The 230,104-nt window shown below is 64.1% G+C and carries 196 protein-coding genes, 10 tRNA genes, 1 other RNA gene and 11 pseudogenes (2 of these 218 only partly in view); 129 read left to right on the top strand and 89 right to left on the bottom strand.

Annotated elements, in window-relative coordinates:
• A protein-coding gene (cysS, locus tag XCC_RS11725; protein ID WP_043877745.1) for a cysteine--tRNA ligase crosses the window boundary here: on the bottom strand, positions 1-1,251 show its 5' portion. Its footprint begins 117 nt before the window's first position; 1,251 of the gene's 1,368 nt are visible here — the first part of the coding sequence; its start codon is at positions 1,249-1,251; its stop codon lies off the left edge, out of view.
• A 155-nt stretch (positions 1,252-1,406) separates the two neighbouring features.
• On the opposite strand from cysS, the gene XCC_RS11720 reads away from it, so the two are divergent.
• From XCC_RS11720 to XCC_RS11655, 14 genes are all read left to right on the top strand, one after another.
• A complete protein-coding gene (locus XCC_RS11720) occupies positions 1,407-1,922 on the top strand; it encodes a hypothetical protein (protein WP_011037394.1) in 516 nt (171 codons plus the stop codon).
• Positions 1,923-2,231: 309 nt separating this feature from the next.
• On the top strand, positions 2,232-3,251 hold the full coding sequence (locus XCC_RS11715) for an N-acetylornithine carbamoyltransferase (protein ID WP_011037393.1): 1,020 nt from the start codon (positions 2,232-2,234) through the stop codon (positions 3,249-3,251).
• Entirely contained in the window at positions 3,248-3,718 is a 471-nt protein-coding gene (locus XCC_RS11710) for an OsmC family protein (protein ID WP_011037392.1), read from the top strand. The genes XCC_RS11715 and XCC_RS11710 overlap by 4 nt, the downstream gene beginning before the upstream one ends.
• A 30-nt stretch (positions 3,719-3,748) precedes the next feature.
• Positions 3,749-4,942: an argininosuccinate synthase gene (locus XCC_RS11705; RefSeq protein WP_011037391.1), complete on the top strand. Its 1,194-nt coding sequence runs from the start codon at positions 3,749-3,751 to the stop codon at positions 4,940-4,942.
• Positions 4,943-5,184: 242 nt separating this feature from the next.
• Positions 5,185-6,285, top strand: coding sequence for an acetylornithine deacetylase (locus XCC_RS11700; RefSeq protein WP_011037390.1), 1,101 nt, complete (start codon positions 5,185-5,187; stop codon positions 6,283-6,285).
• A gap of 48 nt (positions 6,286-6,333) precedes the next feature.
• Entirely contained in the window at positions 6,334-7,677 is a 1,344-nt protein-coding gene (locus tag XCC_RS11695; RefSeq protein WP_011037389.1) for an acetylglutamate kinase, read from the top strand.
• Between the two features lie 5 nt (positions 7,678-7,682).
• Entirely contained in the window at positions 7,683-8,294 is a 612-nt protein-coding gene (locus XCC_RS11690; protein ID WP_011037388.1) for a GNAT family N-acetyltransferase, read from the top strand.
• A complete protein-coding gene (gene argC, locus XCC_RS11685; RefSeq protein WP_011037387.1) occupies positions 8,291-9,241 on the top strand; it encodes an N-acetyl-gamma-glutamyl-phosphate reductase in 951 nt (316 codons plus the stop codon). The genes XCC_RS11690 and argC overlap by 4 nt, the downstream gene beginning before the upstream one ends.
• A gap of 75 nt (positions 9,242-9,316) precedes the next feature.
• Positions 9,317-10,612, top strand: a complete 1,296-nt coding sequence (locus tag XCC_RS11680; protein WP_011037386.1) for an argininosuccinate lyase — start codon at positions 9,317-9,319, stop codon at positions 10,610-10,612.
• Entirely contained in the window at positions 10,609-11,016 is a 408-nt protein-coding gene (locus tag XCC_RS11675) for a cupin domain-containing protein (RefSeq protein ID WP_011037385.1), read from the top strand. The genes XCC_RS11680 and XCC_RS11675 overlap by 4 nt, the downstream gene beginning before the upstream one ends.
• The gene (locus XCC_RS11670; RefSeq protein ID WP_016944477.1) at positions 11,016-11,276 is read left to right on the top strand and encodes a YciI family protein; all 261 of its coding nucleotides are present in this window, start codon (positions 11,016-11,018) and stop codon (positions 11,274-11,276) included. The genes XCC_RS11675 and XCC_RS11670 overlap by 1 nt, the downstream gene beginning before the upstream one ends.
• 58 nt (positions 11,277-11,334) lie before the next feature.
• Positions 11,335-12,489: a glutamate 5-kinase gene (gene proB / locus XCC_RS11665; protein WP_011037383.1), complete on the top strand. Its 1,155-nt coding sequence runs from the start codon at positions 11,335-11,337 to the stop codon at positions 12,487-12,489.
• Positions 12,490-12,627: 138 nt separating this feature from the next.
• On the top strand, positions 12,628-13,872 hold the full coding sequence (locus XCC_RS11660; protein ID WP_011037382.1) for a glutamate-5-semialdehyde dehydrogenase: 1,245 nt from the start codon (positions 12,628-12,630) through the stop codon (positions 13,870-13,872).
• Positions 13,873-14,257: 385 nt separating this feature from the next.
• Positions 14,258-16,171 carry a CocE/NonD family hydrolase gene (locus XCC_RS11655; RefSeq protein WP_011037381.1) on the top strand — a complete coding sequence of 638 codons (1,914 nt, stop codon included), beginning with the start codon at positions 14,258-14,260 and terminating at the stop codon, positions 16,169-16,171.
• Here the strand turns inward: XCC_RS11655 and XCC_RS11650 are convergent.
• From XCC_RS11650 to XCC_RS11630, 5 genes are all read right to left on the bottom strand, one after another.
• Entirely contained in the window at positions 16,152-17,420 is a 1,269-nt protein-coding gene (locus tag XCC_RS11650) for a CynX/NimT family MFS transporter (RefSeq protein WP_011037380.1), read from the bottom strand. The two genes, XCC_RS11655 and XCC_RS11650, sit on opposite strands and share 20 nt — an antisense overlap.
• An 85-nt stretch (positions 17,421-17,505) precedes the next feature.
• Positions 17,506-17,582, bottom strand: a tRNA-Pro gene (locus XCC_RS11645).
• A 62-nt stretch (positions 17,583-17,644) separates the two neighbouring features.
• The gene (gene cydX, locus XCC_RS11640) at positions 17,645-17,746 is read right to left on the bottom strand and encodes a cytochrome bd-I oxidase subunit CydX (protein ID WP_011037379.1); all 102 of its coding nucleotides are present in this window, start codon (positions 17,744-17,746) and stop codon (positions 17,645-17,647) included.
• A gap of 78 nt (positions 17,747-17,824) precedes the next feature.
• Positions 17,825-18,976 (bottom strand): cytochrome d ubiquinol oxidase subunit II, encoded by a 1,152-nt coding sequence (cydB, locus tag XCC_RS11635; RefSeq protein ID WP_011037378.1) that lies wholly within the window; start codon positions 18,974-18,976, stop codon positions 17,825-17,827.
• A 15-nt stretch (positions 18,977-18,991) separates the two neighbouring features.
• The gene (locus XCC_RS11630) at positions 18,992-20,584 is read right to left on the bottom strand and encodes a cytochrome ubiquinol oxidase subunit I (protein WP_011037377.1); all 1,593 of its coding nucleotides are present in this window, start codon (positions 20,582-20,584) and stop codon (positions 18,992-18,994) included.
• Positions 20,585-20,743: 159 nt separating this feature from the next.
• Here XCC_RS11630 and cydD point away from each other — a divergent pair, with 159 nt between their 5' ends.
• Both cydD and cydC read left to right on the top strand, forming a co-directional pair.
• On the top strand, positions 20,744-22,477 hold the full coding sequence (cydD, locus tag XCC_RS11625; protein WP_011037376.1) for a thiol reductant ABC exporter subunit CydD: 1,734 nt from the start codon (positions 20,744-20,746) through the stop codon (positions 22,475-22,477).
• Positions 22,474-24,150, top strand: a complete 1,677-nt coding sequence (gene cydC, locus XCC_RS11620; RefSeq protein ID WP_011037375.1) for a thiol reductant ABC exporter subunit CydC — start codon at positions 22,474-22,476, stop codon at positions 24,148-24,150. The genes cydD and cydC overlap by 4 nt, the downstream gene beginning before the upstream one ends.
• A gap of 46 nt (positions 24,151-24,196) precedes the next feature.
• On the opposite strand, the gene XCC_RS11615 is transcribed toward cydC, so the two are convergent.
• The 12 genes from XCC_RS11615 to ccmA form a co-directional block, all read right to left on the bottom strand.
• Positions 24,197-24,811, bottom strand: a complete 615-nt coding sequence (locus XCC_RS11615) for a DUF1294 domain-containing protein (protein ID WP_011037374.1) — start codon at positions 24,809-24,811, stop codon at positions 24,197-24,199.
• 21 nt (positions 24,812-24,832) lie between these two features.
• Positions 24,833-25,975 carry a homoserine O-acetyltransferase MetX gene (gene metX, locus XCC_RS11610; protein ID WP_011037373.1) on the bottom strand — a complete coding sequence of 381 codons (1,143 nt, stop codon included), beginning with the start codon at positions 25,973-25,975 and terminating at the stop codon, positions 24,833-24,835.
• A gap of 144 nt (positions 25,976-26,119) precedes the next feature.
• Positions 26,120-26,194, bottom strand: a non-coding RNA gene (locus tag XCC_RS11605) — sX9 sRNA.
• Positions 26,195-26,315: 121 nt separating this feature from the next.
• Positions 26,316-27,329: a tetratricopeptide repeat protein gene (locus XCC_RS11600; protein WP_019237605.1), complete on the bottom strand. Its 1,014-nt coding sequence runs from the start codon at positions 27,327-27,329 to the stop codon at positions 26,316-26,318.
• Positions 27,329-27,763: a cytochrome c-type biogenesis protein gene (locus tag XCC_RS11595; RefSeq protein ID WP_016944472.1), complete on the bottom strand. Its 435-nt coding sequence runs from the start codon at positions 27,761-27,763 to the stop codon at positions 27,329-27,331. Before XCC_RS11595 ends, XCC_RS11600 begins: the two co-directional genes overlap by 1 nt.
• Positions 27,760-28,362 (bottom strand): DsbE family thiol:disulfide interchange protein, encoded by a 603-nt coding sequence (locus tag XCC_RS11590; protein WP_011037370.1) that lies wholly within the window; start codon positions 28,360-28,362, stop codon positions 27,760-27,762. The genes XCC_RS11595 and XCC_RS11590 overlap by 4 nt, the downstream gene beginning before the upstream one ends.
• Positions 28,355-30,292, bottom strand: coding sequence for a heme lyase CcmF/NrfE family subunit (locus tag XCC_RS11585; RefSeq protein WP_011037369.1), 1,938 nt, complete (start codon positions 30,290-30,292; stop codon positions 28,355-28,357). The genes XCC_RS11590 and XCC_RS11585 overlap by 8 nt, the downstream gene beginning before the upstream one ends.
• 123 nt (positions 30,293-30,415) lie before the next feature.
• Positions 30,416-30,874 carry a cytochrome c maturation protein CcmE gene (ccmE, locus tag XCC_RS11580; RefSeq protein ID WP_011037368.1) on the bottom strand — a complete coding sequence of 153 codons (459 nt, stop codon included), beginning with the start codon at positions 30,872-30,874 and terminating at the stop codon, positions 30,416-30,418.
• Positions 30,871-31,041 (bottom strand): heme exporter protein CcmD, encoded by a 171-nt coding sequence (locus XCC_RS11575; protein WP_011037367.1) that lies wholly within the window; start codon positions 31,039-31,041, stop codon positions 30,871-30,873. The genes ccmE and XCC_RS11575 overlap by 4 nt, the downstream gene beginning before the upstream one ends.
• Positions 31,038-31,787, bottom strand: a complete 750-nt coding sequence (locus XCC_RS11570) for a heme ABC transporter permease (protein ID WP_011037366.1) — start codon at positions 31,785-31,787, stop codon at positions 31,038-31,040. The genes XCC_RS11575 and XCC_RS11570 overlap by 4 nt, the downstream gene beginning before the upstream one ends.
• A 76-nt stretch (positions 31,788-31,863) precedes the next feature.
• A complete protein-coding gene (gene ccmB, locus XCC_RS11565; RefSeq protein ID WP_011037365.1) occupies positions 31,864-32,559 on the bottom strand; it encodes a heme exporter protein CcmB in 696 nt (231 codons plus the stop codon).
• Positions 32,556-33,200 carry a heme ABC exporter ATP-binding protein CcmA gene (gene ccmA / locus XCC_RS11560; RefSeq protein ID WP_011037364.1) on the bottom strand — a complete coding sequence of 215 codons (645 nt, stop codon included), beginning with the start codon at positions 33,198-33,200 and terminating at the stop codon, positions 32,556-32,558. The genes ccmB and ccmA overlap by 4 nt, the downstream gene beginning before the upstream one ends.
• Before the next feature lie 197 nt (positions 33,201-33,397).
• Here ccmA and XCC_RS11555 point away from each other — a divergent pair, with 197 nt between their 5' ends.
• Together XCC_RS11555 and XCC_RS11550 are read left to right on the top strand one after the other, a co-directional pair.
• On the top strand, positions 33,398-34,546 hold the full coding sequence (locus XCC_RS11555; protein WP_011037363.1) for a pyridoxal phosphate-dependent aminotransferase: 1,149 nt from the start codon (positions 33,398-33,400) through the stop codon (positions 34,544-34,546).
• 147 nt (positions 34,547-34,693) lie between these two features.
• Complete coding sequence (locus XCC_RS11550) at positions 34,694-35,494, top strand: amidohydrolase (RefSeq protein ID WP_011037362.1); 801 nt, start codon at positions 34,694-34,696, stop codon at positions 35,492-35,494.
• A 263-nt stretch (positions 35,495-35,757) separates the two neighbouring features.
• Here XCC_RS11550 and XCC_RS11545 read toward each other — a convergent pair whose 3' ends face one another.
• Entirely contained in the window at positions 35,758-36,561 is an 804-nt protein-coding gene (locus XCC_RS11545; protein WP_011037361.1) for a glutaminyl-peptide cyclotransferase, read from the bottom strand.
• A gap of 448 nt (positions 36,562-37,009) precedes the next feature.
• Between XCC_RS11545 and XCC_RS11540 the strand changes: the two genes are divergently transcribed.
• Complete coding sequence (locus tag XCC_RS11540; RefSeq protein ID WP_011037360.1) at positions 37,010-37,447, top strand: hypothetical protein; 438 nt, start codon at positions 37,010-37,012, stop codon at positions 37,445-37,447.
• Between the two features lie 845 nt (positions 37,448-38,292).
• Here XCC_RS11540 and XCC_RS11535 read toward each other — a convergent pair.
• The 3 genes and pseudogenes from XCC_RS11535 to XCC_RS11525 all read right to left on the bottom strand — a co-directional run bounded on the left by XCC_RS11535 (position 38,293) and on the right by XCC_RS11525 (position 41,968).
• A pseudogene (locus XCC_RS11535) lies at positions 38,293-39,926 on the bottom strand (pseudouridine synthase).
• Positions 39,919-41,049 (bottom strand): SMC-Scp complex subunit ScpB, encoded by a 1,131-nt coding sequence (gene scpB / locus XCC_RS11530; RefSeq protein ID WP_019237609.1) that lies wholly within the window; start codon positions 41,047-41,049, stop codon positions 39,919-39,921. Before scpB ends, XCC_RS11535 begins: the two are co-directional and overlap by 8 nt.
• Positions 41,050-41,062: 13 nt before the next feature.
• The gene (locus XCC_RS11525; protein WP_011037357.1) at positions 41,063-41,968 is read right to left on the bottom strand and encodes a segregation and condensation protein A; all 906 of its coding nucleotides are present in this window, start codon (positions 41,966-41,968) and stop codon (positions 41,063-41,065) included.
• 366 nt (positions 41,969-42,334) lie between these two features.
• Between XCC_RS11525 and XCC_RS11520 the strand changes: the two genes are divergently transcribed.
• The 10 genes from XCC_RS11520 to XCC_RS11475 all read left to right on the top strand — a co-directional run bounded on the left by XCC_RS11520 (position 42,335) and on the right by XCC_RS11475 (position 56,384).
• On the top strand, positions 42,335-42,634 hold the full coding sequence (locus XCC_RS11520) for a YciI family protein (RefSeq protein ID WP_011037356.1): 300 nt from the start codon (positions 42,335-42,337) through the stop codon (positions 42,632-42,634).
• Positions 42,631-42,900, top strand: coding sequence for a BolA family protein (locus XCC_RS11515; protein WP_011037355.1), 270 nt, complete (start codon positions 42,631-42,633; stop codon positions 42,898-42,900). Before XCC_RS11520 ends, XCC_RS11515 begins: the two co-directional genes overlap by 4 nt.
• A gap of 475 nt (positions 42,901-43,375) precedes the next feature.
• Complete coding sequence (locus tag XCC_RS11510) at positions 43,376-44,398, top strand: LacI family DNA-binding transcriptional regulator (protein WP_011037354.1); 1,023 nt, start codon at positions 43,376-43,378, stop codon at positions 44,396-44,398.
• Between the two features lie 106 nt (positions 44,399-44,504).
• Positions 44,505-47,483, top strand: coding sequence for a TonB-dependent receptor (locus XCC_RS11505; protein WP_011037353.1), 2,979 nt, complete (start codon positions 44,505-44,507; stop codon positions 47,481-47,483).
• Positions 47,484-47,586: 103 nt separating this feature from the next.
• Complete coding sequence (locus XCC_RS11500; protein WP_011037352.1) at positions 47,587-49,224, top strand: glucoamylase family protein; 1,638 nt, start codon at positions 47,587-47,589, stop codon at positions 49,222-49,224.
• Positions 49,225-49,227: 3 nt separating this feature from the next.
• On the top strand, positions 49,228-50,574 hold the full coding sequence (locus XCC_RS11495; protein WP_011037351.1) for a sugar ABC transporter substrate-binding protein: 1,347 nt from the start codon (positions 49,228-49,230) through the stop codon (positions 50,572-50,574).
• Positions 50,571-51,455, top strand: coding sequence for a carbohydrate ABC transporter permease (locus XCC_RS11490; RefSeq protein ID WP_011037350.1), 885 nt, complete (start codon positions 50,571-50,573; stop codon positions 51,453-51,455). Before XCC_RS11495 ends, XCC_RS11490 begins: the two co-directional genes overlap by 4 nt.
• On the top strand, positions 51,452-52,288 hold the full coding sequence (locus tag XCC_RS11485; protein ID WP_011037349.1) for a carbohydrate ABC transporter permease: 837 nt from the start codon (positions 51,452-51,454) through the stop codon (positions 52,286-52,288). Before XCC_RS11490 ends, XCC_RS11485 begins: the two co-directional genes overlap by 4 nt.
• A 26-nt stretch (positions 52,289-52,314) precedes the next feature.
• Positions 52,315-55,449 carry a discoidin domain-containing protein gene (locus XCC_RS11480; RefSeq protein WP_019237611.1) on the top strand — a complete coding sequence of 1,045 codons (3,135 nt, stop codon included), beginning with the start codon at positions 52,315-52,317 and terminating at the stop codon, positions 55,447-55,449.
• A gap of 62 nt (positions 55,450-55,511) precedes the next feature.
• Positions 55,512-56,384: an endonuclease/exonuclease/phosphatase family protein gene (locus XCC_RS11475; RefSeq protein WP_043877892.1), complete on the top strand. Its 873-nt coding sequence runs from the start codon at positions 55,512-55,514 to the stop codon at positions 56,382-56,384.
• Positions 56,385-56,531: 147 nt separating this feature from the next.
• On the opposite strand, the gene XCC_RS11470 is transcribed toward XCC_RS11475, so the two are convergent.
• The 6 genes from XCC_RS11470 to ykgO all read right to left on the bottom strand — a co-directional run bounded on the left by XCC_RS11470 (position 56,532) and on the right by ykgO (position 61,147).
• Positions 56,532-57,752: a TraB/GumN family protein gene (locus XCC_RS11470; protein ID WP_019237613.1), complete on the bottom strand. Its 1,221-nt coding sequence runs from the start codon at positions 57,750-57,752 to the stop codon at positions 56,532-56,534.
• Between the two features lie 4 nt (positions 57,753-57,756).
• Positions 57,757-58,284 (bottom strand): GNAT family N-acetyltransferase, encoded by a 528-nt coding sequence (locus tag XCC_RS11465; RefSeq protein WP_011037345.1) that lies wholly within the window; start codon positions 58,282-58,284, stop codon positions 57,757-57,759.
• A 6-nt stretch (positions 58,285-58,290) separates the two neighbouring features.
• A complete protein-coding gene (locus XCC_RS11460) occupies positions 58,291-59,175 on the bottom strand; it encodes a carbon-nitrogen hydrolase (RefSeq protein ID WP_011037344.1) in 885 nt (294 codons plus the stop codon).
• A 78-nt stretch (positions 59,176-59,253) separates the two neighbouring features.
• On the bottom strand, positions 59,254-60,288 hold the full coding sequence (locus tag XCC_RS11455) for an agmatine deiminase family protein (protein ID WP_029628951.1): 1,035 nt from the start codon (positions 60,286-60,288) through the stop codon (positions 59,254-59,256).
• Positions 60,289-60,489: 201 nt separating this feature from the next.
• Complete coding sequence (locus XCC_RS11450) at positions 60,490-60,819, bottom strand: hypothetical protein (protein ID WP_011037342.1); 330 nt, start codon at positions 60,817-60,819, stop codon at positions 60,490-60,492.
• Positions 60,820-61,021: 202 nt separating this feature from the next.
• On the bottom strand, positions 61,022-61,147 hold the full coding sequence (gene ykgO / locus XCC_RS11445; protein ID WP_005913193.1) for a type B 50S ribosomal protein L36: 126 nt from the start codon (positions 61,145-61,147) through the stop codon (positions 61,022-61,024).
• A 172-nt stretch (positions 61,148-61,319) separates the two neighbouring features.
• Between ykgO and cmk the strand changes: the two genes are divergently transcribed.
• The 9 genes from cmk to XCC_RS11400 all read left to right on the top strand — a co-directional run bounded on the left by cmk (position 61,320) and on the right by XCC_RS11400 (position 71,635).
• Positions 61,320-62,000, top strand: coding sequence for a (d)CMP kinase (gene cmk / locus XCC_RS11440; RefSeq protein ID WP_011037341.1), 681 nt, complete (start codon positions 61,320-61,322; stop codon positions 61,998-62,000).
• A 184-nt stretch (positions 62,001-62,184) separates the two neighbouring features.
• A complete protein-coding gene (gene rpsA / locus XCC_RS11435) occupies positions 62,185-63,864 on the top strand; it encodes a 30S ribosomal protein S1 (protein ID WP_011037340.1) in 1,680 nt (559 codons plus the stop codon).
• Between the two features lie 89 nt (positions 63,865-63,953).
• Entirely contained in the window at positions 63,954-64,265 is a 312-nt protein-coding gene (locus XCC_RS11430; protein ID WP_011037339.1) for an integration host factor subunit beta, read from the top strand.
• A gap of 66 nt (positions 64,266-64,331) precedes the next feature.
• On the top strand, positions 64,332-64,637 hold the full coding sequence (locus XCC_RS11425) for a lipopolysaccharide assembly protein LapA domain-containing protein (protein WP_011037338.1): 306 nt from the start codon (positions 64,332-64,334) through the stop codon (positions 64,635-64,637).
• A gap of 6 nt (positions 64,638-64,643) precedes the next feature.
• A complete protein-coding gene (lapB, locus tag XCC_RS11420; RefSeq protein WP_011037337.1) occupies positions 64,644-65,822 on the top strand; it encodes a lipopolysaccharide assembly protein LapB in 1,179 nt (392 codons plus the stop codon).
• Entirely contained in the window at positions 65,780-66,796 is a 1,017-nt protein-coding gene (locus XCC_RS11415; protein ID WP_057672330.1) for an MraY family glycosyltransferase, read from the top strand. Before lapB ends, XCC_RS11415 begins: the two co-directional genes overlap by 43 nt.
• 13 nt (positions 66,797-66,809) lie before the next feature.
• On the top strand, positions 66,810-68,717 hold the full coding sequence (locus XCC_RS11410) for a polysaccharide biosynthesis protein (protein WP_012438206.1): 1,908 nt from the start codon (positions 66,810-66,812) through the stop codon (positions 68,715-68,717).
• Positions 68,717-69,610 (top strand): UTP--glucose-1-phosphate uridylyltransferase GalU, encoded by an 894-nt coding sequence (galU, locus tag XCC_RS11405; protein ID WP_011037334.1) that lies wholly within the window; start codon positions 68,717-68,719, stop codon positions 69,608-69,610. Before XCC_RS11410 ends, galU begins: the two co-directional genes overlap by 1 nt.
• A gap of 174 nt (positions 69,611-69,784) precedes the next feature.
• Positions 69,785-71,635 carry a monovalent cation:proton antiporter-2 (CPA2) family protein gene (locus XCC_RS11400; RefSeq protein WP_011037333.1) on the top strand — a complete coding sequence of 617 codons (1,851 nt, stop codon included), beginning with the start codon at positions 69,785-69,787 and terminating at the stop codon, positions 71,633-71,635.
• Between the two features lie 177 nt (positions 71,636-71,812).
• On the opposite strand, the gene XCC_RS11395 is transcribed toward XCC_RS11400, so the two are convergent.
• Positions 71,813-72,109, bottom strand: a complete 297-nt coding sequence (locus XCC_RS11395) for a DUF1244 domain-containing protein (RefSeq protein WP_011037332.1) — start codon at positions 72,107-72,109, stop codon at positions 71,813-71,815.
• A 49-nt stretch (positions 72,110-72,158) separates the two neighbouring features.
• Here XCC_RS11395 and folD point away from each other — a divergent pair, with 49 nt between their 5' ends.
• The 4 genes from folD (at position 72,159) to guaA (ending at position 76,518) form a co-directional block, all read left to right on the top strand.
• Positions 72,159-73,043 carry a bifunctional methylenetetrahydrofolate dehydrogenase/methenyltetrahydrofolate cyclohydrolase FolD gene (folD, locus tag XCC_RS11390; RefSeq protein WP_011037331.1) on the top strand — a complete coding sequence of 295 codons (885 nt, stop codon included), beginning with the start codon at positions 72,159-72,161 and terminating at the stop codon, positions 73,041-73,043.
• Positions 73,044-73,146: 103 nt separating this feature from the next.
• On the top strand, positions 73,147-74,604 hold the full coding sequence (guaB, locus tag XCC_RS11385; protein ID WP_011037330.1) for an IMP dehydrogenase: 1,458 nt from the start codon (positions 73,147-73,149) through the stop codon (positions 74,602-74,604).
• 5 nt (positions 74,605-74,609) lie between these two features.
• A complete protein-coding gene (locus tag XCC_RS11380; RefSeq protein WP_012438208.1) occupies positions 74,610-74,969 on the top strand; it encodes a hypothetical protein in 360 nt (119 codons plus the stop codon).
• Positions 74,953-76,518, top strand: coding sequence for a glutamine-hydrolyzing GMP synthase (gene guaA, locus XCC_RS11375; RefSeq protein ID WP_011037329.1), 1,566 nt, complete (start codon positions 74,953-74,955; stop codon positions 76,516-76,518). The genes XCC_RS11380 and guaA overlap by 17 nt, the downstream gene beginning before the upstream one ends.
• A 154-nt stretch (positions 76,519-76,672) precedes the next feature.
• On the opposite strand, the gene XCC_RS11370 is transcribed toward guaA, so the two are convergent.
• From XCC_RS11370 to XCC_RS11355, 4 genes are all read right to left on the bottom strand, one after another.
• Positions 76,673-77,302 carry a hypothetical protein gene (locus XCC_RS11370; RefSeq protein ID WP_011037328.1) on the bottom strand — a complete coding sequence of 210 codons (630 nt, stop codon included), beginning with the start codon at positions 77,300-77,302 and terminating at the stop codon, positions 76,673-76,675.
• 44 nt (positions 77,303-77,346) lie between these two features.
• On the bottom strand, positions 77,347-78,474 hold the full coding sequence (locus XCC_RS11365) for a Cache 3/Cache 2 fusion domain-containing protein (protein WP_011037327.1): 1,128 nt from the start codon (positions 78,472-78,474) through the stop codon (positions 77,347-77,349).
• A 371-nt stretch (positions 78,475-78,845) separates the two neighbouring features.
• Positions 78,846-79,487 (bottom strand): response regulator, encoded by a 642-nt coding sequence (locus XCC_RS11360; RefSeq protein ID WP_011037326.1) that lies wholly within the window; start codon positions 79,485-79,487, stop codon positions 78,846-78,848.
• The gene (locus XCC_RS11355; RefSeq protein ID WP_011037325.1) at positions 79,480-82,578 is read right to left on the bottom strand and encodes a sensor histidine kinase; all 3,099 of its coding nucleotides are present in this window, start codon (positions 82,576-82,578) and stop codon (positions 79,480-79,482) included. Before XCC_RS11355 ends, XCC_RS11360 begins: the two co-directional genes overlap by 8 nt.
• A 415-nt stretch (positions 82,579-82,993) precedes the next feature.
• Between XCC_RS11355 and XCC_RS11350 the strand changes: the two genes are divergently transcribed.
• The 5 genes from XCC_RS11350 (at position 82,994) to XCC_RS11330 (ending at position 88,271) form a co-directional block, all read left to right on the top strand.
• The gene (locus XCC_RS11350; protein WP_011037324.1) at positions 82,994-83,461 is read left to right on the top strand and encodes a helix-turn-helix transcriptional regulator; all 468 of its coding nucleotides are present in this window, start codon (positions 82,994-82,996) and stop codon (positions 83,459-83,461) included.
• Complete coding sequence (locus XCC_RS11345) at positions 83,458-84,114, top strand: hydrolase (RefSeq protein ID WP_011037323.1); 657 nt, start codon at positions 83,458-83,460, stop codon at positions 84,112-84,114. Before XCC_RS11350 ends, XCC_RS11345 begins: the two co-directional genes overlap by 4 nt.
• A complete protein-coding gene (locus XCC_RS11340; RefSeq protein WP_011037322.1) occupies positions 84,111-84,548 on the top strand; it encodes a DoxX family protein in 438 nt (145 codons plus the stop codon). Before XCC_RS11345 ends, XCC_RS11340 begins: the two co-directional genes overlap by 4 nt.
• Positions 84,549-84,661: 113 nt before the next feature.
• Complete coding sequence (locus XCC_RS11335) at positions 84,662-86,503, top strand: amidohydrolase (protein ID WP_029628952.1); 1,842 nt, start codon at positions 84,662-84,664, stop codon at positions 86,501-86,503.
• A 136-nt stretch (positions 86,504-86,639) separates the two neighbouring features.
• The gene (locus XCC_RS11330) at positions 86,640-88,271 is read left to right on the top strand and encodes an MFS transporter (protein WP_011037320.1); all 1,632 of its coding nucleotides are present in this window, start codon (positions 86,640-86,642) and stop codon (positions 88,269-88,271) included.
• Between the two features lie 531 nt (positions 88,272-88,802).
• On the opposite strand, the pseudogene XCC_RS22805 reads toward XCC_RS11330, so the two are convergent.
• From XCC_RS22805 to XCC_RS11315, 3 genes and pseudogenes are all read right to left on the bottom strand, one after another.
• Positions 88,803-88,946 (bottom strand): annotated as a pseudogene (locus XCC_RS22805) (AcrB/AcrD/AcrF family protein); the annotation flags it as partial.
• Positions 88,947-89,079: 133 nt separating this feature from the next.
• Positions 89,080-89,904: an alpha/beta fold hydrolase gene (locus XCC_RS11320; protein ID WP_011037318.1), complete on the bottom strand. Its 825-nt coding sequence runs from the start codon at positions 89,902-89,904 to the stop codon at positions 89,080-89,082.
• Positions 89,905-90,390: 486 nt separating this feature from the next.
• Positions 90,391-91,725, bottom strand: a complete 1,335-nt coding sequence (locus XCC_RS11315) for an Nramp family divalent metal transporter (protein ID WP_011037317.1) — start codon at positions 91,723-91,725, stop codon at positions 90,391-90,393.
• Between the two features lie 143 nt (positions 91,726-91,868).
• Between XCC_RS11315 and mntR the strand changes: the two genes are divergently transcribed.
• From mntR to orn, 3 genes are all read left to right on the top strand, one after another.
• Positions 91,869-92,336, top strand: a complete 468-nt coding sequence (gene mntR / locus XCC_RS11310; protein WP_011037316.1) for a manganese-binding transcriptional regulator MntR — start codon at positions 91,869-91,871, stop codon at positions 92,334-92,336.
• Positions 92,337-92,392: 56 nt separating this feature from the next.
• Positions 92,393-92,848: a tRNA adenosine(34) deaminase TadA gene (gene tadA / locus XCC_RS11305; RefSeq protein ID WP_161963314.1), complete on the top strand. Its 456-nt coding sequence runs from the start codon at positions 92,393-92,395 to the stop codon at positions 92,846-92,848.
• A gap of 71 nt (positions 92,849-92,919) precedes the next feature.
• On the top strand, positions 92,920-93,504 hold the full coding sequence (gene orn / locus XCC_RS11300) for an oligoribonuclease (protein ID WP_011037314.1): 585 nt from the start codon (positions 92,920-92,922) through the stop codon (positions 93,502-93,504).
• Positions 93,505-93,664: 160 nt separating this feature from the next.
• On the opposite strand, the gene XCC_RS11295 is transcribed toward orn, so the two are convergent.
• Together XCC_RS11295 and ppsA are read right to left on the bottom strand one after the other, a co-directional pair.
• Positions 93,665-94,624 (bottom strand): mechanosensitive ion channel family protein, encoded by a 960-nt coding sequence (locus tag XCC_RS11295; protein ID WP_011037313.1) that lies wholly within the window; start codon positions 94,622-94,624, stop codon positions 93,665-93,667.
• Positions 94,624-97,002: a phosphoenolpyruvate synthase gene (ppsA, locus tag XCC_RS11290; protein ID WP_011037312.1), complete on the bottom strand. Its 2,379-nt coding sequence runs from the start codon at positions 97,000-97,002 to the stop codon at positions 94,624-94,626. The genes XCC_RS11295 and ppsA overlap by 1 nt, the downstream gene beginning before the upstream one ends.
• Positions 97,003-97,144: 142 nt before the next feature.
• On the opposite strand from ppsA, the gene ppsR reads away from it, so the two are divergent.
• The 3 genes from ppsR (at position 97,145) to XCC_RS11275 (ending at position 99,228) form a co-directional block, all read left to right on the top strand.
• A complete protein-coding gene (gene ppsR, locus XCC_RS11285) occupies positions 97,145-97,966 on the top strand; it encodes a posphoenolpyruvate synthetase regulatory kinase/phosphorylase PpsR (RefSeq protein WP_011037311.1) in 822 nt (273 codons plus the stop codon).
• 205 nt (positions 97,967-98,171) lie between these two features.
• Positions 98,172-98,681, top strand: coding sequence for a DUF1249 domain-containing protein (locus XCC_RS11280; protein WP_011037310.1), 510 nt, complete (start codon positions 98,172-98,174; stop codon positions 98,679-98,681).
• Positions 98,682-98,739: 58 nt separating this feature from the next.
• Positions 98,740-99,228: an NUDIX hydrolase gene (locus tag XCC_RS11275; RefSeq protein ID WP_011037309.1), complete on the top strand. Its 489-nt coding sequence runs from the start codon at positions 98,740-98,742 to the stop codon at positions 99,226-99,228.
• 208 nt (positions 99,229-99,436) lie between these two features.
• Here XCC_RS11275 and XCC_RS11270 read toward each other — a convergent pair whose 3' ends face one another.
• Positions 99,437-100,195, bottom strand: a complete 759-nt coding sequence (locus tag XCC_RS11270; RefSeq protein WP_011037308.1) for a 3-hydroxybutyrate dehydrogenase — start codon at positions 100,193-100,195, stop codon at positions 99,437-99,439.
• 128 nt (positions 100,196-100,323) lie between these two features.
• On the opposite strand from XCC_RS11270, the gene XCC_RS11265 reads away from it, so the two are divergent.
• From XCC_RS11265 to XCC_RS11245, 5 genes are all read left to right on the top strand, one after another.
• Positions 100,324-100,938, top strand: a complete 615-nt coding sequence (locus tag XCC_RS11265) for a CDP-alcohol phosphatidyltransferase family protein (protein ID WP_014507867.1) — start codon at positions 100,324-100,326, stop codon at positions 100,936-100,938.
• Positions 100,939-100,997: 59 nt separating this feature from the next.
• Positions 100,998-102,161 (top strand): class III poly(R)-hydroxyalkanoic acid synthase subunit PhaE, encoded by a 1,164-nt coding sequence (gene phaE / locus XCC_RS11260; RefSeq protein WP_011037306.1) that lies wholly within the window; start codon positions 100,998-101,000, stop codon positions 102,159-102,161.
• Positions 102,158-103,234 (top strand): class III poly(R)-hydroxyalkanoic acid synthase subunit PhaC, encoded by a 1,077-nt coding sequence (locus XCC_RS11255; RefSeq protein WP_011037305.1) that lies wholly within the window; start codon positions 102,158-102,160, stop codon positions 103,232-103,234. Before phaE ends, XCC_RS11255 begins: the two co-directional genes overlap by 4 nt.
• Positions 103,235-103,336: 102 nt before the next feature.
• A complete protein-coding gene (locus XCC_RS11250) occupies positions 103,337-103,537 on the top strand; it encodes a PspC domain-containing protein (protein WP_011037304.1) in 201 nt (66 codons plus the stop codon).
• Positions 103,507-104,022, top strand: coding sequence for a hypothetical protein (locus tag XCC_RS11245; protein ID WP_011037303.1), 516 nt, complete (start codon positions 103,507-103,509; stop codon positions 104,020-104,022). Before XCC_RS11250 ends, XCC_RS11245 begins: the two co-directional genes overlap by 31 nt.
• On the opposite strand, the gene XCC_RS11240 is transcribed toward XCC_RS11245, so the two are convergent.
• Positions 103,980-105,191 carry an NAD(P)/FAD-dependent oxidoreductase gene (locus XCC_RS11240; RefSeq protein WP_011037302.1) on the bottom strand — a complete coding sequence of 404 codons (1,212 nt, stop codon included), beginning with the start codon at positions 105,189-105,191 and terminating at the stop codon, positions 103,980-103,982. The two genes, XCC_RS11245 and XCC_RS11240, sit on opposite strands and share 43 nt — an antisense overlap.
• 192 nt (positions 105,192-105,383) lie before the next feature.
• Here XCC_RS11240 and XCC_RS11235 point away from each other — a divergent pair, with 192 nt between their 5' ends.
• Both XCC_RS11235 and XCC_RS11230 read left to right on the top strand, forming a co-directional pair.
• Positions 105,384-105,611 (top strand): hypothetical protein, encoded by a 228-nt coding sequence (locus tag XCC_RS11235; protein WP_011037301.1) that lies wholly within the window; start codon positions 105,384-105,386, stop codon positions 105,609-105,611.
• Positions 105,612-105,715: 104 nt separating this feature from the next.
• The gene (locus tag XCC_RS11230) at positions 105,716-108,079 is read left to right on the top strand and encodes a Tex family protein (protein WP_011037300.1); all 2,364 of its coding nucleotides are present in this window, start codon (positions 105,716-105,718) and stop codon (positions 108,077-108,079) included.
• Between the two features lie 36 nt (positions 108,080-108,115).
• Here the strand turns inward: XCC_RS11230 and XCC_RS11225 are convergent, their stop codons facing one another.
• Together XCC_RS11225 and XCC_RS11220 are read right to left on the bottom strand one after the other, a co-directional pair.
• Complete coding sequence (locus XCC_RS11225; RefSeq protein WP_407368644.1) at positions 108,116-111,526, bottom strand: PAS domain S-box protein; 3,411 nt, start codon at positions 111,524-111,526, stop codon at positions 108,116-108,118.
• A gap of 95 nt (positions 111,527-111,621) precedes the next feature.
• Entirely contained in the window at positions 111,622-112,002 is a 381-nt protein-coding gene (locus tag XCC_RS11220; protein ID WP_029216977.1) for a response regulator, read from the bottom strand.
• Positions 112,003-112,141: 139 nt separating this feature from the next.
• On the opposite strand from XCC_RS11220, the gene XCC_RS11215 reads away from it, so the two are divergent.
• Positions 112,142-112,228: transfer RNA gene (locus XCC_RS11215), tRNA-Leu, on the top strand.
• Positions 112,229-112,507: 279 nt separating this feature from the next.
• Complete coding sequence (locus tag XCC_RS22105) at positions 112,508-112,684, top strand: hypothetical protein (protein ID WP_011037297.1); 177 nt, start codon at positions 112,508-112,510, stop codon at positions 112,682-112,684.
• Between the two features lie 285 nt (positions 112,685-112,969).
• Here the strand turns inward: XCC_RS22105 and XCC_RS11210 are convergent.
• The 6 genes from XCC_RS11210 to XCC_RS11185 all read right to left on the bottom strand — a co-directional run bounded on the left by XCC_RS11210 (position 112,970) and on the right by XCC_RS11185 (position 115,069).
• A tRNA-Glu gene (locus XCC_RS11210) sits at positions 112,970-113,045 on the bottom strand.
• A 53-nt stretch (positions 113,046-113,098) separates the two neighbouring features.
• Positions 113,099-113,174, bottom strand: a tRNA-Ala gene (locus tag XCC_RS11205).
• A gap of 753 nt (positions 113,175-113,927) precedes the next feature.
• Positions 113,928-114,003 (bottom strand) — tRNA-Glu (locus XCC_RS11200).
• Between the two features lie 47 nt (positions 114,004-114,050).
• Positions 114,051-114,126, bottom strand: a tRNA-Ala gene (locus XCC_RS11195).
• Between the two features lie 86 nt (positions 114,127-114,212).
• Positions 114,213-114,674: a c-type cytochrome gene (locus XCC_RS11190; protein WP_043877747.1), complete on the bottom strand. Its 462-nt coding sequence runs from the start codon at positions 114,672-114,674 to the stop codon at positions 114,213-114,215.
• A gap of 8 nt (positions 114,675-114,682) precedes the next feature.
• Positions 114,683-115,069, bottom strand: coding sequence for a c-type cytochrome (locus XCC_RS11185; protein WP_011037295.1), 387 nt, complete (start codon positions 115,067-115,069; stop codon positions 114,683-114,685).
• 202 nt (positions 115,070-115,271) lie between these two features.
• Between XCC_RS11185 and XCC_RS11180 the strand changes: the two genes are divergently transcribed.
• Genes XCC_RS11180 through XCC_RS11170 form a run of 3 tightly spaced genes read left to right on the top strand, consistent with a single transcriptional unit; the run spans position 115,272 to position 122,985 of the window.
• Positions 115,272-116,405, top strand: a complete 1,134-nt coding sequence (locus tag XCC_RS11180; protein ID WP_040941270.1) for an efflux RND transporter periplasmic adaptor subunit — start codon at positions 115,272-115,274, stop codon at positions 116,403-116,405.
• Entirely contained in the window at positions 116,402-119,902 is a 3,501-nt protein-coding gene (locus tag XCC_RS11175) for an efflux RND transporter permease subunit (RefSeq protein WP_011037293.1), read from the top strand. Before XCC_RS11180 ends, XCC_RS11175 begins: the two co-directional genes overlap by 4 nt.
• Positions 119,899-122,985, top strand: coding sequence for an efflux RND transporter permease subunit (locus tag XCC_RS11170; RefSeq protein ID WP_011037292.1), 3,087 nt, complete (start codon positions 119,899-119,901; stop codon positions 122,983-122,985). Before XCC_RS11175 ends, XCC_RS11170 begins: the two co-directional genes overlap by 4 nt.
• A gap of 1,306 nt (positions 122,986-124,291) precedes the next feature.
• Here XCC_RS11170 and XCC_RS11165 read toward each other — a convergent pair.
• The 5 genes from XCC_RS11165 to zwf all read right to left on the bottom strand — a co-directional run bounded on the left by XCC_RS11165 (position 124,292) and on the right by zwf (position 130,216).
• Positions 124,292-124,951: a bifunctional 4-hydroxy-2-oxoglutarate aldolase/2-dehydro-3-deoxy-phosphogluconate aldolase gene (locus XCC_RS11165; RefSeq protein WP_011037291.1), complete on the bottom strand. Its 660-nt coding sequence runs from the start codon at positions 124,949-124,951 to the stop codon at positions 124,292-124,294.
• Positions 124,952-125,003: 52 nt separating this feature from the next.
• A complete protein-coding gene (gene edd, locus XCC_RS11160; RefSeq protein WP_011037290.1) occupies positions 125,004-126,920 on the bottom strand; it encodes a phosphogluconate dehydratase in 1,917 nt (638 codons plus the stop codon).
• Positions 126,921-127,065: 145 nt separating this feature from the next.
• The gene (gene pgl, locus XCC_RS11155; RefSeq protein ID WP_011037289.1) at positions 127,066-127,785 is read right to left on the bottom strand and encodes a 6-phosphogluconolactonase; all 720 of its coding nucleotides are present in this window, start codon (positions 127,783-127,785) and stop codon (positions 127,066-127,068) included.
• The gene (glk, locus tag XCC_RS11150; RefSeq protein WP_011037288.1) at positions 127,782-128,789 is read right to left on the bottom strand and encodes a glucokinase; all 1,008 of its coding nucleotides are present in this window, start codon (positions 128,787-128,789) and stop codon (positions 127,782-127,784) included. Before glk ends, pgl begins: the two co-directional genes overlap by 4 nt.
• Positions 128,786-130,216, bottom strand: coding sequence for a glucose-6-phosphate dehydrogenase (gene zwf, locus XCC_RS11145; RefSeq protein WP_011037287.1), 1,431 nt, complete (start codon positions 130,214-130,216; stop codon positions 128,786-128,788). Before zwf ends, glk begins: the two co-directional genes overlap by 4 nt.
• A gap of 421 nt (positions 130,217-130,637) precedes the next feature.
• Between zwf and XCC_RS11140 the strand changes: the two genes are divergently transcribed.
• Entirely contained in the window at positions 130,638-131,732 is a 1,095-nt protein-coding gene (locus tag XCC_RS11140) for an ABC transporter ATP-binding protein (RefSeq protein WP_011037286.1), read from the top strand.
• 153 nt (positions 131,733-131,885) lie between these two features.
• Here the strand turns inward: XCC_RS11140 and XCC_RS11135 are convergent, their stop codons facing one another.
• Entirely contained in the window at positions 131,886-132,758 is an 873-nt protein-coding gene (locus tag XCC_RS11135) for a YgfZ/GcvT domain-containing protein (RefSeq protein WP_011037285.1), read from the bottom strand.
• Between XCC_RS11135 and XCC_RS22675 the strand changes: the two genes are divergently transcribed.
• From XCC_RS22675 to lolD, 10 genes are all read left to right on the top strand, one after another.
• A complete protein-coding gene (locus XCC_RS22675; RefSeq protein ID WP_309545227.1) occupies positions 132,660-132,968 on the top strand; it encodes a DUF1674 domain-containing protein in 309 nt (102 codons plus the stop codon). The genes XCC_RS11135 and XCC_RS22675 overlap by 99 nt on opposite strands.
• Before the next feature lie 56 nt (positions 132,969-133,024).
• The gene (gene sdhC / locus XCC_RS11125) at positions 133,025-133,420 is read left to right on the top strand and encodes a succinate dehydrogenase, cytochrome b556 subunit (RefSeq protein WP_011037283.1); all 396 of its coding nucleotides are present in this window, start codon (positions 133,025-133,027) and stop codon (positions 133,418-133,420) included.
• Positions 133,417-133,803 (top strand): succinate dehydrogenase, hydrophobic membrane anchor protein, encoded by a 387-nt coding sequence (gene sdhD, locus XCC_RS11120; RefSeq protein WP_011037282.1) that lies wholly within the window; start codon positions 133,417-133,419, stop codon positions 133,801-133,803. Before sdhC ends, sdhD begins: the two co-directional genes overlap by 4 nt.
• A 30-nt stretch (positions 133,804-133,833) precedes the next feature.
• Positions 133,834-135,624 carry a succinate dehydrogenase flavoprotein subunit gene (gene sdhA / locus XCC_RS11115; RefSeq protein WP_011037281.1) on the top strand — a complete coding sequence of 597 codons (1,791 nt, stop codon included), beginning with the start codon at positions 133,834-133,836 and terminating at the stop codon, positions 135,622-135,624.
• A gap of 6 nt (positions 135,625-135,630) precedes the next feature.
• Complete coding sequence (locus XCC_RS11110; RefSeq protein ID WP_014507843.1) at positions 135,631-135,840, top strand: hypothetical protein; 210 nt, start codon at positions 135,631-135,633, stop codon at positions 135,838-135,840.
• A 16-nt stretch (positions 135,841-135,856) separates the two neighbouring features.
• Positions 135,857-136,639, top strand: a complete 783-nt coding sequence (locus tag XCC_RS11105) for a succinate dehydrogenase iron-sulfur subunit (RefSeq protein WP_011037280.1) — start codon at positions 135,857-135,859, stop codon at positions 136,637-136,639.
• A 109-nt stretch (positions 136,640-136,748) separates the two neighbouring features.
• Positions 136,749-136,997 carry a succinate dehydrogenase assembly factor 2 gene (locus XCC_RS11100; protein ID WP_014507842.1) on the top strand — a complete coding sequence of 83 codons (249 nt, stop codon included), beginning with the start codon at positions 136,749-136,751 and terminating at the stop codon, positions 136,995-136,997.
• Positions 136,948-137,400, top strand: coding sequence for a hypothetical protein (locus XCC_RS11095; protein WP_040941279.1), 453 nt, complete (start codon positions 136,948-136,950; stop codon positions 137,398-137,400). Before XCC_RS11100 ends, XCC_RS11095 begins: the two co-directional genes overlap by 50 nt.
• 23 nt (positions 137,401-137,423) lie before the next feature.
• A complete protein-coding gene (locus XCC_RS11090) occupies positions 137,424-138,665 on the top strand; it encodes a lipoprotein-releasing ABC transporter permease subunit (protein ID WP_014507840.1) in 1,242 nt (413 codons plus the stop codon).
• Positions 138,658-139,398: a lipoprotein-releasing ABC transporter ATP-binding protein LolD gene (lolD, locus tag XCC_RS11085; RefSeq protein WP_043877748.1), complete on the top strand. Its 741-nt coding sequence runs from the start codon at positions 138,658-138,660 to the stop codon at positions 139,396-139,398. Before XCC_RS11090 ends, lolD begins: the two co-directional genes overlap by 8 nt.
• A gap of 627 nt (positions 139,399-140,025) precedes the next feature.
• On the opposite strand, the gene XCC_RS11080 is transcribed toward lolD, so the two are convergent.
• The gene (locus XCC_RS11080; RefSeq protein WP_011037275.1) at positions 140,026-141,090 is read right to left on the bottom strand and encodes an SDR family oxidoreductase; all 1,065 of its coding nucleotides are present in this window, start codon (positions 141,088-141,090) and stop codon (positions 140,026-140,028) included.
• A gap of 411 nt (positions 141,091-141,501) precedes the next feature.
• Here XCC_RS11080 and XCC_RS11075 point away from each other — a divergent pair, with 411 nt between their 5' ends.
• From XCC_RS11075 to XCC_RS11010, 14 genes are all read left to right on the top strand, one after another.
• Positions 141,502-143,892 carry a DNA internalization-related competence protein ComEC/Rec2 gene (locus XCC_RS11075; protein ID WP_011037274.1) on the top strand — a complete coding sequence of 797 codons (2,391 nt, stop codon included), beginning with the start codon at positions 141,502-141,504 and terminating at the stop codon, positions 143,890-143,892.
• 28 nt (positions 143,893-143,920) lie between these two features.
• Positions 143,921-144,589 carry a MotA/TolQ/ExbB proton channel family protein gene (locus XCC_RS11070; protein ID WP_011037273.1) on the top strand — a complete coding sequence of 223 codons (669 nt, stop codon included), beginning with the start codon at positions 143,921-143,923 and terminating at the stop codon, positions 144,587-144,589.
• A gap of 3 nt (positions 144,590-144,592) precedes the next feature.
• Positions 144,593-145,030, top strand: a complete 438-nt coding sequence (locus tag XCC_RS11065) for an ExbD/TolR family protein (protein WP_011037272.1) — start codon at positions 144,593-144,595, stop codon at positions 145,028-145,030.
• On the top strand, positions 145,027-146,796 hold the full coding sequence (gene msbA, locus XCC_RS11060) for a lipid A export permease/ATP-binding protein MsbA (protein ID WP_011037271.1): 1,770 nt from the start codon (positions 145,027-145,029) through the stop codon (positions 146,794-146,796). Before XCC_RS11065 ends, msbA begins: the two co-directional genes overlap by 4 nt.
• Positions 146,793-147,848, top strand: coding sequence for a tetraacyldisaccharide 4'-kinase (gene lpxK / locus XCC_RS11055; RefSeq protein WP_011037270.1), 1,056 nt, complete (start codon positions 146,793-146,795; stop codon positions 147,846-147,848). Before msbA ends, lpxK begins: the two co-directional genes overlap by 4 nt.
• Positions 147,849-147,928: 80 nt before the next feature.
• Positions 147,929-148,738 carry a 3-deoxy-manno-octulosonate cytidylyltransferase gene (kdsB, locus tag XCC_RS11050; RefSeq protein WP_011037269.1) on the top strand — a complete coding sequence of 270 codons (810 nt, stop codon included), beginning with the start codon at positions 147,929-147,931 and terminating at the stop codon, positions 148,736-148,738.
• On the top strand, positions 148,735-149,199 hold the full coding sequence (locus XCC_RS11045; RefSeq protein ID WP_011037268.1) for a low molecular weight protein-tyrosine-phosphatase: 465 nt from the start codon (positions 148,735-148,737) through the stop codon (positions 149,197-149,199). Before kdsB ends, XCC_RS11045 begins: the two co-directional genes overlap by 4 nt.
• Positions 149,200-149,222: 23 nt before the next feature.
• The gene (locus XCC_RS11040) at positions 149,223-150,641 is read left to right on the top strand and encodes a nhl repeat protein (RefSeq protein ID WP_043877749.1); all 1,419 of its coding nucleotides are present in this window, start codon (positions 149,223-149,225) and stop codon (positions 150,639-150,641) included.
• Positions 150,638-152,494 (top strand): excinuclease ABC subunit UvrC, encoded by a 1,857-nt coding sequence (gene uvrC / locus XCC_RS11035; protein WP_011037266.1) that lies wholly within the window; start codon positions 150,638-150,640, stop codon positions 152,492-152,494. The genes XCC_RS11040 and uvrC overlap by 4 nt, the downstream gene beginning before the upstream one ends.
• Positions 152,494-153,126 (top strand): CDP-diacylglycerol--glycerol-3-phosphate 3-phosphatidyltransferase, encoded by a 633-nt coding sequence (gene pgsA / locus XCC_RS11030; protein WP_011037265.1) that lies wholly within the window; start codon positions 152,494-152,496, stop codon positions 153,124-153,126. Before uvrC ends, pgsA begins: the two co-directional genes overlap by 1 nt.
• A 36-nt stretch (positions 153,127-153,162) precedes the next feature.
• A tRNA-Gly gene (locus XCC_RS11025) sits at positions 153,163-153,238 on the top strand.
• 69 nt (positions 153,239-153,307) lie between these two features.
• A tRNA-Cys gene (locus XCC_RS11020) sits at positions 153,308-153,381 on the top strand.
• An 80-nt stretch (positions 153,382-153,461) separates the two neighbouring features.
• A tRNA-Gly gene (locus tag XCC_RS11015) sits at positions 153,462-153,537 on the top strand.
• 225 nt (positions 153,538-153,762) lie between these two features.
• Positions 153,763-155,697 carry a tyrosine-type recombinase/integrase gene (locus XCC_RS11010; RefSeq protein ID WP_019237627.1) on the top strand — a complete coding sequence of 645 codons (1,935 nt, stop codon included), beginning with the start codon at positions 153,763-153,765 and terminating at the stop codon, positions 155,695-155,697.
• Positions 155,698-155,869: 172 nt separating this feature from the next.
• Here the strand turns inward: XCC_RS11010 and XCC_RS11005 are convergent.
• Positions 155,870-156,082, bottom strand: a pseudogene (locus tag XCC_RS11005) (Tn3 family transposase); the annotation flags it as partial.
• Here XCC_RS11005 and XCC_RS11000 point away from each other — a divergent pair.
• Both XCC_RS11000 and xopAH read left to right on the top strand, forming a co-directional pair.
• A pseudogene (locus XCC_RS11000) lies at positions 156,079-156,503 on the top strand (integrase); the annotation flags it as partial. The pseudogenes XCC_RS11005 and XCC_RS11000 overlap by 4 nt on opposite strands.
• 398 nt (positions 156,504-156,901) lie before the next feature.
• Positions 156,902-157,963 carry a XopAH/AvrB family type III secretion system effector gene (gene xopAH / locus XCC_RS10995; protein WP_230428429.1) on the top strand — a complete coding sequence of 354 codons (1,062 nt, stop codon included), beginning with the start codon at positions 156,902-156,904 and terminating at the stop codon, positions 157,961-157,963.
• Positions 157,964-158,483: 520 nt separating this feature from the next.
• Here xopAH and XCC_RS10990 read toward each other — a convergent pair.
• The gene (locus XCC_RS10990) at positions 158,484-159,131 is read right to left on the bottom strand and encodes a LysR substrate-binding domain-containing protein (protein ID WP_011037262.1); all 648 of its coding nucleotides are present in this window, start codon (positions 159,129-159,131) and stop codon (positions 158,484-158,486) included.
• Positions 159,132-159,373: 242 nt separating this feature from the next.
• Positions 159,374-160,336: an IS1595-like element ISXca4 family transposase gene (locus XCC_RS10980; RefSeq protein WP_011037261.1), complete on the bottom strand. Its 963-nt coding sequence runs from the start codon at positions 160,334-160,336 to the stop codon at positions 159,374-159,376.
• Between the two features lie 91 nt (positions 160,337-160,427).
• Here XCC_RS10980 and XCC_RS10975 point away from each other — a divergent pair.
• The 7 genes and pseudogenes from XCC_RS10975 to XCC_RS10945 all read left to right on the top strand — a co-directional run.
• Positions 160,428-160,607, top strand: a pseudogene (locus XCC_RS10975) (helix-turn-helix domain-containing protein); the annotation flags it as partial.
• 85 nt (positions 160,608-160,692) lie between these two features.
• Positions 160,693-160,824: pseudogene (locus tag XCC_RS10970) on the top strand (transposase); the annotation flags it as partial.
• A gap of 119 nt (positions 160,825-160,943) precedes the next feature.
• Complete coding sequence (locus XCC_RS10965) at positions 160,944-162,311, top strand: IS5-like element IS1478 family transposase (protein ID WP_011035783.1); 1,368 nt, start codon at positions 160,944-160,946, stop codon at positions 162,309-162,311.
• Positions 162,312-162,433: 122 nt separating this feature from the next.
• Entirely contained in the window at positions 162,434-163,267 is an 834-nt protein-coding gene (locus tag XCC_RS10960) for a type IIL restriction-modification enzyme MmeI (RefSeq protein ID WP_011037259.1), read from the top strand.
• The gene (locus XCC_RS10955) at positions 163,264-165,369 is read left to right on the top strand and encodes a pseudomurein-binding repeat-containing protein (RefSeq protein ID WP_016944204.1); all 2,106 of its coding nucleotides are present in this window, start codon (positions 163,264-163,266) and stop codon (positions 165,367-165,369) included. Before XCC_RS10960 ends, XCC_RS10955 begins: the two co-directional genes overlap by 4 nt.
• Positions 165,362-166,543 carry a GIY-YIG nuclease family protein gene (locus tag XCC_RS10950; protein WP_011037257.1) on the top strand — a complete coding sequence of 394 codons (1,182 nt, stop codon included), beginning with the start codon at positions 165,362-165,364 and terminating at the stop codon, positions 166,541-166,543. Before XCC_RS10955 ends, XCC_RS10950 begins: the two co-directional genes overlap by 8 nt.
• A gap of 128 nt (positions 166,544-166,671) precedes the next feature.
• On the top strand, positions 166,672-167,595 hold the full coding sequence (locus tag XCC_RS10945) for a hypothetical protein (RefSeq protein ID WP_029216867.1): 924 nt from the start codon (positions 166,672-166,674) through the stop codon (positions 167,593-167,595).
• 238 nt (positions 167,596-167,833) lie between these two features.
• Here XCC_RS10945 and avrBs1 read toward each other — a convergent pair whose 3' ends face one another.
• The 4 genes and pseudogenes from avrBs1 to XCC_RS10930 form a co-directional block, all read right to left on the bottom strand.
• A complete protein-coding gene (gene avrBs1, locus XCC_RS10940; protein WP_225307021.1) occupies positions 167,834-169,162 on the bottom strand; it encodes an AvrBs1/Avra family type III secretion system effector in 1,329 nt (442 codons plus the stop codon).
• A gap of 99 nt (positions 169,163-169,261) precedes the next feature.
• The gene (xopH, locus tag XCC_RS22225) at positions 169,262-170,281 is read right to left on the bottom strand and encodes a type III secretion system effector XopH (RefSeq protein WP_313905541.1); all 1,020 of its coding nucleotides are present in this window, start codon (positions 170,279-170,281) and stop codon (positions 169,262-169,264) included.
• A 326-nt stretch (positions 170,282-170,607) separates the two neighbouring features.
• A pseudogene (locus XCC_RS22670) lies at positions 170,608-170,694 on the bottom strand (resolvase); the annotation flags it as partial.
• 97 nt (positions 170,695-170,791) lie between these two features.
• Positions 170,792-171,637, bottom strand: a pseudogene (locus XCC_RS10930) (transposase); the annotation flags it as partial.
• On the opposite strand from XCC_RS10930, the pseudogene XCC_RS10925 reads away from it, so the two are divergent.
• Positions 171,636-171,984, top strand: a pseudogene (locus XCC_RS10925) (integrase core domain-containing protein); the annotation flags it as partial. The pseudogenes XCC_RS10930 and XCC_RS10925 overlap by 2 nt on opposite strands.
• A gap of 175 nt (positions 171,985-172,159) precedes the next feature.
• Here the strand turns inward: XCC_RS10925 and XCC_RS10920 are convergent.
• Together XCC_RS10920 and XCC_RS10915 are read right to left on the bottom strand one after the other, a co-directional pair.
• Positions 172,160-173,827 carry a DUF6119 family protein gene (locus XCC_RS10920; protein WP_164517437.1) on the bottom strand — a complete coding sequence of 556 codons (1,668 nt, stop codon included), beginning with the start codon at positions 173,825-173,827 and terminating at the stop codon, positions 172,160-172,162.
• A 35-nt stretch (positions 173,828-173,862) separates the two neighbouring features.
• Positions 173,863-180,501, bottom strand: coding sequence for a DUF3320 domain-containing protein (locus XCC_RS10915; RefSeq protein WP_019237643.1), 6,639 nt, complete (start codon positions 180,499-180,501; stop codon positions 173,863-173,865).
• Between the two features lie 215 nt (positions 180,502-180,716).
• On the opposite strand from XCC_RS10915, the gene XCC_RS22665 reads away from it, so the two are divergent.
• Complete coding sequence (locus XCC_RS22665; protein WP_019237642.1) at positions 180,717-180,845, top strand: helix-turn-helix domain-containing protein; 129 nt, start codon at positions 180,717-180,719, stop codon at positions 180,843-180,845.
• A 96-nt stretch (positions 180,846-180,941) separates the two neighbouring features.
• On the opposite strand, the gene XCC_RS10905 is transcribed toward XCC_RS22665, so the two are convergent.
• Complete coding sequence (locus tag XCC_RS10905; protein WP_407365341.1) at positions 180,942-182,561, bottom strand: tannase/feruloyl esterase family alpha/beta hydrolase; 1,620 nt, start codon at positions 182,559-182,561, stop codon at positions 180,942-180,944.
• On the opposite strand from XCC_RS10905, the gene XCC_RS22800 reads away from it, so the two are divergent.
• Complete coding sequence (locus XCC_RS22800) at positions 182,509-182,715, top strand: hypothetical protein (protein WP_407365350.1); 207 nt, start codon at positions 182,509-182,511, stop codon at positions 182,713-182,715. The genes XCC_RS10905 and XCC_RS22800 overlap by 53 nt on opposite strands.
• Before the next feature lie 79 nt (positions 182,716-182,794).
• Here the strand turns inward: XCC_RS22800 and XCC_RS10900 are convergent, their stop codons facing one another.
• Positions 182,795-183,241 carry an avidin/streptavidin family protein gene (locus XCC_RS10900; protein ID WP_011269748.1) on the bottom strand — a complete coding sequence of 149 codons (447 nt, stop codon included), beginning with the start codon at positions 183,239-183,241 and terminating at the stop codon, positions 182,795-182,797.
• Between the two features lie 662 nt (positions 183,242-183,903).
• Here XCC_RS10900 and XCC_RS10890 point away from each other — a divergent pair.
• Complete coding sequence (locus XCC_RS10890; protein WP_011037248.1) at positions 183,904-184,179, top strand: DUF3577 domain-containing protein; 276 nt, start codon at positions 183,904-183,906, stop codon at positions 184,177-184,179.
• Positions 184,180-184,218: 39 nt separating this feature from the next.
• Here XCC_RS10890 and XCC_RS10885 read toward each other — a convergent pair.
• Positions 184,219-184,342 (bottom strand): annotated as a pseudogene (locus XCC_RS10885) (IS5/IS1182 family transposase); the annotation flags it as partial.
• A gap of 576 nt (positions 184,343-184,918) precedes the next feature.
• On the opposite strand from XCC_RS10885, the gene hemN reads away from it, so the two are divergent.
• Positions 184,919-186,331, top strand: a complete 1,413-nt coding sequence (gene hemN / locus XCC_RS10880; protein ID WP_011037247.1) for an oxygen-independent coproporphyrinogen III oxidase — start codon at positions 184,919-184,921, stop codon at positions 186,329-186,331.
• Between the two features lie 15 nt (positions 186,332-186,346).
• Here the strand turns inward: hemN and XCC_RS10875 are convergent.
• Positions 186,347-186,430, bottom strand: a tRNA-Leu gene (locus tag XCC_RS10875).
• A gap of 139 nt (positions 186,431-186,569) precedes the next feature.
• On the opposite strand from XCC_RS10875, the gene XCC_RS10870 reads away from it, so the two are divergent.
• On the top strand, positions 186,570-187,862 hold the full coding sequence (locus tag XCC_RS10870) for a nucleotide sugar dehydrogenase (RefSeq protein WP_011037246.1): 1,293 nt from the start codon (positions 186,570-186,572) through the stop codon (positions 187,860-187,862).
• On the opposite strand, the gene XCC_RS10865 is transcribed toward XCC_RS10870, so the two are convergent.
• Together XCC_RS10865 and XCC_RS10860 are read right to left on the bottom strand one after the other, a co-directional pair.
• On the bottom strand, positions 187,846-189,099 hold the full coding sequence (locus XCC_RS10865; protein WP_011037245.1) for a TIGR03862 family flavoprotein: 1,254 nt from the start codon (positions 189,097-189,099) through the stop codon (positions 187,846-187,848). The two genes, XCC_RS10870 and XCC_RS10865, sit on opposite strands and share 17 nt — an antisense overlap.
• Positions 189,100-189,110: 11 nt before the next feature.
• Positions 189,111-189,542: an FKBP-type peptidyl-prolyl cis-trans isomerase gene (locus tag XCC_RS10860; protein ID WP_014507823.1), complete on the bottom strand. Its 432-nt coding sequence runs from the start codon at positions 189,540-189,542 to the stop codon at positions 189,111-189,113.
• Between the two features lie 60 nt (positions 189,543-189,602).
• Between XCC_RS10860 and XCC_RS10855 the strand changes: the two genes are divergently transcribed.
• The 4 genes from XCC_RS10855 (at position 189,603) to XCC_RS10840 (ending at position 192,112) form a co-directional block, all read left to right on the top strand.
• Entirely contained in the window at positions 189,603-189,968 is a 366-nt protein-coding gene (locus tag XCC_RS10855) for a DUF6164 family protein (RefSeq protein ID WP_011037243.1), read from the top strand.
• 33 nt (positions 189,969-190,001) lie between these two features.
• A complete protein-coding gene (locus tag XCC_RS10850) occupies positions 190,002-190,763 on the top strand; it encodes a sulfurtransferase (protein WP_011037242.1) in 762 nt (253 codons plus the stop codon).
• Positions 190,764-190,978: 215 nt separating this feature from the next.
• A complete protein-coding gene (locus tag XCC_RS10845) occupies positions 190,979-191,626 on the top strand; it encodes a response regulator (protein ID WP_011037241.1) in 648 nt (215 codons plus the stop codon).
• A gap of 276 nt (positions 191,627-191,902) precedes the next feature.
• Entirely contained in the window at positions 191,903-192,112 is a 210-nt protein-coding gene (locus tag XCC_RS10840; RefSeq protein WP_011269749.1) for a hypothetical protein, read from the top strand.
• Positions 192,113-192,193: 81 nt separating this feature from the next.
• Here the strand turns inward: XCC_RS10840 and rne are convergent, their stop codons facing one another.
• Positions 192,194-195,757, bottom strand: a complete 3,564-nt coding sequence (gene rne / locus XCC_RS10835) for a ribonuclease E (RefSeq protein ID WP_011037240.1) — start codon at positions 195,755-195,757, stop codon at positions 192,194-192,196.
• Between the two features lie 403 nt (positions 195,758-196,160).
• Here rne and XCC_RS10830 point away from each other — a divergent pair, with 403 nt between their 5' ends.
• On the top strand, positions 196,161-197,144 hold the full coding sequence (locus tag XCC_RS10830) for an RluA family pseudouridine synthase (RefSeq protein WP_011037239.1): 984 nt from the start codon (positions 196,161-196,163) through the stop codon (positions 197,142-197,144).
• Between the two features lie 386 nt (positions 197,145-197,530).
• Here XCC_RS10830 and zupT read toward each other — a convergent pair whose 3' ends face one another.
• From zupT to XCC_RS10815, 3 genes are all read right to left on the bottom strand, one after another.
• Positions 197,531-198,349, bottom strand: coding sequence for a zinc transporter ZupT (zupT, locus tag XCC_RS10825; RefSeq protein ID WP_011037238.1), 819 nt, complete (start codon positions 198,347-198,349; stop codon positions 197,531-197,533).
• Between the two features lie 127 nt (positions 198,350-198,476).
• Positions 198,477-198,899 (bottom strand): energy transducer TonB, encoded by a 423-nt coding sequence (locus XCC_RS10820; protein ID WP_011037237.1) that lies wholly within the window; start codon positions 198,897-198,899, stop codon positions 198,477-198,479.
• On the bottom strand, positions 198,896-199,252 hold the full coding sequence (locus XCC_RS10815; RefSeq protein WP_011037236.1) for a 4a-hydroxytetrahydrobiopterin dehydratase: 357 nt from the start codon (positions 199,250-199,252) through the stop codon (positions 198,896-198,898). Before XCC_RS10815 ends, XCC_RS10820 begins: the two co-directional genes overlap by 4 nt.
• A gap of 92 nt (positions 199,253-199,344) precedes the next feature.
• Here XCC_RS10815 and XCC_RS10810 point away from each other — a divergent pair, with 92 nt between their 5' ends.
• The 3 genes from XCC_RS10810 to XCC_RS10800 all read left to right on the top strand — a co-directional run bounded on the left by XCC_RS10810 (position 199,345) and on the right by XCC_RS10800 (position 202,530).
• Entirely contained in the window at positions 199,345-199,944 is a 600-nt protein-coding gene (locus XCC_RS10810) for an NfuA family Fe-S biogenesis protein (RefSeq protein WP_011037235.1), read from the top strand.
• 13 nt (positions 199,945-199,957) lie between these two features.
• Positions 199,958-201,751 carry a transmembrane repetitive protein gene (locus tag XCC_RS10805; RefSeq protein WP_164923335.1) on the top strand — a complete coding sequence of 598 codons (1,794 nt, stop codon included), beginning with the start codon at positions 199,958-199,960 and terminating at the stop codon, positions 201,749-201,751.
• 128 nt (positions 201,752-201,879) lie between these two features.
• Positions 201,880-202,530: a TraX family protein gene (locus tag XCC_RS10800; RefSeq protein WP_011037233.1), complete on the top strand. Its 651-nt coding sequence runs from the start codon at positions 201,880-201,882 to the stop codon at positions 202,528-202,530.
• On the opposite strand, the gene XCC_RS10795 is transcribed toward XCC_RS10800, so the two are convergent.
• Entirely contained in the window at positions 202,479-202,799 is a 321-nt protein-coding gene (locus tag XCC_RS10795) for a DUF3693 domain-containing protein (RefSeq protein WP_225443918.1), read from the bottom strand. The genes XCC_RS10800 and XCC_RS10795 overlap by 52 nt on opposite strands.
• 528 nt (positions 202,800-203,327) lie before the next feature.
• On the opposite strand from XCC_RS10795, the gene XCC_RS10790 reads away from it, so the two are divergent.
• The 8 genes from XCC_RS10790 (at position 203,328) to XCC_RS10755 (ending at position 207,816) form a co-directional block, all read left to right on the top strand.
• Positions 203,328-204,269, top strand: a complete 942-nt coding sequence (locus XCC_RS10790) for a rolling circle replication-associated protein (protein WP_043877755.1) — start codon at positions 203,328-203,330, stop codon at positions 204,267-204,269.
• Positions 204,266-204,562 carry a G5P family DNA-binding protein gene (locus XCC_RS10785; RefSeq protein ID WP_011037222.1) on the top strand — a complete coding sequence of 99 codons (297 nt, stop codon included), beginning with the start codon at positions 204,266-204,268 and terminating at the stop codon, positions 204,560-204,562. Before XCC_RS10790 ends, XCC_RS10785 begins: the two co-directional genes overlap by 4 nt.
• A 3-nt stretch (positions 204,563-204,565) precedes the next feature.
• A complete protein-coding gene (locus XCC_RS10780; protein ID WP_019237633.1) occupies positions 204,566-204,817 on the top strand; it encodes a hypothetical protein in 252 nt (83 codons plus the stop codon).
• A 27-nt stretch (positions 204,818-204,844) separates the two neighbouring features.
• Positions 204,845-204,973, top strand: a complete 129-nt coding sequence (locus tag XCC_RS10775; protein WP_005918131.1) for a Phi-Lf prophage-derived major coat protein — start codon at positions 204,845-204,847, stop codon at positions 204,971-204,973.
• Positions 204,974-205,580: 607 nt separating this feature from the next.
• Entirely contained in the window at positions 205,581-205,928 is a 348-nt protein-coding gene (locus XCC_RS22795) for a hypothetical protein (protein WP_164923334.1), read from the top strand.
• Complete coding sequence (locus XCC_RS22790; protein ID WP_194734391.1) at positions 205,880-206,161, top strand: hypothetical protein; 282 nt, start codon at positions 205,880-205,882, stop codon at positions 206,159-206,161. The genes XCC_RS22795 and XCC_RS22790 overlap by 49 nt, the downstream gene beginning before the upstream one ends.
• A 10-nt stretch (positions 206,162-206,171) precedes the next feature.
• Positions 206,172-206,492, top strand: a complete 321-nt coding sequence (locus tag XCC_RS10760) for a minor coat protein (RefSeq protein WP_011037230.1) — start codon at positions 206,172-206,174, stop codon at positions 206,490-206,492.
• Position 206,493: 1 nt separating this feature from the next.
• On the top strand, positions 206,494-207,816 hold the full coding sequence (locus XCC_RS10755; protein ID WP_011037227.1) for a zonular occludens toxin family protein: 1,323 nt from the start codon (positions 206,494-206,496) through the stop codon (positions 207,814-207,816).
• A gap of 19 nt (positions 207,817-207,835) precedes the next feature.
• Here the strand turns inward: XCC_RS10755 and XCC_RS10750 are convergent, their stop codons facing one another.
• Positions 207,836-208,144 (bottom strand): chloride channel protein, encoded by a 309-nt coding sequence (locus tag XCC_RS10750; protein WP_075272161.1) that lies wholly within the window; start codon positions 208,142-208,144, stop codon positions 207,836-207,838.
• 66 nt (positions 208,145-208,210) lie between these two features.
• The gene (locus XCC_RS10745; RefSeq protein WP_011037229.1) at positions 208,211-208,549 is read right to left on the bottom strand and encodes a DUF3653 domain-containing protein; all 339 of its coding nucleotides are present in this window, start codon (positions 208,547-208,549) and stop codon (positions 208,211-208,213) included.
• A 173-nt stretch (positions 208,550-208,722) separates the two neighbouring features.
• On the opposite strand from XCC_RS10745, the gene XCC_RS10740 reads away from it, so the two are divergent.
• Entirely contained in the window at positions 208,723-209,049 is a 327-nt protein-coding gene (locus XCC_RS10740) for a DUF3653 domain-containing protein (protein ID WP_011037228.1), read from the top strand.
• 66 nt (positions 209,050-209,115) lie between these two features.
• Entirely contained in the window at positions 209,116-209,424 is a 309-nt protein-coding gene (locus XCC_RS10735) for a chloride channel protein (RefSeq protein ID WP_075272161.1), read from the top strand.
• 19 nt (positions 209,425-209,443) lie between these two features.
• On the opposite strand, the gene XCC_RS10730 is transcribed toward XCC_RS10735, so the two are convergent.
• The 9 genes from XCC_RS10730 to XCC_RS22095 form a co-directional block, all read right to left on the bottom strand.
• Positions 209,444-210,766, bottom strand: coding sequence for a zonular occludens toxin family protein (locus tag XCC_RS10730; protein ID WP_011037227.1), 1,323 nt, complete (start codon positions 210,764-210,766; stop codon positions 209,444-209,446).
• Position 210,767: 1 nt separating this feature from the next.
• Positions 210,768-211,088, bottom strand: a complete 321-nt coding sequence (locus XCC_RS10725; protein WP_011037230.1) for a minor coat protein — start codon at positions 211,086-211,088, stop codon at positions 210,768-210,770.
• A 10-nt stretch (positions 211,089-211,098) separates the two neighbouring features.
• A complete protein-coding gene (locus XCC_RS22785) occupies positions 211,099-211,380 on the bottom strand; it encodes a hypothetical protein (RefSeq protein WP_194734391.1) in 282 nt (93 codons plus the stop codon).
• On the bottom strand, positions 211,332-211,679 hold the full coding sequence (locus XCC_RS22780) for a hypothetical protein (protein ID WP_164923334.1): 348 nt from the start codon (positions 211,677-211,679) through the stop codon (positions 211,332-211,334). The genes XCC_RS22785 and XCC_RS22780 overlap by 49 nt, the downstream gene beginning before the upstream one ends.
• A 607-nt stretch (positions 211,680-212,286) precedes the next feature.
• A complete protein-coding gene (locus XCC_RS10710) occupies positions 212,287-212,415 on the bottom strand; it encodes a Phi-Lf prophage-derived major coat protein (RefSeq protein WP_005918131.1) in 129 nt (42 codons plus the stop codon).
• 27 nt (positions 212,416-212,442) lie between these two features.
• On the bottom strand, positions 212,443-212,694 hold the full coding sequence (locus tag XCC_RS10705; protein WP_019237633.1) for a hypothetical protein: 252 nt from the start codon (positions 212,692-212,694) through the stop codon (positions 212,443-212,445).
• Between the two features lie 3 nt (positions 212,695-212,697).
• Entirely contained in the window at positions 212,698-212,994 is a 297-nt protein-coding gene (locus XCC_RS10700) for a G5P family DNA-binding protein (RefSeq protein ID WP_011037222.1), read from the bottom strand.
• Positions 212,991-213,932 (bottom strand): rolling circle replication-associated protein, encoded by a 942-nt coding sequence (locus tag XCC_RS10695; RefSeq protein WP_029628957.1) that lies wholly within the window; start codon positions 213,930-213,932, stop codon positions 212,991-212,993. The genes XCC_RS10700 and XCC_RS10695 overlap by 4 nt, the downstream gene beginning before the upstream one ends.
• A gap of 91 nt (positions 213,933-214,023) precedes the next feature.
• Complete coding sequence (locus XCC_RS22095) at positions 214,024-214,191, bottom strand: hypothetical protein (protein WP_165442008.1); 168 nt, start codon at positions 214,189-214,191, stop codon at positions 214,024-214,026.
• A 127-nt stretch (positions 214,192-214,318) separates the two neighbouring features.
• Here XCC_RS22095 and XCC_RS10690 point away from each other — a divergent pair.
• Together XCC_RS10690 and XCC_RS10685 are read left to right on the top strand one after the other, a co-directional pair.
• Positions 214,319-214,739: pseudogene (locus tag XCC_RS10690) on the top strand (DUF3693 domain-containing protein); the annotation flags it as partial.
• 355 nt (positions 214,740-215,094) lie between these two features.
• Positions 215,095-215,535, top strand: a complete 441-nt coding sequence (locus XCC_RS10685) for a hypothetical protein (RefSeq protein ID WP_223645310.1) — start codon at positions 215,095-215,097, stop codon at positions 215,533-215,535.
• Between the two features lie 166 nt (positions 215,536-215,701).
• Here XCC_RS10685 and XCC_RS10680 read toward each other — a convergent pair whose 3' ends face one another.
• The 3 genes from XCC_RS10680 to XCC_RS10670 form a co-directional block, all read right to left on the bottom strand.
• Entirely contained in the window at positions 215,702-215,986 is a 285-nt protein-coding gene (locus XCC_RS10680) for a hypothetical protein (protein WP_011037219.1), read from the bottom strand.
• Complete coding sequence (locus XCC_RS10675; RefSeq protein WP_011037218.1) at positions 215,983-224,640, bottom strand: GH36-type glycosyl hydrolase domain-containing protein; 8,658 nt, start codon at positions 224,638-224,640, stop codon at positions 215,983-215,985. The genes XCC_RS10680 and XCC_RS10675 overlap by 4 nt, the downstream gene beginning before the upstream one ends.
• 330 nt (positions 224,641-224,970) lie before the next feature.
• The gene (locus tag XCC_RS10670; protein WP_011037217.1) at positions 224,971-226,287 is read right to left on the bottom strand and encodes a two-component system sensor histidine kinase NtrB; all 1,317 of its coding nucleotides are present in this window, start codon (positions 226,285-226,287) and stop codon (positions 224,971-224,973) included.
• A gap of 83 nt (positions 226,288-226,370) precedes the next feature.
• On the opposite strand from XCC_RS10670, the gene XCC_RS10665 reads away from it, so the two are divergent.
• The 4 genes from XCC_RS10665 to XCC_RS10650 all read left to right on the top strand — a co-directional run.
• Positions 226,371-226,739, top strand: coding sequence for a response regulator (locus tag XCC_RS10665; RefSeq protein WP_011037216.1), 369 nt, complete (start codon positions 226,371-226,373; stop codon positions 226,737-226,739).
• A gap of 665 nt (positions 226,740-227,404) precedes the next feature.
• Complete coding sequence (locus XCC_RS10660; protein ID WP_011037215.1) at positions 227,405-227,713, top strand: XapX domain-containing protein; 309 nt, start codon at positions 227,405-227,407, stop codon at positions 227,711-227,713.
• Between the two features lie 298 nt (positions 227,714-228,011).
• On the top strand, positions 228,012-228,902 hold the full coding sequence (locus XCC_RS10655) for a VOC family protein (RefSeq protein ID WP_011037214.1): 891 nt from the start codon (positions 228,012-228,014) through the stop codon (positions 228,900-228,902).
• Between the two features lie 6 nt (positions 228,903-228,908).
• A protein-coding gene (locus tag XCC_RS10650; RefSeq protein ID WP_043877759.1) for an alginate export family protein crosses the window boundary here: on the top strand, positions 228,909-230,104 show its 5' portion. Its footprint extends 196 nt past the window's final position; only the first 1,196 of its 1,392 coding nucleotides appear in the window; its start codon is at positions 228,909-228,911; the stop codon falls past the right edge of the window.

Raw genomic sequence — 230,104 nt, 5'->3', positions numbered from 1 at the left:
GCGTTCGTCGACCAGGGCGGCGATACGGGCATCGTCGCCGGCGTCGGCACCACGCGAAAACCACGCGGCCGGTTCCTGCTGCAGCAGCCCCAACGCGAGGCCCGCACCGAGCAGCTCGGCCTTCAACCGGGCCCGGTCGGCGGCGTCATTGGCCTTGCGTGCCTCGCCGGCGATGCGCGCCACTTCGGCCAGCGCCTGCGGGGTGTTGAGGTCGTCGTCCAGCGCGGCCTCGACCGGTGCGGGGATCACCGCGCTTGCAGCCACGTCATGCAGGTCGCGCAGCGTGCCGTACAGCCGGTCCAGGGTGTTCTTGGCCTGTTCGATCAAGCCATCCGACCAGTCCAGCGGTTGCCGGTAGTGCGCGCTCAACAACGCATAACGCAGCGCTTCGGGCGGGTGCTTGGCGATCAGGTCGTGCACGGTCTCGATGTTGCCCAGCGACTTGCTCATCTTGGCGCCGCTGAAGTTGAGCATGCCGTTGTGCAACCAGAACCGTGCGAAGACGGCGCCGCCGTGGGCGCACTCGCTCTGCGCAATTTCGTTTTCGTGATGCGGGAACTGCAGGTCCACGCCGCCGGCGTGGATGTCGATGGTCGGCCCGAGATGCGTGGCGGCCATTGCCGAGCATTCGATATGCCAGCCGGGGCGGCCGCGGCCCCACGGCGAGTCCCAGCCGGGCAGGTCGTCGCTGGAGGGCTTCCACAGCACGAAGTCGCCAGGGTCGCGTTTGTAGGGCGCCACATCGACGCGTGCGCCGGCCAGCATTTCATCGGGATCGCGGCGTGACAGCTTGCCGTAGTCGGCAAAGCTGGCCACCGCGAACAGCACATGGCCTTCGGCGGCATAGGCATGCGCGCTGGCGATCAGCTGTTCGATCATCGCCACGATCTGCGGGATGTGCGCGGTTGCCTCCGGCTCGATATCCGGCGGCACCACACCGAGCGCGGCCATGTCCTGGCGGTAGATCGCCGCGAAGCGGTCAGTGATGGTGGAGATCGGCACGCCCTGGGCCTGGGCGGCGGCGTTGATCTTGTCGTCCACGTCAGTGATGTTGCGTGCGTAGCGCAGCGCGCCATAGCGCCGGCGCAGCAGCGCCGCCAGCACATCGAACACCACCGGGCCACGCGCATTGCCGATATGCGCATAGTTGTAGACCGTGGGCCCGCACACATACAGGGTGGGGCTGGACGGATCGAGCGGTGCGAACGGCTCGACCCGCCGCGTCAGGTTGTTGTGCAGGCGCAGGCTCATCGGCATCTTGGCGAGGGTAACTGCGCGATTCTAGCCGGTCGCGGCGATGCGGCGAACCGGCAGACAAGCGATGGCAACGGATGGGCTGCGTTCAGCCCAAGGTCTCGCAAGCTCCATACACTTACGTATTGCTCTGCTCCGCCTCCTTGGTCCTGATGCGACTTCTCCCGTTCTCCATGCTGTGTGTGCTGGCCTGGCAGGCATTGCCGGTGCAGGCGGCAGAGCCCGACGTGAAAAACCGGGTGGTCGTGATCGAAAACGTCAAGCTGGACTATGCCCAGGTGCTTAACGTGGAGCCGGTCTACCAGACCTTGCGCGCCACCCGCATCGAAGAGCAGTGCGAGGCCGAGCAGGCCGCTGCGGTGGCCATTGCGCCCGTCGAGTCCGGCGAAGGCCGCATCAACCGGATGATGGATTCGGTCAAGGAAATGTTCTCGCGCCAGCCCGAGCCGGCCACCCCGGCGGCGGTGCCGCCGACCAGCACGCGGCGCAACTGCAAGGTGGTGGAAGTGCCGCGCGAGTTCCGCCGGCCGATCGCCTTCGACGTGGACTACGTCTACAAGGGCACCAAATACCGTTCCCGGCTGCCGGAAGACCCGGGCAACCGGCTGCGGATCCGGGTCTCGGTGACCCCGTACATTCCCGACGCCATCGTCGCGCCGCCGCGATGAGGCCCGCGGCGGTTGCGCCGTGCCCGCATGCGTGCGAGGATTCGCGCCCTATGCACGCAAACGCCTTTCAGCACGACAGCAGCGCCGCCCGGATGGCCTCCGGCATGACGTCGCGTGCCCGCCAACCGGAATCCCACATTTTCGCTGGGTAACCGGAGCGTTTTGCTGCCTGTTTCGAAAACCCAGCCCGCGGCTGGGTTTTTTCGTTTCGGGCCCGGGAAAAGTTTCACTCGCAAGAACCGCGCATTCCGCGCAACCCGCCGCTCGCGGCGGACCACGCAGCAGAAGTACGCAGCAAAGGATCGATCGATGTCACTGAAGCACTTCTTGAACACCCAGGACTGGAGCCGCGCCGAACTGGATGCGCTGTTGACCCAGGCCGCGTTGTTCAAACGCAACAAGCTGGGAAGCGAGCTGAAGGGCAAGTCGATCGCGCTGGTGTTCTTCAACCCGTCCATGCGGACCCGCACCAGCTTCGAGCTGGGCGCGTTCCAGCTGGGTGGGCATGCGGTGGTGCTGCAGCCGGGCAAGGATGCGTGGCCGATCGAATTCAACCTGGGCACGGTGATGGACGGCGATACCGAGGAGCACATCGCCGAGGTGGCGCGCGTGCTGGGGCGCTACGTCGACCTGATCGGAGTGCGTGCGTTCCCGAAGTTCGTCGACTGGTCCAAGGACCGCGAAGACCAGGTGCTCAAGAGCTTTGCCAAGTATTCGCCGGTGCCGGTGATCAACATGGAGACCATTACCCACCCGTGCCAGGAGCTGGCGCACGCGCTGGCGCTGCAGGAGCATTTCGGCACCCCGGACCTGCGCGGCAAGAAGTACGTGTTGACCTGGACCTACCACCCCAAGCCGTTGAACACCGCGGTAGCCAATTCGGCACTGACCATCGCCACGCGCATGGGCATGGACGTGACCCTGCTGTGCCCGACCCCGGACTACATCCTGGACGAGCGCTACATGGACTGGGCGGCGCAGAACGTGGCCGAAAGCGGTGGCTCGCTGCAGGTCAGCCACGACATCGACAGTGCCTATGCCGGCGCCGATGTGGTGTACGCCAAGAGCTGGGGCGCGTTGCCGTTCTTCGGCAACTGGGAGCCGGAAAAGCCGATCCGCGACCAGTACCAGCATTTCATCGTCGACGAACGCAAGATGGCGCTGACCAACAACGGCGTGTTTTCGCACTGCCTGCCGCTGCGTCGCAACGTCAAGGCTACTGATGCGGTGATGGATTCGCCCAATTGCATCGCCATCGACGAGGCCGAAAACCGCCTGCATGTGCAGAAGGCGATCATGGCAGCGCTGGTGGGTCAGAGCCGCCCGTGAGCCAGCACACGCATCGTTATGCCGCCCGTGTCACCTGGACCGGTGACCGCGGGCAGGGCACGCACAGCTATCGCAGTTACGGCCGCGAGCACGAGATTGCCATCGCCGGCAAGCCGCCGATCGTCGGGTCGTCGGATCCGCTGTTTCGCGGCGACGCGGGGCTGCACAATCCCGAGGACCTGCTGGTGTCGTCGCTGTCGGCCTGCCACATGCTGTGGTACCTGCACCTGGCTGCCGAGTCCGGCATCGTGGTGCGCGGCTATGTGGACGATGCGATCGGCAGCATGTTCACCGACGCCGACAGCGGCCGTTTCAGCGAGGTGGTGCTCAAGCCCACGGTGACCATTTCCGCAGGCGACCCCGCCACCGCGGACGCCCTGCATCATCTCGCGCATCAAGCCTGTTTCATCGCCAATTCGGTCAACTTCCCGGTGCGCTGCGAACCGCGCATCGTGGTGACGGACTAACTTTTCTCCCTTGCCCCCAGGAACTTCGTCATGAGCAGCAAAGATATCGTCCTCGCTTTCTCCGGTGGCCTCGACACCAGCTTCTGCATTCCGTACCTGCAGGAGCGCGGCTATGCCGTGCACACCGTGTTCGCCGATACCGGCGGTGTGGATGCCGAAGAACGCGATTTCATCGAGAAGCGCGCCGCCGAGCTGGGCGCAGCCAGCCATGTCACCGTCGATGGCGGCCCGGCGATCTGGGAAGGCTTCGTCAAGCCGTTCGTGTGGGCCGGCGAGGGCTACCAGGGCCAGTACCCGTTGCTGGTGTCCGACCGTTACCTGATCGTCGATGCTGCGCTCAAGCGCGCCGAAGAACTGGGCACGCGGATCATCGCGCACGGCTGCACCGGCATGGGCAACGATCAGGTGCGTTTCGACCTGGCGGTAAAGGCGCTGGGCGACTACCAGATTGTGGCGCCGATTCGCGAGATCCAGAAAGAACACACCCAGACCCGCGCCTACGAGCAAAAGTACCTGGAAGAGCGCGGCTTCGGCGTGCGTGCCAAGCAGAAGGCCTACACCATCAACGAGAACCTGTTGGGCGTGACCATGTCCGGCGGCGAGATCGATCGCTGGGAAGCACCGGGCGAAGGCGCACGCGGCTGGTGTGCACCGCGTAGCGCGTGGCCGACCGAAGCGTTGACGGTGACGCTGAAGTTTGTCGAAGGCGAGGCCGTGGCGCTGGACGGCAAGGCCCTGCCAGGTGCGCAGATCCTGGCCAAGCTCAACACCTTGTTCGCGCAGTACGGCGTGGGCCGTGGCGTGTACACCGGCGACACCGTGATCGGCCTGAAGGGCCGCATCGTGTTCGAAGCGCCGGGCCTGATCTCGCTGCTCACCGCGCACCGTGCGCTGGAAGACGCGGTGCTGACCAAGCAGCAGAACCGCTTCAAGCCGGACGTGGCGCGCAAGTGGGTGGAGCTGGTGTACGAGGGCTTCTACCACGACCCGCTCAAGACCGATATCGAGGCGTTCCTGAAGTCGTCGCAGTCCAAGGTCAATGGCGAAGTCACGCTGGAAACTCGCGGTGGCCGCGTCGATGCGGTGGCGGTGCGTTCGCCGCACCTGCTCAACGCCAAGGGCGCGACCTACGCCCAGTCGGCCGACTGGGGCGTGGAAGAGGCCGAGGGGTTCATCAAGCTGTTCGGCATGAGCTCCACGCTGTATGCGCAGGTCAACCGCTGAGGTTTCCAGGCACGTAGGCAAAGCCCCTCTCCCCTCGGGAGAGGGGTTGGGGTGAGGGTACGGGCAAAGCTCCCGCAATGTGCAGTGCACTAGGCTTCGCCCGTACCCTCATCCGCCCCTTTGGGGCACCTTCTCCCGGAGGAAGAAGGAATCGCTTCGATGAGATTTACCAGTCGTTTGCGCGCCTCCGTGCTTTGCACACTTTCATCCAGCCGCCACTTCGGACCATTGATCAAACCGACATGACCGATCTACTCGCCTCCACCCTCGAACACCTGGAAACGCTGGTGTCCTTCGACACCCGCAATCCGCCGCGTGCGATCGCTGCCGAAGGTGGCATCTTCGATTATCTGCGTGCGCAGTTGCCCGGTTTCCAGGTCGAAGTGATCGATCATGGCGATGGGGCAGTGAGCCTGTACGCGGTGCGTGGCACGCCGAAGTACCTGTTCAATGTGCATCTGGACACGGTGCCGGATTCGCCGCACTGGAGCGCCGATCCGCACGTGATGCGGCGCACCGAGGACCGGGTGATCGGCCTGGGCGTCTGCGACATCAAGGGCGCGGCCGCGGCGTTGGTAGCGGCCGCCAATGCCGGCGATGGCGATGCGGCGTTTCTGTTTTCGTCCGACGAAGAAGCCAATGACCCGCGCTGCATCGCGGCGTTTCTGGCGCGTGGCTTGCCGTATGACGCCGTGCTGGTGGCCGAGCCGACCATGAGCGAGGCGGTGCTGGCGCATCGCGGCATCAGCTCGGTGCTGATGCGCTTTGCCGGCCGTGCCGGGCATGCGTCCGGCAAGCAGGATCCGGCTGCCAGCGCGCTGCACCAGGCGATGCGCTGGGGCGGCAAGGCGCTGGATCATGTCGAGTCGCTGGCGCACGCGCGTTTCGGCGGGCTGACCGGTTTGCGCTTCAACATCGGCCGCGTCGATGGCGGCATCAAGGCCAACATGATCGCGCCGGCGGCCGAACTGCGCTTTGGCTTCCGGCCGCTGCCGTCCATGGATGTGGATGGCCTGCTGGCGACCTTTGCCGGGTTTGCCGATCCGGCTGCGGCGCATTTCGAAGAAACCTTTCGCGGCCCCAGCCTGCCATCGGGCGACATCGCACGTGCCGAAGAGCGTCGCCTGGCGGCGCGCGATGTGGCCGATGCGCTGGACCTGCCGATCGGCAATGCGGTGGACTTCTGGACCGAGGCCTCGCTGTTTTCGGCCGGCGGCTACACCGCACTGGTTTATGGCCCGGGCGATATTGCCCAGGCGCACACCGCCGACGAGTTCGTGACGCTGGCGCAGTTGCAGCGCTACGTCGAGTCGGTCAACCGCATCATCAACGGCTCGCACTGAGCCTGCGTTCCGCGCCTGGCGCGGCCATTCCTCCCAACGATCACCGCAATGTCCCTTCCTGCACAGCCCCACAAACAGACCCGCCAGACCATCGTGCGCCTGCTTTCGAGCATGGCCAGCGCGAAAGAGATCAGCCAGTACCTGAAGCGTTTCTCGCAGCTGGACGCCAAGCGCTTTGCGGTGGTCAAGGTGGGCGGCGCGGTGTTGCGCGACGACCTGGAGGCGCTGACCTCGTCGTTGTCGTTCCTGCAGGAAGTAGGGCTCACCCCGATCGTGCTGCACGGCGCGGGCCCGCAGCTGGATGCCGAGCTATCGGCCGCCGGCATCGAAAAGCAGACCGTCAACGGCCTGCGCGTGACCTCGCCGCATGCCCTGGCGATCGTGCGCAAGGTGTTTCAGGCCTCCAACCTCAAGCTGGTGGAAGCGCTGCAGCAGAACGGCGCGCGTGCGACTTCGATCACCGGCGGCGTTTTTGAAGCCGAATATCTGAATCGCGACACCTACGGCCTGGTCGGCGAGGTCAAGGCAGTGAATCTGGCGCCGATCGAGGCCAGCCTGCAGGCCGGTTCGATCCCGGTGATCACCAGCCTGGGCGAGACCCCGAGCGGGCAGATCCTCAACGTCAACGCCGATTTTGCCGCCAACGAATTGGTGCAGGAACTGCAGCCGTACAAGATCATCTTCCTCACCGGCACCGGCGGCTTGCTGGATGCCGAAGGCAAGCTGATCGACTCGATCAACCTGTCCACCGAATACGACCATCTGATGCAGCAGCCGTGGATCAACGGCGGCATGCGGGTGAAGATCGAACAGATCAAGGATCTGCTCGATCGGCTGCCGCTGGAGTCGTCGGTGTCGATCACCCGGCCGGCGGATCTGGCCAAGGAACTGTTCACCCACAAGGGTTCCGGCACGTTGGTGCGGCGTGGCGAGCGCGTACTGCGCGCGACCTCGTGGGACGAACTGGATCTGCCGCGGCTCACCTCGCTGATCGAATCCAGCTTCGGCCGTACGCTGGTGCCCGATTACTTCAGCAACACCAAGTTGCTGCGTGCCTATGTCAGCGAGAACTATCGCGCGGCGGTGATCCTCACCGATGAGGGCATGCTGGGTGCAAGCGCGCTGATCTATCTGGACAAGTTTGCCGTGCTCGACGATGCGCAAGGCGAGGGCCTGGGCCGTGCGGTCTGGAACGTGATGCGCGAAGAAACCCCGCAGCTGTTCTGGCGCTCGCGTCACAACAACCAGGTCAACATCTTCTACTACGCCGAATCCGACGGCTGCATCAAGCAGGAAAAGTGGAAGGTGTTCTGGTATGGGCTGGAGAACTTCGAGCAGATCCAGCACTGCGTGGCGCATTGCGCGACGCGTCAACCCACCTTGCTGGGGTGAGTGCAATGACGGCCGCCGCATCGCAAACGCTCTGGCGCGAGGTGCCCACCTTGCGCGGCCAGCACGTCACGCTGGAGCCATTGCGCGCTGCCCACGCCGATGGCTTGCGTGCGGCAGTGGCCGATGGCGCGTTGTCGCGCCTGTGGTACACCAGCGTGCCCAGTGCTGCGCAAGTCGATGACTACATCGCCGCCGCGTTGGCAGCGCAGGCGGACGGCACTGCGCTGCCGTTCGTGGTGCGCGATGCGGCGGGCGAGATCGCCGGCAGCACGCGCTACTACGCACTGGATGCGTCGGTGCCGAAGCTGTCGATCGGCTACACCTGGTACGCGCCGCGGGTGCAGCGCACCGGCCTCAATACCGAGGCAAAACGTCTGCTGCTTGGGCATGCCTTTGAAACGCTCGGCTGCCTGAGCGTGGTGTTCGAGACCAGCTGGTTCAATCACACCTCGCGCGCGGCCATCGCGCGGCTGGGTGCAAAGCAGGACGGGGTGCTGCGCAATCACACGCGCCACGCCGACGGCACGCCACGCGACACCGTGGTGTTTTCCATCATCAATGCGGAATGGGCCGGGGTGAAACGCCACCTGCAGTTCCGCCTGGACGCACACGCATGACTGTTCAACCAACCACCATCGGCATTGTGGGCGCACGCGGCCATACCGGCGCGGAGCTGATCAAGCTGATTGCCGCGCACCCGCAGTTGCAGCTGGTGTTCGTGTCCTCGCGCGAGCTCGCCGGCCAGCGCGTGGCCGAGCACAGCGATGGCTATGAGGGCGAGCTGCGCTATGAAAGCCTGGACGCCGACGCGGTGGCTGCCAAGGCCGCGGACGTGGTGATCCTGGCATTGCCCAACGGCAAGGCCGAGCCCTTCGTGGCGGCCATCGATGCCAGCCGGCCGCAGACGTTGCTGATCGACCTGTCGGCCGACTACCGCTTCGATCCGGCCTGGTATTACGGCTTGCCGGAGCTTACCCGCCACACCTACGCCGGGCAGCGCCGCATCAGCAATCCCGGCTGCTATGCCACGGCCATGCAGCTGGCGATCACGCCGCTGCGCGAGCAACTGGCAGGGCCGCCGCAGTGCTTTGGCGTCTCCGGCTATTCCGGTGCGGGCACCACGCCTTCAGACAAGAACAATCCCGCGTTGCTGGCCGACAACCTGATGCCGTACGCGCTGACCAACCACATGCACGAGCGCGAAGTCTCCGCGCAGCTCGGCGTGCCGGTGGAATTCATGCCGCATGTGGCGCCGCATTTCCGCGGCATCACCATGACCGTGAACCTGTGGCTGCAGCAGCCGTTGACGCGCGAGCAGATCCACGCACGCTACCTGGAGCGGTATGCGCATGAGCCCTTGATCGAGATCGTGGACGAGGCGCCGTGGGTGAGCCGTATCGCCGGCACCCAGGGCGTGCAGATCGGTGGGTTCACCATGGCGCCGGGCAACAAGCGCGTGGTGGTGGTGGCAACGCTGGACAACCTGCTCAAGGGTGCGGCCACGCAGGCCATGCAGAACCTCAACCTGGCGCTGGGCTGGGACGAATTGACCGCAATTGGCTGATGCGCGTCCCTCGCAAGCGCCCGCACATCCATCTGCGGGGATTCAATTGGACGACTTATTTCGAGACGCTTTCCGATGACCAATCTGTTGTGGCAAAAACCCGGCGTGGCGGTGGACGCCAAGATCCAGACCTTCCTGGCCGGCGATGACGTCATCCTGGACCGCGAGTTCTTCCTGTATGACATCGCGGCCAGCAAGGCGCATGCGCAGGGGCTGCAGCACATCGGCATCCTGTCGCTGGAGGAACTGGGCGGGCTGAGCGAGCAGCTGGATCTGCTGGCCGACGACTTCCGTAGCGGCGCGTTCGTGCTCGATGCGCATTACGAGGATTGCCATTCGGCCATCGAAGCGCGGCTGACCGAATGCCTGGGCGATGCCGGCCGCAAGATCCACACCGGGCGCAGCCGCAACGACCAGATCCTGGTGGCCACGCGGCTATGGTTGAAGGACAAGCTGCAGCGCGTGGCCGCGCTCAGCACCGAGGTGGCCAAGGTGGCGCTGGACCGCGCACAGGCCGAAGCCGAGCTACCGGTGCCCGGCTACACGCACATCCAGCGAGCGGTGGTGTCCTCGGCCGGCATGTGGTGGGCGGGGTGGGCCGAGGCCTTCATCGACAACGCCGTGCGCGCCAACGACACCTTCAAGCTGGTAGACACCAACCCGCTGGGCACCGCCGCGGGTTATGGCGTCAATCTGCCGCTGGACCGAGCGCACACCACCGCCGAACTTGGCTTCGCGCGCCTGCAGGTCTCGCCCATCTACGCACAGCTCTCGCGTGGCAAGTTCGAACTGGCTGCACTGGAAGCGCTGGGTGGCGCAACGCTGGACCTGCGCCGGATTGCCTGGGATCTGTCGTTGTTCACCAGCGGCGAATTCGCCTTTGTCGCGCTGCCGGCGCAGTACACCACGGGCAGTTCGATCATGCCGAACAAGCGCAACCCCGATGTCATCGAATTGATGCGCGCCACCCACGCCAGCGTGGCAGCGGCGCGCACCGAGATCGAACAGCTGCTGTCGCTGCCGTCCGGCTACCACCGCGATCTGCAGAGCAGCAAGGGCGCGATCGTGCACGGCTTTGCGCGCGGCCTGGCCGCGCTGGAGCTTTTGCCGGCCTTGCTGGCCAACCTGGAATGGCGGCCGGACAAGCTGCGTTCGGCGATCGATTCGGGCATGTACGCCACCGATGTGGCGGTGGAAGCCGCCGTGGCCGGGGTGCCGTTCCGCGACGCCTACAAGGCGGCCGCCGCCGCGTCTGACAGCGCAGGGCAGGGACGCACACCGGAAGGCAGCCTGGCCGCACGCGTGTCGCCCGGTGCGGCGGCCGACCTGCAGCTGGATGTGCTGCGCGCCCGCTGGGAGGCGCTGCAGTGATCCCCACCCTCAGTGCCGACACCGCCGAGCACTATCCCTGGGGCGAGGCCTGCGATGGCTGGCACCTGCTGCGCGACCCGGGGCTCAGCGTGCTCGAAGAGCACATGCCACCGGGCGCGATGGAGCAACGCCACCGGCATAGCCGTGCACGGCATTTTTTCTATGTGCTCGCCGGCGAGGTGATGCTGCAGGTGGATGGCGAGCAGCACGTGCTCAAGGTGGGCCAGGGCCTGCATGTGACGCCCGGCTCGACGCATCAGATGCACAACCTGTCCGACGAGCAGGCGCGGTTCCTGGTGATTTCCACGCCGCATGGCAAGGCCGAGCTTACGACCACTGCCGGCGCCCCTGTGGCCACCGCCGCCGTGGTTGCACCGGGCGCCGCGCCAACGGAGGCCGACTGATGGCCAAGCGCTATCTGGTCCTGGCGATGCGCCAGCCCGACTTCCCGGCCGATGTGGTGCAGCCGCATCGCGATTTTCTGGATGCGCTGCGAGCCGCAGGTCAACTGGAGTTGACCGGGGGCTTCAGCGACGGCAGCGGTGGCGCGTACGTATTGATCAATGTCGAGGGTCTGGCGCAGGCGCAGCAGATCGTGGCGCAGGATCCCCTGGCCGTGCGCGGTGCCTCCACGCTGACGGTGTACGAATGGAACGCGCAGTGAGGCTGCACATCCGCGTGGCACACGTGGTGATCGCTGCCGCAATCACTAGGGCACGGCCATGACCCAGCCGGTCGTCGCGACCTCGCTGTTTACCGAGCAGGTGCTGCCGCCGTGGCGGCGCGCAGTGCTCAAGGTCGGCAGCAGCCTGCTGGCGGCCGATGGCGGCGGCCTGTCGCCGCGGTTTGCGCTGGGCCTGGCGCAGTTTGTATCGGCCAATCTGGCGGCGGGGCGCGAAGTGGTGATCGTCTCGTCCGGCGCGGTGGCGGCCGGGCGCGCCATCCTGCCCAAGGCAGCCGAAGCTGGCGCCGCCATCGCTGCGCGCCAGGCACTGGCCGCGCTGGGCCAGGCGCAGTTGATCGCGTTGTGGCAGCGCTTTTTCGAGCGCCCGGTGGCGCAGGTGCTGCTCACCCACGACGACCTGCGCAACCGCCGCCGCTACCTCAATGCGCGCGCCACGCTGGGCGAACTGTTGCGGCTGGGCGCATTGCCGGTGATCAACGAGAACGACACCGTGTCGGTGGATGAACTCAAGCTCGGCGACAACGACAACCTGGCCGCGATCGTGGCCGCGCTGGTCGATGCCGATGCCTTGTTCATCGCCACCGATATCGATGGCCTGTACAGCGCCGACCCGCGCAGCAACCCGCTGGCACGCCCGCTCGACGAGGTGGCCGAACTCAGCGCCGAGGTGCTGGCGATGGCCGGCGGCAGCGGCAGCAGCGTGGGCACCGGCGGCATGCGCACCAAGCTGGAAGCCGCCGCCAAGGCCGGTGCGGCCGGGATCGAAACCTATCTGTTCAACGGCCGCAGTGCCGAGGTGGTGCGCGGGCTGGCGCAGGACCGGCTGTGCGGCACGCGCATCCACGCCGCGCGCACGCGCATTGCCGCGCGCAAATACTGGCTGCGGCATGCGCCGGTGGAGCCGGGCACGATCCTGATCGACGCCGGCGCCGCGCTGGCGCTCACCGACAAGGGCGCCTCGCTGCTACCCGGTGGCGTGGCCGGTGCCGAAGGCGATTTCCGCCGTGGCGACATGGTGGAAATCCACCTGCGCGACAGCGTGGGCAGCCGCTGCCTGGCACGTGGCGTGAGCCAGTATTCGGCACTTGATGTGCGCCGCATCGCCCGCCGCCATTCGCGCGAGATCGAACCGATCCTCGGCTACAGCTACGGCGAGAATGTGGTGCATCGTGATGATCTGGTAGTTTTGTAGCCGCGAATCGGGAATCGGGACTTGGGAATCGCAACAGCGCTTACACCCGTGGTGTTTCCGATGCTCAGACGTGAACGACGCAGTGATGCAGGCCGTTGCCATTCCCGATTCCCCACTCCCCATTCCCGGTTGCCCCCAATGACCATCAAATCGCTCGCCCTGCAATGCCGCGACGCCGCGCAGGTGCTGTCGCAATTGTCCGCAGACGCCAAGCAGGCCTTATTGCTGGCCATGGCCAATGCGCTCGACACCGATGCGACGCAGATTCTGCAGGCCAACCAGCGTGACGTGGATGCGGCGCGTGAGAAGGGCACCGGTGCGGCGATGCTCGATCGCCTGACGCTGACGCCGGCGCGCTTGTCGGCAGTGGGCGCGGCGTTGCGTGAGGTAGCCGTGCTGCCGGATCCAGTGGGCCAGGTCACGCGCGACGATGTGCGCCCCAACGGCATCCGCGTGCAGAAGGTGCGCGTGCCGCTGGGGGTGATCGCGATGATCTACGAAGCCCGCCCCAATGTGACCGCTGATGCGGCAGCGCTGTGCATCAAGGCCGGCAACGGCGTGATCCTGCGTGGCGGCTCGGAGGCGATTCACTCCAACACCGCGATTGCGCGCGCACTGCAGGGCGCATTGCGCGAGGCCAATGTGCCCGAGGCCGCGTTGACGCTGGTCGAGGATCTGCGCCGCGAAACCATGCTGGAGCTGCTGCAACTCAGCGATATCGTCGATCTGGCGATTCCGCGCGGTGGCGAGGGCCTGATCCGTTTTGTTGCCGAACACGCACGCGTGCCGGTGATCAAGCATTACAAGGGCGTGTGCCATCTGTTCGTGGATGCCTCGGCCGACGTGGACCTGGCGGTGCGCCTGCTGGTGGATGGCAAGGCCTCGCGGCCGTCGGCATGCAATTCGCTGGAGACCCTGCTGGTGCATGCAGACATTGCCGAACGCTTTCTCCCCGCCGCCGCCGCTGCGTTGCGCGCGCGCAACGTCGAGCTGCGTGGCGATGCGGCAACGCGCGCAGTGCTGCCCGAGATCGCCGCGGCCAGCGACGACGACTACGCCGCCGAATTCCTGGACCTTATCCTGGCCATCCGCGTGGTGCCGGATCTGGACACCGCGCTGGCGCATATCCGTCAGTACGGCTCGGATCACACCGAGGTGATCGCCACGCAGACGCCCGCCAACGCCGAAACGTTCGTGCAGTCGCTGCGCTCGGCGGTGGTGATGGTCAATGCGTCTTCGCGATTTTCCGACGGTGGCGAACTCGGCCTGGGCGCGGAGATCGGCATCTCCACCACGCGCCTGCATTCGTACGGCCCGATGGGCCTGGAGGCGCTGACCGTGGAGCGCTTCGTGGTGCGCGGTGAGGGGCAGGTGCGGCACTGACGCCTTGGCCTGGTGCTGTCGCACAGGCCGCCAGCGCAGGCATGGTTGCAGCAGCGGGCTACGCGATGCACCGGGCCGTTGCTCTGGCGCGGGCGATGGTGACCCCCGTCCTTCCTCGTTGTCGCTGAAACGCTGGCCATCACCCGCAACCGAGTGTCGAACCGGCGCTCCCCCTGCATAGGAAGTGCATCTAGGGCCTGCGCTGCGTACGCCCTCCATGCGGATATCACGCAAACGCAGACGCGCAGCTAGCGCAGGCCGCCAACCGCGCAGCCTGCTCGTCCGCCAGGCAGCCGGATCACCGCAACCACGACCTTTGACACTCCCCCCGGCGCCGCCGCGCTGCCTACAGTCGACGACTTCCCCCCAGTTTCCGGAGTCGTCGATGCGTCGTCTTGCCGCCTGCCTGCTCGCTACCGCCGTTGCCGCCGCCACCAGCGCGGCGCTGGCGCAGACCTCGCCGATGACCCCGGACATCACCGGCAAGCCGTTCGTGGCAGGCGACGCCGCCAACGACTACGTCAAGCGCGAGGTGATGATCCCCATGCGCGACGGGGTCAAGCTGCATACGGTGATCGTGTTGCCCAAGGGCGCGCGCAATGCGCCAATCGTACTCACGCGCACGCCGTACGACGCCAGCGGCCGCACCGAGCGTCTGGCCTCGCCGCATATGAAGGACCTGTTGTCTGCAGGCGATGACGTGTTCGTGGAAGGCGGTTATATCCGCGTGTTCCAGGATGTGCGCGGCAAGTACGGCTCGGAAGGCGATTACGTGATGACCCGGCCGTTGCGCGGGCCGCTTAATCCCAGCGAGGTCGACCATGCCACCGATGCGTGGGACACCATCGATTGGCTGGTCAAGAACGTCAAGGAATCCAACGGCAAGGTCGGCATGATCGGCTCGTCCTACGAAGGTTTCACCGTGGTGATGGCGCTGACCAATCCGCATCCCGCATTGAAGGTGGCCGCGCCGGAGAGCCCGATGATCGATGGCTGGATGGGCGACGACTGGTTCAATTACGGTGCGTTCCGCCAGGTCAATTTCGACTACTTCACCGGCCAGCTCAGCAAGCGCGGCAAGGGCGCCGGCATCCCGCGTCAGGGGCACGACGATTACAGCAATTTCCTGCAGGCCGGCTCGGCCGGCGACTTCGCCAAGGCCGCCGGCCTGGAGCAACTGCCGTGGTGGCACAAGCTCACCGAACACGCCGCCTACGACAGTTTCTGGCAGGAGCAGGCGCTGGACAAGGTGATGGCACGCACGCCGTTGAAAGTGCCGACCATGTGGTTGCAGGGCCTGTGGGACCAGGAGGATATGTGGGGCGCCATCCACAGTTACGCGGCGATGGAGCCGCGCGACAAGAGCAACAAGCTCAACTATCTGGTGATGGGGCCGTGGCGGCACAGCCAGGTCAATAGCGACGCCAGTTCACTGGGTGCACTGAATTTCGACGGCGATACCGCACGCCAGTTCCGTCGCGATGTGCTGCGCCCGTTCTTCGACCAGTACCTGGTCGATGGCGCGCCGAAAGCCGCCACGCCGCCCGTGTTCATCTACAACACCGGCGAGAACCATTGGGACCGCCTGCAGGCCTGGCCACGCAGCTGCGACAAGGGCTGCGCCGCCAAGAGCAAGCCGCTGTATCTGCAGGCGGGCGGCAAGCTGTCGTTCCAGGCGCCAACGGCTGCGCAACCGGCGTTCGAGGAATACGTGTCCGACCCGGCCAAGCCGGTGCCGTTCGTGCCACGCCCGGTCGACTTCGGCGACCGCAGCATGTGGACCACCTGGCTGGTGCACGACCAGCGCTTCGTCGATGGCCGCCCGGACGTCCTCACCTTCGTCACCGAGCCGCTGACCGCACCGCTGCAGATCGCCGGCGCGCCGGATGTGCATCTGCAGGCGTCCACCAGCGGCAGCGACAGCGATTGGGTGGTCAAGCTGATCGATGTCTACCCGGACGAGATGGCGGCCGACCCGAAGATGGGCGGCTACGAGCTGCCGGTGTCGATGGCGATCTTCCGCGGCCGCTACCGCGAAAGTTTCAGCACGCCCGCGCCGCTGGCAGCCAACCAGCCGCTGGCATTCCAGTTCGGCCTGCCCACTGCCAATCACACCTTCCAGCCGGGCCACCGGGTGATGGTGCAGGTGCAGTCCAGCCTGTTCCCGCTGTACGACCGCAACCCGCAGACCTACGTGCCCAATGTCTTCTTCGCCAAGCCCGGCGATTATCAGAAGGCGACCCAGCGCGTGTACGTGGCGCCGGGGCAGGGCAGCTACATCAGTCTGCCGGTGCGTTGACGCCACGGGCGCTGCGTGCCGGCGGCGCCCATACGTCTTCCAGCCACTGCGGGCGGCAGGCCACCCAGGCGGCCACCAGCTGGATCAAGATGCAGGCGGCCAGGAACAGGAAGGGGGAGGTCCAGCCGCCGCGGTGGGCGTGCAGCCAGCCGAACAGGAACGGCCCCAGGCAGCTCACCAGGTAGCCCATGCCCTGCGAAAACCCCGACAGTGCCGCCGAGCCGGCGGCAGTGCGGCTGCGCTGGTTGACCAGCACCAGTGCCAGCGGGAACGTGCTGGGCCCCAGGCCGAGCAGGGTGACCCACAGGATCGGCGCCGCCAGCGGTGCCCACCACAGCCCGGCGAACGCCACCAGGTGGCAGGCTGCGCACAGCAGCACGATCGGGAATGGGTTGCGCAGGCGCACCGCCAGGGCGGGCATGGTCAGCGCACCAACCATGCCCAGCGCCGAGAACAACGCCACCATGGTGCCGCCGAAGGCGGGCGACGCACCGGCCTCGCGGAACAGCGTCGGCAGCCAGGTGAACATCGAATAGGTCACCAGCGAGGTCATGCCGAAGGTCAGCGCCATGCTCCAGCCCAGCGCGGTGCGTGCCACGCGGCCTTCGGCCTCCGGGGTGGGCGTCACCGGCGCCGGCCCGGTCGCGGCCAGGCGGCGATGGCGCGCATGCACCAGCGCCCACGCGATCAACGCCAGCAGCGCCGGCAGCATCCACACCATCATCGAACTGCGCCAGCCCCAGGCATCGGCCACCGGCACCGCCATCAGCGCCGGCAACAGCGTGCCCACCTGCAGCACGGTGATGTACAGCGTGCTGACGCCACCCACGCGGTCGCCGAAATAGCGCTTCACCAGCGGCGGCAGCACCACGTTGCCTACGCCCATGCCGGCCAGCGCCACCAGCGAGCCCAGCAGCAATCCGCCGGTGCCCGGCAACAGCGGGCGCACCAGCAAACCGATCGTGGCCAGGCCCATGGCAATCAGTGCGGTCTGCAGCAGCCCGAACCGGCGCAGCAACGCGGGCGTGGCCACGCCGGTGAGCGCGAACGCGGCAGTGGGCAACATGCCCAGCGCGCCCATCGTGGGGGCACCAAAATCGTACTCATGCGCGATGCGTTCCAGCAGCGGCGTCAGCGAGGTCACCGCCGTGCGCAGATTGAACGCAGACAACAGAACCGCAGCCAGCACCACCCCGCGACCACGTCGCTGTGTGGAAGGTGAGGCAGCGGCAGAAAGTGCACCAGACATGACAGACCGTCCGCACCGACCACAGCATTATGGCGGCGCCTGAAAACACAAAACCGGCACGAGGCCGGTTGTGTGTTTTGAAACTTGGTCGGGGAGACAGGATTCGAACCTGCGACCTCTACGTCCCGAACGTAGCGCTCTACCAGACTGAGCTACACCCCGAAGGAGCCGCGTATGTTACATAGGGAATGCCAAATCGGCAAGCACTGCAGACAACTTTTTTATCAATGCGGTGTGTCTTGCTCGCGCGCCTCGAACCACATGCCGTTGAGCACGGCAGCCAGTGCGGCCAGACCGGTGCCAAGAATCCATGCGAAATACCACATCGGTGTTACTCCTTGTTGCGTTGAAGTGTGGGCATGCGAGCGGTGGTGCGCCGTGCAGCAGCGCCCGCAGGTGTGCGCTCAATACGCGTTGGGATTGCCGGCCATCTCTTCGGCGGTGACCTTGCCCTTGAGCACGCGGTAGACCCAGGTGGTGTAGGCGATGATGATCGGCAGGAACACCGCAGTGGCCAGCAACATGATCCACAGCGTCAGCCGGCTGCTGGAGGCATCCCACAGCGTCAGGCTCGAGCCCGGTGCGCTGGAAGAGGGCAGCAGGAACGGAAACAGCGCAAAGCCCACGGTCAGGATGATGCCGGCGATGGCACTGCCCGAGGCAATGAACGCCAGGCCGCCACGGCGTGCGCGCAGCAGCGCCGCGTTGAGGGCTAATCCCAGCAGGCCGACCAGCGGCGCAACTGCAGTGGCGGGCATGCTGCGGTAGTTGTGCAGCCAGCCACCGGCGGCGGTGAGGGCGGCGGTCTTGCCAAGCGGGTCAGTGGCCGCATCGGTCACCGTTGCCGAGGTCACCACATAGCCGGGCAACCCGAACGCCACCCAGGCACCGGCACCTGCAAACAACGCCACGCCGAGCACGGCCGCAATACTGCCGTAGCGCGCCGCGCGGTCCGCAACCGGGCCGTCGGTCTTGAGCACCAGCATCGCCGCGCCATGCGCCACCAGCATCGCCACGCTGAGCAGGCCGGCCAGCAACGCGAAGGGCGTCAACAAGCCGAAGAAACTACCGGTGTAGAACACGCGCAGGCTGTCGTCGAAATGGAATGGCACACCCAGCACCACGTTGCCCACCGCCACGCCCATGATCAGCGCCGGAATGAAGCCGCCGACAAACAGCGCCCAGTCCCAGTTGGTGCGCCAGCGCTGCCCCGGTAGCTTGCCGCGGTATTTGAAACCCACCGGGCGCAGGATCAGCGCAAACAGGATCACGAACATCGCCAGATAAAAGCCCGAAAAGCTCACCGCATACAACGGTGGCCAGGCTGCGAAGATTGCCCCGCCACCGAGCACCAGCCACACCTGGTTGCCTTCCCATACCGGGCCGATGGTGTTGACCACCAGCCGGCGCTCGGCATCGGTGCGCGCCACAAACGGCAGCAGCGCGCCCACGCCCAGGTCGAACCCGTCCATGACCGCAAACCCGATCAGCAGGATGCCGAGCAGTAGCCACCAGATCACGCGCAGCGTTGTGTAGTCCAATCCAATGAAATCCATGGGTGTCTCCGACCGTTACGGTTGAGCGCCAGCCAGCGCATCGCCGGCATGCGCGGGGGCAGGGGAGGTGGTGTCACGCAAGGCGGGAAAGAACGCGTCCGGGCCTTTGCGGATGGCGTTGAGCATCAGCTTGATCTCGATGATCAGCAGCACCGTGTACAGCGCCACGAAGCCGCCCAGCGAGAGCAGGATCTGATGCAAGGCAAGACCGGAGGCGGCATAGAACGTGGGCAGCACGCCTTCCACCGCCCACGGCTGGCGGCCGTACTCGGCCACGAACCAGCCGCATTCGATGGCGATCCACGGTGCCGGCAACGACCACAGCGCCACCGTCAGGAACCAGCGCTTGTCTTCGAACGTGTGCTTGCACGAGAACCAGAACGCGGCGGCGAAGAAGACGATCAGATAGAAGCCCAGTGCCGCCATCACCCGGAACGTCCAGAACAGCGGCAAGACGCGTGGCACGGTGTCCATAGCTGCCTGTGCAATCTGCTCTGGCGTGGCATTGCCGATGTCATCGCGATAGCGCTTGAGCAGCAGCCCGTGGCCCAGATCCTGCCAATGCGCATCGAACACCTTGCGTGCTTCAACATCGTGCTTGTCGGCACGCAGGCGTTGCAATGCACCGTAGGCGATCTGCCCGCCGCGGATGCGGTGTTCGGCACGCTTGACCAGATCCAGGATGCCGGGGATCTGCTGGTCCAGCGAGCGCGTGGCCACCAGCCCCATCAGGTAGGGCAGCTGGATCGCGTAATCGTTGCGGTGTGTGGTCTGGTTGGGAATGCCGAACGCGGTGAAGTTGGCCGGTGCCGCTTCGGTCTCCCACATCGCCTCGATTGCGGCCAGCTTCATCTTCTGGTGTTCGTTGGCGGCATAGCCGCTCTCATCGCCGAGCACCACCACCGACAGCGCCGAGAACAGGCCGAACGCCGCAGCCACCGCGAACGAGCGCCGGGCCAGCTCTCGGTGCGTGCCGCGCAGCAGGAACAACGCACTGATCGACATCACGAACATTGCGCCGGTAACGTAGCCCGCGCTCACCGTGTGCACGAACTTGGCCTGCGCCACCGGGTTGAACAGCACCGCCATGAAGTCCACCACTTCCATGCGCATGGTGTCCGGGTTGAACACCGCACCGGTGGGGTTCTGCATCCAGCCGTTGGCGATCAGGATCCACAGCGCCGACAGGTTGGTGCCCAGCGCCATCAGCCAGGTCACCGTGAGGTGCTGCACGCGCGAGAGCCGGCTCCAGCCGAAAAAGAACAGGCCGATGAAGGTCGCTTCCAGGAAGAACGCCATCAGGCCTTCGATCGCCAGCGGCGCGCCGAAGATGTCGCCGACATAGTGGCTGTAGTACGACCAGTTCATGCCGAACTGGAACTCCATCACGATGCCGGTGCCGACACCCATGGCGAAATTGATGCCGAACAGCACGCCCCAGAACAGCGTCATGCGGCGCCAGACGTCCTTGCCGGTCATCACATAGACGCTCTCCATGATCGCAATCATGAAAGAGAGCCCCAGGGTCAGCGGGACGAAGAGAAAGTGGTACATCGCGGTCAGTGCGAACTGCAGCCGCGACAGTTCAACGACTGTCGAGTCGATCATGGCAGGGTGGACCTGGTTGAGTGTCGGTAGGAACACAGCGGATGATCTGCCCCTGCCGCGCCCGGCGCGTTGATCCAAATCAAGGCGGCCACCGATGGGTGCGTCAGACTGTCCAACCCGCAGCCGTGGGATGGCGACTTACAATTGCGATCCGCCGCGATGTCTTCCGAGAGCGATGTGAGCCAGCCCAGCGTGCCAGCCAGCGAAACGCCCGCGCAGCGCCGCCAGCGCGGCCAATGGCTGGACGCGCTGGCCGCACCGGCCACGCGCGCGCGCCGTCTGGCGGGCGTGGCGGTGACGATTTCGGGCGTGTTGTTGCTGCTGCAGTCCGCCGCCATCGCCTGGCTGATCCAGTCCGTGCTGGTGCAGCACCGCCCACTGGCGGAACTGGGCCATGTCGGCCTGGGCCTGCTGGGTGCGGCGATCGGTCGCGCGCTGTGTGGCGCATGGGCGCAATCGCTGGCCGGCGAGGTGGCCGATGTCGCCAAACACGCCTTGCGCCTGCGCATTGCACGGCGCCTGCTCGAACACGGCCCGGTGTGGTTGCGCCGCCAGCGCAGCGGTGAACTCGGTGAACTGAGCCTGGCCCACAGCGACGCGCTGGAGGGCTATTTCGTCGGTTACCAGCTGGCGCGCACCGAAATGCTGGTGGTGCCGGGGTTGATCCTGCTGGCGGTGTTCTCGGTGGATTGGGTGGTGGGCCTGGTGCTGTTGCTCACCGCGCCGCTGATTCCGTTTTTCATGATGCTGGTGGGGTGGGGCGCCGAAGCCGCCGGCCGCGAGCAACTGGGCGAGCTGGCGCGCATGGGCGGGCACTTTGCCGACCGCCTCAAGGGCTTGGGCCTGCTGCGGGTGTACGGCCGTGGCGAGGCCGAATTGGGCGGTATTGCGGCAGCCGCCGACGGCGTGCGCGAGCGCTCGCTGAAAGTGCTGCGCATCGCGTTCCTGTCCTCCACCGTGCTGGAGTTCTTCGCCTCGGTGAGCGTGGCGATCGTGGCGCTGTATTTCGGGCTGAGCTACCTGGGCATGCTGGATCTGCACGGGCTGCCGAGCCTGGGAACGGGCATGTTCTGCCTGCTGTTGGCGCCGGAATTCTTTGCGCCCCTGCGGCGGCTGGCCGCGCACTACCACGACCGCGCCAATGCGCTGGCCGCGGTGTCCGAAGCCGAGCGCCTGCTGCACGGCTTTGCACCGCCTGCGGTGGCGGTGCAGGTGCCGGCAGTGCCGGCGCGGCCGCTGGAACCGGCACAGGCGCACGCACCGTTGCTGCAGGCACGTGGGCTGGCAGTGCGTCCGCCCGGTTCGCCGGTGCAGGTCGTGCGCGATTTTTCGCTGGCGCTGGAGGCCGGCCAGCGTGTCGCATTGGTTGGCCCCAGCGGCAGCGGCAAGAGCACGCTGCTGGAAGGCCTGGCCGGCTGGCTGGAGTTGGAGGGTGGCAGCCTGGCGGTGCGGCCGGGCGTGCGCATCGGCTATGCACCGCAGCGGCCCTACCTGTTCCACGGCAGCATCGCCGACAACCTGCGCCTGGCCGATCCACAGGCCAACGAGGCCCGCCTGCGCGCGGTGGCCGACGCGGCGCAGGTGCTGCGGTTTGTCACGCACCTGCCGGACGGGCTGGACACGGTGATCGGCGAGCGCGGCTTCGGGCTATCCGGTGGCGAAGCCCGGCGCGTGGCCTTGGCACGGCTGCTGTTGCGGGAGCCCGATGTGCTGTTGCTGGACGAGCCCACGGCCTTTCTCGATCCCGACACCGAGGCCGACCTGCTGCGCAGCCTTGCGCTGTTCGCGCGTGGACGCGCTGTGGTGCTGGCCACGCACAGCGCCGCGGTGATGCAGTGGGCCGACACGGTGATCGATCTACGCGGCGCGCGCGTTGCGATGGAGCAGCCATGAAGCACCCGGCACCTGATCGCCTGCGCGATGTGTTTACCCGCCACCTGTGGCGGTTGCTGGTGTCGGCGGTGCTGGTGCTGGTCACCGCGCTGACGGGCGTTGGCTTGCTCAGCCTGTCTGGCGGGTTTCTCACCGCCGCAGCCCTGGCCGGTGTTGCCGGGATGGGCTCGGGCTTCAATTTTTTCTCGCCCTCGGCCGGGATCCGGGCGTTGACGTTCGCGCGGATCGTGTCGCGCTACGGCGAGAAACTGATCGGCCACGACGCCACCTTGCGCATTGCGCGCGATGCGCGGGTGTGGTTCTTCCGTCGCGCCTTGCCGCTCGCACCCGGACGCCTGTCGGCCACACGCACCGGTGACCTGCTGGCGCGGCTGATGTCCGATATCGGCGAGGTCGATGGCGTCAGCGTGCGCGCGCTGGCACCGCTGTCTGCATTACTGGGTGTGTGGTGCGCCGGCGTGATGGCCGCCGCGGTGATCTACCCACCGGCTGCAGCGCTGCTGGTGGTGCTGGGGCTGCTGATCGGCGTGCTGGTGCCGTGGCAGGTGGCGCGTGGCGGCGCCGCGCGCGAACAGCGCCGCACCCAGCAGCGCGCCGCCTTGCGCACGCAAGCCTTCGAGGGACTGGAGGGCGCGGCGGATCTGGCCGCGGTGGAGGCACAAGGCACCTGGATCACCCGCATCGACACCGCCGCCACGGCCTTGGCGCAGGGCGACCGCAGCCAGCGGCGGCACCTGATCGGCGGCAATTTGCTGCATGCGCTCTGCGGCGGCATCGGCTTGGCGGGCATGCTGTGGCTGGCGCTGGATGCGGCCGAACGCGACCTGATCGACGCCGCGATGGCAGCCGGCCTGGTGTTCCTGACCATGGCCTTGCTGGAGGTGTGGGCCGGCGCCGGCCTGGCGTTGCAGGCGCTGCAGAGTGCGCGCGTGGCCGGGCAGCGCCTGCAGGCGATCGTGGACCAGGCGCCTTCGGTGCAGGACCCGCCGCAGCCGGTCGCGGTGCCGCCCAGCGGTGTGCTGGAACTGCGCCAGGTGCGCTTTGCCTGGCCGGGGGCCGCGCGGCCGGTGCTGCAGGCGGTGGACCTGCGGCTGGGCCCGGGCGAGCGCATCGCCATCAGCGGCGATAGCGGCAGCGGCAAGAGCACGCTGTCGGCCCTGCTGCTGCGGCTGTGGGACCCGCAAGACGGGCAGGTGGACTACGCCGGCATCGCGCTGCGTGCGTTCGCCCAGGCGCAGTGGCACCAACGCATTGCCTGGCTGCCGCAGAACGCGCCGGTGTTTGCCGGCACGGTGCGCGAGAACCTGGCCATCGGCGATGCCGCTGCCAGCGATGCCGCGCTATGGGCCGTGCTCGATCAGGTGCGCCTGCGCGACTGGGCCACCACCCAGAACGGCCTGGAGACCTGGGTGGGCGAAAACGGCGCCACGCTTTCGGCTGGCCAGGCCCGCCGGCTCGCTTTGGCACGCGCGCTGTTGCGCGATGCGCAGATCCTGCTGCTGGACGAACCCACCGACGGCCTGGACGTGGATACCGCAGATGCGCTGTTGATTGACCTCGCCGCCGCCCTCGGCCAGCGCAGCCTGGTGATGATCACCCACGACAGCGTGCCCGACGGCGTGGTGCAGCGGCGCTACCGGATGCGGGACGGGGTGCTGGAAGCGCTGCCCTGAGCGAGACGCACCTGTCCCGGTGCGTGTCGCAGTCACGGTGCCGTGCTCAGTCCAGCACCGCCCGGAGCGTGGCCATCAGCCCCGGCTGCAGCCAGGCCCACAGCAACAGGCCGACATTCAACCCGGCGGTGATCCAGAACGCCAGCTGGAACGCGGCCTTGCTGCATTTATGGCGAAACCATTCCTGCGCCAGCAACGCGCCAGGCCAGCCGCCCAGCACACCGATCAGGTGCAAGGTGGCTTCCGGCGTCCGCCATTGGTTGCGTTGCGCCGCAGACTTGTCGATGGCGTAGGCCAGCACGGCCACCCCACTGGCGGCCACATACCAGAGCAGCACCAGCAACGGCAGCCGCTGCAGCACGACGGCGGCGACGATCGCGCCCAGGAACATCGCCGCAATGAACTTGCGCGGCAGGCCGCTGCCGCGTTGCCGGGTCCTGGCCTGGGTGCTGCGGTCTGCCCAGCGCACCTGCGTGGCCTTCAGCCGCGCGTGTGCATCGCGCTGCACCGCGTAGGTGAGCACATCGCCATTGCAGGGCCGCCGCCGCTGCGGCCCAAATGCGCCGATATGCACGAAGGCACGCTCGCCACCGCCATGCGGCACGACGAACCCGAAGCCCTTGTGGTCATCCCAATCGCTCAGACGCCCCTGATAACGCATCGATCCCCCACCATGAGCGGCTCAGCAGTCTGCAAGAAAGGCCCGCACTGCCGGGCCGAAGCGGGCGAAATCCACCAGGAAGGCGTCGTGGCCCTGCGGGGAATCCAGGCCCAGGAACTGTGCATCGGCGCCCCCGGCACGCAGGCCTTCGGCAATCTGTTCCTGCTGCTGCACCGGGAACAAGATGTCGGTGTTGGCGCCGATCGCCAGTGCGCGCGCGATGCGGATCTGCGCCAGCCCTGCCAGCACGCCGGATTCTGGCGCTGCGGCGTCGGCGCGTGTGTCCGGTGCGTATTCGGCCAGATCGAACCAATCCATCGAGCGGCTTAGATAGAGATAGCAGTTGGGGTCGAAGAAGCGCACGAAGCGGCGTGCATGGCCTTCGAGATAGCTTTCGACCTGGAATTCGAGCCCGAATGGATCCTCGGCGGTCAGTTCGGAATCCAGCCGCACGCGGCCGAAACGGCCATCCCATTCCAGCGCCGAGCGGTAAGTGATCACGCCCAGCTTGCGCGCCATGCGCATGCCCGATTCCGGGTACTGCACATCGTCGTAGTGGCCGCCGTTCCAGTGCGGATCCAGGCGAATGGCTTCGCGCTGCAGCGAGCGGATGGCGATCGAAAACGGCAACGCCTGCGCGCTGCCGGAGATGTTGATGTGGCTGCGCGCGATGCCCGGGTGGCGCAGCAGCAACGCCAACGCGGTCATGCCCCCCATCGAGTTGCCGATCAGGCAGGCCAGCTGCGCGATGCCCAGTGCGCGCACCACATCGGCCGCGGCATCGGCGACATCTTCGATGGACAATTCGGGGAACGACAGCCGGTAGGGCGCGCCGGTGGCCGGGTCGATCGAAGCCGGGCCGGTGGAGCCTTTGCAACTGCCCAACGAGTTGACGCACACCACGAACCAGCGATCGGTGTCGATCGGCTTGCCCGGGCCCACCATCGCTTCCCACCAACCGGGCTCGGGGTTGTCGGCATTGGCCGCGGCGTGGGCATTGGGCGACAGGCCGGTGACGATCAACACGGCATTGCCGTGGTCCGCATCCAGCGTGCCCCAGGTTTCATAGGCCACCCTGGCCTGATGCAGTACACCGCCGCGTTTCATCGGCAACGGCGAGGGCAGGGCGTGGAAGCGGGTACCGGTGGGAATGAATTCGGTCATCGCGTGATTCTATCCGGCATGGCGGGAGCCGGCATGCGTACGCTTGGCACGCGCTGTCGCGCTGTCGCGCTGTCGCGCTGTGAGGGCGTGGGCAGTGCGCCGCGTTGGAGGTGCCGGTTTCCGGCGATGTGATCGCTTTAGAGCGGCTAACAAAACGTAGCGAGCAGTCGTCAGGTGGTTGCGGACGGCGCGGAGGAACCGGAGTGTACGTCGGTACATGAGGATTTCGAGCAGCGGCCGCGCCCGCCTGGCGGCTGCGCAGTCGTTTTGATAGCTGCTCTTAATGCCGAGGTGTTTCCGCGCGCGCCTGGAGTGCTATGCGCTTACAAGCACGCAGCACTCAGCGGCCGATGACCAGCTCCAACTGCGCATCGGTGGGCAACTGCACCGTCACCGGCGTGCTTTCCACATCGTCGCTCTGGCGCATCGCATTGCCGCTGCGCGAGAGCCGGGCCACCAGTTGCACCTTGTCCAGCGACGACAGCGTGCGCGTGGGCATCGGGCTGTCGCCATCATCCAGGGTGACGGTCAACGGCAGCGCGCTGAGCGGGTGTTTTTCCACCGCCACCGGCATCGGGGTGTCGGCGGAGCGTGCAATCACGAACACACTGGTGTCGGCGGGCAAGCCGGCGCGCTTGGCGAACTCGGCGTCCAGCACCACCCGCACGCGAATGGCCTTGCCTGTGCTGGCCGTGGCGGTTGCCGGGGCGGCGGCCTGGATCGGCTCCAGCTTGGCCTCGCGACGCGCGGCATTGATCTGTTCCAGCAGCCCGGGGCGGGTCTTGGGGTCCACCACCTCCAGCAGCGGCAGCCAGGTAGCGCTGGCGGCTGCGGGCTGCCCGGCCTGGCGTTGCACCACGCCGAGGAACCAGCGCGCACGCTCGTGTTCGGGCTGCACCGCAAGCGCATGTTCGAGCAGGCGTTGCGCCTCGTGATCCGGCTGCGGTGTGTCATCGGCGAGCATGCGCGTTTGCGCGGCGGCCACCAATACATCCGGCTCGTCCGGGCGCAGCGCCACGGCACGGGCAAATGCATCGCGCGCTTCGGCGAACTTCTCCTGGCTGGACAGCGACCGCCCCAGCAGCACCCAGCCTTCGGCCTGGTCTGGGTTGCGCGCCAGGGCAGTGCGCAGTTGCACGATGGCCTCGTCCAATGTGCGTGGCTTGGCCGGGCGGTCGGCGGTCTGTTCGATCGCCGCCGGCGTGCCAACCAGCCAGTAAAGCGCGGCGCTGGCCGCCAGCAGCAACACCACCAGCGCGCCGGCCAAGCCGCGCGCCTCACGCCACAGCGGGCGTAGCACCAGGCCGAAAGCCAATACCGCCAGCACCACGATGCACGCGACAAAGATCGCCATTACCACTCCTGCTCGTCGACGCTGGTGGTGGGCGCTGCCGCACTGCGCCGCCGCACCACCAGCGCCACCGCCGTGCCGCCGAGCAGTAGCACCAGCAACGGGCCGAACCACAGCAGCCAGGTGCGCGATTCGACCTGCGGCCGGTACAGCACGAACTCACCGTAGCGGGCCACCAGAAACTGGCGGATCTGCGCGTCGCTGCGGCCTTCGTGCATCAGCGCCAGCACTTCGCGGCGCAGGTCCTGCGCAATTTGCGCGTTGGAATCGGCCAGCGACTGGTTCTGGCATTGCACGCAACGCAGCTCGGCGGTGAGCGCATGAAAGCGCGCTTCCTCGGCGGCCGAGCGGTACTGCAGCAGCGAGGGGTCGCCCATTGGCTGGGCCAATGCCAGCCAGGGCCACAGCAACAATGCGAGTAGCCAGGCGCGTGTCATCGGGCGGTGTGCAGGTCCGGCGCGGCGCTGGGCGAGCGCTCGATGCGGGTCAGGGCCGGAATCAGCTGGGTGTCGATGATGGATTGGGTCAGCATGCCGCTGTACTTCCAGCGCACCACGCCGCGGCCGTCGACCAGGAAGGTTTCCGGTGCGGCGGCAATGCCGAAGTCGATCGCGGTGCGGCCATCGGTGTCGGCGACCACCAGCAGATACGGGTTGCCCAGTTGTTCGAGCCAGCGCAAGGCATCGGCGCGCTCGTCCTTCCAGTTGTAGCCGATCACGCGCACGCGCTTGGTCAGTGCGAAGCGGCTCAGCACCGGATGTTCTTCGCGGCAGGCCGGGCACCAGCTGCCCCACACGTTGATGATGTAGGGCGCACCGCGCAGTTCGCGCGCATGCACGATGATGCTGGGATCGTGCAGCAACGGCAGCGCGAACTCCGGCGCCGGCTTGCCGATCAGTGCCGACGGCAGGGCGTCGCGGTCGTCATTGCCCGAACGCACCACGGCGTAGACCAGCAACGCCGCCAGCGCGAGCAGCAGGATGCCCGCTCCCACAAGCACGGCGGTGGGCAGGCGGGAGGTGCGAGGGTCAGACATTTAGGGACTCCGGAGAACGACGGAAACGCCGGTCGGCCGCGGTGACCAGGCCGCCGAGCGCCATCAGCAGCGCTCCCAGCCAGATCCAGCGGACAAACGGTTTGAGATGCACACGCACCGCCCAGGCCTGATTGCCCAGCGGTTCGCCCAGGGCGACGTAAAGATCGCCAAACGGACCCGGGCGGATCGCCGCCTCGGTCAGGGTTTGGCCGCCACTGGCGTAACGGCGTTTTTCGGCATGCAGCGTGCCCACTGCCGCGTCGTCCTTGAACACCTGCAAGGTGGCGCGGTCGGAGACGTAGTTCGGCCCGCGCACTTCTTTCAGCCCGTCGAAATGCAGTGCGTAGCTGCCGATCTCCATCTGCTGGCCGGGTGCCAGCGCGACTTCGCGCTGCAGGCTGAGCGATTCCACCAGCAAGGCACCGGCCAGGAACACAGCAACGCCCGTATGCGCCAGCGCCATGCCGAGCATCTCGGCGGTGAACTTGCGCCCCTTGGCAGCGCGGCGCGTCCACAAAAAACGCAGCGTGCCCAGCACCACCCAGGCCGCTCCCGCCACGCCGAGTGCCGTTTTCAGCTGGCCCTGCGGTGCGGCGAACCAGGCCAGCACCCCGAGCACGACGGCCAGCGCGGCCCAGGGCGCGAGCATCGCCAGCGGACGCGAGGGTTGGTCGCGCTGCCAGCGGGTCAGCGGCCCGAACGGCAGCAGCGCCACCAGCGGCGCCATCAGCACCAGGAACAGCGTGCCGAAGTAGGGCGGGCCAACCGACAGTTTGCCCAGGCCCAGCGCATCGGCCAGCAGCGGGTACAGCGTGCCCAGCAGCACCATCGCGCAGGCGCAGGCCAGCAGCAGGTTGTTCAACAGCAACAGCGTTTCGCGCGAGCTGCCGGCAAAGGCCCGGCGCGGGTCATCGCCCTGCGACAACCGCGGCGCGCGCAGCACATACAGCAGCAACGAGCCGCCGACCACGCTCAGCAGGAACACCAGGATGAACACGCCGCGCGAGGGATCGGCCGCAAACGAATGCACGCTGGTCAGCACACCCGAACGCACCAGGAAGGTCCCCAGCAGCGACAGCGCGAAGGCGGCGATTGCCAGCAGCAGCGTCCAGCTGGCGAAGCTGCCGCGTTTTCCGGTGACCGCCTGCGAGTGCAGCAGCGCAGTTCCGACCAGCCAGGGCATGAAGCTGGCATTTTCCACCGGGTCCCAGAACCACCAGCCACCCCAGCCCAGTTCGTAATACGCCCACCAGCTGCCCAGCGCGATGCCTACGGTAAGCATCGACCAGGCAATGTTGGTCCATGGCCGCGTCCAGCGCAGCCAGCGTGCGTCCATGCGGCCTTCCAGCAGCGCGGCAATGGCGAACGCGAACGGCACCGCAAAGCCCACATACCCGCAATAAAGCATCGGCGGATGGATGATCAGGCCCGGGTCCTGCAGCAGCGGATTGAGGTCGGCGCCTTCCAGCGGCACCGGCATCAACCGCGCGAACGGATTGGAGGTGAACAACAGGAACGCCAGGAAGCCGATGCTCACCAGCGCCATCACGCCCAGCACGCGTGCGATCACCTGGGCGGGCAACTGCCGCGACCAGATCGCCACCGCGCCCGTCCATAGCGCCAGCACCAGCGTCCATAGCAGCAACGAGCCTTCGTGTGCGCCCCAGACCGCCGAATAGCGATAGATCAACGGCAGCAGCGAGTTGGAGTTCTCGGCCACGTATCGCACCGAAAAATCCTGCACCAGGAAAGCGTGCGTCAACACCGCGAATGCCGCAGCGATCAGTGCCAGTTGCACCAATGCGGCGGGGCGGGCAACCGCCATCCAGGCACTGCGCCCGCGCTGCGCACCGGCCAGCGGCACGACGGCCTGCACCAGCGCCACCAGCAGCGCCAGCACCAGCAGGAAGGTACCGAGTTCAGGCAGCATCGGCCTGCCTGTCATTCCTACAACGTCGGATGGCCGGCGATACCGCGCGCCTGCGTGGCAGCGTATGGCCGTCAGTCGCGGTGCCGTCGATCTGTGCGTCGCGGTCTACCAGGGAGGTCACCGTCACTGGGTCACCTTCGCCGGCGCGACCTGGTGCTTGCGATGCGCACTACCCATCTTGTCGGCGACTTCCTTGGGCATGTAGGTCTCATCATGCTTGGCCAGCACGTCCTCGGCCACGAACACACCTTGCTGCATGCGGCCGGTGGCCACCACCGCCTGACCCTCGCGGAACAGGTCGGGAAGGATGCGGTCATAGCGCACCGGCAATTGCGCGTCGCCGTCGGTGACGCGGAAGTGCGCTTCCAGCGAGCCGGCTTCGCGCCGGAACGAGCCTTTTTCCACCATGCCACCCAAACGGAAACGCGCATGCTCCCCGGCCTCGCCGCGCAACACCTCGGCCGGCGTGTACAGATACGCCACGTTGCGCTGCAGGGCCATGGCCACCAGCGTGGTCGCCAGGCCACCGGCCAGCACCAGCGCCAGCACCAGCCACAGACGGCGGCGACGTTGCGGGTTCATCGGGTCAGCTCCACATCGGTGGGCAGTGTGCGCTTGCGCTCGCGCAGGCGCCGCGCCTGCGCCACTTTCAAGGCTTTGCGCACCTGCCAGCGGCCGGCGATCAAATCCCACAGCAGCACCAGCGCGAACACCGCGTAGGCCGCAATCACATAGGGCAGATAATTCATGCCGTGCCCTCCGCATCGCGCACGATCCACGCCTTGCCGGCTTCGCGGCGCAGGTTGTCGGCACGCGCCCGCGTGAGCAGCGAGCCGGCAAACCAGAACTTGGTGCCGATCACCATCAGCCACAGCGGCAGCAGCATGCTGGCATCGATACTGGACGGGCCCAGCAGACGGATGCTCTGGCCCTGGTGCAGCGAATTCCACCACACCACCGAATAGCGGATCACCGGCAGCAACGCAACGCCGACGATTGCCAGCAGGCTCGCGGCCCGCGCGGCCTGACGGCGGTCGTCGATGGCGTGATACAGCCCGATCACGCCCAGGTACAGAAACAGCAGGATCAATTCGGTGGTCAGGCGCGGGTCCCAGTCCCACCAGGCGCCCCACATCGGCTTGCCCCAGATGCTGCCGGTGAGCAGGGTGATCACGGTAAAGGCGGCGCCGATCGGCGCGCAGGCCATGGCCAGGATCTCGCACACCTTGATGCGCCAGATCAGCGCGATGGCCGCGTACAGCGCCATCAGCCCGAACACGAACAGGCTCATCCATGCGCTGGGCACGTGGATATACAGGATGCGGAAGCTGTCGCCCTGCTGGTAGTCGGCCGGCACCGCGAATAATGCCTGCCAGATGCCGATGCCCAGCAATACCGCCGCCAGCGCATAGCACCACGGCGCCCAGCGCGCGGTAAAACGGTCGAAGATCGGCGGGGAAGCAACGTGGTGGAACCAGCGGGCGACGACGTTCATGCGATGGCGATGGCTCTCGGTATGACAATTGCTCGCGGAGCGGAGTGTCGCATCAACGCCGCATCGACTGCATTGGTCAGCTCAGTGAAATACGGATCGCGGCCGCCGCAGCCAGCGGTGCCAAAACCACGCCGATCACCAGGCCGGCCCCCAACAACAACAACGCACCCACCGCATCCTGGCCTTGTCCGCTGGCTGCCACACTGCCGGCGCCGAACACCAGCACCGGCACATACAGCGGCAACGCCAGCAGCGCCACGAGAATACCAGAGCGTTTCATGGTGACTGTCAGCGCTGCAACCACGGCGCCGAGCAGGCTCAGAAGCGGTGTTCCCAGGGCCAACGATGCCAGCAGCACGGGCAGTTGGTCATGTGGCAGGTGCAGCAATTCGCCCAGCAACGGGGTCACCGCGATCAGCGGCAGTGCGCTGGTGGCCCAGTGCAACAGCACGCGCACCGCGATCAACCAGGCCAGCGGCACCGGCGCGAGCAGCCATTGCTCCATCGAGCCGTCTTCGACATCGCTGCGGAACAGCGCATCCAGCGACAACAGCCCGGCCAGCAGCACCGACAGCCACAGCACCGCCGGCGCGGCCTGCGCCAACAGGTCCGGGCGCCCGCCCAGGCCCAGCGCGAACAGCACCACGATCAGCAGCGCAAACAGCGCCGGTTGCAGCGCATCGCTGCGGCGGCGCCACAGCAGTTGCAGGTCGCGGCGCACCAGCGCCCGCCCGGCCTGCCACAGCGAGGGTTGCGGCGAATGCGCGCTCATGCGGCGGCCTCCAGGGTCAGCATGCGCGTGCGCACCGGCGGCGCGGCATAGGCGCCGTGCGTGGTGACCAGGGCCGCGCCACCGCCACGCAGATGCGCGGAAATCATCCGGTTGACCAGGGTGATGCCCTCCAGATCCAGGTTGGCATAGGGTTCGTCCAGCAACCACAGCGGGGCCGGCGAGAGCCACAGCCGGGCCAGCGCCAGCCGCTTGCGCTGGCCGGCCGAGAGCTGCCGCACCAACGCATCCTCGTAGCCGGCCAGGCCCACGATGGCCAGTGCACTGCCAGGCATCTGCTTGGCCCGCCGGCCGTGCAGGCCGCACAGGAAATGCAGGTTTTCCAGCGTGCTGAGGTCGGCCTTGAGGCCGGGCAGATGCCCGAGGTAGGCCATGAAGCGGCTGCGGTCGCCACGGCGAGCGGTCTTGCCGTCGATCAGGATCTCGCCGCGCTCCACGTGCAGCAGCCCGGCCAGCACGCGCAGCAGCGTGGTCTTGCCGGCGCCGTTGTCGCCTTGCACCAGCAAGGCCTCGCCGGCATCGACATGGAAGTCCAGCGGGCCGAACACCGGCTCCTCGTTGCGGCTGAAGGCCAGCGCGCGCGCAGCCAGCAGCGGCGGCGCAGTGTGGAGCGGATCGATCATCGGCGCAGCGGGCTCCCGTCGCAGGACGGCATGGGAAGGGCGGGACAGGGCGCGCATTGTAGCGGCGATGCGTACGGCCCGGGGCCGCGCATGCGGTGTGATGTGTCCGGGAACGCTGTTTTGCGCATCGCCCGGCGCACTGGCTGGGCGGGTTTGCGTACACTCGCGGTCCCCTGTTTGTCGACCGGAACCGCGCGATGCCCGTCACGACCAAGCTGCCCAAGGTGGGCACCACCATCTTCACCGTCATGTCGCAGCTGGCGGCCGAGCACGGCGCGGTCAACCTGGGCCAGGGCTTCCCGGATTTCGCGGTGCCGCAGCGGCTGGTCGACGCACTCGGCCAGGCCATGGCCGCCGGACACAACCAGTACCCGCCGATGACCGGTGTGGCCGCGTTGCGCCAGGCCATCGCCGGCAAGGCGCAGCGCTGCTATGGCGCGCAGGTGGATGCCGACACCGAAATCACCGTCACCAGCGGCGCCACCGAGGCCATCTTCAACGCCATCCACGCGGTGGTGCGCGCGGGCGAAGAAGTGATCGTGCTGGACCCGGCCTACGACTGTTACGAGCCGGCGATCGATCTGGCCGGCGCACGCGCCGTGCACGTGGCACTGGACCCGCAGACCTTTGCCGTGGATTGGGACGCGCTGCGCGCGGCGATCACGCCGAAGACGCGCTTGCTGATGATCAACTCGCCGCACAATCCCTCCGGCGCGATGCTTTCGGCCGCCGACATGCAGACTCTCACCGAGCTGCTGCATGGCACCGACATCTTCCTGCTGTCTGACGAGGTCTACGAGCACATCGTGTTCGACGGCCGCCGGCACGAATCGGTGCTGCGCTGGCCGGAATTGCGCGCGCGCGCGTTCGTGATTTCCAGCTTCGGCAAGACCTACCATTGCACCGGCTGGAAGATCGGGTATGCCATCGCGCCGCCCGCGCTGAGTGCTGAATTCCGCAAGGTGCACCAGTACAACACCTTCACCAGCTTCGGCCCGGCGCAGCACGCGTTTGCCGCGATGCTGCGCGACGAACCCGAGCACGACGAACAACTGGGCGCGTTCTATCAGGCCAAGCGCGACCGCTTCCGCGAGCAGCTGCTGACCACACGGCTGGTCCCGCTGCCGGTGCCGGGTGGTTATTTCCAGCTGGTTGACTATTCGGCCATCAGCGACCTGCCCGACACCGAGTTCGTGAAGTGGCTGACGGTGGAGAAAGGGGTGGCGGCGATTCCGCTGTCGCCGTTCTACGAAACCGCACCGGCCGGGCAACGCCTGGCGCGGCTGTGTTTCGCCAAGAACGATGCCACGTTGGATGCGGCGATTGCGCGGTTACAGCAGCTTTGAGGAGCTGGGATTCGGGAATCGGGATTGGGGATTCGCAAAAAGCATAGCCATCGCCTGGCGTGATCCTGATCTCTGCCCGTTGACCTCGCGCCTGCTGGTGCCGCTTTTCCCGTTCCCCACTCTCGATTCCCCATTCCCGAGCCAACCATGCACGACCTGCGCATTTCCCTCGTTCAAGGAAGCACCCGCTGGCACGATCCAGCCGGCAATCGCGACTATTACGGCGCGTTGCTGGAGCCGTTGGCCGGGCAGAGCGATCTGGTGATCCTGCCGGAAACCTTCACCAGCGGGTTTTCCAACGAGGCCATCGACAAGGCCGAAGACATGGACGGGCCCACCGTGGCGTGGATCCGCACGCAGGCCGCGCGGTTGGGTGCGGCGATTACCGGCAGCGTGCAGTTGCGTACCGAGCACGGTGTGTTCAACCGGCTGCTGTGGGCCACGCCGGATGGGGCGCTGCAGTACTACGACAAACGCCACCTGTTCCGCTTCGGCAACGAGCATCTGCGCTATGCAGCCGGGCGCGAGCGCCTCTGCGTCGAGTGGAAGGGGTGGCGGATCAATCCACAGGTCTGCTACGACCTGCGCTTTCCGGTGTTTTGCCGTAACCGCTTCGATGTAGAGCGCCCGGGCCAACTGGATTTCGATCTGCAGCTCTTCGTCGCCAATTGGCCTTCGGCACGTGCCTACGCCTGGAAGACACTGCTGCGCGCGCGTGCGATCGAGAACCTGTGCTTCGTGGCGGCGGTCAATCGCGTCGGGGTGGACGGCAACCAGTTGCACTACGCGGGCGACAGCGCGGTGATTGATTTCCTCGGCCAGCCGCAAGTGGAAATCCGCGAACAGGAACAGGTGGTGACCACCACGATCAGCGCGGCCGCGCTGGCCGAGCACCGCGCGCGCTTTCCGGCGATGCTGGATGGGGACAGCTTTGTGCTGGGCGAGTAGGTGTGGGCGGGGATTGGGGAGTCGGGATTGGGATTGGGGGTTTGCAAGGGCGGGAGTTCTGACGCCTGATTTATCTGCGGGCTGCTTCCGCCTGGAGCAGCTGAAAGCGGCTCGTCGTGGAACACCTGCGTTTCCGTTAATGCGTAGGCCGCTTCGGCGCGCGACGGCTAGCGCCTGACATTGCATTGCGCTTGCCTGGGCTGCCAGCCGCTAATCACTCGGAAGTGGTGGGCGACTCTCCCTGTTCGCTCCGCGCTTCGCAGCTACTGCGCGTGCTTGCCGGCCGCGGCGTGCGGCAGTGGTGTGAGCCGGATTTCATAGAGCATCGGCCAACGTTTGCCGGTGACGAACAAGCGGTCGTGCTCGGCGTCGAATGCGATGCCGTTGAGCACATCGTTGGTGGAGTCGGTCAGTGCGTCGGCGTCCGGCACGAGCGCTTGCAGGTCGATCCAGGCCACTACCTTGCCGCTGGCTGGATCGATGCGCGCAATGCGCGAGGTCAGCCAGACATTGGCTAGCAGCTCGCCGTTGACCCATTCCAGCTCGTTGAGATTGTCCAGCGGCCGGCCGCCGGCGGTGACCTTGATGCTGCCGACCTGCTGCAATGTGTCCGGATCCAGTTTGCGGATCACGGCGGTGCCGTCGCTCATGTACAGGTGGCTGTCATCGCTGGTCAGCGCCCAGCCTTCGCCCGGATAGCGGAAACGCGCGCGTGGCGTCAGCGTCGCCAGGTCGTAGACGAAGCCTTCGTGGTTACGCCAGGTCAGCTGGATCAGGCGGTCGCGCCAGGCCACGATGCCTTCGCCGAAATACGGTGGCGGCACCTCGGCGCGTTGCAGGATGCGCCCTGTTTCCAGGTCCACCTTGCGCACGCTCGAACGCCCGGTCTCGCCAGTGCTTTCGTACAGATGGCCGCGCAGATAAAACAGGCCTTCGGTAAAGGCAGTGGTGTCGTGCGGATAGCGCTTGACCACGCGATAGCCCTGCGTCGGGACCGGGTCGCGGGCAACTGCCATGGCCGGCAGGAGTGCGAGGATGAGTAGCAGGGCAGGGACGAGACGTGGCATGAGGTGATCATCCCATGCCGGCCAAGACCGAATCCAACCGCACCGCGATCTGCTCGATCAACGCCGGATGCAAAGCCACCTGCGCGTTGGGATGCGGCATGCAGAGCCAGTGATCCCGTTGCTTCCGGTGCGCGGCGACTAACCGGCTGCGCAAGGCTGCATCAAGCGCACCTATGCATCGAAGATGCAGGGCCATTGATTCCGATTGGGCAGTCGACAATGCAACGGCCCCCAGCGGCGGCTCGGCCTTGCGCCTTCGCGCCGCCAGCGCTTCGCTCCGACGGTGGAGCCCATCGGCACGGGATGCCACGCGGTGAACTGCGCCGCCCGCGCCTTGCACGCGCCCCAACGATTCGCTGAACCGGCGCTTGCACGACGCAAGGACCTTGTCGCGGCCGCCACACCGGCGCTGCTAGGCTCGCGCCACGTCCATCACCGGAAGCTGCACATGATCAAGTCGTTCTCTCTGTTCGCGCTGCTGGGCGTCGCCACGCTCGCGCCGCAGGCCCAGGCAGCAGGCAACATCGACTGCAAACTGTCGTTCAATCTCGAAGGCTGGTCGGTGTTCTACAAGACCGCCAGCGGCACCGGCACCATCACCTGCGACAACGGTGCGGTGATTCCGGTGAAGATCTCCAGCAAGGGCGGTGGCCTAACAGTCGGCAAGTCCAAGATCACCGGCGGCCGCGGCACCTTCTCCGGTGCATACAGCCTCAATGATCTGCTGGGCACCTATGCGGCCGCCGAGGCGCATGCCGGCGTGGTCAAGTCCAGTACCGCACAGGTCGTCACCAAGGGCGACATCTCGCTGGCCCTGGCCGGGACGGGCGAGGGCGTAGATCTGGGCGTCAATGTAGGCAACTTCGTGATCGAGCGTCGCAAGTAAGACGCAGCAGATCGCGCTGAAGACGGCACTGCACACAACAAGCGCATCTGTACGCGAGAGGCTTTGTTACCTAGAGATAGGTAACAAAGCCTCTAGAGGTCTGTAGCGATGGCGGCAGTGCGTTGGCCGCACTGACTTTGATTGACGAGTGAAATGATGTCGGGATGGCAGCGACATTGCGCGGATCGAGTGAACTTGATCAGACCGGCAACTAGTCGGACGGCCGCACGGCATGCACTGCTCACACATGCACACCGACACTCTGGACTGGTCCTTGCCCGCCCACCGGCGCGGGACCTTATGCGGCATGGATGCCGTAGAAGAGCTTACATGGACGTACTTGCAGCGTGTCCCGCGCCGGTGGACGGGCTAGGGCCCTGCAGCCAAGCCGCAGATCAGCCGCTCTGCAAGTGATCTATCCGCACTGTCCAACCACTCCAAGACAAAAGAAGACAATCGAAATGTCGAGTCTTAGCCGCATTTAGATGGAGTCAAAAAGCTTGGTTAGTCGAGGGCGCGTTGCCCTCACCGCTTGCGGGACACGCCGCAAGTACGTCCATGTAGGCTCGGTGGCGGCATCCATGCCGCCACACGGTCCCGCAAGCGGTGAGGACATCGCACCTGGCAACCTGGTTGTGTGCTGATGGGAACCACAAAGCCGGCCGCGCCCGCAGAGCGGTGTTCCGTTGGCCGCTCTAAAGCTGCCTCGCGTGCCGGTTCGCTGCGAGCCACTGTTAACGTCTCACGCTTACTTCGATGTATCGCGTGATTCAAGCAGACATGATCCAAGCGATAACGAAAAACGGCCCTTCGCAGGGCCGTTTTTTTATTGCACGTCTTGTAGCTTAGCGACCGCGATTGCCGCCACCTGGTGGCCGACGGTTGCCGCCGCCCGGCGGACGGCCGCCCGGGCCGCCGCGCGGTGCGCCGCCAGGACCGCCCGGTCCACGTGCGGCACCACCCGGGCCACCGGGGCCGACGGTTGGCATCTTGGCCATGATTAGTGCCGGGGTGGTCGCCGTTTGTACGACTCGTTGGCCGGCCGTGCGGCGCCATACGGGCTGAAACCCGGGTTGGCGTGATCGGACGGGAAGCTCGGCGCGTTGCCCGGGTGGCCGTAGGGGTGCTTGCGCTGGCCTTGACCTTGACCCTGCGACTGACCTTGCCCACCTGCCGCGCCGCGGCCCTGGCCGCCAGCGCCCGGGCGTGCACCGCCCGGACCCTTCTTGGCGTAGGGACGCGGCTGGCCGGTGCCGGCGCCGCCCGGACCTGCGTTGCGGTGGCCGCTCGGGCCGGTGCTCACGCCATCGGGCACATACCAGCTGCGGAACGCGGCCGGGTTGCCGTCCGGCAGCGAGCGGTCGCCCTTGGCCGGGCCACGCTGCTTGAACGGGCGCTGCTGCGATTGCTTGGCAGCGGCTTCGCCGCTGACCGTCAGGCCGCCCTTGAAGCCGCCGGGCTTGCCGCGGCCACCACGGCCGCCGCGATCCTCGCGCAGGTTGTCGAAGCGGCGCAACTCACGGCCTTCATCGGCGCCGGAGGTCTGGCCGTTGACGTAGGCATTGCTGCGGCCGTCGCGCGACACGTGCACGGTCGACTTGGCGGCGCGGCGCTGGCCGATCACCGGCTGCAGCGTCAGTGCCGACGGCGCGCCTTCTTCCAGCTTGAGTTCGGCGCGCAGGGCGTCGACCTTTTCCTGTGCCAGTTCCACCGATTGCCCGCGCAACAGCTCGCGTGGCAGCGACACCTTGCCGTAGCGGGTGCGCTTGAGGCGGCTGACCTGGCAGCCTTGCGACTCCCACAGGCGGCGCACTTCGCGGTTACGGCCTTCCTTGACCACCACGCGGAACCAGTCGTGCGAATCGGTGCCACCGATGCGTTCGATCTCGTCGAACTTGGCGCCGCCGTCTTCCAGCAACACGCCGCGCGAGAGCCGCTCGATCATGCTGTCGGGCACCTTCTCTTCGCCTTCCGGGGCGCGCACGCGCACCACGTACTCGCGTTCAACCTCGTAGGAGGGGTGCATCATCGCGTTGGCCAGCTCGCCATCGGTGGTGAGCAGCAGCAGGCCGGTGGTGTTGATGTCCAGGCGGCCGATAGCGATCCAGCGCGAGCCCTTCAGCGCCGGCAGCGACTCGAATACGGTCGGGCGGCCTTCGGGATCTTCGCGGGTGGTCACTTCGCCTTCGGGCTTGTTGTAGACCAGCACGCGCGAGGATTCGGTCAGCGCGCTGGCGACGAAGCTGCGGCCGTCCAGTTCGATCTTGTCGCCGCTGCGCACCGACATGCCGGTCTGCGCGACGGCGCCATTGACCTTGATCAGGCCATCGGCAATGCGCTGCTCCAGCGCGCGGCGCGAGCCCAGGCCGGCCTGGGCCAGCACCTTGTGCAGGCGCTCTTCCAGTTTCGGCGCTTCGGGCGCGCTGTCGCGCTTGAGGGAAAGCTTGTTCAACGACAGCTTGCGGGGGGTGTCACTCATGTGTCTGGCTCCGGCCGACGCGTTCTGGGTCGGCCTCTGGGTCGGAATCGGCTTCGTCAACAGCCACGGTCGTCGTCGCGACGGCGTTGTCTTCGTCTTCGTTCACTGCATCCGCGCGCGTGCCCGGCGCGGTGTCGGGTTCGTCCTCGCGGGCGGTCTGTGGGTGGTGCGTGTTCGGGTCCTGCGCCGCGGTGGCCGCGGGGTGCTGCGGTGTTGCATCGATCGGGTCGTGCGCCTCGGCAGCGTTGTCTGCGCTGTCGCTGCCATGGCTCCGCGCTGCATCGGTGCCGGCGCCGGTCGTTTCGACCTGGGTGGCGTCTCCGTCGGCTTGCGGCTCCACGTCTGCATCTGGCGCTGCATCGGTGGGTGCTGCTGCGCCGTTGTCGTCGCTATCGGCATCGGCATTCGTTGCATTGCCGTCGTTGTCTGCTCCGGCGACATCATCAGCGCCGTCGTCGTCGGCGTCATCGCTCTGTTCGCCATCAGCCTGCTCTGTATCAGCCGGCGCGGTCTCGTCTTGCGACATCGCGGCCGCGGCGGGCACCGGGCCGTCCAGCTGGCCGTCGCGGTCCAGCGGCAGCTGCGGTTCCAGCTCGGCGATGTCCTTCAACTCAGACAATGGCGGCAGCTCGTCCAGCCGCTTGAGCCCGAAGTAGTCCAGAAAGCCCTTGGTGGTGCCGAACAGGGCGGGCTTGCCGGGCACGTCGCGGTGGCCCACCACGCGGATCCACTCGCGTTCTTCCAGGGCCTGGATGATGTTGCTGCTCACCGCCACGCCGCGCACCTGCTCGATTTCGCCGCGGGTGATCGGCTGGCGGTAGGCGATCAGCGCCAGGGTCTCCAGCGTGGCACGGGTGTACTTGGTGCGACGCTCGGTCCACAGCCGCGCCACCCAGCCGTGCAAGTCGGCCTTGACCTGAAAGCGGAAGCCGGACGCCACTTCCACCAGTTCCACACCGCGCTCGGTGCAGCCCTCGCGCAGCAGTTCCAGCGCGCGCTCCACGCTGCCGGGCGGTGCCGGCTCTTCCTCGGGAAACAGCCCTTGCAGCTGCGCCAGCGTCAACGGCTGGCTGCTGGCCAACAGGGCGGCTTCGATAATGCGGGTGATCAGCGCTTGATCCATTCGGTGATCGGCTTCAGGTGGGTTCGTTGGCAGCGTCGCTGTCGTCGAATTCGCTGGAGAATTGCAACGGCGCATTGGTATTGCCCAACGCCAGCGACTTCACGTAGATCGGCGCCAGCGGCGCTTCCTGCACGATGTCCAGCAACTGCTCCTTGGCCAATTCCAGCAACGCCAAAAAGGTGACCAGCACGCCGAGCTTGCCTTCCTCGGCAGTGAACAGCGATTCGAATCGGTAGAACTTGCCGTCGTCCAGACGGCTGAGCACATCGCCCATGCGCTGGCGCACGCTCAGCGCCTCGCGCTTGATCGCATGCCCGGTAAACAGTTCGGCGCGTTTGAGCACGTCGTACAGCGCCATCAGCATTTCTTTCAGATCCACCGGTGGCGGCAGCTTGACCGCGGCGCGTTCGGGCAGATGCGCCTGCACCGGCGCCGAGTCGCGGCCCATGCGGGGCAGGGTGTCCAGATCCTCGGCGGCCTGCTTGAACCGCTCGTATTCCTGCAGCCGGCGCACCAGTTCTGCGCGCGGGTCGTCTTCTTCGCCTTCCTGGCTGGGCGGGCGCGGCAGCAGCATGCGCGACTTGATCTCGGCCAGGATCGCGGCCATCACCAGGTATTCGGCCGCCAGTTCGAAACGCAGCTCCTGCATCACGTTGATGTAGTCCACGTACTGCCGGGTGATCTCGGCGACGGGAATATCCAGGATGTCCAGGTTCTGACGGCGGATCAGGTACAGCAGCAGGTCCAGCGGACCTTCGAAGGCGTCCAGGATGACTTCCAGCGCGTCCGGCGGGATATACAGATCCTGCGGGATCTGCAGCACCGGTTGCCCATGCACGACCGCCAGCGGCATTTCCTGCTGCTGCGGTGGCGCGCTCGTGGCTGGCGGATTCGCGTCGTGCGCGAGTTCGGAATTCATCAGGTCGACATCGGGTCTTGCGGTCGCCGGCCACGGTACGGAGCCGTGCCTGCAGGGCTTTGCCTTGAGTTATTGCGATCAATGTCGTGCCTGCTTCGGCACGATCCCACAAATCCACATACGCCGGTCCGCATGCAATCAGGCGCCGCGTGGCAGGCGGCGACGGAACAGCGGGGAGGTCGTCTACGCGGGCCGGCGGTGGGCAGCGAATCGGCCGTCGAGAGAAGCGTTGAGCCTGGGCCGACGGGCCGCTGCGTCCGGTTGCGTGTGCAGTGGTGTCAAGGGTAATGCGTGGGTGGGGGCGGTGTCCAGCGCTGGCGCGGCTAGAATTGGCGGGGTGATCTTCCGATGTGGGCGAGGTGGCGTGTGTGGTACGTAATCGAAGGCTATGACCGGGCCGATGCCCTGGCGGCACGGCAGCAGGCGAGACCGGCGCATCTGCAGCGCCTGCAGGCACTGACGGCAGAAGGGCGGCTGCTGGTGGCCGGCCCATGCCCGGCAATCGACGCCGAGGACCCGGGCCCGGCCGGCTTTAGCGGCAGCGTGATGATTGCCGAGTTCGCTTCACTGGAGGCAGCACGCGCGTGGGCCGATGCCGACCCGTATGTGGCGGCCGGGGTGTATGCGCGGGTCGACGTCCGCCCGTTCCGGCGGGTGCTGCCATGAGCCGGGTCGACCGCATCCGCGCCGCGCTGCAGGCCGCGCTGGCACCCGTCGAACTGGAGGTGGTCGACGACAGTCATCGCCATGCCGGGCATGCGGGCGCGCGGGATGGGCGTGGGCACTTCAATGTGCGCGTGGTCAGCAGTGTGTTCGCCGGCAAGGCGCCACTGGCGCGGCACCGTGCGGTGTACGCCGCGGTGGGCGAGATGATGCAGACCGATATCCATGCGCTCTCGATCGAGGCGCTGGCGCCTGGTGAGGCGGGGTAGGGCGACCGTTCGGTCAATCCGGTTCTGACTGGTTGGCCGGAAGCGATTGCGAGGCAGGACCATGCTGGTTGCAGCTTTCTTGTGATCTCCAAGATCGGGGCCGCAGCTGCCTGAATCATCAAGCGGGCGGTCAGGCTGACGCTCGCCAAGCGCGCACGACTCGCGCCTTTGCCCAAGCGAATCAAGGCGCTGCTGGCCCTGCGCGACGCCTGCAAACACTGACCTGTCCGCTGCTGTCCATGCGTCAGTCGCGGCGTCATCCCGTGGCGCCAACGAGACCGGCGTCGCGCTTCGTCTGTGGAGCAATCGCTGCGGGGTTGTTGCGACGCAGCATACTTATTCACGCATCCATCACTTCTAGATGCTTGATCTGTAAGCGTTTTCACAAGCCCATTCACAGGGGTTTACGCCTCCGTATGAAAACGCTTACAGTCCGCGCCAGATTTTGGGAAGTCGGTCGCGGAGGGCGACCCGAATGGCCAAAGGTGCGGTCACCATCAAAGATGTCGCTCGAGAAGCACGCGTCTCCGTTGCCACGGTATCGCGGGCGCTCAATGGGCACGACAACGTCGCCGGGCCGGTGCGCCAGGTGGTCCTGGACGTGGCCGAACGCCTGCGCTACAGCCCGCATGCGGCGGCACGCAGCCTCAGCAGCCGGCGCACCCAGACCCTGGGTGTGGTGCTGCCTGATCTGTACGGCGAGTTCTTTTCCGAACTGATTCGCGGCATCGATGGGGCGGCGCGTGCGGCCGGGCAGCATTTGCTGGTCTCCAGCTACCACGGCGATCCCGAAGCCCAGGGCAGGGCGCTGCGTTCCATGCGCGGCCGCGTGGATGGCTTGCTGGTGTTGTCCCCGTACGCCGAGCAGCCGGGTTTTCTCACCGACAACCTGCCGCAGGCACTGCCCACCGTCCTGATCAACGCGCATCTGCCGGGCGCCGACTACCCGGTGCTGAGCATCGACGACCACGCCGGCGCAATGGCGATGACCGAGCACCTGCTTGCTGCCGGGCACCGCCGCATCGCCTTCATCGGCGGGCCGGCGCTGAACTTCGATGCGCGCGAGCGCTTGCGCGGCTTCCGTGACGCGATCGCCGGCCATGCGGGCGGAGCGGAGGGGCTCGAATTCGCCGGCGACTTCGACGAAGCCTCCGGCCATCGCGCCGGCCTTGCCATGCTGGCCGCCGGGGATCTGCCCGATGCGGTCTTCGCTGCCAATGACATGACCGCGCTCGGCTGCCTGTACGCCTTCGCCCAGGCGGATGTGTCGGTGCACGACGACGTGGCGCTGGCCGGGTTCGACGACATCCCGCTGGCGCGCTTCGTGCACCCCGCGCTGACCACGATGCGGGTCAGCATTGCGCGCCTTGGCGAGCAGGCGATGACCCGTCTGATGCGGCTGGTGGACCAGCCCGGCCACGACGACGGCATCCGCCAGTTGCTCACCCCGGAGCTGGTGGTGCGTGCGTCCTGCGGAGCCGGCGAGCCCGGCGCCTGACCCTTTTCGCGGACGTCCTGTCCGCTCCCGCTGCCTCCCCCGCAGCGGTTGTTCCTGCAAGACCTTAGTGCCCACAACAACAAGATATCGATCCCTGGAGGGACCAATGAGCCACCACCACCCCCATTCCGCCAGCCCGGCGCGCAAGCTGCTCAGCTGCGCCCTGGCCAGCTGCCTGTTGCTGGGCGCCGCGCCCGCGTTCGCGCAGAGCACCGCTGCGACCATCCGCGGCCAGGTCACGGTCGACTCCGCACCTGCTGCCCAGGCCCAGGTCACCGCCACCAATCTGGCCACCGGCCTGACCCGCACCGTGCAGGTCACCAATGGCGGCTATTCGGTTGGCGGCCTGCCGCCGGGTTCGTACCGCCTGGATGTCACCGCCAATGGGCAGACCACCTCGCAGAACGTCACCGTGCAGGTCGGCCAGACCGCCACCTTGAACCTGGGCGTCGGCGGCGAGCCGGCCACGGCCGCAGGTGGTAACGCCACCACGCTGGACGCGGTGCAGGTCAAGGCGCCGCCGGTGCTGGTGGAGACGCGCACCTCCGAGAACGCGACGTATATTTCCAACGTGCAGATCCAGAACCTGCCGCGTGCCACGCGCAACTTCCTGGAGCTGGCCGACACCGTGCCGAACGTGCAGTTCACCCGTGATGCCAACGGCACCACCAAGGTGCGCTCGGGCGCCACTTCGGCTGAAGGCACCAATGTCTACATCGATGGCGTCAGCCAGAAGAACTACGTGCTGACCGGCGGCGTCAGCGGCCAGGATTCCAGCCGCGGCAACCCGTTCCCGCAGTCGGCGATCGGCGAATACAAGGTCATCACCTCCAACTACAAGGCCGAGTTCGACCAGGTCAGCGGCGCCGCCATCGTGGCCTCGTCCAAGTCCGGCACCAACGATTTCCACGGCAGCTTCTTCTGGGATACCAGCAACGATGGCTGGCGCGAAGAGAGCCCGCTGGAGAAGAAGGCCGGCGTGCGCGACGACTTCGAGGAAACCCAGTACGGTGCGACCTTCAGCGGCCCGATCCTCAAGGACAAGGCACATTTCTTCATTGCCTATGAAGCCAAGGAATACACCACCCCCAACGTGGTGATTCCTGGCTCGATCTACTCGGACCGCATCGACCAGCTGCCGGCGCAGCTGCAGCCGCTGGTGGCTACCTACAGCACCCCGTTCAAGGAAGACCTGTACTTCGGCAAGATCGACTGGACCATTGGCGACAACAACCTGTTCGAGCTGACCGGCAAGTACCGCAAGGAAGACGAGCTCAACGACGTCGGCCAGACCTCGACCTTCGAGCACGGTAGCGTCAACGGCCAGGAAGAAAAGCGCGCCAACCTGCGCTGGCAGTACAGCGGTGCCAACTTCCTCAACGAAGCCAACCTCAGCTACGAGAGCGCGTTCTGGAACCAGGCGCCGCTCAACGACGGCACGGGCTACGTGCTCAGCTACACGCCCAACCGTGGCAACGAGACCGACGTGCTCGCTGCCGGCGCCGGCAGCAGCTTCCAGCGCAAGGGCCAGAAGGGCTGGACCTTCCAGGACGACCTGACCTTGAACAGCCTGGAATGGCATGGCGCGCACACCGTCAAGATGGGCGTGAAGTTCAAGAGCATCGATCTGGATTCCACCCAGTTCAACCCGGCCAACCCGCAGTACTACTACAACATCCTCTCCGATGTCGAAACGCCGTACCGGGTGCGCTTTGGTGCGCCGTTGACCGAAGGCGGCGGCTCGGTGGTGTCCAAGAACAAGCAGTACGGCATCTACCTGCAGGACGACTGGGAGGTCAACGAGCACTGGACCTTGAACCTGGGCGTGCGCTACGACTATGAAGAAAGCCCGGCGTTCCTGGACTTCGTGACCCCGTCGGATGTGGCCGGTGCGCTGCAGAACTGGCCCAACCTGCAGAACGCCAACTACAACATCAACAACTTCATCAGCACCGGCAACAACCGCAAGGCGTTCAAGAACGCCTGGCAGCCACGCCTGGGTGCGTCGTACGACCTGTTCGGCGACCAGGCCCACGTGATCTACGGCGGTGCCGGGCGTGCCTATGACCGCAACATCTTCGACTACCTGGCGCTCGAGCAGCTCAACAACTCGTTCAATTCGTATAGCTACTACTTCACCAGTGCCAACAACCCGGCCTGCCTGGGCGACCCATGTACGGCATGGAACCCGGCCTACAGCACGCAGGAAGGCCTGAACACCCTCACCGCCAACAGCGCCGGCGGCGGTGGTCGTGAGGTCTACCTGATCGACAACAACATCAAGACCCCGTACTCCGACCAATTCAGCATCGGCATGCGCAACATGGTGCCGCTATGGGGCCAGGACTGGTTCACCGACGTGACCCTGAGCCGGATCGAAAGTCATGACGGCTTCGCCTTCGTGCGCGGCAACCGGCTGCCCGATGGCTCGTTCTTCCTGCCGGGCACCACCTCCGGCTCGCCGACCGACGGCCCGGACGGCTACAGCGCCATCGTGCTCGGCACCAATGGTGTGGAAACCCGCAACAACCAGCTCGCGTTGCAGATCGAGAAGCCCTACGACGAAGAATCCGGATGGGGTCTGACCGTGGCCTACACCTTCTCCGATGCCAAGGAGAACCGCCAGTTCGGCGAGCACTACGCACTGGACCGCGAGCGCGTCGAAGACTACGGCTGGCGCGAGGCCGGCGGTATTGCCAAGAACCGTCTGGTCGTAACCGGCATCTACGAGCTGCCGTATGAGATCAAGCTGTCCGGCAAGTTGTCGCTTGCCAGCCAGACCGCGCGCTACGGGCAGAACTGTCTGGCCGGCAACGACCAGTGCTACATCGTGCAGTTCAAGCCGGACGGCACGCTGGGCTACAAGGAGTTCAGCATTGCGGCCAATAAAGAATGGGATACCGGTGGCGGTGTCAAATTCAACGTCCGTGCGGATATCCTCAACGTGTTCAATTGGGTGAACTACGCCAACTTTAACGGCGAGACCGGGACACTCGGTGACTTGAACACGGCATACGGCACGCCAACCGGCGTGCTGGCATCGCCGATGCGCACCTTCCGTCTGGCCTTCGGTCTGAACTGGTAAGGAGCACGCGACCGTCCTGGCAGGTGCCAGGACGGTCGAAGTCGGCGCCCGGATAGGGTAGGTTTGCGTGCGAGATGTAATCGATTACACGAGTGGGGGGCGGATGAACAGGGGTAAGACATCGCGTTGGCTGGCAGTTCCACTGATGGTGGGGGCGCTGTTGCTGGCGTCCTGCAAACAGGCCGAGGAGCCCAAGGTGGCTGAAAAGAAGGCACCCGTGAAAGTGATCCTGGTGGAAGCACAGATTCCGCCCAAGCCGGTCAAGCCGCCGCTGCCGCCGCTGTTTTCCGATATCGAACGCCGCACCTTCCAGTTTTTCTGGGACACCACCAACGAACTCAATGGGCTGTCGCCGGACCGGTTTCCCTCGCGTCCGTTCGCCAGCATCGCCTCGGTGGGCTTTGCGCTCACCGCGTATCCGATCGGTATCGAGAACGGCTGGGTCAGCCGCAATCAGGCGATCGACCGCACCTTGACCACCCTCAAATTCTTCCGCGATGCGCCGATGGGGCCGCAGCGGACCGGTAAGGCCGGCTACAAGGGCTTTTACTATCACTTTCTGGATATGCAGCAGGGCAACCGCTATGACAGCTGGGTCGAGCTGTCGAGCGTGGACACCGCGCTGCTGATGATGGGCGTGCTGTTCACCCAGTCGTACTACGACGGTGACGACCCGCGCGAAAAGGAAATCCGCCAGATCGCCGACACGCTGTACAAGCGTGTGGACTGGCGCTGGCTGCAGCAGCGGGCGCCGCTGATCTCGATGGGTTGGTTCCCCGAGAGCGGCTTCATCGACCACGACTGGATGGGCTACAACGAAGCCATGATGCTGTACATCCTGGCGCTCGGCTCGCCCACGCACGGCGTGGAGCCGGATGCGTGGACGGTCTGGACCCGCACCTACAACAACGACTGGGGCGTCTACCAGGGCCAGGAATACCTGTCCTTCGGCCCGATGTTCGGCCACCAGTACAGCCATGTCTGGATCGACTTCCGCGATATCCAGGACCAGTACATGCGCGAGCGCGGCATCGACTACTTCCTCAACAGCCGCCGCGCCACGCTGGCCCAGCGCGACTACGCCATCGATAACCCGATGAAGTGGAAGGACTATGGCGAAAACGTCTGGGGCCTCACCGCCGGCGACGGCCCGCAGAACACCAGCCAGGAATACCGCGGCGAGCAGCGCCAGTTCCGCCATTACTCTTCACGCGGCGCCGGCCTGCGCGAGAACTTCGACGACGGCACCATCGCGCCAACCGCGGCGATTTCCTCGATCGTGTTCGCACCGGAGGTGGTGATTCCGGCCACCGAAGAGATGCACAAGCGCTATGGCGACTTCCTGTATTCGAGCTATGGTTTCCTGGATTCGTTCAACCCCAGCTTCAACTACGACATCCCGCTCAAGACCGGGCGCATGGTGCCGGACCGTGGCTGGGTGGCCAGCGACTACATCGCCATCGACCAGGGCCCGATCCTGGCGATGATCGCCAACTACCAGAACGAATTTGTCTGGAACGTGATGAAGAAGAACGCCTACATCCGTACCGGCCTGGAACGCGCCGGCTTCACCGGTGGCTGGCTCACGCCCGACGGCGAGCCGCAGCCGCTGCCCAAGAAGGACGAGCAGGCCGCCGCAGCGCGCGCGCTGGGCATGGCCGAATCGCGTGCGGCCGCTGCCCAGGCGCAGCAGGACCCGTCGCAGCGGCAACACTCCTCGCAACGCCCCAAACCCGAGTAATCCGTGCGCCTTTTGAAACTGATGATGATGGCCGCCGCACTGTGTCTGGGTGCGGCGGGATGTGAACGTTCCGAGCAGGGCCAGACCACCGTGCGCTTCTGGGCGATGGGCAAGGAAGCGGAGGTGGTGGCCGAGCTGGTGGATGAGTTCGAGCGGCAGAATCCCGGCATCAAGGTGGATGTGCAGAACATCCCGATGACGGCCGCGCACGAAAAGCTGCTCACCGCCTTCGCCGCCGATGGGCTGCCGGATGTGTGCCAGCTCGGCAACACCTGGCTGCCGGAATTCGCGCTGCTGGACACGCTGGAGCCGATGCAGCCGTATGTGGCGCGCTCGAGCATCGTCGATCCCAAGGACTACTTCCCCGGCGTATGGGACACCAATCTGGTCGACGGCACCTTGTACGGGGTGCCGTGGTACGTGGACACGCGCCTGTTGTTCTATCGCAAGGATTTGCTGCGCGAAGCCGGCTATACCGAGATGCCCAAGACCTGGGCGGAGATGGAGCAGGTGATGGCGGCGATCAAGCGCCATGTCGGCCCGGACCGCTACGCCATCCTGATGCCGCTCAACGAGTTCGAGCAGCAGCTGTCGTTTGCGCTGCAGCAGGACGACCGCCTGCTACGCGACCACGATAACTACGGCAACTTCCGTGGAGAAGGCTTCCGCAAGGCGCTGGGCTTCTACGACACCATGTACCAGAAGGGCTGGGCACCCAAGGTCTCCGAGACCCAGGTCTCCAACGTTTGGTACGAATTCTTCAACGGCTACTACGCGTTCTACCTGTCCGGGCCCTGGAACGTGCGCGAGTTCAAGCTGCGCCAGCCGCCGGGCATGGAAGGCAAGTGGGGCACCGCGCCGTTGCCGGGCCCCAACGGCCTGGGTGCCGGCATTGCGGGTGGCTCCAGCCTGGTGATCTTCAAGTCGTCCCAGCACAAGGACGCCGCCTGGAAGCTGATCGAATATCTGTCCCAGCCGACCGTGCAGGCGCGCTTCCACGCCATCATCGGCGACCTGCCGCCGCGCCGCAGCACCTGGAAGTTGCCGTCGCTGGCCAATGACGAGCTGGCGCATGCCTTCGGCGACCAGCTCGAGCGGGTCAAGGCCACGCCGAAGGTGCTGGAGTGGGAGCGCATCGTGCAGGAGATGCGCCTGGTGACCGAGCGCGTGGTGCGCGGCGGGCAATCGCACGAGGACGCCGTGCAGGAATTGGACAAACGCGTGGACGAGATTCTGGCCAAGCGCCGCTGGATCTACGAACAGGAAGGCGGGCATGTCGGCCCGGCGGCCGCACCGGCCACGCCGATGCCTGCGCCGGCGAATGCAGCGGCTGAAGGAGCTGCCCGATGATGAAGCGCAACTCCGTGGCCGGCTGGGTCTTCGCCGCGCCGTCGATCCTGGTGCTGGGCATGTTCTTCGGCGTGCCGGTGTTCGCCGCGCTGGTGCTCAGCGTCACCGACTTCGACCTGTACGCACTGGCCGACAGCAGCCATCTGCGCTTCGTCGGCCTGGGCAACTACATCGAGCTGCTGCAGACGCCGCTGTTCTGGAAGTCGCTGTGGAATACCACCTACTTCGTGCTGCTGGGCGTACCGATGTCCATCGCGGTGTCGCTGGGCGCGGCGCTGCTGCTCAATGCCAAGGCTTCGCGGTTCAAGGCCTTGTTCCGCACCGCGTTGTTCGCGCCGGTGGTCACCACGCTGGTGGCAGTCGCGGTGATCTGGCGCTACCTGTTCCACATCAAGTACGGCCTGGTGAATTTCGGCCTGAGCCACCTGGGCATCGCCCCGATCGACTGGCTGGGTGATCCGCGCTGGGCAATGCCGACCATCATGCTGTTCGCGGTGTGGAAGAACTTCGGCTACAACATGGTGATCTTCCTGGCCGGCCTGCAGGCGATCCCGCAAGACCTCTACGAGGCGGCGCGCATCGACGGTGCCTCGCGCTGGAAGCAGTTCCTGCACATCACCTTGCCGATGCTCGGCCCGGTGCTGATGGTGGTCGGTGTGATCACCATCTCCGGTTATTTCCAGCTGTTCGCCGAACCCTATGTGATGACCCGCGGCGACCCACTGCAAAGCACCGTGAGCGTGCTGTATTTCATGTTCGAGGAAGGCTTCAAGTGGTGGAACCTCGGCCGCGCGTCGGCGGTGGCGTTCCTGCTGTTCCTGATCATCCTGACCGTGACCACCGTGATGCTGCGCTTCGGGCGCAAGAAGGACCTGATATGAGTCGTGATGTGGGCGAATCGCGCTGGAATGGCCTGCTGATCAATGGCGGGTTGTTGCTGCTGGCGCTGGTCAGCCTGGCGCCGCTGTTGTGGATGCTGTCGGTGTCGTTCATGCCCACCGGCGAGGCCAGCCGGTTTCCGCCGCCGATGCTGCCGTCGGCGTTCACCCTGGCCAACTACCACGAGCTGTTCGCCCGCACCGGCATGGCGCGCAACTTCGCCAACAGCCTGATGGTGTCGGGGCTGATCACGCTGGGCTCGTTGCTGATCAACACCATGGCCGGCTACGCGTTTGCCAAGCTGCAGTTCATCGGCCGCGAGCGCATCTTCAAGATCCTGATGGCCGCGCTGGTGATCCCGGCGCAGGTGGCGATGCTGCCGCTGTTCCTGCTGATGAAGCAGCTGCATCTGGTCAACAACATCGGCGGGGTGGTGGTGCCGGCACTGGCCACCGTGTTCGGTATCTTCTTGGTGCGCCAGTACGCGCGCAGCATTCCCGATGAGCTGATCGAAGCGGCACGCATCGATGGCGCCAGCGAGATGCGGATCTTCTTCCAGATCGTGCTGCCGATGCTCAAGCCGGTGCTTGTCACCTTGACCATCTTCACCTTCATGGGCTCGTGGAACGACTTCATGTGGCCGCTGATCGTGCTGACCGACCAGGAGCAATACACCTTGCCGGTGGCGCTGGCCGCATTGTCGCGCGAGCACATCATGGACGTGGAATTGATGATGGCCGGCGCGGTGGTGACGGTGATTCCGGTGCTGCTATTGTTCCTGGCGCTGCAGCGTTACTACATCCAAGGTCTTCTGCTGGGGAGTGTGAAGGGGTGAAGCCAATTTTCCTGCGACTGTTTGCCATGGCCGCTGTTGCCACCGCGGGTGCGGCACAGGCGCAGGAGCGCGTGCTCGACGGATTCAACGACATCGCCGCGTGGCGGCTGGTGGTCTCCAACCAGGTCAGCGGCTCGCTGCGCCCGGTAGCAACCACCTCCGGCGGCCACGCCTTGTGCCTGGACTACAACTTCAACGGCGTGTCTGGCTATGTCGGCATCCGCCGCAGCCTGCCGATCGAGTTTCCGGACAACTACCGCATTGGCTTTGCGCTACGCGGCGAGTCGCCGTCCAACGATCTGCAGGTCAAGTTGATCGATGCCAGCGGCGACAACGTGTGGTGGATCAACCGGCCGGGCTTCACTTTCCCCAAGACCTGGACCACCTTCAACTACCGCAAGCGCAACATCGAAAAGGCCTGGGGCCCAGGCGCGGACAAGCAGTTGCGCAGCAGTGCCGATGTCGAGTTCACCATCTACAACAAGGTCGGTGGCAAGGGCTCGGTGTGCTTCGACCGCCTGACCCTGACCCCGTTGCCGCCAGAGGACACCTCGCCGTTGAAGGCCGAGGCCATTACCGACACCGCACCGGCGCTGGAGCAGCGTCTGGCCGATGGCAAGCCGGACACCTTCTGGCTCAGCGGCGCAGTCAAACAGCAGACGGTGACCCTGGACCTGGGCAAGGTGCGCGAGTTCGGCGGTGCCATCGTGCAGTGGGTGCCGGGCCTGCAGGCATCGCAGTACGTGGTGCGGTCGTCCAGCGATGGGCGTAGCTGGCGCGACCTGCGCACGGTCATCGCCGGCGCCGGCGGCACCGATTGGCTGGCCTTGCCGGATACCGAGGCGCGCTACCTGCGTTTCGATCTCAAGGATGGTCCCAACTGGCGCTATGGCATCAAGGAAGTGCAGCTGCAGCCGCTGGCCTTCGCCGCGACGCCGAATGACTTCATCAAATCGCTGGCGACGCAATCGCCGCGTGGCAACTTTCCGCGCGGGTTTTCCGGCGAGCAACCGTACTGGACCATCCTCGGCCTGGATGGCGGCACCGAGCAAGGCCTGATCGGCGAAGACGGCGCGGTGGAAGTGGGCAAGGGCGGTTTCAGCGTGGAGCCGTTCGTCAGTGTCGGCGGCAAGCTGTTGCGCTGGGCCGATGTCAGCAGCGAACAAAGCCTGCAGGACGATTACCTGCCAATCCCCAGCGTCGACTGGCACCACGACCTCATGAACCTGCGCATCACCGGCTTCGTGCAGGGCACTCCTGATCAGGCACAGTTGGTCGCGCGCTATCAGCTGCGCAATACCGGCAAGGACGCGCGCGAGTTCACCCTCGCATTGGCGGTACGGCCGTTCCAGGTCAACCCGCCGGCGCAGTTCCTCAACACCCTGGGCGGCATCAGCCGCATCGAGCAGTTGTCGGTGGACGGGGCGCAGGTCAACGTCAACGGCAAGCCGCGCGTGTTTGCCGCGCAGCGGCCGGATGCCGCCTTCGCCAGCGCCTTCGACAGCGGCATGGATGTCACCCATCTCACCGCCGCGACGCTGCCCACAACCACGCAGGTCAAGGACGAAACCGGGCTGGCCTCGGGCGTGCTGGTGTATCGCTGGAAGCTGGAGCCGGGCCAGAGCCGCGAGGTTGCGCTGGTCATTCCGCAGACCGGCAGCGCGCAGCTGCCGGCCGGCTTCGATGCCGACAAGGCGCAGCAGCAAGTGGCCCAGCAGTGGCGCGGCAAGCTCGATCGCGTGCGCATCAGCGTGCCGGCCGAAGGCAAGCCGGTTGTCGATACGCTGCGTACCGCGTTAGCGCACATGCTGATCTCGCGCATCGGCCCGCGCCTGCAGCCGGGCACGCGCTCATATTCGCGCAGCTGGATCCGCGACGGCGCCATGATTTCCGAAGGCCTGCTGCGGCTCGGCCGCGAAGACGTGGTGCGTGACTACGTCGACTGGTTTGCGCCGTATCAATTTGCCGACGGCATGGTGCCGTGCTGCGTGGACGACCGTGGCAGCGACCCGGTGCCGGAAAACGACAGCCATGGCGAGCTGATCTTCAACGTCGCCGAGTACTACCGCTACACCGGCGACAAGCCGTTCCTGGAAAAGATGTGGCCGCACGTGCTCGGCGCGTACGACTACATGGAAAAGCTGCGCGCCAGCGAGCGCACCGAAGACAACTTCATGCGTAACCCGGCTTTCTACGGAATGATGCCGGTGTCGATCAGCCACGAAGGCTATTCGGCCAAGCCGGTGCATTCGTATTGGGACAACTTCTGGGCGCTGCGCGGCTACAAGGACGCGGTGATGTTGGCCGGTGCGCTGGACAAGCCCGACGAGGTTGCGCGCTTCAGCACCGCCCGCGACGAATTCAGCGGCGATCTCACCGCCTCGCTGGCGGCGGCGGTACGCCAGCATCAGCTGGATTTCCTGCCCGGTTCGGCGGAACTGGGCGACTTCGATGCAACCTCCACCACCATCGCGCTGGCGCCCGGTGGCGAGCAGCAGCGCCTGCCGCCGGAGCTGTTGAACAACACCTTCGAGCGGTACTGGAAGGAATTCACCGATCGCCGCGACAGCAAGCGCGAATGGAAGGACTACACGCCGTACGAATGGCGCAACGTGGCTGCATTCGTGCGCCTGGGCTGGCGCGACCGCGCCTGGGATGCCACCGCGTTCTTCTTCAAGGACCGCGCGCCGCAGCCCTGGAACCAGTGGGCCGAAGTGGTCTCGCGTACGCCGCGCACGCCGTTCTTCGTTGGCGACCTACCGCATGCATGGGTGGCTTCGGACTTCGTGCGCTCGGTGCTGGACATGTTTGCCTACGGGCGCGAGGCCGACGCCAGCCTGGTGATTGCCGCCGGCACGCCAACGCGTTGGTTCGACGGCAAGGGCATTGGCATTGCCGAGCTGCGCACGCCCTATGGCCGCCTCAACTACACCTTGCAGCGCACCGACAAGCAGCTGGTGCTGCAGCTGCAGCCCGGCCTGATCCTGCCGCCCGGCGGCGTGGTGTTTGCCTGGCCGTATCAGGGCGAACCGGGCAAGGCCAGCATCAATGGCGAGGCGGTGCAGTGGGAGAATGGCGAGTTGCGCATCCAGCAGTTGCCGGCCTCCGTGCAGATCGACGTGCCGAGCGCGGTGCGGCGGGCCGAACGGGCCGCGCAATGAACACGTGGCGCCGGTCGTTGCGGGCAACAACGTCGCGGCGCTATCGCGGCCGGTTCGGTGTGTTGATGGTGCTGGCCCTGTCCTGCACGGGTGCGCACGCGGAGCAAGCCAACGTCCAGAACGCAGAACAAACATCGCGCTCGCAGCAAACCGCCAGCGCGGCCCCGCGCGAGATGACCCTGGTCACCCTCAACCTGCATCACGACCGCGAAGACTGGCCGGCACGCCGTGCCTATATCGCCAAGGAACTCAAACAGCTGGCGCCGGATGTGATCGCCTTGCAGGAAGTGATCGAACGCCGCGGCAGTGTGGAGAATCAGGCCGCCTGGCTGGCCAGTCGGCTTGGCTACGCGTACACGTTCGCATCGGTCGACCCGCCCGGCGCGCCCAAGCGCTATGGCAACGCGCTGCTGAGCAAGCGCAGCGTGCTGGCCCAGCATCAGCGCCTGCTGCAACCGCTGGACGATTACCGCGTGGCCGCGCATCTGCAGGTTGATATGGATGGCCAGCCGGTCAACGTCTACGTGACGCATCTCAACGAGCGGTCCGATGCGCGCGGTGCGGCGACCCGCACCCGCCAGGTGGCCGACTTGCTGGACTTCATCGCGTCCAACAGCAACCAGGCGCCGGTGGTGATCGCCGGTGATTTCAACACTGCGGCCGATACCCTGGATCTGGAAGCGCTACGCAAGGGCTATGGCGACAGCTATGGCAGCGTGCACCGCAACAGCGATGCAACTGTCAGCACCTTGAACCTGCATGTGTTCGACAAACCCGCGCGCATCGATCACGTGTTCTTCCAGCAGAACCGCCTGCTCGCACGCGAGGCGCGCATCCTGTTCGACACCCCGTATGCCGAAGGCCGCTGGGCCTCGGACCATTACGGGGTGTGGGTACGCCTGCAATTCGCGCCGGAGACGGCTGCCGCCCCGTAGCAGCAGCCCTCGTCGTAGGAGCGTAGTTGGGCGCGATCAGGCTGCCTATTCCAGCTGTCAGTCGCGCAAGTCACCATTGCGTCCAGGTGCGCTCCTACAACGGTAGGACCGCATCAACTGCTGATGCGGCGGCCGCGCTCCCCCAACTCACCCATGCAGGCGCTGAAAAATCTGCACACCGGCCAGCCACACGCCCGCGCCGCTGCCCAGGTTGGTCAGCAGGAACGTCAGCACCACCCGCGACACACGATTGCGGTACCAGCCACGCAAGGTCTGTGCATCGTCGCGCAGGGTGAGGAAGTCGCCATAGGCCGGCTTGCGCATATGCACTTCGACCAAGGCGGCGAACGCGCCGGTCGGCACGCTCAGCCGGAACGGCTTGAACGGTGCCACCACCGCGGCGGTGAGAATGCTCAGCGGATGACTACCGGCCAATAGGCAGCCCAGCGCTGCCAGGCCGCCGGTGTACATCGCCCATTGCAGCAGCAGGTCCGCACCCATCGACATGCCGCCGCGCCAGAACCCGATCCCGATCCCGGCAACGATCACCGTCAGCATGCCCAGCGTGATCCAGGGAATACGCTTGCGCTGCTGCACGTATTCCAGCGACTCGCGCAGCGGGCCGGGCGCATCGGTGTCCTGCGCAAGGTGGCGGGCGAGCCCGGCAAGATGGCCAGCGCCGACCACGGCCAGTACCTCGCGCTGGGTGGGGCTAGCTTCTTCGCGCAGCCGCGTGGCCATGTAGCGATCGCGCTCGGCAATCACCGTCTCGTACAGCTCCGGGCTTTCGCTGGCGAAATCGCCGAAACTGGCCTCCAGCATGTCGCCTTGCTTGAGCTTTTCGATCTCTTCTTCGCCCACTTCGTCAGCGGCGAACAGCCCCGCCAGCAGGCCACCGGCCAGCTTCATCTTGCCGAAGAAGCCCAGCCGCCCGGAAGCACGTTTGAAGGTCAGCCCCACTTCGCGGTCGATCAAATGCACCGGCAGGCCCTGCGCACGTGCCAGGTTCACCGCTTCCTTCAGCTCCGCACCCGGCTCGATGCCCAACTGCTTGGCCAGGCGACGTTGGTAGGCGGCCAATGCCAGGTTGGCGGCGAACAGCGCCACGCGACCCTTCCGGATTACCTGCACCAGATCCAGGCGGGCGAGGGCATCGGGGTCGCTGAGCGCCTGCAGGCGCTGCGCGTCCAGCTCCACGGCCACCGCGTCGTACCGGCCGCTGCCGATCGCCCGCTGCACCGCGGCCACGCTTGCCAGCGAGACATGCGCGGTGCCGAGCAGGGTGTAGCGCACACCGTCGCGTTCGACGATGCGGTGCGGCTGGCCGGACAGCGCATCGTCCTGCAACACGGGGGTGATTTCGGTCATGGGGTCATTCATCGGAAGGAGGGGCGGTGTGACCGGAGCCGAGCGGGCGCTGCATCTGCACCGCGTCCAACCAGCGGCCATGCTTGCGGCCCAGTCCGGTGAAGACTCCGACCGTACGAAACTCAAAACGTTCATGCAGGCGCAGTGACGCCTGGTTGGTGGCATCGCCGATCACGGCAATCATCTGCCGGTAGCCGCGCTGCTCGCAGACGGCAATCAAGGCGCCAAGCAGCTGCGAACCGATGCCGCATCCTTGCGCGGCAGCGGCCAGATAAATCGAATTTTCCACCGTCCAGCGGTAGCCGGCGCGTGCGCGGTAGCTGCTTGCGTAGGCGTACCCGATCACCGCGCCATCGCGTTCGGCCACCAGATACGGATAACCGGCGTCCACGATGGCGCGCACGCGGCCGCGCATCTGCTCGGCCGACGGCGCGACGTATTCGTAGGTGTTGCACCCGGCGATCTGCTCCGCGTAGATCGCGGTGATCGCCGGGATGTCCGCGTCGCGGACCTCACGCAGCTCGACGGGCATGCGCGGTCAGTCGATGTAACGCTTGAGCAGATCGCCATACGCGTCGATGCGGCGGTCGCGCAGGAACGGCCAGATGCGCCGCACATGCTCGCTGCGCTGCAGGTCCACATCGCACACCAGGATGGTCGGATCCTGCCCGGCTTCGGCAATGAACTCGCCCTGCGGCCCCAGCACGTGGCTATTGCCCCAGAACTGGATGCCCGAAGCACCGATCGGCGACGGCTCGTGACCGACACGGTTGCACGACAGCACCGGCACGCCGTTGGCCACCGCATGGCCGCGATGGCTCAGCACCCACGCATCGCGCTGGCGTTCCTGCTCGGCCTGCGCATCGTCCGGATCCCAACCGATCGCGGTGGGGTAGAGCAGCAATTCGGCACCAGCCAGCGCCATCAGGCGCGCCGCTTCCGGGTACCACTGGTCCCAGCACACCAACACGCCGAGCCGGCCGACCGAGGTATCCACCGGCGTAAAGCCCAGATCGCCCGGGGTGAAGTAGAACTTCTCGTAGAAGCCCGGGTCGTCGGGGATGTGCATCTTGCGGTACTTGCCAAGCAAACGGCCGTCCGCCTCCAGCACCACGGCAGTGTTGTGGTACAGGCCGGCGGCGCGGCGCTCGAACAACGAGGCCACGATCACCACGCCATGCTGCTTGGCCAGCGCGCCCAGGCGCTCGGTGCTGGGGCCGGGAATCGGCTCGGCCAGATCGAACACGTCTACCGATTCGTGCTGGCAGAAATACGCGCCGTTGTGCAGTTCCTGCAGCAGCACCAGTTTGGCGCCCTGCGCGGCGGCTTCGGCCACGCGCGACTCGATGACGGCCAGATTGGCCTCGGCGTCGCCGTGGTTGCGCTCCTGGATCAGCGCGACGGGAAGGAGATGTCGGGTCATGGCTACTCGTCCTGCTAGGTGGCGCACAGGGTAGCGCGCCATGGTGGAACGCCGGCCTGCCGGCCGGAACAATACGGGTCAGGCGGCCAGCAGGCCGGCAGGCAACTGCATGGTCAGACAATGCAGGCTGCCGTTCTGCCAGATCAGCGGGCGGCATGGCACCGGCACAATCTGGTGCTGCGGAAACGCGTCGGCCAGCACTGCCTGCGCCGCAGCATCCGCGGCGTCGCCATAGGCCGGCATCAGCACCGCGCCGTTGACGATCAAAAAATTGGCGTACGACGCGGCAAGGCGCCGGCCCTGGTCCAGGATCGGCTCTGCCCACGGCAGCACGAACAGGCGATACGGCTGCCCATCAGCCTTGCGCAGCGCAGCCAGTTCTTCGCCCATCGCCTGCAGCTCGGCGTAGTGGGAATCGCTCGGTACGGCGCAGCCCTGGTAGACGATCGCATCCGCGCCGGCGAAGCGCGCCAGCGTATCGATATGCGCGTCGGTGTCATCGCCTTCCAGATAGCCGTGGTCCAGCCACAGCACGCGGTCCTGCGCCAGCCAGGTCGCCAGGTCGCTGCTGAGGGAGTCGCGCGAGCGCTGCGGGTGCCGTTCGTGCAGGCACTTCCAGGTGGTCAGCAAGGTGCCGGCGCCATCGGTTTCGATCGCGCCACCTTCCAGCGCGAAGTCGACCGTCTGCACATCGGCGGGCACGAAGACGCTCGCCGCATCCAGGCTGCTAACCAGTTGATCGTCCAGGCTCGCCTCGAACTTGCCACCCCAGCCGGTGAAGCGAAAATCCATCAGCCGGAAGCCGTCGCCATGGCGCAGCGTGATCGGGCCCGAATCGCGCAGCCAGGTGTCGTTGTAGGCGGCAACCACGAAGCGTACCTGTGCCATCTCCACCCGCGCCGAACGCAGGCGGGCTTCGGCATAGATCTGCAGGTCATCGTCGGCCACGCAGATGATCACCGGCTGGAAGCGGGTGATCGCGGTGACCAAGGCAATATAGGTGTCTTCCACCTCGGCCAGGCGCTCGGCCCAGTCGGTGCCGGCATGTGGCCAGGCAATCAGGATGGCGGATTGGGATTCCCACTCCGCAGGAAAACGAACGCTGTCGGTCATGCCGGTCACTTACTCATCTGATGCCTGGGGCAACGCCCCGGCGGTGGGCTATCTCCGCACCCAGGTGCGAAGGCTTGCAGTCCGTTCATGCCACTTGGGCGGCAGTGCTCGGTGGCTGCACCGGAGCGTTGTACGCCCCGGTTGTGTCAAGCGGCGCGGCGGCACGCATGCGCGCCGCGCCTGATGTTGCGGACGTGGTGCTTAGCGAATCGGCGGCTTCGGGCCGATCTCGTCGGCGTCGGCCTGGTTGGCCACCACGTCGATCACCTTGCTCTTTTCGAAGTACACCGTGAAGGCGGGATACACCCAGCGATGGATGGTCGGCCATTGACGCTTCTGGCCGCCGCGCGGGTCCAGCTTTTCCTGCGGCGCACCGTAGCGGCTTTCCACCTGGCCCATGCTGTCGCCACGCAAGGGCAGGGCAGCGGCAGGTTTCTGCTGCGCCCGGTCAACCAGCAGCGTTTCGGCATAAGCACTGGCACTGATCCCCATCAATGCCATCAGTGACCCTACAAACAGACGGTTGCGCATGTCATCTACTCCCCAGTGGACAAGATTCGAACGGTGATTACAGCAAAAAAACATCGCAAAAACTGGTGCACGCCCCGGTGAGCGTTGCCGGCCGGACCTGTCATGCAGGCCGATGCGCATGGGTGCAGCATCGTGCGGACATCAGCCAAGAAAAAACCGCCCGGAGGCGGCTTTCTCGGGTCTTGCTGCGCAAGGCGTCGGCTTAGCGCTGACGGGCCTTGAAGCGCGGGTTCGACTTGCAGATCACGAAGACCTTGCCGCGGCGGCGGACCACCTTGCAGTCGCGGTGACGGGTCTTCGCAGACTTCAGGGAGGACAGGACTTTCATGGCACACCTCGGCGTAAACGGTTGGATTCGATGGAAGAGTGCCCGCGATCGAGGGTGCACCCGGAATTAAGCCGGCAATTCTAACCGGCTTTTCGTCGTGCTTTCAAGTGGTTGCATCCGAATGGCTGCGAGCGGCGCTACACTACCGCCTGATGACCTTCCGGAAACCTGAATGACCGACCTGTCACCCGTGCTCACCATCGATGGACCCTCCGGCGCCGGCAAGGGAACCGTGAGCCGGATCGTCGCCGCCCGGCTGGGCTGGCATTACCTCGATTCGGGCGCACTTTACCGTGCGGTGGGCGTGGCGGCGAGCTGGGCCGACCTTGATGTGTCTGACCCGGCCGCGCTGGTGCGTTGCGCCTTCGATACCAAGGTCGAGTTCGATGAGGCTGGCGAGGCAGGCCTGCGGGTGCTGGTCAACGGCGTGGACGCCACCAGCGAGCTGCGCTTGGAAACCACCGGTGCGCTCGCTTCGGCGATCGCCGCCATTCCGGAGGTGCGCTCGGCCCTGAAGGAGCGCCAGCGCGCGTTCCGCCAGCCGCCGGGCCTGGTCGCCGACGGCCGCGACATGGGCACGGTCATCTTCCCGGATGCCGCATTCAAGGTCTTCCTGACCGCCAGTGCCGAAGAACGTGCGGGCCGTCGCCATAAACAGTTGATGGAAAAGGGTGTTTCGGTTATCTTTGACGACCTGCTGCGCGAGATCATGGCCCGTGATGCCCGTGATGCGCAGCGGGTGGTGGCGCCATTGCGGCCGGCCGAAGACGCCGTGCTGATCGATACCAGCGGGATCGGGATCGAAGATGTCGTCCAGCGTGTGGTGGGGCTGTTGGACTCCCGCACGCCGTAAGTGTTGCAGCCAGCGGGCACGTCCCGCCGACCGTAAGGCGTTTCAAAGGCTCCGTCGCGCATCCCGCGTGGCGGTTCTATTACTTCACAACCGACCCGCGGTGCCGGGGTCAAACAGGCTGGGCGGTACGTATCGGTCGCTAGGCGACGATCAACGCCCGTGTGTTCAACTGAGTAAACTCCAAATGACAGAATCTTTTGCCGAACTGTTCGAAGCCAGCCAAGCCAATCTGGCGAAGCTGAAGCCGGGCTCCATTGTCACCGGTACCGTCGTGGAAGTCCGCGGCGACGTGGTGGTGATCAACGCTGGCCTGAAGTCCGAAGGCATCGTGCCGATCGAGCAGTTCCGTAACGACGCTGGCGAAATCGATGTCGGCGTTGGCGACCAGGTCAAGGTTGCCCTCGACTCCATCGAAAACGGCTTCGGCGAAACCGTGTTGTCGCGCGAGAAGGCCAAGCGCGCGATGGTGTGGGACGAGCTGGAAGAAGCGTTGGAAAAGAACGAAACCATCACCGGCCGCATCAGCGGCAAGGTCAAGGGTGGTTTCACCGTGGACATCAAGGATGTTCGCGCGTTCCTGCCTGGTTCGCTGGTGGATGTGCGCCCGGTGCGCGACCCGGCCTACCTGGAAGGCAAGGAACTCGAGTTCAAGCTGATCAAGCTGGACCGCAAGCGCAACAACGTGGTTGTGTCCCGCCGTGCAGTGGTCGAGAGCGAGCATTCGGAAGAGCGCGAGCAGCTGATGGACAAGCTGCAGGAAGGCGCGATCCTGAAGGGTGTCGTCAAGAACCTGACCGACTACGGCGCATTCGTGGACCTGGGCGGTATCGACGGCCTGCTGCACATCACCGACATGGCCTGGAAGCGCGTGCGCCATCCGTCCGAAGTCGTGAACGTCGGCGACGAGCTGGACGTGCGCGTGCTGAAGTTCGATCGCGAGCGTAACCGCGTCAGCCTCGGCCTGAAGCAGCTGGGCGAAGATCCGTGGGACAACATCGCCCGTCGTTACCCGGCCAACAGCCGCGTGTTCGGCAAGGTCTCCAACGTCACCGATTACGGCGCATTCGTCGAGATCGAGCCGGGCGTCGAAGGTCTGGTGCACGTGTCCGAGATGGATTGGACCAACAAGAACGTCAACCCGTCCAAGGTTGTGCAGGTCGGTGACGAAGTCGAAGTGATGGTGCTGGACGTCGATGAAGAGCGTCGCCGCATCTCGCTGGGCATGAAGCAGGTTGCCGCCAATCCGTGGGAAACCTTCGCTGCGACCCACAAGAAGAACGACAAGGTGTCCGGTCAGATCAAGTCGATCACCGACTTCGGCATCTTCATTGGTCTGGACGGCGGCATCGACGGTCTGGTGCACCTGTCCGACATCAGCTGGAACACCACCGGCGAAGATGTCGTGCGCAATTACAAGAAGGGCGACACGCTGGAAGCCGTCGTGCTGGCAGTGGACCCGGAACGTGAGCGCATCAGCCTGGGCGTTAAGCAGCTGGAGCAGGATCCGTTCGGCCAGTACATGGCGTCCAACCCGAAGGGTTCGAAGGTCGAAGGCGTGGTCCGTGAAGTGGATGCGAAGGGCGCCACGATCGACCTGGCCGATGGCATCGAAGGCTACGTCGCTGCACGCGACATCGCCAACGAGCGTGTGGACGATGCGACCCAGCATCTGAAGGTTGGCGACAAGATCGAAGCCAAGTTCGTGGGCATGGACCGCAAGGGCCGTACCCTGCAGCTGTCGATCAAGGCCAAGGACGATGCCGAAATGCGCGAAGTGCTGGAGGAATACCAGTCCGCGTCGGGCGGCACGACTCAGCTGGGTGCGCTGCTGCGCGCGCAGTTGAACAGCAACAAGTCCGAGTAAGCGCGTAGCGCTCTTTGAGAGCGTGATGGATCGGCCCGGGCTTGCCCGGGCCGATTCCGATGTGTCAGTCGAAAAAAGCAAGTCTTCCCATGACCAAGTCCGAATTGATCGAAATCCTGGCGCGACGCCAAGCGCATCTGAAGTCGGACGATGTGGATCTGGCGGTCAAATCGCTGCTTGAAATGATGGGGCAGGCCTTGTCCGATGGTGATCGGATCGAAATCCGTGGGTTTGGCAGCTTCTCGCTGCATTACCGCCCGCCACGCCTGGGCCGCAACCCGAAGACCGGTGAATCGGTCGCGCTGCCTGGCAAGCATGTTCCGCATTTCAAACCCGGCAAGGAGCTGCGCGAGCGCGTGAGCTCGGTGGTGCCGGTCGACATGGTGGATGCAGCGGACTGAGTCCGTGCTGCTGCTGCGTTGATGTCCGCTCGGTTAAGCTAGGCGCCTTCCCGACGGAGTTCCGCCATGAGGGTGTTTCGCTTGCTGGTGATGTTGGCCTTCCTGCTGGTTGGTCTGATCATTGGCGCGGTCAATTCCCAGGACGTCACGCTCGACTTCCTGTTCTCCAGTGTGCACACGACCTCCGGGATCGCGATCATCGTCGCGCTGCTGGTCGGTGTGTTGATCGGCGCCGGCATGGTGCTGGTCAGTGTGGTCATTCCCCTCTATTCCAAGCTGCGCCAGGCCAACAAGGCTGCCGCGGTCAGTCGCGCCGACGCCGGGCCAGTTGCACCTGTCGCCGTCGAGCCGCGCCCGCTTGATGGACTGTAAGTACGTATGGACTTCCTGACCGAATGGTTCTGGTTCTTCCTGTTTCTGCCGATCGCCGCGCTTGGCGGCTGGATCGTTGGCCGGCGCGGTGGCCAGCGCCACGGCGACACCCAGGTCAGCCGTCTGTCCAGCACCTACTTCCGTGGTCTGAACTATCTGCTCAACGAGCAGCCGGACAAGGCCATCGAGCTGTTTCTGCATATCGCCGAACTGGACAAGGAAACCTTCGAGACCCAGGTCGCGTTGGGGCATCTGTTCCGCCGCCGCGGTGAAGTGGACCGCGCCATCCGCCTTCACCAAGGACTGGTGCAGCGCGCCGATCTGACCGATCAGCAGCGTGTCCAGGCCTTGCTGGCACTGGGCGAGGACTACATGAAGTCCGGCCTGCTGGATCGCGCCGAAACCGTGTTCACCGAGCTGGCGCAGCTGGACCAGCGCGCGCCGCAGGCGTTGCGCCATCTGATCGGCATCTACCAGGCCGAGCGTGACTGGGAAAAGGCGATCGACAACGCCACTCGCTACGAAGAAGTCACCGGCGAGCCGATGGGCAAGCTGATCTCGCAGTTCGAATGTGAGCTGGCCGATCGCTACCGTGGCCTGAGCAAACCGGACGACGCGCTGCAGGCCATCGCACGCGCCTATCAGGCCGACGGCACCTCGGTGCGCGCCGGCATTCTGGAAGGCCGGATCGAGGCCGAGCGCGGTCACGACGAGGCGGCGGTCCGCGCGTTCGAGCGTGCCGCGCGGCACGATCCAGAATACCTGCCGGAAATCATTCCCGCACTGATGGCGGCCTACCGCCGGGTGGGCGACATCGCCGGCGCGCGCAATTTCCTGTCGGAGATGACCGAGCACTATCGCGGCATCGCGCCGGTGCTGGCCCTGACCCAGTTGATGGAGGCGCAGGACGGCGTAGCGCCGGCCCTGGCCTATCTGGGTCGTCAGCTCAAGGATCGCCCCTCGGTACGCGGCGAGTCTGCCTTGATCGATCTGACGCTCGCCGAAGGCAGCGACCCGGTCGGCACGTTGCAGGATCTCAAGCACATCACCGACCAATTGCTGGTGCGCAATCCCAGCTATCGCTGCACCCGCTGCGGGTTCGGCGCAAAGACCCATCACTGGCAATGTCCCAGCTGCAAGGAATGGGGAACCGTCAAGCCGCTGCTGAACTACGCGGTGGTCTAGTGCCGCCGCTCTGGCTGTGGTGCGCGCTACATCTGCTGATCGCAGCGCTGGCAACCTGGGGGCTGCGGCGCTATGCGTTGCAGCGGCGCCTGCTCGACCATCCCGGCGAGCGGCGCAGCCATACCGTGGCTACCCCGCGTGGTGGTGGCATGGCCATTGTCGTTGCGCTCCTGACGGGCTGCTTGGTGGCCTCATTTGTATGGCCCACCGGGCGTCTATCGATTGCCTGGTTCGCTGCAGGCTTACTCCTGGTTGCGGGCGTGGGCTGGTGGGACGACCACAGGCCGCTCTCGGCCAAACTGCGCTTTGCGATCCATGCCCTCGCATCGGTGTCGCTTGGCCTGCTGGTGGTACGCCATACAGGGCAACCGCTGGATGGGATCCTCGCGGCGTTGGCGTCGGTGGTGCTCATCAATGTCTGGAATTTCATGGATGGCATCAACGGGCTGGCTTCCAGTCAAGCCGCACTTGCGGGTGCCGCGTTCGCGCTTGTTGTCCCAGGCAACCTTTCGTGGGCTGGATGGGCACTGACAGCCGCATGCCTTGGATTTCTCCCATTCAACTTTCCGCGCGCGCGCATTTTCCTGGGCGATGGCGGCAGCGGGGCACTCGGCTATGTGCTCGCCGGGCTCCTGGCCTTGTCAGTGGGAGCGGGGCAGGTGAGTTGGTGGATCGTGTGGTTTCCGTTGACTTCGTTTCTTGTCGACGCGGGCTTCACGCTGCTGTCTCGCATGCTTTCCGGACAGCGCTGGTGGGAGCCTCACGCCTCGCACGTCTATCAACGCCTGGCACGATTGCTGACCAATCATGTGCCGGTGACCACGGTTTACTTCGCTTTCAGTCTCATCGCTGTTTGCTTGTTTGTCATAATTCGTACCGATTCGCGCGGGTGGCTCATGGCTGATGCGGTGGCATGGGGCATCGGCGCAACGGCGATCTGGCAACTTCTGCGCCATGGATTGCGCAATTCTTGAGTAATGGATTTTTATGATTTCCTGGCGTGATCGTTTGACCAAGTCGCTTCCACAGATCGCTGTGGTCGTCCATGACCTGCTGATGGTCTGGGTGTGCTGGCAGCTGCTGCATGCGGGCCGTTACTCCATGCTGCGCGACGCGCCAGACCTGCCACTGTGGGATTGGCGTACGGCGGTGGTCTTGGTCGCACAGGGGCTGGTGTTCTGGCGGATGGGGTTGTATCGCGGCCTCTGGCGCTTTGCCTCGGTGCCGGATCTGTGGAACATCTTCAAGTCCAGTTTTCTCGGCCTGGTCGCGATTGTGCTGGCGTTGTCGTACGACCGCCTTGATGGCGTGCCGCTCTCGGTGCTGGTGGTCTATCCGTTTGCGCTGTCGGCGTTGCTCGGCACGCCGCGGTTGCTCTACCGCGCCTGGAAGGATTACCAAATTGCCCACTCTGGCGATGCCGCGCAGCGGGTGCTGATTCTTGGCGCAGGGCGTGCGGCCGAGGGTCTGGTGCGTGACCTGCGCCGTAGCGGCACGTTCGTCCCGGTCGGCTTTCTGGATGACGCCACCCATTTGCACGGCGCCAAGATCCAGGGCCTGAATGTGCTGGGCAACCTGGATCAGGCCGCGGCGATCGCCAAGGAAACTGCGGCCAAGCTCCTCGTCATCGCGATTCCATCGTTGGATGCATCCGGCATGCAGCGGGTGGTGGCCATCTGCGAAAGCACCGGTCTGCCGTTCCGGATGGTGCCCAAGCTGATCAACGTGCTGGAGGGCCGGTCGCTGCCAGGCGAGTTGAAGGAAGTGGCGATCGAGGACCTGCTCAACCGCAAGCCGGTCACGCCGGACTGGCGCCTGATCCGCGACTGGCTCACCAACAAGACCGTGATGGTGACCGGCGCCGGCGGTTCGATCGGCTCGGAAGTCTGCCGGCAGTGCGCGCGTCATGGCGCGCGTCGCATCGTGCTGCTGGAAATCGATGAGCTGGCGCTGCTGACCATCGATTCGGACCTGCGCCGGTTGTTCCCCGATATCGAAGTGGTGCGCGTGCTTGGCGACTGCGGCGACCCGGCAGTGGTGGCGCATGCCTTACGCACTGCTACGCCCGATGCCGTGTTCCATGCGGCCGCCTACAAGCAGGTGCCGCTGCTGGAAGAGCAGCTGCGCGAAGCGGTGCGCAACAACGTGCTCGCAACCGAGAACGTGGCGCGTGCCTGCCAGCGGGCGCGGATCGAAACGTTTGTGTTCATCTCCACCGACAAGGCGGTGGAGCCGGTCAACGTGCTCGGCGCGAGCAAGCGCTATGCGGAGATGATCTGCCAGAGTCTTGACGCCCGCGATGCGCCGACGCGCTTCATTACCGTGCGCTTCGGCAACGTGCTGGATTCGGCCGGCAGCGTGGTGCCGTTGTTCCGTGAACAGATCCGGCAGGGCGGCCCGGTCACGGTGACGCATCCGGATGTGACGCGTTACTTCATGACCATTCCCGAAGCCTGCCAGCTGGTGGTGCAGGCCGCAGCATCTGCGTCGCACGGCGCCATCTATACGCTGGACATGGGCGAGCCGGTGCCGATCCGGCTCCTGGCCGAGCAGATGATCCGCCTGGCAGGCAAGCAGCCGGGCAAGGACATCGCCATTCTCTACACCGGTCTGCGCCCGGGCGAAAAATTGCACGAGACCTTGTTCTATTCCGACGAGGACTACCGACCCACCGCGCATCCCAAGATCCTGGAAGCCGGTGTGCGCGAGTTCTCGCACGAGCAGGTGTTGCAACTGGTGACGCGCCTGCGCGAGGCGGTTAACCGCTATGACATCAACGCAATGGAGACTGTGCTGGGCAGTCTGATGCCGGATTTTGCGGCTGCTCGACGGAAAGTCGACACGCGATCTGATACGGTCGTTCCATTCCCCGCACGTGAGGTCAGAAGACTTTAATGAGCAAGCGTATTCGCAAGGCCGTATTCCCCGTCGCAGGTCTTGGGACCCGCTTTCTTCCGGCAACCAAGACGGTGCCGAAGGAAATGCTGCCGATCATCGATAAACCGCTTATCCAGTACGCCGTGGACGAAGCCATCCAGGCCGGTTGCGATACGCTGATCTTCGTCACCAATCGCTACAAGCACTCGATCGCCGACTACTTCGACAAGGCCTATGAGCTGGAGCAGAAGCTCGAGCGCGCAGGCAAGCTCGAGCAATTGGAGCTGGTGCGCCATGCACTGCCCGAAGGCGTCCGCGCCATTTTTGTGACGCAGGCCGAAGCGCTCGGCCTGGGCCATGCGGTGATGTGTGCCAAGGCCGTGGTCGGTGACGAACCGTTCGCAGTGCTGCTGCCCGACGACCTGATGTGGAACCGCGGCGATGCGGCGCTGACCCAGATGGCCGATGTGGCAGAAGCCTCCGGCGGCAGCGTGATCGCCGTGGAAGATGTGCCGCACGACAAGACGGCCAGTTATGGCATCGTGTCCACCGATGCGTTCGACGGCCGCAAGGGCCGCATCAATGCCATCGTCGAAAAGCCCAAGCCGGAAGTGGCGCCGAGCAATCTGGCGGTCGTCGGTCGTTACGTGCTGAGCCCGAAGATCTTCGAGTACCTGGAGTCCACGGGCGCCGGTGCAGGTGGCGAGATCCAGCTCACCGATGCGATCGCCGAACTGCTCAAGCAGGAACAGGTCGATGCGTTCCGTTTCGAGGGCCGTCGCTTCGACTGCGGCGCGCACATCGGTTTGATCGAGGCCACGGTGCACTTTGCGCTCGAGCACGAGAAGCATGGCGCACCGGCGAAGGAAATCATTCGCAGCGCCTTGGCCGCGGCAGACGCACGCGGCTGAGTGTTCGGCTAGCAGTGTTGCAACGAACGGCGCCATTGGGCGCCGTTCGTCGTTTTGGGTCCGCGCGTTAGCGAAGAGTGGTGCCATGCTTGAGATCGCTGCCATCCATATCGCGCGTCACATACGCAAGCACGTGCAGGCCAGCGGCCGCCACGTGCCGCTAAAATCCTTGTCATGAGCCAGCCTGCCGAATCCAGTGAACTGATCAACGTGGTGACCCTGCTGGGCGCTGCGGTGGTCGCCATTCCGCTGTTCCGACGGCTGGGCCTTGGCTCGGTGCTCGGCTATCTGGCCGCCGGCTTGGCGATTGGGCCGTTCGGGTTTGGCCTGTTCGATGACCCGCAAGCGATCCTGCATGTGGCCGAACTGGGCGTGGTGATGTTTCTGTTCGTGATCGGGCTGGAGATGCGGCCCTCGCATCTGTGGAGCTTGCGCTCTGAAATTTTTGGCCTAGGCACGGTGCAGATCTGCGTGTGCGCGCTGGTCTTGACCGGCATCGGCATCCTGCTCGGCTTTGCGCCGCCGGTGGCCTTCGTGGCCGCGTCCGGTTTCGTGCTGACCTCCACTGCAGTGGTGATGCAGTTGCTTGCCGAGCGCGGCGACGTGGCGCTGCCATCGGGGCAGAAGATCGTGGCGATCCTGCTGTTCGAGGACCTGCTGATCGTGCCGCTGTTGGCGATCGTTGCCTGGATGGGCGCCAGTGGCGACCCGCAAGCCGCTTCGCAGCGTTGGCAGGGCATTGGCATTGGCCTGGCCTGCATCGTTGGACTGCTGGTGGCCGGCCGGTGGTTGCTCAATCCTTTGTTCCGCATCCTGGCCGCCAGCAAGGCGCGCGAGGTGATGACCGCTGCCGCGCTGCTGGTGGTGCTGGGCGCCGCGCTCTTGATGCAGGTTGGCGGGTTGTCGATGGCGATGGGCGCGTTCCTGGCCGGGGTGCTGTTGTCTGAATCCACCTTCCGCCATCAGATCGAAGCCGACATCGAACCGTTCCGCGGCATCCTGCTGGGTCTGTTCTTCCTGGGTGTCGGCATGAGCCTGGATCTGCGCGTGGTCGCGGCGGACTGGCGCTTGATCCTGGTCGGCGTGCTGGCGTTGATGGTGGGCAAGGCGGTGTGCATCTATGCGGTGGCGCGCCTGATGCGCAGCGATCACCGGCAGGCGCTGGATCGTGGCGTGCTGATGGCGCAGGGCGGCGAGTTTGCGTTTGTGTTGTTCGCGGCGGCGTCCGCATCCGGTGTCATCGACGCGCAGGTCAATGCCAGCCTTACCGCGATCGTGGTGTTGTCGATGGCACTGACGCCGTTGTTCGTGCTGTTGCAGCGGCGCCTGACGCCGGCAGCGGCGGTGTCGCTGGATGGCGTGGAGGAAGCCAGCGGCCAGACCGGCAGCGTATTGATCATCGGGTTCGGGCGCTTCGGTCAGGTGGCCAGCCAGTCGCTGCTGGCGCGCGATGTGGACGTGACCATCATCGATAACGACATCGAGATGATTCAGAGCGCGGAGGAATTCGGGTTCAAGATCTACTACGGCGATGGCACCCGGTTGGATGTGTTGCATGCCTCCGGTGCACATACCGCGCGTGCGATTGCGGTGTGCGTTGACAACCGCGAGGCGGCCAATCGCATCGTCGAATTGGCAACGCGCGAGTTCCCGCACGCGAAATTGCTGGTGCGTTCCTTTGATCGCGAACACGCTTTGGAGTTGATTGCTGCTGGCGTGGACTACCAGATCCGCGAAACCTTCGAGTCGGCGGTCGCGTTCGGCGAAGTGGCCCTGGTCGAACTGGGCGTGGACGAGGATGAGGCCCGCACGATTGCGCGCGAGATCCGGCGCCGCGATGCCGAGCGCCTGGAGCTGGAAATTGCCGCGGGCAATGTGCGCGCCGGGGCAGGGCTGATGTACGGCAACATCATGCCGACCGTGCCCAAGCCCACGCCCTTTACCCCGCCCAAGCGCGAGAGCCGCACGCTCAATCGCGATGCGCTGCCGCAGGAGTTGCGCGAAGAAACGGCTGAGCGGGACTAAACACAGCGGTCAAATCACCGCGTAACTGGCAGGCGGGCGCGGCCGGTGCTCGGGATCTGCATTTGCCCGAGGCACTTAGGTTTCTTCGCACCCGCCTTGACGATTGCTCGCGACGTTTCGTCGGCCGCTTTAAGGTGATTCAGAACGGCCAGCACATAACGTGCCGGCTGTCATCGCTCAGCCGTGCTTGCGCTGCGCCGCCGCGAAGGCTTCCAGCTGTTCCGGTGTCGCTTCCTGTTGGTGCTGCTGTTTCCAATGCGCAAATGGCATGCCGTACACCGCTTCGCGCGCCTGCTCCTTGCTCATGGGTTGGCCTTGCGCCTCGGCGGCTTCGCGGTACCAGTCGCCCAGGCAGTTGCGGCAGAAGCCGGCAAGAATCATCAGGTCGATGTTCTGCACGTCGGTGCGGTCCTGGTTGAGATGCTGCAGCAGGCGGCGGAACGCGGCGGCTTCGATCGAAGTGGTGTCGGTCATGGCGGAATCGGGGACAATAGACGGCCTTCGACTCTACACCTGACGCCCCATGACCGCTCCCGCGCCAGCTGCCCTCGCTCCGGCCCGCCTCCTCGATGGTCGCCGCATTGCCGAGGAATTGCTCGACGGTCTGAAGCTGCGCGTGGATGCGCGCCTGGCGGCGGGCAAGACCCGGCCCGGGCTGGCGGTGGTGCTGGTAGGCGGCGATCCGGCTTCGTCGGTGTATGTGCGCAACAAGCGCCGTGCGGCCGAAAAAGTGGGCATCGAGGCCTTCGACTACGACCTGCCACAAGGCACCACCGAAGCCGAGCTGGCCGCGTTGATCGACCAGCTCAACACCGATCCCAAGATCCACGGCATCCTGATCCAGTTGCCGCTGCCGGGCATTCCCGATGCCAACCGGTTGATCCAGCGCATCGACCCGCGCAAGGACGTGGACGGGTTCCATCCGCAGAACGTCGGGCATCTGGCGCTGCGCGAATTCGGTTTGCGGCCGTGTACCCCGCGCGGCATCGTGACCTTGCTGGCGCATACCGACCAGCCGGTGCGCGGGCGCAACGCCACCATCGTCGGGGTGAGTAACCATGTGGGCCGCCCGATGGGGCTGGAGCTGCTGATTGCCGGGTGCACGGTGACCAGCTGCCACAAGTTCACCCCGCCGGATGTGCTGGAAGCCAGCGTGCGCAACGCCGACATCCTGGTGGTGGCGGTGGGCCGGCCGGGGCTGATCCCGGGCGAATGGGTCAAGCCTGGGGCGGTGGTCATCGACGTGGGCATCAACCGCCTGGACGATGGGCGCCTGGTCGGCGATGTGGGGTTCGAGGCCGCAGCGCAGCGCGCCGGCTGGATCACCCCGGTGCCGGGCGGGGTGGGGCCGATGACGGTGGCCACGCTGATGCAGAACACGCTCGAGGCGGCCGATGCGGCTGGTTGAGCCGTTGGTGTAGCGCAGCATTGCGGCGGCACTCAGCTGCCGCAGTGTCTTCGCGGCCGCTTTCAGGGTAAAATGTCGCGCTTCCCCAAACTCGGGTCCGCCGATGCTCCGCATCCAGGCTGAAGCTCTTACCTACGACGACGTCTCGCTCGTCCCCGCGCATTCCATTGTCCTGCCAAAGGACGTCAGCCTTGAGACTCGGCTGACACGCGACCTGCGCCTCAAACTGCCGATCTTGTCCGCGGCCATGGATACGGTGACCGAACACCGCCTGGCGGTGGCGATGGCCCAGCTGGGCGGCATCGGCATCATCCACAAGAACCTGACCCCGGCGCAGCAGGCGGGCGAGGTGGCCAAGGTCAAGAAGTTCGAGTCCGGCGTGATCACCGAGCCGTTTACGGTGAGCCCGGACACCACCATCGGTGAAGTGATCGCGCTGACCCGCGCGCGCAACATCTCCGGCGTGCCGGTGGTGGATGGCAGCGAACTGGTTGGCATCGTGACCAGCCGCGACATGCGCTTCGAAAAGAAGCTCGACGATCCGGTCCGCCACATCATGACCAAGAAGGATCGCCTGATCACTGTGCGCGAAGGCGCCAGCGATGAGGAAGTGCTCGAGCTGCTGCATCGCAACCGCATCGAAAAGATCCTGGTGGTCAACGACAGCTTCGAGCTGCGCGGGCTGATTACGGTCAAGGACATCCAGAAGAAGACCGACAACCCCAACGCCGCCAAGGACGGCGCCAAGCGCTTGCTGGTCGGTGCGGCGGTGGGTGTGGGCGGCGATACCGAACAACGTATCGAACTGCTCGCTGCTGCGGGTGTGGACGTGGTCATCGTCGATACCGCGCACGGCCATTCGCAAGGCGTGATCGACCGCGTGGCCTGGGTCAAGAAGACCTACCCGCACCTGCAGGTGATCGGCGGCAATATCGTCACTGGCGATGCAGCGCTGGCGCTGATGGATGCCGGCGCCGACGCGGTCAAGGTCGGCGTGGGCCCGGGGTCGATCTGCACCACCCGTGTGGTGGCCGGTGTGGGCGTGCCGCAGATCACCGCGGTGGATATGGTGGCCGAAGCACTGCAGGACCGCATCCCGCTGATTGCCGATGGCGGCATCCGTTACTCCGGCGATATCGGCAAGGCGCTGGTGGCCGGCGCGTCCACAGTGATGGTCGGCGGCTTGCTGGCTGGTACCGAGGAAGCGCCTGGCGAAGTCGAGTTGTTCCAGGGCCGCAGCTACAAGAGCTACCGCGGCATGGGCAGCCTGGGCGCGATGGAGAAGGGGTCCAAGGACCGCTATTTCCAGGACGCTTCCGACGCCGACAAGCTGGTGCCCGAAGGCATCGAAGGCCGCGTGCCGTATCGCGGCCCGGTGGGCGGCATCATCCATCAGCTGATCGGTGGCCTGCGCGCAACCATGGGCTACGTTGGCTGCGCCACGGTCGAGGAAATGCGCACCAAGCCGAAGTTCGTCAAGATCACCGGCGCCGGTCAACGCGAAAGCCATGTGCACGACGTGCAGATCACGAAAGAGCCGCCGAACTATCGCGCGGGCTAATTCGAATGTGGAAGGCCTCGCTCGCCTATCTTGCGGTCATCTCGGCAATGACCGTGGTGGCGCTGGGATTGCTGGCGGTGTCTTCCGTGTTGTATCGCTGGACATTCTTCGCGTTGATGTATCTGTTGGTGGCATCGGCCCCGGTGCTGTTGGCATCTGGCGCCACTGCACACCTGCAGCGCGTTGTGTTGCGCGTTGCGTCGGCGACACTGCTGGCCAGTGCGCTCTACGGCATGCTCTACCTGCTGATTGGAACGTTTTTGTTGTGGCCGGGAGTGCTCTGCGCTCCGCTGCTTATCCTTTTCCTGGAGTGGCGCCGAGCGCGCCGCCTTCGCCCTGCGAGTAACGATGTCCAGTCTGCATAACGACAAGATCCTCATCCTCGATTTCGGCGCGCAGTACACCCAGCTGATCGCGCGGCGGATTCGCGAAATTGGCGTGTACTGCGAGATCTGGGCCTGGGATCATGATCCGAGCGAGATCGCCGGGTTCGGTGCCAAGGGCATCATTCTCTCGGGTGGTCCCGAGTCGACCACCTTGCCAGGGGCGCCGGTTGCGCCGCAGGAGGTGTTCGATAGCGGCTTGCCGGTGTTCGGTATTTGCTACGGCATGCAGACACTGGCTGCGCAGTTGGGCGGTGCCACCGAGGCGGCCGATCAGCGCGAGTTCGGTCATGCCGAAGTCGATGTAGTGGCGGCCGATGCACTGTTCTCTGGTCTGACCGACCACGCCGGCGCGTCGCGCCTGAATGTGTGGATGAGCCACGGCGACCACGTGTCGCAGGTGCCGCCGGGCTTCACGATTACTGCCGTGACCGACCGTATTCCGGTGGCGGCGATGTCCAACGAAGACAAGCGCTGGTATGGCGTGCAGTTCCACCCGGAAGTGACACATACGCTGCAGGGCCAGACCTTGCTGCGGCGCTTCGTGGTGGACGTGTGTGGCTGCCAGACGCTGTGGACCGCGGCCAACATCATCGATGACCAGATTGCGCGCGTGCGCGAGCAGGTGGGCGACGATGAAGTGATTCTGGGCTTGTCCGGAGGTGTGGATTCGTCGGTGGTCGCGGCACTGCTGCACAAGGCGATCGGTGACAAGCTGACCTGCGTGTTCGTCGACACCGGCCTGCTGCGTTGGCAGGAAGGCGACCAGGTGATGGCGATGTTTGCCGAGCACATGGGCGTCAAGGTGATCCGCGTCAATGCGGCCGACCGCTACTTCGCCAAACTCGAAGGCGTGAGCGATCCTGAAGCCAAGCGCAAGATCATCGGCAACCTGTTCGTGGATATCTTCGATGAAGAATCCAACAAGCTGGCCAATGCCAAGTGGCTGGCGCAGGGCACGATTTATCCGGACGTGATCGAGTCGGCCGGCAGCAAGACCGGTAAGGCGCACGTGATCAAGAGCCACCACAACGTGGGTGGCCTGCCTGAGCACATGAAGCTGGGCCTGGTCGAACCGCTGCGCGAACTGTTCAAGGACGAAGTGCGTCGCCTGGGCGTGGAACTCGGCCTGCCACGCACCATGGTGTATCGCCATCCATTCCCGGGCCCGGGCCTGGGTGTGCGCATCCTGGGCGAGGTGAAGCGCGAATACGCCGAACTGCTGGCCAAGGCCGATGCGATCTTCATCGACGAGCTGCGCAAGGCGGACCTGTACGACAAGACCAGCCAGGCATTCGCGGTGTTCCTTCCGGTTAAGTCGGTGGGTGTGGTGGGCGATGCGCGCGCCTATGAATGGGTGATCGCACTGCGTGCGGTGGAGACCATCGACTTCATGACCGCGCATTGGGCGCACCTGCCATACGACTTCCTCGGCACGGTGAGCAACCGCATCATCAACGAACTGCGCGGCGTCTCGCGCGTGGTCTACGACATCTCCGGCAAACCGCCTGCGACGATCGAGTGGGAGTGAGTTGGTTCTGCTCGCGAGATCGAACGAAAGGGCGCCGCAAGGCGCCTTTTTTATGTCTTGCAGTTTCATCGCTGGCAATCAGGCCGCACGATGCCGCCGCAAAAAAAAGCCGCGCATTGCGCGGCTTGTTGCAGGGTTGCGTTGAACGCTGGCCTCAACGCACCTTGGCCAGTGCCACGCGGGCGTCGGTCATGAACTTTTGCGCTTCCTGCGGCGTGGCCAGGTTGGCAGCGAGCTGGCTGAGCACCTGCTCGATGTCGCTGGAGGCATCCCAGGCTTCGTCGCACAACATGCCGGCGATCGGGCCGAGGTAATTCAATGCGACTTTCTCCAGCGCTTGGCGAACCGCTTCGTCCGGCGCTGCGCCGCTGCCGACAGACGCCGGTGCGGACGCTGTGGGTGCTGCGCTGGCTGCGGCAGGTGCCGGCACCGGAGCGGCGGCAACCGGTGCACGCACTGGGGCCGGCGCACCGCCCAGATCCTGTTCGAAGCCGCCCATCAGCCACTGCCGCGAGTCCTCGCTGAGCAGCGAGGGCTTGCCCATGCCGGCGCCGGGGTCGACCTGGAAGCGGGCCTTGGCGGCGCCGACCATGGTGAGGCGTTGCACGGCCTCATCATTGCGCAGCATGCGGAACACCACTTCTTCGATCTGACCCGCATTGATGCGGATGATGCAGGAGTGGTTCTCCTCGGTGACGACGAACAGAAAGCCGGACGCCTTCTTCAGCGCCAGCGCCTTGAGCTCGCGCAGGACCTCGATCAGCGGACGGAATTCAGTGGACATGGCGTCTTCCTTGCATCATCTGGTGCGGAGTTATACAGCACGGCTCAGCGCTTGCTGAGGCGTTCCATGGCCAACCGGACGCTGTTGGACAGGCGGGAAATGGCGCGCGCCAGGGTACCGATTTCATCCTTGAGGTTGACCTCGGCAATGGTGTGGTTCCACTTGCCCAGGCTCAGTTCTTCGGCAACGGTGGTCAAGTGCTGGATGGGCCGCAACACGCGGTTCCAGATCAGCGCCCACTGCAGGCCGAGCAACAGTGCGCAGACCAGCAGGCCGATGCCGGCGATCCACAGCGACTGGCGCACGATGACGCCGTTGACATCGCTCTTGGGGTAGGCCGAGACGAGCGTGAAGCCCCAGTCCGGCACTTCCTGCTTGGTCACGACCCAATCGTCGGGGCTTTCCTTGACGATCCGCTCGATGGTGGCGGTGTCGGTGGTGGCGCCGGTGGTGGACTGGAAGCGCAGCGTGTTCTTGCTGTCGAAGATGGCGATGAAGCCCGAGTCGAGCACGCGACGGCTGCTGACCACGTTTTCCAGCGCCTGGGTGTCGGCCTTGTAACCGACGTACCAGGCACCGATGACGCGCTTGTCGTTGCCGGCAAAGATCGGCTCGTAACCGGTGACATACGGATTGCCGAGGATGTCGACCACGCCGTAGAAGCTTTCGCCATTACGCAGTTTGGCGGCGGCCTGGCCGGTGGGATCGAGTACGGTGCCGATGGCGCGGCTGCCGTCGTCCTTCTTGACGTTGGTGGAGATGCGCACGAAGTCGTCACCGGTGCGCGAGAACAGCGTTGCGGTGCCTTCGTGGATCGCGGTGACGTCGTCGAGCATGTCGAACACGTTGGCCTGGGACTTCTGGCCCAGCAACAGGTCGTTGGCGTTGCGGTCGGCCACGCGGACGTCATTGCCCACGCTGGGCGCGCCCTGGGCGTTGGCTTCCTTGCGCAGCTGGCGCATGGAGGAATTGACGCGATCGAGCATCATCGCGCGGGTGACCGAGAACAGGGTCTGCAGGGAGACCGACTGGCGCTCGATGGCGTCTGCGGTTTCCGATTTGACCCGGTTGGCCTCGGTAATGGCCAGAATGACCGTCAGTGCCACCACCACGACCAGCACCAAGGCCAGCACCGGCAACAGCAGGCGCACCCGCAAAGAGTGACGAAGCATCGCAATTCCCCTGAACGCGTTTAAATGATTGAATCGAGCCCGCCGCAGCGCGGTGCGGCGGGCGGACGTAGCCGTTATCGGCTGCCGGACAAGATGCTGAAGCGGCTCCCCGAGCCGCTGGCGGTGCATACGATAGCCGAAGCCGATCGGTTTGGCAGCGCCGCATCGCGGCGGCTTCGCCTCGCGTTCAAGAATGGTCGAGCGCGTCGCACTCAGCGGGCGTGCGGTCGGCAAGGTGTGGTCTGTTGGCAGAGGCGCCGGGCGCGGATGAGGGTAGCTGGGCGCCGCTGCACTGTTTGCTGCCGCGTGCGCCGGCGCGGTGAGCGGGGCAGGCGGGCGGCGCCCGTCCGCCGCCAGTGGTGGTGGCGCCTTCAGGTCTCCAGCGACAGGATCCCGCGACGCAGCGCAACGGTGACCGCGTGGGTGCGGTCGCGCACGCCGAGCTTGCACAGGATGTTCTTCATGTGCGCCTTGACGGTTTCTTCTGAGATGCCCAGTGCGTTGCCGATCTGCTTGTTGGAGCAGCCGGTGGCGACCAGGTTCAGCACCTCGGTCTCGCGTGCGGACAAGGCGTCGTCGAGCACGTGCGCGGCGATGTTCTCGGCCACCGAGGCGGGCACGTGGCGGCGTTGACCGCGGCGCACGTCGCGGATGGTGTCGACCAGTTCGCGCCGCAACGCGCTCTTGAGCAGATACCCGCAAGCGCCGGCCTGCAAGGCGCGTACTGCACGCACATCGCCGGTGTAGGTGGTCAGGACGATGACCTTGGCCATGGGGTCGAGCTGGCGGATGCGCTGGATCGCCTGCACGCCGTCCACGCGTGGCATCTGCAGATCCATCAGCACCACGTCCGGGCGCAGGCGGGTGTAGTAGTCCACGGCCTGTTCGCCATCTTCGGCTTCGCCCACCACCTGCATGTCGCGCTCGGCGCCCAGCATGGCGCTCAATCCGTCACGCAACAACGGGTGATCGTCCACCACCAGCACCGCGGTCGGTCGTGTCGTATCAGCCATGGGGAGTCTCCGTGGGTCGTGCGTTTTGAAAGGGCCAGCACCAGCGTTTGGGTGGTCGAACGTACGCAGCGCGCGCGGGGACGACGATCTGCACTTCGGTTCCGCTGCCGGGCCGCGACCACAGTTGCATCTGTGCCCCGATGCGCCGCGCGCGTTCCTGCATGCCGGTCAATCCCCAGTGCCCGGTGCGGGCGTGGCCGTGCAGCACGTCCGGCGCCAGGCCGCAGCCATCGTCGCGGATGCGCAGCACGAAGTCACGTGAACCGTAACGCAGTTCCAGGACGATCTTGTTTGCGCGCGCGTGCCGGTCGGCATTGCTCAGCGCTTCGCGCCCGAGCTGGAACAGTTCGTCGGCCACCATCGCGCGCAAGACGAGTGGGCGGCCATTGACCAGCACGTCCAGGGTTGCGGTGGGGATCGGCATGGTGGTTTCGCGCGCCTGCTGCAACGCGCCGGCCAGATCGGTGCGCAGCGAGTGGGTGTCGCGCAAGCCGTTGACGCGGTCGCGCCCTTCGATGAGGGCGCGCTCGGCCAGTTCGACGGTCTTTTCCAGTTCCTGCCGGCGGGGGTCATCCCAGGCCAGCGAACGGCTGGCGGTGTGCAGGCGCAGGATCAGCCCCTGTGTGCCCTGCAGCAGGGTGTCGTGCAACTCACGGGCGATGCGCTCGCGCTCGCGGTAGCGCTCTTCCAACCGCGCACGCAGGCGTCCGGCCACATGCCGGGTGCGCAAGCGCCACGCCACCGCCAGGGCCGCGACCGCCGCCAGCACGCAGCACAGCTTGAATTGCCAGGTCTGCACGAACGCCGGTTCGATGACCACGTCGAGTGTGTCGCCACGTGCGTTCCACACGCCATCGTTGTTGGCGGCGGCCACCTCGAAGCGATAACGGCCAGGCGCCAGGTTGGTATAGAACGCCTCGGTGCGATTGCCGGCGTCCTGCCAGGCAGCGTCCACGCCATCCAGCCGGTAGCGGAAGCGCACGCGCTCGGGGCGGGTGAGGCTGACCGCTTCGTAGCCGATGCGCAGGCGGTCGCTCCACTTGGGCAGGCGCAGCGCGGCCTGCAGCGGATACGGACGATCGTTGGCGACCACCTCGGTGATGGCGACCGTGGGCGCGGTGGGATTGCGATAGGTCTGGCTGGGGTCGAGCCAGGCCAGGCCCTGGTTGGTGGCAAACCACAGCAGGCCATCGGCTGCGGCCAGCGCGCTGGGAACCGGCGTGGCCTGTTGGGCGATGCCGGGCAGGCCATCCATGGTGTCGTACAGGCGCAGCGATGGCGCCGGCAGGCCGGTCTGCACGCTCTGCGTCAACGCTTGCAGGCTCAGGTGCACCACGCCGCGATTGCCGTTCAACCAGACCCCGCCGGCGGCGTCCTGCACGATACCGGTGACCCCCTGCAGCAGCGGGCTGGCCTGGTCGGGCAAGGTGCGGAATCGGCCATCGGGTCCGAGCACGGCCACCGCCGCTTCGCCGGCCACCAGGGTCAGCGCGGGGCTGCTCCACAGAGCGGTGATCGGGCCGACCGACAAGCCGTCCGTTGCGCTATAGCGGCGCACGCGATTGCCGCGCAGCAGGCGCAGCTCCCCTTTGACGTCTCCGATCCACAGCGCGCCATCGTGCGCACGCGCCAGCACCGAGCATGGGGTTTCCTGCACGCCGGCCAGCGGTTGCCAGCCGGTGCCGTCGTAGCGATACGGCCCACGCGCATCCGGGCACACCAGCGGCTGGTCCATCGCATCGACCAGCAACGCACGTATTTCGCCGGGCGCAACGCCCAGCGGTAATGGGACTGGTTGCACAAGGCCGCCCTGCAGACGCAGTAGCGCGTGTTCGGCCAACACCCAACTGCGTAACGTGTTCGGCACAGCGAGCGTGCTGGCCGCGCCGCCGTGCTGCATCCGATCGATGCGCAGGCGCGTCAGTGCGAGCAGGCGGTTGTCGCGCAATGCGGCAACCAGCGGCCCCGGCGCTGCGCCGCTGCGGCTGGTGAACATCTCCACCGCAGTGGCCGGGCCGGGCAGCAATGCGGCCAATGGCAATAGCGCGCGGTGGCGGAAGCGATTCAAGCCCAGGTTGGTGCCGACCCAGAGGTTGCCTTCGCGGTCTTCCAGTAACGGGCCGGCGGTTGCCGAGGTCAGGCCTTGCAGCGTGCCTACATGTTCCAGCACCGGCGCCAGCGCCAGCGGCGTGGCGATCCGGAACACACCACCGGCCGCGTAGTCCGTGCCCCACAGCGCGCCGTCGCGCATGAAGCGGATACGGCGCGCAAACAGCCCGGCAAAGCGTGGCTGCGCGCGTGTTACTGCGGGAAGCAGCTGCCCGCGCGCGTCGGTCAATGCAAAGATTCCGCGATACGGGTCGGCGACCCAGACGCTGCCATCCGGGCTTTCGGCCATGGTGGTGAACGGGCCAACCGGCTGCCCGCTGGGTTCGAAGCGCTTGCCGCCTGCGGGCAGGCGCAGCAGCTGGGTGCCGTCGCTGACCCACAGCACGCCACGGCGGTCGCGCAGCAACCACTGTGCGCGTGCGGCCGGGTAGCCCCAGTCGGCACCGGCACGGTGCCAGCGCGTGCCATCGAACCAGCACAGGCCGCCATCGATTGCGGCCCAGAGGCGCCCGCTGCCATCGCGCTCCAGCTTGAACACCATGCCGCTGGGCAAGTCCTTGCCTGGTGCGAAGTGGGTGAGGTGGCCGTCGGCGAGACGGTCGATCCCGGCACCGAAATACCCGACCCACGCGGTGTCGTCCGGTGCGAGCGTCAGCGCGGTCATGTTGTGCGATGCGTACGCCTCGCCATTGGGCGGCGGCACACGTGCGAAGCGGTCACCATCGAACTGGAACAAGCCAAAACCGGTCGCCAGCCACAACGGGCCGTTATCGGCCTGCGCGATATCCCAGATGTCGGCCGGTGCGCCGCGCTCGGTGCTCCAGGCGGTGTGGTGAAACTGCAGCACGCCGTCGCGTGTTGCGGCGATCCCGCTTGCCCATGCCGGTACGCACAGCAGCAGCCAACAGCACGCCAGCGTGACCCAGTGCGTAACGCGCAGGCGTAACGACGAAGCGGGGTAGCTGACGGGCTCATGCGGCATCGCAGCATTGTCGGACGAGATCGGGGGAAGCACCACCACCTCTTTCGGGGGAGGACGCGCACTGCGCAGTGGAGTAGGGCGGTGACGGCTTGCAACTCCCGCGGGCATGAGCGCACGCGGCACTCCTTTCGCACGGTTGGAGTATCGCGCAGTGCATGGGTATGTTCGGCCGCGTCCGCTTGTTGGGCGTGGTGCGTGACCGGTGAGTCTGGGCGGTGTGCCGCGCCGTGCGGCGTGGCCTGCACGCGGCTGCATCGGCTCCATGCTGCGCGCGAACCGCGCCAACGCGCGTCGATCTTGCACCCGGGCCACTGCGGCGGCCCCCCCGAAAGAGGGGGCGATTGACCTCACCATCTGGGGTGGGAGCGCGCACCTGCTCACCGCACCATGGCCGCACCCCCAACGGAGACGCCGCATGGCACGTGGCATTGCCGTCGACTGCCGCACCGCGCCCCACGCATGCAGCGCACTTGAAGCACCGCGCATCCGTGCGGTGGCAAGAGCCATGCAGTACATCGACACGCATCTGTGCGAACCGATCACGGTGACCCATCTGGCCACGGCCGCGTGCATGAGCCGCTTCCATTTTGCGCGTGTGTTTCGCGATGTGGTCGGCGCCAGCCCGATGGAATATCTGCGCCGCCGCCGCATTGAGCGTGCACAGGCCTTGCTGCGCGAAGGCCGCCACAAGATCAGCCAGATCGCCAGCGAGCTGTGCTTCTTCGACCAAAGCCATTTCGTCCGCAGTTTCCGCCATGCCACCGGCTGCACGCCGGCGCGCTTTGCCGCGCAGACCGTCTGCACTACCGCACACAGCACGCCGGCCAGTGCGCCGCGGGCTGCCACGTCTTCCTTCTCACCACTCCTGGAGCACCACCGATGACCACCGCCACCGCCGTCCCCGGCAAGTCCCTGCTGTCGCCGAACGACCACGCCCTGATCCTGATCGACCACCAGTCGCAGATGGCGTTTGCCACCCACACCATCGACATCTCGGCCCTGCGCAACCACGTGGCGCTGATCGGCAAGGCCGCCAAGGGCTTCCAGGTGCCGGTGGTGCTCACCACGGTGGCGGAGAAGTCGTTCTCCGGCCCGCTGTTTCCAGAGCTGCCGGAGATCTTCGCCGGCGAGCCGGTGTTCGACCGCACCAGCATGAATGCCTGGGAAGACCAGGGCGTGATCGACCGCATCAACGCGATCGGCAAGCGCCGCCTGGTGATCGCCGGTTTGTGGACCAGCGTGTGCATCGTCGGGCCGACGCTGTCGGCGATCGAACAGGGCTTTGATGTGTACGTGATCACCGATGCCTGCGGCGATGTCAGCGATGAGGCCCACGAGCGCGCCATTGCTCGCATGGTGCAGGCCGGCGCAGCACCGATCACCAGCGTGCAGTACCTGCTGGAACTGCAGCGCGATTGGGCGCGCAGCGACACCTACGACCTCACCACCGGCATCGCACGTGCGCATGCAGGCGGCTACGGCATCGGTATTCAATACGCCAAGACCATGTTCGGCGCGCAGGAAGGCGGACATTGAACAGCCACGCACCGGCACGCTCGCCGGGCCTGGACGCGGCGCTGTTGATGCTGCGGCTGGCTGGCGGTGGCTTTCTGCTGCCGCATGGCCTGGGCAAGTTGCTGGGCTGGTTCAACGGCCCCGGCCTTGCCGGTTTTGCTGCGGAATTGCAGCAGTTCGGGCTGCCAGCGACGGCGCCACTGCCGCTGCTGTTGGCGCTGGTGCAGAGCCTGTCTGGAGTGGCGGTGCTGATCGGGCTGTGGACGCGCGCCAGCGCGGCACTGGCCGCGGCGTTCATTGCCACCACCGTGGTGATTGCCATTCCCAAGGGCTGGTTCTGGATGCATGGCGGCATGGAATACCCGCTGATGTGGGCGCTGGTCTTGCTGGCGCTGGTATGCGCCGGCGGTGGCGCGTGGTCGCTGGACGGCCTGCGTCGGCGGCACGTGTCATGAGCACGCCCACTGATTCCCACGATGCCGGCCGGCGCCAGCTGTTGCAGGGTGCCGCCGCCGGCCTTGCACTGGGCATTGCGCCTGCTGCGTTGACTGCCAACAGGACGCCTCCGATGGTCGATCTCATTCTCCGTAATGCACGTATCACCACGCTTGACCCGCGCCAACCCAGCGCCACTACGCTGGCGGTGGCCGATGGCCGCATCGTGGCAGTGGGTGACGATGCGCAGATCATGGCCATGGCCAAGCAGGCGCGTGTCATCGATGCACAGCAGCGACGCGTGGTGCCCGGGCTCAACGACAGCCACACGCATCTCATTCGCGGCGGTTTGAACTACAACCTGGAGTTGCGCTGGGACGGCGTGCGCTCGCTGGCCGACGCCATGGCATTGCTCAAGGCGCAGGTCGACCGGACGCCGGCGCCGCAGTGGGTGCGCGTGGTCGGCGGTTTCACCGCGCATCAGTTCATTGAAAAGCGCCTGCCAACCCTGGACGAGATCAACGCGATCGCGCCGGATACACCGGTGTTCCTGCTGCATCTCTACGACCGCGCCTTGCTCAATCGCGCGGCGTTGCGTGCATGTGGTTACGACAAGACCACGCCGGATCCGCCAGGTGGCCGCATCGAGCGCGACAAGCTCGGCAATCCCACCGGCCTGCTGCTGGCCAAGCCGAATGCGTTGATCCTGTATGCCAGCCTGGCGAAAGGGCCGCGGCTGCCGATCGAATACCAGGCCAACTCCACGCGCCATTTCATGCGCGAGCTCAACCGCCTGGGCATCACCTCGGTCATCGACGCCGGTGGCGGGTTCCAGAACTATCCGGAGGACTATCAGGTCATCGAGCAGTTGCATGCGGCCGGGCAGTTGAGCGTGCGCATCGCCTACAACCTGTTTACCCAGAACAAGGGCAAGGAAGTCGCCGATTTCCGCGGCTGGACCGAGGTGTTGCCGGTCCGCAAGGGCGACGATCTGCTGCGCCACAACGGTGCCGGCGAAATGCTGGTGTTCTCGGCGGCCGATTTCGAGCAGTTCAGTGAGCCGCGCCCGGAGCTTGCGCCGGAGATGGAACCGGAACTGGAGCAGGTGGTGCGCCTGCTGGTGGAAAAACGCTGGCCGTTCCGCATCCACGCTACCTACGACGAAAGCATCTCGCGCATTCTCGATGTCTACGAACGCGTCAACGCGGACATGCCGTTCGATGGCCTGCACTGGTTCATCGATCACGCCGAAACCATCACGCCGCGCAACATCGATCGCATCCGCGCGTTGAACGGCGGCATCGCGGTGCAGCACCGCATGGCCTATCAAGGCGAAGCCTTCGTGCAGCGCTACGGCGTGCAAGCCGCACGCCATACGCCGCCAGTGCGGCGCATGTTGGCGGCCGGTGTGCCGGTGGGCGCGGGCACCGATGCCACGCGCGTGGCCAGCTACAACCCGTGGGTGGCGCTGTCGTGGCTGGTCACCGGCCGTACTGTCGGAGGGCTGGCGCTGTATGGCGACGAGAATCTGCTCGAGCGCGAGCAGGCCTTGCGCTTGTGGACGCAGGGCAGTGCCTGGTTTTCCGGTGATGAAGACAAGAAGGGCACTTTGGCGCCTGGTCAGTTGGCCGATTTCATCGTCTTGTCGGATGACTATTTCCGCGTCGACGATGCCGCCATCGCCGATATCACCAGCGTGCTGACCGTGTTGGGCGGTACCGTGGTGCACGGTGACGGCGACTTCGCTGCACTGGCGCCCAGCCTGCCGCCGGCAATGCCGGAATGGTCGCCGGTCAACCGTTTTGGTGGCTATCACGTGGGCGGTGCGGTGAGCGGGCTGGCCAGCGTGGCGCATGCGCATGGCCCTGGCTGCCGCACCCACGGCACACATGGGCATGCCGCGCACCACGCCGCACCCAGCGACGATCTGCGCGGCTTCTGGGGGGCATTGGGATGCGCATGTTTCGCGTTTTAAGGCCGCAGCAGCGCCTGGCTGCGGCGAGAGGTCAGCGCATCGTTGCAGCACAGGTCTGCAACCTTAAGAAGGCGTGTGCAGTGTCCGTCGCGGGCGCCTGGCCGGACCGCGCGTTTTTCCGTTCTGGAGTGTGGCAATGACAACCGCTTCGATCCCACCGGCTGACGCCGGTGCCTGGGCACCGCTGCGCCAACCGATCTTCCGTGCCCTGTGGCTCGCCATCCTGGGCAGCAATATCGGCACCTGGATCAACGATGTGGCCGCCTCCTGGGTGATGGCCGAACAGACCGGTTCGCCGCTGATGGTGGCGGCGGTGCAGTCGGCCACCACGTTGCCGGTGGTGTTGTTCGCACTCGCCGCCGGCACCTTGGCCGACATCGTCGACCGCCGCCGCTATCTCATGCTCACCCAGGGCTGGATGCTGCTGGTGGCCGCGTCGCTGGCGCTGCTGTCGCACCTGCAGTTGCTCACCCCTTGGGTGCTGGTCGCGCTGACCTTCGCCATGGGCATGGGCGCGGCGATGGCAATGCCGGCGCAAGCGGCGATCGTCTCGGAGCTGGTGCCGCGCCCGTTGCTGGCCTCGGCAGTGGCGCTCAACTCGATCGGCATGAATATCGCGCGGTCGATCGGGCCGGCAATCGGCGGTTTGATCGTGGCGCAGTTCGGCCCGCCATGGGCCTTCCTGCTCAATGGGCTCACCTTCGGCTTGATGATGTGGGTGCTGTGGCGCTGGCGTCGCGAGACGCAGGCATCCGCATTGCCGCCGGAGAGCTTTGGTGCGGGCCTGCGTGCCGGTCTGCGCTATGCGGCGCGCGCCGGGCGTCTGCAGGCGGTGTTGATCAAGGCGGCCGGCTTCTTCCTGTTCGCCAGCGCGCTGACTGCTTTGTTGCCGCTGGTGGTCCGCCGCGACATGCAGCTGGGTGCGGGCAGTTACGGTCTGTTGCTGGGCTGCATCGGCATTGGCGCGATCAGTGGTGCGCTGGTGTTGCCGCGCTTGCGTGCACGCTATGACCGCGACCTGCTGGTGTTCGTCGCCACGTTGATCTGCGCAGCCTCGCTGCTGGGGTTGGCGCTCTCGCGCCAGATTGGCGTGTTGTGTGTGGTGATGGTGGTCAACGGCCTGGCCTGGATCACCGTGTTGTCGTCGCTGCAGATCGCTGCGCAAACCTCGGTGCCGGCCTGGGTGCGCGCCCGTGCGCTGTCGCTGTATATCGTGGTGTTCTCGCTCGGCATGGCCAGCGGTTCGTTGTTGTGGGGTGCGCTGGCGCAACGCACGTCGATCGCGATCGCACTGCAGATTGCCGCAGCCGGTGCAGTAATTGCCGCGCTGCTGGTCAAACGCGCACGCATCGCCGGCACCGAGCAGCTCGATCTCGCACCGGCGGGCCACTGGCCCGCACCGGCGCAGGCCGATGGTGTCGAACATGACCGTGGCCCGGTGCTGGTGACCGTGGAATACCGCATCGCCGATGACGCACGTGCAGAGTTTGTGCGCCTGGTGACACAGCTGGGCAGTGCACGCCGCCGCGACGGCGCGGTGGTGTGGGGCGTGGCCGAGGACGCCGCCACGCCCGGCGTGCAGCTGGAATACTTCATCGTGGCCTCGTGGCTTGAACACCTGCGTCAGCACGAGCGCGTAACCGGGGACGACCGCCAGCTGCAGGAGCAGATCCGCGCTTTGCATCAGGGCGAACGCGCGCCGCTCGTGCGTCACTTTGTGGGTGGCGGTGGTGCGGCGGTGCCGCCGCATACGCATTCGGATATTTGATCCACAGGCGGCTGCAGTCTGTTTGCCGGGCTTGTTAGCCGCGCGGCGAATGCAGATCGCAAATGTGCAACGGGCGCCTGTAGGGGTGCCCGTTGTGTTTTTTCCGATGTGTGCTGCTACCGAGCACGGTCACGCTCAGGCGATCTTAGATCAATGACGTGCACGCGAGAAAAGCGTGCTTTGCAGCGCGATATGGCGTCGTAAAACGTTGCGTTCTGCTGCGTGTGGCCTGCGCCTTGTGGGCGAATCGCGAGCGGGCACACTGTCCGTCCGGCGCGGGCGGTGTTACCTCGCAGGCCGGCTACCGGCATCTGGACGAGGTGATGGCGTGACTAGGGTGATCTCGGATTGCTAAGTTGCAAGTGAGCGCGCGATCCAGTGTGTGCGCTGATGCTCGATCATGCCGCTGGTACAGGTATGCGTAATCAATATGCCGAATCCGGCAAAGGCAGGGCAGAGGCTGAAGCAACCGCGATGTCCCAGCGCCTGCATTCTTCGCCACCAGAACCCAGATTGGCCTGCAACCAAACGGTAGCGCGGCGTGTCGTACATCGCGGCGTGGCAGCCTTCGATCTTCTTCAGATCCAGCAGCAGCTTGACGCCCAGATACGGCGTAAACACCACCGCCACCACCCACGAGGCGATCAACACAATGCCGACGATCCAGAACAGGCGATTGGTTACCTGCCTATCTAATCCAAAGCGCATGCTCTGCTGCCGCGATGGCAGTGATCCAGACCAAGTGCCCCAAGAGGATCCATAAAAAAAGCCGGCTCTCGCGAGCCGGCTTTTCACGCAATCAACTGGATCACGCCTTGGCGAAGGCCAGCAGATCCTTGTTGAACTGGTCGGCGTGGGTCACCGGCAGTCCGTGCGGCGCACCGGCATAGATCTTCAGCTCTGCGTTCTTGATGATCTTGGCCGACAGCTTGCCCGATGCATCGATCGGCACGATCTGATCGTCGTCGCCATGTACCACCAGCGCCGGCACATCGATCTTCTTCAGGTCAGCGGTGTAATCCACTTCCGAGAATTCCTTGATGCAGTCGTACTGGCCCTTGTGCCCGCCCAGCATGCCCTGCCGCCAGAACGAATCGCGCATGCCCTGGGTGACTTTATTGCCGTCGCGGTTGGCACCGAAGAACGGGGTGGTCAGGTCCTGGTAGAACTGCGAGCGGTCCTTGGCAACACCTTCGCGGATGCCGTCGAATACGCTGATCGGCAGGCCGCCCGGGTTGGTCGGGCTCTTGACCATCTGCGGCGGCACCGCGCCCACCAGCACCACCTTGGCCACGCGCTTGCTGCCATGGCGGCCGACGTAATGCGCCACTTCGCCACCGCCGGTGGAATGGCCCACCAGGATGGCGTCCTTCAGATCCAGCGCCTCGATCACGGCGGCCAGATCATCGGCGTAGGTGTCCATGTCGTTACCGTCCCAGGTCTGGCTGGAGCGGCCGTGGCTGCGGCGGTCATGTGCGATGACGCGGAAGCCGTTCTGACCCATGAACAGCATCTGCGCATCCCAGGCATCGGCGCTGAGCGGCCAGCCATGCGAGAACACGACGGGCTGGCCCTTGCCCCAGTCCTTGTAGAAGATCTTGGCGCCATCGGGGCGGGTGACAAAGTTCGACATCGGTGTAGCTCCGTGAGAGGTGGGATGGGTGGGGGAAGTGGATGACGCACGCGCGGGAGTTGCCGCACTGGCGAAGGCGGGCAGCGACAACGCTGCCACCGCGACCGTGCCGGCAACGAGAAAATTGCGTCGCCCGGAATCGGCCGGAGACGGCTCGAACGGATGCATGGAAACTCCTTGGTGGGGAAGCGCACCGGTTGCGCCAACGGCCGAGGTCGCCACTGTGACCAGGAAGGCGATTGCGGGTGGGCTGGCAGGCCGCCGGCGCCGATGCTGCCGCCAGTAAAGCGTGCACGCGGCGCGCGAGATTGCATCGGCGTGCGCACTGGCGTGGCTGCATCTCGCTACAGGCTGCATCTCGATGCGTGCACCACATCGCCAGTACAGGGCGGTGCAGTGCAATGCAGCGCAGTGCACCTTTAGCACCATCTGCAAGACCGGCACGTGCAAGCACAAGCGTGCGCAGTGCCGCCGCCCGCTTGCCTCTCACCCCAACGCGAATTCCCAAAGCAGCTTGAGGTTCAGGCCAACGATCACCAGAGCAATCACCCAGGCAAGGCGCACCAGCCATGCCGGCGCCACCAATGCGCCCATCAAGCCGCGGTCAGCGACAAAGCGCACCAACGGGATCACCGCGAACGGCAACTGCATCGACAGCACCACCTGGCTCAAGACCAGCAAGCGGGCGGTACCGGCCTCGCCATACAGCCAGGTCACCACCACTACCGGCACGATGGCGATGCCGCGGGTGAGCAGGCGGCGCATCCACGGCGGCAAGCGCAGGCGCAGGAAGCCTTCCATCACGATCTGCCCGGCCAAGGTTGCGGTCACTGTCGAATTGACGCCCGAGGCGAGCAACGCCACTGCGAACAGGGTCGAGGCCAGGCCGACGCCGAGCATCGGTGCCAGCAGCGCGTGCGCCTGTTCGATCTCCTGCACGTCGGTGCGGCCCTGCGCATGGAACACCGCCGCCGCCAGGATCAGGATGGCGGCGTTGATGAACAACGCGAACATCAAGGCCACGGTGCTGTCGGTGACTGCCCAGCGCAGTGCCGAACGGCGGCCTGCATCGGTGCGCGGATATGCGCGCGTTTGCACGATCGACGAGTGCAGATACAGGTTATGCGGCATCACGGTGGCACCGATGATTCCGATCGCCAGATACAGCGCATGCGGGTTGGTCACCACTTCGGCACGCGGAATGAAGCCGGCCAGCACTGCGGCGATCGGCGGCGCCGCCAGCGCGATCTGGATGCCGAAGCACACGAAGATCACCAGCAGCAATGCCATGACGAACGCTTCCAGCGCACGGAAGCCGCGGTTCATCAGCAACAACACCAACACCACGTCCAGCGCAGTGATGATGGCGCCCAGTGTCAGCGGAATGCCGAACAGCAACTTGAGTGCGATCGCCGTGCCGATCACTTCGGCCAGATCGCAGGCGATGATGGCCAGCTCGCACAGCCCCCACAGCGCCAGGTTGATGCCGCGCGGGTAACGTGCGCGGCAGGCCTGCGCCAGGTCCAGGCCGGTGGCGATGCCCAGCCGTGCCGACAACCCCTGCAGCACGATGGCCATCAGGTTGGAGAGCAGGATCACCGACAGCAGCAGATAACCGAATTGCGAGCCGCCCGCCAGGTCGGTGGCCCAGTTGCCCGGGTCCATATACCCGACCGAGACCATGTAGCCAGGGCCCAGAAACGCCAGCAAGCGGAACCACCAGTGGCCACCCTTGGGCACGGCAACGCTGGCGTGCGCGGCACCCAGCCCACCATCGGCTGGGCGAATGGGTTCTGCGATCGGGACGATCTCGCTGGACATGGGCGGGCGAAAAGACGGGACGCGGCCGATGATATAGCAAGTGCTATGCTGTTGAGCATTGGCAATCTCAATCGTATTGATCGGCGCCGTGCTTCACACTACGCATCCCGGCAGTTGCGCCGGAGGCGATGACGAGGACAAGGGTGGGCAAGAGCGAAAAGCTGGACGCGTCCGCACCGGTATTGATCGATGCGCAGGTGCACATGGAGAGCTTCCGCCAGGTGCGCGAGGCGCGCCGTGCCGAATTGGTCGAAGACTATGTCGAGCTGATCTCCGATCTGCTGGTCGACGGTGGCGAGGCGCGCCAAGTCGATATCGCTGCGCGTTTAGGCGTGGCGCAGCCCACCGTGGCCAAGATGCTCAAGCGCCTGGTGCGCGATGGCTGGGTGGTGCAGCGGCCGTATCGCGGCGTGTTTTTGACCCCGGCCGGCGAAGCGCTGGCGGCCTCCAGCCGGCAGCGGCACCAGATCGTCGAGCGCTTCCTGCTTGCGCTGGGTATCGACGAGGCCACCGCGCGGCGTGACGCCGAAGGCATCGAACACCACGTCAGCGAAGCCACCGTCGCCGCTTTTGCCGCGTTCCTGGAACGGCAGGGCAACAGCACCCCGTGAGCGTGTCGCCCGATCACCACGCGCAAGACGCACACCTGCAAATCGACCAGCAATGGATGACTCACGCCTTGCGGCTGGCCGAACGTGCCGAGCGGGACTATGACGAGATTCCGGTCGGCGCGGTGCTGGTGGATCCAACCGGCGCGCTGCTCGGCGAGGGCTGGAACTTCAACATCGCCAGCCACGACCCCAGTGCGCATGCCGAGATCATGGCCATGCGCGAAGGCGGCCGGCGGCTGGCCAACCACCGCCTGATCGGCTGCACGCTGTACGTGACGTTGGAGCCGTGTGCAATGTGCGCCATGGCGATGATCCATGCGCGCATTGCGCGGGTGGTGTTCGCCGCCAGCGACCCCAAGACCGGCGCCTGCGGCAGCGTGTTCGACCTGCTCGCCGACCCACGCCACAACCATCGCGTGCAGGTCAGCGGCGGGGTGCTGGCCGCCGAGGCCGGGCTGCGCCTGACCAATTACTTTCGCGCCAAGCGTGGCAAGCCGCCGCTCGTGCCCTGATCGGCATGGCCGCGGTATGATGCGCGCCCTTTCAGCACCCGGCCGGCAACGGCCCTCCACAGGACGGTGATATGGCAGACAACGTTGCGGGCAACGACCGACTGATCTGGATCGATCTGGAAATGACCGGCCTGGATACCGATCGCGATTCGATCATCGAGATCGCCACCATCGTGACCGATGCGCAGTTGAACGTGCTCGCCGAGGGGCCGGAACTGGCCATTGCCCATTCGCTGGAAACCCTGGAAGCGATGGACGAGTGGAACCGCAACCAGCACCGCCGCTCCGGCCTGTGGCAACGCGTGCTCGACAGCCAGGTCACCCACGCGCAAGCCGAGGCGCAGACAGTGGCCTTCCTGAGCGAATGGATCCGCGCCGGCGCCTCGCCGATGTGCGGCAATTCGATCTGTCAGGACCGCCGTTTCCTGCACCGCCAGATGTCACGCCTGGAGCGCTACTTCCACTACCGCAACCTGGACGTGTCCACCATCAAGGAACTGGCGCGGCGATGGGCACCGGCAGTGGCCTCCGGCTTTGCCAAGAGTTCGGCGCATACGGCGCTGAGCGACGTACGCGACTCCATCGACGAGCTGCGGCACTACCGGCAGTTCATGGGCACGCTAGGTGGCGATAACGGCGGCGGTGTGCAGAACTGAGGTTCCCAACTGGCAACACGGCTGCGAGGCTCCGGCATTCGTGCGGCTAGCGTATCGCTGTACCGCGCACCTATTGACCGGACACCCGCAGTAACAAAAAGGGCCGCATCATCAATGCGGCCCTTTTGTTTGACTCACTACAACGCGTGCCAATGTAGGCTCAACGGGCCAGCGGCGGCCCCTTGGTCAGATCGCCATCGTCGGTGACGCCCTTGCGCAGCAGCTCGGCGATCGGCTTGCCATCGGCATCGTGGTGATACACGTGCAGGTCGCGCTGCGGGTAGGGGATGCTCAGTCCGTTTTCCAGCAGCTGGTCGCGGATCTGCTCCAGCGTGGTGCTCTTGGCCGCGCCGAAATTGCCGTTGCTGGCGTAAGCAAACAGCATCAGATCCACCGTGCTCTCGCCCAGGTTGGTGACCTGGACGAACGGCGCCGGTGTGTCCAGGACGTTCGGGTTGTCCTTGGCAATCTGCAGCAGCAGTTGCTGCGCCTTCTTCAAATCGTCGCCGTAGCCGACGCCCACGGTGACCTCCAGGCGGCGGGTCGGCAGGGTGCTGTAATTGATGATGGGTGCGGTCGTGATCGTGCTGTTGGGTAGCGTGATCATGCGTTCGTCGAACGCCTTGATCCGGGTCTGGAAGATCCGGATCTCATCGACAATGCCTTCCTGGCCGGCAATCACCACGTGGTCGCCATCGCGCATCGGCCGCAGCACGATCAGCATGACGCCCGCAGCGATGTTGGACAGCGAGTCCTTCAACGCCAGACCCACTGCCAGACCGGCCGCGCCGAGCACCGCAATCAGCGACGTCGGCGGCACGCCGATCTTGCTCAGTGCGCTCACGAACACCAGCACCAGCAACAACGCATACGACACGTTGCGCAGGAAGTTGGCCAACGTGATTTCGACCCGTGCCCGCGTCAGTGCGCGGTGCAGCCACTGGCTGAGTTGCTTGGCCAGCCACATGCCCACCACGAGGATGAGCAGTGCCAACCCGCAATTGAGCGCGTACTCCGCCCAATTGAGGTTGCTCCAGTCAAAGGCCGGCGACTTCGCTGCCGCCGGTTTTGCGGCGGCCGCTCCCGCAGCCGCCGCCAACACTCCACCCACCATTCCCATCAGCCCTCGCTCTTGAGCTTGGCCAGGCGCAGCCAGGTATCGACCACGGTGTCAGGATTCAGCGACACCGACTCGATGCCTTCCTGCATCAACCACTCGGCCAGTTCCGGGTGATCCGACGGCCCCTGGCCGCAGATGCCCACGTACTTGCCCTTGGCCCGCGCCGACTTGATCGCCATCGACAGCAGCTTTTTCACCGCCGGGTTCCGCTCGTCGAACAGGTGCGCCACGATCGAGGAATCGCGGTCCAGGCCCAGGGTGAGCTGGGTCAGGTCGTTGGAGCCGATCGAGAAGCCGTCGAAGATCTCCAGGAACTCATCGGCCAGCAGCGCATTGGACGGCAGCTCGCACATCATGATGATCTTCAGCCCGTTCTCGCCTTGTTTGAGCCCGTTCTGCTCCAACACCTCGATCACCTTGCGGCCTTCCTCCAGCGTGCGCACGAACGGAATCATGACCCAGAGGTTGTCCAGGCCCATCTCGTTGCGCACCTTCAACACCGCCTTGCACTCCAGCGAGAACGCCTTGGTGAAGGACGGATCGACATAACGGCTGGCGCCGCGGAAGCCGATCATCGGGTTCTCTTCGTGCGGCTCGTAACGCGAGCCACCGATCAGGTTGGCGTATTCGTTGGACTTGAAGTCCGACAACCGCACGATCACCGTGTTCGGCGCCACCGACGCGGTCAGGGTCGCGATGCCTTCGGCCAGGCGGTTGATGTAGAAGCTCACCGGGTCGCCGTAGCCGGCAATCTTGGCGTCGATCTTCTTGCGGACGTCGGCGTCCTGCTTGTCGTATTCCAGCAGTGCGTTGGGATGGATGCCGATGTGCGCGGCGATGATCATCTCCAGACGCGCCAAGCCGATACCGGCGTTGGGCAGCTGGCCGAAGTCGAATGCGCGCTCCGGGTTGGCCACGTTCATCATGATCTTGAGCGGGGCAGGCGGCATGTTGCCCAGGTCGGTGGTGGTGCGCTCGAACGGCAGCAAGCCTTCATAGATGAAGCCGGTGTCGCCCTCGGCGCAGCTCACGGTGACTTCCTGGCCGTCGCTGATGACGTCGGTCGCATTGCCCGAACCCACCACCGCCGGCACGCCCAGTTCGCGCGCGATGATCGCCGCGTGGCAGGTGCGGCCACCGCGGTTGGTGACGATGGCCGAGGCACGCTTCATCACCGGCTCCCAATCGGGGTCGGTCATGTCGGCAATCAGCACGTCGCCGGCCTGCACGCGATTCATGTCTTCCAGCGAGCGCACCACGCGTGCCACGCCGCTGCCGATCTTGGCGCCAACCGCACGGCCTTCGACCAGGATCTTGGCGTCCTTGGCTTCCAGCGAGAAACGCTCGATCTGGGTGGCATGGCTGCGCGACTTCACCGTCTCCGGGCGCGCCTGCACGATGAACAGCTTGCCGCTCACGCCGTCCTTGGCCCACTCGATATCCATCGGGCGGCCGTAATGCTTTTCGATCACCAGCGCCTGCTTGGAGAGCTCCTGCACATCTTCGTCGCTGATCGAGAAAGTGTTGCGCAACTCCACCGGCGTGTCTTCGATGCGCACGCGTTCACCGGGCACATCCGAATACACCATGCGGATTGCCTTGCTGCCGAGCGAGCGGCGCAGGATTGCCGGCTTGCCCGCAGTGAGCGTGGGCTTGTAGACGTAGAACTCGTCCGGATTGACCGCGCCTTGCACGACCATTTCGCCCAGGCCGAAGCTGGAGGTGACGAACACCACGTCGCGGAAGCCGGACTCGGTGTCCAGGGTGAACAACACGCCGGACGAACCCACGCCGGAGCGCACCATCAACTGCACGCCGGCCGACAGGAACACATCTTCGTGCTTGAAGCCGTGGTGCACGCGGTAGGCAATCGCGCGGTCGTTGTAGAGGCTGGCGAATACTTCCTTGACCTTGTGCACCACGTCGTCGGCGCCGGTCACATTGAGGAAGGTTTCCTGCTGGCCGGCGAACGAGGCATCGGGCAGGTCTTCGGCGGTTGCCGACGAACGCACAGCCACGGCCACTTCGCCGCCGCCGTTCTCGGCGCAGAGTTTTTCGTAGGCGCTGCGGATGTCGCGGTCCAGCTCCGGCTGCAGCGGGGCGTCGATCACCCAGCCGCGGATCTCCTTGCCGGCGACCGTGAGCGCGGTGACGTCTTCAACGTCCAGCGTCTCCAGCTTGTCGAAAATGCGCTTTGACAGATCGTTGTGCGCGATGAAGTCCTTGAATGCTTCGGCAGTGGTCGCATATCCACCGGGAACCGAAACGCCCAACCCGGCCAGGTTGCCGATCATCTCGCCGAGCGAGGAATTTTTACCGCCTACGCGGGCCAGATCGACCAGGCGTAGCTCATGCAACCACAGGATATTCTCGTTCAAGCGCGATGCTCCGTATGGCCATCGCCCGAGCGGGCTGAATGGCCGCGACCGTAGGAAGAAGCCGCTATGATGCAGTGCACAGCGGAGCCTGCACAAGCATGAACCCGTAAGTTTTGGACACTAGTTCAAAGAGGTGGAGTCGATGTCAACAATCCGGCCGGTGTTTTACGTGTCCGATGGAACCGGTATCACCGCTGAAACGATTGGGCATAGCCTGCTCACGCAGTTCAGCGGGTTCAACTTTGTCACCGACCGTATGTCGTTCATCGATGATGCAGACAAAGCGCGCGATGCAGCACTGCGTGCGCGCGCGGCAGGCGAGCGTTACCAGGTGCGGCCGGTGGTGGTGAATTCGTGCGTGGATCCACAGTTGAGCATGATCCTGGCCGAGAGCGGCGCATTGATGCTGGATGTGTTTGCTCCCTTTATCGAACCGCTGGAGCGTGAGCTCAACGCGCCGCGTCATTCGCGCGTGGGTCGCGCGCACGGCATGGTCGACTTCGAGACCTATCACCGCCGCATCAATGCGATGAACTTCGCACTCAGCCATGACGATGGCATCGCGCTCAATTACGACGAAGCCGATGTGATCCTGGTGGCGGTGTCGCGCGCAGGCAAGACGCCCACCTGCATCTACCTGGCCTTGCATTACGGCATTCGCGCCGCCAACTATCCGTTGACCGAAGAAGACCTCGAAAGCGAACGCTTGCCGCCCCGGCTACGCAACTACCGCAGCAAGTTGTTTGGGCTGACCATTGACCCGGAGCGTTTGCAACAGATTCGCCAGGAGCGGCGTGCCAATTCGCGCTACAGCGCAGCGGAGACGTGCCGCCGCGAGGTGGCCACGGCCGAGCGCATGTTCCAGATGGAACGGATTCCAACCCTCAGCACCACCAACACCTCGATCGAGGAAATCTCCAGCAAGGTGCTGTCCACGCTCGGCTTGCAGCGCGAGATGTTCTAGGAGCGGGGATTGGTGCGGCGGGAGTCGGGATTGCTGAAGCGGGCAGGCCGCCACTGTCTGCTTACTGCAGCAATGCGGCGCGGTATGGCCGGTCGGCACCCGGTGACGTATTGAAGCGGGCGGGGCAGTGCTCCGCCAAGAGTGGCCCGGCCTTCGGCCGCCGTCAATGCTGCCCGTGCGGCAGCCCAGCGTGTAGGATCGATGCATGGCGCAAGCACTGAGTAAGCTCGAACGCATCCCCAAGTTGAGCCGGTTCGGCTGGCTGATGGGGCTGTATGCGGAAAACTTCCAGCACCTCACCCGGCTGTTCGCGCCGGCCGACCTCGCTCCGGGTTCGTATGTGTCCTCGATCGGCGACGGCCTGGACCTGCGGCTGGACGTCATCGAATGCCACCGCTACACGGTGGAACTGCGGCTGACCTACGACCTGTGTGACCCGGTCACCGGCGAGCCGGACCCGTCCGCATACGTGCGCTTGTATCGGGATGCGCGCCAGGCCGAAACCACGCATTGCTACGTCGGCCGCCGCTGGCAGGACACCATGGGCATGTTCCCGCCGCCTGCCGAGCTCATCAGCCACCGCATGCGCATGAATACGTTCCTGGGCAAGTGGCTGGATTATCTGGCCGAGCGCGGCCATGGCGTCGCCACGCTGCGCTTGGACACCGACTACGTCGCGCCGCCGCGCGCCAATGCGCAGCCCGCTGTCAGCTGATCGCTGCGCGGCGCGCAGCTTCGGTCATACTGATGTGCTTCGTGTCTGATCGTTCGCCATGCCGCATACCCCGATTGTCGCCACGCTCGGCTACCTGCTGTCGCCGGATGGCACCCAGGTACTGATGATCCATCGCAACGCCCGCCCCGGGGATCATCACCTGGGCAAGTACAACGGGCTCGGCGGCAAACTGGAAGCCGATGAAGATGTGTTGGCCTGCATGCGCCGCGAAATCCGCGAGGAAGCCGGCGTGGAATGCGGCCAGATGCAGCTGCGCGGCACCATCAGCTGGCCGGGCTTCGGCAAGCAGGGCGAGGACTGGCTGGGATTCGTGTTCCTGATCCACAGCTTCGACGGCACGCCGCAAACCTCCAACCCCGAAGGCACCCTGGAATGGGTCCCCATTGCGCAGATGGACCAGGTGCCGATGTGGGAGGGCGACCGCAACTTCCTGCCGCTGGTGTTCGATGGCGACCCGCGTCCGTTCCATGGCGTGATGCCGTACCGGGACGGGCGCATGCAGTCGTGGTCGTATTCGCGCGTGTGAGGGTTGCGCGCGGTCTGCGGCGCAAGCATGCAATCTCGGTGACTGGGCTTAGCCATCACTGACGGCCGAACTGTGAAGCCCACCGCACCGGCTTTGCCAACTTCTCCACACCCCCTGTGGATGGAAGTTGCGCAAGTCTGTGGACAACCGTGTGCAGGCCTTGCCCCATCTGGCTGTCAAGAGCCCTGGTGAAAATTTCGCCACCGCTTCATTGCGCGGTCCAGCCACCGTCGATGGCGATGGCCTGGCCGGTGAGATTACGCGCCGCGTGCGACATCAGGAAGGCCACGGTGCCGGCCAGTTCGTCGTACTCGATGAAGGCGCCTTTGGGCATCGGCTTGAGCATCACCTCGCGGATCACCGCGTCTTCGGCAATGCCGCGCGTGCGTGCCTGGTCGGCGATCTGCCGCTCCACCAGCGGCGTGCGCACATAGCTGGGGCACAGCGTGTTGGCGGTGATGTCGCAGTCGGCGGTTTCCAGCGCGAGCACCTTGGACAGCCCGATCAGCCCATGCTTGGCAGCCACGTAGGCGCTCTTGTAAGGGCTGGCCACCAGCGAATGGATGCTGCCGATGTTGACGATGCGCCCGTAGCCGCCCGCACGCATGCCCGGCAGCACCGCGCGGCTGAGACGTGCGGCACCGGTCAGCATCACGTCCACCAGCAGCGCCCAGCGCTGCATCGGGAACTCCTCCAGCGGCGCAACGTGCTGCAGGCCGGCGTTGTTGACCAACACCTCGGGCGCGCGCGCGGCGGCCGCCAGTGCCTGGGCAATGCTGTGCTCGTCGGTGACGTCCAGTACCAGGGCCTCGGCCGATCCGCCGGCCGCACGCACCTGCTGGGTGGTCTGCTCGGCCGCGGCCAGGTCGGCGTCGCTCACCAGCAGGTGGTGGCCGTCGGCGGCAAGAACGGTGGCCAGGCCGGCGCCGATGCCGCTGCCGGCACCGGTGATCAGGATGCTGCGCATCGGGTGTCCTCGTGGAATGCGGCACTGAAACGGTGCCAGTGGCCGCCAGGGTAGCCGAGCACGTTGAAACGGTCGCCTGCGCGTCGCGCGCGCGTTACCCTTTGCGCCTCGATGCCCTCAGGTTCCGCATGAAACGCCATTTTTCGATGCTGCGCGACTTTCAACTCGCAGACTGGTTCACGCTGGCAAACGCCTTTTGCGGCACCGGGGCGGTGTTTGCGGCCATGCGGTTTCTGCAGGAAGGCCACCGCGGCGACCTGTTGCTGGGCATGGCGCTGATTCCGCTGGCCTTCGTCTTCGATGCGCTGGACGGTCACGTGGCGCGCTGGCGCAAGGCGTCCTCGACGCTGGGCCGCGAGCTGGATTCGTTGGCCGACGTGATTTCGTTCGGCGTGGCGCCAGCCGCGCTTGGCTATGCCTGCGGCATGCGCGGCGGCTGGGACTGGCTGGTGCTCAGTTATTTCGTCTGCTGCGGCGTGAGCCGGCTGGCGCGCTACAACGTGACCGCCGAAGAGATCGCCGGCGAGGCCGACAAGGTGCCGTATTTCGAAGGCACACCGATCCCCACCAGCCTGGTGCTGGTGATCCTGCTGGCGGTGGCGGCCAGCACCGGGCATATCGGCCAGACGTTGTGGTGGGGGCAGTGGCAGCTCGGGCCCTGGCAATTCCACCCGCTGGTGCTGCTGTTCGCGGTGTCCGGCTCGCTGATGATCAGCAAGACGCTGCGCATCCCCAAGCCCTGACCGGTGCGGCGGAACACACGCGGTAGGATGGCTGGGTAGACCAGCCACGGGAGTGGACGATGACAACCAGCGGTTCGGACAACGGCAACTTCGAAGACAAGGCGCGCCAATACTGGAGCGCCTGGGGAGATGCCATGCGCCACGGCCAGTCCGCTTCCGCCGCGCAACCGCCGCCGGGCCCGGCTGGCGAGACGCCGCAGGACTGGCGCAAGGCGGTCGACTGGTGGTCGCAGGTGTTGCCCACGCAGGCCGCCCCGCAGGCGCAGGAGGCGATCAACCGCTTCCGTACCCAGGCCGGGGACTGGTACGGCACCATGCAGCAGGTGGCCGCGCAGTTCGCCGGTCGCGATACCTCTGCCAGCGCGGTCTCCGACGCCTGGCGGCACGCCGTGCAAGGGCAGGGCGAGCAATTGATGCAATGGACGCTGGGCTCGCTGCATGGCGGCAGCAAGGGCGGCTTCGATCCGTGGTTGCAAGAAGCCGCGCAGGCGTTGCAGCGCTGGCGCGAAGACAATGCCGCCTGGCTGGAGATGCCGGCCTTCGGCCTCAATCGCAATCATCAATCACGCTGGCAGACCTTGGCCCGCGCGCAGCAGGATTACCAGGCGCAGTCGCAGGCCTATGCCGAGCAGCTCAAGGCAGCGATCGACCAGGCGTTTGCGCGCTTCGAACGCAAGTTGAGCGAACACGAAACCAGTGGCAGCCAGCTGACCAGCGCGCGCGCCTTGTTCGATCTGTGGATCGAAGCGGCTGAAGAATCGTATGCGGACGTGGCGTTGTCGGATCAGTTCCGCGAGGTCTACGGCGGCTTTGCCAACGCGCACATGCGGCTGCGCGCGGCCCTGCAACAGGAAGTGGAACAGGTGAGCGAGCGCTTCGGCATGCCGACCCGTTCCGAGATGGATGCCGCGCATCGGCGTATTGCCGAGCTGGAGCGGGCGGTGCGTCGCATGCTGCGTGGCGCGCAAGCCAAGCCGGCTGCGGCGTCCGCGCCCAAGCCTGATGCGGGCCCGGCGCCAGTCGCCGCTGCCAGCGCACCGCCACGTGCGGCTGCCCAGCCAACAACCCCGCCTGAGGCCGCGCCAGCCAAGCGCGCCACGCGCCAGACAGCAGCTGCGCCAGAGACATCCAGACCGAAAGCATCCAACACGCGACCGGCTGCAAAGAAGGCGACCAAGACTTCCAAGTCGCCGGCGCGCGCACCGAGCGGAGGCAAGCCATGAAGGGCCCGTTGGGATTCAGTGCCGAGGACCTGATGCAGGAGACCTTGTCGATGCAGCGCAAGCTGCGCGAAGGGCTCAAGCTGCTGCCCGGCGTGGAGGACGTGGATTACGGCGTCACCGAACGGCAGGAAGTCTGGCGCGACGGCAAGGTGGTGCTGTACCGGTTCGTCGGCGATGCCGCGCCGGTGGCGCGTACGCCGTTGCTGATCGTCTATGCGCTGGTCAACCGGCCGTACATGGTGGACCTGCAGGCCGATCGTTCGCTGGTCAAGGGCCTGCTCGGTCACGGCCAGGACGTCTACGTACTGGATTGGGGGTATCCGGACCGCTCCGAACGCTATCTCACGCTGGAAGACTATCTACTGCGCTACATCGATGGCGCGGTGGACCATCTGCGTGCGGCGTCGGGTCTGGAGGCGGTGGACGTGCTCGGCATCTGCCAGGGCGGCACGTTTGCGCTCTGCTATGCCGCGCTGGAGCGCGCCAAGATCCGCAATCTCATCACCATGGTCACGCCGGTGGATTTCCACACCCCCGACAACATGCTCTCCAACTGGGCGCGCATGGTCGATGTGGATCTGTTCGTCGACACCATGGGCAATGTGCCTGCGGATCTGATGAATGCCAGTTACCTGATGCTCAAGCCGTTCCGGCTCAACCTGCAAAAATACGTGGGGCTGCTCGACATCCTCGATGACAAGCAGGCGCTGGAGGACTTCCTGCGCATGGAAAAATGGATCTTCGATTCGCCCGACCTGGCCGGCGAAGCGTTCCGCGAATTCGTCACCCAGTTCTACCAGCGCAACGGCCTGGTCACCGGCGATGTGCGTATCGGCGGGCAGGCGGTGGATCTGCACGCTGTCGACATGCCGGTGCTCAACATCTATGCCGAGCACGATCACCTGGTGCCGCCCGATGCCTCGCGCGCCCTGCGTGGGTTGGTGGGCAGCGAGGACTACACCGAGCTGAGCTTTCGCGGTGGGCACATCGGCATCTACGTCTCGGGCCGTGCACAGCGCGAGGTGCCCGTGGCGATCCATCGCTGGCTGCAGGCGCGTGGCGGCAACGGTTGACGCAGTGATGCAACGGGGTGGGCGTGCGTCACGCACGCGTGCCGTCACGATCCGCTGTAGCTGGCCTGCCTACACTGTGAGATACATTCCAGGAGGCTGCTCATGTCCACCACCACTGCACTGTCCCGTTCCCTCAACGACCGCATGATTGCCGGCGTCGTCGGCGGCATCGCGCGCCGCTTCGGCTGGAGCTCGACCCTGCTGCGCATCCTGTTCGTGATCGTGTCGATCGCTTCGGCTGCATTTCCCGGCATCCTGGTCTACCTGATCCTGTGGCTGCTGATCCCGAATCAGGCCGACTGAGCCGCGTCCCGCGCTGGCTGGGCGCGCTGCAGGTACTGGGTGCGCTGTGGACGTTGCCGAACACGCTGATCGGGCTGGCGATCGGTACGTTGGGCGCCTGTTTTGGCGCGCGGCCGCGCTGGTCAGCCACTGAGCGCGCAGTGGTCTTCCATGCCTGGCCATGGGGGCCGGGCGGGGCGATGACGTTGGGCAATGTCATCTTGTTGAAGGGCGCATCGTTGGAGTTGCAATGCGCCACTTATGCGCATGCCGCCGGTCGCTGCGTGCACCCGGCGGTGCGGCTCGGCGATCACGAGCGCGCGCACGTGTATCAATACATGCTGCTCGGCCCGCTATTTCTTCCGGTGTACCTGCTGTGCGGCGGCATCCACGTGCGCAACCCGCTTGAGCGCGCCGCAGATGCCTACGCAATACACGGCCACGGGTGGTGGCCGTGGTGGTCTCAGCCCAGTCGCGAGAAGCCGAACAAGTCCGACAACGGGTAAGCGCGGCCTTCCAGTTGCGCACGTAGCAGGCCGGCGCCGATCGCGCTGTAGGTGATGCCATTGCCGCCATATGCCATGGCAAAGGCCACACGCGGGCCGTGCTCGGAATGCGTGCCGAAGAACGGCAGCCCATCGGCGGTTTCGGCAAACGTGCCGCCCCAGGCGAACACCGGCCGCAGCCGCACGTCCGGCATCACCTTGGCGATCTTCTTCAGCAGCGTGTCCATCTTGCTGAGCACGCGTGCGTCGCGGCGCGCGGGAATATCAATGCTGTCGTCTTCGCCGCCGGCCACCACGCGGCCATCGGCGGTGGTGCGCACGTAGAGGTAGGGGCGCGCGGTCTCCCACATCATGGTGTGCTTGAGCGCGCCCACATCGGTGTCGTGCAGCGGGTCGGTGACGAAGGCATAGCTGCTGCGGTTGCGTGCGACCCGCTGCGACAGCCACTGCTGGTTGCCATAGCCGGCGGCCATGATCACGTGCCGCGCGCGCACATTGACCCCGTCCTGGGTGCGCAGATCGACATGCTGGTCATGCGCCTGGAGGGTGGCGATGGGGCTGCGGTCGTAGATGCGGCCGCCGTACTGCTCGCATTCTGCGAACAACCGGTAACACAGGCGGTAGGGGTCCACGCTGGCGGCGAGCCGGCTGAGAATGGCGCCTTCCGAACGCACGCCGTAGTCGTGCCACAGCGCGTCACCGGCGATCCACTCCACCGGCAGCGCATGTGTCTTGCGTGCGTCCAGTTCGCGCTGCAGATCCTTGAGATCCCGCGCACGGCTGGCGTAGTACAGGCTGTCCTGGCGCGTGAAGTCGCAGCCGCCCAGGCCATCGCAAAGCTCCTGCAGATCCAGGATCGCTTTTGCGCACGCACCATAGGCCAGCGCGGCGGCAGGCATACCGTACTGCGCCGCCAGATCCACCATCGGCGTGTCGATCTCGTATTGCAGCAACGCAGTGCTGGCCGAGGTGCTGCCCCAGCCGATCTCACGTTGTTCGATCACCACCACCTCATGGCCGTGGCGCAGCAGCTCGTGTGCGATCAATGCCGCGGTCACACCGCCGCCAATGATTGCCACCTCGCAGTGGGTGTCCTGCTCCAGGCGCGGATAGGGACGCATCAATCCGTTGCGGATCGACCAGAACGGATAACCACTTTTGAGGTTCATGCGGTGTCGGTGAGCGGGCGGAACTGGATTGGACGATCAAGCGGGGTGAAGCGGCCGTGACGCGTGCAGCCGCCATCGGGCGGTCACCAAATCGCAAACAGCCGGCGTTAACGTGCGTGGAAAAGCTCCTCACGGCGTGCTCGCTATGCTCGCGCCGTCAGCGCAGCAACAGCAGCAGAAAAGGGTGAGGGTATGTCGATTGTCCTGTACGTCGGTGGCAGCAAGGATGGCGATAAGGGTGTGGTGCCGTACGGCTTCAGCAAGTCGCGCACCATGACCGAGGCCGGTCCGGAGGTGTACGTGGAGCGCATGGTGCCGCTCAAGGACGTGGGCAAGATCCGCGTCATGGCGCTGGAATCGCTGCACGAAAGCATTCTGGTCGAGCGCGCCGCCACCCATTACGCACGCCGCGTCCGCTGAGCGCGTCGGCATAGGTTTACGGTGGTCCTGTCAACGGGTTTCCGCGGCGCCCCGGCACTGCGAAAATGCATTTTTGACAGTGAAGCGGTTCCAACCGCGCCGCCATGCACGACACCCAGCTTGCCCAGCAGATCGCCCGCACCATCGCCGATGAGATCGGTGCCCAACCCGCCCAGGCGCGCGCCGCCATTGCCCTTCTCGATGAAGGCGCCAGCGTTCCGTTCATCGCGCGCTACCGCAAGGAAGTCACCGGCGGTCTGAACGACACCCAGCTGCGCAACCTCGAAACGCGCCTGACCTACCTGCGCGAACTGGAAGACCGCCGCGCCGCGATCCTGTCCAGCATCGGCGAGCAGGGCAAACTCAGCGACGAACTGCGCAGCGAAATCGTCGCCGCCGACACCAAGTCGCGCCTGGAAGACCTGTATCTGCCGTACAAGCCCAAGCGCCGCACGCGTGCGCAGATTGCGCGCGAGGCCGGGCTGGAACCGCTGGCGGACACCTTGCTGGCCGACCCCACCCAGGCGCCGGACACCACCGCAGCGATCTACGTGGATGCCGACAAGGGCGTGGCCGACGTCAAGGCCGCACTGGAAGGCGCCCGCGCGATCCTGATGGAGCGCTGGGGCGAAGACGCCGCGCTGGTCGGCGAACTGCGTAGCTGGTTGAACGACAACGGCGTGATCCGTGCGCGTGTGGCCGAGGGCAAGGAAGAGGCCGGTGCCAAATACCGCGACTACTTCGACCACGCCGAATCGCTGGCCAGGATTCCCTCGCATCGCCTGCTGGCCTTGTTCCGGGCACGCCGCGAAGAATTTCTCTACCTGGATCTGGACCCGGGCACCGATGCCGACGCCGGTCACCAGTACGCCGAAGGCCGCGTGGCGCGCAGTGCCGGCATTTCCAACGAAGGCCGCCCGGCCGACCGCTGGTTGCTCGATGCCTGCCGGCTCACCTGGCGCGCCAAGCTGCACATGCACCTGCTGCTGGACCTGTTCAACCAGGCGCGCGAAAAGGCCGAGGCCGAGGCGATTGCGGTGTTCGGCGACAACCTCAAGGACCTGATGCTGGCGGCGCCCGCCGGCCCGCGCGTGGTGCTGGGCCTGGACCCGGGCATCCGCACGGGCTGCAAGATCGCCGTGGTCGACGCCACCGGCAAGCTGGTAGCCACCGAGACGATCTACCCGCACGAACCCAAGCGGCAGTGGGACCAGTCGCTGCAGACGCTCAAGAAGCTGTGCCTGCAGCACAACGTGGAGCTGATCGCGATCGGTAACGGTACTGCCAGCCGCGAGACCGACAAGCTTGCCGGCGAGGCAATTGCCTTGTGCGACCGCGCCAAGCTGCAGAAGATCGTGGTCAGCGAAGCCGGCGCATCGGTGTACTCCGCATCTGAATTCGCCGCCAAGGAATTCCCGAACCTGGATGTCTCGCTGCGCGGTGCGGTGTCGATCGCGCGGCGCCTGCAGGACCCGCTGGCCGAGTTGGTCAAGATCGAGCCCAAGGCAATCGGTGTGGGCCAGTACCAGCACGACGTGGACCAATATCGCCTGGCCAAGGCGCTGGACGCGCGCGTGGAAGACTGCGTCAACGCCGTGGGCGTGTACGTCAATACCGCCTCGGCGGCCTTGCTGTCACGCGTATCGGGCCTGTCCAGTACGGTGGCGGAAAACATCGTGCGGCATCGCGACGACAACGGCCCGTTCAAGCGCCGCAAGGACCTGCTCAAGGTCCCGCGCCTGGGCGACAAGACCTTCGAACAATGCGCCGGCTTCCTGCGCATTGCCGACGGCGATGAGCCGCTGGATGTGTCGGCGGTGCACCCGGAGGCCTACCCGGTGGTGGAGCGCATCGTCAGCAGCACCGGCAAGCCAATCAAGGCCTTGCTGGGCGATGGCAGCTTCCTGCGCGCGCTCAAGCCGGAGCAGTTCACCGACGAGCAATTCGGTGTGCCCACCGTGCGCGACATCCTCAAGGAAATGGAAAAGCCCGGCCGGGACCCGCGCCCGGAATTCAAGGCGGCGCAGTTCGCCGAGGGCATCGAGGACATCAAGCACCTCAAGCCCGGCATGATCCTGGAAGGTGTGGTCAGCAACGTCGCGGCCTTTGGCGCGTTCGTCGACATCGGCGTGCACCAGGATGGCCTGGTCCACATCTCGGCGCTGTCGGACACCTTCGTCAAGGACCCGCGCGACGTGGTCAAGGCCGGCGACATCGTCAAGGTCAAGGTGCTGGAAGTGGACGTGGCGCGCAAACGCATCGCGCTGACCCGGCGGTTGTCGGATACGCCGCCACCGGCCGACGCGGCCGCGCAGTCACGCGACACACGTGGCGCGGGGCAGGGGCGGCGCGACGGAAGCGGTGGTGGCGGGCGCGGCCCGGCAGCCGGCACTGCCAAGCCGCGGACCAGCGCGCCGCCCGCCAACAACGCATTGGCCGACGCCTTCGCGCGCGCCAAACGCAGCTGATCACAACGCACCCTGGCCCGCGCCAGGGTGCGTTGTTCAGGCGGATGGGTCGGTGCGTACCGCACCGGCGGGCAGCACCAGGCGTTCGATCAGGTCGATCAGCCCAGGTGGCTCCACCGGCTTGCCCATGTGCGCGTCGAAGCCAGCCACGATGGCGCGGTCGCGGTCCTCTTCGCGCACGTAGGCGGTGAGGGCAATCGCGCGGATGTGCCGCGGCAGTTCCGGCCGGCCCGAGCGCACGCTGCGGATCAGGTCGTAGCCATCGCGCAGCGGCATGGCGATATCGCTCACCAGCACGTCGTAATGCGCCGCGGCCAGGTGCGCTTCCGCTGCATCCACCGAGCCGGCGGCCTGCACCTGCGCGCCGGCCAGCATCAGGAAATGCATCACCGCCTCGCGTGAGTCCTGGTCGTCGTCCACCAGCAGCAGGCGCACGCCATCGAGCCGGCCATGTGCGGCGGTGGGCAGCGGGCCGGTGTGGGCAGGCTCTGGTGCGGGACGCTGGTCGCTGACGCCGTGCTGGAACGGCAGCACCACGGTGAACGTTGCGCCATGACCTTCGCCGTCGCTGGACGCGCCCAGGCTGCCGCCGTGCAGATCGATCAGCTGGCGCGAAATCGACAGTCCCAGCCCCAATCCGCCCACGCGGCGGGTGGTGCCGGCATCGGCCTGACGGAAGCGGTCGAACACATGCGGCAGGAAGTCGGCGGCAATGCCGATGCCAGTATCGCGTACGCACAGGCGCAGGCGCTGCTCTTCCACCTCCAGGCTCACGCGCACATCGCCCTCGGGTGCGGTGAACTTGAGCGCGTTGCTGATCAGGTTGGTCAGCACCTGCTGGAGGCGCCCGGCATCGCCGAAGAACCACAGGCTGCCTTGCAGCGGCGCATCCAGTTCCAGCCGGATCTGGCGCGCCTGTGCGGTGGGCTGCATCAATTCCACGGTGCTGCGCGCCAGCCCGGCGATGTCGAAGTGTTCGGGCTGCAGGCGGATCTTGCCGGACAGGATCGCACTCATATCCAGCAGGTCGTCGATGATCTGCGTTTGCGCGCGCGCACTGCGCTCGATCACCACCAGTCCCTTGCCCAGCTTGGCCGGCTCGAAGGCATCGGCCTGCATCAAGCGCGACCATCCCAGGATCGCATTGAGCGGCGTGCGCAGTTCGTGGCTGAGCGTGGCCAGGAATTCATCCTTGACCCGGCTGGCGTGTTCGGCCTGATTGCGTGCAGCGGTTTCAGCCTGCAGCGAGGCCTTGAGTTTGGCATCCACGCGCGTGCGCTCGATCACGATGCCGGCTAGATGGGAGGCCGAGCGTGCCATGGCCTGTTCGCGCAGCGAGGCCAGATGCGGTTGCGCGTAATAGATGTTGAGCGTGCCCAGCACGGCGCCATTGCTGCCCAGAATCGGCGTGACGCAGCAGGCGGCAATCCCCATCGCTGCCGAGAGTGCGCGGTGGTCTTCAAAGCGCGGATCGTTGGCGATGTCCTCACAAATCACCTGCAGGCCGCTATGGGCCGAGCGCGCGCACGGCGGGCCAGAGGGCCCGATCGGCGCATTCTCGAAATCGCCGCTGTAATCGCGCGGCAGATGCGGGGCCGCCGCAAACTGCAAGGTCTGGTGCTCCTCATCCAGCACCATCACTGCGCAATACAGCGGTGTTTCGCCGCGCGCTTCCACGCTCAGCGCGATGGCATCGAGCACCACCGTCAATGGCGCACCGGTCGTGATCAGGCTCAGGATCGCGCGGTCGGATGCGGTGGCATCTTCGATCCGCTTGCGGTCGGAAATATCGGTCAGCGAACCGATGTGGCCCAGGAAGCGCCCGTCGCTGCCGAAGTGCGGCGACGCGGTGTCGATACACCAGCGGTACTGCCCATCGTGGCGGCGGATGCGGTATTCGGCGATGAACGCGCCGCGTGCATCGAGCGCCTGCTCGAAGGCATGTCGCACACGCGCCGCATCATCGGGATGCATCGCATTCCACCAGCCCTGGTCCAGGGCCTGTTCCTCGCCCTGGCCGGTGAACTCATACCATTGCGGGTTCCAGTAGACGCAGTTGCCGTCCACGTCCGCCATCCAGATCATCGCCGGCACCGTCTCGCACAATGCGCGGAAGCGCGCCTCGCTTTCGCGCAGCTTGTGCTCGAACCCGCGGCGGTCGTGGATATCGGTGTAGGTGCCGATCCACTCGCTGATGCGTCCATGTTCGTCGCGGACGGGCAGGGCACGCGCCAGGTGCCAGCGGGTCTGCCCATCGTGGCGGCGCAGCTCACATTCGATCTCGTAGGCGCGCTCGCCATTGAGCGCCAGCGCCCACGCCTGGCCGGACATGCGCAAGCCTGCGGCCGAATGTGCCTGCTGCCACGCGGCGCTGGCCTCCGTGTCTGGATTCAGGCCGGTGTATTCGTACCAGCGTTGATTGAAATAGTCCGGCTGGCCTGCCGGATCGGCGATGAAGATGATCTGCGGCACCGTGTCGGCCAGCCGCCGCAGCCGCCCCTCGCTGGCCGCCAACTGGCGCTGCGCCTTGGCCCGCTGCATCGATTCCCAGCACCGTGCCACCACCAGCCGCACCAGTTCGATGTCGGTCGAGGCCCATTGCCGCGGTGCACGTTGATGCACGCCGATTGCCGCCACCAGTTGGCCATGCTTGTGCAACGGAATCGCCAGCGACGCGCGCAGGCCGGAATGCCGGTATTGCTCGACTACGTAGTCCGGCGCGCCGGGGGCCATCGCGTCGGTGGTGAACCAGGTGCGGTTTTCCAGCAGCGCATCGCGCAGCCCCTGCGCGGCTTCCAACGGAAAATCTCCCTTGAGGCTAGGCATGTCCTGCACGTAGTCGCTGATCACGTGCATCACACTGTGGTCCTCCGCCGCCAGGCCGAATGCGCAGCGGTTGACCCGCAGATGCTCGCCGAGCAGGCGCACGCTGGTGTCCACGATCGCGCGCGGTTCGGAGACATGCTGCAGGGCATCTTCCAGATGCAATAGAAAGCTGTCGTGGCTGCGTTCGTCTGTGGGCGACGGCAGAGCCAGGGTTGTTGCCGCAAGCGTATTGCCGTGCCACTGCGACGGCTGTCCGCGCGGATGGGCGGCGATATACAGCTGGCCCAACGGCCTGCCGCTTTCGAGCACCGGGCTGCACGACCATGCCGATGGCTCGGGGTGCTGCTGTCTGTCTGTCGCTCCCGCCAGCACCAGGCGTTGGGCGGTAACTGTAGCGAGCGGCTGGCCGAACACGTGCGGATGCAGCGCACCGAGGAGCGGGATGCAGGCATCGTTGTACAGGCAGTGCGAGGCCTCGCCACACACCAGCACCATCGGCACCTGTGCATGCAGGCAAAGCGAAAGCGCTGTCGACAGCGCAGGACTTTCGCTCAGCAGGGCGAGGGCGCTTTCGTCCGCATGCGGCAATAGCGCTGTGGTTTCGCGATGCTCTGGCAGCAACTCAACAATGGCCGGCGCGGCGATGGCCATGATGCATCCCACCTGTCAGCCCTGGATGCAGTGATTCTAGTGACAACGTCGCCGCTGACAATGCGTCAGCTGCTGGCACCGCTGCGCTGGCGCGCCTTGGCCAGGGCATCGACGAGCTCGTCGGACATGTACGGCTTGGTCAGGATGACCCCGCGTTCAAACCCGTGCGGGATGCTGGCACTGGCCACGCCGGTGGCCAGCACGAAGGGAATGCCGCGTTCGGTGAGCCGCCGCGCAACCGGTTCGCTGGTCTGGCCGTTGCCCAGGCGATAGTCCAGCACGGCAGTATCCGGCGCATCGGCCTCGATCAGCTGCAGCGCGTCGTCGACCTCACCCACCGGCCCGACCACGGCCGCACCCGCCTGGATCAGCTGCATTTCGAGCAGCATGGCATTCATGTCATCGTTTTCGACCACGAGTACCCGAACTCCACGCAACGCCGACATTGCTTACTCCTTCACGGTAGCCGGTGAGTATATCGGCCCAGGCTGAGCGCCGCGTTGCTGACGCTGCTTGCACATGAATTCGTCAGGCAATTCCTGACACTGTTCGTTTCGTTGACAACTCGCTATACTGCGCGGCCACGCCGAAGTGGCGGAATCGGTAGACGCAGCGGACTCAAAATCCGCCGCCCTTAAAAGCGTGTGGGTTCGAGTCCCACCTTCGGCACCAAGTTCTTGCGGTACATCTAAAAGCCCGCCTGGAGTCATCCAGGCGGGCTTTTACGTTTCCGCTGTGCGCCGGTGCACCGGTGCGCTTTGCGGCTGGGTGCAGGCGGGCTGCTGCGATATGTGGGGATGCATTGCCATGGATGCTCAGTGCCCGCACATCGGAGTTGCCGTCGTACGTTGGCTGTCTGAGTTGTTTGGCGAGCAAGAGTGTTCGCATAGGCACGCAGCCATCACGCCTGGTCCGTACCTTTGAGGCCTCTCTCAAGATCAGGTGCCCATCATGGCGATCGACTCAGAACAGAAGCTGCGCATTCTTCGCGACATCCACGCCACCACGCCGGTGAGCGAAGAAGAGGCCGACTGGGCGGTGCGCGCCGGCTATGCGACGCACGCGGAAGACGCGGATATCGATCTGACGCACGAGGGGCGCAAGGCGCTTGATGACGGGCAGGTGTGACGCGATGTAGGCCGGCACAATGTAGTGGCGCGGCGACACGAACGAGAGTCCTGGCGCCTGGTTGCGATAGTCGATTCGTTTGCCGCAGAAGCGGAGCTACTGGTTTTAAACAGCCCAGGGCGCAGGCGCGCAGCCAACGTTTAAATCGGGGTGCGTGCAGTCGCGAGCTCGTAAACTGGAGCACAGTCCGGGTGCGCGCCACGCGCCGCCAGGCGCGGTTAGTGCATCCGCAATGCTCCAACGTCACCCAACAAAAAAGCCCCGCAGTGCGGAGCTTCTTGTCGTTGGCGTCCCCACGGGGATTCGAACCCCGGTGTCCACCGTGAAAGGGTGGTGTCCTAGGCCTCTAGACGATGGGGACGCATAAACGAACAACCCCGTTGTTAGCTTGCGGACGGCCTATTGTCCGAAAGTTGGTGGAGCCAGGCGGGATCGAACCGCCGACCTCCTGCATGCCATGCAGGCGCTCTCCCAGCTGAGCTATGGCCCCACGATGCTGCGAGCCGGCAATGATAGCGATCTGCAACCGGGTTGGGAAGAGGTGCGGATACATTTTTTTCATGCGGTAACGCGCCAGCGTTCTGATCGGCCTACGCGCTGTGTCGTGTCGCGCACTGGGTGCGGCGCTTCCCTTTGTCGCTGATCTCGTCGGCAGGCAACACGCGTCAGGTGTGTCCTGCTTTGTGCATCGCGTTAGCCAAGCGTGTTGCGATGCGCAGCTGATCTCGAAACTTTTCCTGTCTGGTTTTTTGTTTCGCGGAACCTGTAGTCGTTACTGGCGCGCTAGTGAGTGCGTGGCGGGTTGCAGCCACAAGGGTGCACATCATGCCCGAACGCTAGTGCAAAGCGGAAAAAGGCAATTTCGTGCGCTGCGTCCAAGTGCTGTTCTCGTCGCTGCGTCGCTGCAGCGGTGACAAGCGAGGTGACGTGTGCAGCAGCGTGCATATCGTCTGCTCTGCTTGAAAGGCGAGGGCGCACGCAAATGCGCACGTGGTGAAGTCTTACTCCGGCGCGGCGCGGCGCGGCTCGGCTCGGCGCGTCGTGGTCGCAGCGCCAGGTCATGCACACGCAATCGGAATCAGGCACTTCGACCGATCTTGCAACTCCGGCCAGCTTCGAAGAGCTTCAACACGCAATCGCACAAAGCGCGTTGCCAGTGAGGCATCACCAAACTGCTCTGGCACATCTGGCAAAAATTGCACGCAAGAAAAAAGCCCCGGCAATGCCGAGGCTTTTTGATGATTGGCGTCCCCACGGGGATTCGAACCCCGGTGTCCACCGTGAAAGGGTGGTGTCCTAGGCCTCTAGACGATGGGGACGCGTATCAAACCTGGTTGTCTATTCCAGACGGCCTATGTCCGGAACGTGGTGGAGCCAGGCGGGATCGAACCGCCGACCTCCTGCATGCCATGCAGGCGCTCTCCCAGCTGAGCTATGGCCCCACGAAACTGAGAACGAAATGATAGCGATGCGTTAACGTTCGCGCAAGCGCTTTTTCATGCCGAATGAGACGCGGCGTGCGCCGTGCTCAGTTGACGCCGTGCAGATCGCGCAGCTGTGTCGGGCGCGCGCCAAAGTACGCGGCGAGATCGGCGATGTCCTGGTCACTCAGCGCGGTGGCTTGGGCGGTCATCAACGGATGCTGGCGATCGCCGCTGCGATAGGCCTGCAATGCATGTGCAAGGTAGTCGCCGTACTGGCCGCCGAGTTTGGGATAGGTCGGGTCCAGCGGCACATTGCCATCGGCGCCGTGGCAATCGACACAGCTCTGGCCGGTGGCCTTGCCTTTGGTATGCGCGAGTTTGTCGCCGGCTGCGGCGCGGCCGGTCGGCAGGCCCGCCGACGACCCCGAGCCATGCTCGCCGCTGGCATGACCGGCATCGCCGGCAGAGTGATCGGTGGATTCCACCTGGGACTGGGAACAGGCCGCCAACGACAGGGCAGCGACCAAGGCGATGGCTAGACGCGGAGCGTACAGGGCGTTCGGCATGTGGGCGCTTATTTGAGGGTGGACAGGTAGGTGGCGATGTCGGCGATGTCCTGCTCGGAAAAGCTTTGCGCCTGTGCCTGCATGGTCGGGTGTTTGCGCTTGCCCTGGCGGTATTCGGTCAGTGCCTGGGTCAGGTACTGCGCGGACTGGCCGCCGATCTTGGGCACGCGGTAGCTCGGGTAGGCGTTCTTGTAGCCGGTCACGCCGTGGCAGCCCTGGCAGGTGTATGCCAGCTGGCGGCCATTCCCGGCATTGCCCGAGGACGCGGGTGTGGCAGGCGTCGGCGCCGCGGCTGCAGGCGCAGGCGGTGTCGGAACCGATGGTGTTGCTGATGCGCCCCCAAACGGCAGGAAGACGACCAGAGCGAGACAAGCGGCGAGCGGCTGCGGGCGCATGGTTTCGTATCCGGAAGACTGGTATGAGTCCGCACGTGGGGGCGTTGCGGGCCGAACCGAGTATGCCTGCGATTTGGCCGCACGCAAACCGGGTGAATAGGCAATCTTGAACAGACCATGACCTTTGGCGCATTGGCGGCATGATGGCTTGGGTGGTTTACTTGCCTACAACACCTGTTCACGCATCCACTAGGACACGACGATGTCGCCACTCTCCTTCTTGCACGGCCGCAGCGGACCTTGCGCTGCGGCGCTGTTGATCACCACGAGCCTGTTGCTGGGCGGTTGCAAGGCTGGCGACAGTGCTGCCAAGCCGGCAGACAGCCAGAAGGCCGCAGATGCCGTGCCGGTGGAAACCGCCAAGGCAGCCCGTCGCGCGGTGGCTGCCAGCTACACCGGCACTGCGGCATTGGAGCCACGTGCCGAAGCGCAGGTGGTGGCCAAGACCTCCGGCGTGGCGCTGGCGGTGATGGTCGAGGAAGGGCAGAAGGTGTCGGCAGGCCAGGCGCTGGTACGGCTGGATCCGGACCGCGCGCATCTGGCGGTGGCGCAAAGCGAGGCGCAGCTGCGCAAGCTGGAAAACAGCTATCGCCGCGCCACGCAACTGGTCGGCCAGCAACTGGTCAGCGCCGCGGATGTGGACCAGCTCAAGTTCGATGTGGAAAACAGCCGCGCGCAGCATCGTCTGGCGTCGCTGGAACTGTCGTACACCACCGTGCAGGCACCGATTTCCGGTGTGATTGCTTCGCGCTCGATCAAGACCGGCAACTTCGTGCAGATCAATACGCCGATCTTCCGCATCGTCGACGACTCGCAACTGGAAGCCACGCTCAACGTGCCCGAGCGCGAGCTGGCCACGCTCAAGTCCGGCCAGCCGGTGACGTTGCTGGCCGACGCATTGCCGGGACAGCAATTCGTGGGCAAGGTGGACCGCATCGCGCCGGTGGTGGATTCGGGCAGCGGCACTTTTCGCGTGGTGTGCGCGTTCGGGGCTGGCGCGGAGGCGTTGCAGCCCGGCATGTTCGGGCGCATCCGCATCGACTACGACCAGCGCAAGGATGCCCTGGTGATTCCGCGGCTGGCGCTGCTGGATGACGGTGAGCCGGCAGTGTTCGTGGTGCGCAATGGCAAGGCCAGCCGGGTGCCGGTGAAGCTGGGCTATGCCGAAGGCCCATGGCTGGAAGTGCGCCAGGGCCTGAAGGAAGGCGACCAGGTCGTGACGGCCGGCAAGGTGGCGTTGCGCGATGGCACCGCGGTGCAGATCATCGGCCAGCCCGATCGCAAGCCGGTTGCAGCTGCCGCACCGGCAACGGCCGGCGACGAGAAGCGCTCATGACCGACCATCCCACCGGCCCGGTCCACGACCCGCACCTATCCGTAGCGCCGGGCGGCGGCCTGGTGGCGTTTGCCACACGCCGCCGCGTCACCATCGCGATGATCACGGTGACCATGTTGCTGTTCGGCCTGATCGCGCTGCGTAGCCTCAAGGTCAATTTGCTGCCGGACCTGAGCTATCCCACGCTCACCGTGCGCACCGAATACACCGGTGCGGCACCGGCGGAGATCGAGACGCTGGTGACCGAGCCGGTGGAAGAAGCGGTCGGCGTGGTCAAGAACCTGCGTAAGCTCAAGTCGATCTCGCGTACCGGGCAAAGCGATGTGGTGCTGGAGTTTGCCTGGGGCACCAACATGGACCAGGCCGGCCTGGAAGTGCGCGACAAGATGGAAGCCTTGTCGCTGCCGCTGGAAGCCAAGCCGCCGGTGCTGCTGCGCTTCAATCCATCGACCGAGCCGATCATGCGCCTGGTGCTGTCGCCCAAGCAGGCGCCGGCCTCAGACACCGACGCCATCCGTCAGCTCACCGGCCTGCGGCGCTATGCCGACGAGGATCTGAAAAAGAAGCTCGAACCGGTGGCCGGCGTGGCGGCGGTGAAGGTGGGCGGTGGTCTGGAAGACGAGATTCAGGTGGATATCGACCAGCAGAAACTGGCCCAGCTCAGTCTGCCGATCGACAACGTCATCACCCGGTTGAAGGAAGAGAACGTCAACATCTCCGGCGGCCGGCTGGAAGAAGGTTCACAGCGCTACCTGGTGCGCACGGTCAACCAGTTCGTGGATCTGGATGAGATCCGCAACATGCTGGTGACCACGCAGAGCAGCAGCAGCAGCGCAGCCGATGCAGCGATGCAGCAGATGTATGCCATTGCGGCGTCCACCGGTTCGCAGGCGGCATTGGCGGCCGCGGCCGAAGTGCAGAGCACCTCGGCCTCGTCCACCAGCAGCATCGCCGGCGGCATGCCGGTGCGCTTGAAGGACGTGGCGCAGGTGCGCCAGGGCTACAAGGAACGCGAGGCGATCATTCGCCTGGGCGGCAAGGAAGCGGTGGAATTGGCGATCTACAAGGAGGGCGATGCCAATACGGTGTCGACCGCCGCGTCGCTGCGCAAGCGCCTGGAGCAGATCAAGGCGACCGTGCCCGGCGATGTGGAAATCACCACCATCGAGGACCAGTCGCACTTCATCGAGCACGCGATCAGCGACGTCAAGAAAGATGCGGTGATCGGCGGCGTGCTGGCGATCCTGATCATCTTTTTGTTCCTGCGCGATGGCTGGAGCACCTTCGTGATCAGCCTGTCGCTGCCGGTGTCGATCATCACCACGTTCTTCTTCATGGGCCAGCTGGGCCTGAGCCTGAACGTGATGTCGCTGGGTGGGCTGGCCTTGGCCACTGGCCTGGTGGTGGACGATTCCATCGTGGTGCTGGAGAGCATCGCCAAGGCGCGCGAGCGTGGCCTGAGCGTGCTGGATGCGGCCATGGTGGGCACCCGCGAGGTGAGCATGGCGGTGATGGCCTCGACCCTGACCACCATCGCGGTGTTCCTGCCGCTGGTGTTTGTCGAAGGCATTGCCGGGCAGTTGTTCCGTGACCAGGCGTTGACCGTGGCGATCGCCATTGCGATCTCGCTGGTGGTGTCGATGACGCTGATCCCGATGCTGAGCTCGCTGAAGGGCGCGCCGCCCATGGCCTTCCCGGACGAACCCAGCCACCCGCAGTGGCAGCCGCAGCAGCGCTGGCTCAAGCCAGTAGCGGCTGGCCGCCGCGGCGCGGGTGCCAGCGTGCGCTATGCGTTTTTCGGCGCCGCCTGGGCGGTGGTGAAGGCTTGGCGCGGCGCCACGCGGGTGGTGGCACCGGTGATGCGCAAGGCCAGCGATATCGCGATGGCGCCGTATGGCCGTGCCGAACGCGGGTACCTGACCATGCTGCCGGCGGCATTGCGGCGGCCCTGGTTGGTGCTCGGGCTGGCAGGCGCCGCATTCGTCGGCACGGTGCTGCTGGTGCCGATGCTCGGCGCGGACCTGATCCCGCAGCTGGCGCAGGACCGCTTCGAAATGACGGTGAAGCTGCCCTCTGGTACGCCGCTGGCGCAGACCGACGCTCTGGTGCGCGAGCTGCAACTGGCGCACGACAAGGACCCGGGCATCGCCTCGCTGTATGGCGTGAGCGGTGCCGGCACACGGCTGGATGCCAACCCCACCGAAAGTGGCGAGAACATCGGCAAGCTCACGGTGGTGATGGCCGGTGGCGGCAGCCCCGCGGTGGAGGCAGCGGCCACCGAGCGCCTGCGCAGCAGCATGACGGCGCATCCGGGCGCGCAGGTGGATTTCGCGCGGCCGGCCCTGTTTAGTTTTTCCACGCCGCTGGAAGTGGAGTTGCGCGGGCAGGATCTGGGCGAGCTGGAGCAGGCTGGCCAGAAACTGGCGCAGATGCTGCGTGCCAACGGCCACTACGCGGACGTGAAGTCGACCGTGGAAGAGGGCTTCCCGGAAATCCAGATCCGCTTCGACCAGGAGCGCGCCGGTGCGCTGGGCTTGACCACGCGGCAGATCGCCGATGTGATCGTCAAGAAGGTGCGCGGCGATGTGGCCACCCGCTACAGCTTCCGTGATCGCAAGATCGATGTGCTGGTGCGTGCGCAGCACAGCGACCGTGCCAGCGTGGACGCGATCCGCCAGTTGATCGTCAACCCAGGTAGCAGCCGTCCGGTACGCCTTGCTGCGGTCGCCGAGGTGGTGGCGACCACCGGGCCGAGCGAGATCCATCGCGCCGACCAGACCCGCGTGGCGATCGTGTCGGCGAGCCTGCGCGACATCGACCTGGGCGGTGCGGTGCGCGAAGTGGAAACGTTGGTGCGTAACGACCCGCTGGCGGCTGGCGTGGGCATGCACATCGGCGGGCAGGGCGAGGAACTGGCGCAGTCGGTGAAGTCGCTGCTGTTCGCGTTCGGTCTGGCGATCTTCCTGGTCTACCTGGTGATGGCTTCGCAGTTCGAATCGCTGCTGCACCCGTTCGTCATCTTGTTCACCATTCCGCTGGCGATGGTCGGCGCGGTGCTGGCACTGCTGATGACCGGCAAGCCGGTATCGGTGGTGGTGTTCATTGGTCTGATTTTGCTGGTGGGCCTGGTGACCAAGAACGCGATCATCCTGATCGACAAGGTCAACCAGCTGCGCGAGGAAGGCGTCGCCAAGCGTGAGGCGCTGATCGAAGGGGCGCGTTCGCGCCTGCGGCCGATCATCATGACCACGCTGTGCACCTTGTTCGGCTTTTTGCCGCTGGCGGTGGCGATGGGCGAGGGAGCGGAGGTGCGTGCACCGATGGCCATCACCGTGATCGGCGGGCTGCTGGTGTCTACGCTGCTCACCTTGCTGGTGATTCCGGTGGTCTACGACCTGCTGGATCGCCGTGCCGATGCGTACTACCTGGAGCGCGGCCGGCGCATGGCGCGTCAGCGCGCACCGGCCAGCCACAGCGACGGGCTGGAGGCGGTATGAGCGTTGCCGCCTTCAGCATCCGTCGCCCGGTCACCACCATCATGTGCTTCGTGTCGCTGGTGGTGGTGGGGCTGATCGCCGCATTTCGCCTGCCGCTGGAGGCGCTGCCGGATATTTCCGCGCCGTTCCTGTTCGTGCAGTTGCCGTACACCGGCTCCACGCCGGACGAGGTGGAGCGCAACCTGGTGCGGCCGGCCGAAGAAGCGTTGGCGACAATGACCGGCATCAAGCGCATGCGCTCAACCGCCACCGCCGACGGCGCCAACATCTTCATCGAGTTCTCCGATTGGGACCGCGATATCGCCATTGCCGCCTCCGACGCACGCGAGCGGCTGGATGCGATTCGCGACGATTTCCCCGAGGATCTGCAGCGCTTCCATATCTTTAAATGGTCCAGCAGCGATGAGCCGGTACTCAAGGTGCGGCTGGCCAGCCAGGCCGATCTGACCGGCGCGTACGACATGCTCGACCGCGAGTTCAAGCGGCGCATCGAGCGGATTCCGGGCGTGGCCAAGGTGGAAATCTCCGGCGCGCCGCCGAATGAAGTGGAGATCGCGATCGCGCCGGACCGGCTGACTGCGCATGACCTGAGCCTCAACGATCTGAGTGAGCGGCTGGGCAAGCTCAATTTCTCGGTTTCGGCCGGGCAGATCGACGACAACGGCCAGCGCATCCGCGTGCAACCGGTAGGGGAGTTACGCGACCTGCAAGAGCTGCGCGACCTAGTGCTCAACGCCAAGGGCCTGCGCCTGGGCGACATTGCGCAGGTGCGGCTCAAGCCCACGCGCATGAACTACGGCCGGCGCCTGGATGGGCGTCCGGCGATTGGCCTGGACATCTACAAGGAGCGCAGCGCCAACCTGGTGGAAGTGTCCAAGGCGGCATTGAAGGAAGTCGAAGACATCCGCGCCGAACCTGCCATGCGCGACGTGCAGGTCAAGGTGATCGACAACCAGGGCAAGGCGGTGACCTCGTCATTGGCGGAATTGGCCGAGGCCGGTGCGGTTGGTCTGCTGTTGTCGATCACGGTGCTGTTCTTCTTCCTGCGCCACTGGCCGTCCACGCTGATGGTCACGCTGGCGATCCCGATCTGCTTTGCGATCACGCTGGGCTTCATGTACTTCGTCGGCGTCACGCTCAACATCCTGACCATGATGGGCTTGCTGTTGGCCGTGGGCATGCTGGTGGACAACGCGGTGGTGGTGGTGGAAAGCATCTACCAGGAGCGCGAGCGCATGCCGGGCCAGCCGCAACTGGCAGCGTTGTTGGGCACGCGTAGCGTGGCGATTGCACTCAGCGCCGGCACGCTGTGCCACTGCATCGTGTTCGTGCCGAACCTGTTTGGCGAAACCAACAACATCAGCATTTTCATGGCGCAGATTGCGATCACCATTTCGGTGTCGTTGCTGGCCTCGTGGTTGGTGGCGATCAGCCTGATCCCGATGCTGTCGGCGCGCATGAAAACGCCGCCGCTGGTGACCTCCGAGCGCGGCGTGATCGCACGGCTGCAGCGGCGCTACGCCAAGGTTTTGGCCTGGACGCTGGCGCACCGCGGCTGGAGCGTGGCCGGCATCCTGCTGGTCAGTGCAATCAGCCTGGTGCCGATGAAGCTCACCAAGGTCGATATGTTCGGTGGCGACGGCGGCAACGAGGGCTACATCCAGTATCAGTGGAAGGGCTCCTATACGCGCGAGCAGCTGGGCGATGAGATCGCGCGGGTGGAAAACCACCTGGAAGCCAACCGCGCCAAATATCACATCACCCAGATCTATTCGTGGTTTAGCGAGGTGGAAGGCAGCAACACCGTGGTGACCTTCGACGCGACCAAGGTCAAGGACCTGCCACCGCTGCTGGAGCAGATTCGCAAGGAGTTGCCGCGTTCTGCGCGCGCCGATTACAGCATCGGCAACCAGGGCGATGGCGGGAGCGGCAATCAGGGCGTGCAGGTGCAATTGGTGGGCGATTCCACCCAGGCACTGCAGGAGTTGGCCGACGAGGTGGTGCCGCTGCTGGCGCAGCGCAAGGAATTGCGCGACGTACGCGTGGATACCGGCGATCGCACCAGCGAGCTGGCGATCCGCGTGGATCGCGAGCGCGCGGCCGCGTTCGGCTTCAGTGCGGAGCAGGTGGCGAGCTTCGTCGGGCTGGCCTTGCGTGGCACGCCGCTGCGCGAGTTTCGCCGTGGCGACAACGAAGTACCGGTGTGGGTGCGTTTTGCCGGCGCCGAGCAGAGCAAACCCGAAGATCTGGCAGGCTTCACCGTGCGCACCAAGGATGGCCGCAGCGTGCCGTTGCTGTCGCTGGTGGATGTAAAAATCCGCCCGGCCGCCACCCAGATCGGCCGCACCAATCGGCAGACAACCCTGACCATCAAAGCCAATCTCGGCACGAAAGTCACCGTGCCTGAAGCGCGCGCTGCGATGGAGCAACCGCTCAAGGCGATGCAGTTTCCGGCCGGTTACAGCTACACCTTCGACGGGGGCGATTATCAGGACGACGGCGAGGCGATGGGCCAGATGGTGTTCAATCTGGTGATTGCGTTGGTGATGATCTACGTGGTGATGGCGGCGGTGTTCGAGTCGCTGCTGTTTCCGGCGGCGATCATGAGCGGCGTGCTGTTCTCGATCTTCGGGGTGTTCTGGCTGTTCTGGATCACCGGAACCTCGTTCGGCATCATGTCCTTCATCGGCATCCTGGTGCTGATGGGCGTGGTGGTGAACAACGGCATCGTGATGATCGAGCACATCAACAATCTGCGCCGCCGTGGCATGGGGCGCACGCAGGCGTTGATCGAAGGCTCACGTGAGCGCTTGCGGCCCATCATGATGACCATGGGCACCGCGATCCTGGCGATGGTGCCGATCTCGCTGACCAGCACCACCATGTTCAGCGACGGCCCGCCGTACTTCCCGATGGCGCGCGCCATCGCTGGCGGCCTGGCATTTTCGACGGTGGTGAGTCTGCTGTTCCTGCCGACCATCTACGCCATCCTGGATGACATGAGCAGCGGCGCGGCGGCATTGGTGCAGCGCGCGCGTGGTGTACGGAAGGCGATGCCGCCGGAGGCTGCGTTGGAGTCTTGAGCCACCAAAGACGGCTGACGGTTGGCAATCGCTGCACACCGAATGGCAGCAAGGGTGCTTCAAGCCCCTCTCCCGTCGGGAGAGGGGTTGGGGTGAGGGTACGGATTTCCCGAATACGACTAGGCAGCGTGCCTGCCTGCGGTTTGCTGGCTTCGGTGAGGGCGGCAGCGCGGCCGGGGCTCGGCTCCTCGGCTCGGCAGACATCCTGTCTGACTCGCCGCCGCGGCACATCCCTGTGCCGCTCTCCGCCAATCCCCGGCCACGCTGCCGCTTCGGCGGCGTCGTTGCCGTGAGTTAGCTGATCTTGAGGACAGTCAGGACGGGCGGCTTGAAGCCCCTCTCCCGTCGGGAGAGGGGTTGGGGTGAGGGTACGGATTTCCCGAATACGACCAGGCAGCGTGCCTGCCGGCGGTTTGCTGGCTTCGGTGAGGGCGGCAGCGTGGCCGGAAATCGGCTCTTCGGCTCGGCAGACATCCTGTCTGACTCGCCGCCGCGGCACATCCCTGTGCCGCTCTCCGCCAATCCCCGGCCACGCTGCCGCTTCGGCGGCGTCGTCGCCGTGAGTTAGCTGATCTTGAGGGAGGTCAAAACGGGCGGCTTCAAGCCCCTCTCCCGTCGGGAGAGGGGTTGGGGTGAGGGTACGGTTCCCCGAATACGGTCGGGCACCTGCCTGTGGTTTGCTGGCTTCGGTGAGAGCGGCAGCGCGGCCGGAAATCGGCTCCTCGGCTCGGCAGACATCCTGTCTGACTCGCCGCCGCGGCACATCCCTGTGCCGCTCTCCGCCAATCCCCGGCCACGCTGCCGCTTTGGCGCGTCGTTGGCATGAGTTAGCTGATCGTTAGGGAAGACGGCAGGGCCGAAAATGCTCGGTTTTTTGGCCGGCAGGCAAATAGATATCTGCCTCCGCCTCAGGCAGCAAGGCAACGAGGCAACCATCAAAGGCTAGTCCGAGCAGGCCTCGCGGAAATCGCTGCTCTCCGTTCCGCCAATACAGGAACATTCGAAGAGTGGTCCGCGGGCGCCGGGGCAGGACCTTACACGACAAGGATGTCGTGTAAGAGCCCCCATGGATGGGTTCACGGCGTGTCCTGCCCCGGCGCCCGCGGGCCGCTCCACCCAAAAGATCAAGGCGCCAGCTAACCAGCTTTCCTCAACCAACGAAATCAAGGCGCCAGCAAACCGGGCGTTCCTCAATCAAAACTAAAGCGCCAGCTGATCAGCTTTGCTCAGCCAATCAACTTTCGTCAGCCAACCGGCCTTCTCAAGCCACTCGGCTTTCCCAACACGCGGGATGCAGCCCAGAACATCAGCCCGCACGCACCTGCCGCACGATTGACGCAGCCTTGGCCGAGCTTGCCTTGACCTTGTCCCACTGACCTTGCGCCAGCCAGTCCTTGGGCACCATCCACGAGCCGCCGATGCACAGCACGTTCGGCTGCGACAGGAATTCGGCGGCATTGGCTTCGCTGATGCCGCCAGTGGGGCAGAGCTTGAGCTCAGACAGCGGGCCGGCCAGGCCCTTGAGCATCTGCAGGCCGCCCACAGCGGTGGCCGGGAACAGCTTGCACACGCGGAAGCCCAAGCCCATCAGGGTCAGCAGTTCGGTTGGGGTGGCAGCGCCGGGCACGGCCGGGATCGGCGCGTCGGCCAGCAGGCGTGCCAGCGGCGCTGGCGTACCGGGCGTGACCAGGAAGTCTGCACCGGCATCCACCGACTGGCGCAGCTGCCGTTCGCTCAGCACCGTGCCGGCACCGATCACGATGTTGGGCAGTTCGCGCTTGAGCATCGCCAGCGCCTCGATCGCGACCGGCGTGCGCAGGGTCAGTTCGATGGCAGGCAGGCCGCCTTCGAGCAGCGCGTCGGCCACGCGACGCGCCTGGTCCAGCGTGTCGACGGTCACCACCGGCAGGATGCCGGCGTCGCGCAGCAGCTGTTCAGCGGTGTTTTGGGTCTGGGCAATCGTCATTGCAACTCCTGGAGACGGCGACCGCCTGGGCGATCGCAGAGAGGGAAGGGGATCAGGCGTCCTTGGACTCGTGCGGCGCCGCGGCAGCGGCCGCATCGGCGCCCAGTTCGTACTCGGCGTCGTAGCTCCACAGCGCACCGTCCGGATGGGTCGGGCCGCACGAAATCGAAATCGCGCCCTGGTCGGCCGGGCCGACGACCTGGCGGTTGATCGCAAACAGGTTACGGCCCAGGTCGTTGCCGGCCACGGCGGTGTTGGGTGCAACCTCGCGCGATGCCCATTCTTCGGCCGAAACCAGCACTTCCAGCGTGCCGGCTTCGCCGTCCAGGCGCACCATGTCGCCTTCGCGGACACGCCCGATCGGGCCGCCACGCGCGGCTTCCGGCGTCATGTGGATCGCGGCGGGGAACTTGCCCGAGGCACCGGACAAACGGCCGTCGGTGACCAGCGCCACGCGACGGCCCTGGTTCTGCAACAGGCCGAGCAACGGGGCCATTGAATGCAGCTCCGGCATACCGTTGGCACGCGGGCCCTGGTAACGCAGCACCACCACGAAGTCATGCGGCAACACGCCGGCCGCATGCAGCTTGTTGAGCACCTGCGGGGTGTCGATCACCACCGCAGGCGCTTCGATCTTGCGGTGCTGGGGCTTGACCGCCGACAGCTTGATCAGCGAGCGGCCCAGGTTGCCGCGCAGCAGGCGCAGGCCACCTTGCGATTCGAATGCATCGCTGACCGGGCGTGCCACGCTGTCATCGGCGCTGGTCGCTGTGCCGGGCACATAGATGACCTTGCCGTCCTGCAAACGCGGCTCGTTGGCATAGGCACGCATGCCGCCTTCGACCACGGTGGGCAGGTCGTCGTGCATGTAGCCGGCGTCCATCAGTTCGCGGAACACGAATGCCGTGCCGCCAGCAGCCTGGAAGCGGTTCACGTCGGCTTCGCCGTTCGGGTAGACACGGGTCAGCAGCGGCACGGTCTGCGAGATCAGATCCATGTCGTCCCAGGTCAGCACGATGCCCGCCGCACGTGCCACAGCGATCCAGTGGATGGTGTGGTTGGTGGAGCCGCCAGTGGCCATCAGGGCGACCACGGCGTTGACGATCGCGCGTTCGTCGATCAAACGACCGAACGGGCGGAAGTCCTGGCCTAGCGCGGAGATCGCCAGCGCCCGCTCGGTGCCCTCACGGGTCAGCGCATCACGCAACGGCTGTTCGGGATTGACGAACGAGGCGCCGGGCAGTTGCACGCCCATCGCTTCCAGCAACACCTGATTGGAGTTGGCGGTCCCGTAAAAGGTGCAGGTGCCGGGCGAGTGGTAGGAGGCGGATTCGGCTTCCAGCAACTCGGCACGGGTGGCTTCGCCCGCGGCATAGCGCTCACGCACTTCGGCCTTCTGCTTGTTGGGAATGCCCGGGCTCATCGGGCCGGCCGGCATGAACAACGCCGGCAGGTGGCCGAAGGCCAATGCGCCGATCAACAGGCCAGGCACGATCTTGTCGCACACGCCCAGATAGACCACCGCATCGAACATGTCGTGGCTGAGGCCGATGGCCGCGGCCTGGGCGATGTTGTCGCGCGAAAACAGCGACAGCTCCATGCCAGCACGGCCCTGGGTCACGCCGTCGCACATTGCCGGCACGCCGCCGGCGACCTGCGCGGTGGCGCCGAGCGCACGCGCGGTGTCGCGGATCATCTGCGGGTAATGCTCGAACGGCTGATGCGCCGAGAGCATGTCGTTGTAGGCGGTGATGATGCCCAGGTTCGGCGTGGCCGCGCCGCGCAGGCGCGACTTGTCGGTCGCCTCGGAGGCCGCAAAACCGTGCGCGAGATTGCCGCAACTCAGGCGGCTACGGAACGGGCCTTCACGCAGGGCGGCATCAAGGCCGGCCAGGTACGCCGCGCGCGAGGGCGCGCTGCGCTTGCGGATACGGTCGGTGACAGCTTGGATGTTCGGATGCAGGCTCATTGGCTACCGGCTATGAGAAACAGGGGGAAGGTGTTCAATGGCAGCCCGGCATCAGGCGATGCGGGCTGCCGCGGTATCACAACGTGGGCAAGTGCTTGCACGCCATCAGCATGACCAAGCCACCCACCCGAGGTCCCGACATCCACTAACTGCACCAATGCACCCGCAGGCGCGGGCCAGGCTGCTGCAGCGCGACCCGGATCGGGTATTCGCTGATGTCCTCGCCTGCCAGCGCCGCCTGCAGCACATCGAGCTTCTGCTTGCCGCGCAGCAACAGCAGGCGCGTGGGAATTGGCGCCAGCCCGGCCGGGGTCAAGGTGATGCGCAGCGGCCACTGGTTGGCACCGGGGCAGCCGGTGGCGTCCAGCGACGCGTACGGCTGCGGGCTGGCCAGGGCCTTGGGTAGATCGGTCGAGCCGGGGAATAGCGAGGCGGTATGCCCGTCGCCGCCCATGCCCATCACCGCCAGGCAGGCCGGTTCGGCATGCGTGGCCTGCAGGTTGGCGGTATGCACGCACTCGGGCAACTGCTTGCCCGGGCGCACCAACGGAATGAAGGTGGCCGCCGGTGCATGGTCCAGGAAGCTCTGCTTGACCAGCCAGGCATTGCTGTCCTGGTCCTGTGGAGAGAGCCAGCGCTCATCCACCAGGCCCACCTCGACCCGCGACCAATCCAGCGGGCGATGCGCCAGCGATTCGTACACCGGCGCCGGGGTGGTGCCGCCGGACAGCAGCATGCGCGCCTGGCCGCGGCGCGAGATTTCCTGTTCCAGCAGGTCGGCCATTTCGCTGGCCACCGCTTCGGTCCATTCGTCGAGGTCGTCGTAGCGCACCAGGCTGATGCGGTCGTTGTCCTGCAAACTCATCGCTGCTCTCCCGGCAATGCGCGTTCGGCGTCCACCGCATACGCCGCTGCACCCAGGAGGCCGGCATGCGGATGCATCACCGCCAGCGAGGGCACCCGCGACATGATTGCGGAGAAACGGCCCTTGTGTTCGAAGCGCTGGCGGAAGCCGGAATGCTGCAGCGAATCCAGCACCTTGGGCACCAGCCCGCCGGTGAGGAAGACGCCGTCCCAGGCACCCTGCATCAGCACCATGTCACCGGCGATCGCGCCGAAGATGGCGCAGAACAGATCAATGGTGCGCGAGGCACGCGGGTCGCCAGCGGCGGCACGTGCGGTGATGTCCTTGGGCTCCAGCGGGCCGGGGTCGATGCCGGCAATCTCGCTCAGCGCGCGGTGGATGTTGACCAGGCCCGGGCCGCAGATCAGGCGCTCGTTGGAGACCCGGCCGAACTGCTCGGACAGGATCTCCAGCACGCGAATCTCTTCCGGCGTGCCGGGCGGGAAGCTGACATGGCCGCCTTCGGTTTCCAGCGGAAAACAGCGGCCGTTGCGGATGATCAGGCCACCCACGCCCAGCCCGGTGCCCGGGCCGATGACGCCGTAGTTGCGCGGCAGCTCGATCGGTGCCGGGCGCCAGCTGGCGCCGCCCACCTGCACCACGTCCTGCGGGCGCAGCAGGCTGATCGCCATCGCTTGCGCGGCGAAGTCGTTGATCAGGTGCAGCGTGCTGAAGCCCAGCATGGTGGCGGTGCGCGAGCGCGAGATCACCCACGGATGGTTGGTGATGCGGGCTTCGTCGCCATCCACACGGCCGGCCACCGCGAACACGCCCTTGGTGGCCTGCACGCCAATCTGGTCCAGGTAATAGCGCGCGGCCTCGCCCAGCGAGCCGAACTCGACCACCGCGAACTCACGGCAGGTGTCGTCCAGCAGCGGTACCGAGGCATCGATGTCGGCCAGCGCGAAGCGCGCGTTGGTGCCACCGATGTCGGCAACCAGCACCGGCTTGGAAGGAGCAGTCATGCGTTGTTTCCCTGTGCGTCGGTGGCCGGGGGCAGGAACGGTGCGGCGGTCTCGGGGCCCCAGCTACCGGCCGGATACGGCTGCAGCGGCAGCTGTGCGTCCGACCAGGCATCGCTGACGCTGTCGATCCAGGCCCAGGCGGCCTTGACCTCGTCATCGCGCACGAACAGCGCCGGGTTGCCGTTGAAGGCATCCACGAACAAGCGTTCATACGCGATACGGCGGTGCAGGCCGGTGGGCACGGACAGCTCCAGTTCCAGCGGCTGCAGTTCGATCGCACCCCATTCCGGGCCGGCCAGGCTGCTCATCAGGCCCAGCTCGATGTTTTCCAGCGGCTGCAGCTGGAAGGTCAGGCGGTTGGGCACCGCGTTCTGGCGGTCCGGACGCTCGAACAACCAATGCGTCACCGGCTTGAGCGTGACCACGATGCGCGTGGAGCGCTCAGCCAGGCGCTTGCCGGTGCACAGGTGGAACGGCACGCCAGCCCAGCGCCAGTTGTCGATGTGCGCGGTGACCGCGACGAAGGTTTCCACATCGCTGCCTTCCGGCGGGTGGTAGGCCTGCGCCGGCTCGCCGTTGATGCTGCCGGCGGTGTAGCGGCCACGCACGCTGTCTTGCGCGGCGTGCTCGGCGGTCATCGGGCGCAAGGCGCGCAGCACCTTGACCTTCTCGTCGCGGATGCGGTCGGCTTCCAGCGAGGCCGGCGGCTCCATGGCCACCAGGCACAGCAACTGCAGGATATGGCTCTGCACCATGTCGCGCAGCGCGCCGGAGCGGGCGTAGTAGGCATCGCGGCCGTCCACGCCTTCGCTCTCGGCCACCAGGATCTGTACCGATTCGATGTAGGTCCGGTTCCACACCGCTTCCAGCAAGGTGTTGCCGAAGCGCAGCGCCACCAGGTTCTGCACCGCGGCCTTGCCCAGGTAGTGGTCGAGACGGAACACGCGGTCTTCGTCGATCAGTGCGCCGATCGACTGCAGGATCTCGCGGGCGCTGTCCGAATCGTGGCCGATCGGTTTTTCCAGCATCAACCGGTGCGGTGCAGCCAGCGCGCCGCCCAGGGCCAGGCCCTGGCAGGTACTGATGTACAGGCCCGGTGGAATCGCCAGATAGCTTACGCACTGGCGGCTGGCCAGTTCGCGCACGGCCTCGGCCACCGATTCGGCATTGCGCAGGTCCGCCGAGCGGTAGTCGATGCGCTGCAGCAGCGCATCGATCTGCGCGGCGGTGGCAATCGGCAGCGCCTGGGCCAGGCGCGGGCGCAGTACCTCGCGGAAGGCGTCGGTGTCGTGCTGCGACAGGGCCAACGCACGGATGCGGAAGTCCTCCGGCAACAGGCCGTCGACAAACAGGCGCAGCAGGGATGGAAAGAGATAGCGCTGGGCGAGATCGCCGGTGGCGCCGAACAGGATCAGGGTGTTGTGCATGGACCGAGTTTCAGATTCTGGAGACATCGTTATCAGCGGCTTGGCGGGAAGGCGCCGGTGATGCCGGCGGTCGGTACGTCTGTTCCTGGCGACACTTGCGTGCGCGCAGCGGGGGATGGACGCTGACGCCCAATCCCCGATTGTTGCAGCAAGTGGCGGTCAGCGGTTAGCGCTGGAGCGGTATACCTGCACCTGCGCGGCGGCATGATCGGCCTTGCGCAGGTAGAAACGCTGTCTAGATGGACGGCGTGCGTTGGTGGCGGCATGGTCCCTCCCGAGATCGATGTTGCCATGTGAAAACGATTACATGTCAGAATAAACCAATGCATTCGTTTGCAGGAGATTTCCTTGCAAGCGCTATGGCGTCACTACCATCGGGAGGGCCGAGGGTGGGGCGCACCACTCCTGTTGAGGCCGAAAGATGGCGAAAGTGCAGTTGGAAGGTGTCCGCAAGGTCTACGAGAACGGGCAGGTTGCTGTGCAAGGGGCCAGCTTCGAAGTCGCCGATGGCGAGCTGATGGTGCTGGTCGGGCCGTCCGGCTGCGGCAAGTCCACCTTGCTGCGCATGATCGCCGGGCTGGAGGACATCAGTGCGGGCACGCTGCGCATCGGCGACCGCGTGGTCAACGACGTGGCGCCGAAGGATCGCGACATCGCCATGGTGTTCCAGAGCTACGCGTTGTACCCGCACATGACCGTGGCCGAAAACCTGGCGTTCGGGCTCAAGCTGCGCGGCCATCCCAAGCAGGTGATTGCCGAGCGGGTGAACAATGCGGCCGAGTTACTGGGCTTGACGCCCATGCTCGACAAGCTACCCAAGGCGATGTCCGGCGGCCAGCGCCAGCGCGTGGCGCTGGGGCGCGCAATGGTGCGCGAGTCGGCGGTGTTCCTGCTCGATGAGCCATTGTCGAACCTGGATGCAAAGCTGCGCCACAGCGTGCGCACCGAGATCGCGCAGCTGCATCGCAAGCTCGGCACCACCATGATCTACGTCACCCACGACCAGGTCGAAGCGATGACCCTGGGCCAGCGCATCGTGGTGCTCAAGGATGGTGTGATCCAGCAGATCGACAGCCCGATGGCACTGTACGACCGCCCGGCCAACCTGTTCGTGGCCGGCTTCCTCGGCAGCCCGGCAATGAACGTGCTGCAGGGGCGGCTGGACGCGCAGGATGGCCTGCATCTGGTGATGGCCGATGGCTGGCGCGTGCCGCTGGGCGCGGCGCAGATCGATCAGCGCTGGCTGAGCCAGGAGGTCGTGGTGGGCGTGCGCCCCGAGCACCTGCAGCCGTCAGCCGACGCGCAGTTGGGATTCGATGCACGTATCGATGTCACCGAGCCGGTGGGCAATGAGATCTTCCTCAATCTCGACCGCGGCGGGCAGCCGCTGGTGATCCGCGTCACCCCGCAGGCGTTGCCGGCGGTGGGCGAGTCGCTGCGGCTGGCCTTGCGCAGCGAAGCACTGCATTTCTTCGACCCGGCCAGCGGCGAACGCCTGACGACCTCGGCCTCCTGACACTGCGCGAGTGCGCTGCCGGCCTCGTGCAGAGGTCGGCAGGTGCTGCGCATGCATTGACTCGCTTGATGCCCGGCGAACGCGAGTCCGCCGCGTGCACAGGGATGGCTGCGGCGAAATGTCGCACCACCCTGTGGAGCAGAATCGCTGCCCTTAGCGGGCCAGCCCGGGCAGGATCTGCAGCGGTCGGGCAGGGGAGGTGCCGGCGCTCAGCGTCATGCCTGCCTCAATTGCCAGCTCCAGCGGCAGCACCGCTAGCGCCACGTTCTCGGCGCAACTGACCACGCTGCCCACCTCAGCGCCGTCCAGGCGCACCGCATCGCCCGGCGCAACCGCAGCGTCGGTTTCCAGCAAATGCACCGCGCGTTTGGCTTTGCCCAGAAAATGCGTGCGCGCCACGATTTCCTGGCCCGGGTAACAGCCCTTTTTGACGCTGAACGCATGCAGCTGGTCCAACGCCAGCTGTTGCGGGGTCCACTGTTCGCGCTGCGTATCTGGCAGCCGCACCAGCCCTAGCTGCAGGTCTGCGCGACGCCATGCGGCATCCATGTTCGGCAGATCGATAGGCGCTGCCAATGTGTCCGACGCGCGCAACACCAGCGTGCGCGGCAAGGCAGGGCTGCCCATGTCCAGTTCGATCGCATCCGCAGCCACGTCGGCATGTGCCGCCTGCGCGCGTGCGGGTGCGGCGAACGCGCCTTGTGCGGTCAGCGCAATCTCGGTGATGCGCAGCTTGCGCCGGAACACGAAACGGCCGAGCTGCGCGGCGATCTCGGCCGCGTTGCCATCGGGCAACAGCATCAGCAATTGCGCATCCTCATCACGCAAGAGTGCGAAAATGGCAATCACGCGCCCCTTCGCTGTCAGCCACGCATTCCATTGCCACTGCCCAATCGCCAGTGCTTGCACGTCATTGGCAAATTGGGCATGCGCGAACGCCACTGCATCCGGACCGCTCAAGCGGACGTATTGCATGTCGTGCAGGGAGCCAAAACCATGTGGAATAAGATTCAGGTTGTCAGCCATGGAAGGGGAGGACTAAGATCGCAATGTTGTGAGACCACTATGATAGGCCATCCAACCCCCACCCCAGCGCAGGATTCCGAGACGCAGCCTTCTCCTCAGGAGCACATTCCCGAGAAGAAACCCCTGCCCAAGGAGATTGGTGGGCGCGACGGCCCTGAGCCAACGCGCTACGGCGACTGGGAAAAAAATGGACGCTGCATCGATTTTTGAGCAGCTTTTAGCCACAGCGGCCTAGTGCCGCCCAGCCGAGAAAACGAGCCCAGCGAATGGCGACCCGCGAACGTCCACTTTCCCCGCATCTTCAGGTGTATCGCTGGCAGATACAGATGGTGACCTCGATCCTGAATCGAGCCACCGGCATTGTTCTGTCCATCGGCGCCCTTGTGATTGCCGCCGCCTTGCTGACCCTCATGCTTGGCCCCGACCACTGGAATTGCTTCCGCGACATGGCGGCAGCCTGGTATGGACAGGTGTTCCTGTTCGGCTGGACCTGGTGCTTTGCCTTCCACCTGTTTGGTGGCCTGCGCCACATCCTGCAGGACTTCGGCCAGGGCTATGCCGTGCGCTCGTTCGTCAGCATCGGCTGGTTGTCGGTGATTTTGAGCTTCGTGCTGACCGCCGCCATCTGGGCGTACGTGCTGCTGTCCGGAGGTGCCGTATGAGCCGCTATAGAACCCCGTTGAAGAACGTGCGCGGCCTGGGCGCCGCCAAGACCGGCACCGAGCATTTCGTGGTGCAGCGTCTGACCGCCACCGCGCTGGTGCCGCTGTCGATCTGGTTCCTGATCTTAGTGTTGAGCCTGATCGGTGCCGACCACACAGCGGCGAGCGCCGCGGTTGCCAAGCCGTGGAACGCGATCCTGCTGGTGGGCTTCCTCATCGCCTCGTTCTGGCATGCGCAGCTCGGCATGCAGGTGGTGCTGGAGGATTACGTGCACAACTCGCTGCTCGCCCTTGCGGCGCAGACCCTCGTGCGCTTTGTCGCCGTTCTCGGTGCCATCGTCAGCGTGTTTGCCGTGGCGCGTATCGCGCTAGGCATCGCCTGAGCCAGCGACCCAACAGGAATCTATAATTCGATGTCCGCTTACAAGATTACAGAACACAAGTACGACATGGTCGTGGTGGGCGCCGGCGGCGCCGGCTTGCGCGCGACCTTCGGCCTGGCCCAGAAGGGCCTGCAGACGGTCTGCCTGACCAAGGTCTTCCCGACCCGTTCGCACACCGTGGCCGCGCAGGGTGGTATTTCCGCCGCGCTGGGCAATATGGGTGAGGACGACTGGCGGTATCACTTCTACGACACCATCAAGGGCTCCGATTGGCTGGGCGACCAGGACGCGATCGAGTACATGTGCCGTGAGGCGATCCCGGCCATCATCGAGCTCGAGCACTACGGCGTGCCGTTCTCGCGCACCGAAGAGGGCAAGATCTACCAGCGCCCGTTCGGCGGCATGACCACCAAGTACGGCGAAGGTCCGTCTGCGCAGCGCACCTGCGCCGCCGCCGACCGCACCGGTCACGCAATGCTGCATACGTTGTACCAGCAGTCGCTGGCGCACAACGCACGCTTCATGATCGAGTACTTCGCGCTCGACCTGATTTTCGACGAAGAAGGTGTGTGCCGCGGCGTGCTCGCGCTGGACATGGCCGAAGGTTCGCTGCACCTGTTCCGCGCCCACGGCGTGGTGCTGGCCACCGGCGGCTACGGCCGTGCCTACTTCAGCGCCACCTCTGCCCACACCTGTACCGGTGACGGCGGCGGCCTGGTGATGCGTGCTGGCCTGCCGATGCAGGACATGGAGTTCGTGCAATTCCATCCCACCGGTATCTACGGGGCGGGCTGCCTGATCACCGAAGGCGTGCGTGGCGAAGGCGGCATCCTGCGCAACAGCAACGGCGAGCGCTTCATGGAGCGCTATGCACCGCACTACAAGGATCTGGCCTCGCGCGACGTGGTGTCGCGTTCGATGACCATCGAGATCCGCGAAGGCCGTGGCGTTGGCGAGCACAAGGACCACATTCTGCTCGACCTGACCCACCTCGGCCCGGAAGTGATCAACGACAAGCTCCCAGGCATCGCCGAGAGCGCGCACATCTTCGCTGGCGTGGACGTGGCCAAGCAGCCGATCCCGGTGCTGCCGACGGTGCACTACAACATGGGCGGCATCCCGACCAACTACCACGGTGAGGTCGTGCGCAAGCAGGGCGACAACCCGGATGCGGTGGTGCCCGGTCTGTATGCGATCGGCGAAGCGGCTTGCGTGTCGGTACATGGCGCCAACCGTCTGGGGTCCAACTCGCTGCTGGATCTGGTGGTGTTCGGGCGTGCGGTGGCCAACCGCTGCGCGGAAACCGTCAAGACCAATCAGCCGCACAAGCCGCTGCCGTCCGATGCCTGCGACAAGGCGCTGGGCTTGCTGGACAAGTTGCGTCATGCCAATGGCTCCACGCCGACCTCGGTGATCCGCGACAACATGCAGCGCACCATGCAGTCGGACGCAGCGGTGTTCCGGACCAGCAAGACGCTGAAGGAAGGCGTCGACAAGATGGCCGAGATCTTCGCCACCTTCGAGGACGTCAAGGTATCGGACCGCTCGCTGGTCTGGAATTCGGACCTGATCGAGACCTACGAGTTGAACAACCTGCTGCTCAATGCAGTGGCGACGATCAACTCGGCCGAACAGCGCAAGGAAAGCCGTGGCGCGCACGCGCACGAGGATTTCCCGGACCGCGACGACGTCAACTGGCAGAAGCACACACTGGTCACCGTGGACGACAAGGGCCAGTGCGACTTCGAATACCGCCAGGTCCACATGTACACGCTGAGCAAGGAAGTGGACGTGGTTCCGCCGAAGCCGCGCGTCTACTGAGTGCCGATGCAGATGCCGCATTTCGCTCCTGCATCGCACCTGCCGTCCGGCCCTGAAGGGCAGGTCGGCAGCGTGGCGCCACAGTGCGAACGCGGCATGACGCACGCGCAGCGCCGGCAGTTCGCCGGCCGCTGCACTTCCGCATCGGTGGTGGCATCCATCGTCTTCAATTTCATGCGCACGCTGCGGTCTCCCATCGCACCGCGCATCGCCTGAGCCAACGAGAGCAGCTATGGCAGAGTTCACCCTCCCCAAGAATTCAAAGATCGGCAAGGGCAAGCATTACCCTGCACAAGGCGCCAAGAACAAGCGCACCTTCAAGGTCTACCGTTGGGATCCGGATGGCGACGCCAATCCGCGTACCGACAGCTATGAAATCGATCTGGACAAGTGCGGACCGATGGTCCTGGACGCGCTGATCAAGATCAAGAACGAGATCGACCCGACCCTGACCTTCCGCCGCTCCTGCCGCGAAGGCATCTGCGGTTCGTGCGCGATGAACATCGACGGCACCAATACGCTGGCCTGCACCAAGGCGATTGCCGCGTGTGGCAAGGCCGAGGTGCCGATCTATCCGCTGCCGCACATGAGCGTGATCAAGGATCTGGTGCCGGACCTGACGCATTTCTATGCGCAGTACGCCTCGATCAAACCGTGGATCCGTACCCAGACCCCGCCGCCGCCGGACCGCGAGCGCCTGCAGTCGCCGGAAGACCGCAAGAAGCTTGACGGCCTGTACGAGTGCATCCTGTGCGCGTGCTGCTCCACCAGCTGCCCGAGCTACTGGTGGAACGGCGAGCGCTACCTGGGCCCGGCGATCCTGCTGCAGGCCTACCGCTGGATCATCGACTCGCGCGATGAAGACACCGGTGCGCGCCTGGACGATCTGGAGGATCCGTTCAAGCTGTATCGCTGCCACACCATCATGAACTGCGCCCGCACCTGCCCTAAGGGGCTGAACCCGGCGCTGGCGATCGCCGAGATCAAGAAGCTGATGATGGCGCGCCGCGCCTGATCCTGGCGCTGATGTCCTGCTCAGGCAGGACGTCACCACAGCGGCACCGGCCCTCAGGTCTGGTGCCGCTGTCGTTTTCGGCCCGCTACAACGCGGGATGGAGAAAGAGATGGATGAAGACACACTGCTGAAAAAACTGCGCTGGCGTTGCCGGCGTGGCATGCGCGAGCTGGACCAATTGTTTGGCCGGTATCTGGACCGCCGATGGGCGCAGGCCCCTGCGGCTGAGCGCGCGGTTTTCCTACAGCTGCTGGATTGCGAAGACGATAAGTTGTGGCGCTGGTTCATGGGATACGAGGCTTGCCCCGATGCCGACAACGCCGCCCTTATCGCCGATATCCGCGCCATGCCGGCTTGACTGGCGCCCCTCGCGCGGGCTCGCCTGCGCGTTGAGCCTGATCACCGTTGCTGCACTGTGGGCCATTTGGCGGTCCGGCGTGCCGGTCTGGCTGGCCACGGGCTTGTCTGCGTATGGCGGTGTGATCGGCGCACGTACGATCTGGTTGCTGTTGCGCTCGCCAGTGCGGCAACTCGTTGTGCCGTGGACAGATGCGGCCGCCAGCGTGGATGGAGAACGCGTGGATGCGCTGCAGGTAACGTGGCGCGGGCCGATGGCGGTGGTGTCGTGGGCGCATCCGGGAGGCCGCCGCGTGCGGCTGCATTTCTGGCCGGACACGCTGCCAGCCGCGCAGCGACGTGAACTGCGTCTGGCCGCTCAGGCCCGTGCCATTTCGTCCCGGCGGTCGCTAGTGGCACCATAGCGTCCCTTTCCTGGTTGAACCGCATGTTCAAACCTATCCCGGTTGCCATCGGCTTGCGCTATCTCCGCGCCAAGCGACGCAATGGCTTCATCTCGTTTATTTCGATGGCGTCGATCCTCGGCATCGCCCTAGGCGTGACGGTGCTGATCACCACGCTGGCGGTGATGAGCGGTTTCCAGAAGGAAATCCGCGACCGCCTGCTGCAGATGGCCGCCCATGCCACGGTCAGCGCGGAAGGCGCGCCGATGCAGGATTGGCGTCACGCGGTCGAAGTGGCCAGCGCGGACCCGCGCATTGCCGGTGCCGCGCCCTATATCGAAACCGAATCGCTGCTGCAGGGCCCGCGCAAGCAACCGGCAATCGTGCGCGGTGTGATTCCGTCCGAAGAAGCCAAGGTCTCGGTGCTGGCCAAGAAGATGCAGCAAGGCTCGGTCGACAGCCTGACGCCGGGCTCCTACAACATCGTCATCGGCAAGGAGCTGGCGCTGTGGCTGGGTGTGGATGTCGGCGACAGCATCGTGGTGCTGCTCAGCGATACCCAAGCCACCCCATTGGGCGCGATGCCGCGGCTCAAGCGCTTCACCGTCAGCGGCATCTTCGAGGCCGGCTACAACGAGATCGATCGTGGCCTGGCCGTGGTGAACATGGAGGATCTGGCACGCGTGCTGCGCATGGATGGCGTCACCGGCGTGCGTCTGCGCCTGCACGACATGGATCAGGCGTTTACGGTGGCGCGCGATCTGGCCTTGAAATTACGTGGGCCGTATCGCGTGAGCGACTGGACCCAGGAAAACGCCAACCTCTATCACTCGTTGAAGATGGAAAAGACGGTGATGGGCATCCTGCTGTCGCTGATTGTGGCGATGGGCGCCTTCAACCTGGTGTCTTCGCAGGTGATGCTGGTAACCGACAAGCAGGCCGATATTGCGATCCTGCGCACGCTCGGGCTCTCGCCTGGCGGGGTGATGCAGGTGTTCATGGTGCAGGGCTCGTTGATCGGCTTCATGGGCACGATCATGGGGGTGATCGGCGGCATCGTGCTGACGCTCAACCTGGAGCGCATCCTGGGTGCCATCGAAGCAGTGTTCAGCGTCAAGCTGCTGCCCGAAGACGTGTATTACATCACCGGCTTGCCGACCGACATGCAGACGCAGGATGTTGTGGTGATCACCGTGGTCGCTCTGGTCATGAGCTTTTTGGCCACCTTGTATCCGGCATGGCGCGCCTCGCGCACCCAGCCCGCGGAGGCGCTGCGTTATGAGTAATGTTCCAGAGTCAGTGCTTGGAAAGACGCAGGCAGACCAGGGCGCGGCGGTGATTCGCGCCGAACGGCTGGGTAAGACCTACGCCGAAGGCAAGATGCGTACGCCGGTGTTCGATGGTCTGGATCTGTCGGTGGCGACCGGCGAAACCGTGGCGATCGTCGGCGCATCCGGTGCAGGCAAGAGCACCTTGCTGCACTTGCTCGGTGGGCTGGATATCCCGACCTCCGGCGAGGTGTATGTCGCGGGTCGGCGCATGTCTGCATTGTCCGATGGCGAGCGCGGCAAGCTGCGTAACCGCTCGCTCGGTTTCGTGTATCAGTTCCATCATCTGTTGCCGGAATTCACTGCGCTGGAAAACGTCATGATGCCGGTGCTGTTGTCCGGGCAGGATGTGTCAATCGCGCGCGGGCAGGCACTGCAGTTGCTGGAATCAGTTGGCCTGGGACACCGGGTGGAGCACAAGCCCAGCGAGCTGTCGGGTGGCGAGCGTCAGCGCTGTGCGGTGGCGCGGGCGTTGGTGAACAAGCCCGGCTGCGTGCTCGGCGATGAGCCCACCGGCAATCTCGACGACAAGACGGCTGGCACCGTGTTCGAGCTGATGCTGGAACTCAACCGCGCCCAGCGTACGAGCCTGGTGCTGGTGACGCACGATCGCAGCCTGGCGCGACGTCTCGACCGCGTCCTTGAATTGCACCAAGGCAAGTTGCGCGAACTGGCGCCTTCGGCGGTGTAAGGCCTCTTGCCGTGTTCGGTGCGCGAAGATGGTGCCGAACAATGCGGTGGTAAGCAGGCTGGCGAGACGGGCGCAGGCATTCTTGCAGGCATTGCGAGAAAAAACGCGGCTCATTGGCACCGTAGGGGCGCGCTTGCGTGCGATGTGGATTTCCTGGTAACGCCTCATCGCGCGCAAGCGCGCTCCTACGAGATCCGAGTGATCACAGCATCTGCGTACTGCGCGCGCCGCTCCGCTTTCCGTTTGAGGGGCGAACTTTGAGCGCATCGAACGATGCGCCTACGTGGCTGGACTACTCCCACGATACCGCGATTGAGGTAGACATCATTGCCGCCAGGGCGGGAATGGCTGCGCGGTTGGTGATGTCTTTTGTGCTGCATCGTGGGCTGCCTGATCGCACCGTAATTCGGCAGGCGTTGTGCGGGTTACGTTTCTGGAACACTTAGCATTTAGCACTTAGCTTCCCAAAACCCACAACCCAGCGCCGAGCACGAAGCACTCAGCACCAACCAACAATCGCCAAGCACGTGCGACGCTGTCGTCGCCACGCACGTCCGGCCACAAGCGTGTAACCGGACGTCCAGCCTTCCAATGCGTCCTGGCCTCTAAGCAGCCAGGACCTGTTCGTCAGGGAATGATTCGCTGCGCGCGCAGCCGGGTGAACAGTTCCAGGAACGCGGCACGGCTGTCGTAGAAGTCCAGAAAGCCCAATTCGCGGCTCTTGGTCATGTCGTTGACGCATTCGATCTCGCGGCCGAGGTCGGCATCGGTATGCCACCACGAGGCGAGACGGTTGACGTCCGGCTCCACCAGGCCGTGCTTCGCAGCCAGCTCCGCCCATTGCGCCGGTGCGGTGTCGCTTAGGCGTGCTTCCAGCGGTTCGGGCGTCTGCGGGCAGGGCGCCGCTTCCAGGCCGAAGAATTTCGCAATCTCGCCCCACATCCAGCGCCAGCGAAAGACATCGCCATTGACGGTATTGAACGCCTGGTTGCGCGCTGCCGGGCTCAGGCCGGCCCACGCCAGTTGCCGACCGAGCAGGCCGGCATCGGTCACATCGCTGAGGCTGTTCCATTGTGCCTGCGAGCCGGGGAACACGAACGGTTGCCCGGTGTGTTTGCACAGCGAGGCATACACCGCCAGGGTCACGCCCATGTTCATCGCGTTGCTGCCGTTGGCAATGCCAACCATGGTGTGCGAGCGGTGCACGCTCCAGCCGAAGCCGTGCTGTTCGGCATGCTGGAACAGTAGATCTTCGAGGGTGTAGTAGAAGTTCTCGCCAGGCTGGCGCGGTTCGCTTTCGCGGAACGGGGTTTCCGCCTTGCCACTGCCGTAGTTCTCGAAAGCACCCAGGTAGTGCTTGGTGCCGGTGACCAGCGCCATGTGCTGAAGCGGCGCCTCGCTCAAGCCATCGCACAGGTGTCGCATCATCGCGCCGTTGGCTTCGACGTTCTCGCGCTCGGTATCGCGGCGCGTCCAGGTGCAGAAGAACACGTGCGTGATCGGTAGCCCCTGCAGCGCAGTTTTGGTTGCCTCCGCATCGAGCAGATCGGCCGCTACCGGGATCACGCCTTCGTGCGACAGCGGGCGGCGCGCCAGGCCATAGACGGTCCAGCCGTCGGCGAGCAACACATTGGCGAGGTTGTAGCCGGAGATGCCGGTCACGCCGACGATCAGTGCAGCACCTTTACGCATGGGGGAACTCCTCGAAAACAGCGTTCACCATAGCGATGCGGCCATGAAATCAGGGCGAACGCAGGCCTGATTTCACTGCGAAATGAAGCACGTTTGTGGAACGGATCATTGCTGTGCCGCGTTTGTGCGCGGCATGCCGCGTGGCGGGTTTCGGCGCGTGTGGACGGTCGAGGCGCCAGCGGCGGCAGCGTGACGCGGATCGATCGCTGGCAGCATCCGCATCCTGCTCACCTGCGCTTGGCCGCGTGCATCGGCTCAAATGCGGAAGCGAAGGCTGTGATGCAACGCTTCGAGCGGTTGCTTTGCCTGCAAGCTCTCGCGCCATCTTCCTACCCGGCAACACGCCGAACGCTGCTGCCCGTCGTGGCAGACGATCGTTACGTTGAGCGATAGATCGGCAGCGCGCGGGCAATGGACATGGACGATGCAACGCATGCGGTGAGGCCGCTCGCTGGCGCCACCGTGGCGGTCGCAGCCGCGTTATTGCTGGGCGTGGTGGCATGTGCCTGGTCACCGGCGATGCTGCCGCGCACTGTCTACGGCAGTTGCCTGCTCACCGGCGCGGTCGGCCTTGCGGCGCTGCGCCGGTGGCCGCGGCGCTGGTTGTTGCTGAGCGCGGTGTGCGTGGCTGGATTTGGGCTGATGGGCTGGCAAGCGGCTGGAGTGCTGCGGGCGCAAGTACTGCCGGCCGATGAAGCGCGCGAATGGTTGGTGCAGGGAAGAGTGGTGGGCCTGCCCATCGCCGAGCCACGCCGCACGCGTTTCCAGCTGCGCCTGGCTGATGACCTGGCGCAGCCGCAAGCGCTGCGTGGCGCACTCCTGCAGGTAAGCTGGTACGACGACTTTGGTGCAGACACCATCGGCCCACGCGCCGCGTTGACGGCCGGCGCCACCTGGCAGCTGCGCCTGAAGTTGCGTGCGCCGCGCGGTCTGCGCAATCCGGGTGGGTTCGACGCCGAGCGACAGGCGCTGGCGCAACGCATCGCTGCAACCGGCTATGTACGCATGCCCGCTGCGGCCAGGCTGGTGACGCCGGCCAGTGGCGTGGATGCATGGCGCGAGCGCATGTCAGCGCGCATCGCGCACACCATCTCCGGGCCGGCGTCGCCTTACTTGCGTGCCTTGGCCTTGGGCGACACCCGCGGGCTCGACGATGCCGCGTGGGCGACCTTGCGTGCGACCGGGCTGAGTCACCTGATTGCGATCTCCGGCTTCCATGTCGGCCTGGTCGCCGCGTTCTGCGCGCTGCTGATCACTGGGGTGTGGCGCCTCTCGCCTGGCCTGGGAACGCGCGTGCCACGGCTGCATGCCGCTGCGGTGGCAGCGTTGCTTGGCGCCTCCTGCTATGCAGTGCTCGCCGGCCTTGCGCTACCAACGGTGCGCACCGTGTTGATGATCGCGGTGGTGGCGCTGGCCCGTGTGCTGCGTCGCCGCGCCAGCACTGCGCATATCCTGGCGCTGGCAATGTTGGCGGTGCTGCTGTGGGATCCGTTGAGCGTGTTGGTGGCCGGCTTCTGGCTCAGCTTCGCCGGGGTTGCGTGGCTGGTGTGGTGCCTGCCGGCTGACGATCGTTCAATGCTGCGCGGATTTCTGTCGGCGCAGGCGGTGGCGACCATTGGCCTGTTACCGTTGACGGTCAGCCTGTTCGGGCAGGCGTCGCTGGTGGGGCCGCTGGCCAATCTGGTTGCGATCCCGTGGTGGACCTTCGTGGTGGTGCCGCTGGCCTTGCTTGGCACCGCGCTGGAAGCGGCCTGGCCGGGTGCGGGCGTCTGGGCCTGGCAACTGGCCGGCTGGTGTTTCGAGCTGACCTGGCCCGCATTCGTCTGGCTTGGGCGCACCCAGGTGGCGTTGTGGTGGGTGCCCGAATCCGACGCCATTGCGCTCGTCGCTGCGCTGGTCGGCGCATTCTGGCTGCTGATGCCTCGGGGAACGCCGGCCAAATCAGTGGCGTTGCTGTTGTGGCTGCCGCTGCTGTGGCCGGACCGTGCCCTGCCCGAAGCCGGCGAGGCCGATCTGCAGGTGCTCGATGTCGGGCAGGGTCTGGCAGTGCTGGTGCGGACCCAGCGGCACGCCTTGCTGTTCGATACCGGCCCGGCGGTCCGCGATGGATTCGACGCCGGCGAACGGGTGGTGCTGCCGGCGTTGCGGGCGTTGGGGCTCCGGCGGCTGGACGCCATCGTGCTCAGCCACGCCGATGCCGATCACGCCGGCGGCTACGCTGCGGTGCGCGCCGGAATGCCGGTGGCCGATACCCTCGCGCCATCTGGCGCGCCGCTGGATGTGCGCCGCCGCTGCCAGGCCGGGCAGCGCTGGGAGTGGGAGGGCGTCCGGTTTCGTTTCCTGCATCCCACCGCGGGCTTTCCCTACCTGCGCAACCAGTCCAGCTGCGTGCTGCTGGTGGAGACGCGCTACGGGCGTGCGCTGCTGCCAGGCGACATCGACAGCATCGTCGAACACCGCCTGCTGCATGCAGGGCAGGCGCAGCTGCGCGCCGATGTGGTGGTGGTGCCGCATCACGGCAGCGCCGATGGCTCGCATGCCGGCTTCGTGGCGGCCACCGCGGCGCGGCTGGCGCTGGTGTCCTCCGGGCATGGCAATCGCTTTGGCCACCCACGCGCAGATACCGTGCAGCGCTGGCAGGGCGCCGGTGCCGAGGTGCTGGATACCGCCGAGACCGGTGCGGTGCGGGTCTGGCTGGGCCGCGGGGGGCTGCAGGTTCGCGAGCGTCGCCGCTGGCAGCCACGGCTCTGGGATGCTGCGGAACGGCGGCGGTCGGCTGCTATCCTATCGGCCAGCGAATAGGCGGCCGCGTTGCCGGAGGAATCGAATCGTGTTGGAGCTGGTCAAGGCAGGCGGTTGGCCGATGGTGCCGTTGCTGTTGTTGGGTGTGATCGCGCTGGCGATCGTGCTGGAACGTCTGTGGACCCTGCGCCGCAACGAGGTGAGTCCGCCGGGTCTGGGCGAGGAAGTCCGCAACTGGGCCGCGCGCGGCAAGCTGGACCCCACCCATATCGAGTCGCTGCGCCGCAATTCGCCGCTGGGCGCCTTGCTGGCAGCCGCGCTGGATGTGCGTGGGCGTAGCCGTGACCTGATTCGTGAGCGCATCGAAGACACTGGCCGCCATGTGGTGCATCGCATGGAGCGCTATCTGAATGCATTGGGCACGATCGCCTCGGCGGGGCCGCTGCTCGGCCTGCTGGGCACCGTGGTCGGCATGATCCAGATGTTCCTGGGCATCCTCGATCACGGCGTGGGTGACGTGAACCAGCTGGCCGGCGGTATCGGCAAGGCGCTGGTGTGCACGGCGACCGGCATGATCATCGCGGTGCCATCGTTGATGGCGCACCGGTTTTTCAAGGGGCGTATTGCTGGCTACATCATCGAGATGGAGCAGGAAGCGACCTTGCTGCTGGACACGATGGAAGGCCGCCCCGTGCCAGGCGGCACCGCAGCTGCGGCGTCCGTGCCGGCCGGCAACCCCGCCATGGCAAAGGGCTGACGGATGCGCATCGGCAGTGACCGAAGCCAGGACGAGCCACAGATCGACCTGGTGCCATTGATTGACGTCATCCTCGTCCTCATCATTTTCTTCGTGGTAACAACAACCTTCGACGCCCGCTCCACGCTGCAACTGCAGTTGCCCACTGCCAGTGACCGGAACACCAGCGCGCCGCCGCGTTCGTTGAGCGTGCTGGTCAATGCCGATGGCCGTTATTTCATCAATGACCAGGAAGTGCTGCGGTCGGATGTGGATTCGCTCAAGCAGACTATCGCCCAGGTTGCCGGCGATGACCGCGAGCAGACCGTGCTGATGCGTGCCGATGCGCGCACGCCGTATCAAGCGGTGGTGACAGCGCAGGACGCGCTGGGCCAACTCGGTTTCCGCCGCATCGCCATTGCGACAGCGCCGGAAGCGGGCAAGAACGGAACGCGGCAGTGAAGACCATCAACGAGAACGCGCCGCAGGTGTCGTCCTGGCAGACCTATCGGCGTCTGCTGGCATTCGCTAAACCTTACCGGCTGCTGTTGGTGGCCGCGTTGATCGCCGCATTGATCGAGGCCGCCGGGACCACCGGCTTCCTGGCCTTGATGAAGCCGATCACCGACGAGACCTTCATTTACAAGAACGCCGAGGTCAGCCGCTGGCTGCCGGTGCAGATCATCCTGTTGTTCGTGATCCGCGGTGCGGCCGGTTACATCACCGACATGGCAATGGGCAAGTCTGCGCGCAGCATCGCGCGCGATCTGCGCGTCAAGGTCATGTCCAAGTATCTGCGCCTGCCGGGCTCGCGCTTCGACTCCGAACCGGTGCCGTCGATGCTGATCCGCCTCGGCTCGGACTCGGATCAGGTCGCGCAGGCCGCCGTGGATGCCGTGAAGGTGATGATCCAGCAGTCGCTGCAGGTGATCGGCGCGTTGGCGTTGATGCTGTGGCATAGCTGGCAGGTCACGCTCACCATTCTGGTGCTGGCGCCGGTGCTGGCTTGGGTGATGGACAAGGTGGCGCGCCGTTATCGGCGGATCAGTCACAGCATCCAGGAGAGTGGCGCGCATCTGTTGCAGGCCGCCGACCAGACCTTGTCCAGCCATCAGGAGGTCAAGATCTACGGCGCGCAGCAGAGCGAGATGGAGCGCTACTCGGGCCTGGCCGACCGCAATCTCAGGCTGGCCATGAAAGTCGAATCCACGCGCGGCATTTCCACCGCCACCGTGCAGATGATCGGCGCGATCGGTCTGTCCGCGCTGCTGTTCGTGGCGGGCGCGCAGGCATTGGCCGGGCGCCTGACGGCCGGCGATTTTGTGGTGTTGATGACCTCGATGCTGACGATCATTCCGGGCCTCAAGCAGCTCACCAATGTGCAGAACATGGTGCAGCGCGGCCTGGCGTCTGCCGAACGCCTGTTCTCGGTGCTGGACAGCCCTGACGAGCCCGACCAGGGCCAGGTGCCGTTGACGCGCGCCAAGGGTTTGATCGAATTCCGCGATGTCACCGCGCGCTATCCGGGGCAGGCCAATCCTGCGTTGGCCGATGTCAGCTTCGTGGCACAGCCGGGCACCGTCACGGCGATCGTCGGCCGCTCCGGCAGCGGCAAATCCAGCCTGATCAAGCTGATTCCACGCTTTTATGAGGCCGAGTCCGGGCAGATCCTGCTCGACGGTCACCCGGTGCAGGCCTATGCATTGGCCGATCTGCGCCGCCAGATTGCCCTGGTTGGCCAACAGGTGATGCTGTTCGACGGCAGCATTGCCGAGAACGTGGCGTACGGCGAAATGCGCCAGTGCGATGCCGGGCAACTGGAGCGCGCCATCCAGGGTGCGAATGCGATGGAGTTTGTCGCGCAGCTGCCGGAGGGCCTGCAGTCGCACGTGGGTACCAAGGGCGGGCGCCTGTCCGGCGGCCAGCGCCAGCGTCTGGCGATCGCACGCGCGATGCTCAAGGACGCGCCGATCCTGATCCTGGACGAGGCGACCGCCGCACTCGATAACGAATCCGAGCGGCTGGTGCAGGACGCCTTGCACAAGTTGATGCCCGACCGCACCACCTTGGTGATCGCGCACCGGCTGTCGACGATCGAGCATGCCGACCAGGTGCTGGTGATGGACCAGGGCCGCATCGTCGAGCGCGGTACGCATCAGGAACTGCTCGCGCTGGGCGGGCTGTACTCGCACCTGCACGGCATGCAGTTTCGCGAACGTCAGGCATGAGCAAGCGCGGCGCCCGCACGCCGGGCTACTGGTACGACAACACGCCCATCCCGCTGCCGGCCCGCATGCTCGCGCCGGTGTATGGCGCGGTCACCGCAGTGCGCCGCAGCCTGTATCGGCGCGGCTGGTTGAAGCGCCATGGCGTGCCGGTCCCGGTGGTGGTGATCGGCAACGTCACCGCTGGCGGCACCGGCAAGACGCCACTCACCATCACCCTGGTCAGCCGGCTGCAGCAGGCCGGCTGGACCCCGGGTGTCGCCAGCCGTGGTTATGGCCGCGATGACGCCGGGACTGCGCGCTGGGTCGATGCGGACACGCCAGTAGCACTCGGCGGCGACGAACCGGTGCTGATCGCCTGGAAAACCGGCGCGCGCGTGCGCGTGGACACTGATCGTCTGGCCGCGGCGCGTGCCCTGGTCGAGGCCGGCTGCGACATCATCGTGTGCGACGACGGGCTGCAGCATTACCGGCTGGCACGCGATGTCGAAATCGAAGTCGTCGACGGCCAGCGCCGTTATGGCAACGGACGCATGCTGCCCGCCGGGCCATTGCGCGAACCCGCAGCGCGTGCGCGCGAGTGCGATTTCCGCGTGGTGAATCTGGGCCAGGGCAGCGATGCAGTGATACCGGTGGTCGGCACGCCAGTGGCCGATACCGATGCCGGGTTCGGCGAATGGCAGATGCGTCTGAGCATCGACAGCGTGCAGCCCATGGATGGCAAACGTGCACGGCCACTTGCCTCGCTGGCTGGGCAACGCGTGCATGCCGTGGCCGGGATTGCGCACCCGGAGCGGTTTTTCGCGATGCTGCGCGCACGCGGCATCGGCGTGGTGCCGCATGCGTTTCCCGATCATCATGTCTACCGCGCGCAGGACTTCAGCTTCGGCAGCCGCCTGCCGGTGCTGATGACCGAAAAGGACGCGGTGAAGTGTCGGCCCTTCGCCGACGAGTGGCTGTACAGCGTGCCGTTGAAGGCGGAGCTGCCGGCGGCGTTCTGGGTGAGTCTGCTCGATCGCCTGGACAAGCTAGCCAGCCGCCATTCCGATGCCTGACGGCGTCGGCCGCGCCTCTGCAGCAGCGAGATAACGGCCGGTCGATGCAGCCTCCATCCTTTCCAACCAGCGAGGACACCGTGCAATCAGTTTCTGCAGCGTCTCCCATCGCGTCGGACGACGCGTCCAGCGCCTTCGTGGTGGCCGTCCCGGCGCGCTATGCCTCCACCCGGTTGCCCGGCAAGCCGCTGCAGCTGATCGGCGATCGCCCCATGATCCAGCACGTGGCCGAGCGTGCGCTGGCGGCCGGTGCCCGTGAGGTCTGGGTGGCCACCGACGATGCCCGCATTGCGGAGGCCATCCAGGGCCTGGCCGGCGTGCGTGTGGCGATGACCAGCAGCGTGCATCTGTCCGGCACCGACCGGCTGGCCGAGTGCGCGCGGATTGCCGGCTGGGATGCGGCCACCTGTGTGGTGAACCTGCAGGGCGACGAACCGTTCGCACCGGCTGCCGGCATTCGTGCAGTGGCCCAGGTGCTGCAGCGCTCCGGCGCGGAGATGGCCACGCTCGCCGCGCCGGTGGACAGCGCACACGACCTGTTCGATCCCAATGTGGTGAAGCTGGTGCGCAACGCCCATGGCGATGCGTTGTACTTCAGCCGTGCGCCGATTCCGTGGCATCGCGACAGTTTTGCCGCCCAGCGCGATGCTGTACCGGCCGGCAATCACTGGCTGCGGCATATCGGCATCTACGCCTACCGCGCCGGGTTTCTGCAGCAGTTCGCGGCCATGCCGCCGGGCACGCTGGAGCGCATCGAATCGCTGGAGCAGCTGCGTGTGCTGGAAGCCGGCTACCGCATCGCGGTGGCGCTGACGCCTGAGCAGTTCCCACCCGGCATCGATACGCCGGAAGACCTGCAGCGCGCGCAAGCGCAACTGGCGTCTGCATGAGGCTGTTGGTCGTCTGCCTGGGCAATATCTGTCGCTCGCCGATGGGCGAGGGTGCCTTGCGCGCGCGTCTGGACACCTCGCCGCTGGCACGCCGCATGGAAGTGGATTCGGCCGGCACCGGCGATTGGCATGCCGGTGAACCACCGGATGCGCGTGCCATCCGCTGCGCACGCGGTCACGATGTGGACATCTCAGGATTGCGCGCGCGTCAGGTGCAGCTGGCCGATTTCGAACGCTTCGATTGGCTGCTGTGTGCGGACGCCAGCAATCTGCGCAATCTGCAGCGGCTTGCACCCGCTTCGCTGCGCGACAAGGTTGCGCTGTGGTTGCCGTGGGCCGGCGTGGACGAGCGCAGCGATATCCCCGACCCGTACACCGGCGGCAAGCAGGAGTTCGAACTGGCGTGGCGGCTGGTCGATACCGCCGCGCGCCAGACCGTGGCCAGACTCACCCGCGGCTGACCGGGCTTGGGCATAATCACTGCATGACTGCCCAGCTCACCCAGGAACTGCCGGAATTTCCCACCTGGCTCAACGCCAGGCCCTCCACCTTGCAGGAGCATCGCGGCCGCGCGCTCGTGCTGGCGTTCGTCAATGCCAGTTCTGTGTGGTGCGCGGAGCGGCTGGCCGAGCTTGCGCGCTGGCAGGCGCGCAGCCCCGGCCGGCTGCAGGTGATCGTGGTGCAGGTGCCGCGCTTCGATAGCGAACGCATGCCACAGCGCTCGCTCAAGCAGTTGCGTGGGCATGGCGTCAGTGCGCCGATCCTGCTCGACAAGGACTGGGAAACCTGGCGCCGTTTCGGAATCGAATCCTGGCCCACCCTGGTGTTGCTCGATGCCTATGGCCGCGAGCGGCAGCGGCTGGTCGGTGTCACCGGCGATCTCGACAAGGCACTGGCCGCGTTGTGCGAAGGCCAGCAGCCGCCGTCCGATGCCGATCTGCACGGCGTGGCTGAGCGCGACCCTGAGCCGCGCCTGGCGTTGCGCTTCCCCACCGGCCTGGCGGCGACCGAAGACCGGCTGTATATCGCCGACACCGGACACCACCGCATCCTCGAATGCACCCACAGCGGCCGCGTGCTGCGTCAGTTCGGCCACGGCAATGCCGACCTCATCGATGGCGGCGTGGGCGAAGCCGCATTTCGGCGCCCGCAGGGCCTGGCGCTCGAGCGCGAAGAACTCTATGTGGCGGATACGGGCAACCACGCCTTGCGGCGGATCAACCTGCGCAGCGGCCAGGTCGACACCTTGTGCGGCACCGGGCGCAGCGGCGAGCCGATCGAAGGCCCGCTCGCCAGTGCAGGCGCGTCGCCGCTGAACTACCCGCAAGGGCTTGCGGTTGCCGATAACCAGCTGTTGATCGCGATGGCCGGCGACAACCGCATCTGGAGCTATCACCTGGGCCGCGCCGCGCTGAGTGCGCGCGCCGGCACCGGCTCCCTTGAAATCCGCGACGGCAGCGGCCATCTCGCTGCTTTCGCACAGCCGGCAGGCCTGGCCGCGGTCCAGCAGGTGGCCTACGTCTGCGATGGGTTGGGGTCGTCGATCCGCACCATGCAATTGCGTGGCGACCTGGTGCAGACCCTGGTTGGTGGGCAGGGCACCTGGCAGTTCGGTGAAGATGATGGTCCACGTAGCGCCGCACGCCTGCAGTTTCCGCAGGCAATTGCACTGGCCGCCGATTCGCCGATGTTGTGGGTGGCCGACACCGGCAATGGCCGCTTGCGTTGCCTGCGCCTGGGCGGCGGCGAGCTGACCACGGTCGCCCTGCCGCGGCGCCTGCATGGCCCGGCCGGGCTGGCGGTTGCCGGCGGCGCGGTGTGGATCGCCGAAACCGACGCGCACGCCGTGCTGCGTTACGACCTGGCAACAGGCGCATTGAGTGATGTTTCGATAGACGAATGAGCGCAAGGCCACAAGCTGATTTCGACGGGAAGGCCTTCGCCGCCCGCCTGAGCACCGCACCCGGTGTCTACCGCATGTATGCGGCCGACGACAGCCTGCTGTATGTCGGCAAGGCCGGCGCGTTGCGCAAGCGCGTGGGCAGCTATTTCAACGGCACGCCCAAGAACGCACGCCTGACTTCGATGCTGTCGCAGGTCGCGCGCATGGACGTGACCGTCACTCGCAGCGAGGCCGAAGCGCTGCTGCTGGAAAACCAGCTGATCAAGTCGTTGTCGCCGCGCTACAACGTGTCCCTGCGCGACGACAAAAGCTATCCCTACGTGTTGCTGACCCGCGAAGACTGGCCGCGCATTGCGCTGCACCGTGGTCCGCGCGCGGTGAACGGGCGCTACTTCGGCCCGTATGCCGGCGTCACCGCCGTGCGCGAAACGCTCAACCTGATGCACAAATTGTTCAAGCTGCGCAGCTGCGAGGACAGCGTGTTCCGCAATCGCTCGCGGCCGTGCCTGCAGTACCAGATCGGGCGCTGCAGTGCGCCGTGCGTGGATCTGGTGGCGGCGCAGGATTACCAAGAAGCGGTGCGTCGCGCCACCATGTTCCTGGAAGGCAAGAGCGACCAGCTCGGCGAAGAAATCATGCACTCGATGCAGCAGGCCAGCGAGGCGCTCGAATTCGAGCGTGCCGCCCGTCTGCGCGATCTGCTCTCCTCGCTGCGCAGCATGCAGAACCGCCAGTACGTGGACGGGCGCGCCGCCGATCTGGACGTGCTGGCGTGCGCCACGCAATCCAGCCAGGCCTGCGTGCTGCTGCTCAGTTTCCGCGACGGGCGCAACCTGGGCACGCGTTCGTTCTTTCCCAAGACCAACGGCGAAGACAGTGCCGAGGAGATCCTGGCCGCGTTCGTGTCGCAGTACTACGCCGAACATGCACCGCCGCGCGAGATCCTGCTGGACCGCGAGATCCCCGACGCCGAGCTGATCGAGGCAGCATTGAGTGCCGCAGCCGAACACAAGGTCGCGCTGAAGTGGAACGTGCGTGGCGAACGCGCCGGCTACCTGTTGCTGGCCAGCCGCAATGCACAGCTGACCCTGGTCACCGAACTCACCAGCCAGAGCGCGCAGCACGCGCGCAGCGAAGCCTTGCGCGAGATGCTTGGCCTGGCCGAGCAGGTCAAGCGTGTGGAATGCTTCGACATCAGCCACACCATGGGCGAAGCCACGGTGGCCTCGTGCGTGGTGTTCGACGCCAGCGGCCCCGTGCGCGGGCAGTACCGGCGCTTCAACATTTCCGGCATCACCCCCGGCGACGACTACGCCGCCATGCGCCAGGCGATCGAGCGCCGGTTCCGTCGCGCGGTGGAAGAAAACGGCGTACTGCCCGACGTGTTGCTGATCGATGGCGGCGCCGGCCAGTTGGCCCAGGCCCAGGCCGCATTGGCGGATTTGGGAATCGAGAATGTGTTGCTGGTGGGCGTGGCCAAGGGCGAGGAGCGCAGGGCAGGGCACGAAGCGCTGATCCTGGCCGATGGCCGCGAGCTGCGCCCCGGTGCCGCATCGCCCGCACTGCAATTCATTCAGCAGGTTCGCGACGAAGCGCACCGTTTTGCCATCACCGGCCACCGTGGACGCCGCCAGAAAGCACGCATGACCAGCAAGCTGGAGGATATTCCCGGCATTGGGCCACGCCGGCGCGCCAGCCTGCTCAAGCATTTCGGCGGCCTGGTCGGTCTCAAGGCGGCCGGCGAAGCGGAGATTGCGCGGGTGGAGGGGGTCAATGCCGCACTCGCCGCGCGAATCTACGCTAACCTGCACGGGCTGGCGCTCCCCGATGCGGCAGGCGAGTCGAGTCCGTAATGAAGTTGACCATCCCCACGTGGCTGACACTGCTGAGGATCGTGATGATCCCGGTGTTGGTCGTGGTGTTCTACCTGCCGTACAAGTGGACCAATTTCGCCTCGGCCGGTGTGTTTGCCCTGGCCGCGATCACCGACTGGCTGGATGGCTGGGTCGCGCGGCGTTATCACCAGTATTCGGCGTTTGGCGCATTTCTGGACCCGGTGGCCGACAAGCTGATGGTCGCCGTGGCGTTGTTCCTCATCGTGCAAGGGCATCCCACGCCGTGGATGGCGTTCTGGGCGGCGGTCATCGTGGGTCGCGAAATCGCGGTGTCTGCATTGCGCGAGTGGATGGCCGAGATCGGCCAGCGTGCCAAGGTGCGCGTGGCAATGATCGGCAAGGTCAAGACCACCGCACAGATGGTTGCGTTGCTCTGTTTGCTGTATTCGGTCACGCCGGGGCAGATGCCCACGCATGAAATCTGGCTGGGCAACCTGATCTTCCAGGCGGGGTACTGGACCCTGGCAATCGCCGCATTGCTGACGTTGTGGTCGGGTTTCCAGTATCTGCAGGCCGCATGGCCAAGTTTGCGTGCCGATGAAAAGGCCGCGATTACCAACAAACCGAAAAAAGTCGAAAGCAACAGTTGACAGCTATCCCGTTCACTGTAAAATTTCGCCTCCCAAGCGGGAATAGCTCAGTTGGTAGAGCGCAACCTTGCCAAGGTTGAGGTCGCGAGTTCGAGTCTCGTTTCCCGCTCCAAGATGTAAACGCGGGCCCGTACGCGGGGTCGCGTTGTTTCAGGGCAGGATGCCTTGGGTTTGATGTTTCGGCCTGGTGGTAGAGTGGTTATGCAGCGGACTGCAAATCCGCGTACGCCGGTTCAATTCCGGCCCAGGCCTCCACATCGTGTGTGTTTTCCCTGCCTCCAGCGCGGTGACAGGGCTAGCGCAAAACGGTGACAAGCTGTAGAATACTGCTCCACGCGGGAATAGCTCAGTTGGTAGAGCGCAACCTTGCCAAGGTTGAGGTCGCGAGTTCGAGTCTCGTTTCCCGCTCCAAATATTGATCTACAGACTTCCACTGGCATCTGTAGGTCGTTGAAAAGAGGAGCTTCGGCTCCTTTTTTCATTCCAGCAAACGCCACGGACATACACCAACAGCCAGCGTTTTTGAGGCCAAAATTGAGGCCAAAGAATGTGGGTGGTGCCGGTTCCGGGTTGTTGCTGGGGTTGGATCGGGATGACCAGCAGCATTGAGCCTAAGTCTCATGACTTAGGAGTTTGATGATGGCACTCTCTGATCTGACCGTGCGGCAAGCCAAGGCCGCCGAGAAAACCTACAGCATCCCTGACACTGACGGCCTCGGCCTTGTAGTCGCCCCCACCGGCGGCAAATCGTGGCATCTGCGCTACTACTGGCTCGGCAAGCAAAAGCGCATCTCTTTGGGCAACTACCCCGAGGTCGGACTGCGCGAAGCACGCACCTTGCGTGATGAAGCCCGAGCGCTCGTGGCGAAGGGCATCAATCCCCATGCTGACCGCAAACAGAAGCGACGCGCTATCAAGCTAGCCTCGGACTACACGTTCAAGGCCGTCTTCGATGCCTGGGTCGAGCATCGCGCGAAGGAACTCAAGGAAGGCAGAAACAGCACGCTGTCGCAGATCCAGAGAATCTTCGGAAAGGACGTGCTGCCCAGCCTTGAGAGGATGTCGATCTACGACATTCGCCGACCTCAACTCCTGGGCGTCCTGGCGCGGATCGAGCGGCGCAAGGCTTTCACCACTACCGAGAAGGTCCGCACTTGGCTGAGCCAGTTGTTCCGCTACGCCCTGGTCATTGTCGAGGGCATGGAGGCCAATCCGGCCACAGACCTCGACGTGGTGGCCGAGCCCAAGCCGCCGGTGAGCCACAATCCCTACCTGCGTCTGCCCGAACTGCCCGACTTCCTCCGCAAGCTCAGGCTCTACAACCCGCGTGGCTGGCAAACGCAGCTCGGCATTCGACTGCTGTTCCTGACCGGGGTGCGTACCGGCGAACTGCGACTGGCTACACCGGAGCAGTTCGACCTCGACCGCGGTCTGTGGATTATTCCGCCGCAGATCGTCAAGCAGCTTCAGGACGAGATGCGCAAGGCCGGCAAGCGCCCGCATGACATACCGCCTTACATCGTGCCTCTGTCTGTCCAGGCGATTGAGATAGTGCGCTACCTCCTGGGCGTAATGCGGCCTGCCCAGAAGCATCTGCTGGCGCACCGCAGCGAACTCAAGAAGCGCATCAGTGAGAACACCCTCAACGCTGCCTTGAAACGAGTGGGCTACGACGCCCAACTGACCGGCCATGGCATTCGGGGAACGATTTCTACGGCGCTCAACGAGATCGGCTATCCCAAGATTTGGGTGGACGCGCAGCTTTCGCACTCCGATCCGAACAAGGTGAGTTCGGCCTACAACCACGCCAAGTATGTCGAGCCGCGCCGCCGGATGATGCAGGATTGGGCCGACCGTCTTGACCTGCTCGAACAGGGCAAAGTGGAAGCTGCCAGTACACATCTAACCATCCATATCGAAGGGGTGCCAGCGATGGCGGAAGAGCCGGCGGCCATCGCCGCTGTTTCTGCTAAAGCCGCCGTGTCGTCCACGCCGATCGTTGTGGTGCCAAGTACTGAGGGAACTACCTTCCAGCGGCTGTCGCAGGTGCCTCCGCCCCCCACTCGAACGCCGGAACCGGAAGCGTCCGCAATCCAGCGCGAGCGTGAGGAAATGCTGGCCATGTACGAGTCGCCTTGCTGCCTGCCGGTGCCGCTGTTCGGCAAGCTGGCCGGTAAGTCCAAGGACCAGATCAACCGCGAACTGAAGGCAGGCAAGCTGCTGTCCATTAGCCTGGGTAATCGAGGGCAGCGTGTTCCCGATTGGCAACTGGTGCCACTCAAGCACAAGCTGACCCAGGTCCTCATGAATCAGTGCCAAGGAGCGGACTCGTGGGACCTGTTCCGAATGCTGACCCGACCGCACACGGATCTTGGTGATCGCGCAGCGATTGATGTAGTCACGCCGACCAACGTGCTCGCGATCGTTCGGACCATCATGGGCGACCAGTCTTTCGAAAAGGTGCGAACGCTGCAAAGCAGTGAATCAGTAGGGGAGCGCGCACAGCAGCAACCTCTTCACCAGATTTCGGACCAAGAAGCGCGGGAGCGGCCGAGTTCGCCTTCGCTGTAACCTCTTTGCCGAGAGCAGCGATGCACGACAAGGCCATAAACGGTCTATCAAATCACGCTCCCTTCTTCACCAAGAGGAGGGTCGGCAGGGAATCATTACCTCTAGGGCCAGAAGCCGCCTAAGCGACTGAAATGCAGGCTGATTGCATCATCGCCTGGGCGGATCTCCCCGTCTATGGGGCGTGTTCGAGGACCTTGGCCGTGTAGCTCAAGGGCGCCACTTCCCTTTCAAGATCCAGGTGGTAATCGCCAAAGCGATTGATGTGACTGGTCCGATAAGGCGACAGACCGGCCAGGACCTCGGGCGTCAGTTTGCCCCCCTCCTTCCGCATCTCAGCCAACGTCCGGCTCATACCCTCCACGTTGTGGAGGATGATCATGTCGGCAGGCCAACGAGGCCTTGACCGCCAAGAACCACGACCTGATGCAGCTCAACCGCGACAATGGCCAGTGGCTGGAACGCCATACCCGCCTTGAGCAGGAACTAACGCAGGCACGCCAGCGGGCCGACGCCCAACAGCGCGAGCGCGACGCGCTGCGCTGCGCCTGACGGTCGCCGAGCACCAAGGCCTGCAGGTGCGCTGGACCCAAGATGTCCAAGCGCTGGAAGGCGTGCGCGTCGAACTGGCGGCGGCGCGGACAGAGCTGGTCGAAGAGCGCCGGCGGCGGGAACACGCCGAGGCGGACACGTTGCGGGCCACAGTGCGCCTGAGCGCGTTGGAACAACTCCTGGCGCAGCTGCGGCCACCGCACTCCGTCGGCGAACCCGAAAAGGCCATCGCAGCCGGTGCAATGCCGGCAGGCTGATACCCAGCCATTTGGGGAATGCTCGGTCATCCTCAGCGCCAACGCCTTCGTCGTCCCAGCCACGACTTCGGTGAGGCGAAACGAGTCGGTGCGCTCCCCCGGCAAACTTGCTTCTAAAGTCACAGCAGGAGATCGACATGGGTCTATGCGCTTCAAAACCGAGCGTGGCAGGGTCACCTGCGCGTTATACAACCCACATTACAGAGACCTCGCCATCTGAGTCGCCGTCGCCGTCGCGCAGGGACTCGCCTTCTCCTTCGAACAATGCACTGCGTGAGGCTTTGCCTTCCCCCCCGCTTCGCACGGCTTCTTCCGAACCGCAGGGCTCACCCAATTGGCAAGGGGCAGGATGGCCTGGCCATCAAGGTTCTAGCGTCTGGTCAGAATACCAGGGCAACTTGCATGACTCAGCCCATCAGTGGCAAGGCGTATCGATCGGTGAGTACCCGGACGCTCCTGCCGATATGTGGTCTCAGCCCGTATGGAACCCTTATGCAAGCTTTGACACTGGCACAGCTTCTTCGCACTCTCAAGCAGTCCAAGGAACTGCTACAAACTATCTGCGCGGTCCAGCGAACTATTCCAAGCTTAGCTCAGAAGAACAAAGCTTAGTTGGTGCGGCGCGCTGGCCAGACGATGCACCCGGGCTTAACATTTCTAACAAAAGCAATACGCAGGACAATAAGAAATATTGCAAAAGCTTATATAAAGCATCACGCATTGCTGGTGGCTCAATAGCTTCTGGCCAGATTAATAGTTTTAATGATCTTTGGCAAAAAGCAACACAATGGCGCTTATCTAGAATTTCTTCCGGCGACGCATCAAAAGGCGACTTCGCTGCGGAGCGCATGCCCAATACCAGATTCGTTACTTCTTTGAGGCGGCCATATCACTCAGTGATAGAGCGGGCTAGAAATCATCCTGATGCGGAAACAGAACTATATGAAGGAGAATACTTTAAAGAAATTGAAGTCAAGGTGTATCGGCAGTGTGGAGCGATTTCAGGAGAAACTATCCCGATGACGACAGTCAGTGCGGCCGTGGATGATAATGCCATTAGTGCGAGGCTGCGGAACCTTCCGAAGGATAAACGCCAACAGGCAAGACAGAGTATGGCATCTTCACATCCTAACATGATCACTCATACTAGCGCTGAATATATTAAAACTATAAGAGATCATCTGGAGTCTCTGTACTTGCAAGCGATTGATCCATCGCTTGAGAAGCATGAGGCCTTTGAGCTAATAGCGCGACTGCACTGGTGGGCAGCAAGTGCAGCGCCAGATAAGCGCGGCAGTGCTGCGAAAGCCGAGTTCGCGGCAAGATCAATCGCCTCAGCTCATGGTATCGAAATGCCCCCATTCAGACATGGAATAGTTCCCGATATCGAGGCAATGCTTAGATCTGAGAGCCAATTTGTGGCTGATTATCCTAATTTTTTTGAGCGCCCCCCAATTTAAGGATCGGTAGGGATTCGTACAAAAAGATAGCCGAATCTTGCCCGACACCTGATGCCCGACACCCAAAAAGTGAGGAGTTATCATTCTGCTTTTCCGGCCCGTCGCACGATATCCGCACGCTGTCTGGCTCATGCGCACTGCCCAACCGGGCTGGTAGAGGATTGGCAAGAATCCGTGAAAATCCTTTGCTGACTGTGATTTGGCTTATTTTTGCTTTTTGCACGAATCCCTGCTGATCCTCATTCTGGTCGCGGCGTGGAGCAATTAGGCATTGGTCGTAGGGATGAGCCCCCCCCCCGTTCCTCCTGTGGACGTCGGCCACGGCCAGGCCGGAATGACTTACAGAATCCGCAGGGTAGGTAATAGACGGATGCCGCCGGCTTCACAGCAGAGCACGCAAGGACTATTCCGGAGTCCACGCGGCCGGGATTGAGGGTCGGCAAGAATCTGTGAAAAAATTCTTGGCTAACAGCAAGTTAGCCCACTTTTTACTGTTTTTTACACGAATCCCTGCCGACCCTCAAGAGCGCTTGTTTTCCTTGGACATCGCTACCCGTGACGCTCGCTCGACAAACCTTTCAACTGCAGGTGAGAGAGCATTAGCCGATCGAAAAAGATAGGTGTAAACCCATTGAGGAGTGCCGAGGATCTGACGCATGACGATACCTCGATTGCGGGCCCTGATTATGTAGCTCTGCGGCGCAATACCGATGCCATAGCCAGCCGCAACGAGTACCGTCAGAAGATCGAAGGATGTGACTGCAATGCGGCATAGATGAGCGCTTCCATCATCCGTTTCTGCCTCCGTATCAAGCCCTTCAACACAAGGATTCGGATGCCAACAAATCAGGGGATAACTGAGTGATACCTGTAATGAAATAGCATGCTGTGCCAGCAGTGGGGACCGAGCGGGCAAAGCGATGGCTAATCGGTCGCGCCACAGTGGCAGGACGGCTAGGGCATCGGTGGCTACCGGCCAACCGATGCCTAGATCGTAGGTTCCTCCGAGGATGCTAGTCGTGAGCACGTCCTGGGTAACCTCTTGCAATAGCACAGGTGTTTCAGGCTCTTCTGTTCGCTGAAGCGCAAGGAGATCAGCCAACTCTGGGGACAGCACTGCTGGAGCGGCGGCAACTCTGATGAATCGCGAGCAACAATTCTGGTTCATGGTCTGCCCCTCCGGACTATGTAAGGGAAAAGTCACCAAACATCATGCATAGAGTTAAGTTTAACGTGGTTTAGTTAAGCTTAATGCGTGACGCTTTTGCCGATGCAGAAGCGCACAATGAAACCAGGACGCCCAGCGGGCGCCACCACCTATGAAGCTGAGCCGGCGATTGCGTTCGGGAAGGCTGTACGTGCCGCACGGATTGCGCGCGACATATCTCAAGACCTGATTAGCCCCGACTCTCAGCCATGGAAATTGCTCGCTGCACGCAACACCGGTTCTGGACATGGTGTGGATTGCATCATGGCCGTGGCAAGTCGTGGCAGCATCTCGCGCAAGCGGAATCGACGATTGAAACGGTAGGCGGCTTCGGCCAGGTAACGCTTTGCGTATTTGCCTTGCGCGATGGCGTGATACACGCCGCTGATGGCGCGTTTGAGATTGCCAAGCACCACGTTGACCCAACGCGCACCGGTTGCTTCGGTCGCGGCACGCCCGCCACTGGTATCGAGTGTGGTGTGCGCGTGACCGGCATCCTCCAGCCGACGGAAGCAGGCCAACCCATCGGTGTAGACCTCGCACCCGGGCGCCAGGCGACGGGCAATCCAGTCTTGCAGCGAGGGGTTATCGAAGCTGCGCACCGGCTCGATCACCACAAAGCGCGGTGCGGTGAAGGTGTCATCGGTCTGCACCGCGATCAGGAACGATTGTTTGTTTTCCGATCCGCGTCCAGCCTTGCCACCGTTGCGCTCACCGCCCAGGTAGGCATCGTCGATCTGCACGAAACCCGCCAGTTTCCGCGTGGATTCGCGCTCGGCCATGACCTGCATGATCTTGTGTTTCATCCGCCAGGCGCTCTTGTAGTTCACCCCCAGATGGCGCATCAGCTCCAGCGCGGCCATGTTGGTTTTGGTCGAGGTCAGCAGGTGCAACGCCAGCATCCAGGTGCGAAGCGGCAGTTTGGTGCCTTCGAACATCGTGCCTGCCATCAGACTGGTCTGATGTCGGCACGCGCTGCATTGGTAGTAGATCGCAGCACCCCGCTTGAAACGCGAGCGCACGCGCCCGGCACAAACAGGGCAACGAAAGCCCTGCGGCCAACGCCACTTGTAGAGCGCGCGATAACACTTGGCCTCGGTGCCGTAGGACGCGAAGAACTCAGGCATCGACAATCCCGCTTGGAACTGCACGGCATTGATGCTCATCAGGCCACCTCATTGGCTTCGAGTGACAGCAGCATCCACAAGGCGCGGCGCAGATCCTGCGACTTGCGGCTGAAGGTCAGGGCTAATCAGGTCTCAAGAAGAGCTGGCAACCCTCGCCGGCATTGAGCGTTCTCACATGGGAAAGATCGAGCGGGGGCAACACATGCCTACATTGGCGTTGATTTTGCGGGTATCCATCGCATTGAACGACAGTGCAGCCAACCTGATGACTGCTACTGAAAGCATTCTGTACGCTGACTCAGAAGGGTGAAGTGTTCGATTTGATTGCAGCTGACCTGCCCCCACTGAGCCGTACCAGCTGAAGCTATAAAGTCCGTGAACCCAAGAGGACGGACATGAAGAAGAGCAGATTCAGCACCGAGCAGATCATCGGGTTTATCAAACAGGCCGACGCGGGCATGGCCGTGGCAGAGTTGTGCCGTCGGCATGGTTTCAGCCCGGCCAGCTTTTATCAGTGGCGGGCCAAGTAGTCGCCCCTGAAAAACCCCCAATCACCCAACGCCCGCAAGGCCTTGATGTCTGCAGCGGCGTGCCAGAACTACCAGTTTTCGCTACGCTGAAGGCTGGTTTCTGGCAATTTCCACTCATGCATACACGCCGTCCTGCTGCCGAGCACATGCCTGCCGAGGAGTTGTTTCGTTCGCGCCTGGAGAACCAGATCGATCTGCGGCATCCGCTGGCGCAGCTGAGCCAACGGATGCCGTGGACGGCGTTGGAGCAAGCACTTTCATCGCGCTTGCCGGCCACCCAGGCTGGTGGCGGTCGGCCGGCATTGCCGGTGCGGCTGATCGCCGGTTTGCTCTACCTCAAACACGCCTACGACCTGTCCGATGAGGCGGTGTGCGAGCGTTGGCTGGAAAATCCGTATTGGCAGTTTTTCACTGGCGAGGTCGTGTTCCAGACGCGCTTGCCGTGCGATGCCAGCTCGCTGACGCGCTGGCGTCAGCGGCTTGACGAAGCGGGGATGGAAGAGTTGCTGGCACACACCATCAACGCTGCACATGCCATGCAGGCGGTGGACGCACGCGAGTTGTCGCGGGTGATCGTGGACACCACGGTGCAGGAAAAGGCGATTGCCTATCCGACCGATAGTCGGTTGCTGGAGGTGGCACGCAAGAAACTGGTGCTGCTGGCCAAGCGTTACGGCATCGGGTTGCGGCAGAGCTACGCACGGCAAGGTCCGGCCCTGAGCCGCAAGGCGGGCCGCTATGCGCATGCACGCCAGTTCAAGCGCATGCAGCGCGTGCTGCGACGTCAACGCACGGTCTTGGGGCGGGTGTTGCGCGATATCGCGCGCAAGCTGGACCAGGTGGAACCCGGCGTGCGCGAGCGCATCGCGGTCTGGCTGGAACGTGCGCAACGGCTGTACACGCAGCGTCCGAAGGACAAACAAAAACTGTACGCATTGCATGCCCCGGAAGTGGAATGCATCGGTAAGGGCAAGGCGCGTCAAGCGTACGAATTCGGCGTCAAGGTCGGCATTGCGGTCACCGCCTGCAAGGGATTGGTCGTGGGTGCGCGTAGCTTCCCGGGCAACCCGTACGACGGCGACACCTTGGCCGAGCAGCTGGAGCAGACACGCGGGTTGCTGCAGGATCTGAGCGTAGAACCGACGGTGGCGATCGTGGACCTGGGCTATCGCGGGCGCGAGGTCGATGGCGTGCAGGTGCTCCATCGTGGCAAGGCCAAGACGCTGACGCGACGGCAATGGCGCTGGATCAAACGACGGCAGGCGGTGGAACCGGTGATCGGACATCTGAAAGACGACTGCAGGTTGCGTCGCTGCAGGCTGAAAGGTGCACAAGGCGATGCGCTGCACGTACTCGGCTGCGCCGCCGGCTACAACCTGCGCTGGCTGCTGCGCTGGATCGCGTTTTTGCGTGCCTGGATGCGGGCGATGGGATGGCCATCCTTTAGCGCCGTGCCGCTGTCGCCGATGACACTTGGTGCTTGAAGGGGGTTTTTCAGGGGCGACTAGTTACCGTTCGCACTGTCTCTAATATAAGCCCTTATCTTGTTCCAGGAGACAATGTTCTGGTTTCACCTCGATCCAAAGTTCCAGACGAGCGCGCACCTATGCAATTTGGCAATCATCCTTACTACGCGAATGAGCTAATGCTTTCGCTGGATGAAGCGTCCGGGATGGTAGGAGAAGATGCGCGGGTTGCTGAATTTATACGTCCCTTGTATGGCTCACGTGAGAGCATCAGTGGCACGCCCCGCACGTGTTTGTGGATTACAGACGAAAACCTTGCGCTAGCGCAAGAAATCCCTGCTGTATGGGCTCGTGTTGAAAAAGTCCGCAAGGATCGTAAAACTAAGACAAAGGATGTTCAGGCAAAAAAGCTAGTTGAGACGCCGTGGCGCTTCCGAGATCAATATGAAGCGGAAAGCAGTTTGCTGGTCGTTCCGATTGTAAGCTCGGAGAACAGGCCGTATCTGCCAGTTGTTCTGCTGTCGAAAGAGGCGATAGTCCATAACAAGGCGTTTGCGCTGTATGACGCGCCTCTTTGGAACTTTGCGCTGATTGTGTCAAAGATGCATCTTGTCTGGGTGGCGGCTGTCTGTGTGCGCTTAGAGATGCGTTATTCCTACTCAAATACTTTGGGTTGGAACACCTTTCCGGTGCCGACTCTCACTGAACAAAACAAAGCGGATCTAACTCGATGCGCGGAAGACATTCTGCTTGCACGAGAGTCGCACTATCCGGCCACAATTGCCGATCTTTACGGCCCTGATAATATGCCGGATGACCTTCTCCGTGCCCACGAGCGCAATGACGAAGTCCTGGAGCGGATCTACATCGGTCGGCGCTTCCGCAATGACACCGAACGCTTGGAAAAGCTGTTCGACCTCTACACTAAGATGACGGCGGGCCAAGGCAAGCCAAAGAAGAAGGCTAAGAAATGAGCATGGAAGGCAATCCGACCAACAAATACACCGTCCCGTCAGTGTCCATCGCGACGGCACAGACGGGTGCTTCCAGCAAGATCAATGCTCTGGGCATGCGTCCGATGCAGGAGAAGGCCTATGCCAAGCGAGGCGAGCAACACCTGCTGATCAAGTCGCCCCCGGCCTCCGGTAAGTCCCGAGCCTTAATGTTCATTGCCTTGGACAAGATCAAGAACCAGGGCTTAAAGCAGGCCATCATCGTAGTGCCCGAACGTTCCATCGGTGGCAGCTTTGCCGACGAGAAATTGTCTGAGCAGGGCTTTTGGGCGGACTGGATGGTTAGGCCTCAGTGGAACCTTTGCAATGCGCCAGGTGAGGACAACGGAAAGGTAGCCCCGTCCAAAGTGAAGGCAGTAGGTGCTTTCCTGGCCAGCGAAGATCCGGTTCTGGTGTGCACTCATGCCACCTTTCGTTTCGCCGTGGATGAATTCGGTATCGAAGCCTTTGACGGACGCCTTATCGCCATTGATGAATTCCACCATGTCAGTAGCAACCCGGACAACAAGCTAGGCACGCAGCTCGGACAACTCATTGGCCGTGGACAGGTCCATGTGGTTGCGATGACGGGTTCGTATTTCCGTGGGGATGCGGTCGCGGTTCTTTCGCCGGAAGATGAGGGCAAGTTCGAGTCGGTCTCCTATACCTACTACGAGCAGCTAAACGGCTATACCTACCTCAAAAGCCTGGACATCGGGTATTTCTTCTATACCGGTCGCTACCTAGACGCGATCATGAAGGTTCTGGATCCGTCTTTGAAGACGATCATCCATATCCCCAATGTCAATGCCCGCGAATCTTTGAAGGACAAGCACAAAGAGGTTGACGAAATCCTCGCCTCGCTGGGCGATTGGAAGGGACGCGATGAAGCAACGGGCTTTCACCTGATTGAAATCGAGGGTGGGCGGATCATCAGGGTGGCTGACTTGGTGGACGACAGCGACGCGGCCCGTCGCTCCAAGATCCTTACGGCCTTGAAGGATCCGGCTCAGAAGGACAACCGCGACAACGTCGACATCATCATTGCCCTTGGGATGGCCAAGGAAGGGTTCGACTGGATTTGGTGTGAGCACGCTCTGACCATTGGCTACCGCAGTAGCCTGACTGAGATCGTCCAGATCATTGGTCGAGCCACTCGCGATGCACCAGGTAAGGGGCGCTCCCGCTTCACTAACCTCATTGCTGAGCCGGCCGCAGACTCGGAGATAGTGGTCGATGCCGTGAATGACACGCTTAAAGCCATCGCTGCAAGCCTGCTGATGGAGCAAGTGCTGGCGCCGCGGTTTGAGTTCACGCCCAAGAATGCAGGCGAGAAAGAGGGGTTTGACTACGGTGATGAGGGCTACCAGGAAGGCAACGCCAATGTAGGCGTAAACGCCGCGACCGGAGAAGTCCACGTTGAAATCAACGGCCTCGCGCAACCCAAGTCTCCTGAGGCAGCGCGTATCTGCAAAGAGGATATCAATGAGGTCATTACTGGTTTCATTCAGGACAAGCCGACCTTGGAACGAGGGTTGTTCGACAAGGAAAATACGCTGCCTGAGGAAATCACCCAAGTCCAGATGGCGAAGATCGTTCGAGATCGCTACCCGGACCTGAGTGAGGAAGATCACGAGGCTGTGCGCCAGCACGCTATTGCGGTTCTGAACATTACCCAGCAAGCCAAGCAGGTGATAGCCCAAGTTGATGCGAAGGGAGAGTCGCCAAACATGTCCTTGATCGAGGGTGTCCGGAAATTTGTCAATGTTAAAGACCTTGATATCGACCTGATTGATCGGATCAATCCGTTCGACGCCGCCTACGCCGTCCTGGCCAAGGCCATGGACGAACGTGTGCTTCGTCAAGTTCAATCCGCTATTGCAGCAAAGCGCCTGGCTATCTCCTACGAGGAAGCTAAGGACTTGGCCAAGCGCGCCGTTGCCTTCAAGAACGAGCGGGGGCGCTTGCCTGAAATCGGCTCGGCAGATCCTTGGGAGCGTCGCATGGCCGAAGGCGTGGCCTCGTTGCAACGCCACATCGCTCAGCAAAAGGCAGCAGCAGCCCAGGGAGGCGGCAATGGCTGATCGGGAAGGCGAGGACCTGCTGGAAGAACTGGGCCTTGAAGCGACACCGATCAAGGCCAGTAGCCACACCCCACAGGAGGAACGCCTCCTGGCAGGGTTTGAAGACATTCTCCGGTTCGTCCAAGAGCATGGGCGAGCTCCCCAACACGGCGAAGACCGCGACATTTTCGAGCGCCTTTACGCCGTTCGGCTGGATCGATTGAGGGCTCTGACCAGCGCCCACGCGTTGCTTATGCCACTAGATTCCCAAGGCCTGCTATCGGCGCCACCCAGCCGCGCCGCGCCTGATGCTGCCGATGACTTAGATGATGCGGCGCTGCTGGCTGAACTTGGCCTTGGATCCGGTGAGGACGACATCACCAATCTGCGTCATGTCCGATCTTTCGAAGAGCGTAAAGCTGCTGAGGATGTGGCAAACCGGACCGCATGTGTCGATTTCGATCGGTTCCAGCCTCTATTTGAGCGAGTGGAAAGGGATATTAAGACAGGCCTTCGCAAGACGCTGCGGTTTGGCCGGGATGCGAGCGTGGCCGAAGGAAACTTCTTCATCCTGGGCGGCCAGATGGCCTATGTCGTCGAAGTAGGGGAAACTATCCGCGCCCCCAATGGCGAAGCCGATGCTAGGCTGCGCGTCATCTACTCAAACGGCACTGAGAGCAATCTGCTGCAACGCTCATTGCAACGAGCCCTCTACAAGGACGACACGGGTCGACGCATCACAGATGACGACGCTGGTCCTCTCTTTGGCGATACGTTGGAGCTGAAAGATATCGTTAACGGCACCATCTATGTGGTGCGTAGCCTGTCTAACAATCCATTCGTGGTCGCACATCGTGAGTTGATCCATAAAATCGGCATCACAGGCGGGAGCGTCGAAGCGCGCATCGCCAATGCTCAAAAGGATCCGACTTATATGCTAGCCAAGGTAGAAGTGGTGGCTACCTATAAGCTTTCCAATCTCAATCACGTCCGTTTGGAAAATCTCTTTCACCGCATTTTCCAATCGGCGCGCTTGGATCTGAAACTCCAAGATCGCTTTGGCGATAATGTCCGCCCACGTGAGTGGTTTCTCGTGCCTTTGCCTGTCATTGATGAGGCTGTAAAGCGCATCCAGGATGGATCCATCACCGACTACATCTATGATCCGGCCCGGGCTGCGCTGGTCAAACAGTAAAGGTATTTCCACAGGGCGCGTACGCAACCTGATGCTTCGTTGGGCCTCAAAGTAGATCAATCAGCAGTAAAGACTCCATCGCGGAGATGATCCGGCACGCTAGCTCAGCGCGGCCCGAGGATGAGTTGATGGCAAAAGACAAGAGCGACCAACACCTGCCCACGTGGCATCCTTCGTTGAAGAAGACCTTCAAGCGGTGTGATCGCTGGATCGAGCACGCCAGCCGGGACAATGAACCACAGCGATATTTCGACAACATAGAGAACTATCTTGCGGCATCCGGCCCCGTGTCGGGCAAACTTTGGATGGAACTAACTTGGGCTGGCCATGTGTATGCGGTCCAAGCCTGCGCCCTCAGCGGCCAGGGCCGCTTGGACGAACTCGCCCAGCCGCTGTGCTGGGCGGTGGCGATGCGCTCAATCGCATTTCGTTTCGAGGCCGCCGTGACCCTGGCCTGGACCACTGAGAGGCAGCCGCTGCTACCGTTCTGGACCAGCATGAAGGTGGCTGCCACCGCAATGCTCTCGCAGTGGGAGGCCACCGAGGCTGGTGCCCGCTTCCTGGTCCAGGTCGCGCAAAAGGACCAGGCCCTGAAGCCCGATGAGTGGCGTCGCGAGGGGTGGGGTAAAGGCACTAACGACGCCTTCCTGATTTTCCTGTTCGCACAGGCTTTCGGCATTTCGACCCATTACCAGCCTGTGCACCCGCTGATCCCCGAATACCAGGCCGTGCTCGAACACTGGCGCAGCACCGACGCAGCGGCTTTCCAGGCGGCCATGCAGGTCGCGGCCGACTGGCACATCGCCCGCAGCAAGGATGGCACCGAGCGCAACACCTACGAGTTTGAGAAGGACATCGATCGCGTCTACCCAGCCGAACTGCTCGCCGTGCAGGCACTGCGCCAGCGCGACGGCCTGCCGCATTTCGACACCGACCATCTGCTGATTGACACGCCCTGGGCTATCCTGCGCAACCTGACCGAGTGTGCGTCGCATCCGCTCGCCGTGACGGTGGAGGAGCGGGTGCGCAGGGACTATCCGTATTTCCGTTGAGGCGAATACCTCAGACACAACGGGGGGCGATGGGCCAGTACCGATTTCCCATGGCCGCCGGAGTGGGCTGGTGCGAAACTGGCGCCATGTTGAGGGTCGGAAGGGATTCGTTTAAAAAACAGCCAAAAGTGAGCTAACTGGCTCTCAGCAAAGGTCTTTTACACGAATCCCTGCCGACCCTCCAGAAGGGCGTAAGGACGTCGGTCCGCCGCTTCGATTGTGGCGGATACTTCTTCTCTTACGCTTCTCCTGCATTTGTAACATGTAAAAGCTTGGAGGAAATAAAAATACTTATCCCCTCTATGATTTCTTCAACCCTAAAATCCAACAAACTCATTTCACGGATATGACTTCCTGCTTCATCTTTATCGTAAGTGCAAAGTGAAACACCTTGACGCAACGATCGGCTAATCTCATTAGCAATAAATTCCCTTTCTTGTATGGTCACCGCTGAAACCCTTTCAAGCGTTGACTTGCTGTCAAGTGCGGTTTGTGGGCCAAGCCATGATAGTTGGCGCTCGATAAAATCGGCGACCATTTTACTCTTGTGCCCATCATCATCTATCTCTTGTGCTATCGACAACATCTCCAAATTAAATTCAATCAGGGTAGCGACCGCCAAGGCACGAGATTCACCAACTGCTATAGCTTTAGCATCCCACAGTTCAAGCTTGGTGCAATATTCATTATGCCGCAAAGCACTGGCAGGTTTTCTTGATTGCAATAGCATCTGGTGTTCAGCCAATTCTTCAATAGAGTGAACAAAGTCGGTGGAGATTCTATCTGGATCATGCCTTATAAAGGGAGTAAGATTCCTTTCAATTAACCCCAACTTTTCGGCATGGCTAAGCGACCCACATATTTTTTCGTAGTCGGAATTAAATGCGTTATTGGATTTGAAAGAGTGCACGTCGCCGAAACCATTTCGAGACGTTAGATAGTCTGATTCACTACGGCGGCTGCTTTGGCCATATACGACTGAAGGAAGACCTCTGTATTTTTGTTTATCCTTCGCCCTTGGGACTTCAGATATCAGGTTCATCCGCACTTCCTTTTTTACAAGGGAGGCGGGCGTCATGACAATGTCATGCAGCGTGGATTTATTGCAAATCGTATCAACCTCTCTTTTGGCTGGCGTTTTTCCTTCCGCCCCAAGCTTACTAGTCACCTCTTGGGGGTTTGAAAATCTTAGAGATCGAATCATTAAAGGATTTCCTTCTCCATACTCTTCAGCAATCTTTGGATTTCTTTTTATTAGCAATTCCTTGACTGAAAATCCATCAATTAGCTCTTCGAGTTCGACTCTACCATTTATCTTAGCCAACCCTCTCTGCAACTGCGCTAAATTCTGAACTAATACCTTCTTTTGATGAACTCGCTCTAACGATGAGGTGTGCAAAGCAGCTATATTTTCTTTTATTACTCTTTTTCTAGGTGCTTTTTTCAAGGCTTGTGAATCGAGCGATGGCGCCACCAGTCCAGATTTCGTATAACTATCTTGCTGAGTGGCGACCTCCTCTTCACTGGGTGTTGAATCTATTATTTTTGAAGAGAAATTAACTTTCATGTCGGACATTAGTTCGATATTTATATTAATTGATATTTATCGAGAAAGCCGCCAGCGCATCGAGCACAAGTCCGTCATAGCCGAAAATGTACTTGCGATTTATGCATTGTGGTCGAGCCATTCGGACCATAACAATGGCTGGCCCTTTGGATTTTGCTTGGCGTACTCGTAGAATAGAGGAAGGAACTCTGACCGTTCATTACGAAATTCTGAGCGCCCCTTGTCAGAAACGTCTTTATTATTATCCAAGCTTCGCCCTGGATTAAATTTACGTTGCCGTTCGATGATATCATCAAACGATAACATTGCAGCATTTCTTAGTATGTCATGCATGACAATAAATATTGTCGTACGGCCTAGGCCCATACCACAATGTACATGCAGTCTCTCATCATGGGCCATCTCCCGCTCCATTGCAATAAACGCATCAATATCGTCCGCCCGTGGTGAAAGATGATCTGTCACTGTTAAACGTACATATTTGGCGCCCGCAGCTCTCACAAGCTCTTCTTCGCTAAAAATCAGTGGCTTACTTAACGTCGCTCCGCGTGGGTTGCGGGCTTCGCTCTTGACATCTTTGCGATGGAAGATATGTACCGTCTCTTGCGATTTAAGCGCTTGAATCCTCTGTTGCTCGTCTGCCAAGGCTTCGTCACGTGATTTGCCAGCATTGCCCCAGTTGTTTGGTGTACGCCAAGTACCCGGATAACCGCCGACAATGGCATGCGACTCTTCGCGAGCATCCAGAACGACCACTGGGCGCTCCTTGGACGGCCTCAACCTAGTAATCTGTCCAATGGACGCTATACTGCCGCTACCTGAAACGTGCAGGTTTTTCCAACCAGTCGGATTGAGACTTTCGGGGAGGTCAAATTCATCCGAAGAGCGAAAATTATCGGATGATCCTAGATCCCTGTCGTAAGCTAGAACAGGATGTGACGTGGGTGGTGGCGGGAGAGGCAAAGGGTCTCTGAATTTCTGGATTACCTGATAAAGTGCTGTTTTTGACCGAGGTGGTTGCCGGCTTGGTAGATCGGCGAGTTCTGCGGGAACCGCTTGATGAACGTGTTTTGATACAACTTCCTCTTTAATATTCTCAGCGCAGTCGGCACTCTTCATCGCGTCGCTGCTGGCCGATGGTGCAATTGAGCCGGAGATTTTGTTCGGCATTTTCAGGCGCCTATATATGGATTAGAACTCCTAATTTTAATTGTCGCGCTAACTAGTTTTATATCGTGATCGGAAGTTATGTCGTCAATCGCGATATCGAAGCCTGCCTGGCGCCGGATCTGTGAAATGCCTGCCGTGCAGCAGATCGGTAGTCTGATCTTGGTTTCGCCACACACAACGCGAACATCCCGGTGTTCGGCGATGCCGAGTGGATTGGCGTGTTCACGGCTGCCGAGAACGGGGGTGTAAGCCGGAACCCCAGAAAATTCCGTCCATCATTTCCACCCGCCATCGCATTCGTCCCAGTACAAACCGTTGGCCTCGTTCTTGACGCTGATGTCGTCGACCACGCAATTGCGTAGATGAGGGTCGGCAGGGAATCATTACGTACAGGGCCAGAACTAGCCTAAGCGGCTGACGTATAAGGCTATTTTCTCATCGCGTGGGTAATCTCCCCATCTATGGGGCCTGTTCGAGGACCTTGGCCGTGTAGCTCAAGGGCGCCACTTCCCTTTCAAGATCTAGGTGGTAATCGCCAAAGCGATTGATGTGACTGGTCCGATAAGGCGACAGACCGGCCAGGATCTCGGGCGTCAGTTCGACCCCCTCCTTCCGCATCTCAGCCAACGTCCGGCTCATACCCTCCACGTTGTGGAGGATGATCATGTTGGCCACCAGCTGGCTGTACTTGATGATCTTGCGCTGCTCGTGTTGGACGTTCTCAGCAATGATCCCTTGGCTGCCAAAGAAGACCCATTTCACGAAGCCGTTATACTCCTCGCTCTTGTTGGTCGCGGCATGAATCGTTTTGCGAATCTTGTTGTCATCAATGTAGCGCAGCAAGAACAGTGTTCTAACAGCCTTGCCCAGCTCCCGAAAAGCAAAGTACAGCTTGTTCTTCCGGCTGTAGGTGCCAAGCCGGCGCAGGATCGAGGACGCGGTGATCTTGCCCAGTCGGATGGAGATCACCACACGCAGCATGTCGTGAAGATGGGTGGCGATCAGCTGCCAGTCGATGTTGTCCCCGAATAGCGCCTGGATGTTCTTATAGGCCCTGCCCGGTTCGGGTCGGAAGAACGTCAGATCCTTGATGTTTCGGATCCTGGGCATCAGCTGGATACCCAGCATGTGGGCCAAGCCGAAGACCGGATAGCTTTGGGCCTGCGTGTCCCCATGGACGATCTCAGGCTGGATGTCGGAAGTGTTGGCCAACAGGCCGTCGAGGATGTAGATGCCCTCGTGCACGCCACAGGGAATGAAGTGGCTGAACAGCGCCACGTATTTGTCAGACACGTGGTAGTAGCCATCTGCCCGGGTGATCCGATCGTTGGAGCAGGTCATCGAGTGGCGCGGCAAGCCGCGCGTCATTCGCTGCGATAACGGGCCCGAATACATCAGCGCAGCACTGCTGGCGTGGGCGGAACGCAACGGCATCCGCATCGAGCACATCCAGCCGGGCAAGCCACAACAGAACGCCTACGTTGAACGTTACAACCGCACGGTCCGCTACGCCTGGCTGGCCCGCACCCTGTTCGACACCATCGAGCAGGTGCAGGACAAAGCCACGCGCTGGCTATGGACTTACAACCATGAGCCCGAACATGGCGCTAGGCGGCATCACGCCAGCGATGAAACTGGCAATGGCTGCATAACTCCACTTCTGGAGTCCGCTAAAAGCGGGGGGATTACCAATTGAGCTAATTCCCTCGCAGATAATCCCTTTACTTACGCGGACTTACGCGATCTGTTGATGATCGAGTGGGTCGATCGTGCTGGAGCCATCTCCAGTAGGTTCCAGCGTAACCTCCATGGTTTCTTACATGCCTATTATGTCTTTTCAATAAGGTGTACTTCCACGGCATAGCCCATTAGTTGGATCCGGCTTGCGACGGCACGAAGACTCACTTTGCTAAAAAACGGAAGGCCGAGTCGTTTGCTCCGCTGGTACGGATGTCGCATTATGCCAAAAACCACCTTGTAGTCCGTGGAAGTTACTTTTGAACGGCCATCGGGTAGCAATAGCTCAAATTTTGACTTTTTTGCAGCCTTTTGTCGCTTGATTGCCGAGTCTCGCATGGATTTTCGAAAAACGTCATCACGAATAAAGCTTTCTGCCGAGACGAGCCCTTGATTCCATAGATGGCTAATTGGGGCGGAGCCGTGGCCGTCTTTTAGGTGAATAAACTCCTTTCGGCGAGATAAGAAATCACAAGGCTCAAGATTGGCGCCCTTTGCCCCTGACGGCGAGGCTTTCACTTTATCTAGATTTAGCAGGTTGCTATTCTTGTCGAGCTCTGAGATTAGCTCTTGCTCATTTTTGGCTTTCGTTTTTAAGTGGAATGAAACCCCCAGTAGCGCCTGATAGTCTTTTTCCACTGCGTCGAAAAACTTGCTTTCGATGCAATACCACTCTCCAGAGAAAAGCACGTAGGTTTTCTTCTTGTAGATCACTTCGTACACAAAACAATCATAGACTCGTCGCCGCCTCTGGCGATCTCCGTGACCGTCAATTACAACTCGGATCTCATGGCTAGCCTTTAATTCTGTTATGTCAGAAATTTCTTGTGGCCGTCCAGCCTGTAATTCGAGAATATAGTCCTCGATGGCAAGCTCGCCGTAAGATTTCTTCGATCCAGAGTTGAAGCCTATGCCGAAATATCCGAAGTCACTCGACTCTTCCGGATCAATGATCTCCGGCAGAGTTATGTGTAAGTCTGACGGTTTTCCATCAAGTAAGGTTTTTATTTCTTTAAAGACAATATCATCGAGATCTGCAAGTGTTTTCTTGTCCAGGACGGGAATTATCTGATCAATAAAGGAATAGTCTTTCTTGTAATCGTTGGCGTCAAATAGCCTAAGCGCCGTTTTGCATTTTTCAGGAATTTCAGTTGCTGAGAGCTTGCTGGTTAGGGTGAGTGCGTCTCTTCCTGCAAGCGCATTTGCAAATGACGTGTCGGTGGGAACTCCACCGGCGAGACGCAACAGATCGTTCTGGAGATCAATTCCAAAACCCTGTAGATCGGCTTTTCTACTTGCTTGAATGCGTTTCTGAATGGTCGTACTGTCGAGCGTGGCGATATCAAGATTCTTTAGTGCGCCCCGCGCAACAGAGTTGAGCGTGACCTTCAGGCCGAAGTTTCGGACAAATGCATCGGTATCGAGGGCATGGTGACCGCTGCCGAACGTAAGCGCAAAGGTGCGAGTTCGCAATCTCTTGTCATCTGGCTGAATATCGAGAAATAGGACTGCTGCACAGCTCTTGTTCTCGAGTTTCAGGTCTCCCTGTTTGGTGAACTGGTTCACGACCCTGAGCCAAGTGGGGGGAGTTCCAGGAGCTTGTGCTATAAACAAGCGACCAGAATCACACTCAACCTCTGCCACAGCGCTCGTATCTCTGATCGCTTGCTCGACTGTCCTATCGGGACGCAGCAGGCGTAGTGAAAGCGTCGTTGTGATAGCCGCATTTTTTTGTCCGAGTTGCCTGGTTTTTGGCATAGCTCCCTCCATGTTCTGTCGGCGAACTCTTCAGGTCATGGCTCTGCACGCAGAGAGCGCACAACATTTTCAAGACGTGCCCGGCTGGCTGCTCGTAGCTGTTGGAGCCTGAGCCTGCGCGCCATTGCTTGATAGATCCCTTCGCCTTGGGTGCCCTGTGCGATGACGGCGCGAGCCAGGGAGGCCAATTCCGCGATACTGATCTCATCAGCGGCCCGCACGCTGTCCTCGTCGGCGGGCTCGCGAAAGGGAGGCTCTGTCGCAGGATCCAGATGCTCGGGCCAGTAGAACGTGCCGACTTCTTCATCGGTCGTCCGATAGCGGGGACGCGCGATTTGGAAAACGCGCTCTCGGATGCGTCCGCCTGTACGCAGCCAGCCGTGGGCACGGGCGATGCGGCGGGCCAGCAGGGCGTCGAGCACGGGCCCTTCGTGATCGACGACGTGGGCGATCATGGTCAACAGGATGTCGTTGTACTCACCGTCGAAAAAGCGATCGGGATTGGCGCCGGTCACAGCTTCGGCGGGATCGGTGATCCGATAGAGCGAGGCTTCCGGTGGCGTTGTTTCTTCGGCATTGGCATGGGCTGCTTCTGCGGAGACCTGGCGAGCAAAGACTTCCTCGACTTGCTGTGATGGAGCTGTCGCCGAGACTTCCGGTGCGATCGGGTCCGCGTCCTGAGCTGGGGGCGCCATTTCCCCGTCTGGCTTCGTCACCGATGCTATGGCCTGCGCGATGGCCGCTTGCGCCAGGCTCTCGGCCTCGGCATCGCGCTCGGCCTGTTCGGCGCGCTGCTCGCGCTGGGCTATGAGTACGGCTTGCAAGCGGGCATCCAGTCTGTCGAGCGTGCCGGCCGGATCGATCCACCAGTCGGTGGACCAGACGCGAACAATGTCCCATCCCAGGCCGCGCAGGACTTGCTCGCGCAGTTTGTCGCGGTCGCGTGCGGTGGCGCTGCGATGGTAGGTGGCGCCATCGCATTCCACACCTGCCAGGTAGCGTCCAGGCGCGTCGGGATCGACGATGCCGAGGTCGATGCGGAAGGAGGAGGCGCCGATCTGCGGCTGGACGTGCCAGCCGCGCCGGGCCAGGGCTGCGGCCACGGCCTGTTCAAAGGGACTGTCGAAGCCACCCAGGCTGCCGCAGTTGGCTTCTGCCAGCGCACGGGCACCGCGTTCGGCGAATTCCAGGAAGTGCTTGAGGTCGCGCACGCCGATTGCTTGCGTTCGCGCCAAATCCATCTGCTCCGCGTGGAAGCTGGCGAATACACGCAGTTCGTGACGTGCGCGTGTAATGGCCACGTTGAGCCGGCGCTCGCCACCTTGACGGTTGAGCGGACCGAAGTTCATGGCCAGTTGGCCTGCGGGATCCGGACCGTAAGTGATGGAGAAATAGATGAGATCGCGTTCGTCGCCCTGTACGCTTTCCAGGTTCTTGACGAACAGCGGTTCCAGTTCGCTCTCGGCGAAATAGGGCTCCAGCCTTGGATCCTGGCGGCGTGCCTCGTCGAGCAGGTCCTCGATCAGCTTCTGCTGTTCGGCATTGAAGGTGACCACCCCAATCGTGAGCCCGCTTTCGCGGAAGCCAGGCGCCGTCAGGCGCGCCACCACGTCGGCCACCAGCGCCTTCGCTTCGGCCGGGTTGGTCCGTGTACCGCCTTTCTGGTAAGTGCCGGAGACTGGCTGCAGGCTGACCGCGCGATCGTTGGTGACGGGGGAAGGAAAGGTGACCAGTCCGCCGTCGTAGTAGGCATGGTTGGAGAACGCGATCAGGCTTTCATGACGGGAGCGGTAGTGCCAGTTCAAATTCCGTGTCGGCAGGTTAGCACCGATGCACTCGTCGAGGATGCTCTCCAGGTCGGCCTCGACGTCTTCGTCGTCCAGCCCGGATTCGGCGCGGTCGAAGAAGGAAGTCGGCGGCAACTGCTTGGGATCGCCGACCATGACGACCTGGTGGCCGCGGGCGATGGCGCCGATCGCATCCCAGACTGGGATCTGCGAGGCTTCGTCGAAGATCACCAGGTCGAAGGCGTTTGCCCCGGCCTGGAGGTACTGTGCGATGGACAGGGGACTCATTAGCAGGCAGGGCGTGAGCTTGGTCAGCGCCTCGGGAATCTGGGCCATCAGTTCGCGCAAGGGCAGGTGCGCACGCTTCTTGCCCATCTCGTGCCGTAGCAGCCCCCATTCGGAGTTGCGGCTGACGTTGTCCTGCGAGGGCAGGTCGGCGCACAGGCGGGCGCGCAGCCAGTCCCGGGTCAGGGCGGTGAAGCGCTCGTCGAGCTCGCGGAAATCGCGGATGCGCTGTTCGTGCTCGGCGCTGACGAAGCCGCGGATGACCGGCTCGTGATCGACCACGGCGTTGAGCCACCAGCGCGCGTAGTTGGCCTCGAAAGTTCGGCGTGCCTGGTCCGGGCCGACCTGGCCTTGCTTGATGCCCTGGACCAGCGTGGCCAGCCCCAGTGCCAGCGCCTCGTCGCGCGCCTGGCGCCATGCGCACCAGCTGCGCAGTCCGTGTTCGGCGCGCACGATGGACTGGCTTTGCTCGATCAGCCCGTCGAGTGACATGGACTGCCACTGCGTCTGGGCGGCCTCGGCAAAATGTCCGGTGGTCGCGAGTGCCTCGCGCCGGGGTAGCAGCTGTTCCCATTTTTCCACGTATCGGGCGCCGGCCAGCGCGATTCGACCACCTGGCTCCAGCAGTGCATTGGCATCGCCCAATAACGTATGCAGCGGTGCCTTGCAGGCAGAGATATGTTCGGGCGTAGTGGCCAGGCGGGCCAGCACGGCTGCCAGATCCTCTCGGAGCTGGCAGGCCTGTTCGAGGTCATCCAGGTTGGTCGCGAGACCTTTCCACAAGCCTGCGGTGGACTCGCGCAAGTCGTCCAGGGCAGCCAGCGCCTGTTCCATATCGGCCCGCTGGCGAAGCGTCTGGTGGTCGCGTGCCAGCGTGGGGCCGCAAGCGCCTTCCTCAACCAAGGTGTGGGCATCCAATGCACCTTGCTGGGCATGGCTGCGCCAGTCGCTAAGGAAGTCGAGTGCGGCACGCAGGCAGTTGAATTGCGTCGCATGGCCTGCCCATAGGCCGTCGGTCGCCGTTTCCAGCGATGCATGTGCAGCAATGTCCTGGTCGAGCTGGCGCAGTCGTCGTGCCCGTTGCAGATCGGCCTGCAGGGTGGCTCCGCATTGGCCACCGGCGATGGCGTCGAAGCCGTCGTCTTCCCAGGCCTGGCCTTCGAGTACGGCAGCCAGGGCGATTTGCCAGCGCAGGGCCGTGCTCACCTTGTCCTGTTGTGTGTCAAGTCCTGCCCAGACGTCCGCACACTGCTGGCCTGGATCGATTGCCTGGATCCGTTGGCGCAAGGCGCGGATGGCATTCCAATGCTGCAGATCGTTGGCGACGTCAGGCTGCGAGCCGCCTGTGGTGGCGCTGGACAGTTGAGTTGTGACCTTGCGTTTGCCCAGCCACGACTTGGGCCAGAACGTCTGCTCGGCCTGTTCCCACATTTGCTGCAACTGGGCGACGTCGAGCTGTTCGATCGTCTTGCCGTAGGGAACCGACAGGGCCGCATGATGCTCGCTGAGCTGGGCCAGCAGGCCTAGCGCCTGGTTGAGCTGCACGGTGATGCGTACCGGCCAGGGCTCGCCGAGTTCTGCGTGAGTCTGCCGGTGCTCGGTGAGCAGGGCCAGCCCGTCGGCGCAGGCGGTTATGACGGAAGCGGGCCACGGCGTGGACAGCAGCGTGTTCAGTTCCGCATGGCGGCGCACCCGTGCCGCACCTTCCTGCAGGCGTTGGCTCAGGCTGCGTGCGTCGGGCCGCAGGACAAAGCGCCAATCGTGTCCCGCTGCCAAAGTGAGACGTTGGGCGAGGAGCAGTAGCGCTTCGCAGGTTTCGGGCGTCAACAAGGGCGAGGGCAGGCCAATGGCCTGGACAAACGCGTGGGCTGACTCGATTGTCGCCTGGGCGGCGGGAAGCACGTCACGCGCAGCGGCGATCAGTTGCTGTTGCCAGGTGGGCGACCAGTCTCTATGGCCGACCAGCGCCAAGGGGTGCTGCGCCAGCGCGGCATGGCCAATGGCTTGTGCATTGACTTCCAAGCGGTCCACGGCACTGCGCAACTGGTCGATGCCGGCATGATCGTGCTGATCGGCCGAGAGCCAGGCCAAGGGGAGTGTCGGGATGTCGTGTCCCGCGCTGACGGTGCCGATAGCATCAAACAGGCTCAGGCCGTTGCGGCGACGCTGGTGAAGGCGTTCCACATAGATGTTCAGCGCATCGCGCAGACGTTTAAGCTTCTCGGCTTCGGCCCGCCATTGCTCGGCATCGGTCTGGCCGCTGCTGGACCAAGCCGACTGCAACTGCGCCAGCACGTCGAGCTTGCGGGCCTTGCTCGAGTGCAGTTCCAGGCAGAACTCGCCCAGGCCAATTTCGCGCAGGCGCCGGTAGACGACGTCCAGCGCCGCAATCTTCTCGGACACGAAGAGCACGCGCCGGCCCTGTGCCAGGGATTGGGCGATCAGGTTGGCGATGGTCTGGCTCTTGCCGGTCCCAGGGGGACCGATCAGCACGAAGTCCTTGCCCTGCGAGGCGGCCAGCACGGCCGACAACTGCGAGGAATCCGCCGGCAAGGGGCAGAACACCTGCTTGGGGTCGAAGTGCTGGTCCAGTTCGCGCACTTGCGGGAACGGAGCACCCGGAGGATAGGCATCGCGCGGGGTGTCCAGCAGGTGGCGCACGACCGGGTTCTCGCGCAACTGCTCGCTGTGCTCGGCCAGATCTTTCCACATCAGGTACTTGGCGAACGAGAACATGGACAACACCACGTCCTCGGTCACTTCCCAGCCCTTGATGTCCTTGATCGCGTGGCCGACAGCCTTCCAGACCGCAGTGACGTCCAAGCCGGCATCGTCTCGCGGCAGTTCGCCTTCGACCGCGCCCAGGTTCAGTTCGAAGTCCTGACGCAACATCTCGATCAAGGTCGGATTGAAGCGAGGCTCATCGTCATGCAGGCTGAGCGTGAAGCCCGAGCGAGCACTCTTGCGCTGCAGGCTGACCGGCACCAGGACCAAGGGGGCGCGGTAGCGCTGACCGTCACGGTCTTCACGGGTCCAGGACAGGAAGCCCAGCGCGAGATAAAGCGTGTTGGCGCCGCCTTCCTGCAAGGTCGTGCGAGCGCTGCGAAACAAATCGACCAGACGTGAGTCGAGCTCGGTTTCGGGAACGCCAACGAAAACCTCGCGTTTCTGCAGGGCTTCCAGCGCGTGCGCGCGGCGCACGTTCTCACGTTCACGGGCTTCGTAGATGGCCTGATCGCGTGGATCAGCGCCGTCCATCAGGTCCGGGCGCGGGCGCAGCTTCAGGGACTGGCCGCTGGCCAGCAGGTCTTCCAGCGTGCTGGGGTCCGGTGCTTCCAGTTTGAGTGCCTTCTTGCCGGCCTTGAAGTTGAGCAAGTTGTTGCGAAGCGACAGATCCAGCAGCTTGCGTTGCCAGCGAAGCAACCGGTCCTTGGGATCAAGTTGGCTGGCGTCTTCTGTTTTGAATGGCGGGCTATCGGGAAGGTCAGGCGCGTCTTCGATCACTGATACGGCGGGTGAAGACAGCGTCGCTTCACTGTCTGACACCGCAGCAACTGCCGCTTCTGCACTGGCCAATGGCTTGATGCGCTGCAGCCGCGCCCGGCGGATGTCCACGGCCAGGCGGAATCCCGCATCCTGAGATTCGTCAACCTGCTGGGCACCGCGGTCGGTGGCATAGCTGAAGGGAACGGTGGGGCGCTGGGTGATCAGAGTGGTCTCGAACAGCACCAGTTCCTTGAGCCTGAGGCGCTTGCGCAATGCGGTCACGTCGTCGACGACCGTATTTGAAAACTCCTCCGATTGCAGCCAGACGCCTGCAAAGGCATGGCCCTCGGTGAAGACCAGCAGGGGGTTCAAGCCTGCCTGCTCGAGTGCGGCGCAGAACAGCAACGTGAGGTCGAAACACGTTCCCAGGCCCGAGCTTTCGATCTGGCTGGGGCTGCGCACCTTCTGGCCCGATTGCTCGAAGCTGGCGGGGGGCAGGGCATAGTCCAGTTGCATGCCAGCCGTGGCCCCCCAGAGGGCCGAGGCAAGTTCCCAGGCGCGCTTGGCGCCGCCGGTGTAGCCATCCAGTGCGGGGTTGCGATTGTTCTGACGCAGTACCTCGGCGGTGCGCTTGAGTAGCCGATCCACGGCCGGATCGTTGGGCTGAACGAACGCGGCGACCAGGTCGGGCAGATGCGAGATGCCGCCCCATTGATTGCGTGGCAGCAGCTCAAGATGGGTATCGCGCTGGGCGAGAGCTGTGTTGGAGGCATCCGCGGCCACGGAACGCAATGCCAGAGAAACCGTGGCCGTCTCGGCTTCGGTCAGCCGAGCCAGCAGTCCACCATCCAGGTTCACATCCAGATCGCGGATCGGATAGCGGGAGCCTGCTGCCAGCGCATCAATCCGCCAACGGCGCGGCTTAAGAAAAGGCGGGTCGGACGTCAGGACTAACTCGACCTGCTCATGTACCTGATCGGTTTCGTTGATCAGCCAGAGGTCCCGGACCAGTGGAACTGCATTCTGAAAGTCCGCCAAGTTCAATTTGGCGATCAGGGTTACGTCGATCTTCAGTTCGGCAGCGACGGCCGAAGCTTGCGGTTGTGTCTCGTCCATGGAATCCCCTGTGGTGCCCCCCCCCGTAACATGCATTACGCCCCGTTACGCTCTGCCACGATATTAGCGCTAATTGCCTGACATTTCGGCAGATGAGAGTTATGGCAGCGTGGGGGGGGGGTAGATCGGGGCCGACGGATCCGCTTCTTGTAGGTTAGGGCACGCAGGGGTGGTATTTACAAAATATCAGACATTTTATTTGCTTGCCATCTGCCATGAATCTCATCGATATCGGCCATGCCGTGCGGACCCGGCGCGCTGAGCTGGGCCTGTCCCAAGCGCAGTTGGCGCACCTGAGCTGCCTGTCTCGTAAGACGTTGGTCGGCCTGGAGAAGGCACCTTGAGCGATCTGGGCGTCAACCGGGCGGGGCAGGTCATGGCGGTCCTGGGCCTGGACAGCCCTAAGCTGGATACCCAGGCGCGGCGCAAGAACGCCCGACTTATCGGCTTTGCGCCGAGCTTGGCAGCGGCGCGCGCGCAGGTGCCGCGTCGAGGTAGGCACCGCGCGGACTGTCCACACAGATAAAGTTCTGCGCATCTTCGGCGCTGCCCTGGCCGATCCACACCGCCGATTGCGGATAGTGGCAGAGCGGCCGGGTGCGGACCACCCCCTTGGCCGGGTCGTCATTGGCGTATTTTGCCGCGACGATGCGTTCCGGGGCGATGCCTTGCTCGACCCACGCCTCCATCGCCGCCAACACGTCGTGCTGGCGATCGATGGCCAATGCGGGCGGCCCATACAGCGCGCCGAAGGCCGACGTGCCGGGTCCGCCGGTGAAGTGGCCCATGCCGGGCACCATGAACAGGCGGAAGAACTGCTGGGTCTGCGCAAGCGCATCCTCGGCCCTGCTGATCTGCGGGTTGTCCAGCCATTGCCTGGCCACGACCGATTCGTAATAGGTGATCGCGCCTCGCGGCGGAACCACCGGATCTTCCCAGCCGATATACAGGATCATCTTGCCGTTGCGCGCGCGAAATCCGCTCAGATCTGCGGAGGTGGCGTCGATGACGCTGGCCAGCGGCTGGCCGGCGACCGGCTTGCGTTCGGCGCGGGCGACATCGGTATCGAAGTTCACTTGCGTATGGTCGAACCCGGCGCTGCCGGTATCGAACACCATGTTGGCGAAGAACTGGTTGGCGAGCACCGCATGGCCCCCGCCGGGAACGGCGGCGTTGCCGGTGATCCACTGGTTCCATGTCCCCGGCGTGGCGACTGCGAACGGCTCGAAACCGTAGTAGATGCGCTCGCCGGTGCGCGGGTTGACCGGGCCGGCAAGGATGGCGGCGAGCGTTTGCAGTTGCGGCGCAGTGAGACACGCGTCGCTCTCGGCACCGCTGCACAACAGCACGCGGGGATCGAAACGGCACCGGCGCGGGTCGTTGACCACGCCGTCGGCCGTGTGGTCCTTTGCATCGCATTGGGCGAGCGCGGCGGCCTGGATGGCCGGCAGCTTGGCCGCCGAGATAGTCGCCGCCGGACTGCCGAACTGGGCGTCCTGCGACCACAGCCAGGAAAACGCGTTGTGGACCCAGGCGCTGGAAGGCGCATCGGCGATGATGCCGTCGAAGGCGCCCGGAAAGCGCTGCGCTGCGATCAGCGCATCGCGGCCACCATTGGAGGCGCCGAAAAAGTAGGAATAGTGCGGCGCGCGGTGCGTGTAGGCGGAGACCAGCGCCTTGCCGTTGGAGATCGTCGTGGCCAGCGCCTGATAGCCCCAGTCGAGGATCTTCTGCGGGTGGCCGCGCGCAAAGCTCGCATCGCCGATCGACGCCCGGTGGCCGCCATCGGTGGTTGCGGTCGCATAGCCGCGGCGCAAGGCGAAACCAAGCGACCTGTATTGAATGTTGCCGGCGAAGACGACCGTACCGACCTGCAGGTAGTTCTGGTTCCAGCCTGCGGACGGGATCCACACCTCGAACCCGATTTCCGAATCGCTGGCCGGCCGCGACACACCGACGACGCGACAGAACGCCGGCAGTGCGTCGAGCACGGTACCGTCCGGCGCGGTGAAGGCACCGGCGGGCACGTCGGTAGCGCTGCTGATTGTGGTGGACGGCAGCGACAGCGCGAGCAGGTCGGCGCAGGCGGCCGACGCCGATGCCGTTGTCAGCAAAGCGCCGATTGCCGCCAGCGTCCGTAACAACACGCGTAATCCGTTCAATCGCAACATTGAGCATTTCCTTTGGTTGAAGAGCAGGGGGCACCGGCTATGACCTTGGTCTCACGAATACTGCGAGCTGTCACCAACCGCCCAGCCTCTGCGCTGGGCGTTTTGTTGGCGACAGCTCTCTGTCATTTGGGGACGAAAACATCGCTGTTGGTGAGCATGTGGTCCCACGAATACTGGGAACCGGTCCGCACCAAGTGCCAGACTGTGGTGATGGCCGGTACGCCGCCAGACGCATCACAGGTGCCGGTCCAGGCAGTCATGCTGCCGTAATTACCCCACTGCACCGAAAAAGTGATGGCGGGCAGTTTGCTCAATGCCGTCGACCCGGCAACCGGGTTGGCAAACCAGCCGACTAGCGGATACACCCCACCAGTGGTGCCGGAAGGCGAGATGTACGTGCCCAAGAGCTGTCCGGAGGTATGGACAGCGGTGATCGTGAGTGTGGAACCCAGCTGGTTTTTCCACTCGCCTACCGGGTTGTTGCAGGTTGGCGCGGCCTGGGCGAGCGAGACGCAACTTCCGAGCAGCGCAACGCAGGCAGCATATTGACGCATGGACATGCACATCATCAGTTCTCCTCGTAATCAAGCGAAAAGTGGCCGGTTCAAGCCAGCGACTAAATAGCACCGACCGGGTCCGCGTTGCTGGGATGGGTGTCTCCATCCCTCATCCTTGACGAAGGTCAGGGTGTTACACGGGGTAGACCCAACAGTCGTGTCACTCCGTTGACCGACCTGACGATTAACTGGCAAGCTGCTTGATGCGCTCGGCCAGATTGCCGAAAGCCTCGTTCACGTATTCCAGCACCTTGGGTTCTGCGCCCTGCGTGCGCAGCGAGTCTTTGAAGGCGTCCAGGTCGGACAGCCATTGCCGATGCAGGCGGCCCAGCTCGTCGAGCTGAGGCCGGAAGCGGGATCAGGTGGCCAGCATTCTGGAAGGAGGGCGCGACGCCTTCATTAAGCGCAAAGATGAAGTACGAGTTCTGATGCCCTTGCCCTCCGCGCTGAATAATCCGGGGTGACTGCCTTGTAGCGGCGTTTTCCTTCCTGACAGCACGCAGTCTTTCACGGCCTCGCTCTGCGAGGCAGCTTTCTTTCTGGGGTTCCGGGGTGTAACCCCAGGTGCACGCCGAATCGAGGCTCGGCAGGAATTCGTGAAAAATCCTTTATTGACGGTGAGTTAGCTCACTTTTGGCTGTTTTTTATACGAATCCCTGCCTAATCTCAAGAAGGTGCTGATCGGCTTTCGCCTGGGCGATCTGTGGACCGACGTCTTCACCTATGAAAAAGGTGAGCGCGCCAGCGAACAGGGCGTCAGTGTCAAGGCTCGTCTGCGGTATATCAGCTGGATCAAGGTCGACGGCAACATGGTCTACAAGGCCGAGCCGAAGTCCGCCGAGTCCGAAGACGAAGCCAGCGAGCGCGCCGCCACTCCTGTCGAGCAGGAAGCACAGGCTCCCGAAGCTGCAGAGCTCGCTGTCGAAACCGAAGAAAGCCTCGATGAATAAGCTCCCGCCAATGGCCGAGTCCTTCTGACTGATCCACAACCGACCTGGCCGCCCCGACACCGGCATAGTCCGGCGTGATCAGCCCGAGCAAGTGATGCCACGGAACCACCCGCTCCATCTCTGCCAAAAAGATCTCGCGCCGGGTCTGCTTGCGCTTGCCCAGGCCTTCAGGGTCGCCGAACGTTCAGTTGCATGGATCACTGCTCAACATGAGGCGGGTAGTGTCGCGTATCTGTGGTGCGTTTTTCGGTAGGGCTCTGCGTCCGTTGCGACGACGCGGATGGCAGTCCTTGAACCTTGATGGAAGTCTTTGGACGAATTTTGTTGCATAGGGCGAAAAACAAGGCTAGAATTCAGGCCTTCGCTAAGCACCGAGGCGAAGAAAGTAATTGGGAATCAACGACTTAGCGCTCTAAAGCATGACTCGTTTCCCGCTCCAAATTCAAGCCATGGACTTTACGGTCCATGGCTTTTTTATTTGGGTTGCACGTGGCGTGGATAAGCTACGCGTCGCGCAGCGGCGGCGATGCAATTGCACACTGCGGGATCCAAAGTTCACTGCGCTGTGCACTGGCACGGTATGACCCATGCGCCAGTTGCCATGCAAGCTGGCTGCACCACACGCTGACAGCGCTGCAGGGCAAACGTGATTTCAGCGGACGTGCCACTCCCTGCGCCACGTCACGATAGATTGATTCTGATCAAGGCGCCTCTGTCGTAGGTACGGCAGGCTGCGCGCATGGAACCCGATATCGCTGCCGCGCATGCCCGTTGGAACTTCGATCAAGCGTTGTTGCAACGCTACGACCGCCCAGGCCCGCGCTACACCTCCTATCCCACTGCGCCGCACTTCCAGCCCGGGTTTGGTGCCACGGATTTGCAGGCGGCGTTCTTGCGCGCGCAGGAGCAGCGCCCTGGGCGCGCCTTGTCGCTGTACGTGCATGTGCCGTTTTGCAGCAGTCCCTGTTTCTACTGTGGCTGCAATCGGATCATTACGCGCGACGCGACCAAGGGGCAGGCCTATGTCGCGCGGCTGCTCCGCGAGGCGACCAGCGCCGCCGAGCATCTGGAGCGCAGTCGAACGATCGTGCAGCTGCATCTAGGTGGCGGGACGCCCAATTTCCTCTCGCCTGCGCTGCTGGGCGACTTGCTCGATGGCCTGCGACGCATCTTCCGTTTCAGCACCGATCCCGGTCGCGACATCTCGATCGAACTGGATCCTCGCGCTGTTCAATCAGGCGACGTTGCCGCGCTGGCGCAAATCGGATTCACCCGGGTCAGCCTGGGCATCCAGGACTTCGATCCGGACGTGCAGGCAGCGATCAATCGCCGTCAGGGCGAGCAGGAGACATTGGAACTCATCGCTGCATGTCGGCAAGCAGGTATCGCCTCGGTGAACGTGGATCTGGTCTACGGTTTGCCGCGGCAGACGCAGGCGGGCTTCGCGCGCACGCTGGACCGCGTATTGGCGGCGCGGCCAGACCGGCTGGCGATCTATGGGTATGCACACATGCCGCACGTGTTCAAGGCGCAGCGGCAGATCGATGTGCAGGAGTTGCCTTCCGCGCAGGACAGGCTCGCGCTGCTCGGGCTCGCCGTACATACGTTGTCGGCGGCGGGCTACCAGTACATCGGCATGGATCACTTCGCGCTTCCCAGCGAAGACCTGGCGATCGCGCAACGGCGCGGCGATCTGCAGCGCAATTTCATGGGCTACACCACGCATGCCGATACCGATCTGATCGGCTTGGGCGTCAGTGCCATCAGCCATTTTGGCGACAGCTACAGCCAGAATCCACGCGAACTGGCTGCGTGGGATGCAGCGGTCGATCGCGGTGCGTTGCCCGTGTGCCGCGGGATGCAACTGAGTGCAGACGACCTGCTGCGCGCGGAGGTCATCCAGGCCTTACTATGCCGCGGACGTGTGGATCTGGCTGCCGTGGCGCAACGCCACCAGTGCGATGCGCGCCATTGCTACGATGACGCGTTGGCTGCGCTGGAGCTGCTTGCCGCCGATGACCTGGTGGAGGTACGCGGTCTGTGCGTTGATGTCACCGCAACAGGGTGGCCGCTGGTCCGCCTGGCTGCCATGTGCTTTGACCGCTATCTGCAACCTTCGCAGCAGGACGTGCGCTATTCCAAAGCAATCTGATGGCGTGGGGGAGTGTGCCCGGGGCGGGGGTCGAACCCGCATAGCCTTGCGGCTGAGGGATTTTAAGTCCCTTGCGTCTACCAATTTCGCCACCCGGGCAGACCGATAGCGTGCCTGATTGCCGGGCGATTGTGAATCTCCATCGTGCGCAGACCGGCTGACCGGGCAGTTGCCGGCTGCGCTATGCTGCCGCCGCACTGGCGCGCGGTGCCGTGCCGCGCATGATCGAAGGAACCGCATGTCCCGCACCCCGCCGTTCGACCCGCTTCAGGCGCACATTGCCGTCATCGGGCTTGGCTACGTCGGCCTGCCGCTGGCCGTCGCGTTCGGTGAGCGGCGCGACACGCTGGGCTTCGATATCGATGCCCAGCGCGTGGCGCAGTTGCAGCAGGGCCACGATGCCACGCTGGAACTGGACGATGCAGAACTCGCCGCTGCAGGGCAGTTGCGCTACACCGCCGACGCTGCAGAACTTGCGGGCTGCACGATCTTCATCGTCACCGTGCCCACGCCCATCGACAGTTTCGAACAGCCAGACCTGGAACCGCTGCGCAGTGCCACCGTATTGATTGCCGCCGCACTCAAGCCAGGCGATCTGGTGATCTACGAATCGACCGTGTACCCCGGCACCACCGAAGAAGTCTGCGTGCCGCTGCTCGAAGAAGCCTCCGGGCTGCGGTTCAACGCCGATTTCTTCTGTGGCTACAGCCCCGAGCGCGTCAACCCGGGTGACCGGCAGCGGCGGCTGCGCGACATTCGCAAGATCACCTCGGGCTCCACCCCCGCCGCCGCCGACGCGGTGGATGCGCTCTACGCCAGCATCATCACGGCCGGCACGTGGCGCGCTGGATCGATCCGCGTAGCCGAAGCGGCCAAGGTGGTGGAGAACATTCAGCGCGACGTCAATATTGCGCTGGTCAACGAGCTGGCGCTGATTTTCGACAAGCTCGGCATCGACACGCTCGATGTGCTCGAAGCCGCCGGCACCAAGTGGAATTTCCTCCCATTCCGGCCCGGTCTGGTCGGCGGGCATTGCATCGGTGTGGACCCGTATTACCTGCTGCACAAATCCGAGAGCGTGGGTTACCACCCGGATCTGATCCACACCGCGCGGCAGGTAAACAATCGCGTTGGCCGTCACGTGGCCGAGCGCGTCTGCAGCTTGCTCGCGGCGCAAGGGATTGCACCACCGCAGGCGCGGGTGCTGGTGCTCGGCGCCACCTTCAAGGAGAACTGCCCGGATCTGCGCAACAGCCGTGCCCTGGAACTGGTACAGCTGCTGCAGGCCGCCGGCGCGCAGGTCGATACCTGCGACCCGTGGGCCGATCCCGAAGACGCGCTGCGCCACGGCGGCGTGCAGCTGTGCGAGATGCCGGAAGAGGGCGCCTACGATGCCGTGGTTTTGGCGGTGGCGCACGCGCAGTACCGCGACTACGATGCGCAGCGCATCGCCGCACTCGGCAAGCCGGGCGCGGTGTTCTATGACGTCAAATCGGTGTGGCCGCGCGCGTCGGTCAACGCTCGGCTGTAGCGCCGCGTTGCAGCCACTGCACCGCGCCCTGCGCCGCGCGCAGACCGCTGGCAAAGCACGCCGTCAGCAGATAACCGCCGGTCGGGGCTTCCCAGTCGAGCATTTCGCCGGCGCAGAACACCCCCGGTTGCGCACGCGCCATCAGCTGCGCATCCAGTGCCTCCAGACGTACGCCGCCGGCCGTGCTGATGGCTTCCGCCAACGGCCGTGGCCGCAGCAAACGCAGCGGTAGCTGTTTGAGTGTCTGCGCAACGCGCGTGAGGTCATCGCCGGCCTGCTTGCCCAAGTGTTCGAACAGCAGCGCGGTCTTGACGCCATCGATGCCGGTCTGGCGGCGCAGGTGATCGCTGAAACTGCGCCCGTTGCGCGGCTTTTGCAGATCCGCCTGCAGCCGCTCCAGCGTGCGGCCGGGTACCAGGTCGAGCCAGATCGTCGCCGTGCCGTGTGTCTGGATCTGCGTGCGCAGGTCCGCCGACAGCGCATAGATCAGGCTGCCTTCGATCCCCGTTGCGGTGATCACGCATTCGCCCTGCAGCACCTGTGTCGCACCATCGCGCCCTTGCCACTGCGCAACCACCGCCTTCAGTGGCGCACCGGCGTGGCGCTGCACGAAATGTGGCGTCCATGCGATATCGAAGCCGCAATTGGCCGGCTGCAGTGGCGCCACCGCGATGTCGCGCTGCTCCAGGAGGGGTGCCCATTGCCCATCCGATCCCAGCTGCGGCCAGCTGCCACCACCCAGCGCCAGGATCACCGCATCGGCCGCGAATGCCTGCTCGCCGGTTGGTGTGGCGAAGCGCAGCGCACCACCGTCATCCCAGCCGAGCCAACGATGCTGCACATGGAAGCTCACGCCTTGTTCCTTCAGCCGTCGCACCCAGCCGCGCAGCAGTGGAGCGGCCTTGCGGTCCATCGGAAATACGCGGCCAGAACTTCCAACGTAGGTTTCCACGTCCAGGTCGCGCGCCCACGCGCGCAGTGCCTCGGCGTCGAACGCCTGCAGCCAGTGCCCAACCTCGGTGCTGCGTTCGCGATAGCGCTGTGCGAAGACAGGCGGCGGATCGGAGTGGGTCAGGTTCAAGCCGCCCTTGCCGGCGATCAGGAACTTGCGCCCGACCGACCCCTTCGCTTCATAAAGATCCACTGCAAGCCCGGCGGCGCGCGCGACCTCGGCCGCCATCAGGCCGGCCGGGCCGCCACCAATCACCGCGAGCCGCGGTGTGTTTCCATAGGTCATGAGGTGCGTGCTCAGCGCGGCTGCACGCCAAGCAGTTCGACGTCGAACACCAGCGAGGCGCCCGGCGGAATGACCCCACCGGCACCTTTGTCGCCGTAACCGAACTCCGGCGGGATCATCAAGGTCCGCTTGCCGCCGACGCGCATGCCGGCCACACCCTCATCCCAGCCGCGTATGACCTGGCGGCCACCGAGCACGAACTGGAACGGCTCGGCGCGATCCAGCGAGCTGTCGAACTTCTTGCCGTGTTTGTCGGCCGCCTTCTCGTCGTATAGCCAGCCGGTGTAGTGCACGGTGACAAGCGCATTGGGCGTGGCTTCGGCGCCAGTGCCGACGGTGCGATCGATCCGCTCGAACGCGGCGATGGTGCCACCGGACGGGGGCAGGGCAGGGGCGCAGCTCGCCAGCAACAGGGCGGCGCAAAGCGTCAAAAAGAGGCGCATGGCGTGATCCACAGGAGTGAGGCGCGCATTATCGCACCTGGCTCCCGCTATCATCGCGTCATGGCGAAACTGCTGCTCAACCTACGCAATGTCCCCGACGACGAAGCCGACGACGTGCGGGCACTGATGCGCGACAACCTGGTGCAGACCTACGAAACGCGCCCCAGCAATTGGGGCATTTCCGCCGGCGGCATCTGGCTTAGCGAGGATGCGGACTATCCACGTGCCAAGGCACTGATGGATGCGTACCAGGCCCGGCGCGGTGCCGATGCGCGTACGCAGCGGCAGCAGGCGCTGGCGTCGGGGACCGCGGAAACCTTCGGCGCGTTGTTGCGTCGGCGGCCATTGTTCGTGCTGGCCACCCTGGTCGGCATGTTGGTGATCGCCTCGCTGGTGTTGCTGCCGTTCCTGCTGTTGCGCGGATAACCCGCCGCAGCGGATCGGGCTTAAAATAGCGCCATGATCACCAATACCGCTGCCTATCAGTTCGCCCCGATCCACGACCCGCAACAGCTGGCGGACAGCGTGCTGGAGCGCGCCCAGCAGCGTGCGCTGAAGGGTTCGGTGCTGGTGGCCGAAGAAGGCATCAACCTGTTTCTGGCCGGCGATGCCGAGCAGATCGCAAGCTTCTATGCCTGGCTGCATGCAGATGCGCGCTTTGCACAGATGCGCGTGAAATACAGCCATAGCGCTGAGCAACCGTTCGCGCGGCTCAAGGTCAAGGTCAAACCGGAAATCATCAGCTTCCGCCGCGATGATGCCTCGCCGCTGCAAGGCCGCGCGCCGTCGGTCGCGCCTGCAGTGCTACGGAAATGGATGCAGCAGGGGCACGATGATCACGGCCGCCCGCTGGTGCTGCTGGATACCCGTAACGCCCAGGAAGTGGCCTATGGCACGTTCCAGGGCGCACTCACGTTGCCGATCGACAAGTTCACCGAACTGCCCGAGGCATTGCAGCCGCACCGTGCAGCGCTCGCCGATGCCACGGTGGTGAGCTTCTGCACCGGCGGCATCCGTTGCGAAAAGGCTGCGCTGTGGATGCATGCCGAGGGCATGGACAACGTGCTGCAGCTGGAAGGCGGCATCCTGGGGTACTTCGAGGACGTCGGTGGTGAGGGCTATGACGGGCGGTGTTTCGTGTTCGATGAGCGCGTGGCCCTTGATGCTGAACTCCGTCCGTTAGTCGATGGCGCAGCGTGCGCAGACGCAGGGAAAATCTGACCGGGCACGACTGTATTGCCCGATGTCTGCAACGCGAGCGTCACGGCACGATGCTGGTCACGTGGAGCGCGGCGCAGCACGCGTTGAGCGCGGGTCCGCCGGGATCTGGCGCAGTACACGCGTCTAACTTCCACGTAATACGTCGCATCGAGCTTGCCCTGAATTATTCACGGAGCTAGGCTGCACCAGCCAGCCGCACAGCGAGGACTACACGGATGACAATCAGAGTTTTTCTGATCGACGATCATGCACTCGTGCGTACCGGCATGAAGATGATCCTGTCCAAGGAAGTGGACATCGAAGTGGTGGGCGAAGCAGAGAGTGGGGAAGCGGCGCTGCCGCAGATTCGCCAGCTCAAGCCGGGCATCGTGTTATGCGATCTGCATCTGCCGGGAGTCAGCGGGCTGGAGATCACTGAGCGCATCGTCAAAGGCGACTACGGCACGCGGGTCATCATCGTGTCGGTGCTGGAAGATGGCCCGCTGCCCAAGCGGTTGCTCGAAGCCGGCGCGTCCGGCTATGTCGGCAAGGGCGGCGACGCGCACGAGTTGCTGCGCGCCGTGCGTGAAGTTGCGCTGGGCCGTCGTTATCTCGGCAACACCATCGCGCAGAACCTTGCGCTCTCCAACTTGGAAGGTGGCGGTTCGCCCTTCGATGCGCTGTCGCCACGTGAGCTTGAGGTGGCGCTGCTGCTGACGCAGGGCCTGCGCCAGGAAGACATCGCCAAGCGCCTGAATCTCAGCGCCAAGACCATCAACACCCACAAGGCGCGCCTGTTCGAAAAGGTCGGCATCCAGGACAACATCGCCCTGGCGCGCCTGGCCAATCAATACGGCCTGACCGATCCCGCACGTACGCTGTGAACGCATGCCGCCGCTGAGGCGATGTGGTGTCGTCGGCGGAGTATGGCTGATCAATCGAAGAGGCAATTCGTGGCGCTTCACTTAGGTGGTCGCGTTGCGTTGGAACATGCGGATCTATAGATCGTCATTGAATAGATGAACCGGCGCATTCTTGTGCTGGTGCGACCGGTAGAGCGCTGGTTGTGCTCTGCGCTTAGCGTCCTGGAGCGCTGTCGTTCTGTGGAGCGACAGGGCTTTGGAGCGGCAGACGCGTAAAGCCGCAGATCTATTGATCGAATGCTCACCGATGCGGTGACGGTGCAGGTACTCGCCGATCTGATCAAGGCGCTGAACTTCTGTTTGTTCGATGTGGCAACGGCGACGTGGTTTCTCGACACGCTCAAAGCGCGGTCTGATCGAAGCGGTAATGGGCAATACCTGTCGAAGTTTGAATTCGCGTGCCAGGCAGCTGCAAACTCCATGCAGTTTGCGACTGTCAGTCGATGACACAAAAAAAGCGGCCCGAAGGCCGCTTTTTTTGTCGCCACCATCCGGGTTGCCCAGGACAGCGTCAGTCACGCGTAACGATCAGTGATCGCTACGCGGCTTGTCGGCATCGTCTTTCGACGCTGCAGCCTCGGTGTCGTCCTTGTCGTCTGCTGCATCAGCAGCGTCAACAGACGGCGCCGCCGGCGTGGACGCCTCCGACACGACTACCGTCGGCTGCCGTGCCTCTGCGGGTTGCTGCGCAGCCACAGGTGCCACAGCAGCGGCCGGCGTGGAGTGCTCAGATACCTTGGCTGCCGGAGCAGTCTCGGCCTGAGCCTGCGGAGCTGCCGCTTGCGGCGTTTGCGGAGCCAATGCATCGAGCAGGGTGGTCTGCACCGGCGCGTAGGGCTTGCGCACCGGCGCCGCTGGCGCGGTGTCGGTGGCCGGCTGCGCAACCGCGGCGGTCGAGGTCACTGCGACATCCACGTCCTTGCCGGCCGTGCTGGACGGTTCGGCATGCGGTGCGGTGACCGTGACCACGGCAGCTTCGGCCGGCGCAACGGGCGCCGGCGTGACCTGCGCTGCAGGCGACGGCTCAACCGACGCTGTCGCGGCAGGCTGCGTCGGTGCTGCAGGCTGCACCGGGGAGGCCGGGGCAGTCACTTCAGGACGAACGCTTTGCACCGCTGCCGGAGCTGGAGCCGCTGCCTCCGGAGCAACACGCGGGGCGTCCTGCACGGGAGCGCGTTGCTGCTCCTGTGCCGGCGCAGCCTCGATCGATGCCGAAGCGGCATGCGGTGCTGCAGCGGGTTCCTGCGATGCTGCCTGCGAGGATCCCGCCTGCGACGACACGGCGGCTTCGGGCGAAGCAACCGGTGCCGACTGCGCGGTGATCACCGACTGCTGCGGGGTAGTCGGTGCGCTGTTGACCGACGGTGCCGCTGCCGCTGCCGTATCAGCCGGCGGCTGGGTTTCGGCTCGCTCCTTCGGCACCGGACGTGGCGTCACCGGCGTCTGCTGCTCCGGGCTGCGCTCGACCTTTGCCTGGACCCGAGCGGGCGGGGTGCCGGCATCGTCATCGAAGTCGAACTCGGGCTGCCCGGCGCGTGGTGCGGACGACGTCGGTGCTGGCGTACCGGCATCGTCGTTGTCGCTATCCAGATCACCGTCCAGATCATCGGACTCAAGACCATCCGCTCCGGTCCCACCTTCACCCGTGGCGCCTGCACCACGACGACGGCGGCGACCACCGCGACGGCCGCGACGGCGACGGCTTCCGCCCTCGCCATTGGCGCCGTCATCGCCTGCCGGTGCGTCCTGGGCATGGCCCTCGGCGGCGGCATCGGCAGGTGCCTCGGAGGCGGCAGGCGTCACCGTCACGTCGACCGGATGTGCGGCGTCGGTCTCGTGCGCTTGCACCGTCCTGGACACCGGCGTGGCGGTATCGGCAATGGCCGCTGCCACGCTTGCGGTGGTGGCGGTCGCTGCAGTCGCGGTCACGGCCTGTGCCACTGCTGCATCGTCCTGACGTGCGGGACGCTGTTGCTTTTCAGCCGGCGCACCATCCTGCTGGCGCGGAGGACGCGGCTGCTGGTTTTGCTGCTGCTTCGTCTGCTTCGGCTGCTGACCCTGCTGCGGCTGCTTGGGTGCCTGCGGCTCGTTGCGCGCTGGCTTGGCCACTTGCACTTGCTGCTGCTGCGGCTGGTTGCCAGTTTGCGGCGCGGTCGGCTGGCGACGCTCGTCGCGGCGCTCCTTGTTGGCGCCGTTGCCATTGCCATTGCCGCCATTGCCGCGGTGCTGGCCGCCATTGCCATTGCGTGCATCGCGACCATCACGGCGTTGTCCGCCACGCTCGCCGCGATCATTGCGGTTGCCACGCGCGGCGTCGTTCTGACGCGGGCGCTGCTGCTGCGACGCTTCCGGCGCTGCGGCCGGGGCATCGACACCGCCGAAGATGCGCTTCAACCAGCCCACCACGCCGGTGACCGGCGCGGGGAGCGGCAGTGCCACCACCGGCGCCGGGGCGGGTGCCGCGGCAGGGGCCTCTTCACGCACCGGAGCCGGTTGGCTCGGCTTGATCGAAGTCACCGCCGGCGCGACCGGGATATTCAACTGCGCCTTCGTCAGCGCATGCACCGGCAACTTGCGCGGCGTGCCGCGTTGATAGCTCGGCTTGCCGCTGTCTTCGCCCAGCTCGTTCTCGCGCAGGCGCGTGACTTCGTAGTGCGGGGTATGCAGCTGCTCGTCGGCCACGATGATGATCGGCGACTCATGGCGCTGCTCGATCTCGCGCAATGCGCTGCGCTTTTCGTTGAGCAGGTAATTGGCGATCTCCACCGGAGCCTGGACCAGCACCTGCCCGGTGTTCTCCTTCATGGCGTGCTCTTCGGCCACGCGGATGATCGACAGCGACAGCGATTCCACGCTGCGCATGCGGCCATGGCCGTCGCAACGCGGGCACACGATCTGGCTGGACTCGCCCAGGCTCGGACGCAGACGCTGGCGGCTCATTTCCATCAGGCCGAAGCGCGAGATCCGGCCCAACTGCACGCGTGCACGGTCGTACTTGAGCGCGTTCTGCAGCTTGTTCTCGACTTCGCGCTGGTGCTTGGTGGATGCCATGTCGATGAAGTCGATGACCACCAGACCGCCGAGGTCACGCAGGCGCAACTGGCGCGCCACTTCTTCGGCCGCTTCCAGATTGGTCTGGAACGCGGTTTCCTCGATGTCGCTGCCCTTGGTGGCGCGCGAGGAGTTGACGTCGACGGCGGTCAGCGCTTCGGTCTGGTCGACCACGATCGAGCCGCCCGACGGCAGGCGCACATTGCGCTCGTAGGCGCCTTCGATCTGCGACTCGATCTGGAAGCGGTTGAACAGCGGGATGTCGTCGGTGTAGTGCTTGAGCTTGCGCAGGCTCTGCGGCATGACCTGCTGCATGAACTCCTGGGCGTCGGCGTACAGCTCCGGCGTATCGACCAGGATTTCGCCGATGTCGGCGCGCAGGTAGTCGCGCAGGGCGCGGATGATCAGGCGCGATTCCTGGTAGATCAGGAACGCCGCCGGCTTGCTCAGCGCGGCCTCGGCAATCGCCTTCCAGGTCTGCAGCAGGTAATCCAGATCCCACTGCAGCTCTTCGGCATCGCGGCCAACGCCGGCGGTGCGGATGATCACGCCCATGTCGTCTGGGATGTCGAGCTTGTCCAGCGCGTCCTTCAGTGCGGCACGGTCCTCGCCTTCGATCCGACGCGAGACGCCACCGGCGCTCGGCGAATTGGGCATCAGCACCATGTAGCGGCCGGCGAGCGAGATGAACGTGGTCAGGGCGGCGCCCTTGTTGCCACGCTCTTCCTTATCGACCTGGACCACCACTTCCTGGCCCTCACGCAGCAGCTCACGGATGGTCGACTTGTTGTGGTCGACACCGGCCTGGAAGTAATCGCGAGAGATTTCCTTTAGCGGCAGGAAGCCATGGCGCTCGGCGCCATAGTCCACGAACGCCGCTTCCAGCGAGGGCTCGAGCCGCGTGATGCGACCCTTGTAGATATTGGACTTCTTCTGTTCCTTGGACGGCTGTTCGATGTCGATGTCGTACAGGGTCTGGCCGTCCACAATCGCCACGCGCAGCTCTTCGGCCTGCGTTGCGTTGATCAGCATTCGCTTCATTGTTGCGTTCCTCGCGCGCTCTACCGCGCGGAACGCCGTGACGTTTCGCCTCTGGAACGGGTCGCCGGCCTTTCGCGCAACGCGCGGACAGGCCTGGCTAGGGTTTCCAGCGCTGCAACACCACGGCAGGCCGCGGGAGCGCTTCTCTTAAGTTTTTTAAAGGTGTTTCAGGGCCGGCAGCTGCGTCCGGACAACCGGGACAGCGCACGGGACATGTTCAGCGCAACGGCTAAAAAACCGCTGGCGATGGCCGGGTAGGCCGGTGAGCCGCTAACATGGCCGCCCCGGGGGCGGTGGTCGCGCACTGTGCCGGAATCATCGGAAGTCAGGCTTCTGGCCAATCAACTTCCAACGAAATCAAACCCTTATCTCGCTCGCCGAGTGTAACAGAATAAAGAGCCGGATGACCGACCCCCAGCCCCCCAAGCCTCCCGCCGACCGTGTGGGCGTGCGCATTCTCAAAGTTCCGGAAGACCGCACTGGGCAGCGGCTGGACAATTTCCTGCTGGGACAATTGAAGGGCGCGCCACGCAGCCTGATCTACAAGCTGGTGCGCAGCGGGCAGGTGCGCGTGAACGGCGGGCGGGCCAAGGCCGAGCGCAAGCTGGAGGGTGGGGAAGAAGTGCGCATCCCGCCGGTGCGTCTCACCGAAGAGGGCGACAAGGCCGCGCCGCCGTCCGCGTTCCAGGCACGGCTGGAAGCGGCCATCGTGTTCGAAGACGCGCGCCTGCTGGCGCTCAACAAGCCCACCGGCGTGGCCAGTCATGGCGGCAGCGGGATCAGCTTCGGGGCGATCGAGACCCTGCGCGCCTTACGTCCGAACCAGACGCTGGAGCTGGTGCATCGCCTGGATCGCGATACATCGGGCCTATTGATCGTGGCCAAAAAGCGTTCAGCGCTGACCGAGCTGCAGGCCTTGATGCGCGAAGACGACAGGGTGGACGGGCGCAGCATCACCAAGCGCTACCTCACGCTGCTGGTAGGGCGGATGCCCGACGGGGTGATGAGTGTGGATGCGCCGCTGCACATCGGCCTGCGCCAGGGCGGCGAGCGGCATGTGCAGGTCAATGCGATCGGCAAGCCGTCGCTGAGCCACTTCCGGTTGCTGGAGCGTCGCGGCGGGCATTCCTACTGCGAGGTACGCATCGAGACCGGGCGCACCCACCAGATCCGTGTGCATGCACAGCACCTCGGTCATGCGGTTGCCGGCGACGACAAATACGGCGACCCCGAGGTGAACAAGCGCCTGCGCGACCAGGTCGGCCTGCGCCGCCTGTTCCTGCATGCCGCCTCGCTGGAGTTCGCGCTGGACAACGGCAAGACGCCGTATGTGCTCAACGCACCGTTGGCGCCGGAGTTGGCTGAGGCGCTGGATCGGCTGGGTTGAGTCGCGGCTTCGCATGAGGCGATGGTTTCCTCGCTGGCACGGGAAAGTACGCACGCGTCGTGCTTGATGCGCGGCGCGTGCGCACCCTTCGGGTTCAACGTCAGATCTTTCGCTGCCCCGGGATGGCAAACGCGGCGGCATGAAATGCTGAGGTCCATTCCCCCGCTGTCACTGAGGAACGGCTAGCAGGTCTAGCCCGGTAGCTGCCTCAGCTACCTCTGTCGTGGGTCCCTGCTAGAGCGCGCCTCGCGTGAGTTTCCGTGCGCATGTCAGGCGCGCGCCGATTTGGCTCGATATGTATCGGGCATCGCTGCATCCCTGTAACAGCAGACCAGGCAGCTGTGGGGCAGGGCAGCACTCATCAGCAGTGGCAATTGGCTGCAGGCTCAAGGCGCCGCATAACGGAACAACACCAGGCTGATCGCCAGCGTGCCCATGCCCGACACCAGGCCGTAGACCGTCTCGTGTCCTTGTGCGTAGCGCTTGGCGGCTGGCAGCAACTCGTCCAGGGCGAGGAACACCATGACCCCGGCGATCACCCCGAACACCGCTCCGAACACGGCCTCGGACAGCACGCTGGACAAGAGCAGGTAGCCGATGCCCGCGCCGATCGGTTCGGCCAGGCCGCTCAACAGGCTCGCCCCGAACGCATAGAACTTGTTGCGCGTGGCGAAGTACACCGGCACGGCGATGGCAATGCCTTCGGGAATGTTGTGGATGGCGATGGCGAACGCCAGCGGCATGCCCACCGCCGGGCTTTCCAGCGTTGCGAAGAACGTGGCCAGGCCTTCGGGAAAGTTGTGCGCGGTGATGGCGACTGCCGTCAGCAGTCCCACGCGCCGGATATAGGCGCGGTTGTCGTCGCGAAATTGCGGGTCGTCGGTGGACAGGCTTTGGTGCGGATTGGGCACCAGGCGGTCGATCACCATGATCAACAGCATTCCGCCCAGGAAGGTCAGCGTGCCGTAGGTGAAGCCGAGCTTGTCGTTGTAGGCGTTGGAGAACGAGGCGATCGACTTGTTGAGGATCTCCGACAGCGACACGAACACCATGGCGCCGCCGGCAAACGCCAGCCCGAAGGCCAGCAGGCGCGGGTTGGGCTTCTTGGCGAAGACGACCATGAGACTGCCCAGGCCGGTCGCCAGGCCGGCGGCAAGAGTAACCGCAAGCGCGGTCCAGACATTGTGCGATGACACTTCAAGCATTGACGCAACGACCTCGTCGAAAAGAATGGCGATCCGGCGGAGTGCGTGGCGAGTTCAGCTGCGCGTGTCTGCGCTCGGCCATCCGCTGGCGCAGGATGGCCATGGCGCGATGATGGATGCGTGGTGGTCAGCCGCCGCGGCGGGCGCGCTCTTCGATGGCGAAGCATTCGTCAGGCTTGGGGACCGGCGGCTTGAAGTCCACCGGCACCTGGATGGTCTGCGGCACCGGCTGTCCATTGCGGGTGGCGGCCTTGAACTGCCACTCGCGCACGCGCGTCTGCGCCGCCTCATCCAACACCGGCTGGCCGCTGCTCTGGGCGACGGTGACATCGGTAGGGGAGCCTTGCGGGCCAACCACCACACGCAGCACCGTCTTGCCACCGATTCCTACACAGGCCAGCTGCGGTGAGTATTCAGGCGGGGGCGTCTTCAGGGCGGCCAACTCGGTGGGAGCCACGCCGGGCGTGGCGGCCTCCTGCGATGGCTTGCCGCAGCCGACGAGGGCGCCGGCGACGCACAGGCCGGCAAGCAGGGCGCGATACTGGTTCATGCGGTGATTCCTTGATCGAAGAGCTGCGCTACCTTGGCCGCGCAGATGAAGTCGTTCTCGCTCAGCCCGCCCACGTCATGGGTGGAATAGCGCACCACCACGCGGTCGTAATGCACGCCCAGGTCCGGATGGTGGTCTTCGCGGTGGGCGATCCAGGCCAGCGCATTGACGAAGGCGAGGGTGCGGTAATAGTCGGCGAAGCGAAATGTGCGTGTGATGGCCATGCCGGCTTCGGCCAGCTCCCAGCCGGGGACCTGGGGCAACAGCTCGGCCAGGCGGGCTTCGCCCAGCTTGTGGTCACTGCCCTTGCGGGGCAGGCAATGGGCCTGTTCCAGGGGGATGAGATCGGTCATGACAGGCGGCCTCGCGAAGTGGCGAACAGAAGCACCCACCAGGATCACGGTGTTCCATGAGCGGGGGCGCATTGAGCGGTAGAATAACCCGCATGATCCAGATATCCGACAAAGCCCAGACCTATTTCCGCAAGCTCATCGAGCGCGAGGGTGTGCCCGGCATGGGCGTGCGCCTGAGCGCGGTGGACGCGGGCACCCCGCGTGCAGACGCCAAACTCGAGTTCGCCGAGCCGGCCGACTTGTCCGGCGACGAATGGGCCATCGATTGCGATGGCTTCACCTTGTATGTCGTGGCCGCCAGCGTGCCGTGGATGGATGGCGCCGAGATCGACTACGTCACCCAGTCCACCGGCAACCAGCAACTCACCATCAAGGCGCCCAAGATCAAGGGCGAGGCACCGGCTGAGTCGGCGTCGATGGTGGAACGCGTGCGCTGGGTGGTAGAGAACGAGATCAACCCGCAGCTGGCCTCGCATGGCGGGCGCGTCGCGGTGCAGGAAGTCTCGGCCGAGGGCGTGGTGTTGCTGCGCTTCGGCGGCGGCTGCCACGGCTGCGGCATGGCCGATGTCACCTTGAAGCAGGGCATCGAGAAGACCTTGATGGGGCGCCTGCCCGGCGTAATCGCCGTGCGCGACGCGACCGATCACGCCACTGGCGACGCGCCTTACATTCCGCGCGACAGCGCGGCCTGATTCCGCACCACCGGTGACAACCGCTGCCGATCTCCTGCAGGCGCTGTTGGCGCGCATGCCGGGCAAGCTCATTCTGGATCGGCGGACCGGGTTGCCCTATGGCTGGGGCATCTGGATGCGGGGGCGGCTGGGTACGCCAGCACGGTTTGATGACGACCAACTGACGGACGCGCTGTTGGCGCGTCCTGCGCCGCGACCTCGAGACGGCATGGCGGGAAGACTGAGTCCGTTCCAGGCATTCCGCAGCCTGTGGTGGCAACACTGGGACCCGCGCCCGCGCGACGAGCGCCCGCTGCACTGGGGGGCTGTACTCGGCAGTGCGCTGATCCACCTGGGATTTATCGCCTTGTTGCTGTGGGTGGTCAGCGTGCGCTGGGCCCCGGACGACACCAAACAGGGCGACGAGGCGCGGGTGCGCCTGACCTATGTAGGCGAGGGCGCCGCAGATCAGGGCGGTGGCGAAGGCGAGCCGGCCGCGGACGCTGCGCCAGCCACAGCGGCATCTGGCGCTCAGCAAGCGGCGGCATCTGCGGCAGCCGCGTCGTCAGCAGCAGCGTCGCCGGCAAGCACCGCATCCACAGTGGCCGAGCCAGTGGAGCCGGCAGCCGACGTGCCGGACGTCGCGCCCGAACTTGTTGTGGCTGCGGCGGCGGAACCCAGTACGCCCGATATCCCGCAGATCCGTGTGCAGGTGCCGCAGGTCACGCTGGAATCGCCGCTGCAGGTGACTGAAACACCGGTGCCGACCACGGATTTCGTCGTCCCGCCACCGCCCACCATCACTGTGGCGCCACGCCCGATCGAGCCGGCTGCACCGCAGGTACGCCAGCGCGAGATCCAGACGGTTACCGAGCGGCCACAGGTGCGCGAACTGCAGCAACCGACTGCCGCCGTTGCCGTGCGCGCTGCCGCGGCACCCACCGTGCGCGAGCGCGAGATCGTCGTGCCCGAACAGGCTAGGGTCACCGCGCCCACAGTGCGTGCACGTGAGTTGGTTCCCACGGTTCGCATGCCCGAGCTGGCGGTGCGTGCTGCGGAGCTGCCGAACGTGCCGGACCCGGCGCCACAGCCGACGCCGGCGCAGACACCCCCGGCGCAACCGACAGTCGTGCAGACGCCTTCGGACGCGGCGGTACCCATAGCGCCTGCGGCGCCGGCACCTTCCAGCGCGCCGTCAGCCGCTAATCAGACCAACCAGCAGACGGCTGCGCAATCTGCGAAACCGGCGTCAGCGGCCGCTGCATCCAGCAAGCCGGCGGCCAGCAGCGGTGCCGGCCCGAAACCGGTTGATCGCAGTGGCGGATGGGATGTGGCGGCCAACGCGGACGACTGGAGCAAATCGACCCGCGACCGTCCCGGGCAGGCAACCGGTGCCGATGGCAAACGCGACGGCATGTTCAACAACGACGGCAGCGTGCGGGTTGCCGCCGGTGGCGAGGCCGGCAATGGCGCTGGCGATCGCGGCCCGCCGGGCAGCGATACCGACACCTGGACGCGTGACCAGATTGCGCAAGGCGGCACCTGGCTCAAGCGGCCGCCGTACGGTTACACGCCGACGTCGCTGGACAAGTATTGGATGCCGAACCAGACGCTGCTGCAGGAATGGGTGCGGCGCGGATTGAAGAAGATCGAAATTCCCATTCCCGGCACCACGACCAAGATCAGCTGCGTGGTGTCGTTGCTGCAATTCGGCGGCGGCTGCGGCCTGAGCGACCCGAATCTCAACGATCAACCAGCCACCGCAAGGCCGCCACCGGATGTGCCGTTCAAGCGGGAGTTGCAGGAAGACAATGGGGCTGTGAGATAGCAGGGCTGCAAAGAATGGCTGGGATTGGTGGCCGGTGCTGCAGAACTGCTGGCAGCTCCAGAGTTAGATAAATTGATCAGTAAATCCGCATTAGCTCATCGAGCCGTCGTCGAACAAGGAGGGATCGCATGACAAGCGGAGGCCGTGAATTGGTGAAGTGGCTCGCGCTGCTGTTTATGACAGGCGACCACACCTTGAAGATTTTGCACCTGGGCTATATGCCGGTCATTGCAGAACTGGGCCGCGTGGCATTTCCATTGTTCGCACTGGTGTTTGCCTACAATTTGGCGCAGCCGGGTGCTGATGTCGCCAAGTTGATCAAGCGTTTGTTCCTGTGGGGACTCGTTGCGACACCGATTGCGGCGATCGCATTCAATCGGGCACTGCCGCTCAATATTCTCTTGTCCTTCGCATTGGCAGCTGTCTGTATTCGTGCGATCGAAGAACGAAAATGGATTGTGTTGGCGTTCTGCCTGTTGCCGGCACCTTACCTGGTTGACTATCGGTGGAACGGGCTGGCTGTTGTACTCGGTGCCTGGCTGTTCTGGCGCAATCCAGCGGGCTGGCGATGGCCAAGGGCAGTGTCGGTTGTTGTGCTCTTGGTGATTCCGCTAGTGCTCTTGTGCTTGGTGAACCGGACGTTGTGGCCGCTGCTTGCGCTGCCGGTTGCAGGTTTGGCTTACCTGTCATGGGCCATCCCGCGGACGGGTAGAGCGTTCTACATGTATTACTGCGGCCATCTGACGGCTTTGACTGGGTTGTCGTACGCAATGGTTTGAACTGATGCTCCTGCAGGCGTTATTATGACATAATATACAGAATATGCGCCGTCAACCCGTGCAAGCTGTTGAATATCAAGGCCTTTCGTCCGACCCGTCGCCGGCATCATGCCGATTGCCAGGACCAGGCCCCCGATCACCGTAGTGACCGGGGACAGTCTGTCCCACAGCGCACTCCACGCCTTGCGTTCGACGGCCGATCCGGCTTCTTCCTCTCGCACTTTCACTGCTAGCGCAGGGTCAGCCTGTGCCAGGTCGATAAGCGCCATCAGATGTGCGTCGGTGATTTTTCCGCCTTTGCGCCACACGGAAACCGAATTCCGCGACACGCCAAGCGACAGCGCAACGCTGTTGTCTGAGTCGCGCGAGCATGCTTTTCGCGCTGTGTCAAGCAATTTATTTATGGTGTCCACGTCATATACCGTTTGACAGAAGTGTCCTGCTTCATGTTACATGCGCCTCGTGTCCTACGCCGTATGACACCGCGCCCCCGGCTCCCCTCCGGGGTCCGCGTCAAGGGGCAGGGGATAGGGGCTTCATGGACACACACGCACTCGCACTGCTCAGCGCCTCCGCGCTGACCGTTGGCTTCGGGTTAGTCCGTCTCGCCTGCTGGGTGCGTGATCGCAAGCACGCCGCGATGGTCGCGCAAATTGAGCAAGCCGCGCTGGTCGCAATCGCATATCGCGAGGTGCTACGTGGCTGACGGCACATGCTCGTTCTGCGGTGACACCACCGTCTACTTTTTCCCCGGTGGCCTCTGCGTTTCTTGCACGTCGAAGAATGCACGCATCCGCATGCAGGAACAGCCCACGCAATCGCGTGAGCTATCGGCGTTTGATGCATCTGTCGGCGTCATGCAGGCCGCTACGCGCCGCACTGAAATTGCCGCAGAGAAGATCCAAAAGAACAAGCGTGTGGTCGGCACAAGCGTGCGTGAGTTCGACGCTGCCCATCCGATCGCGTTGACCGCTGAGGGCCAGCGCGCAGCGCTGGCCCTTGGGCTTGTCCATTACAAAACAAGTGACACGCGGGCCTCTACAACCGGCACCGTGACCATCGAAATTGACCCGCTACAAGCGCGGGCGCAACGGCTGCGCAAGTCCGTGATTACCGGAGCACGTCTGCATGACCAGGAAGCGAAAAAAGGCTCCTTCCGTGGTGCGTGGTATTTCCTCACGCTCACCTACCGTGATGGAAGCGACAGCAGCCCTCGTGACGTTAGCGAACTATTTAAACGCATGCGCGGCCACTTCAATCGCCTTAAATCTGGGCGCGCACGGTGGAACCGTGAAAGCTTTCGTTACGTATGGGTCGGAGAGCTCACCCAACGATTCCGACCGCACTACCACGTGATGTTGTGGGTGCCTCAGGGCATGTTTTTTGGCAAGGTCGATCAACGCGGATGGTGGCCCCATGGCAGCAGCCAAATCGAGAAGGCCCGCAACTGCGTCGGCTATCTCGCCAAATACGCAAGCAAGTTCACCGCCATTACAGCTGCTGCTTTTCCCAAGGGATTTCGCACACACGGCTGCGGTGGACTCAACACCGAATCCAAGCGCGAATTGCGCTGGTGGAAAGCACCCAAAGACGCGCGTGAAGCTCTCGGCGGGGAAGCGGATATCCGCAAAGCAAAGGGCGGATGGTTCGACAGGCTTACCGGAGAGTTCTGGCCGTCTCCGTGGAAAGTCACATTCATTTTCGGCCGGACATTCGCCTGGAAGGTAGTCCAACTATGAAAGTGCAGATCATGAGTTCCGCTGTCGCTGTTCGTTCGTTCCCCGCGCGCGAGGGTAAGCCCGCGACGCATTTCCGTGAGCAGACCGCCGCTGTGCTGCGTGAGGGCGATTTCCCACTGCCGTTCACCATCGGTCTGGACGAGGATCAACCGCCGTATGGCGAGGGCTTCTACATCATCGATCCCAAGTCGTTGCAGAACAATAAATTCGGCGGTCTCGAGTTCGGCCGTCGCATTCGTCTGATTCCGGACCTCACTGCGAAGCTGCAACAGCAGCCCGCAAAGGTCGGGTGATTCATGGCGATGTGCGTAGCCCTGCAAGTGGATGGCACGTTGGTGCCCACCGGCCAATCGGTCGGCGAGTGCAGCGGCTACGTGCTCGTCAGTGGTAGCGAATACAGCGTGTATGCGCTGGTGCAAGAAGCGTTCGCAATGCCCAGCCAGGAGGACGCCGTAGCGTGGTCCACCGGCTGCTGTGGCCTGGTGATCGTGTGGTTCGTCCTGGGGCGCCTTGCCGGCAGCGTCGCGGGCATGTTCAACGACCGGTAAATCAATCAATCAAATAGGAGAGACAACATGGGTGACATTCTGACTGGCGTGAGCGGTGCTGAAGCTGCTACCGCGATGATCGCAGCGGCCGCAATCATTGCCTTGGTGGGCTTCACCAAGTGGGGTGCCAAGAAGGTTGCAAGCTTCTTCGGCTAATGGTGGTGAGGGCAGGGCGGCGCTTCGGTGTCGCCCTCTCTCTTTCTGGGGTGGGGCGATGATTATTTTGTTGTTCTGTGGATTCATGGGCGCGCTGTGCGGTTGGGCAGGCGTCAAGGGGTTGGACGCGTGATTCGCGTTTCGTTGGCAATGCTGATTCTTTTAGCGCTCACGTTCTCTCCTATCGTGCATGCTACGTGCGTGCAGACTGAGCCATCAACGTCTGCAAATAACGGTTCGTGGGCCTGTAGCGATCAGGGAGAGGCATTCGCGAAGGCGTCTTCCATGGGTGTGCCTGCTGATCTTTCGGTGTGTCGTATGAAATCCATCCGTGCGGTGTCTTCTGGTCCTGGCGTTTTCTCGCAGCGCATGACCTATCCCGGCGACACATGCGGGATCGGGTATGACCTCGATATTGGCACCGGCAATGCCACGTATCCGGACACTGCTACCTGTGCAAAGCGACCGTCCCAAAGCGGCTGGACTAATCCGACAGCACCCACGCCATCTGACGTTTGCAACGATGGCTGCTACTACACGTATGCCGTCGATGCTGGTGGCCCCAAGGGCTACACCTATGTGCCTAGTGGCGCCACGTGCACTACGGATGATGCAGCGCCTCCTATCGATGACGGTGGTGATGGCGATGATGATGGTGGTGGAGACGGTGGCGGCGATGGTGGTGGAGACGGTGGCGGCGATGGCGGTGGAGACGGCGGTGGAGACGGCGGTGGAGACGGCGGTGGAGATGGTGGTGGAGACGGCGGTGGAGATGGTGACGGCGGTGGTGATGGCGATGGCGATGGTGACGGTGATGGCGACGGCGACGGTGATGGCGATGGTGATGGTGATGGCGGAACGCTTCCCGGCGACGGTGATGGCGAGGAAGGCGGCGAGGGCGCACCCATGTCTGAGCTCTACAAGAAAAGTGGCAAGACTGTTGAGTCTGTGCTGAGCAAATTCAATACGCAGGTGCGCGGCACGCCCATGGTGGCCGGTATCGGCGATTTCATGAAAGTACCCTCCGGCGGATCGTGTCCTGTGTTCTCGCTGGGTGCGTCGAAGTGGTGGGACGCCATGACGATCAATTTTCACTGTGGCGGCGATTTCCTGGCGTTTTTGCGCGCGGCTGGCTGGGTGATTCTCGCCATTGCTGCGTACGCCGCAATTCGCATTGCTGTGACCTGAGGGCGACGCTATGCAAGCAGGTTGGTTCAACGATTTGACCGCGTGGCTGTGGCGTGCGGTCAAGATGGTGTGGCAGGCGATTGTCGATTTTGTGGGCGACTTGTTTGTGATGTGGCTGGAACAGTCGCTGTCGGCAATTCTCTATGTGCTGACGTTGCTGCCCATGCCCGACTTCATGAAGGGGCAGAGCATTGGCGGCATGCTCGGTAATGCGGGTAGCACCATCTTGTGGTTTGCCGATGTATTCATGATTGGTCCGGCGCTGGTGATGATCGGCGCGGCCATGATTTTTTTTCTCCTTCGCCGCGTGCTGACGCTCGGGATTTGGTGACATGCTCGTATTCAATGAAGGTGTGCCGCGTGCCGGCAAGAGTTACGACGCGGTAAAGAATCACATTCTTCCGGCGCTCAAAAAGGGGCGTCGTGTGTTTGCGCGATTGAATGGGTTGCGCTTTGACCGCATCGCCAAGCACCTGGGCATGGCGGAGAATGATGTTCAGCACTTGCTTGTGCTGGTGGACACCAAGGACGTGTCGAAGTTGTTTGCGTGCACGCAGGACGAGTCGGGCAAGTGGTGTATCCCGGACGAGTTCAAAGACGCATTGGTTGTGATCGATGAGGTGCATGAGTTCTACGTCAACGAGCGCAAGCCGCTCGCGCCGGCCGTCGAGAATTTTTGGGCGCTGCTTGGCCAGAACGGCGGCGATGCCGTGATCATGACGCAATGGATCAACCGCTTGCACTCGGCGGTCAAGGCGCGCATCGAGAAGAAAAACACGTTCCAGAAGCTCACCGCTATCGGCATGAAGGGCCGCTATCGCGTGACGTATTTCCACACGACCTCACCGGGCAAGTTTGAGAAGGTCGGCGGTCAAACGCTCAAGTACGACCCGGCCATTTTTCCGCTCTATGACGGCTATGCGCCTGGTGCCGAGAACACCGAGGTTTACGAGGAGGGCGGTAAAAACGTCTGGGCCGCGATGGCTGTGCGCGCTGCCATCTTCCTCACACTCGGCGGGGTCGGCATCTACTTCTTCATGCACTATTTCACCAAGGATCGCGCCGATCCCAACAAGCCTATGGCATCTGCCAGCCAGACCACCAAACCCACGCACGTTGGCGCGGGGTTTGCTAACGGTGCGCCGAGTGTGCCGATTCAGCCGCCTCCGCCTGATCCGCTCGCAGACCTCACGCAAGAGCAGCGCTATGTGGCTCAGCTTGCCGACAAGGGCCGCATTCGGCTCTCCGCGCGGGCGCGCGTAGGTGATCAGGACCGTGCGTGGATTCAGTGGATTGACGCGAGCAACAACGTCGTGGAGGAGTTGGATCTGTCGCAGTTGCGCGCCCTGGGTTACAGCGTCAGCGTCGTCACGTATGGCGTGCGTCTTTCGGCCGGCAAGCACATCATGGTGGCCACCGCGTGGCCCTGGACCGCGCCCATTCGTGAGAAGGACGCACGGCTTTACAACATGGCCCCAGACGGGAGCGGCGGCGCTGCTGGCGTTGCGACCGCAGGGAGTGACGGCGGCGGCGCTGACCGCGACCAGGTGCGCGGCGGCGTGATCGAGTACGGACCGCGCACCCAAGGCACGTTCCCGGACAACAAGGGTTACAGTTCAAGCACCAGCACGCCGGCCACCACGTTGCAGATGTAGTTTCGTGACGCGTCACGATTTAGCACGGATCGTTTGGCAATTCTTGCCATCCATTAGATAGCCGACGGAAGCGCTTGTGTTGAATGCATCGTTCGTTCGATTCCAGCGCTCGTAGTTGCAGCGTCGGCAGTTCTGCAGGTTGGGTGCGGGGCCTGTACAGCGGTTGCGGGGCGACTGGTAGCGCTGCACTGACGCTGCGCATGGTGAAGTAGCCCAGGCATAGCGCCACCACGCCGGCAAGCGCTGCGGTCATCAGCTGGCCTACGAAAATGCCTAAGGCGATTTCCCACCAAAGCCCATCATGGTTGTTCTGCGGTCTGTAGCTCATACGGCCCCCTGTGACGATGAGCGAGCATTGTAGGGGTGTAGGGGCAGAGCCCCTACGGATAACGCCTCACCCGCGCCGTGGATCTCTTGGCCCCCGCGTTGCTCGGATCACTCGCGCCCTGTCGGCGGACCCCGCGCCATCCACCACTGATAACCGCCTTTCACGCCTGCGCCGGATCACGTCCCGCAGGTAGATGACTTCGGCCGGGCGGGGATGCCACACACGCTCCCGCTCTTCGGCCATCATCAGCGCCCACTCGCGCGCGATGGTGCATGTCAGCGACCACCACCGCATTTCTTCCGGCCGCACTTCGCGGCCTTCCGGGGTGAAGAATCGATAGCCCTGAAAACCAAAACCGGCCCAGGGGCCGGTCAGGTCTACGTGATCGTAGGTGTCTAGCTGCATTGTCCGGTCCGCTTCCTGTGGAGGGACAACCATTGATAGACCGCCACGAGGCACAGGAGCGTCAATACAGTCCATTTCGCATAATGTATATTATGTCAGGAGGCTACTGGCATGGCTTGCTGCTGCGATCACGCCGCGGCGGCGACCATGGCCCGCCACATGGAGTTTGGCGGATGCGAAATAAAACACTCACCGGCCCTTGGGCCGGTTTTTCGTTCCAGGGTGGCCACCTCATCACGCCCGAAGGCAGATCCATCGCACCATCGGATCTACAGTGGCTATCGCTGACCTGCACGATAGCCCGTGAGTGGTCAACCATGATGGCCGAGGGCCGCGCCAAGACACCGCCCAAACGGCCGGCCGGCGTGATCTATCTCCGTGACCAGTTCAGAAAACGGCAGGAGAAAAAGGCGGGTTTGCAACGGGTGGATACGGGTCCAGCGGCGAAATGCGCAGGATTATCATCAGCACCGGCGCGGAGGCGCAAAGGCCGCGTGTGAGGCGTTATCCGTAGGGGCTATGCCCCTACACCCCTACAATGCCCGCTCATCGTCACAGGGGGCCGTATGAGCTACAGACCGCAGAACAACCATGATGGGCTTTGGTGGGAAATCGCCTTAGGCATTTTCGTAGGCCAGCTGATGACCGCAGCGCTTGCCGGCGTGGTGGCGCTATGCCTGGGCTACTTCACCATGCGCAGCGTCAGTGCAGCGCTACCAGTCGCCCCGCAACCGCTGTACAGGCCCCGCACCCAACCTGCAGAACTGCCGACGCTGCAACTACGAGCGCTGGAATCGAACGAACGATGCATTCAACACAAGCGCTTCCGTCGGCTATCTAATGGATGGCAAGAATTGCCAAACGATCCGTGCTAAATCGTGACGCGTCACGAAACTACATCTGCAACGTGGTGGCCGGCGTGCTGGTGCTTGAACTGTAACCCTTGTTGTCCGGGAACGTGCCTTGGGTGCGCGGTCCGTACTCGATCACGCCGCCGCGCACCTGGTCGCGGTCAGCGCCGCCGCCGTCACTCCCTGCGGTCGCAACGCCAGCAGCGCCGCCGCTCCCGTCTGGGGCCATGTTGTAAAGCCGTGCGTCCTTCTCACGAATGGGCGCGGTCCAGGGCCACGCGGTGGCCACCATGATGTGCTTGCCGGCCGAAAGACGCACGCCATACGTGACGACGCTGACGCTGTAACCCAGGGCGCGCAACTGCGACAGATCCAACTCCTCCACGACGTTGTTGCTCGCGTCAATCCACTGAATCCACGCACGGTCCTGATCACCTACGCGCGCCCGCGCGGAGAGCCGAATGCGGCCCTTGTCGGCAAGCTGAGCCACATAGCGCTGCTCTTGCGTGAGGTCTGCGAGCGGATCAGGCGGAGGCGGCTGAATCGGCACACTCGGCGCACCGTTAGCAAACCCCGCGCCAACGTGCGTGGGTTTGGTGGTCTGGCTGGCAGATGCCATAGGCTTGTTGGGATCGGCGCGATCCTTGGTGAAATAGTGCATGAAGAAGTAGATGCCGACCCCGCCGAGTGTGAGGAAGATGGCAGCGCGCACAGCCATCGCGGCCCAGACGTTTTTACCGCCCTCCTCGTAAACCTCGGTGTTCTCGGCACCAGGCGCATAGCCGTCATAGAGCGGAAAAATGGCCGGGTCGTACTTGAGCGTTTGACCGCCGACCTTCTCAAACTTGCCCGGTGAGGTCGTGTGGAAATACGTCACGCGATAGCGGCCCTTCATGCCGATAGCGGTGAGCTTCTGGAACGTGTTTTTCTTCTCGATGCGCGCCTTGACCGCCGAGTGCAAGCGGTTGATCCATTGCGTCATGATCACGGCATCGCCGCCGTTCTGGCCAAGCAGCGCCCAAAAATTCTCGACGGCCGGCGCGAGCGGCTTGCGCTCGTTGACGTAGAACTCATGCACCTCATCGATCACAACCAATGCGTCTTTGAACTCGTCCGGGATACACCACTTGCCCGACTCGTCCTGCGTGCACGCAAACAACTTCGACACGTCCTTGGTGTCCACCAGCACAAGCAAGTGCTGAACATCATTCTCCGCCATGCCCAGGTGCTTGGCGATGCGGTCAAAGCGCAACCCATTCAATCGCGCAAACACACGACGCCCCTTTTTGAGCGCCGGAAGAATGTGATTCTTTACCGCGTCGTAACTCTTGCCGGCACGCGGCACACCTTCATTGAATACGAGCATGTCACCAAATCCCGAGCGTCAGCACGCGGCGAAGGAGAAAAAAAATCATGGCCGCGCCGATCATCACCAGCGCCGGACCAATCATGAATACATCGGCAAACCACAAGATGGTGCTACCCGCATTACCGAGCATGCCGCCAATGCTCTGCCCCTTCATGAAGTCGGGCATGGGCAGCAACGTCAGCACATAGAGAATTGCCGACAGCGACTGTTCCAGCCACATCACAAACAAGTCGCCCACAAAATCGACAATCGCCTGCCACACCATCTTGACCGCACGCCACAGCCACGCGGTCAAATCGTTGAACCAACCTGCTTGCATAGCGTCGCCCTCAGGTCACAGCAATGCGAATTGCGGCGTACGCAGCAATGGCGAGAATCACCCAGCCAGCCGCGCGCAAAAACGCCAGGAAATCGCCGCCACAGTGAAAATTGATCGTCATGGCGTCCCACCACTTCGACGCACCCAGCGAGAACACAGGACACGATCCGCCGGAGGGTACTTTCATGAAATCGCCGATACCGGCCACCATGGGCGTGCCGCGCACCTGCGTATTGAATTTGCTCAGCACAGACTCAACAGTCTTGCCACTTTTCTTGTAGAGCTCAGACATGGGTGCGCCCTCGCCGCCTTCCTCGCCATCACCGTCGCCGGGAAGCGTTCCGCCATCACCATCACCATCGCCATCACCGTCGCCGTCGCCATCACCGTCACCATCGCCATCGCCATCACCACCGCCGTCACCATCTCCACCGCCGTCTCCACCACCATCTCCACCGCCGTCTCCACCGCCGTCTCCACCGCCGTCTCCACCGCCATCGCCGCCACCGTCTCCACCACCATCGCCGCCACCGTCTCCACCACCATCATCATCGCCATCACCACCGTCATCGATAGGAGGCGCTGCATCATCCGTAGTGCACGTGGCGCCACTAGGCACATAGGTGTAGCCCTTGGGGCCACCAGCATCGACGGCATACGTGTAGTAGCAGCCATCGTTGCAAACGTCAGATGGCGTGGGTGCTGTCGGATTAGTCCAGCCGCTTTGGGACGGTCGCTTTGCACAGGTAGCAGTGTCCGGATACGTGGCATTGCCGGTGCCAATATCGAGGTCATACCCGATCCCGCATGTGTCGCCGGGATAGGTCATGCGCTGCGAGAAAACGCCAGGACCAGAAGACACCGCACGGATGGATTTCATACGACACACCGAAAGATCAGCAGGCACACCCATGGAAGACGCCTTCGCGAATGCCTCTCCCTGATCGCTACAGGCCCACGAACCGTTATTTGCAGACGTTGATGGCTCAGTCTGCACGCACGTAGCATGCACGATAGGAGAGAACGTGAGCGCTAAAAGAATCAGCATTGCCAACGAAACGCGAATCACGCGTCCAACCCCTTGACGCCTGCCCAACCGCACAGCGCGCCCATGAATCCACAGAACAACAAAATAATCATCGCCCCACCCCAGAAAGAGAGAGGGCGACACCGAAGCGCCGCCCTGCCCTCACCACCATTAGCCGAAGAAGCTTGCAACCTTCTTGGCACCCCACTTGGTGAAGCCCACCAAGGCAATGATTGCGGCCGCTGCGATCATCGCGGTAGCAGCTTCAGCACCGCTCACGCCAGTCAGAATGTCACCCATGTTGTCTCTCCTATTTGATTGATTGATTTACCGGTCGTTGAACATGCCCGCGACGCTGCCGGCAAGGCGCCCCAGGACGAACCACACGATCACCAGGCCACAGCAGCCGGTGGACCACGCTACGGCGTCCTCCTGGCTGGGCATTGCGAACGCTTCTTGCACCAGCGCATACACGCTGTATTCGCTACCACTGACGAGCACGTAGCCGCTGCACTCGCCGACCGATTGGCCGGTGGGCACCAACGTGCCATCCACTTGCAGGGCTACGCACATCGCCATGAATCACCCGACCTTTGCGGGCTGCTGTTGCAGCTTCGCAGTGAGGTCCGGAATCAGACGAATGCGACGGCCGAACTCGAGACCGCCGAATTTATTGTTCTGCAACGACTTGGGATCGATGATGTAGAAGCCCTCGCCATACGGCGGTTGATCCTCGTCCAGACCGATGGTGAACGGCAGTGGGAAATCGCCCTCACGCAGCACAGCGGCGGTCTGCTCACGGAAATGCGTCGCGGGCTTACCCTCGCGCGCGGGGAACGAACGAACAGCGACAGCGGAACTCATGATCTGCACTTTCATAGTTGGACTACCTTCCAGGCGAATGTCCGGCCGAAAATGAATGTGACTTTCCACGGAGACGGCCAGAACTCTCCGGTAAGCCTGTCGAACCATCCGCCCTTTGCTTTGCGGATATCCGCTTCCCCGCCGAGAGCTTCACGCGCGTCTTTGGGTGCTTTCCACCAGCGCAATTCGCGCTTGGATTCGGTGTTGAGTCCACCGCAGCCGTGTGTGCGAAATCCCTTGGGAAAAGCAGCAGCTGTAATGGCGGTGAACTTGCTTGCGTATTTGGCGAGATAGCCGACGCAGTTGCGGGCCTTCTCGATTTGGCTGCTGCCATGGGGCCACCATCCGCGTTGATCGACCTTGCCAAAAAACATGCCCTGAGGCACCCACAACATCACGTGGTAGTGCGGTCGGAATCGTTGGGTGAGCTCTCCGACCCATACGTAACGAAAGCTTTCACGGTTCCACCGTGCGCGCCCAGATTTAAGGCGATTGAAGTGGCCGCGCATGCGTTTAAATAGTTCGCTAACGTCACGAGGGCTGCTGTCGCTTCCATCACGGTAGGTGAGCGTGAGGAAATACCACGCACCACGGAAGGAGCCTTTTTTCGCTTCCTGGTCATGCAGACGTGCTCCGGTAATCACGGACTTGCGCAGCCGTTGCGCCCGCGCTTGTAGCGGGTCAATTTCGATGGTCACGGTGCCGGTTGTAGAGGCCCGCGTGTCACTTGTTTTGTAATGGACAAGCCCAAGGGCCAGCGCTGCGCGCTGGCCCTCTGGGGTCAATGCGATGGGATGGGCAGCGTCGAACTCACGCACGCTTGTGCCGACCACACGCTTGTTCTTTTGGATCTTCTCTGCGGCAATTTCAGTGCGGCGCGTAGCGGCCTGCATGACGCCCACAGATGCATCAAACGCGGATAGCTCACGCGATTGCGTGGGCTGTTCCTGCATGCGGATGCGTGCGTTCTTCGACGTACAAGAAACGCAGAGGCCACCGGGGAAAAAGTAGACGGTGGGTTCACCGCAGAACGAGCAGGTGCCGTCAGCCACGTCGCACCTCGCGATATGCGATTGCGACCAGCGCGGCTTGCTCAATTTGCGCGACCATCGCGGCATGCTTGCGATCACGCACCCAGCCGGCGAGGCGGACTAGCCCGAAGCCAACGGTCAGCGCGGAGGCGCTGAGCAGTGCGAGTGCGTGTGTGTCCATGAAGCCCCTATCCCCTACCCCTTGACCCGGGCCCCGGAGGGGAACCGGGGGGCGGGGTGTGGTCCACAAGGACGACACCAGCGAATGTAATCTAATCGGACCACATCTTGTCAACCACGAGGACACCATGGCAGCTGTAGACGAGCTACTTGACAAAGTGAAGGAGAGTTGCTCTCTCCCGTCAGATATGGCTTTGGCGACCAAAATGGGAATTCAGCGCCAGCTGCTTTCTAAGGCGCGAATGGGCGACAAGCCGCTGTCAGATGAACGAATTGCGCAACTCTGCGCGATGGCAAAGCTCGACGGCGGATCGTGGATGGCAAGAATTCACGCAGAACGAGCGGGCACGCCGGCAGAGAGAGCGCTATGGCGATCAGTGTTGGACAGGCTAAGCGCGGCCGCCGCGGTGGTCGCGCTGGTGGTGCTCGCGGTGCACACAGGGGCGCATGAGGGGCTGCTGACGGCCCTTTCACCGCTCGCCCTAACGGCACCTTCTATACATTATGCGAAATGGCGTATCGGTCGGCACGATCGCGAATTCGTTTGGTCTGCCTTTGGATCAAGTCTTGCCTGCCAAACCACTCCCCTCGCAAAACGGAACTCGCAGCATTAGCAACACCACCTACAATTTGACCGCAGTCCACCTTGCTGCCCGGCTGGCGATTGGCTGGCTGTAATCTTGGTGCCCATGGGCGAACGGACACTCGAGCGCCAGCTTCGAGATTTGCTGTGGCGTGGCGATGAAGACGGTTCAGCAGTCAATGGCCGAGGTCGTTGTGGTGGACCTTGGCGAATGGCGGGAACGCTACTTCGGTCGCGCTGGCTGAGGCAAGCGTCTCCGTAGCGAGCTGATGCCCCCTACAACCCGGCGATACAATGCGCGCAACGACTCAGGGGGGACGCATGGAACGCCAAGAACCGACACTAGGGAAAGATGCCGGGCTAGATGGTGTCGAATTTCGCCCCAGAAGCTACCGAGGGCCGACACGGTCAGTACCCGATTCCTCAGACTTTTGGATCAAGGCGGGCATCTGCTTGGCCGTACTTGTGGTGGTTGCTGTCGGGCTGATCGAGTGGAATGCTCGCCGCCAGGCTGCAGCGATGACCGCTGAATTGATGCGCCCGATGACGCCGAGCGAACAGCGACAACTCAACCGTCAATTAGCTCAAATGGATGCAGAGGCCGCGCAAGAAATCGCAGCGATGCGCAGACAGCTTTGGCAGGATCAGCCTGTCGCACCGCGTTACGAACCCGGACCATTGAAGCCAGGCCAGCGCTGCATGCAAGGGCGCCGCCTGCAGCGGATTCAGAATGGATGGACCCAGCTACGCGAACCTTGTTGAGGCGTCATTCGTCCAGGGGCGCATAACGCTAACAAGTCAGACGCAGTAGGCGCTATTAATGAACTGGCGGTGGGCCGCGCCCATGTTTCAGGTCTCCGCCGAGAACTTGGCGTCGAATAATGGTTCCGGTGCCCTACCCCGATAAGCGCCCCGGAATCGTACCCACTCATTTCGTAGCCAGCAGCGCCCTCGTCCCGACGCGTTGCGGTTCTTTGGAACTAGTCGTTGCGAATGTCCATCGCGCACGGCTCAGCCCGTTGCGGTGCAATAAGCGTTGCAACTCACGCCGCACGCAGACGATGTCGGCTTGGGCGGCACTATCGAGAATGCGTTGCGCCAGCGCATCAAATTGCGGCCAGAACTGGCTTGGGTCGCGCACCCGCTGTGGCCATACGGCCAGCATCTTGCCCAGGTCGGACAGCTGGTGATCGGTATTGGTGCGGATGCTCATGTCGCGTCTCCTGGCCACTCCAGAGCGACAGCGTGGACCGCGCCGTCATCGATCAGGGTGAAAGCAAGCGCTGCCTGGGGTATTCCATCCACCTCCAGCCTGGCATCTCCGCCTTTACGCTGGGTGATGTCGATGACATAGGTGCTCGTGCCGTACCGATAACGCAGCTGGTAGCCCGGCCATGCGGCCGGAATGCACGGTGTGATCTGTAGACGCGTACCGCGCCGCTGCAGACCGAGCAGCGATTCGGTCAGTAACCGATACATCCAGCCCGCTGCGCCGGTATACCAACTCCAGCCGCCGCGACCGGTATGCGGGGCCACCGCGTAGACGTCGGCGGCCAGCACGTAAGGTTCGGCTTTGTAGCGCTGCACTGCCTGCGCATCCAGCGCATGGTGAATGGGGTTGATCAGCCCGGCGAGCTGCCAGGCTCGCGCGCTATCGCCAAGGTACGCGAAGGCCATCGCCGCCCAGACCGCTGCATGGGTGTATTGCCCCCCGTTTTCGCGCACGCCGGGCACGTAGCCGCGGATGTAGCCGGGGTCATGCCCGGTGCGATCGAATGGCGGCATCAACAACTTGACGACGCCTGCGTCCGCATCAACCAGCTGCTGGTGCATTGCATCCATGGCCTGCGCACTGCGTGCCGGATCCATCGCGCCGGATAACACCGACCAACTTTGCGACAGCGAATCGATGCGGCACTCGTCCGACGTATGCGACCCCAACGGCGTGCCGTCGTCGAACCAGGCGCGCCGATACCATTGCCCGTCCCAGGCATGCCGCTCCAGCGCAATACGCAGGGTCTGCGCGTGTGCTTGGCAGGTAGCGGCAAAGGCGTGGTCGCCGTGTTGCACCGCCACGGCAGAAAAACGCAGCAGTGTGTCGTAGAGGAAGAACCCCAGCCACACGCTTTCGCCCTTCCCTTCCTTGCCGACGCGATTCATGCCGTCGTTCCAATCGCCGCTGCCGATCAACGGCAAACCACGCTCGCCCAGATGTGCCATGCCGCGTTGCAGTGCGAGCACGCCGTGCGCATAGAGCGACTGCAGCGCGCCCGTCACAGCAGGCAGGTCGTAATACGACTCTTCGTCGGCCTTGAGTGCACGCCCGTCAATAAAACCAACCAGTTCATCGAGCACGCCGCTGTCAGCGGTGGTGTCCAGGTAGCGGCAAATGGCTTGCGGCAACCACAAGAAGTCGTCCGAACACTGCGTGCGCACGCCGCGGTTCTGTGGCGGATGCCACCAATGCTGGACATCGCCTTGTGGAAACTGGCGCGCGGCGCTGCGCAGCAGGTGCGCGCGGCTGAGCTCCGGCTGCGCATGCACCATCGCCATGCTGTCCTGTAACTGGTCGCGAAACCCGAAAGCGCCTCCGGATTGGTAATAGCCGCTGCGCGCCAGGAACCGGCAGGCAATGGTCTGATAGAGCAGCCAGCCGTTGGCCAACAGGTCCACTGCCGGGTCGGGCGTGGTCACCTGGACGTTGCCCAGCACCTGCTCCCAATGCGTGCGCACGGCAAGCAACGCCGCGTGTGCGGTGGCCACGCCACGACTGCGCCGCGCTACGTCCAGCGCCGCATCGCGGCTGCTGGCCGCGCCCAGCCGGAACACCGTCTCGATGCTCTGTCCGGCCTCCAGGGTCACCGGGATCTGGATCGCCGCACATGGGTCCAGCCCTGCGCCGACCCGACCGGACAGCCGCTGCCGGGACAGCGCGGCTGGCGCCTGCATGTCGCCATTGCGGCCCAGGAACTCGCTGCGGTCGGCACTGATACTGCCGCTGGGCGCATCGGCATCGAAGAAGGCGACGCGGCCGTCGAACTCGGTGTTGTATGGATTGTGTGCAGTGAGCACGCTGGTTGCCAAATCCACCTCACTCACCACGTGCAGCTGCGAGCGCGTGCGGATGTCACCGAGTACCCATTCCACATAGCCAGTCACGCTAAGCCGACGCGCGCGGCCGGAGAGGTTCTTCAGCCGTAGATGGCTGAACTTGATGGGCTGCTCTACATCGACGAACACCCAGAGCTCGCTGGCAATGCCATGTTCGGTATGGCTATAGACGCTGTAGCCGAAGCCGTGGCGCACTGTATAACGCCCGCTGCCGCGGCACGGCAGCGCCATCGGCGACCACACCTGGCCAGTCTCCTCATCGCGCAGGTAGAACGCTTCGCCACAGGTATCGCCGACCGGGTCGTTATGCCAGGGCGTCAGCCGGAACTCATGCGCATTCTCGGCCCAGGTATAGCCGGGGCTGCTGTCGCTGACCACGGTGCCGAATTGCGCATTGGCCATCACGTTGCACCACGGCGCCGGCGTGGTCGTGCCCTCGTCCAGGGTGATGCAGTATTCGCGACCATCGGCGGCAAACGCACCAAGGCCGTTGTCGAACAGCAGCTGGCCTGCCTCAGCCTGCGCGACTGCAACTTCCAGCACCGACGCGCTAGGCTGATCGGTGAGATCGGCCTGCTGCGGCAGATGTTCCAGCAGCGGCGGCTGCGCGCGCCGGCCGGCGAGGCGCTCCAACTGTGCGGCAAGCGTGCCGTTGGCGTCGCTGAGGATTGCACGTGCCACGGTTTGCAGCAGGATCCGGTCTTCCTGCGAGATGTGTTCGATGGCACGCACGAAAATGCCGCCTGGGCGGTCCAGCACATTGGCTTCCGGGTCGGCGGCGATCAGCCCCAGAATGGTGTCCTGTAGCTGTTGCCGGTAACCGGACTGGCTCTCGTTCCAGATCACCAGATCCGCACGCAGCCCCTTGAGCCGCCAATACGCATGTGCCTGTACGAGCTGCTGCACCAACGCCACATTGTCCGGGTCGGCGATGCGCAGCAGGACGATCGGCAGGTCGCCGGAAATGGCATGACTCCACAGCGCCGATTGTCCTCGATGGTTATGCAGCAAGACCTCGCTATCGGCGCGCAATTGCGGGTCGACGAAGAGCACGCGCGCGGCAAGCCGTTCGTAGAGCATCGCGTCTTCCAACGAGGCGTTGATCTGTCGGCGCGTGACCTGGCTCTGTGTCAGTGCCAGATCGAACACGCGGTCAGCCAGGCGGCGGTCACGGTATTTGTCGATCAGCGCACTGCACACCTCGCGCTGGGTGCCCACGCCGTAGACCATGTCCACCTGCGCCTGCTGATCTGGTGCCAACGCGATGCGGCAACGGATAGCCACAATGGGATCAAGTACCGAACCTGCGGCGCCGGACAACATGCCCTGCCCGCTAAACGCCACTGGGTTGCGGGTGCTGCGGCCACGGCCGACGAACGCGGCGCGATCGGTCTCGTAGGAGATCGACGCCACATCCGCATCGTGGACGGCAACCAAATGCAACATCCACGGCTGCGCTTCGTCATGTCCACGCGGGCGCCGTGTGCACAGCAGTGCCTGCTTGTCGGCCAGGATTTCGGTCTGCACGAACAAGTTGCTGAACGCCGGATGTGCTTCGTCGGAGGCGGCCGGTGCCAACACCACTTCGGCGTAGGTGGTGATTTCGATGACACGGGTCTGCCGTGACCGATTGCGGATGCGCAGTCGCCGCAGCTCCACATCGTCCTCGGCGGAGATGGCGATTTCCAGATGGCTCTCGTAGCCCTGGTGGCTGCCTTTGAACTCGACCTTTGCATCCGAAAAGATCGCCTCGTAGCGCTCCACCGGTACGCAGGTCGGCTGATGTGCGGCCGACCATGTAGCACCGCTGTCCACGTCGCGCAGATAGCAGAAGGTGCCCCAATGATCGCGGGTACCGTCCTCGCGCCAGCGTGTGACGGCCATGTCGCGCGCGCGGCTGTAGCCACCGCCGGCGGAGGTCAGCATTCCGTGATAACGCCCATTGGAGAGCAACTGCAGCGCCGGTTGCGGCAGGTCCGGATCGCGATAGATGCGCAACGCCATCCCCGCCTCGCTGGGCACTGGTCGATCTTCGGCGTCGGTCAATCCCTTGAGGTAAACACCGGCGCGCGGCGCGCGCTCCTGCAGCAGTAATGCCGTTGCCTGGCATTGTGGGTCGGCCATGAAGCGGGCCTGCATGGGCGCATCACGCAGCACCTGGTCGAGCGCCAGCAGCGCCATGCCCTGATGGTGCGACATGAAAGAGCGCACCACCGCATGCTGGGTGCCACGCGGGACGCGCGCCGGCGTGTAATCAATCGCTTCGTAGAGACCGAATTGCCCGCCAAATCCCAACCCATGCAGCCGCTGCAGATTGCGACACGCCGCATGCGGTTCGACCATCAACGCCATTGCGCTGGCGTAAGGCGCGATCACCAGATCCTGGCCCAGCCCGCGCTTGAGTCCGAGCCCAGGGACTCCAAAGGCGCGGTATTGGTAATTGCGCTGCGTATCTACCGTGTTGTAACCGGATTCGGACACGCCCCAGGGCACATTGCGCGCCACGCCATACCGGATCTGCGCCTGCACTGCGCCGCGCATCGAGCGATGCAACAGCGTCTGCGGGTAGCTTGGCATCACCAGATCAGGCATCAGATACTCGAACATCGAGCCGCTCCACGACAGCAGCGTCGGCTCGCCGCCGGTATCGGTCAGTGTGCGCCCGAGGGCGAACCAGCTCTCCTGCGGCAACCTGCCTTGCGCAATCGCCACGAAGATTCCCAGGCGCGCTTCCGAAGCGAGCAGATCGTAATTCCCCGCATCCAGGCGGCGTTCGTCGACGTTATAGCCGATCGACAACAGCTGCTGCGCGGGGCGATAAAGAAAGTCGTAGTCCATCTCTGCCAAGCGGCCTGCGACCTGCGCCAGCTGCTCCAGTTCCTGCAGACGTGCAGAGGCCCAACGCTGCGTGCCGGGCGTACCATCGGTTGCGGCCAGCTGCCGCAGCGTTGCGACACGGCTGTCGTGTGCTACCGGTGCATCTGTCTCGGGATCGGCCTCTGCAGAGGTGCAATGGCTCAGCTCGGCCAGCACCGCTTCACAGGTCTCCACTAAGCGCTGCAGCCAAGGATCGGGCGCCTCGCTGCCGCTACCCTGGCGTGCTGCCCGCATCAGTTGGCCTTGCGCCAGCAGCAGTTGCAATGTCGCTTTGGCTTGCACTACCGTCGGCACCGGTAGCTCACGCACCCCATCCAGTGCGTAGGTCATTGCAGCAAGAGCGGCACCGTCACCATCACCACGCGGCTGCTCGGCCAGCACGGCAACGGTGTCAGACAGCCCATCGAAGAGCGCCGAGTGCAGCAGCGGCGCATCTGCCAGCGCCAGCAGGCCCTGGCGCAGGGTCAGCAGATGCCCGGCAAGGTTGCCGCTGTCCACGGTGGACACGTAGCGTGGCGACAGCGGCGCCAGAGTTTCGGTGTCATACCAGTTGTAGAAATGCCCGCGGTGACGCGGCAACCCTTCTAACGTGGTCAGCGTGTCGGTCACCCGCGCGATCACCCCGCCCATGGTCAGATAGCCCAGGTCGTAGGCGGCCAGGTTGGCGAGCAGGCCCAGGCCGATATTGGTCGGCGAGGTACGGCTGGCCACCACGGTCTCGGGATACTCCTGCACGTTGTCCGGCGGCAGCCAGTGATGCTGCGCCGTGCAATGGGCCTCGAAGAATGCCCAGGTGCGCCTTGCCAATCCGCCAAGAAACACGCGCTGTTCCTGCGACAGTTGTGCCACCGGCGCGGCGGGACGTTCGCCCAGCCACGCCATCAACCAAGGCGCTGCCATCCAGCTCAGCCCCATTGGCAACGCGGCCCACAACGCCCACGGAGCCAACCAGGCCACCGCTGCGACGACCAGCGCCGCGGTGCAGGCAGCGCCTGCCATGACCCGATGCTCTGCGTCGCCACTGCGCGCACCACGTTCCACCTCGCTGGACGGCGCCCACTGCAACAGATGGCGGTGGGTAACTGCCATGCGCACCAGCGAGCGCGCGATGGCTGCCAGCTGCAGTCCGGCTTCGAATGGCAGGCAGGCAAGCACCACGCCAATGCGCAGCATCGATTGACGCAGCCCCACCGCCACCTGGCGCGCATGATGGTGCCATGCCAATCCCTCAGGAGGATGGGCCAGCGCATACGCTGCCGAACACAGCCCTGGCAAGAGCCATAGCAGCAGCAACCAGAGCGTCCAGCGCACGGGTGTCGGCGATGCCAACCAACCGGTCAACAACAAGGCGAAGGCGGCCGGTGCCACCAGACTGCGGCGCAGGTTGTCCAGCAACTTGCCACGCGATAGCCACGACAGCGGATTAGGCGCATATCGGCCGTCGCGGTCAGGCACCCACGGCAGCAGCCACGGCAGTAATTGCCAGTCGCCGCGCACCCAGCGCGCACGGCGCTTGGCATCCGTGGCGTAGCGCTGTGGGTGGCGCTCGTACAGGCGCACATCGCTGAGCAGCCCGGCACGCACGTAACAGCCTTCCAGCAGGTCGTGGCTCAGCACGCAGTTGTCGGGGAAGCGACCGGCCAAGACCTGTTCAAAGGTCGCCACCGCGTAAATCCCCTTGCCGATGAACGAGCCTTCGCCAAACAGGTCCTGATACACATCGGACACCACACGTGTGTAGGGATCGATGCCTGGTTCGATGCCGAACATGCGTGCAAACCGCGACTCGCCCCCTTCGCTCATACCGGTGCCAAGGCCAGGCTGCAAAATGCCGTAGCCGGCTTCAACGCGTTGGCCGGTCGCGTCCAGGCGCGGCACGTTCAGTGGATGCGACATGGCACCCACCAGCGCACGGGCAGCATCCCTGGGCAACTGAGTGTCACTGTCCAGGGTGATCACATAGCGCACATGCACCAATGCGGTGACATCGCCCTGCACCTGCAGGAACTCGGTCGCAGCTTGCAGAGCCACGTCCTCGGCACATAGCAGCCGGTTGAGGGCTTCCAGCTTGCCGCGCTTTCGTTCTGCACCCATCCAGCAGCGCTCGCCGGCGCTCCACTGGCGTGCCCGGTGCAAGAGGAAGAATCGGTCGCCGTGCGCATCGGCATAGCGTTCGTTGAGCCGCTCGATGTGCTGCGCTGCGCGCGCTAGCAACGATGCGTCGGCCGGCTGCGATGCCTCTGGCGCATCCAGGAAATCGGTGAGCAGGGCGAAGTAGAGCTGTGCATCGCGATTGGCCAGCGCGTGCACCTCAAGCGCGGCAGCCAGCTCATCGATCGCCGCTGCGTTTGCCAGCATGCTGGGCATCACCACCAGCGTGCGGCAGTCGGGCGGAATGCCCAGGCGCAACTCCATGCGAGGCAATGGATGCGGACGCACCCACAGCGTTGCCACCCAGTTGACCAACGCGATCCCCAGCTCGCTGGCGGCCAGCATTGCAAGGCCAGCGACAGACCACCACACAGCCGGCGGCAAGGCCGGCAGCCATCGCATCAGGAGGCCGGCCCATAGCAGCGAGATCAGTGCAATCGGCACCAGATAGATTGGCAGCGGCACCCTGCGTGCATGCGGCCGGTGCGAGATCGGCAACGCTTGCGCAGGCGTATGTGGCGCGCGCAGTGCTGCACGCAGCGTGGGTAGCCCCGCATCCACCAAGAAATAGCCCACATGTGCGGCGACCGAGCTCCGGTCGTCGGCCCGCATCGCCAGCTGCAACGCGACCTGTGCCACTTCTGTCTCGTCGCCGCGGATGTGCTGCGCCAGCGATTCCACTACGTGGCGGTAGGCATCCCGGGTCTGGAAATCCATGCGCGCATAGACGTCGGCGGGATCCTTGCGCAGGGTCTGCTCGACCAAACTCATGCTCTCGACGAATTCGCGCCAATCCATCTGATCCAGAAAACGCAGGCTTCCGATGCTGTTGCTGATCGACACCTGCTCGGCGGCTTGGCGCTGGCTCTCGGCATGCACCAAGCCCTCCACGCTGTGGCCTTCGCTGGCCAACCATTGCTCTACCCATGCACTGGCCATCGACAACACGGGGCCACGGCCTTGGATACCGCGCGTGAGCTCAGCCACGAATGCCCCGGTGGCGGGCGGCTGCGAGCGTGCAATGTCGGCCACGACGGCCACGACATCCTTGGGCTGCGCTGCAGCGGTGGCATTGAGCAACGCCGCCCACTGCGCGGCGAGATGTGTGTCGCGTCCATCGTGCATGATGTCGTCGGCGATGCGGCGCACGTTGTCGATCAAGGCCAGCCGGAGCACGATTGGAACCGCCCATAGCTCGCCAAGTTTGAGCGGCGCGACCTGTTGATAAGCGGCGATGAAGCGACTCAGCGTGATTGCGTCCACACGGCCATCGCCATGCGCAACAACCTGCAGCCCCAGCTCGTAGACACGCGGCAGGCCAGTCGCGGTTGTCGTCTGCAGACGCGGCAGTTGTCGGCTGTAGCCTGGCGGAAGATGCAGTCGCGCCAGGCGCATGTGCTCTTCAACCAGATAATAGTTGTCCAGCAACCACTCCCCGGCAGGATGCATGCGCACCCCCTCAGCAACCATCTGGCTCAGCTGCGCTGCTGCACTGCCAAGCGCCCGTTGATTGCGTCTGAGCCCCGATAGCAGCAACTCCCGTGCCGGCCCTGTGTAGAGCACATGCGAGGTTGCCAGCGCACGTGCCAGGCCCTCCATTTGTTCATCGCCGAGCAGGGCTGCGCTGGGAATTCCAGCATTACGCGCCGACTGTGTTGGTAGTGCTGCTGGTTGGATAATCGACTGCCACCAGAGAGAAAACGCAGAAGCCTTCCGTGGTGGAAGCATGGAGACAGGACCTGTGCGGCGTGAGCGCCGCTAGAGCCAGGATCATGCGCGCTAGCGCCAGGTGACATGTGAAGGCTTCAGGACAGTGGCTGACATTGGGTCAGGCGCCAGAGGCATTCGCTTGCAGTGCCGTTGCGCGGGGCAGATCAGCCGGAGTGCGGGAGAGCTGTGCGATCTTGGTAAGCGATGTCCCCTTTCGAACCTTCGTGCATCGTTGTATCGCTCAACGGATCGACTCTGTGGTGGTGGCGCTCCCGTGCAGAACCTGGCCCGTAGTGCTTCCTTCCATCGAGGGAAAATACTGCACCATCAAAACCTGGCATCAAACACCTAGTCGGTTTGTTGGCCCGGCGCGCTGGCAGTATCGCCAGGGCGGCACTGCGTATCCGCCGCGGGAAAGCCCAGGATGAAACAGGCGCCATGGCCCGGCTCGGATTCGACATCGATGAATCCACCGGCTTGCCGAACCGCACCGTCAACCTGGGCCAACCCCAGGCCGGTGCCCTTGCCTACCGGCTTGGTGGTGAAGTACGCATCGAACAGCCGGTCACGCACGTCAGGTGCAATGCCTTTGCCATTGTCCTGCACGGCAAGCGTGACGTATTCACCTGCCGCACGATCGTCGGCATCGGTGGCATCGCTCGTCGTCTGGTTGCCCAAGGTGATGCGAATGTGGCCGCTTTCCGCGCAGGCATCGCGTGCGTTGATCACCAGGTTCAAGAGCGCGCGCTCCAACGAGTGCGCATCGGCCAGGACGAACCGCAGTGACGCTTCTTGATGTAATTCGACCGCAACGGTACTTCCCGCCGCCTGTTGCAGTAGCGGCATCAGGCGCTCCGCCAGGTCGCCCAGGTCTATGCACTCGGGGGCATAAGGATGGTGGCGCGCAAACCCCAACAAGCGCTGCGCCATGATCGAGCCTTTCTGCAGTGCGCTCTGTGCCATCCCCAGAAGCTGTTTGTCCTGGCCGATGACCGAGGCGCGCGTCTGCACCATCTCGATGGCCGCGCCGGCCGTTTGCAGCACGTTGTTCAGGTCGTGCACGACGCCGGCCAGGAGCTGGCCGACGGCCTCTCCTTCCTGCGCACGCTCGGCGACCGCTTCGGCCAGACGCTGCGCAGCGCGTGCGATATCGAGCTCGCCTTCGATCTCCGGCGCCGAGGCATTTCTATAGCTTTGCAGCTCCTGGTCAATCGCGTCTGCAAGCTCGCTTTGCGGGCCCAGCAGCTCGGGCTGGGTGCGCAAGCTGTCATTGAGCGTGCGCAGCGCCTGCTGCGATTGGCGCCGTTCGGTGATATCGCGATTGACCGCCAGCACCGCCTCGACATGGCCGTCGGCAGCACGCAGCGGGTTTGTCGACACCAGCCAGAAGTGCCGGTGGCCATCGTCGGTAGTGCATTCGGCTTCAAACCGCTGCGATTCGCCACGCGCCGCCGCAGCGAGCGCCTCTTCGATCCTGGGCCTGAATTCTTCCGGCCACAGCGATGCCCACTGTTTGCCGATGACGGCGTCCGCATTGCGCGCCGCGACCCTGGCCAAGCCGTGCGAGTTGACGAATACCACGCGGCCATCGAGCGAAATTTCCTTGATGGAATCCAGCGATAGCTCGACCATTTGCCGATAACGATGGTCAGGAAAGTCTTGCATTGCGTTCATAGCTTACCAGTAGATCACGCAGCCTTCATTTGCGCGACGTATTGTTACGAGTCGATCTGAAGAAGTCCTGCCTCATGCCCGCTCCAATCGAACGGTTGATGCTTGTGGTCGACGATGATGCCGGCTTGCGCGAGATCGCCATGCTGCTGTTGGTAGACAAGGGCTACGGCGTTGTCGCCGCTGCTGATGCGCAAGAAGCACTCGAGCTGATCGATGCGCACCCCGCAATCGAGCTCCTGTTCACCGACCTTCAGATGCCGGGTCTCCTGGATGGGTATGGGCTCATTGCCTACCTACGGGCCGACGGCAATAACCTGCCGGCTATATTGACCTCGGGCCTGGGATCCTCACCCAAGGGTTTGCCGCCGCGCACGGCCTTCCTGAGCAAACCCTACACCTGCCGCAATCTCGTGCAGAACATCGAGGCGTTTGTCAGTCACTGATAGCGAGCGCGCGCTTCGTTGTTTGCAAATGCTGTGCAATGAATCTCTGCAGCGATGCATTGCCTGGAGTTACTGGTGTTCCCACCCGCGCTCCTCACTTGGCGTGGATCGTGTGCTTGACCGAGCGCTACGCTTAGCTGCACCGAAAGCGACGTCACCGATGAAGAGTGGACGCCGAATCCGAAACCTTTAGCGAAACATTGCGCGGTCGTTGCACGATGCGTTTGTCTGACAAGTATGGGCCCTGCTTGGTTCCAAGGCGCTCCGGCTAAGCGCTGCGTAACGTATGGCCGCATCCCCCGATCGGGGCATTGGGCACTGCCCCGACGCGGTGTTCTGGATTCGTCGCGCAGCGCCCAGCATGGACGACACCGCTGGTGTCGTGAGATGTCATGACCTGGTGGTCCCCCATCCAGAGAGATCACGTCGATGACGTTGTCCGATTTTTCGCGCCAGGGCCACGCGCTCGTTGGCCGCACCCTGCCCCTGCCCCTGCCCTTCGGCACGGCAGATGCGTTTTTCTTCGTTAGTACTAGCACTGCAGCACAGAGGTACGTAGCGCGTGTCGCGCGCGGGTGCGGGCGCGGTAGCGATCGCCAGCGACTGTGCGCTGTTGCAGGTGTCACGGCCAGTGTGCAGCGGGCGCTGAAGCAGGGAGATGCGTGATGAAGCCTTATCTGCTTTCACTTGGCGCCGGCCTGCTGGTCGGTGTGATCTATAGCCTGCTCAACGTGCGCTCGCCAGCGCCGCCGGTCATTGCGTTGATCGGGTTGCTCGGCATCCTGGTCGGCGAGCAGTTGCCCCCACTTGTGCGTCAGCTGACGACGCGCAGCCACAGCGAGACCTCGTGGATCGGCCATCAGGTCAAGCCGCATATGTTCGGCCACCTGCCCAAGGGCGAACGTGCACCGGCGGATATGCCTTCTGCGCCGCCATTGGCGCCACCCACGCGTGACAACGGGCACGACACATAAATTGGCCGCCGCAGTTCGATCTGATCCACACCGTGCCGCCTGCGTTTGGCCACGGCCGCCGCGTTCTTCGAACGCGCAAGCGCATCGGTTAACCCGCCGAGTCGTTGCAGATCCACGCAGCACGCCAGAAGGCTACTGCCCCCCGTTCAAGCCCATCCGGCACACGCGCTCCTGCGATGAACAGCGTGCCGACCCGCAGACAGCGCAAGAACGCGTTTTCAATACGTCACCACTCGCCGCAACCGCTTCGATTGCACACCCCGGCAAGCCGCAGCGTCCTCACCCCAAAGGAATTCCCATGCGTCCGATTCTCACCCTGAGCCTGTCCGCCGCGCTGCTATTGAGCGCGCTCTCTCCGATGCTTGCTGGTGCCGCCGCGCCGGTGTCGGTCGGCCCGCAGTACGACACCACGCACGTCTACGTTGCACCTAACGATGTGGACGCATTCGTGCGCAGCTTCACCGCCACCTTCGGCGGGCAAAGCACGCGTCAGGTGATCGCGACTGTGACGCCAACCCCGAGTAGCACCAGCTCGCAATTGGTACAGACGCCGGCAGGCACGGTGTCGTTGTTCGGGTTCCGTACGCCGGTGCCGCATCCGTTCGGCAACGAACGCACCGGCTACCTGGTCACCGACATACAGCAAGCAGTGAGCGCTGCGCGGGCGGCCGGTGCGGAAGTGCTGGTGGCGCCGTTCAAGGATCCCATTGGCATGGATGCAGTGATCGCCTGGCCGGGTGGCGTCGCCATGCAACTGTACTGGCACGACACCGCGCCGCACTACGCGCCGCTGGCCAGCATCCCGGAGAACCGCGTGTATGTCTCACCGGATCGCGCCGATGCTTTTTTGAAAGCGTGGCTGCAGTTCTCGCATGGCAAGGTGCTGCGCGATGACCGCCACGCGGATGCAGCACTGATTGGCCGGCCAGGCGACACCTACCGCAGCATCGCAATCAGCTCCGGCTTCGGCGCACTGCAGGTACTGGTGACCGACGGCCACCTGCCCTATCCGTACGGGCACGAGCTCACCGGCTACGCAGTGGACGATCTGGAAGCAACGCTTGCGCGCGCCACCGCCTCTGGTGCCAAGGTGCTGGTGCCTGCCGTGGCGGGGTCGGGCCGGCATTCGGCGATGGTGGAATTTCCCGGTGGCTATGTCGCCGAGCTGCATGCCGATGCGCACTCCTGATCGCATATGTCGTTCCGCCTGAAGTTGCTGTTACTGCTGTGCCCCTGCACCGATGCGTGGGCACAGTCATCCATTGATGCGACTGCCGCAATGCCGGCGCGCCCGGCCATCAAGTCGAACCGCTGGCAGGAGGACTGGTCGCCACTTGCCGATCCCGCTCTGCGTACGCAGCCGTTCGATCGGCTGAAATATGTGCCGCTTGGTGACGCAGCGTATGCGTCGTTCGGCATCAACCTGCGCGAGCGCTTCGAAAGCAACCACACCCCTGCGCTGGGCATCGGCCGCGAGAGTGACAGCTATCTGTTGCATCGCCTGCAAGTGCATGCAGACCTGCGCATTGGTGCGCATTGGCAGGTGTTTACCCAGCTGGAAGATGTACGCGCCGTGGACAAACGCCGCATCGGCCCGGCCGACGCCAACCGCGCCGATCTGCGCATGGCCTTCGTCGCTTACATCACGCCACTGGGTGGGGGTGACATGAAAGTACGCGTGGGCCGGCAGGAGTTTGCATTCGACCTGCAGCGGTTTGTGTCGCTGCGTGATGGCCCCAATGTGCGCCAGTCCTTCGACGCGGTATGGATGAACTACGAGACCGGCCCGTGGCGCTGGATTGCCTTTGTCAGCCAGCCTGTGCAATACGCTGATGCGCGCAGTTTCGACGATGTCTCCAACCAGCATCTGCGCCTGGACACCGTGCGTGTGGAGCGCCACGTCCTGGGCACCGACGAACTGTCGCTGTATTACGCGCGCTACCAGCAGGATGACGCCAGCTTTCTCGATGCCGTCGGCGATGAGCGACGCGATATCCTCGATGTGCGCTTTGCAGGCGTGCAGCACGCACTGGACTGGGACCTGGAGGCAATGGGCCAACGCGGCAAGGTTGGCAGCAGCCGTGCGCGCGCTTGGGCGCTGGGCGTCAAGGCCGGTTACACGCTACAAGACATCACGCTGACGCCACGTTTTGGGCTGCAACTCGATACCGCCTCCGGCGACCGACGTCCCGACGACGGCCAGCTCGAAACCTTCAACCCGCTGTTCCCGAATGGCTCGTACATCACCCTGGCCGGCTACACCGGCTACACCAACCTGCTGGTGATCAAACCGATGCTCACCATCAAGCCCACCGCCCAGCTCAGCCTCACCGCTGCACTGGGTTTGCAATGGCGCCAGAGCATCGCCGATGCGGTATACGTGCAGCCGGA

Source organism: Xanthomonas campestris pv. campestris str. ATCC 33913 (genome assembly GCF_000007145.1).
Lineage (GTDB): Bacteria > Pseudomonadota > Gammaproteobacteria > Xanthomonadales > Xanthomonadaceae > Xanthomonas > Xanthomonas campestris.
Note: the sequence above shows the minus strand (reverse complement) of the source record. Positions and strands in the feature narration are given on the sequence as shown.

Excerpts from the sequence above, each read along its gene's own strand:
- XCC_RS11720 (WP_011037394.1), top strand. The coding sequence starts at position 1,407 with ATGCGACTTCTCCCGTTCTCCATGCTGTGTGTGCTGGCCTGGCAGGCA.
- XCC_RS11715 (WP_011037393.1), top strand. The coding sequence starts at position 2,232 with ATGTCACTGAAGCACTTCTTGAACACCCAGGACTGGAGCCGCGCCGAA.
- XCC_RS11705 (WP_011037391.1), top strand. The coding sequence starts at position 3,749 with ATGAGCAGCAAAGATATCGTCCTCGCTTTCTCCGGTGGCCTCGACACC.
- XCC_RS11700 (WP_011037390.1), top strand. The coding sequence starts at position 5,185 with ATGACCGATCTACTCGCCTCCACCCTCGAACACCTGGAAACGCTGGTG.
- XCC_RS11695 (WP_011037389.1), top strand. The coding sequence starts at position 6,334 with ATGTCCCTTCCTGCACAGCCCCACAAACAGACCCGCCAGACCATCGTG.
- XCC_RS11690 (WP_011037388.1), top strand. The coding sequence starts at position 7,683 with ATGACGGCCGCCGCATCGCAAACGCTCTGGCGCGAGGTGCCCACCTTG.
- argC (WP_011037387.1), top strand. The coding sequence starts at position 8,291 with ATGACTGTTCAACCAACCACCATCGGCATTGTGGGCGCACGCGGCCAT.
- XCC_RS11680 (WP_011037386.1), top strand. The coding sequence starts at position 9,317 with ATGACCAATCTGTTGTGGCAAAAACCCGGCGTGGCGGTGGACGCCAAG.
- XCC_RS11670 (WP_016944477.1), top strand. The coding sequence starts at position 11,016 with ATGGCCAAGCGCTATCTGGTCCTGGCGATGCGCCAGCCCGACTTCCCG.
- proB (WP_011037383.1), top strand. The coding sequence starts at position 11,335 with ATGACCCAGCCGGTCGTCGCGACCTCGCTGTTTACCGAGCAGGTGCTG.
- XCC_RS11660 (WP_011037382.1), top strand. The coding sequence starts at position 12,628 with ATGACCATCAAATCGCTCGCCCTGCAATGCCGCGACGCCGCGCAGGTG.
- XCC_RS11655 (WP_011037381.1), top strand. The coding sequence starts at position 14,258 with ATGCGTCGTCTTGCCGCCTGCCTGCTCGCTACCGCCGTTGCCGCCGCC.
- XCC_RS11650 (WP_011037380.1), bottom strand. The coding sequence starts at position 17,420 with ATGTCTGGTGCACTTTCTGCCGCTGCCTCACCTTCCACACAGCGACGT.
- cydX (WP_011037379.1), bottom strand. The coding sequence starts at position 17,746 with ATGTGGTATTTCGCATGGATTCTTGGCACCGGTCTGGCCGCACTGGCT.
- cydB (WP_011037378.1), bottom strand. The coding sequence starts at position 18,976 with ATGGATTTCATTGGATTGGACTACACAACGCTGCGCGTGATCTGGTGG.
- XCC_RS11630 (WP_011037377.1), bottom strand. The coding sequence starts at position 20,584 with ATGATCGACTCGACAGTCGTTGAACTGTCGCGGCTGCAGTTCGCACTG.
- cydD (WP_011037376.1), top strand. The coding sequence starts at position 20,744 with ATGTCTTCCGAGAGCGATGTGAGCCAGCCCAGCGTGCCAGCCAGCGAA.
- cydC (WP_011037375.1), top strand. The coding sequence starts at position 22,474 with ATGAAGCACCCGGCACCTGATCGCCTGCGCGATGTGTTTACCCGCCAC.
- XCC_RS11615 (WP_011037374.1), bottom strand. The coding sequence starts at position 24,811 with ATGCGTTATCAGGGGCGTCTGAGCGATTGGGATGACCACAAGGGCTTC.
- metX (WP_011037373.1), bottom strand. The coding sequence starts at position 25,975 with ATGACCGAATTCATTCCCACCGGTACCCGCTTCCACGCCCTGCCCTCG.
- XCC_RS11600 (WP_019237605.1), bottom strand. The coding sequence starts at position 27,329 with ATGGCGATCTTTGTCGCGTGCATCGTGGTGCTGGCGGTATTGGCTTTC.
- XCC_RS11595 (WP_016944472.1), bottom strand. The coding sequence starts at position 27,763 with ATGACACGCGCCTGGCTACTCGCATTGTTGCTGTGGCCCTGGCTGGCA.
- XCC_RS11590 (WP_011037370.1), bottom strand. The coding sequence starts at position 28,362 with ATGTCTGACCCTCGCACCTCCCGCCTGCCCACCGCCGTGCTTGTGGGA.
- XCC_RS11585 (WP_011037369.1), bottom strand. The coding sequence starts at position 30,292 with ATGCTGCCTGAACTCGGTACCTTCCTGCTGGTGCTGGCGCTGCTGGTG.
- ccmE (WP_011037368.1), bottom strand. The coding sequence starts at position 30,874 with ATGAACCCGCAACGTCGCCGCCGTCTGTGGCTGGTGCTGGCGCTGGTG.
- XCC_RS11575 (WP_011037367.1), bottom strand. The coding sequence starts at position 31,041 with ATGAATTATCTGCCCTATGTGATTGCGGCCTACGCGGTGTTCGCGCTG.
- XCC_RS11570 (WP_011037366.1), bottom strand. The coding sequence starts at position 31,787 with ATGAACGTCGTCGCCCGCTGGTTCCACCACGTTGCTTCCCCGCCGATC.
- ccmB (WP_011037365.1), bottom strand. The coding sequence starts at position 32,559 with ATGAGCGCGCATTCGCCGCAACCCTCGCTGTGGCAGGCCGGGCGGGCG.
- ccmA (WP_011037364.1), bottom strand. The coding sequence starts at position 33,200 with ATGATCGATCCGCTCCACACTGCGCCGCCGCTGCTGGCTGCGCGCGCG.
- XCC_RS11555 (WP_011037363.1), top strand. The coding sequence starts at position 33,398 with ATGCCCGTCACGACCAAGCTGCCCAAGGTGGGCACCACCATCTTCACC.
- XCC_RS11550 (WP_011037362.1), top strand. The coding sequence starts at position 34,694 with ATGCACGACCTGCGCATTTCCCTCGTTCAAGGAAGCACCCGCTGGCAC.
- XCC_RS11545 (WP_011037361.1), bottom strand. The coding sequence starts at position 36,561 with ATGCCACGTCTCGTCCCTGCCCTGCTACTCATCCTCGCACTCCTGCCG.
- XCC_RS11540 (WP_011037360.1), top strand. The coding sequence starts at position 37,010 with ATGATCAAGTCGTTCTCTCTGTTCGCGCTGCTGGGCGTCGCCACGCTC.
- scpB (WP_019237609.1), bottom strand. The coding sequence starts at position 41,049 with ATGGATCAAGCGCTGATCACCCGCATTATCGAAGCCGCCCTGTTGGCC.
- XCC_RS11525 (WP_011037357.1), bottom strand. The coding sequence starts at position 41,968 with ATGAATTCCGAACTCGCGCACGACGCGAATCCGCCAGCCACGAGCGCG.
- XCC_RS11515 (WP_011037355.1), top strand. The coding sequence starts at position 42,631 with ATGAGCCGGGTCGACCGCATCCGCGCCGCGCTGCAGGCCGCGCTGGCA.
- XCC_RS11510 (WP_011037354.1), top strand. The coding sequence starts at position 43,376 with ATGGCCAAAGGTGCGGTCACCATCAAAGATGTCGCTCGAGAAGCACGC.
- XCC_RS11505 (WP_011037353.1), top strand. The coding sequence starts at position 44,505 with ATGAGCCACCACCACCCCCATTCCGCCAGCCCGGCGCGCAAGCTGCTC.
- XCC_RS11500 (WP_011037352.1), top strand. The coding sequence starts at position 47,587 with ATGAACAGGGGTAAGACATCGCGTTGGCTGGCAGTTCCACTGATGGTG.
- XCC_RS11490 (WP_011037350.1), top strand. The coding sequence starts at position 50,571 with ATGATGAAGCGCAACTCCGTGGCCGGCTGGGTCTTCGCCGCGCCGTCG.
- XCC_RS11485 (WP_011037349.1), top strand. The coding sequence starts at position 51,452 with ATGAGTCGTGATGTGGGCGAATCGCGCTGGAATGGCCTGCTGATCAAT.
- XCC_RS11480 (WP_019237611.1), top strand. The coding sequence starts at position 52,315 with ATGGCCGCTGTTGCCACCGCGGGTGCGGCACAGGCGCAGGAGCGCGTG.
- XCC_RS11470 (WP_019237613.1), bottom strand. The coding sequence starts at position 57,752 with ATGACCGAAATCACCCCCGTGTTGCAGGACGATGCGCTGTCCGGCCAG.
- XCC_RS11465 (WP_011037345.1), bottom strand. The coding sequence starts at position 58,284 with ATGCCCGTCGAGCTGCGTGAGGTCCGCGACGCGGACATCCCGGCGATC.
- XCC_RS11460 (WP_011037344.1), bottom strand. The coding sequence starts at position 59,175 with ATGACCCGACATCTCCTTCCCGTCGCGCTGATCCAGGAGCGCAACCAC.
- XCC_RS11455 (WP_029628951.1), bottom strand. The coding sequence starts at position 60,288 with ATGACCGACAGCGTTCGTTTTCCTGCGGAGTGGGAATCCCAATCCGCC.
- XCC_RS11450 (WP_011037342.1), bottom strand. The coding sequence starts at position 60,819 with ATGCGCAACCGTCTGTTTGTAGGGTCACTGATGGCATTGATGGGGATC.
- ykgO (WP_005913193.1), bottom strand. The coding sequence starts at position 61,147 with ATGAAAGTCCTGTCCTCCCTGAAGTCTGCGAAGACCCGTCACCGCGAC.
- cmk (WP_011037341.1), top strand. The coding sequence starts at position 61,320 with ATGACCGACCTGTCACCCGTGCTCACCATCGATGGACCCTCCGGCGCC.
- rpsA (WP_011037340.1), top strand. The coding sequence starts at position 62,185 with ATGACAGAATCTTTTGCCGAACTGTTCGAAGCCAGCCAAGCCAATCTG.
- XCC_RS11430 (WP_011037339.1), top strand. The coding sequence starts at position 63,954 with ATGACCAAGTCCGAATTGATCGAAATCCTGGCGCGACGCCAAGCGCAT.
- XCC_RS11425 (WP_011037338.1), top strand. The coding sequence starts at position 64,332 with ATGAGGGTGTTTCGCTTGCTGGTGATGTTGGCCTTCCTGCTGGTTGGT.
- lapB (WP_011037337.1), top strand. The coding sequence starts at position 64,644 with ATGGACTTCCTGACCGAATGGTTCTGGTTCTTCCTGTTTCTGCCGATC.
- XCC_RS11415 (WP_057672330.1), top strand. The coding sequence starts at position 65,780 with ATGGGGAACCGTCAAGCCGCTGCTGAACTACGCGGTGGTCTAGTGCCG.
- XCC_RS11410 (WP_012438206.1), top strand. The coding sequence starts at position 66,810 with ATGATTTCCTGGCGTGATCGTTTGACCAAGTCGCTTCCACAGATCGCT.
- galU (WP_011037334.1), top strand. The coding sequence starts at position 68,717 with ATGAGCAAGCGTATTCGCAAGGCCGTATTCCCCGTCGCAGGTCTTGGG.
- XCC_RS11400 (WP_011037333.1), top strand. The coding sequence starts at position 69,785 with ATGAGCCAGCCTGCCGAATCCAGTGAACTGATCAACGTGGTGACCCTG.
- XCC_RS11395 (WP_011037332.1), bottom strand. The coding sequence starts at position 72,109 with ATGACCGACACCACTTCGATCGAAGCCGCCGCGTTCCGCCGCCTGCTG.
- folD (WP_011037331.1), top strand. The coding sequence starts at position 72,159 with ATGACCGCTCCCGCGCCAGCTGCCCTCGCTCCGGCCCGCCTCCTCGAT.
- guaB (WP_011037330.1), top strand. The coding sequence starts at position 73,147 with ATGCTCCGCATCCAGGCTGAAGCTCTTACCTACGACGACGTCTCGCTC.
- XCC_RS11380 (WP_012438208.1), top strand. The coding sequence starts at position 74,610 with ATGTGGAAGGCCTCGCTCGCCTATCTTGCGGTCATCTCGGCAATGACC.
- guaA (WP_011037329.1), top strand. The coding sequence starts at position 74,953 with ATGTCCAGTCTGCATAACGACAAGATCCTCATCCTCGATTTCGGCGCG.
- XCC_RS11370 (WP_011037328.1), bottom strand. The coding sequence starts at position 77,302 with ATGTCCACTGAATTCCGTCCGCTGATCGAGGTCCTGCGCGAGCTCAAG.
- XCC_RS11365 (WP_011037327.1), bottom strand. The coding sequence starts at position 78,474 with ATGCTTCGTCACTCTTTGCGGGTGCGCCTGCTGTTGCCGGTGCTGGCC.
- XCC_RS11360 (WP_011037326.1), bottom strand. The coding sequence starts at position 79,487 with ATGGCTGATACGACACGACCGACCGCGGTGCTGGTGGTGGACGATCAC.
- XCC_RS11355 (WP_011037325.1), bottom strand. The coding sequence starts at position 82,578 with ATGCCGCATGAGCCCGTCAGCTACCCCGCTTCGTCGTTACGCCTGCGC.
- XCC_RS11350 (WP_011037324.1), top strand. The coding sequence starts at position 82,994 with ATGGCACGTGGCATTGCCGTCGACTGCCGCACCGCGCCCCACGCATGC.
- XCC_RS11345 (WP_011037323.1), top strand. The coding sequence starts at position 83,458 with ATGACCACCGCCACCGCCGTCCCCGGCAAGTCCCTGCTGTCGCCGAAC.
- XCC_RS11335 (WP_029628952.1), top strand. The coding sequence starts at position 84,662 with ATGGTCGATCTCATTCTCCGTAATGCACGTATCACCACGCTTGACCCG.
- XCC_RS11330 (WP_011037320.1), top strand. The coding sequence starts at position 86,640 with ATGACAACCGCTTCGATCCCACCGGCTGACGCCGGTGCCTGGGCACCG.
- XCC_RS11320 (WP_011037318.1), bottom strand. The coding sequence starts at position 89,904 with ATGTCGAACTTTGTCACCCGCCCCGATGGCGCCAAGATCTTCTACAAG.
- XCC_RS11315 (WP_011037317.1), bottom strand. The coding sequence starts at position 91,725 with ATGTCCAGCGAGATCGTCCCGATCGCAGAACCCATTCGCCCAGCCGAT.
- tadA (WP_161963314.1), top strand. The coding sequence starts at position 92,393 with ATGACTCACGCCTTGCGGCTGGCCGAACGTGCCGAGCGGGACTATGAC.
- orn (WP_011037314.1), top strand. The coding sequence starts at position 92,920 with ATGGCAGACAACGTTGCGGGCAACGACCGACTGATCTGGATCGATCTG.
- XCC_RS11295 (WP_011037313.1), bottom strand. The coding sequence starts at position 94,624 with ATGGGAATGGTGGGTGGAGTGTTGGCGGCGGCTGCGGGAGCGGCCGCC.
- ppsR (WP_011037311.1), top strand. The coding sequence starts at position 97,145 with ATGTCAACAATCCGGCCGGTGTTTTACGTGTCCGATGGAACCGGTATC.
- XCC_RS11280 (WP_011037310.1), top strand. The coding sequence starts at position 98,172 with ATGGCGCAAGCACTGAGTAAGCTCGAACGCATCCCCAAGTTGAGCCGG.
- XCC_RS11275 (WP_011037309.1), top strand. The coding sequence starts at position 98,740 with ATGCCGCATACCCCGATTGTCGCCACGCTCGGCTACCTGCTGTCGCCG.
- XCC_RS11270 (WP_011037308.1), bottom strand. The coding sequence starts at position 100,195 with ATGCGCAGCATCCTGATCACCGGTGCCGGCAGCGGCATCGGCGCCGGC.
- XCC_RS11265 (WP_014507867.1), top strand. The coding sequence starts at position 100,324 with ATGAAACGCCATTTTTCGATGCTGCGCGACTTTCAACTCGCAGACTGG.
- phaE (WP_011037306.1), top strand. The coding sequence starts at position 100,998 with ATGACAACCAGCGGTTCGGACAACGGCAACTTCGAAGACAAGGCGCGC.
- XCC_RS11255 (WP_011037305.1), top strand. The coding sequence starts at position 102,158 with ATGAAGGGCCCGTTGGGATTCAGTGCCGAGGACCTGATGCAGGAGACC.
- XCC_RS11250 (WP_011037304.1), top strand. The coding sequence starts at position 103,337 with ATGTCCACCACCACTGCACTGTCCCGTTCCCTCAACGACCGCATGATT.
- XCC_RS11240 (WP_011037302.1), bottom strand. The coding sequence starts at position 105,191 with ATGAACCTCAAAAGTGGTTATCCGTTCTGGTCGATCCGCAACGGATTG.
- XCC_RS11235 (WP_011037301.1), top strand. The coding sequence starts at position 105,384 with ATGTCGATTGTCCTGTACGTCGGTGGCAGCAAGGATGGCGATAAGGGT.
- XCC_RS11230 (WP_011037300.1), top strand. The coding sequence starts at position 105,716 with ATGCACGACACCCAGCTTGCCCAGCAGATCGCCCGCACCATCGCCGAT.
- XCC_RS11220 (WP_029216977.1), bottom strand. The coding sequence starts at position 112,002 with ATGTCGGCGTTGCGTGGAGTTCGGGTACTCGTGGTCGAAAACGATGAC.
- XCC_RS22105 (WP_011037297.1), top strand. The coding sequence starts at position 112,508 with ATGGCGATCGACTCAGAACAGAAGCTGCGCATTCTTCGCGACATCCAC.
- XCC_RS11190 (WP_043877747.1), bottom strand. The coding sequence starts at position 114,674 with ATGCCGAACGCCCTGTACGCTCCGCGTCTAGCCATCGCCTTGGTCGCT.
- XCC_RS11185 (WP_011037295.1), bottom strand. The coding sequence starts at position 115,069 with ATGCGCCCGCAGCCGCTCGCCGCTTGTCTCGCTCTGGTCGTCTTCCTG.
- XCC_RS11180 (WP_040941270.1), top strand. The coding sequence starts at position 115,272 with ATGTCGCCACTCTCCTTCTTGCACGGCCGCAGCGGACCTTGCGCTGCG.
- XCC_RS11175 (WP_011037293.1), top strand. The coding sequence starts at position 116,402 with ATGACCGACCATCCCACCGGCCCGGTCCACGACCCGCACCTATCCGTA.
- XCC_RS11170 (WP_011037292.1), top strand. The coding sequence starts at position 119,899 with ATGAGCGTTGCCGCCTTCAGCATCCGTCGCCCGGTCACCACCATCATG.
- XCC_RS11165 (WP_011037291.1), bottom strand. The coding sequence starts at position 124,951 with ATGACGATTGCCCAGACCCAAAACACCGCTGAACAGCTGCTGCGCGAC.
- edd (WP_011037290.1), bottom strand. The coding sequence starts at position 126,920 with ATGAGCCTGCATCCGAACATCCAAGCTGTCACCGACCGTATCCGCAAG.
- pgl (WP_011037289.1), bottom strand. The coding sequence starts at position 127,785 with ATGAGTTTGCAGGACAACGACCGCATCAGCCTGGTGCGCTACGACGAC.
- glk (WP_011037288.1), bottom strand. The coding sequence starts at position 128,789 with ATGACTGCTCCTTCCAAGCCGGTGCTGGTTGCCGACATCGGTGGCACC.
- zwf (WP_011037287.1), bottom strand. The coding sequence starts at position 130,216 with ATGCACAACACCCTGATCCTGTTCGGCGCCACCGGCGATCTCGCCCAG.
- XCC_RS11140 (WP_011037286.1), top strand. The coding sequence starts at position 130,638 with ATGGCGAAAGTGCAGTTGGAAGGTGTCCGCAAGGTCTACGAGAACGGG.
- XCC_RS22675 (WP_309545227.1), top strand. The coding sequence starts at position 132,660 with ATGCGCGAACGCCACTGCATCCGGACCGCTCAAGCGGACGTATTGCAT.
- XCC_RS11135 (WP_011037285.1), bottom strand. The coding sequence starts at position 132,758 with ATGGCTGACAACCTGAATCTTATTCCACATGGTTTTGGCTCCCTGCAC.
- sdhC (WP_011037283.1), top strand. The coding sequence starts at position 133,025 with ATGGCGACCCGCGAACGTCCACTTTCCCCGCATCTTCAGGTGTATCGC.
- sdhD (WP_011037282.1), top strand. The coding sequence starts at position 133,417 with ATGAGCCGCTATAGAACCCCGTTGAAGAACGTGCGCGGCCTGGGCGCC.
- sdhA (WP_011037281.1), top strand. The coding sequence starts at position 133,834 with ATGTCCGCTTACAAGATTACAGAACACAAGTACGACATGGTCGTGGTG.
- XCC_RS11110 (WP_014507843.1), top strand. The coding sequence starts at position 135,631 with ATGCAGATGCCGCATTTCGCTCCTGCATCGCACCTGCCGTCCGGCCCT.
- XCC_RS11105 (WP_011037280.1), top strand. The coding sequence starts at position 135,857 with ATGGCAGAGTTCACCCTCCCCAAGAATTCAAAGATCGGCAAGGGCAAG.
- XCC_RS11100 (WP_014507842.1), top strand. The coding sequence starts at position 136,749 with ATGGATGAAGACACACTGCTGAAAAAACTGCGCTGGCGTTGCCGGCGT.
- XCC_RS11095 (WP_040941279.1), top strand. The coding sequence starts at position 136,948 with ATGCCGACAACGCCGCCCTTATCGCCGATATCCGCGCCATGCCGGCTT.
- XCC_RS11090 (WP_014507840.1), top strand. The coding sequence starts at position 137,424 with ATGTTCAAACCTATCCCGGTTGCCATCGGCTTGCGCTATCTCCGCGCC.
- lolD (WP_043877748.1), top strand. The coding sequence starts at position 138,658 with ATGAGTAATGTTCCAGAGTCAGTGCTTGGAAAGACGCAGGCAGACCAG.
- XCC_RS11080 (WP_011037275.1), bottom strand. The coding sequence starts at position 141,090 with ATGCGTAAAGGTGCTGCACTGATCGTCGGCGTGACCGGCATCTCCGGC.
- XCC_RS11075 (WP_011037274.1), top strand. The coding sequence starts at position 141,502 with ATGGACATGGACGATGCAACGCATGCGGTGAGGCCGCTCGCTGGCGCC.
- XCC_RS11065 (WP_011037272.1), top strand. The coding sequence starts at position 144,593 with ATGCGCATCGGCAGTGACCGAAGCCAGGACGAGCCACAGATCGACCTG.
- lpxK (WP_011037270.1), top strand. The coding sequence starts at position 146,793 with ATGAGCAAGCGCGGCGCCCGCACGCCGGGCTACTGGTACGACAACACG.
- XCC_RS11045 (WP_011037268.1), top strand. The coding sequence starts at position 148,735 with ATGAGGCTGTTGGTCGTCTGCCTGGGCAATATCTGTCGCTCGCCGATG.
- XCC_RS11040 (WP_043877749.1), top strand. The coding sequence starts at position 149,223 with ATGACTGCCCAGCTCACCCAGGAACTGCCGGAATTTCCCACCTGGCTC.
- uvrC (WP_011037266.1), top strand. The coding sequence starts at position 150,638 with ATGAGCGCAAGGCCACAAGCTGATTTCGACGGGAAGGCCTTCGCCGCC.
- pgsA (WP_011037265.1), top strand. The coding sequence starts at position 152,494 with ATGAAGTTGACCATCCCCACGTGGCTGACACTGCTGAGGATCGTGATG.
- XCC_RS11010 (WP_019237627.1), top strand. The coding sequence starts at position 153,763 with ATGATGGCACTCTCTGATCTGACCGTGCGGCAAGCCAAGGCCGCCGAG.
- XCC_RS10990 (WP_011037262.1), bottom strand. The coding sequence starts at position 159,131 with ATGAACCAGAATTGTTGCTCGCGATTCATCAGAGTTGCCGCCGCTCCA.
- XCC_RS10980 (WP_011037261.1), bottom strand. The coding sequence starts at position 160,336 with ATGAGCATCAATGCCGTGCAGTTCCAAGCGGGATTGTCGATGCCTGAG.
- XCC_RS10965 (WP_011035783.1), top strand. The coding sequence starts at position 160,944 with ATGCATACACGCCGTCCTGCTGCCGAGCACATGCCTGCCGAGGAGTTG.
- XCC_RS10960 (WP_011037259.1), top strand. The coding sequence starts at position 162,434 with ATGCAATTTGGCAATCATCCTTACTACGCGAATGAGCTAATGCTTTCG.
- XCC_RS10955 (WP_016944204.1), top strand. The coding sequence starts at position 163,264 with ATGAGCATGGAAGGCAATCCGACCAACAAATACACCGTCCCGTCAGTG.
- XCC_RS10950 (WP_011037257.1), top strand. The coding sequence starts at position 165,362 with ATGGCTGATCGGGAAGGCGAGGACCTGCTGGAAGAACTGGGCCTTGAA.
- XCC_RS10945 (WP_029216867.1), top strand. The coding sequence starts at position 166,672 with ATGGCAAAAGACAAGAGCGACCAACACCTGCCCACGTGGCATCCTTCG.
- avrBs1 (WP_225307021.1), bottom strand. The coding sequence starts at position 169,162 with ATGAAAGTTAATTTCTCTTCAAAAATAATAGATTCAACACCCAGTGAA.
- xopH (WP_313905541.1), bottom strand. The coding sequence starts at position 170,281 with ATGAAGAGTGCCGACTGCGCTGAGAATATTAAAGAGGAAGTTGTATCA.
- XCC_RS10920 (WP_164517437.1), bottom strand. The coding sequence starts at position 173,827 with ATGCCAAAAACCAGGCAACTCGGACAAAAAAATGCGGCTATCACAACG.
- XCC_RS10915 (WP_019237643.1), bottom strand. The coding sequence starts at position 180,501 with ATGGACGAGACACAACCGCAAGCTTCGGCCGTCGCTGCCGAACTGAAG.
- XCC_RS22665 (WP_019237642.1), top strand. The coding sequence starts at position 180,717 with ATGAATCTCATCGATATCGGCCATGCCGTGCGGACCCGGCGCGCTGAG.
- XCC_RS10900 (WP_011269748.1), bottom strand. The coding sequence starts at position 183,241 with ATGATGTGCATGTCCATGCGTCAATATGCTGCCTGCGTTGCGCTGCTC.
- hemN (WP_011037247.1), top strand. The coding sequence starts at position 184,919 with ATGGAACCCGATATCGCTGCCGCGCATGCCCGTTGGAACTTCGATCAA.
- XCC_RS10870 (WP_011037246.1), top strand. The coding sequence starts at position 186,570 with ATGTCCCGCACCCCGCCGTTCGACCCGCTTCAGGCGCACATTGCCGTC.
- XCC_RS10865 (WP_011037245.1), bottom strand. The coding sequence starts at position 189,099 with ATGACCTATGGAAACACACCGCGGCTCGCGGTGATTGGTGGCGGCCCG.
- XCC_RS10860 (WP_014507823.1), bottom strand. The coding sequence starts at position 189,542 with ATGCGCCTCTTTTTGACGCTTTGCGCCGCCCTGTTGCTGGCGAGCTGC.
- XCC_RS10855 (WP_011037243.1), top strand. The coding sequence starts at position 189,603 with ATGGCGAAACTGCTGCTCAACCTACGCAATGTCCCCGACGACGAAGCC.
- XCC_RS10850 (WP_011037242.1), top strand. The coding sequence starts at position 190,002 with ATGATCACCAATACCGCTGCCTATCAGTTCGCCCCGATCCACGACCCG.
- XCC_RS10845 (WP_011037241.1), top strand. The coding sequence starts at position 190,979 with ATGACAATCAGAGTTTTTCTGATCGACGATCATGCACTCGTGCGTACC.
- XCC_RS10840 (WP_011269749.1), top strand. The coding sequence starts at position 191,903 with ATGCTCACCGATGCGGTGACGGTGCAGGTACTCGCCGATCTGATCAAG.
- rne (WP_011037240.1), bottom strand. The coding sequence starts at position 195,757 with ATGAAGCGAATGCTGATCAACGCAACGCAGGCCGAAGAGCTGCGCGTG.
- XCC_RS10830 (WP_011037239.1), top strand. The coding sequence starts at position 196,161 with ATGACCGACCCCCAGCCCCCCAAGCCTCCCGCCGACCGTGTGGGCGTG.
- zupT (WP_011037238.1), bottom strand. The coding sequence starts at position 198,349 with ATGCTTGAAGTGTCATCGCACAATGTCTGGACCGCGCTTGCGGTTACT.
- XCC_RS10820 (WP_011037237.1), bottom strand. The coding sequence starts at position 198,899 with ATGAACCAGTATCGCGCCCTGCTTGCCGGCCTGTGCGTCGCCGGCGCC.
- XCC_RS10815 (WP_011037236.1), bottom strand. The coding sequence starts at position 199,252 with ATGACCGATCTCATCCCCCTGGAACAGGCCCATTGCCTGCCCCGCAAG.
- XCC_RS10810 (WP_011037235.1), top strand. The coding sequence starts at position 199,345 with ATGATCCAGATATCCGACAAAGCCCAGACCTATTTCCGCAAGCTCATC.
- XCC_RS10800 (WP_011037233.1), top strand. The coding sequence starts at position 201,880 with ATGACAAGCGGAGGCCGTGAATTGGTGAAGTGGCTCGCGCTGCTGTTT.
- XCC_RS10795 (WP_225443918.1), bottom strand. The coding sequence starts at position 202,799 with ATGGCGCTTATCGACCTGGCACAGGCTGACCCTGCGCTAGCAGTGAAA.
- XCC_RS10790 (WP_043877755.1), top strand. The coding sequence starts at position 203,328 with ATGCAGGAACAGCCCACGCAATCGCGTGAGCTATCGGCGTTTGATGCA.
- XCC_RS10785 (WP_011037222.1), top strand. The coding sequence starts at position 204,266 with ATGAAAGTGCAGATCATGAGTTCCGCTGTCGCTGTTCGTTCGTTCCCC.
- XCC_RS10780 (WP_019237633.1), top strand. The coding sequence starts at position 204,566 with ATGGCGATGTGCGTAGCCCTGCAAGTGGATGGCACGTTGGTGCCCACC.
- XCC_RS10775 (WP_005918131.1), top strand. The coding sequence starts at position 204,845 with ATGGGTGACATTCTGACTGGCGTGAGCGGTGCTGAAGCTGCTACCGCG.
- XCC_RS22795 (WP_164923334.1), top strand. The coding sequence starts at position 205,581 with ATGATGCAGCGCCTCCTATCGATGACGGTGGTGATGGCGATGATGATG.
- XCC_RS22790 (WP_194734391.1), top strand. The coding sequence starts at position 205,880 with ATGTCTGAGCTCTACAAGAAAAGTGGCAAGACTGTTGAGTCTGTGCTG.
- XCC_RS10760 (WP_011037230.1), top strand. The coding sequence starts at position 206,172 with ATGCAAGCAGGTTGGTTCAACGATTTGACCGCGTGGCTGTGGCGTGCG.
- XCC_RS10755 (WP_011037227.1), top strand. The coding sequence starts at position 206,494 with ATGCTCGTATTCAATGAAGGTGTGCCGCGTGCCGGCAAGAGTTACGAC.
- XCC_RS10750 (WP_075272161.1), bottom strand. The coding sequence starts at position 208,144 with ATGAGCTACAGACCGCAGAACAACCATGATGGGCTTTGGTGGGAAATC.
- XCC_RS10745 (WP_011037229.1), bottom strand. The coding sequence starts at position 208,549 with ATGCAGCTAGACACCTACGATCACGTAGACCTGACCGGCCCCTGGGCC.
- XCC_RS10740 (WP_011037228.1), top strand. The coding sequence starts at position 208,723 with ATGCGAAATAAAACACTCACCGGCCCTTGGGCCGGTTTTTCGTTCCAG.
- XCC_RS10735 (WP_075272161.1), top strand. The coding sequence starts at position 209,116 with ATGAGCTACAGACCGCAGAACAACCATGATGGGCTTTGGTGGGAAATC.
- XCC_RS10730 (WP_011037227.1), bottom strand. The coding sequence starts at position 210,766 with ATGCTCGTATTCAATGAAGGTGTGCCGCGTGCCGGCAAGAGTTACGAC.
- XCC_RS10725 (WP_011037230.1), bottom strand. The coding sequence starts at position 211,088 with ATGCAAGCAGGTTGGTTCAACGATTTGACCGCGTGGCTGTGGCGTGCG.
- XCC_RS22785 (WP_194734391.1), bottom strand. The coding sequence starts at position 211,380 with ATGTCTGAGCTCTACAAGAAAAGTGGCAAGACTGTTGAGTCTGTGCTG.
- XCC_RS22780 (WP_164923334.1), bottom strand. The coding sequence starts at position 211,679 with ATGATGCAGCGCCTCCTATCGATGACGGTGGTGATGGCGATGATGATG.
- XCC_RS10710 (WP_005918131.1), bottom strand. The coding sequence starts at position 212,415 with ATGGGTGACATTCTGACTGGCGTGAGCGGTGCTGAAGCTGCTACCGCG.
- XCC_RS10705 (WP_019237633.1), bottom strand. The coding sequence starts at position 212,694 with ATGGCGATGTGCGTAGCCCTGCAAGTGGATGGCACGTTGGTGCCCACC.
- XCC_RS10700 (WP_011037222.1), bottom strand. The coding sequence starts at position 212,994 with ATGAAAGTGCAGATCATGAGTTCCGCTGTCGCTGTTCGTTCGTTCCCC.
- XCC_RS10695 (WP_029628957.1), bottom strand. The coding sequence starts at position 213,932 with ATGCAGGAACAGCCCACGCAATCGCGTGAGCTATCCGCGTTTGATGCA.
- XCC_RS22095 (WP_165442008.1), bottom strand. The coding sequence starts at position 214,191 with ATGGACACACACGCACTCGCACTGCTCAGCGCCTCCGCGCTGACCGTT.
- XCC_RS10685 (WP_223645310.1), top strand. The coding sequence starts at position 215,095 with ATGGAACGCCAAGAACCGACACTAGGGAAAGATGCCGGGCTAGATGGT.
- XCC_RS10680 (WP_011037219.1), bottom strand. The coding sequence starts at position 215,986 with ATGAGCATCCGCACCAATACCGATCACCAGCTGTCCGACCTGGGCAAG.
- XCC_RS10675 (WP_011037218.1), bottom strand. The coding sequence starts at position 224,640 with ATGCTTCCACCACGGAAGGCTTCTGCGTTTTCTCTCTGGTGGCAGTCG.
- XCC_RS10670 (WP_011037217.1), bottom strand. The coding sequence starts at position 226,287 with ATGCAAGACTTTCCTGACCATCGTTATCGGCAAATGGTCGAGCTATCG.
- XCC_RS10665 (WP_011037216.1), top strand. The coding sequence starts at position 226,371 with ATGCCCGCTCCAATCGAACGGTTGATGCTTGTGGTCGACGATGATGCC.
- XCC_RS10660 (WP_011037215.1), top strand. The coding sequence starts at position 227,405 with ATGAAGCCTTATCTGCTTTCACTTGGCGCCGGCCTGCTGGTCGGTGTG.
- XCC_RS10655 (WP_011037214.1), top strand. The coding sequence starts at position 228,012 with ATGCGTCCGATTCTCACCCTGAGCCTGTCCGCCGCGCTGCTATTGAGC.